The sequence below is a fragment of the Listeria sp. ILCC792 genome (genome assembly GCF_900186135.1).
Lineage (GTDB): Bacteria > Bacillota > Bacilli > Lactobacillales > Listeriaceae > Listeria > Listeria goaensis.
In genome coordinates, this window is the sequence record NZ_FYBO01000001.1 from 1 (window position 1) to 230686 (window position 230686).

A 230686-nucleotide genomic window follows, 5' to 3' on the forward strand; every position below is an offset into this window, starting at 1 on the left:
TGGAAGAAGAAAAAATTCTGGAAAACTATTTACAATTTGAGCAAAGTCATACCCACTTTTTCCAAGAACTTTTAGCGCTTGTGATGACAGCACAAAGAACGATGCGACAACTCTTGCAGGAAGTCGAATTTAACGCCCAAACCGGCACCTATACATATCCGAAAGGCTATACCCAGTCGATGGATGCCTTGAAACAGCGGCTTAATACCGTTCGCGGCGTAGACCCAAAACGGGTCGAAGCGCTGAAAGCCTATCAAGTTTTGGCAGTGGTGTACTACGATGCGGAGGGAAAGCCGCAAGTGATGTGGTTGCTTGAACAAAACGGAGTGGGTGTGCATGACCCGAAACTGAAGAAATACTTAGACAAGGCAGGAAAGTACTTAGACCCAAGTGACTACCAAATTATCACGAATGAGGATTTAAACAAAAAAATCACTGAATCGTGGAAAACTGGCACCTATTATATGGACGGCACGAAATACACAGGTATGGCTGGTGGCACGCTTCGGGCATCCGCGTATGTGGAATCGGTGAAAGGCACGCTGGATGAAAGTGGCTTGATGGACGTGGTGATGGGGTTGGGCTTGAGTACGGCGGCGATTCGGGGGAGTATGACGTATGAGAAAGCTAGCGGGGCTAATATTCCTAAACTTTCTAGTTTGTCCGAAGCAGAAAAATTTAGAATGGCTAATCAATATAAGCAGACTGCACCAGTAGGTATTCCTGACAGTGCAAAAATTAATGCCAAGACTATGAATGCCGGTTATGAACAACTTACTTATAAGTGGAATGATGGTCAATTTAAGTATGAAGTAAGGTGGCATACAAGAACTCCAGGAGCACCTGTAGAACAAGGTAATACATGGGTTGTTCAAAGAACAGTACCTGGGAATGGAGGAAACAAGCCACAAACATTCTTTAAAGTTGGTGATAATGAATGGGTAGAAGGATATAGATGGTATGATGCTATAAATGCTAGAAAAGCAGGAAATGCTACTCCAGAACAAATAAAAATTTTAGATAAGGGTCATTGGAAGGAATGAATAAAATGATTGATAGTAGGTTTTATGAAGGTTTTGAGGGCGAAGCAGAGCTTACCTTTGTTGCTGATAATAATAAACTTGTAATTTGGAATGGCTATTTCGAGACTACTTTAGATAACTTATTAGATTGTAATGTAGAAAAAGAGGGAATTGTGAAGGAATATTTTAATCATGAAGGATGGTATGATGATTCACCATGGTTGATAAAAGATAATTCTCTTACTATTAATCAATTAAAACGTTTTGATATTAATAAAATTAATCAAATTTCAATGAAAGATGATCTAGAAGAAATAGTTCAAACGATTATTTCATTTTTAGAAAATAATCGTTTGAGTAAAATCTATATTGAATATGAATAATCAAAAAACAAAAAAGGCACTCAATCACAAGACTGATAATCAAGTTGCCAATAGCTAACAAAAACTAACTGTATTCACTGTATAGAAGTTGCACTACCGAAAAAGATATGAGAAAACTAACTCTACAGAGAAATTAGTATACTCATATCTTTTTAGCTATGTTCAAAAGTATAAAAATCAGTATGTTGCTAGGTATGAGAGGCAGTTTGTCAAGTGAGTAGGAGCTCGGATGTGAACAAAAAAATCTGGTAGTGAGGTTGAAGTAAATATTTTTCCTCGAGTAACTATCAGGTTCTCACGAATTAGGAGTCAGACTTAAAAACGTAGTACGGAAAAATAGAGAAGAGCTATTTCGACAAATATCTACAGCAACACCTTAAATAAACCGATAAAATATTGGCAGATGTTTACAAGACCAATTGGAGCATGACCTTCCGTATCGTAGCAATTAGTGATATAATAGTACCCATGATTTCAATGGACACGGGGGTGCGTTATGGAAAATGCTGAAAAGATGTTACATGCATTAGAGCACGAAGATATGGTTTTGGCTAAAAAATATTTTGATTTGGCAATTCAAAACGGTTCTGACGAGGAGCAATTTTTTCTTGCTGAGCAATTGTTTAGCTTGGGCTTTTTAGATGAAGCGGAGGACTTATATGAGCTTTTGCTTGCGAATTATAAAGATGAAGGGGCACTTCTTGTTCGAGCGGCAGAAGTGGCACTTGAAAAAGACGATATTGATACAGCGCAGGAATATTTGGAAAAAGTGAATAAACAAGATGAAGCTTATCTTGAAAGTTTGCTTGTTTTGGCTGATTTGTATCAAATGCAAGGCTTGTTTGAAGTGACAGAGCAAAAACTGCTTGAGGCAAAAAAATTAGCGCCAAATGAAGCGATTATTGATTTTGCACTCGGGGAATATTATTTGTCACAAGGAAGATTTGCGCTTTCCGTGCAGCATTATCAGGCGGTGCTTGATACAGGCGTGACGGAACTTGCGCAAGGTACGATTTCCGTTTATGAACGTATTGCCGAAGCTTATAGCGCGAGCGGGGCGTTTGAAGAGGCGTTGCCGTTTTATGAAAAGGCACTTTCAGAACATGAATCGGTGGATACGTTGTTTGGGCTAGGGCTTACGGCATTTCAGGCGAGGGAGTATGTGAAGGCGATTCACGCGTTTGAACATTTGAAGGAACACGACCCGGCGTACACGACGCTCTATCCGTATCTTTCGAAAAGCTATCAGGAAAACGGCGAACAGGAGAAGGCACTTCAGGCGCTCACGGAAGGCTTGAAATATGATGAATTTAATAAAGAGCTTTTTTTCGAGGCTGGAAAAGTGGCAGACCGTTTAGGGAAACTAGATGCGGCAGAGGAGTTTTTCAGGCAAGCAATTGTGTTGGATGAGGAGTACTCGGCGGCTATTTTAGAACTAAACAAACTCCTTTTAGCAAAAGAAGATTTTGAAGGTTTGCTTGAGGTCACAGAGGCACTTTCTGAGGAGCTTGTGACGGAGCCGCAAATTTTTTGGGACTTAAGTGTTGCATACAGCGGCGTGGAACAATATAATAAAGCAAAAGAAAATTTTGAAAAAGCTTATCCTCTTTTTGAAGACAATCCGACTTTTTTACGGGAATATGGTTTATTCCTGCGAGAAGAAGGAGAAACTCAGAAAGCTCGCGAAATTTTCGAGCGTTACTTGAATTTTGAGCCTGAGGATGCGGAAATTCGAAATTTACTTGAGTTTTAATCAACTTTCGGAAGGAGTGAGTGTGATGAAGGCATCCATTTCTGTAGATGAGAAGAAAGATTTTATTCGCTGGCTTTTAAATACGCATCAAATGAAGATGCGGGAAGCAATGTGGGTGTTAAACTATATTGCGGGTCATGATCAAATTATACAATATGTGCATTTTGTAGATGACTTAGAAGGCTGCAATCGCGGGCTCGTTCTTTCTGCTGAAGGTGTGGACTTTGAACCATTCCGCTTTTTTAAAGGAAAGTTAACAACGAGTAACCCGGAAAAAGCATTTCATGATATTCGTTTAAATTGGGACGAGGAATTATATATTGTGCTTCATTTTAGCGACGCGCTTAGTTCTCCTGAATATGCGCTTGTACGTGAAGATAACCCACATAAAGACTTGCAAATTGGCGAAGAAGAACAGCAGCTTGCGACAGACTTCTTAGATCGTACGCTCAGTAGTTTCATGATGGAATCGGTTCAAAAGGAAATTGACCGTGCGATTGATGCGGGTGATAAAGAACGTTTCTTAGAACTTACGGCATTTTTAAAGGAAATGAAAGAATAGATATGGCTAAAAACTGGGCAAGTTTTTAAGTTCGAGCGTTTTGCGCCCATTAACTTAAAAGCATGCCTAGTTTTGTGTTTTTTTGAGATTGGGGGAAAATGTTTGTGTATGCGTTACTACAAAACCGTACGTTTTTGCGGTTGCTTTTGATTGTGAACTTGTTAGGTGCTATTTATGGCTACATTTGGTATATTCCGCAACTAGAAATAACACGACCGATATTTTGGCTGTTTGTTCCCGATAGCCCGACTGCTGTTTTGTTTTTCTTTTTTGTGATTGCGGCTTTTTTGGCTAAAAAACATTGGCCACTGATGGAAGCACTGGCGTTTGTAAGTTTGATGAAATACGGTTTATGGGCAGTAGGCATGAATGTTTTCTTAATGATTGACCAACAAACGATTATTTGGACGGGTGTTATGCTCATGATTAGCCATGGCTTTATGGCTATCCAAGCGATGCTTTATGCACCTTTTTATCGCTTTCGTATTGGGCATTTTATGGTTGCGGCCGTTTGGGTATTACATAACGATGTGATTGACTACTTATTTGGGCAAATGCCAATTTATATGGGCTTAGAGCGCTTTTTACCGTATATTGGTTATGCGACATTCTGGCTCACGATTTTTGTTCTGATTTATGTGTACCGGAAGACGTTAAAAGAAGATCGTCTGAAACTTGAATTATTTTAAGATTAGAATTTTCTCATAGTGAGTGAAACCTATTGAGAAGCGCGCAAAGATACTTTATAATTAAAACTAATCAAAGTTAGTATTAGGAGGAAGATGATTTAAATGTCATTAGGATCTTATATAATTTATTTTTTTATTGTCGCAGCGATTCCACTTTGGGCACAATTTCGTGTTAAAAGCACGTATGCGCAGTATTCAAAAGTGCGTGTAAGAAGTGGCCAAACAGGTGCTGAAGTTGCACGAATGATTTTAGATAGAAACGGTCTTTCTAATGTGCCGGTGCACGCCACAAAAGGTGTTTTGAGCGATCATTATGATCCAAGCAAAAAAGCAGTATTCCTTTCAGAATCAAACTATCATGAAGCAACGATTGCGGCAGCAGCAGTAGCCGCTCACGAAGTTGGTCATGCGATTCAAGATAAAGAAGGTTATGCTTTTATGCGTTTCCGTTCGGCATTAGTGCCAGCAACGATGTTTAGTTCAAACATTTCGTGGGTGTTTTTAATCATTGGGATGCTTGCAACGATTCCAAGCCTTATGTTAATCGGAATTGTTTTAATGGCTGTAGGTGTATTGTTCCAAGTCATTACTTTACCTGTTGAATTTGATGCGAGTAAACGTGCACTTGTACAACTTGAAGATGGTGGTTTCTTAGACTCTTCAGAGAATCCACAGGCGAAAAAAGTGCTTAGTGCAGCTGCTATGACTTACGTTGCAGCAATGGCTGTAGCTGTTCTAGAGTTGCTTCGTCTTATCTTGATTTTTACAAATATGAATCGAAATTAGTTATAAAACCTGAGAACAGCTCTCAGGTTTTATTTTGAGAAATAAGGATAAAATGAGGGGGAAATATGGATTTTGATGTGATTGTAATTGGTGGTGGCCCGTCTGGTTTAATGGCGGCTATTCAGGCGGCGGAGAAGAATAAAAAGGTGTTGCTCGTTGAAAAGGGGCCGAAGCTTGGGCGCAAATTGATTTTATCGGGCGGCGGTCGGTGCAATGTCACCAATCGTTTACCTGTAGAGGAAATCATTCGGCATGTGCCAGGGAATGGCCGTTTTTTGTATAGCGCGTTTCACCAATTTGATAACGAGGATATTATTGCGTTCTTTGAAAAACTTGGCGTGCATTTAAAAGAGGAAGATCATGGGCGAATGTTTCCGGTGTCAAATAGTGCACGGTCGGTCGCCGATGCGATGATAAGTCGAATGGAGAAGCTTGGGGTTACGGTGTTTATGAAGACGCCTGTTAAAAAGGTATTGTATGAAAATGGGCAGGTGAAGGGTGTCGAGCTTCTGGACGGACAGGTGAAGACAGCGTATAGCGTCATTGTGGCGGTTGGCGGGAAATCGGTTCCGCGTACGGGTTCAACGGGGGACGGCTATGGTTTTGCAAAGGACGCAGGGCATACGATAACGGAACTTTATCCGACAGAAGTTCCGATTACGTCGCAAGAGCCGTTCATTATGTCGCGCGCACTTCAAGGGATTTCGCTTCGTGATGTGTCGCTTTCGGTTTTAGGGAAGAAAAATAAAATTGTGGTGACGCACCGTATGGATATGATTTTTACGCATTTTGGCATTTCAGGTCCAGCAGCACTTCGGTGTAGTATGTTTGTTAATCAGGCGCTTAGGAAGCAGGATCTTGTGACGATGGAACTCGATTTGTTTCCGGACCTTGGGCTAGAAGAAGTACATCAGAACGTCTTTAAGCTGTTAGAGGAAAATCCAAAAAAAGCTGTTAAAAACGCGCTTTCCCCTTTAATACAAGAAAAATTATTGCTCTTTCTTTTGGAAAAAGTGAGCATTAATCCGGAAAATCATTATAAGCAGGAGAGTACGAAAAAATGGGAGGCATTTGAGCAGCTTTTGAAAAGTTTTGTCTTTACTGTAGACGGGACGCTTGATTTTGAGAAAGCATTTGTGACGGGTGGCGGCGTGCAGACGAAGGAAATCATGCCGAAAGAGATGCAGTCGAAACTGATGCCGGGCTTATTTTTCTGCGGTGAAGTTTTAGATATTAATGGCTACACGGGTGGTTATAATATTACGTGTGCACTTGTGACGGGGCATACGGCGGGGGAATATGCGGCGAAATTTTCTAGTGAGGCAAGGAAAAATGAACTTGTCTAATAATGAAGCAGAGTAGGGTGGCTACTCTGCTTTTTCGTTTAGGAAAGTTGTGACAATTTGTTCGCGTTCTTCTAAAAAGGCGGAATTATTGCGGCTTGGATGAATGCGATTTGTGAGGACGATGAGTCCTTTTTTTTGTACGATGTCAAGGACGATGAAGGTGCCTGTAAATCCAGTATGGTAAAGGGCGTAATGGTCGCCGTTTGGTTTTAAGTCATAGCCAATGCCTCGGTCACGATTTAAATCTTGCGTATAGTTTTCTTGAATGCGGGCAAGGCTTTCGCGCGTTAAAATCGGGGCGCCGTCGTCAAAAAGGAGTGCCGATGCAAAACGTCTGAGGTCATCTAATGTTGAGAAAAGCCCTGCATGACCGGTGTTACCACCTGCGATGAAAGCCTTATGGTCATGGACGGTGCCTGAAATGACGCCGCGTTTTTCGGTTACTTCAGTTGGGACTGAATGGGCTTTGTCAGCCGTAAAGAATGTTGTGTCTTCCATGTGAAGCGGGCGTAAAATGGCGTCGGTTACTTGCGCTTCAAACGGCTTTTCACAAGCTACTTCGATAACTTTACCGAGGAGTAGGAAATTCAAATCGGAGTAGTCCACGATGGTGCGGTTTTTTGCGACTGGACGGGCAGCGCTAATGTAGGCGTCGATGTCGCTAGGCGTTTCAATTGGGAAGCCGGGAATGTTTTTTGGGAGCCCAGTGCGGTGCGTCAAACAGTCGAGTAGTGTCAAATCGGGCGTGTGATAGTCCGGCAAAAAGGTGCCAAGCGAATCCGTTAGGGCTAGTTTTCCGCTCTCAACAAGCTGCATCACACGCGTAGTCGTCGCCACAACTTTCGTGAGTGACGCAATATCGTAAATGTTTTTTTCAAAAGAAAGAAGCGGTTTTTTTGAAGGGCTAATTTGTTTTAAACCGCGAGTGAAGGACTGTGTCGCTTCTTGCGTCAAAAACTGGAAACTCGCTCCTGGCACGGTGCCTGAGTCAACCAGATTTTCGATGCGCATTTTCGTTAGTGGAAACATGGCTACACCTCTTTATAAACAGGCGTCCAGATGGCGTTTTGAACGTCCTCTTCTGCGACCGTTTTAATCCGTGCGACACCGTCTTTGATGGCTGCTTTAGAAACGGCATAAGCGACTTTTTCGCTCGTTTGAAGGAGTTTTGATACGTGAGGTAAAAGTGCTGAGCCTTTATGAGTGGCATCAACTTGTTCTGATACAGCCTTTGCTGCTGCGCGTAGCATGCCATTTGTGATTTTTTCTGCGCGCGAAATGATGGCGCCAAGACCAAGGCCCGGGTAGAGTAGCGCATTGTTCGCTTGACCAATTTCAAACGTTTGCCCGCCGAATTCAACAGGCGCGCTCGGACTGCCCGTCACAATGAGTGCTTTTCCATTTGTCCACTGGATTAAATCGGCAGCTTTTGCTTCAGCGAGTTTTGTAGGATTTGACAGCGGTAAGATGGCCGGACGAATCGTATAGCTGGCCATCTCACGCACCACGTCTTCTGAAAAGGCGGAAGGGACACCGCTTGAACCGATAAGCATCGTTGGTTTGATCAGTCTAACAAGCTCTAAAAGCGAAGTGGTGTCGATGTTCTCAAAATCCGCCCGGTCTCGCGCAAAAGAACGCTGCCCAGTTGTTAAGTCGGCCATGTCATCTGTCACAAGACCATTTCGATCGACTAAATAAAAGGCCTTTTTAGCGTCGTGGCGTGTGACTCCACTACTGTGCATGATTTCATGACAAAGCTCGGTGGCAATACCAATACCCGCCGTTCCTGCGCCAAAAATCAGAATCCGCTGTTTCGCAAGCGGAATTTTGGATACGCATGTTGTTGAAAGTGCAGCCGCGACAACCATTGCGCCAGTTCCTTGAATATCATCGTTAAAGGTGCAGACTTCATCTTTGTAGGTATCTAAAATTCGGCTCGCATTGGCCCGACCGAAGTCCTCAAAATGAAAGACGACTTCTTTGAAAATTTCTTTTGCGGCGGAAATAAATTGCGCGATGAAATGGTCATATTCAGTTTTAGACATGCGCGGCTTGCGCTCGCCGAGATAAAGCGGAGCATTTCGCAAGTCCAAATTGTTCGTGCCAAAATCAATGATGACCGGTAGGCAGCTAGACGGGTCAAGGCCAGCCGCAACGGTATAAACCGCAAGTTTTCCTACCGCGATTTGAACGCTGTTTACGCCCCAGTCACCGATGCCTAAAACACCTTCGCCATCTGTAATGACCATCATTTTAATTTTTTCAGGCTGTCCGCACGCGTTTTTCAGGCTATTGTGTAAAATTTCTGGGCGGAAAGCATTGATAAAAAGCGCATCATCGGTATTTTGAAAGTGCTTGTGGTATTCGGTCACCGCATCACCAATTGTTGGCGTGTAAATAATTGGAAGCAGTTCCGTCACATATTTTTGCACTGTCGCAAAATAAAGCGTCCGATTTTTATTATAAAGGTCCGTCAAATAATAATTTTTTTGCAAGGCATCGGGAAGCGCGTCAAAAATGGCCTTCACGCGTACAATTTGTTCATCTAGCGTTTCCACGTGCGGCGGAAGTAGGCCGTCTAATTCATATTTTTCACGTTCCTCATATGTAAAAGCAGTTCCTTTGTTTAAAAACGGATTTCTTAAAATATTATTTTTCGTCATAAAGTGGCTCCTTTTCAATCTTTGGTTCTATTTTACCGCGTTTTTCAGATAAAATAAAATCCTTGCGCGTACGTAATCCCAAGACCTACCAAATAATGGAATTGTTCCTTGTTTTCAACACCTTCTACAACCATCTTTTTCTTCTTTTTTTCTAAAAAATGATGCAAGTTGGTGAGCACTAATTTTTTCCCGTGATGATTTTGTACGTCTTTCAACAGTTCAGCGTCCGTTTTCACAAAATCAGTCGGGTGCCTTAGAACGCGTGCGATATCTGCATAGCCTGAACCATAGTCATCAATCGCAAATTGCGTGCCAAAACGTCTTTTCAGAGAGGTCATTTTTACGTGCAAGTCGAGCAACTGGCATTCATCAATCACAGATGTTTCTAAAAATTCAAATGTAATTTCGCCACTTTCTTTAAGTAGTTCTTCCAATTCTTGGTAGTGGTGGATAAACGTGTCGTAGGAAATATTTAAAAAAAGTCGTGTGCTTTCGCGCCAACTAAAGTGCTCGATGCCATTTTTAAGCGTGCGCAGTTCAAATTGACTGGTCAAACGGTTTTTCTCGCATTCTTTAATAAAATCCCCAATCGGTACGTTATGAACGCGCGTCAGGGATTCGTAGCCAAAAACATGATTTTCTTGAATGTTCACAATCGGTTGATAAATCGTTTGGAATTCATTGGATTCGATCATATCCAAAATTTGGTTTTTATTCATCTACTAACGTCCTTTTTTATCAAGGCTAACTCTTTATGCATGTAATCAAAGAAATGTGTCGTAGTAGCGTTCGACGTATCCATCTCGTTTAGTTTATCCATTGCTTTTTGATAAAAATCTGGTTGATTTGTTTGCGTGTAGTATTCCGTAAGCATCGCATAAACGGCCGTCGATTCAATACTTTCCACAGGTTCTTTCGTATCCCGATAAAAACGTGCATAAACTCGATTATTTTGTTCCCATTCGCTTTGCAAAAAAGCATCAAAATGCGGTTCTTTTTTATGAGTTAGCGTAACATATTGAATCGCAATTAGCATTTGATCAATCATATTCACTTCATTACCAGTCGTTTCATAACGCCCATCTTGAAAGATTTCATCAAAAAACGGACTAGCTACCGCATTTTCTAGCGGCTTGAAGGCAGCCTTATCAAACCCAGCTTCTTTCATCGCGGTACTATTATAATAACTCAAATGAAGCGTTTTTGCTTTTTCTTTTGTTTTAAAATCGAAAAAATCACGAGGTGTTTGGTTCCCCAAACCATATTTTTTCCAACTCACCGCGATTTTGTTCGCGAAGTCCGCGTACGGAGGGTAATTAAATTGGTCACTTGCCGCCTGAAGAGCTTCATAAATGCGCATATCATCTATAAACGCGTTTGTCGTAATACCATTTCCCATTTTCCACTTAATAAAGGTTTGTTCAGTTAGCAGTTCATTTTGCATCGCCGTAAAAAGTGAATGAAACGTTTGGCTGTCATTGTTTAAAACAAGATACTGCATATATAAACCGATACTTTCCGACAAATAATTGGCATTTTTAGACACTTTATAGTCGGCAATTAACCCGTTTTCTGCCAAATAATTGGTTGCCACATGTTTCTCCACATTTGCCTTTTTCGGCGTTGTTTCTTTTGGCGGACTTTGCGCGCACCCGGCTAGAAATGCGATAAGCGTCAGTAAAAATAATTTTTTAAACATCTTCCAAGCCCTCCTTTGAAAAGCTTGTTAAAACTTGATTCCGTCCGCTTTGTTTGGCAAGATAAAGCGCCTTGTCGGCCGCCTCAAACAAACTTTCTTTCGTTTTATAGTTCGAATCAGGAAATTGCTGACAGGAAACGCCTAAAGAAATTGTCACTTGCCCGCTTTTTGGATTGTAAGGAAACGATGTGCGTTCAATTTGGCTCCGAATAATCTCGGCGATTTGCTGACTTTCTGGAAGCGCCACATTGGGTAATAAAATGGAAAATTCTTCGCCACCAATTCGGGAAATGAGCGCACTTTTTGGCAGCACATGATTGCTTAAAATCACACTAAACTGGGATAAAACCGTATTGCCCGCCTGGTGACCATGGACATCATTAATTTCTTTAAAATTATCTATGTCAATGACGATTAAACTAAGCGGTTTCTTTTTTTTCAAAGAAAGAAGAAAAGCTTTTTCAAATGTTTCTAAAAAATAACGGATATTAGGCAAATTGGTTAGCATATCTGTCATAGCAGAATTTCGAAGCTGAAACATGATTTTATTGCTCTTATCAATATAGTTACAAGCGGCAAATACGAGTGCGCTCGTTAGCATGAAAAGCGCGTAGTAAAGTAAGGCTTCGCTTCCAGTTAAAATGGTGTGGCTGCCAAAGTCGGTGAAGTAGTAGTAAGCGAGAACGGGAATGGCACAGGAAAAGACAATCAAATATTTTTTGAAATAGCTCATGTTAAGTTTGGTGACAATAAAGCAAATAAGATAAAAGCCTGTTAGCAGCAGAATAAATTTAAGCTCATTTTGCGTGGATTCCCCCATCCAAATGTGGCCGATAACCATGAAGCTATAAGCGATGGTGACAGGAATTCGGCCGCCGAAAATGGCAGTGATGAGTAAAATATTCATGCGCATGTTTGTATAAACGACTGTCGCCGCGTCTTGGTCCCCGCGAAAAATAAAATAAATGCCAGCTAAGCCGTAGTAAACACCAATTGAAATACTTAAAAGCAGCTGACTTTTACGATGTAAAAACCAATTGGGTTTTATTTCGCGAAGTTTGCGGAAGGCAATTCCTTGAATGAATAAAATGGCCAGAAATGTCGAGATACTATCAATATAGGCATCAAATTGTGTAGGCATAAAAATTACTCCTTTAATGGAACTGTTAAATGAACTGCTGCATGAACACGGTTTCGTCCATTTTCTTTTGCGATATAAAGCGCCTTATCAGCGGTGTTTAATAAGGCTGCACCACTTTCAAAATCGTGAAGTTCGTCCATCGTTGCAGTGCCAACAGAAATGGTCAAGTGGATATCTTCACGATTAAAAGGGAAATCGGTTTTCTCAATTTTCCCCCTAAGCTGTTCGGCGTAAAGCTTTGCACCGGTGCGTGAAATATTTGGTAATAAAATGGCAAATTCTTCGCCACCAATTCTTGCGATGAGTGTCCCTTTAGGAAAAAGGACTTTTTGTAGGGCGCCACTTAAGCTTGATAAAATAACATTACCCGTTTGATGTCCATATGTATCATTGATATTCTTAAAAAAATCAATATCAAAAATAATAATGCTTAGCGGTGTGCGATTTTTCTTGCTCTCAGCAAATTGTTCGCCTAAACAATTGTCAAAATGACGAAAATTGGCGAGATTTGTTAATGGATCTAAAATAGCTGACTGGCGCAAGGCAAAAATTTGTTTGTTGGAGGAATCAATGAAGTGGGCAGCCAGATATAATAGCAGGCTACAGAAAAAAGAAATGCCAAAAAATAAGAGCCACCTTGGAATAGCTTCCATTTGAAGGGGAATAGCCATTTTAAGATGGAGATAGAAAAGCATGAAGGGCGTAATGCTCAGCTTGCTTAAAATGAACTTTTGAAAAAGCGAGATTTTCAAAGTGTTTACTTGAATACAAATAAGATGGAAAGAGATAATAAAAAAAAGATAGAGAAGTTGAAGGCTCGTGTCTGCGGCTAGCATGAGTTTGCCTACTGCGATGATAATAGTTGCAATAGTAGCGGGGCCTACACCTGAAAATAAGTTTAAAATTAAGATAATGTTGACGAGCATGTCGGTATAAACGCCGTAATCTGTACCTGGCAAGCCACGCAAAATAAAGTACAAACCTAAAACACCATAATACATGCCGATAAAATAACGGATGATATGGTGTTGCCAATTATTAATAAACCAATTTGGTTTTCTTTCGCGAAGTGAACGTAAAATCATACCGTGAAAAAATAGAGCGGATAAAAAAAGTGCCAAACTGGACCATAACGAGTCAATCATATTCCACATAAAAAAAAGCTCCCTTTTTGTAATTCGTACGGGAATTCAGTAAAATAAAAAGATACGGTTAATTCAGAAGGCTAGTCACGGTGCTATTCTGATGATTTAATACATTTATCATATTATTACAAATTAACATATTGTTGTCAATATATGCAAAGGAAGGATAACATGCAGCCAAATGATGCTTTTTTTGAAACTTCAGATACTCTAGTTCAACTTGTCAAAAAACGGAGTGAACACTTGGCGCTGGAAGGCTTTGTAAAAGGTCGTGGTCCCAAAAAACCGCAAGTGATGCTAATTGGGGAGGCGCCGGGTGAAACAGAAATTCATAATTCAATCCCTTTTAGCGGCCGAGCGGGCGCTGAACTAATGAAGTCACTTGAGAGAGCTTTCTTAACGCGTGAGGACGTTTATATAACGAGCGCCGTTCGAAGTCGGCCTTTTAAAGACGTTTACAAGGTGGATGCGAAGTCCGGGGAGCGCGTTTTGAAGCGTTACAATCGTACGCCGAATCAGAAGGAGATTGATGCGCATGCCCCGATTCTTGATGACGAATTGCGGCACATTGAACCGAAAATTATTCTGACAATGGGGAACATTGCTTTAAGACGAATGCTTGGGGGGAAAATAGCGGTTCCAGATGTGCGCGGTCAGCGCCTTTATGTACCTGCACGCGAACTGGTTACGCCTGGTAACCGGGAGTACCAGGATACGGAGCGGAAATTTCGGATGATGGCAACGTTTCATCCGGCGAGTATTTTTTACAATCGAAAATTATTGCCGCTTATTGAAGCTGATTTTGATGCGCTTCGGGTGTGGCTAAAGGAGATTACGACATGAAAATTGCGGTTGTTGGCGCTGGCATTGTTGGTGCGAGTGCGGCCTATCATTTGGCGAAATGGGGACACGAGACGACGATTATTGAGGATAGGGCGCCTGGGCAGGCGACGGAACATGCGGCGGGGATTATTTGTCCGTGGCTTTCAAAACGGCGGAATAAGATTTGGTATGAGCTCGCGAAACATAGCGCTGCTTTTTATCCGCAGCTATCAAGAGAACTGGCGGGGTTTTCTGTGGATTCTGGATACAAACAAGTTGGCACGCTTGCGCTTCGGGGAAATGAAATGGCGCTCGATGCTTTGTTTGCGCTTGCGAAGGAGCGGCGCGTGTCGGCACCTGAAATGGGCGAGGTGATCCGTTTACAGGAAGCGGATGTGAAAAAGCGGTTTCCGCTCGTGCAGCCTGGTTTTGGGGCGGTTTTCGTGAGTGGCGGCGGGCGTGTGAATGGCGCACGGATTCGTGACGCGCTTTTAGACGGGGCGAAACGAAACGGCGCAGTGAAAATGGAGGCGCACGGTAAGGTGAACGCGGCAGGGGCGCTTTTTGCAGGAGAAGAAGAAGTTGCTTTTGATAAAATTGTGCTGGCAGCTGGCGCTTGGATGCCGCGATTCTTGGAGCCACTTGGTTTTGAGGCGGATGTTTTGGCGCAAAAAGGGCAAATTGTGACGATGACTTTTGCTGAGAAAACGGACGACTGGCCAGTTATTTTGCCGCCAGCTGCGAAGAGTATTGTGCCATTTGATGCGGGGCAAATCATGCTCGGGGCCACACATGAAAAAGAAGCCGGCTTCGACCGTGAGCCTACGGAAGCCGGCTATGAGGAAATCATTCGAGAGCTCGCGCCGTTTATTCAGCTGAAAGGCGCACAGACGAGCACAATTTCGGTTGGAACTAGGCCATATACGCCTGATTTTACGCCGTTCATTGGTCAAATCGGAGACACACCAATCTATGCGGCAAATGGCTTAGGGGCATCAGGTTTAACAACGGGTCCTTTTGTTGGAAAACTAATTGCTGAGTGCGCGCTAGGTGAACCGGTTTCGCTGGATATCACACGTTTTGACCCAGCGAATTATATCCGAAAGCGCTAATAAAGCGGATTTTTATTTTCATCCAGCGTAAAGCCTTCACCCATCACATCATGAACGACGCTGACAGAAACGAAAGCGTGTGGGTCGACGGCTTCGATAATATTTTTAAGTTGGATAATTTCGTTTTTTGCAACGACGATATAAAGCACATCTTGGTCAAGTTTGGAAAAGCCGCCGCGACCTTCTAAAATGGTGACACCGCGGTTCATTGCGAGCATGACGTGAGTTGCGATGGCGTTGTTGTCTTTCGAGATTATCATGGCTCCGCGTGCGGCATACGCGCCTTCTTGGACGAAATCAATAACGCGCGCGCCAATGAAGACGGCAACAAGAGTATACATGACTTGTCTAATGTCTAAATAAGAGAGTGAGGCCGTTAAAACAAGTGCATCGATGACGAATAATGTGCGCCCCATGCTAATCCCTTTTTTAAAGTGGAGCAATTTCGCGATAATATCGCTACCGCCTGTTGTCCCGCCGTAGCGAAAGACGAGCCCGAGTCCAACACCAGTGAAACTGCCTGCAAATAAAGCGACGAGCAGTAAATCTGTGTGCAAATCGAGTGTAAACGGGATGCGCTGAAAAATCCATAAGAAAAGTGATAGGCTGATGGTGCCGATACCACTGTAAAGAAAGGTACGAAATCCTAAAATACGCCAGCCTAAAAGGAAGAGTGGAACGTTTAGGATAAGGTTTGAATAGGCAGGATCGATATGGAAGAAGTGTAACAAAAGGAGTGTAATCCCTGTTAAACCACCTTCACCGAGTCCGTTTTGAATATTAAAATTGACAAGACCAAATGCATAAATGGCTGTGCCAAGCAAGATGAAAAGAATATTTTTAACCCGAAGTGTTTTGAACATAATCTGCTCCTTTCAAGATTTTTAGAATAACGTTATAATAATACTATTAGTGTACCAAAAAATGGGAGGTAAAGCGCGTGACAAAGACGATAAGAGAGATGCAACATGAAGTAGATGCTTTTATTGGACAATTTGAAGAAGGCTATTTTTCGCCACTTGCGATGATGGCAAGAATGACAGAGGAAACTGGTGAACTTGCGCGTGAAATCAACCATTACTACGGCGAAAAGCCGAAAAAATCATCAGAAGGCGAGAAAACGATTCAAGAGGAACTGGGCGATTGTCTTTTCGTACTAACGTGTATGGCGAATTCGTTACATATTGATTTGGAAGAAGCGCATGACACAGTGATGCAAAAATTTGCGACACGCGACATAAATCGCTGGACGAAAAAGGAGGAAGAAAAATGATACGAGTAGCAGTATCTGGTTATAAAGGTAGAATGGGACATGAGGTCGTAAAAACGGTGTTACGAGAAAGCGACTTGGAACTTGTTGGTGTGTTAGATAAAGATCCAGTAGAAAAAAATATAAATGAATTAGCGGAATTTAGTGAACTAAATGTGCCGGTATTTGGTGATTTAGGACAGCTCCTTACCGAAGTGAAGCCAGAAGCTGTTGTGGACTTTACGATGCCAAGTGTGGCGTATTCTAATACGAAAAAAATTATTGAGCACGGGGTACGCGCGATTGTTGGCACAACTGGATTTTCGCCCGAGCAAATCGAAGAACTGACAAAGCTTGCTGCGGATAAAAAAATCGGCAGTTTGATTGCCCCTAATTTTGCTGTTGGTGCTGTTTTGATGATGCAATTTGCTGAAAAAGCGGCGGCGTATTTTCCAAATGTTGAAATTATCGAGCTCCACCATGATAAAAAATTAGATGCCCCGAGCGGAACCGCGGTAAAAACGGCGGAAATGATTTCCAAAACACGTGAAAAGATTAAACAAGGCGCGATTGGGGAAGAAGAAACTATTCAAGGTGCTCGCGGTGCCGATTATGAAGGCATGCGCATTCATAGTGTTCGCTTACCGGGACTCGTCGCCCATCAAGAAGTTATTTTTGGTTCAGAAGGGCAAGGGCTGACCATTCGGCACGACTCTTATGACCGTATTTCCTTCATGTCAGGCGTTGCGCTTGCTATCCGTAAAACAGCCGAATTCGATACGCTCATTTACGGACTTGAAAATATTTTATGATGGAAGTGAAAAAAATGAATATTGCCCTGATTGCTCACGATGAAAAAAAGGAACAAATTATTGAACTTGCGCTAAGCTACAAAAATTATTTGAAGCCGCACACGCTTTTTGCAACTGGCACGACTGGAAAGCGAATCATCGAAGAAGTAGGGCTTGATGTCCATCGTTTTAAATCCGGACCGCACGGTGGTGACCAGCAAATTGGTGCGAAAATATCGGAAAATCAGATGGACTTAGTCATTTTTTTACGTGACCCATTAACAGCACAGCCGCACGAGCCAGATGTGACGGCGCTAATCAGACTTTGTGATGTATATGCGATTCCGCTTGCGACGAACATCGGGACAGCGGAAGTACTGCTTCGCGGACTTTCAAAAGGCTTTTTAGATTGGCGGAAACTACGACGTGACGACACGTTTTAAGAAACGAGAGAGAGCGATGAATCAACTATTTAAACAAGCCATTCCAGTTTTAGAAAAATTAGAAGCGGCAGGATATGAGGCGTATTTTGTCGGTGGTTCAGTGCGTGATACGCTCCTAGACCGCGAAATTGATGATATTGACATTGCCACAAGCGCCTTCCCGGAAGAAGTGAAATTGCTTTTTCCGGCTACATATGACACCGGCATCGAACACGGGACGATTACGGTTCGCTATGAAACGGAATATTATGAAGTGACAACGTTTCGTACAGACGGGAAATACGAGGACTTCAGACGCCCGACAGACGTTACGTTCGTGCGTTCGCTAGAAGAGGATTTACTGCGTCGTGATTTTACGATGAATGCCATTGCGATGGATAAAAACGGGGTGTACCATGACCCATTTCACGGGCGCGATGCGATTCGCATGAAAATGATTTGTGCGGTAGGTGATGCAAAAACGCGCTTCCACGAGGACGCTCTCCGAATGATGCGCGCAGTTCGCTTCGTCAGCCAACTTGGTTTTGCGCTTGAAGCTGAAACGAAAGCGGCGCTCATTTCGGAAGTGGGCCTTCTAACGCATACTGCTACGGAACGGAAAGCTGTGGAGTGGGTTAAATTGATGCGCGGGGCTTTTCGGAAAGACGCCCTCCAAGTCGTGCTGCAAGCTAACATGGAAAACTATTTGCCGCAACTTGCTGGCAGAAAATCGGAACTTGCCGAGCTTTGCGCGTTTCATTTTACGGATAATCCGACAGAAGAGGAAATTTGGCTCGCGCTGCTCCTTGCTGTTCGGCCGAATGAGGCGGTTTCATTTTTGAAAGCTTGGAAGTTGCCAACAAAGCGCATTCAGCTCGTAACGGCTGCGTATGTACTCATTCTAGATGATGTTTCTTGGAATCCGCTAACTGTATTTCAAGCTGGGTCTACTTTAGTCGATTTAGTTGAAGCGGGACGCGCGTTTTATTCAGGAGAGAAAAAAGTGGCTGATGCACTTGAAATTTACGAAAAGTTGCCGATTAAATCTCGGCGGGAGCTTGCGATTTCGGGAACGGAACTAATGGAAATGTTCGGCAAACCGGGCGGCTTATGGCTTCGGGAATTGCTTTTAAAGATTGAGCGGGCGGTTGTTTTTCGGGAAGTGGAAAATGAAGAGGAAGCGATTCGGAGGTGGTTACGACGTGGCTAATCAAAATCGAGAGAAATTGCTCGCGCTTTTTGCGAAGCGTCAAGGTGAGTTTTTATCGGGTCAGCAAATTGCAGATTTACTTGGTTTATCGCGCACGGCGGTATGGAAACATATGGAAAGTCTGCGAAATGAAGGTTTTGAAATTGAAGCGGTTCGAAATAAAGGTTATCGCCTAGTTAAAAATAGCGATTCCTTTTCAAAAGACAGCATTTTAATTGGCTTGCATACGAAATTTATGGGGCAAAAACTGTATTTTTACGATGAAGTCGATTCGACGCAATTTGTGGCGCATCAAAAAATTAGCGAGGGTGCTACGAGTGGCACGGTTGTGGTTAGCGAGTTGCAAACAAGCGGCAAAGGTCGCCTAGCGCGCGTCTGGGATTCGCAAAGCGGCAAAGGTATTTGGATGAGTGTCATTTTAAAGCCGCAAATTGCGATGCAAAAAGTGCCACAGTTTACGTTCATCGCTTCGCTCGCGGTGGCAACAGCGATAGAGGAAATCACGAAACTCGAACCGCAAATTAAATGGCCAAACGATATTTACATTGGCCGACAAAAAGTGTGTGGTGTTTTAACGGAAATGCGCGCTGAAGCGGCTTCTGTTGAGGCGGTCATCATCGGCATCGGCATCAATGTCAATCAAATGACGTTCCCAGTGGAGATTCAAGAAAAGGCGACTTCGCTTGCGCTCCAGGCGGGGCATGCTATTTCGCGCACGGCGCTCATTCAAGAAATTTTAAAACAGCTTGAAAAATATTACCAGCTGTTCATGGCGGAAGGATTCCGTCCGATTAAGCTACTTTGGGAAGACAAGGCGATTCCTTTTGGGGAAAAAATTACGGTTTCAACGATGCAAGGACAACTGGCTGGCTTTGCCGAAGGAATTTCAGATGACGGTGTTTTACTCGTTCGTGACGAATCAAACGTACTGCACCAAATTTATTCAGCGGATATTGATTTCAACTCCTAAAATTGTTTTTCTGCTACGGAAAATTAGAAAATCAAGCCGAATGGTTTGGTGAAATTGAATTTTGTGGGGCTAGACCCTTTAGAAAATGCTAAACTTAGCATTTTCTTTTTTTACAGAGATTGTGTAAAATGAAAATGAATTAGGAGGTTGGACATGAAAAAAATCATGCTGTTTGTTGGTGTTTGTGTGTTAGGGTTGGTTCTTTCGGCCTGTTCGCAAACGGAAGAAAAAAAAGCGGTGGAAAAGGAAAAGACGGAAAAAACAAGTGAAGCTGCGAAAGCTTTTTTAACGACAATTGGAACGAGCGAATTTGCGGATAAAAAAGATGGCTTTGTTTATGTAGGACGCCCGTCTTGTGTGGATTGCCAAGCTTTTCAACCGATTTTAAAAGAAGTACTTCAAGAGGAAAATTGGCCGGAGAAAATGGCTTATTATAATACAGATGCGGCAAGTAAAGAAAATCGTGACAAAATGATGGACTTGCTGAAAGGAATGGATATTGATTCTGTGCCTACAATGGTTTATTTGAAAGATGGCAAAGTGGCATCTAAATTTTTAGGGAACGATAGTAAGGCCGATTTAAAAACATGGCTGGAGAAAAATATGTAAAAAAACCGCAAGGCTCTTAAATTTGCCTGCCCTAGCCTCGATTTAGGCGAGGGCTTTTTTAAGTAAGTGTACTTTATAGCGATGTACAAATATGCTAAACTAACAGAGGAAGCAAAGACAATGATCGTATTCGGATGAAACGATACCGTAAAGCTTCTTTTTCAACTTAATTTTTGCCGTGATTCATTTATGAACATGGACGAAAGGATGCGTTAAAATGAAAACTCCAATTGATTTTTTGAACATGAAGCAAAAGCAAGAAAAAATAACGATGCTGACTGCTTATGATTACCCTTCTGCCAAAAATGCGGAAGCCGCTGAAATCGACATGATTTTAGTTGGTGACTCGCTTGGCATGACGGTGTTAGGTTACGATTCAACAATTCCAGTGACGCTCTCGGATATGATTCACCATACAAAAGCGGTGAAGCGTGGGGCGAAAAATACATTTGTTGTGACCGATATGCCGTTTATGACGTACCACGGGACAGAAAGCGAAACGGTAGAACGCGCGCGGACACTCATTCAAGAAAGTGGTGCAAATGCGGTGAAACTGGAAGGTGCTGGTGATGTTGTGCGACATATTGCGGCACTGACGACGGCTGGGGCACCTGTTGTCGCGCATCTTGGTTTGACGCCTCAGGCTATTGGGCTTACAGGAAGCTACAAAGTCCGTGCAAAATCGCAAGAAGAGGCTAAGAAATTGTTAGACGATGCTAAAAAGATAGAGGCAGCAGGTGCTATTGCGCTCGTTTTAGAGGCGATTCCCAAACAGCTTGCTGAGCAAGTGACGAAAAATATAAGTATCCCAACAATTGGGATTGGCGCAGGTGCTGGAACTGATGGGCAAGTACTGGTCTATCATGATGTCATCGGGTATGGTATTTCGCGGCGCGCTAAATTTGTGAAGGCTTATGCGGAAGTTGATGAGCTGATTGAAAAGGCACTTACTACTTATGTGCAAGATGTCAAAACGCAAGCTTTTCCAGAAGAGAGCCATAGCTTTACGATGAATGAAGAAGAGCTAAAAGGCTTATACGGGGGAAAATAAGATGAAAATTGTACGCACAAAAACGGAACTCCGCGAAACGCTTCGTGCGGTGGACTCGAAATCGGTTGGCTTCGTTCCAACGATGGGTTATTTACATGTTGGTCATCTTACGCTCGTTCGGGAAGCAAGGCGAGAAAATGAAGTGGTTGTGATGAGTATTTTTGTGAATCCGACGCAATTTGGGCCGAATGAAGATTTAGATACCTATCCGCGTGATGAAAAACGCGATATTGAACTGGCAGAAGGAGCCCACGTGGATATTCTCTTTTTGCCGAGTGTCGCGGAAATGTATCCGGTGGAATTATCAACGGCGCTGCATGTTACAAAGCGTGTTGATGTGCTTGACGGGGCGAAACGGCCGGGTCATTTTGATGGCGTCGTTACTGTATTGCTCAAACTATTCCATCTTGTTGGCCCCGACCGTGCTTATTTTGGGCAAAAAGATGCCCAGCAAGTTGCGGTTGTGGAAGGACTTGTTCGTGATTATTTTCTACCGATTACCATTCGGCGTGTAGCGACAGTGCGCGAACAAGATGGCCTTGCGAAAAGCAGTCGAAATGTCAATTTATCCACCGCTGAACGAAATGAGGCGCCGATCATTCATCAAGCCCTTTTAGCTGGGAAGAAACGCATTTTGGAAGGCGTAAACGATGAGGCTGTCATTTTAGCCGAGGTACGAGCGGTTCTTGGAAATGTGGCACAGAAAGTGGACGACTTGGCGCTCTACGAATATCCTGATTTTACTGCGGTGTCTGATTTCTCAAATTCGCTTATTTTAGCCATAGCAGTGCAGTATGAAAAGGCGCGTTTAATTGATAACGAAATTATAAAGCGAGGTGAGTATGATGCTTAGAACGATGATGCATGCGAAAATTCACCGCGCGACGGTTACGGAAGCGAATTTAAATTATGTGGGGAGCATTACGATTGATGCGGCGCTTTTAGAGGCGACGGGCTTACTGCCAAACGAAAAAGTACAGATTGTGAACAATAATAACGGTGCGCGTTTAGAGACCTACATTATTGCGGGTGAAAAAAATAGTGGTGTAATTTGTTTAAACGGGGCGGCAGCTAGGCTTGTGTCACCCGGGGATATCGTTATTATTATGGGCTATGGTTTGTTTGAAACGAACGATGCCAAAACGATGACGCCGAAAGTGATTGTGTTAGATGAAAACAATCAAATTGTAGAACGACTTTACGAAGAAAAAGCGAATACAACGTTGTAAAAAAACAAGTGGAACTGGTTTTAGGAAGGTGAATCATATGGGACGAAAGTTAAAAAAATATGTAGTGGTCGATTTAGAAACGACAGGTAATCAGGCATCAAGAGATGACCGAATCATTCAATTTGCTGCCACGCTAGTGGAAGGAAAACAAATTGTAGAGACTTTTTCAACCTATATCAATCCTTTAAAGCCAGTTCCGCCTTTTATTCAGGAATTGACGGGGATTACGCCAGATGATTTATCTGATGCGCCGCTGTTTGAAGATGTGGCGGATACGATTTTGGCGCTTCTGGATGATACGATTTTTGTGGCGCATAATGTGAATTTTGATTGGACTTTTTTGCAAAAGGAAATGCGCCGTGCGGGTAAGCCGCTTAGTAAAATGAAGTTGCTTGATACGGTGGAAATGGCGCGTATTTTATATCCGTCTGTCGATAGTTATAAATTGCAGGATTTAGCTGATGAGTTTGGTTTTATTCATGAAAATCCACATAAAGCCGATAGTGATGCTTTGGTAACAGCGGAATTGTTTCTTCAGTGCGTGGAGAAGTTGGAGAGTTTACCGGTTTCGGTGATTCGGAAGATGACGACGATTGCCCAGCCGTTAAAAACGCATTTGCCGGAACTTTTCTTTGAGATTGAGATGAAAAAAGACCGCCAAGCTGAGCCGCTTCCTGAAAAATGGCTGGAACATCGTGGTTTAGTTTTGCGTAAAAAAAATATTCGTAAGCCGATTTATCGTACAGAAGATAAATTGGATTTTCCAAAAAGTGAGGAAGAAAAACTTGCGTTATTTAAACGTGCGGGCGCCCCTTTATATGCGAGAAGTGGTCAATTTGAGATGATGAACTTGGCGTTTCAGGCGATGCAAACAGGGCGCCATGCGCTTATTGAAGCAGGAACTGGGATTGGAAAATCATTAGGTTATTTTTTGCCGTCAATTTATTTTGCGAAACAAAAAGAGTTGCCTGTTATTATTAGTACATATACCAACCTTTTGCAAACCCAACTTTATGAAAAAGATGTCCCGCTTGTGTCAAAATTAACTGGATTTGATGTGCAAGCTTCGCTGTTAAAAGGGAGAGATCATTATTTAAATTTATTTAAATTTGAGCAATTGCTTCATGAAAGCGATCCGCAGTACGATGTTGTCGTGACGAAATTAAAACTGCTCGTTTGGCTTACGGAAACAGAAACGGGTGACATTGATGAAGTCAATTTATCGAGTGGTGGCGAGCTGTTTTGGAACAGAATGAAGCATACTGGTTGGTACCTTTCTGAAACGAAAGATCCGTGGATTGCTTTTGATTTTTACAAATTTAGTTTGGAGCAGGCGCGCCATGCCGACCTAGTCATTGTGAATCATGCTTTACTTCTTTCCGATCACTTCAACGGGAAAAAATTATTGCCAGCATATTCTTTCGCAGTTATTGATGAGGCGCATCATTTTGCGGAGAGCGCTCGCATGCAGAAGAGCTTTTACTTGTCTTACCGAAAAGTGAAGTATTTCTTGAATCAACTTGGAACGCTCGAAAAATATTCACTTCTTAGTCGCTTAGAAATGGTCTTTCCAGCAGAAGAGAGTTTGTTTGATTTAGACATCGCCCAGTTGAAACTGACAGAAGCAACAGATATTTTATTTAGTTTGTTACATGCGGAACTATTAAATAGTCGCGGTGCTAAAAAAGAACTCGTTTTAATTGAAAATGAACAAAAAATTCATTTTGATGACACATTAAAATATGCGGCTGAAAATGTTCTCGTACTGTTCCGTGAAGTGGAACGGAATATCGAAACGCTTCTAAAAAAAGGGAAGCAAGAAGAAACGGACTTAAAAGAAGCGGAAACGGCTTTTGTTGAGGAAGTGTATTCTTTCTTACTTGATTGGAAAACAATGCGGGAGGATTTTGCTTGTTTACTAAATGAGAATCAGCCTGTCATGACGATTTCTCTTGAAGCGGACAAAAACGGGGCGTTGCCGAGTTTGCGTATTGTTGGTACGCTTATGGAGGTGGAGAGGGCGCTTCAAGAGGACTTTTTTGAACAAAAAGAAAGCGTCATTTTGACGTCTGCCACGCTTTCTGTCAATCATGATTTTTCTTACATAAAAAAAGCACTTGGTCTTGAGGAAAGTGACTTGTTAGAGGCGAAAATTCCATCGCCGTTCCAGTACGAGGAAAATGCGCGGATTTTGATTCCGCAAGATATGCCGCAAATTAAAGGGACGCCTGTTTCGGATTATGCGAAGGCGCTGGCTGATTATTTGAGTGATGTGGCGCTTTGTACGGACGGTCGCATGCTTGTTTTATTCACGGCAACCGAGATGTTGCGCGAAACGCTACGCTTCATGAAGGGGAAAGAGGCGCTCGCGGAATATATGATTCTCGCACAAGGCTTGTCTGCGGGAAGTCCTGCCCGGCTAACGAAACAATTTCAACTGTTTGAAAAAGCAATTCTGCTTGGGACGACGAGCTTTTGGGAGGGGATTGATATTCCGGGCGAAGATTTATCTTGTCTGGCTATTGTGCGCTTACCGTTTGCACCGCTCGAAGATCCATATACGAAAGCTCAAATTGCTCTCCGTAAAGAACGCGGGGAGAACGCCTTTCAAACGTATTCGTTACCGGAAGCCGTATTGCGCTTTAAGCAAGGCTTTGGGCGTTTAATTCGCCGCGAAACGGACCGTGGAATTATTTTAGTGTTCGATAACCGAATTGATACGACGAAATTTGGTCAATCTTTTTTAAACTCTATTCCGAAAGTTCCTACGAAAAAAGGCGATAAAACAGTTCTTTTAAGCGAAATTGCTGACTTTTTTAAGTCAGAATAATAATAAAGCTTCAAAAAAAAGCAGCAAATTGCTATAATAGGAACATATTGAAACTTAGCCATTTTGGCAATTAAAGAATAGAAATGAGCGAATAGATTTGCAAAAACGAAAAAACAGGCGAAAAATCGCCCGATATATTCTCATTCCAGTCAGCATTTTGGTAGTTTTAGGACTCGCTTTCTTTTGGTTTTTGCATAGTGCTGAAAAGCCAATTAAAAAAGATGAGCAAGCGGCGCTAGACCGAATAAGCGGCAGCGTAGATTTGAAATCGCACGATGATTTTTATTTGTACAATGGACCAAAAGAAACGTATTATGTTTTAACCGGGAAAAATAAAGCTGGAAAAGACATTATTGTTTGGGTGCCGAAGAAAAAATCGGGCGAAGTTTTAGTCAAATATGCGTCTGATGGTATAAGCGAACAACAAGCGCGAGATATTGTGCAAAAAGAGAAGAAGCCGCGCAAAATTTTAAACGTAACACTTGGTATGGAAGAAGGCGTCCCAATTTGGGAAGTCAGCTATTTAGATAAAAACGATAATCTTGGTTACTACGACATGTCTTTCAGCGAAGGAGAATGGCTAAGACAAATCGAAAATTTATAAGAGGAGGAGCAAAAAATGGACTTACCTTTGTCTAAACGCGTGCAGGAAGTAGCACCTTCACCGACGCTTTTTATTACGGCAAAAGCGAAAAAAATGAAACAAGATGGTATTGATGTCATTGGCCTCGGCGCAGGAGAACCCGATTTCAACACGCCGGAAAATATCATTCAGGCAGCTTATAAGTCCATGAAAGACGGCTTTACGAAATACACCCCATCAACAGGAATTCCCGAGTTGAAAAAAGCCATCGTTCAGAAATTAGAACGTGACCAAGATGTGCGTTATACAGAAGACCAAATTTTCGTAGGAACGGGAGCGAAACACGTTTTATATTCTGCCTTCCAAACGATTTTAAATCCGGGAGATGAAGTGATTATCCCTGTTCCTTATTGGGTTACTTATCCGGAACAAGTCAAACTTGCCGGCGGCGTGCCTGTTTTTGTTGAAACAGGATTCGATGCCGATTTTAAAATGAATCCAGCTAGTTTTGAACGAGCAATTACGGCGAGAACGAAAGCGGTGCTATTAAATTCGCCAAACAACCCAACTGGCATGTGCTATTCAAAAGCCGAATTAAAGGCGCTTGCAGCTATTGCCGTCAAACACAATTTATGGATTGTATCTGATGAAATCTATGAAAAACTATATTACGGCGACCCGGCGGATGTGGTTTCCGTTGCGAGTCTTAGCCCGGAAATTTATGCGCGCACAATTTTAATTAATGGTGTTTCAAAAGCGTATTCCATGACCGGCTGGCGTATCGGTTATGCTGCGGCAAATGCCGACGTCATTCGGGGCATGGGCAAACTAGCGGATCATATGACGAGTAATCCAACTGCAAATGCGCAGTACGCGGCGATTGAAGCCTATAACGGGAGCCAGGAAGTGCCGGAGAAAATGTATCAGGCGTTTTCGGATCGCATGGCGCGATTTTACCCGCAGTTAGAAGAAATACCCGGCTTTAAACCGAAAAAACCAGATGGTGCTTTTTATTTCTTTATTGACGCGCACGAAGCGGCCGCGCGAAAAGGCTATCCAAGCGTGGATGCGTTTGTGGAAGCTTTGCTGACGGAAGCACTCGTGGCCGTTATTCCGGGATCAGGGTTTGGCATGCCGGATTATATTCGGATTTCCTATGCGACAGATCCAGCGCTGTTCCAAGAAGCAATAAATCGAATCAAAGACTTTATGAATCAATAGGGAGTGTACATGGTGAAAATTACAATTAATCAAGTGAAAGATTATGTAGGACAAGAAGTTACAATTGGTGTTTGGCTCGCAAATAAACGTTCCAGCGGCAAAATTGCCTTTTTACAAATGCGTGATGGAACTGCCTTTATGCAAGGTGTTGTTGTGAAGGCGGAAGTGCCAGAAGACATTTTCACACTGGCGAAAGGCATAACGCAAGAAACGAGTTTTTATGTAACGGGGATCATTCAAGAAGATAGTCGTTCTTCGTTTGGTTATGAAATGACTGTTCAAAATATTGAAGTGATTTCAGAAGCACACGATTATCCGATTACACCGAAAGAACATGGTACGGAATTTTTAATGGACCATCGCCATTTATGGTTGCGTTCCAATAAACAACACGCGATTATGAAAATCAGAAATGAAATTATCCGCGCATCTTACGAGTTTTTCAACAAAGAAGGTTTTATTAAGGTGGATCCGCCAATTTTAACAGGCAGCGCACCGGAAGGCACAACGGAATTGTTCCACACGAAATATTTTGATGAAGATGCTTATTTATCGCAAAGTGGACAACTTTACATGGAAGCAGCCGCAATGGCACTTGGAAAAGTGTTTTCATTTGGTCCAACATTCCGCGCTGAAAAATCCAAGACGCGTCGCCATCTTATCGAGTTTTGGATGATTGAACCAGAAATGGCCTTCTATACGTTAAAAGATAGTCTTGAAGTGCAAGAAAAATATGTCGCATTTCTTGTAAAATCCGTTTTAGACAACTGCGCTATTGAACTTGAACGTCTTGGTCGTGATACAGCCGTTCTTGAAAAAATGACGGCGCCATTCCCGCGGATTACGTATACAGATGCGATTACACTTCTTAAAGAAAAAGGTTTTGATGATATTGAATGGGGCGAAGATTTTGGTGCACCGCATGAAACCGCGATTGCCGACAGCTTTGAAAAACCTGTCTTCATCACGTATTATCCAAAAGGCATCAAACCTTTCTACATGCCAGAAGACCCTGAAAACAGCGAAGTCGTTCTCTGTGCGGATTTAATCGCACCAGAAGGATACGGCGAAATCATCGGTGGTTCCGAGCGTATTCACGATTTAGATTTAATGCTTTCTCGTGTAAAAGAATTCGGTCTAGATGAAGAAGCTTACAGCTGGTATATCGACTTGGCACGTTACGGTTCCGTACCGCATTCTGGTTTTGGACTTGGATTAGAGCGCACAGTAGCTTGGATTTCTGGCACTGAACACGTTCGCGAAACCATCCCATTCCCACGTCTATTGAATCGTTTATATCCATAAAAATAAATGACATGCAAAAATAGCGAAACCTTCTGGGTTTCGCTATTTTTATGTCCAAAATGAAACTTTCCCGCATTTTCTTATTTTTTTCGTCTATGCTATAATTTTATGTGAGGTGTTTTGGATGGAAAAAAATGAATTAAGTGCGTGGATGACAGAAGGCTTTGTCACATTACCGCAAATTCTTATTAAACATTATACGAAATTAAATATAGACGAAACGGAATTTATGCTTGTTTTGCAAATTGAAGCGTTCCGTGTGAGCGGGAATTCGTTCCCTAGTATTAGCGAGCTGGCCGAGCGAATGGGGACATCATTTGAGCGGGTGACGCGATTGCTCGAATCGCTTGTTAGGAAGGGCAACTTGGCCATTTTAGCACAGGAAAATAAGCTGGCTCATGAGGTTTATTCTTTAGAACCGTTGTATCAAAAACTTGCCGCTTTTTTAGCAAATGAAGAACTTACGAATCAAAAGGAAGCGGTTAGCGAGGCAGAAACGCATATTTACCGCACGTTTGAATCCGAGTTTGGTCGGCCGCTCTCCCCGCTTGAAGCCGAAATGCTATCGGGCTGGTTGGACCAAGATCACTTTGCTCCGGAATTAATTCGTGAGGCGCTAAAAGAGGCGGTTATTTCACAGAAACTCAATTTTCGTTATATCGACCGGATTTTATTAAACTGGAAAAAAGAGCAAGTGAAAACGGTAGAAGACGCGCGACGTATTGCTGAAAATTTCCATCAGAACGGGCGAACTGGAATTACGACAAATCGAAGTGATATTCAAAAAAGTAAGGACTCCATTCCGCTGTATGACTGGCTAGAAAATCGAAAAGGGTGATGGACACGTGTTAAATAAAAAGCAAACGGTAATGTGCATTCAGGAAATGGCAAAAATGTTTCCTAATGCGCATTGTGAGCTCGTACATAAAAATATATTCGAGCTTTTAGTCGCAGTTGTACTATCCGCACAGTGCACAGATAATTTAGTAAATAAGGTCACGGCTTCTTTGTTTGAAAAATATCATACGCCCGAGGATTATTTGGCGGTTCCACTTCAAGAGCTAGAAGATGATATCCGCTCAATTGGGCTTTACCGCAACAAAGCAAAAAACATTCAAGGTTTATCAAAGCGCTTATTAGAAGTGTTTAACGGCGAAGTACCAAGCACGCATGCGGAATTAGAAAGCTTACCTGGTGTCGGCCGAAAAACGGCGAATGTCGTCTTATCAGTCGGATTTGGCGTCCCTGCAATGGCCGTAGATACACATGTTGAGCGCGTTACAAAACGCCTCGGAATATGCCGCTTAAAAGACTCTGTTGTCGAAGTGGAAGAAACTTTGAAACGTAAATTGCCTGAAGAGATGTGGTCAGATGCGCACCACGATTTGATTTTCTTTGGACGCTATCATTGTAAGGCGAGAAAACCAGAGTGCCCAACATGTCCGCTCCTTTTTATTTGCCGTGAAGGGAAGAAACAAGCGAAAGCGAGAGGTTTTGATGGTTAAATTTCAATATGTCGAGGAACTCCAGCACGTTGCATTTCCTGCGCCGAACGTGAATATCAACGACTTTGACGAAGAATCGATATTCGTTGCGGGCTGTCCTTTTTGGCAAGAAACCTTATTTTATACGAAAAACGAGGGTGTGCAACCATGGGCAAATGATGCCGAAAAAGCCTGCCGTAAACTCACCAAACAAATGACAGCCATTCTAAGCGCCATGGAAGCAAAATTTCGCGCACATGAAAAGCCCGACTCCTACCTCGTTCAAGATGCACTTGGCATTTTCTTGTCCATTCTTTTTTGGAGTAACAGAAAGCCTGTCCGATTAGAAAATTTAAATGAAGCGCTAAACGAACTGTCCATTAAGCCGCTAAATCTTGAAGAACGACTCGAATATTGTCTAATGCGCGCCCATACATTTCCAGGATTTAAGCAATTAAACGAGCTTTTGCTAGAACAGCGAAAATTAATTGCTAAGCATAAGTAAAAAAAGAAGTATAGCAGATAGCTATACTTCTTTTTTATTAGTTACTTGGAGGATCCCCATTGGCGTTGTCCCCGTTATTATTGCCAGGATTATTTCCATTCTGACCGTTATTGTTTGTCGCGTCGTCATTTGCGCTAGCATTTGCAGGTATTGCAACAGATGTTGTCGCGGCGCTGCTTCGTTTATTATCCTTTATTGCTACAACGCTAATGTTGACCGTACTTCCCGGGCTCATTCCACTAACCGTAATCGAAGTGGTTGTGACCGTTGATTTTTGACCATTTACGGTCACTTCATAAGTGGCGCCTTCAACAGCTCCCCAACTTGCGGAAACTTGTTTAGTTGCTGTATTGTAAGATGCTGAGATGCCACTTGGTGCTGCAAGAGGTTTATTTTTTTCCTCTTCAGCCTTCTTCTTCTCTTCCTCAGCTTTTTTCTTCGCTTCCTCTTCAGCTTTCTTCTTCGCTGCTGCTTCCTTTTCTTTATCCGTTGTTGAAGCCGTTTTGCTTGGTGCTGTACCAGCAATAAATAACTCATTCGTTACTTTGTCGCTTGGCGTACCAGCAGCCGCACGAACAGGAGGATTGGAGCCTTTTAGAATCGGAATAGATACAACGTTACTAGGTGCTTTAAAGTCGGCAGTTGTTTTATTAGCTGAAACATGGCTCATTAATTTACTAAACATGCGTTGCGATATTTTTTGCTCATCTGGAGATAAATAATTTTTCAAGCTGTCATAACCAGTCCAAACGGCGATGGTGTAATTCGTTGAGTAGCCAGCGAACCACGCATCACGTGCCGCACCACTTGGATAATAGTATTTACTTTGTGCCGCAGCGTCAAAGTTCGTTGTCCCTGTTTTACCAGCGACTGGAACACCAGGAACAGCTGCACTTGTACCAGTACCCATCGTTAAAACATCTTTTAAAACATCAGAAGTCATATAAGCAGTAGATTCCTTCATTGCCACTTCGCTTTTCGGTTCCATATCAATCGATGTATCGCCATCAGATAGGACGATTTTGGTTACCGTATGAGGTTTGGTATAAATCCCTTGGTTCCCAAAAGCCGCGTAAGCACCAGCCATTTGAAGAGGATTCGACTCATTAGCACCAATCGCATAAGACTCATAGAACTCTTTGTAATTAAAGCCGAGTCCATCAGTGAAGGCTTTTGCCTTATCAAGTCCAACCGCCTGTAATGTCTTAAGCGCCGGAATGTTACGTGACTGGTAAAGGGCTTGCCGAACTGTTATAGGTCCTTTATAGCCAAAGTCCCAGTTGTTAATTTTAGAGCCTCCCGTGTACGTATACGGTGCGTCATCTAAAATTTGAGCAGTAGACCAATTTAAATATTCGAAAGCAGGACCATAATCAGCAATTGGTTTCATCGTCGAACCAACTTGGCGTTTAAGCTGCGTCGCATAATTGTAACCACGTGTAACATTCTCTGCCTGATTTCGCGAACCACCTATAGCTTGCACACGGCCGTTTTTCGTATCCTGTAACACAAGACCAGCTTGCATCTTATCATCCGAATACTGTACGATTTCGTTCGTATTTAACATTTTTTCCGTATACTGCTGGGCATCTTGATCAAGTGCCGTATAAATCGTTAAGCCATCCGTGTAAACATCATATTCTTCCGGAATTTCACTTAAAACTTGTGTGACGTACGCATCATATTTGTACGTTTTTTCCTCACGTTCTTTTTGAGAACGCAAGCCGTCTGAAATAGGGGTTTGTTGGGCTTGTTCCATTTCTTGCTTCGTAATTTTATCATGGTTGTACATGTTTGTGAGTACTAAATCACGACGTTTTTTCGCCAGTTCTGGATCGTCATACGGATTGTAGTTGTTTGGACTTTGCGGCATACCAGCAATTAAAGCCGTTTGCCCTAAATTCAAGTCCTTCAAGTTTTTTCCGTAAAAATGTTCAGCCGCCGTTTCCATACCATGAACTCGGTCAGACATATACACTTTGTTGACGTAAATTTCAATAATATCATGTTTGCTATATTTTTCTTCAAGTTGAAGAGCTAAATAAGCTTCTTGCGCTTTACGTGCAAGTGTCTTGTTGGTGTAATCCAGATAGCTCATTTTAATGATTTGTTGCGAGAGCGTACTTGCTCCTTCCGCACCAAAGCCATTTTTAACATTCGCGATAACGGCGCCACCTAAACGAATAGGGTCGAGACCATCATGCGAGTAGAAACGCGAATCCTCTGTAGAAAGAATTGCATTTTCCAGCTGTTTTGGAATATCTTTATACTCAATATACTCACGGCGTTCTGTACCGATTTCTGCAAAGACCTTACCATCTTTATCTAAAAGTTTAGAAGATAGCGGGTCACGCAATTTTGAATCAGTGAGTTCAGGCGCGTCTTTTGCATAGACGTAAAATAAAGATGCACCAGCAGCAATACCAAAGAACGCAAAGAATAGAGCCACGAAGAATATGGATTTAAAAATCGTTTTCGCGATATTTTTTTTGGGCTTTTTCGGCTTAGCATTTGTCTTTTTGCTGCGATACTCTGATCTAGTTTGCGGTTTTTCTGCCATTCATTTTTCTCTCCTTTAATCAAATCGAACTAAAAAAGTGTGAATCTAAAATACTCAAATAGTCCAACCTTGGATTTAGACCATAGGGAATCAGTGTCGAATGCACTTTTAGCTCAGCAAGCGTGATAGATTTACGCCCACCATCTTGCATTCTTTCCCAAAACGGCAAGAAAGAGTCAAAACTTGTTAAATAAACTTCCCCAAGTGAGCTAAAAGAGGTAATGACAAAAGCAAAACCACCTTGGTTTAAAACTTGTTTCATGTGCTCCATTTGATGGGGATGAAAATTACTTAACGGAAAAGAAGTTTTGTTTTTTGTTTCTTTCGCTTCAAAATCAAGATACTTTCCTTGATAGACGCCGTTATAGTCTGTTGTTGACGGCTGCTTGAAATAGGCTTCTTTAATTGTCGCGCTACTTCGTTTTGGATAGTCAACTCTCACAATTTGAACAGGGGTGGGTTTCTTGTGAATCACTGCCCGTTCATGTGCCAAATAATAGGCATTGGTTTCATTTAAATCTTCCTCAAGCGACATACCACGTTTCCCGTAGTTTGTTTGCGGCTTCTTTTTTACAGGGGACTGGCTATTTTGATGCAGCAGATTTTTCTTTCCATTAGGATAGCCAATTGCCATATGCTCACCTCAATTATGATTATTATTCAAAATGAACCATTCTTTATTATACCAAATTAAAATGAAAATGATAGTAAATTTTGGCTAAAGCGCATACGAAAGCCTTTTCTGCTTAGTAAAAAGCGCTTTTAAAGCAGAGAAATGTTTTAAAAAGCGACTTTATGTTATCCTAGTTTAATAGAAACTTTAGGGAAAGGTGCTAAATATGGACAAACTTGTCGCGCAAACAAAGGCGCTTTTACAACAAAATGAAGAAAATTTCAAACGCTATTTAGCCAATCAAAAAGCGCAGGAAGACTTTGATTTTTATCAAGATATGAAGCCGTTTGTTGATGCCGCTAAAGAAAAATGTGAGCAATTTTTAGCGCTTGCGGTTCCTTATGTGAACAAAAACAGGCCGCTTTATTTAACAGAAACGCAACTTTTGCAGTGCACTCAGAATATTCAAATGACCGCTGTCAATTGTTTTAATGGAAAATCCTTTTATAAACATTTTCATGATCATTATGAATCATCTAAGTATACACTAGAACGCATGTTAACTGCATTAGAACGAGGTGAAAATTTAGAGTGAAATCGATTGCTATCTCGGGCTATAAGAATTTTGAATTAGGTATTTTTAAACGTGATGCCGAGGAGGCCAAGTATATCCAATTGGCGCTAAGGAAAAAATTGCTTTCCTATATAAATGAAGGTTTGGAGTGGGTCATTATTTCTGGGCAGCTTGGAACCGAGCTTTGGGCCGGGGAAGTGGTGCGTGACTTGAAGCAAGAATATCAGGTTCAGCTGGCGATTTTAGAGCCATTTGTTGAGCAGGCGAGTAACTGGAATGAGGCGAACAAACTGTGGTATGAGGAAGTCGTTGCCGCAGCAGATTACCGGGCCTATATTACGGAGCGACCGTATGAGAATCCTGGACAATTCGGCATGCGCGACCAGTTTATCATTGAAAACACAGAAGGCGCGCTCTTGCTTTATGATTTTGAGAAGGAAGGGTCCCCCAAATTTTTTTATGAACGGGCAAAGCACTTTTCGGAACAAAATGAGTACGCGCTCACACTAATTGATTTTTACGAGTTACAAGAAATCGTCGCCGAAACTCAAAATGATTTTTTCTAAAAAAGAAGGGTTTACATTGACAAATGTTATTAGATTTGGAAGAATAAGGATATAGATTTATTAATTAACTCGATGAAGAAACAATCATGAAATGAATAAAATTGAGGTGGATATTATGGCTGAGGAACAATTTGATTATCACTTAACAGCAAAAGAAATTTTAGAAAAAGCGTTTAAAACTGGCTTGCGTGGCTATAATCCAGAAGATGTGGATGAGTTTTTAGATATGGTCATTAAAGACTATGGAACGTTTACACGTGAGATTGAAGCTTTACAAGCGGAAAATATTCGCCTTGTGCAAGAGCTTGATAGTGCATCTGTAAAATCAGAACCGACAAGAAGTGCGTACCAAGCGCCAGCGCAAACAGCAGGTGCTACTAATTTTGATATTTTAAAACGTTTATCAAATTTAGAAAAACATGTTTTTGGAAATAAGCTAGACGACGGCGAATAAATGTGATAGTATCAGCTAGTAGAAAATTTTATTAACGTTCGGATAATCGCTGCGTTATGCAGAGGAAAGTCCATGCTCGCACGGTGCTGAGATGCCCGTAGTGATCGTGCTTGGTGAAACCATAAGCCAAGGCAAACTGATGCCAGTTTGACGGCAGGTGAATGACCTAAGTCTTTTAGATATGGTCATTGTACCTTGAAAGTGCCACAGTGACGGAGTCCTTTTAGAAATAAGAGGAGTGGAACGAGGTAAACCCCACGAGCGAGAAACTCAAACAATGGTAGGGGCACTTTTCCCGAGTAAATGAATGAGGGAAGAGACACCTTTTAAGATTGTCCATAAATGGTAAGATTCTAGAAAAAAGTGAGCACCGTACTGGAGCGTATTTTTATACGTGAACAGTGGTGCGCAAGCTTTTGACAATGAAGGTTGCTATTTATGGGCAATCTGGGTGTAGATAGATGATTATCCCTTTACTGTAACCCTGTAAGCAGTAGAGGACAGAACATGGCTTATAGAACGTTAATAGCAGGATGAAAATGAACAATTAAGGCTGTTTCAAAGGGCCACCGCATTCTTTTAATGCCTTTTACGTGTTACGTAGATGTCCTTTTGAAGCAGTTTTTTTCTTGGATAAAATAAAAAAGGATGATGACGATGAACGAATTTAATCTTGTAGCTACCGCTGCATCTGGACTTGAAGCCATTGTCGGCAAAGAAGTGAAGCGGCTGGGCTACGAACCAAAAGTTGAAAATGGGAAAGTATTTTTCAGTGGGGATAAAAGCGCGATTGCTCGTGCCAATTTATGGCTGCGCGTAGCGGACCGGGTCAAAATTGTCGTCGGTGAATTCAAGGCGACCACATTTGATGAGCTATTTGAAAAAACAAAAGCTTTGCCGTGGGAAAATTATTTACCGCTTGATGCGGCGTTTCCAGTTTCCGGTAAATCCGTTAAATCAACGCTTTTTAGCGTGCCGGATTGTCAGGCGATTACGAAAAAAGCGATTGTGAATCGGCTTAGTGAAAAATACCGGCGGAGTGGAAGGCTCATGGAGACGGGGGCGCTTTTCAAAATAGAAGTGTCGATTTTAAAAGATGTTGTGACGCTTACGATTGATACGAGCGGAGCGGGCTTACATAAACGTGGCTATAGAACGGCTCAGGGCGGTGCTCCGCTTAAAGAAACGATGGCAGCAGCACTTGTTTTACTGACGAGCTGGCACCCGGACCGTCCGTTTTATGATCCGGTTTGCGGCTCCGGCACGATTCCAATTGAAGCGGCGATGATTGGGCAAAATATTGCGCCTGGATTTAATCGCGATTTTGTATGTGAATCATGGGACTGGATGCCCAAACAGATTTTTAAAGATGCGCGAAATGAAGCGGAAACCCTTGCGAATTACGACCAGCCACTTGATATTTTAGGGGCGGATATCGACCACCGTTTAATCGAAATCGCGAAGCAAAATGCGGAAGAGGCAGGGCTCGCTGATTTAATTTCCTTTAAACAAATGCAAGCAAGTGACTTTACGACTGAAAAAGAATATGGCGTTGTCGTGGCGAACCCGCCTTATGGTGAGCGTTTAGAAGACGAGGAGCAAATTCGAATTCTTTACAAGGAAATGGGCGAAGCATACGCAAAAATGCCAACTTGGTCGGTATATGTACTCACGAGCTATGAAAAATTTGAAGAAGTTTACGGAAAAAAAGCAACGAAAAAACGTAAATTATATAATGGTTATTTGCGAACGGATTTATATCAGTATTGGGGACCACGAAAACCGAGAAATAAGGAGTGAGTGACAATGTCAGAATCCATTTATGAAATTGAAAAAGAGTTTTTGGCTTATGTGAAACGCAAAGAAGCGCTTAGCGAGGCGCTCAATTTAGTTTATTGGGATATTCGCACGGGAATTCCGAAAAAAGGCGCGGAAGCACGTGCTGAAGTTATTGGCGTGCTTTCAGAAGACATCTTTAAACTCGAAGTCTCAGAAGAAATGGCGGCGTTTATTGCTGCTCTTACGCCGCATAAAGACGAGTTAGGAGAAGTGGCACGTAAGACGCTTGAAGAGTGCAGTCGTTTATATGAACTCAACAAAAAAATTCCCGCAAAAGAATTTGCTGCTTATTCCAAACTTGTTGCGGATGCGGAAAACGTTTGGGGCGAAGCCCGTGCGGAAAACAATTTCGCGAAATTCGAACCACTTTTAACCCAAATTGTCGCGATGAAACGCAAGTTCATCGAGTATTGGGGCTACAAAGCGAATAAATACGACACGTTGCTCGAGCAATATGAGCCGGGTATGACGGTGGAAACGCTTGATGCCGTGTTTGGGAAGTTAAGAAGCGGGATTATGGATTTGCGCAAAAAAATGGAGCAGGGCGAGGTACCAAGCAGCAAGCCACTTCAAGTGAATATCGCAAAAGACATTCAAAAAACGTTTAGTGAACGTATTTTGCAAAAAATGGGTTTTGACTTTGACGCAGGCCGCTTAGATGATACGATTCACCCGTTCGCCATTGGTTTAAATGTGAATGATGTGCGGATTACGACACGCTATGCCGAAGATAATTTCAAAATGGCCGTGTTTGGCATCATTCATGAAGGTGGGCATGCCATTTATGAACAAAATTTTGACCCGAAACTTTCGGGTACACCGCTCTCAGAAGGCGCTTCAATGGGCATTCACGAATCGCAGTCGCTCTTTTATGAAATCATTCTCGGGTCAAGCTTCGCCTTTTGGAAGAGCAATTTTAAAGACCTTGCTGAACTGGCTAAACCTGCGTTTGATGCGGTGTCGCTGGAGGACTTTTACCGCGCGACGAACATTTCTGAAAGCTCACTCATTCGAATTGAAGCAGATATTTTAACGTATCCGCTGCACATCATGATTCGCTACGAGCTAGAAAAAGCTCTCATGAATGGCGAACTTGAAGTGGCCGATTTAAGAGAGGCATGGGCGAACAAATACGAAGCCTACCTTGGCGTTCGCCCTGAAAAAGATAGCGACGGCGTCTTGCAAGATATTCACTGGGCAGGTGGCGATTTCGGCTACTTCCCGTCTTACGCGCTCGGCCTTATGTACGCCGCCCAGTTCTTCCACACCATGAAACGTGAAATTCCGAATCTTGATGCGATTATCGCAAGCGATGACTACACGGAAATTCGAAAATGGCTTACAAAAAACGTCCATCAATACGGGAAGCTAAAGAAACCGCTTGAAATTTTGCAAGATACAACAGGCGAAAGTTTAAACCCCGATTATTTGTTAGATTTATTGAATGAACGTTACAAATTTGTTTACAAGTTCTAAAAAAGCGATTGACCAAACGAAAACCGTTCGTTATAATGGAAAAATAATTAAATGAAGCACTTATATAATAATTGTGATATGGACAATGAGTTTCTACCCGGTTGCCGTAAATAACTGGACTATGAGTGATAAGCGACAATCAGCACAGCTGGTTTATTTTGCCTATCTCTCTAGCCGGGAGATAGGTTTTTGTTGTCTTTAAAATGAAGGGAGAACTTGTTTTGAAGTTATTAGAAGACTATATTTTGGAAAAAGGGACGGTTTTAGAAGGTGATGTGCTGAAGGTCGATGCCTTCCTGAACCACCAAATTGATCCCCGCTTAATGCGCGAAATCGGCAATGAATTCGCGGAACATTTTAAAGGTCGTGGCATCACAAAAATCGTCACCATCGAATCATCAGGTATTGCGCCCGCTGTATTCGCTGGGCTTTTCCTTGATGTCCCCGTCATTTTTGCGCGCAAGAAAAAATCCGTCACGTTGAAAGAAAATTTATACACGGCGGACGTCTATTCGTTTACAAAAAAAGAAACCAATTCGATTTCCATATCGCAAAGCTTTTTAACGAGTGAGGATACAATTTTAATCATCGACGACTTTTTGGCAAACGGACAAGCCGTTCTTGGTTTACTTGACATTGCCAAAACGGCAAAAGCAAAAGTTTCAGGCATCGGCATTGTCATCGAAAAATCATTCCAAAAAGGACGCGCTTTACTAGACGAAGTAGGACTAGAAGTACTCTCACTAGCTCGAATCGCCTCACTTGAAAATCAAACGATTCGCTTTATTAGAGAGGAGAATGGCGATGTTAAATAAAGGCAGAATGGCCGCACTCGGCTTTCAACACGTACTGGCGATGTATGCTGGCGCAGTTATTGTCCCACTCCTCATTGGTGGGGCGCTCGGCTTTAACGCCGAACAAATGACGTACCTCGTTTCCATCGACATTTTCATGTGCGGCATCGCTACGCTGCTCCAATTAACCGTCAATCGTTTTTTTGGCATCGGCTTGCCAGTTGTGCTTGGCTGTGCAGTTCAGGCGATAGCGCCCATCATTTTAATCGGGCAGGAAATGGGCATTTCTGCGATTTACGGCTCCATCATTGCGTCAGGCCTCTTTGTTCTTCTTATCGCGCCGTTCTTTTCAAAAATTGTGCGCTTTTTTCCACCAGTCGTAACGGGTTCGGTCGTGACGGTGATAGGCCTAACGCTCATTCCGGTGGCGATTAACAACCTTGCAGGCGGACAGGGCGCAAAAGATTTTGGCTCGTTTTATAATATCGGCTTAGGGTTTGGCACGCTCCTGCTCATTATTTTAGTTTATCGATTCGGTAAAGGATTTACGAAAGCTATCGCCGTGTTGATTGGGCTTGCCTGTGGTTCGCTTGCTGCCGCTATTTTAGGTGGTATCAATTTAGCCCCCGTTAAAGAAGCAGACTTTTTCCATCTCCCGCAACCATTTTACTTTGGTATGCCGACTTTTGAATGGCCAGCAATTGTGACGATGATTTTAATCGCACTCGTCAGCATGGTTGAGTCCACAGGCGTGTATTTCGCACTGTCTGACATTACGGGTCGCACGCTTGATAAAAAAGATTTAACACGTGGTTACCGCGCAGAAGGGCTAGCCATCATTCTCGGCGGAATTTTCAACACTTTCCCGTACACAGGCTACTCCCAAAATGTTGGTTTAGTGCAATTATCTGGGATTAAAACACGTAAAGTTATCTATGTCGCCGCCGGATTTCTAATAATCCTCGGTTTGATTCCAAAAATTGGGGCAGTGACAACCATTATTCCAACAAGTGTTTTAGGTGGTGCGATGGTTGCGATGTTTGGTATGGTCGTTGCCCAAGGAATTAAAATGCTAGGTAAGGTGAATTTCACGTCGCAAGAAAATTTGCTTATTATTGCGTGCTCCGTCGGTGTTGGACTAGGCGTTACCGTGGTACCAGATCTATTCCAAAACTTTCCGTCTTTCATTCAACTTTTCACAAGTAACGGTATTGTTGCTGGAAGCTTTACGGCAATCAGCTTAAATATTATTTTTAATATGTTACCAACACGCAAAAAAGAAGCAACAGAAGAATTAGAGTGGCAACAGGTTAATGACTAATTTTCTTAAAGCAACCTCATTTGGGTTGCTTTTTTAGTTGACTTTTTTGTAGAAAAGCGTAAAATGTAAAACGTAATGATTCCTATTTATAGAAATGAGGAGAAACGATGGCTAAAAAATCGAAGGTAGCAAAATATGAACGACAAAAAGCATTAGTTGCTAAATACGCAGAATTGCGGCGCGAGTTGAAGGCTGAGGGACGCTACGAAGAACTTCGGAAATTACCGCGTGATTCATCGCCAACGCGTTTGCATAACCGCTGCGAATTAACTGGTAGACCACATGCATATATGCGTAAATTTGGCATGAGTAGAATCCGTTTTCGCGAACTTGCGCATAAAGGACAAATTCCTGGTGTCAAAAAAGCCAGTTGGTAAAATTATACAGATGAAAATTGACGACAAACGGCAATTTTCGTCATTAAAGCTCCGTTCTATCACACGTGGTCGGATAGATTGCGATTTCCAGTATGTGCTGCTTTAGTCTGATTTTACGTGTGTTTGGAGTTTTTCTACATGCTAGGACTGCTGCTTTCTTGTAGCAGTCTTTTTACATAGACAGCACAAAAAAAGCCGAACATAGTCCGGCTGGCTGTTATACTTGTATGAAGTTATACAGCAAAAAAAGATGAATGAAAACAAATAACTACGATAGTGCGTCAGAGAAATGATGCTTGATTCAGTATTAACATATTTCAGATTGCATTAGACAATTTATAAATAAAATAGTATACTAAAACCAAAGATTTACAAAATTGTCGTGACATGTCAGGCTATTTAATTCCGATTCATCCACGTCATCTTACGAATTAAGTAGCCTAAACACTTGGGGAAAGAATTATACAATAATGAAATAAACTAGTACTGAAGCTAACATTTCCTCACCTCCCTGACAAATACAGTTTATCACACAAAATATACTGACTTATTAAAAAGCAACTTATAAAAACATAAAAAGGATGCGATGGAGATGACAGAAAACAAAAATAAGTTAGCAGTCGGGAAAACTTTAAAAAGCATACGCACAAGTATTGGATTGAAACAAGTTGATGTTTATACGGATATTATGTCGCGAACACATTTACAACGCCTCGAAAACTGTACTCAAACACCTAGTTATCCACTACTTTTAGATATTTTAGAACGATTTTCAATGGATTTATCTGAATTTGAGTATATTCGAAATGGTTATGCCCATTCTCATATACAAGAGATTTTTAATGAATTCAGAAGGCTTGGTTCAACGCTTAACAAGTCAGGATTTCAAAACTTAATAAGTAAAATTGAAGCATTGCAACATAATGGGAATAGTGACACATTTTTAGATCATTTAAAGTCTATATTATTTGGCTACATGGAACTCCAAGAATCCCAAAATATAAATACCGCTCGGCATCACTTTGATGCTGTCTGGCAAGATTTGAAAAATAGGGAAACGTGGTATTACAATGATATTGTATTAATGTCTAACATATTCTATATTTTTGCTGAAGAGCCTATGAGCTTAATCTTGCAGCGACTGAATAAATTTTATGATAAGTATGCTGGTTATAGAGATATTGATAAGCTTAGTCGAACTACTAAATTTAATTACTGCACTTTGCTAAGAGTGAACGATAGAATTCTAGAAACTAAGCCGATTATTGAGGAAGTTCTAGAGGACGCGAAAGAAGCTCATGATTGCGTTTTAATCCTAAGCTGTAAATTTATTTTAAATCAGATCTACTTTCTTGGCGGCGAGCATCAAAGTACATTCGATGAAGTGAAAAAGATTATTCAGTCTATGCGTGTACTAGGCGAGGATATGATTGCGGATGATATGTTGAAAGACTGGGAGAAGCTTATAAAAAACAGCAAAATCCCGTTATAAACTAGAACCGCTTGGAACATAAATTTCCATTTGCCAAAGTGAATCAAGTAGTGGCAACCAAAGATGGCTTTTCATTAACTAAAACCGTGAAGAAAGTGATTTTCTTCATGGTTTTTATGTTTAGCTAAGATTTATGTTCTGGCCTCTTCTTTTATGGTAAAATTGAAGTAATCATGATAAAAGGAGTCACGAAATGGAAACTAAACAACCTAATTTACTTGTTGTGGACGGTATGGCGTTACTTTTTCGCGCTTTTTACGCCACAGCGGTAAGCAAACAATTTATGTATAATGAAGCGGGGCTACCGACCAATGGCGTACAAGGAATGTTACGCCACATTTTTGCAGCGATGCGCCAAAGTCAGCCAACACATGCGGTGATTTGTTGGGATATGGGCGCACAGACATTTCGTAATGAACTTTTTGACGGGTATAAAGCGGGGCGAACTGCACCACCTGATGAGATGATACCGCAATTTGATTTGGCGAAGGAAGTCGCAGAGGCTTTTGGGTTTGTCAATATCGGTGTCCCCGGTTTTGAGGCAGACGACTGTATCGGGACGATTACGACAAAATTAACGTCAGATTTAAACACAACGGTTTTAAGTGGCGATAAAGATTTGCTGCAACTTATTCACCCGAAAAATGATGTGTGGATTATGCAAAAGGGTTATGGCAACTATAAGCGTTACGACGAAGCCACTTTTTATGAAGAAATGGGAATTACACCTACGCAGTTTGTTGATGTAAAGGCGCTCATGGGCGATACGTCAGATGGTTACCCGGGCGTGCGCGGTATTGGTGAAAAAACAGCTTTAAAACTTATCCAAGAATTTGAATCGGTAGACGGTGTTTTAGCCAACCTCGACAAATTGAAACCCGCCCAACAACAGAAAATCGCAGAGGATAAAGAGATGCTGTTCTTGAGTCAAAAATTAGCAGCGATTCATACGGACGTGCCGCTTGAAATCGATTATGATCGCTGTTTATTCCGCGGATTTTCAAAAGAAATGAACGATGCAGTGTTGCATTACGGGTTAAAAACCGTCGAGCGCGATATTCAGTTATAAGGAGTGACAAACAGATGCAAGCGATTTCTGTAAAAGAAAAATATGCGACCTATACGCCTCTTGAACAAGCGAAATTGCTTGAAATTCGCAGTATCTTGTTTGAGGTGGCGGCTTTAGTTGATGGGGATGCCGTTTTAGAAGAGGACTTAAAATGGGGACAACCGAGCTATGCGCTAAAAGGCGGGACCCCAATTCGGCTTGATACGTTTTCTGATAGTCAAGTGGCCATGTTTTTTCATTGCCAAACGAATTTGATTGAAAATTTCCGGACGATTTTTGGAAATGAATTGTATTTTTCTGGAAATCGTGCCATTGTATTTGATATTTCTAAGTCACTTCCTGAAAAAGCCATTCAATTTTGTGCAGAAGCTGCCTTTACTTATCATAAAAAGAAATAGAGTTTAGTTAGAGGTGATAAGATGACAACATTTCGTAAAATAACAGTTGAGGGGCAAAAATTTTTATGGAAGTACTCTTTTGATGATTATGACTATCAAAATGATTCGTCTTTAATTATTAAAAGTGCGGATACAAATGGGAAGTTGCTTATTTATTTTAGGACGGGGAAATGGGATAGCGGCTATTGTCCGTTTAACAAAGGGGTTCCAGCTTTATATCAAGGTCAGCGAATCACAATTAATCTTAATCAACCTCGTTTTATAGCAGAAATAATCGCGTACGTGCGAGAACAATTAGATTTGAAACTTTTACTAGGAACGGTAGAATTGGACAATGGGATTGAACTACTCCGTGATATCGGCTACGTGTTCGACTATCAAAAGCAGTAAAAAAATCAGGCTCTTGAAAACCATGAAGGGAAGCAAGAGTCTGATTTTTTATTTTTCCGATTGAATGGCTTGGCGGGCTAGTTCGTCGGCTTTTTTATTTTGGGCGACGTTACGGTAATTGATATAGAAAAGTGGAACTTGTTCGGCGAGCTTTAAAATGGCGTCTAGATGCGGCTTGAATAATGGGTTTTTGACGTAGTTTTTTTCAACGCTGTCTAAGACGATTTTTGAATCGGTGTAGATGCGGATAAATTCCGGGTTGTGTGTGAGCGCGAGTTCTAGGCCAAGTTTGCAGGCGATAAATTCGGCTTCATGATTGGTTAGGATACCAATTGGAATGGCATGTTGCTCGTAGATTTGATCGGCTTTCAAAACGATGCCTGCACCGCTTAAACCTGGATTTCCGGAGCTCGCGCCATCAACAAAAACGTCCATCTGATACATTCCTCCTTGGATGCATTTTCTTCCCTATTATATTTTCTTCTTTATAAAAATGCAAAAATAAAAAGCCGGCTAAAAGCCAGCTTGTCCGTGTCAAAGTCATCACATTAAATTTTTTCTACATTTGCCGCCTGTGGTCCACGATTACCTTCTACAACTTCAAAGGAAACTTCTTGACCTTCTTCTAAAGATTTGTAGCCATCACCTTGAATCGCTGTGAAATGTACGAAGATATCTTCGCCGCCGTCTGTTTCGATAAAACCATAACCTTTTTCATTGTTAAACCATTTTACTTTCCCATTTTGCATTGAAATAAATCCTCCAAATCTTGGCCCTTTTAAAGAACCTTTCTGTCATACAAGAAAGTCTTATACGATACTTTTAATATAAACCAAAGTACCTATAGAGGTCAAGGGAATTTTTAAAAAATTCTATAATCTTCTGACTTGTAAAGGTTTTCTTTTTTGTTTTTTATCATTATTCTTGAAATCAGCATCAAACGAAGCGACGAAAGTACTAAAACTTACAAACTAATATTTGTTTACTATGCGTTTTTTTCAAAAAGAAAAAGTTTTGTCAGAAAAAGGGGTAAATGCTTTGTGAAACGAGGAAGAGTGTAGTACAATTTGTATGTGAAAGAAATTGAGTTGGAGGGTAGTGCTATGCCAACACCTAGTATGGAAGACTATATTGAGAAAATCTATTCTCTGATCGAAAACAAGGGTTATGCGCGTGTTTCGGATATTGCTGACGAACTTATGGTGCATCCTTCTTCGGTTACGAAGATGGTACAAAAACTTGATAAAGATGGCTATCTTGTCTATGAAAAGTATCGTGGCCTGATTTTAACGCCGAAAGGTAACAAAGCAGGGAAACGACTACTCGAACGCCATACTTTGTTGGAAAGTTTTTTACGTACGATTGGCGTAAAAGAAGAGCATGTTTATGAAGATGTTGAAGGAATTGAGCATCATTTAAGTTGGAATTCAATTGACCGAATTGGCGATCTCTTACAGTTTTTTGAAGAGAACGAAGACGCACTGAAAAAGCTTCGAGCGCTGAATTCAGCTGACTCGGAAAAAGATGAGTAAGGTAACACGGAATTGTAAATGTAGCTGCGCAATCAAATTTCCGTTCAGTAGTTTCTTACTGGCCGATTTTTTCGGTGCCTAAAAAGGAAAGGGTTTACATTTTACAATTTCTCATTATACATATATGGAGGGGAATAGAATGACGAAAGAAGTAAAATCAGACATCGAGATTGCACTCGCAGCAAAGGTAAATCCTATTATAGAAATTGCGGAAAGTATCGGTTTAGATGAACAGGATTTAGAGCTTTATGGTAAAACAAAGGCCAAGTTGACCTATGAAACCATCCATTCATTAGAAAATAAAGAAAACGGGAAATTAATTTTAGTTACGGCGATTAACCCCACACCCGCGGGTGAAGGGAAATCAACCGTGACAGTTGGTCTCGGGGATGCTCTTTCGAGAAAAGGGAAGAAGACGGTGATTGCACTTCGTGAGCCGTCGCTTGGTCCAACAATGGGAATTAAAGGCGGGGCAACTGGTGGCGGTTATGCACAAGTTGTGCCAATGGAAGATATCAACTTGCATTTCACTGGTGACTTTCATGCGATTACAACGGCAAATAATGCTTTATCGGCATTTATCGATAACCATATGCAACAAGGCAACGATTTGAAGATTGATCAACGACGCATCGTTTGGAAACGTGTGGTGGATTTAAATGACCGCGCACTTCGTAAAGTTATTGTCGGTCTTGGCGGTCCCGTTCAAGGGATTCCACGCGAAGATGGTTTTGATATTACGGTTGCGTCTGAAATTATGGCGATCATTTGCTTAGCGACAGACTTAAAAGATTTGAAGCATCGTTTAAGCGAGATCGTGATTGGCTATAACTATGCACGGGAGCCAATTACAGTCGGAGAACTGGGCTATGAAGGGGCTTTAACGTTACTTTTAAAAGATGCGTTAAAACCGAATCTTGTGCAGACATTAGAACATACACCGGCGATTGTGCACGGGGGACCGTTTGCGAATATCGCACATGGCTGCAACAGTATTTCGGCAACCAAAACGGCGCTTAGGCTCGGCGAATTTGTTGTAACTGAAGCAGGATTTGGCGCAGATTTAGGCGCAGAAAAGTTCTTAGATATTAAAGTGCCTTCTTTAGGAAAAGCACCAGATTGTGTGGTCATTGTCGCAACAATTCGCGCACTTAAAATGCATGGTGGTGTAGCGAAAACCGAGCTTGGGGCAGAAAATGTGGACGCACTGAAAGCTGGTTTTGCTAATCTGAAAAAACATACAGAATCCATTGGGGAATTTGGTTTGCCATTTGTGATTGCCATCAATAAATTTGTGTCAGACACAGATGCAGAAGTGCGTGCCCTAGAAGAACTCTGCCAAGCAAATGACATCCCATTCTCGCTTACAGAAGTTTGGGAAAAAGGCGGAGAAGGTGGGCTCGAACTTGCCGAAAAAGTGATTGGTGAAATTGAGAAAGGCACAGCAAATTATACGCGCCTTTACGACGATGCTGAATCCATTGAAGCGAAACTTGAAAAAATTGTTACGAAAATTTACGGCGGCATGGGCGTCGAACTCTCCACGAAAGCGCAAAAACAAATTGTTGATTTCAAAAAGTACGGTTGGGATCGCTATCCAATTTGTATGGCGAAAACGCAGTATTCACTTTCTGATGAGCCAACGCTACTTGGTCGCCCAGAAAACTTTACGATTCATATCCGCGAATTTATTCCAAAACTAGGCGCAGGTTTCATTGTTGCTCTAACTGGCGATGTTATGACCATGCCTGGTCTTCCGAAAAAACCGGCGGCACTGAATATGGACGTTGATGAAAACGGAAATGCAATGGGATTATTCTAAGCTAGAAAGACGCGATTTTCGCGTCTTTTTTGTATGCAAAAAACGACGAAACTACTTGAAAAACCAGCGTTGTTAGCGAAAATACAATAGTTGCGAAAACGTAGATTGGTTGAGGGGATTGTGTTAAAATAAATGGACGGAGAAGCGAAGATAGTTATTTTGCACGCTACTAAAATTATAAACCACCGTCTTAAACAGATTCTGCCGAAGGGGCTGTTCCAACACGTCCCTCTTTCATTGAAAGTTTTTTTACGTATACGCGGTTGGATATGCTAGAATAGATAATACAAACCTGAATAGGATGAGGATAAATGAAACAACTAAAAGCGATGAATATAACCAAGACGTTTGGAGATAAAACGCTCTTTGAACAAGTAGATTTGACAATTTCAGAAGGTGAGCGCATCGGTCTAATTGGCGTAAATGGTACGGGTAAATCCACCTTTTTAGATTGTCTTGCAGGGGTTTCAAGTGGGGATACAGGAGAAATTGTGAAAGCGAATGATTATACAATTGGCTTTTTAAGACAAAATCCCCCTTTAGATGAAAATGCAACGGTTTTAGAAGCGGTTTTTGCGGGAGAAACACGAAATTTACGGGCGATGCGGGAATATGAAGAAGTTTTGCTTGCCATGGAAGAAAATCATAGTGAGGCTATAAATGAGCGTTTTGCGCGGGCACAGGCGGAGATGGACGCGACGAATGCGTGGGATATGAACACCGAAGCGAAGACGATTCTCGACCGACTTGGCGTCACACAATTAAAAGCAAAAATTAGTGAGCTTTCTGGTGGCGAACGAAAACGTGCGGCGCTGGCCCAAGTATTAATTGAAACGCCCGATTTACTCATTTTAGATGAGCCGACGAACCATCTGGACTTTGCTTCAATCAAATGGCTAGAGGACTTTCTTTTGCGCTTTAAAGGCGCCGTTTTAGTTGTGACGCATGACCGTTACTTTCTGGATAGGATTACGAATCATATCGTTGAACTCGATCGCGGCAAGCTTTACCGCTACGTAGGCAACTATGAGAGTTTCATGGAATCTAAAGCGGTTCGGATGGAAAACGAGGTGCGGGAGTCGGAGAAAAATCGCAATTTATATCGGAAAGAGCTTGCTTGGATGCGCCGCGGGGCGAAAGCGCGTTCTACGAAGCAGAAGGCGCGTAAGGATCGTTTTACGGACTTGGAAGATAAGGTGAAGACGAAGGCGGACGATACGAAACTAGAGCTGGATTTCAAGACGAGTCGCTTAGGAAATGATGTGTTTTTACTTGAACATGTGGCGAAGCGTTTTGACCAGAAAGTGATTTTAAACGATTTTAATTTATTAATTGCTCCGGGTGAAAGGCTTGGGATTACTGGGCGAAACGGCACGGGAAAGTCAACTTTGCTCAACATGCTTGCAGGAGAAATTTCGGCAGATGCGGGAGATGTGACGACGGGGCAGACAGTGCAAATTGGCTATTATACGCAGCAAAATACCGAACTTGATCCAGATAAGCGGCTAATTACTTTTCTACAGGAAATTGGAAATGAAGTTAAGACGATGCAAAATGAAACAATTAGTGTGAGCGCCATGCTTGAACGCTTCCTTTTTCCAAAAGAAACGCACGGGAAATTGATTGCTTCACTTTCAGGTGGGGAAAAGCGGCGCCTCTTTTTACTTAAAATTTTGATGAGCGCGCCGAACGTTCTATTACTCGATGAACCGACAAATGATTTAGATACAGAAACTTTGACCGTTTTGGAAGACTATTTAGAAACGTTTAATGGGACTGTCATTACAGTCAGCCATGATCGCTACTTTCTTGATAAAACGGCTTCCAAATTGCTTGTGTTTCAAGGCGCTGGCGTCGTCCAAGAATATTACGGGATGTATAGCGAGTATTTGCTTTTGGAAGAACAAAAAGAAATTAAGCCAACCGTTCGAAAAGTGCAGGAAAAACCTGTAGCTGAAACGAAAGAAAAAGTGCGACTTTCTTATATGGAGAAAAAAGAATGGGCCGGTATTGAAGAAGCCATTGCCACAAAAGAAGAGCTCGTCGCGAATTTGAACGAAGCTTTACTTGAAACAGGTGCCGATTTTACAAAAGCTCGCGAGTTAAGTGAACAAATTGAAGCAGGAGAAGCCGAATTGTTACATTTGTACGAGCGTTATGAATATTTATCGCAATTTGCGAATTAGGAGTGGGACGATGAAACAATATTTAGATTTGGAAAAATATGTGTTAGAAAATGGCACGCAAAAAGGGGACCGCACAAGGACTGGAACGATTAGTACGTTCGGCTATCAAATGCGTTTTAACTTACAGGAAGGGTTTCCGATTTTGACGACAAAACGTGTACCGTTTCGCTTAGTTGTGAGTGAATTGTTATGGTTTTTGCACGGGGACACGAATATTCGCTATTTGTTGCAACACAATAACAATATTTGGAATGAATGGGCGTTTGAGCGCTATGTGAAAAGTGCGGATTACAGTGGCCCTGATATGACGGATTTTGGTTTGCGGGCGAATAGTGATCCGAAATTTAATGAAGTTTATCAAGCTGAAATGGAGAAATTTAAAGCGCAAATCTTAGAAGACATGAGCTTTGCTGAAAAATACGGTGAGCTTGGCAATATTTACGGGAAACAATGGCGTGAATGGAAAACGTCTAACGGCGCGACAATTGATCAGCTGCAGGAAGTCATTCAAATGATTAAAACGAACCCAAATTCGCGCCGTCTAATTGTATCCGCATGGAATCCGGAAGATGTGCCGAACATGGCTTTGCCGCCTTGTCACACGCTGTTCCAATTTTTTGTGGCAGACGGAAAACTATCCTGTCAGCTTTATCAAAGAAGTGCGGATATCTTTTTAGGGGTACCGTTCAACATTGCGAGCTATGCGCTACTTACGCATTTAATTGCGCGTGAAACGGGGCTTGAGGTGGGCGAATTCGTTCACACTATGGGAGATGCGCATCTTTACAACAACCATATTGAGCAAGTGAAAGAGCAATTGTCGCGTGATACGCGTCCGCTTCCGAAGCTTGTTTTATCGGATAAGCCGGCGACGATTTTCGATTTTGATGTGGCGGATATTACGCTAGAAGGCTACGACCCGCACAAGATGATTAAAGCACCGATTTCTGTTTGAGGAGGATGACGATGATTTCTTTTATTTGGGCACAAGATAAAATGGGCAACATTGGGAAAGAGAATAAAATGCCGTGGCATCTGCCAGCCGATTTGAAGTTTTTTAAAGAGCAGACGAGCGGTCACACAATTGTGATGGGGCGAAAAACGTATGATTCCCTTGGAAAAGCTTTACCTAATCGGCGAAATCTCGTTTTGTCACGTGATAAGTCGCTCCAATTGCCAGATGCGGAAGTGGTCCATGATAAGCAAACTATTTTGGATTTGGCGGCAAATGAGTCGGTCTTTATTTGCGGGGGAGCAGAAATTTATCGCTTATTTCAAGCGGAAGTCGACCGTTTAATTGTGACGAAAATTGATGCGGCTTATGATGCTGATACGGCTTTCCCTGAAATCGACTGGTCAAATTTCCAATTGATGAGCCAAACGGACGGCATGCGTGATGAAAAAAGCAACGTTACATTTGGTTTCTATACGTACGAAAGAAAATCGGTATGATGAAATCGAAACTAGAGCAGCGAGCGGAACGAATTTCTGCCGCAGTGGATGCATTTCGTTGCCCAATTTGTGCGTCGCCATGTCATTTTGTTCGGCCATTGACATTAAAATGTGAAACGGGGCACGCGTTTGATGTTGCGAAACCAGGCTACTTGTTTTTACTGCCACACGGAGTGAAAACGAAATATGAGCAAGGTTTATTTGAAGCGCGGAAACGGCTCATTGAAACAGGCTTTTTTGACGGTCTGACGGCGCAAATTGTCCCTCTTATAAATCGTTTCAATAAAGCGGAGATTCAAATGGTTGACGCTGGTTCAGGCGAGGGCAGTCACTTGGCGCATCTTTTAGCCCAGAGTGAGAAAAAAGTTCGGGCATTTGGTTTTGATATTGCAAAAGAAGGCGTTCGGCAGGCTGCGAGAGATTACGGGGAAGCAATTTGGGCGGTTGCGGATCTTGCGAATATGCCGCTTCAAACGGGACAAACGGATGTCATTCTAAATATTTTGTCGCCGGCTAGTTATCAGGAATTTGCGCGAATTTTAACGGATGACGGTATTTTAATTAAGGTTATGCCGGAAACGAATTATTTAACCGAGTTACGTGCCTTTTTTTATGAAGAAAACACGTATTCAAATGGGCGTGTGCATGAACGCTTTAAGGAAACTTTTACGATTTTGCATGAGGAGCGTATTACGTATGAGCGCGAACTTAATCGGGTGGAGCTGACGGATTTAATGGAAATGACACCACTTGGCTGGCACATTACGGAAGAAAAGAAAGCGGCGCTACTACAAAAAACGCCTCAAAAAATCACCGTTGATTACAAATTAGTTGTTGGCGCTAAACATAATTTGGACTTAAAATAAGGCTTTCCATGTTATATAATGAAAAGAAAAACAGGAGGTTTCGTATGACTGAATTTTTAGCACTTCAAAATGGCTCAGATATTCGTGGTATTGCGATTCAAACGGACGAACACGACGTGACTTTGACGGATGAGGCGATACAAAAAATAGCACGCGGCATCACCTTTTTTCTAACCAAAAAGAAAGGGTTAAAAGGGCGCATAAAAGTGGCGATTGGCCATGACAGCCGTTTATCGGCGGAACGAATTAAGTCGGAGCTTATTTCCGTGCTCGCGGCAGATGGCTTCGCTGTTTTGGACGCGCACCTTGCGACTACGCCTGCGATGTTTATGGCGACCCAGTACGCGGAAATTGACGCCGATTGTGGCATCATGATTACGGCAAGTCACCTTCCTTATTTTTACAACGGTATCAAAATTTTCACAAAAGCGGGTGGCGCTGAAAAAGAAGATATTGCTTACATATTGGAACATGCGGACCGAGAGCATGTGAAAGAACAAGCTGGTTCGGTTGAAAATATTGATTTGATGAGCCTTTACGCAGATGATTTAGTGAGGAAGATTCAAACAAAAGTTGGCGCAGGAGAAAAGCCACTTGCTGGCAGTAAAATTGTGGTCGATGCAGGAAATGGAGCAGGTGGTTTTTTCGCAGAGCGCGTTTTAGCTCCACTAGGTGCTGACGTTTCAGCGAGTCAATTTTTAGAGCCGGACGGCCATTTCCCGAATCACATTCCGAATCCTGACAATGATGAGGCAATGGCGAGCTTACGAAAAGCTGTTTTAGAAAGTCAAGCTGATTTAGGTGTCATTTTTGATACGGATGTCGACCGCGCGGCTATTATGGATCAGCACGGGGAAAGCTTGAATCGAAATGCTCTTATCGCCGTTATTTCCGCTATTCTTTTAAAAGAGTATCCTGAAACGACAATCGTGACGGATTCGACAACTTCTGACCATTTAAGAGCCTTTATTGAGGCGCATGCTGGCAAGCAGCATCGTTTTAAACGCGGCTATCGCAATGTTATTGGCGAAGCGATTCGCTTAAATGAAATGGGTACGCCATCTGAAATTGCGATTGAAGTGAGTGGACATGCTGCTTTGAAAGAAAACTACTTTTTAGATGACGGCGCCTATTTAGTGGCTCGAATTTTAATGGAATATGCGGTACTCAAGAAAAACAGTCAAGACTTAACTGCTTTGATAGCCGACCTAGAGCAGCCAAAAGAAAGCAAGGAGATTCGCATTCAAATTGCGACATCTAATTTTAAATCCTACGGACAAAACGTGTTGCACGAATTTGAAAGCTTTATCAAACTGACGCCTGACTTTGAACTTGAACGGGAGAATTTTGAAGGTATTCGCGTTAAGACAAGCGGCAAGTATGGTTCGGGCTGGTTTCTACTTCGAATGAGTTTGCATGAACCAGTGATGCCGTTTAATTTAGAGGCTGACGAAGCGGGAGGCATAAATCGCGTGCTTGACACGCTAGAGCCATTTTTTGAACGTTTTGATGGGCTACACATTCCATTTTAAACTTTACAAAATCTTGAAGAGAATTCTTCAAGATTTTTTGTTTTCATGCTATCATAGAGTGATGTGAAAGAGGAGGTCGACCGATGCGAATTGGGATGCGGACATTAAAAACGGCAATTGGGGCGACAGTTGCAATACTGCTTGCACAGTGGATAGGATTAGAATATGCTGTTTCGGCGGGAGTTATTACGATTTTGAGTGTTCAAAATACGAAGAAGGGATCGATGCAACTTGCGATTCAGCGCGTTTATTCGACTGTGATTGCGCTATCGATTTCAGCCATTTTATTTCTTTTGATAGGATTTAATGCGATTAGTTTTGGACTGTATTTACTTATTTTTATTCCGCTTGCTGTACGTCTTAAAGTGACAGATGGGATAGTCGTTAGTTCGGTGCTTGTGACGCACATTTTAGTGGAACAGTCGCTAGCGCTTTTCTGGTTTGTTAATGAAATGGCGCTTATGGCAGTGGGGGCGGGGATAGCAATACTGCTAAACCTTTATATGCCTAAACTGGATGTGAAATTAAAACAGGATCAGCAAAAAATTGAGGCATTGATGCGGCAGATTTTATTCGCGATGTCGCAAAGTTTAAAAAACGAAGTGCCTTATGTTGACGGTGATGTTCGTTTTAGTGAACTTAAAACGTCTCTTTTAGCCATGCAAGCGGGAGCTACGCAAAATGTGGACAATTATTTTTTAAAAGAAGTGCATTATTATGTGCAATATGTGGATATGCGGCTTGTTCAGTATCGTGTTTTGACGCAGATGAAGCGACATCTTGCGGAGTTTAAGGGAAATACGGAGCATAGCAAAATTTTGGCTGGATTGACGGAGAAGACAGCGCTTGAACTTGCGGAAGATAATCCGGCTGATAGGCTGGTTGAGGAAATTACAAATCTTGTTCGCGCTTTTCGAAAAAGTGATTTGCCTAGTTCGCGGGAAGAATTTGAAAATCGGGCGGTGCTCTTTCAATTTATGAATGATTTACGTTATTTTTTAGAAACAAAACGTGATTTTTATGTGGAATTTGGGTTGGAAAAAGAGCAGGTGAACGTTTAGTCTAAGTTGGAAGGGGAAAACTGGTAAAAAAGCATGCGGAGGTGGTTGTATGTATGCTGTAATTGCACTTTTTGATGAGAATACGGAGCGAGAGATTAAGGACATTTGGTTTGAATTGAAACGGCGTGGCTTGTCAAATTATGTGGACGACATGCGCCACCGGATGCCACATATTACGCTTGCTACGTACGATAATATTCGGCATCAGCAATTTGTGAATAAGCTTGTGCATTTTTATAAAGGGCAGTATGAGATAAAAGTGGAATTTAATGCAGTAGGCACATTTTTAAAGTCAGGCGTAGTTTTCTTGGCTCCTACGGTAACAAGAGAGTTGCTGTCTCTACATGAAAAGCATCACCTTTTATTTGATGACTACAATCGCAATCCGACATCGCATTATTTACCGGGCAGATGGACGCCGCATACGACGATTTCCAGTCATTTACACAATGAAAAAATCGCGGGTGTTTATCGGTACGGGGTCAATCTTTCGCCGATTAAAGGAAAGATAACGGGAATTGCGCTAATTGAATCGTTCCCGGGAAACCGTGTTGAAATCATTTTTAGAAAACGATTGAAGAAAATAGAGAAAGGAGCAAGGCGATAGGTCGCCTTGCTCCTTTTCATATTATACGGCAACTTCTTCAGTTTCTTGTTCTTTTTCAAGAGAGCCTGTGGCGCGACTTGTGACGATTCCGGATACCATGCTATCACTCACGTTAAGCGCGGTACGCCCCATGTCGATTAAAGGTTCGATTGAAATTAAAACGCCAGCAAGTCCAACGGGTAGGTTTAAGGCAGATAATACGATGATGGCTGCAAATGTTGCGCCGCCTCCAACACCGGCTACGCCAAACGAGCTGATGGCTACAATGGCAACTACGGTCAGAATGAAGCTAATCGAAGTAGGGTCAATGCCGACTGTTGGTGCAATCATAATGGCAAGCATCGCTGGATAAATGGCAGCACAGCCATTTTGACCGATGGAAAGTCCAAATGATGCGGCAAAATTGGCAATCCCTGACGGCACACCTAGTTTGCGTTGTGTTTCAATGTTGAGAGGTAAGGCTCCCGCGCTCGTTCTGGAAGTAAAAGCGAATGTTAAAACGGGGAGTGATTTTTTTACATAAGTAATAGGGTTAACGCCTGCAATCGCAACGATTAATAGGTGAATAATAAACATGGTGATGAGGGCAACGTAAGAGGCGATGACAAAGTTTCCTAACTTCAATATCGCATTAGCATCGCTTGTCGCAACAGTACTTGTCATAATCGCGAAAACGCCATACGGTGTTAGGCGAAGGATTAATCTCACGATGCGAAGAACGATGGCGAAAATGGCATCAATGCCGCGCGAAAAAATTTCTGCTTCTTTCGGCTGCTTGCGTTTAACACCAAGATACGCGACGCCGATAAAGGCTGAAAAAATAACTACGGCAATGGTTGATGTTGCTCTTGCACCAGTCATATCGAGGAACGGATTAGCTGGTAATAATTCTAAGATTTTTTGGGGTAAAGTAAGATCACCAATTTCTGCGAACCGGTCTTGAAGCTCCTTGCCGCGTGCGACTTCTACCGCACCTTGTGAGATATTATCGGCGTTTAAATGGAAGAGTAGGGCAGAAACGATACCAACCACAGCAGCAATTGCCGCCGTTACAATAAGTGTTCCAATAATCCAAATTCCGATTTTAGCGATATTCGTTTTGAGTTCCAGACGCGTAAAAGCGGTGATAATGGAAACAAAAATAAGTGGAATGGCAATCATTTGTAGGAATTTGACGTAACCTCCGCCGATAATCCCTAGCCAATCGGTTGTTTCTGTTGTAACAACGCTTGACATGCCGTAAATCCACTGTAATATAAATCCGGCTAAAATGCCGACGAAAAGTGCGAGTAAAACCCTTTTTGAGAATGAAACATGACGCTTTTGTAAAAAGATAAAAAGTCCGATAATGGCAAGCGCCACAACTAAATTAAGTATGACTAAAATGGTATTCAAATAAAAAGCCCCCTTTTTAATGTTTATAATTCCGATAAGAATTATTGGTATTAAGAATACAATGAAATAAAACAGAAGTCAATTAAAATTTTTTAAAAGAAGAACCTGCCAGCTCTGGCAGGTTCTTCTTTTAATTCAACTCGTTTGAGACGGCGGGAAGCCGTAATGTTTTTTGAAGAGTTTGCTAAAATAATAGGCATCATTGTAGCCGACAAGTTTGGCGGCTTCTTTTACGGTTAGGTGGCCGTCTTTTAGTAGCAGATAGGCTTTTTCGAGGCGGATTTTAATCAGGTAATGAATCGGTGAGTCGCCAGTTTCCTCTTTAAAAACGCGAGAAATATAGGCGGGACTAATGTACATGGTTTCGGATAGGCGTGACAAGGAAACTTCTTCGGTGTGGTGTTTTTCCATATAGTGAATGATTTCATTGACGATTTGTTGTTTTTCAAGTTCTTCCATAGACAGTTTTAAGCCGCTTGTTTGAATCTGTTCTGGTTCTGCTTCGCGCAATATTTGGATAATAAGTTGCATAACGTAAGTTTTTAGCAGTAAATCATAGCCAGGATTTTCTTCGGACTTTTCTCGAAGGATATCCTCACAAATGGCTAAAATTTTCGAGCTTAACTGATTTTTTTGCAACACGGTTTCTTTAAAAGGAAAGGTGTTGCGCGGGAAGCCGGCTAAAGAAAAATTGCGAAAACCGATATGAATCTGGATATTTTGCATGCCTCGTTCGGCAATATCAAAATGGCGCACACCTGGGTTTAGAATAAGCATATCGCCACGACTTAAAAGAACCTCACGTCCTTCGATATTATACTTCACTTGTCCTTCGTAAATAATGGAAAACTCGATAAAATCATGATGGTGATTCTCGCCAATCCGTGGCTCGTTCGTATAACAATCGCCCACATAAAGAATTTGCGGATTAAACGTGTTGGTATCGATTTTGAGCATCTTCTTTCCCCCTTTGGATTTAAACGCTTACAAGCCTCGATTTAATTATATAATAAAGTCCATCATTATGGGAAAGATTAACCATTCTTTTTTAATAAAATCGGTGTAAACTAAGTACTTGTATATTAATTCAAAAGGATGTGTTCGCACTTGGACAGCTTAAAATGGATTTGGACATATGTGAGGCCTTATCGTACGCGCTTGTTAATTGCTTTTATTCTTATACTTCTTGCTTCGCTTATTAGCGTTCTTTATCCATTGCTTGGCGGTAAGGTGATTGACTTGGTCGTTTATCAGCACAAGACTTCTTTGCTCATTCCGATTTTGCTTATTATGATTATAAGTACCTTTATTCGAACTGTTTTTCGCTATAGTTATCAAATTTTGTTCGAACGGATTGGACAAAACGGATTATATCAAATTCGTGAAGACCTTTACCAAAAATTGCAAGCGCTTGATTTTAACTTTTTCAATCACACTCGTGTTGGGGATATTATGGCGCGAATGACAGGGGATACAGATGCGATTCGGCATTTCGTTTCTTGGGTTGTTTATAATATTTTGGAAAATTTATTCCTGTTTATTTTTGCGATTGGCATCATGCTGACTATTGATTGGAAACTAACACTTACTCTCGTACTACTAACACCATTTATAGCGATTCTTACCATTTTGATGTCTAAAAAGGCACAACCCGCTTTTTATGAAATTAGGGAAAGTTTTTCGCGCCTTAATTCCATGGTGGAGGAAAATATTAGTGGAAATCGTGTTGTAAAAGCCTTCGCACGGGAAGACTACGAGATGCAAAAATTTCATAAGCACAATCTTGATTTTAAAAAGCGTAACTTAGATTCTGCAGAAGTTTCTAAGAAATATTTACCAGTGCTTGATTCATTAGCAGGTATGTTAACCATTATTACACTTATTCTAGGTGGCTACTTAGTGATGAAAGGGCAAATGTCACTTGGCGATTTAGTCGCATTTAATGGCTTCTTATGGATGCTGAACGGGCCGATGCGAATGAGTGGTTGGTTAATCAATGACGCGCAGCGTTTTATCGCCTCTTCTTTTAAAATTCGGGACATGCTAAAAGCAGAAGCGAAAATTCCACTACGCGCTGAAAAATTGCCACATACGATTGAAGGGTATGTTGAATTCAAAAATGTTTCTTTTCATTTTGAAGATGATCCAACAACCGAGGTATTAAAAAATGTTTCTTTTCAAGTTAAACCAGGGCAAACGATTGCGATTTTAGGGGAAACCGGAGCAGGTAAGTCAACGCTCGTCAATTTAATTTGCCGCTTCTATGACCCAACTTCTGGGCAAGTGCTAATCGATGGTGTTGATGCAAGAGAATGGCATGTGCGCGAGCTTAGACAGCATATTGCAACTGTGATGCAAGATATTTTCTTGTTTTCGGATACGATTGAGGGCAATATCGCGTTTGGCGCACCAGATGCTTCAATGGAAGATATTCGGCGGATGGCGCGTATTGCTGATGCGGATCATTTTATTGAAACGATGCCGGAAAGTTATGACACAATAGTTGGTGAGCGCGGTGTTGGTTTATCGGGTGGACAGAAACAGCGGATTTCGCTTGCACGAGCTTTATTGAAGCAGCCTTCTATTTTAATTTTGGATGATACAACTTCTGCAGTGGATATGGAAACAGAAGTAAAAATTCAAGATGAGTTAAAAAAAGTGACGCATAAAACGACGACGTTTATTATTGCGCACCGAATTTCTTCGGTAAAAGATGCGGATGAAATTTTGATTCTCCGCCGCGGAGAAGTGATTGAACGTGGAAATCACGCGGAGTTACTTGAGAAGCAAGGATACTACTATGAAATTTATCATAAGCAACTTGGAACGGAGGTGAGCGGCGATGGCACGGAATAAATTTGATGTTGATGAGGAACTAGAAGAGGGCTTCAATGCGGCGCACTTAAAACGCATTTTTGTCTATATTAAACCTTACCAGAAGCCGATTTATTTGACGTTATTTGTCATTTTACTAGCGAACATTGCGCAAATGGCGGGTCCTTATTTAACTAAAATTGTCATTGATGATACGATTCCGAATCAAGATTATACTCAGCTATTTTGGATTGCCGTCATTTTCATTCTTTCGGTTGTCATTACTGGACTGTGTATGCGGTACCGAATTTATTCAATTACGGTTATCGGGCAAGACATTTTAAAGGATATGCGAACGGCGATTTTTAGTCATTTGCAGAAGCTACCATTTTCATATTTTGATAGTCGCCCACACGGCAAGATTTTAATTCGCGTCGTCAATTATATTAATATGCTGAGTGACCTATTATCAAATGGATTAATTAATCTTATTTCAGATATTTTAAGCGTGATTGTGACACTTGGTTTTATGTTTGCTATTGATCCTGTGCTAACGCTTTATAGTTTAGCGCTTGTGCCCGTTTTACTTATTATCGTGTTAGTCATCAAAACGGCTCAACGCAAGGCATACCAAGTTTTAAGCAATAAAACATCAAATATGAACGCCTATATTCATGAAAGTATTGCGGGTATTAAAGTCACACAAAGTTTTGCGCGTGAAGAAAAGAATTTTGAAATTTTTAGCGATGTGAGCGATGCTTACCGGGAGTCGTGGATGAAGGCTGTTAAAATCCAGTTTTTACTTTGGCCGGGTGTGCAAAATATTGCGGTAATGACGACTTGTTTGATTTACTTTGTTGGCATAAGAGGGCTAGGCGTAGATGTTTCAACAGGGACACTAATTGCCTTTGTCGGCTATGTTGGGAATTTTTGGAATCCGGTAATTAATATCGGGAATTTCTATAATGCGTTAATTACAGCAACGACCTATCTTGAGCGGATTTTTGAAACGCTTGATGTAAAACCTGATATTCAAGATTTGCCGCACGCTGCGAAAATGCGTCCAATTAAAGGGGATGTTGATTTTAATAGAGTCTTTTTCCGCTATGAAAAAAATCATGATATCCTAAAAGGAATTGATTTTCATGTGAAAGCCGGCGAATCGATTGCGCTTGTTGGGCCAACGGGGGCTGGGAAAACGACGGTCATCAATTTGCTGAGCCGCTTTTATGATGTGAATGAAGGGGAAATTGCTATTGATGGGCAGAACATTCGTGATGTGACACTTCATTCGCTGCGCAGTCAAATGGGGGTCATGCTGCAAGATACCTTTATTTTTTCCGGGACGATTATTGAGAATATTCGTTACGGGAAGCTAGATGCAACGGAAGAAGAGGTCATTCAGGCGGCGAAAATCGTTCGGGCACATGATTTTATTAAGGATTTAAAAGACGGGTATCATACGGAGGTTAAAGAGCGTGGTAGCACGCTTTCGGCTGGACAGCGGCAACTCATTTCGTTTGCGCGAACGCTTCTTGCGGATCCGAAGATTTTAATTTTAGACGAGGCGACTTCAAGCATTGATACTAAAACGGAAATTTTATTACAAGAGGGACTTGAACGTTTGTTAGAAGGACGGACCTCATTTATTATCGCGCACCGGATTTCCACGATTAAAAATAGTTCGCGAATTTTCTATATTGACAATGGGCTCGTTCAGGAGGCTGGTAGTCATGATGAACTCATGGCGCAAAAAGGCTATTACTACAATTTGTATCAGGCGCAATTTGATTTATTGAATGCGCTCTAGAAAAGTCGCATGGAATCGAAAAAGATTTCATGCGACTTTATTTTGCGAAGTCCTTTTCGGAAAAATTCACAAATTGATGTTACAATAGTGATGGAAATCAGATTGTGAAAAACTTTGAATTTGTTTGAACTAAAACGTATCAGTCTGAAATATCATGTAAAGAAGGTGTGATTGATGGAAAATGAACATAGTCATCACCATGATTTGCATAAGGAAGATTCGGAGCATATGCACGATAAACATGCGGGGCATCATACGGGGGATTTTAAGAAGAAGTTTATTATTTCGCTCTTTTTGACAGTCCCACTTGTCGTGCTTTCTGCTGCTGTGCAAGATATTTTTGGCTATCAATTGACATTTCCCGGGACGGAATTTGTGCAGCTTATTCTCGCATCCATTTTGTATTTTTACTGCGGTTTACCGTTTTTAAAAGGGGCCGTCTCGGAAGTGAAAGACCATGCAATTGGCATGATGAGCTTAATTAGTGTCGCCATTTCAGTTGCTTATTTTTACAGTGTAGCAACGGTTTTCGGTTTTCATGGCATGGATTTCTTTTGGGAATTAGGTACGCTGATTTCCATCATGCTGCTTGGGCACTGGCTTGAGATGCGTTCGATTATGGGAGCGTCAAAAGCGCTTGAAGCTCTTGCAGGACTTTTGCCGAAACAGGCAATTAAACTGGTGGACGGGAAACAGGTGGAGGTAGACATTAGCGATATTCAGCCAGGCGACAAGGTGCTCGTGCGTGCAAACGATAAAATCCCGACAGACGGTGAAATTGAAAGTGGTAGCACGCATATTGATGAGTCGATGCTGACGGGGGAATCACGGCCGGTCAAGCGTGTGACGGGAGACCAGGTGATTGGCGGCTCGATTAACGGAAGTGGCACGATAACGCTTCGTGTGACGGGAGTCGGGGCGGAATCTTATTTGCAGACGGTCATTGATATTGTGCAAAAAGCGCAAAACGCCAAATCAAAAACGCAAAATCTAGCGGACCGTGCAGCCAAATGGCTAACTTATATCTCACTAGCAGCGGGTTTTTCAACTTTAATTGTCTGGCTGGCTTTAGGGCGGGAACCGTCGTTTGCGATTATGATGATGGTTGGCGTCATGGTTATTGCCTGTCCGCATGCTCTTGGACTCGCGATTCCGCTCGTGGCCTCTAACTCGATTTCGAAAGTGGCAGCGAACGGCGTCTTAATCCGCAACCGGACGGCATTTGAAAATAGTAGCAAAATGACAACCGTTGTTTTTGATAAAACGGGTACGCTGACAATCGGGAATTTTACGGTTGTTCAGGTCGTGAGCTTTAAAAGCGATTATTCGGAGGAACAAGTCCTTCAGCGCGTTGTTTCCCTCGAGCAGTTTTCAGAACACCCAATTGCAAGCGCGATTACAAATTACGGCAAGGAGCATGAGGTGCGGAAGCACGATGTTACTGGTTTTGAAGCTTTAACTGCAAAAGGGGTTAGTGGCTTGATTGACGGCGAAAAGCATGCGGTGCTTAGTCCAAAGGCGCTGGTAGATTTTGATTTGAAGCCGCTTAAAACGGAAGATGCTGCGGCACGAACGGTTGTGTATTTGGTCATCGCAGGCGAGCTGATTGGGCAAGTTGAGCTGGCTGATGAGGTTCGGCCGGAATCGAAGCAAGCGGTGAAAGATTTGCAGGCAAACGGGATTCGCGTTTTTATGGCTACAGGAGATAATGAAGCGGTCGCGAAACATGTGAGCGATGAACTTGGACTTAATGGCTACTTTGCGGAACTTCAACCGGAAGAAAAACTCCAAATTTTAACGGAACTCCAAGAAAAAGGGGAGTACGTAGCAATGGTTGGCGATGGTGTCAATGATGCCCCAGCCCTAGCAACAGCGAGTGTTGGCATCGCAATTGGGAGCGGAACGGAAGTCGCAAATGAAGCGGCAGATATTATTTTAATCCAAAACAATCCAGAAGATGTGTTCAAGGTGATTCATTGGGGAAAATTAACGAAACGCAAAATGGTGCAAAACTTGGCTTGGGCAACGCTTTATAACGTGATTGCCATTCCAGTTGCGGCAGGCGTTTTATACCCGTTCATTTTACCGCCCGCAATTAGTGCGGCGATTATGTCGCTAAGTACGATTATTGTGGCGATTAATGCGCAACTTTTGCTGAAGCAAATTAAATAAACGCCACCGGGCAAGAGCCCGGTGGCGTTTTTCTATACATAAAACAAAATACAGAAATACATAAAGGTTGTGCCAGCGATGACAAATAGGTGCCAAATCGCATGCATGTACGGGATTTTTGGAAAGCTGTAAAGCACAGCGCCAATCGTGAACATGATGCCGCCAGTAGCGAGAAGCCAAAAACCAGTTGCACTAAGGCCGGAATAAAGCGGCTTAATGCCGATTAAAACGAGCCACCCCATGATGACATAAACGATGGTTGACAGAACCCGCCATTTTTCCAAAAAGAAGATTTTGTACGTAATGCCGAGAAGTGCAAGCCCCCAGACAATGCCGAAGAGCGTCCAGCCGAGTGCGCCCTCTAAGGTGATTAAAACGAACGGTGTGTAGGTGCCAGCGATTAGTAAGTAGATGGATGCGTGATCCATAATGTTGAAAATTTTGCGCGCTTTGCATGGCTTAAAACTGTGCAGTAGTGTGGAGCAAAGATAAAGAACCATAAGCGAGATGCCGTAAATGAGAAAGCTGGTTAAATAGAGAGGATCATTTTTCGTTACGCCATATAGGACGAGTAAAATAAAGGCTGGAATGCTAAGTAAAAAGCCGATACCGTGCGTGATGGCGTTCGCGAGTTCTTCTTTAAAATTATAGGAAATCGTGTTCATTTTATCACCAAACTTTTCTTTTGTAATACCTTTATCTTACGGCAAAAATGTTAGAATGAAAAGAGTTTTCTGAGATTTTCCTAATATGACTATCCTAATAGCCAATTGAACGTTATAATAGGGAGTATCAAGCGAAAATTGGATGTGATGAAAGTATGAGGAAAATAAAAATTATTACGGACTCTACAGCATGTATTTCAGTTGAAGAACAAAACGAGTGGGGGATTGCGGTTTTACCGTTGTCTGTAGAGGTTGACGGGAAAATATATAATCCGCTAACCGATTTAACACCGGAAGCTTTTATGGATTTAATGAGTTCGTCAAAAAGTTTACCAAAATCTTCTCAACCCGCAATTGGGAATTTTGTTGAGATGTATGAAAAATATATTGCTGAAGGTTACGATATTTTATCCATTCATTTAACGGAAAAATTAAGTGGAACGGTGAATACGGCTAGACAAGCTGCCGAAATGGTTGAAGGAAATGTGACCGTTGTTGATACGGATTATATCGCAAGAGGCCAAGCTTTCCAAGTGCTTGAGGCAGCTAAATTGGCGAAATCTGGCGATGCTTCGGTTCAGGAAATTACGGCGCGCATGACGGAAATTCGGTCGAAAACGAAACTTTATATTGTCGTTGTGACGCTTGAAAACCTTATTAAAGGTGGGCGCGTCGGGAAAGTGCAAGGGATTTTAGGTAGTCTGTTAAACATTAAATTGATTGCGCGTTTAAAAAATGGCCAGCTAGAAGAAGAGGCTAAATTACGAAGCAACAAAAAAATCATGTCGTATTTATTTGATGTGATTAAAACGGAGTCGAAAAAAATTGTCGAGCTGGATATTGAACATGCGAATGGTCTTAAAATGGCCGAGGAGTTCAAAGCGCAGGCGATGGAAATATTACAGCTTAGCAAAATGCCGATTTTTAATGCCGACCCAGTTGTGGCAACGCATGCAGGAAACGGCGCTTTTGCAGTTATGTACTATACTGAATGAAGTGAGTGAATAAGATAGATGAAGAAAAAATGGATTTGGCTTTTAGTCGCCGTATTTGTCATTGTTGCGGGGATTCTAGGCGGATTTTATTTGAAAGATTATATGGAGCAAAAAAGGATTGCGGAACAGACGCCAATTCGATTGCTCGCGATGGGCGATTCCTTGACGGAGGGCATTGGCGATGAAGAGAAAAATGGCGGCTATGTCGGGATTTTAGAGCGAGAACTGAAACAAAATGAGGATGTCAGAAGCGTCAAAACGTATAATTATGGCGTTTCGGGCAACCGAATTGATCAGCTTTTAAAACGTTTGGATGAAAATGAGGATTTCCGTTCCGATTTAAAAAAGGCGAATGTCGTCACAATTACAATCGGGGGAAATGATGTCATGAAAATCCTCAAGTCGCGCTTACTTGAAGCACAAGTAAGTGATTTTACGAAAGCGGAAAAAAATTTCCAAAAGCAATTAGTCACCCTCTTTTCAGAAATCCGTACCTTAAATCCAGATGCGCCTGTTTTTTTAGTGGGGATTTATAATCCGTACACCACATATTTCAGCCAAATTAAACAACTGGATACGATTATTTCGAGTTGGAATAAAGGGTCTGAAAAAATTGTTGCAGACGAACAAGACGTTATTTTTGTGCCAGTTGCGAATGTTATTGAAAATCGCGAAAAGAAAAATATGGACAAGCCGAACCCGCTACTTTCGGGTGATTATTTCCATCCGAATCATAAAGGCTATGAAAAGATGGCGGCTGAGCTTTATGGAAGCATAAATCAAGCGATACAAGACGGGGAAATTCCAAAATAAGAAAGGTGATTGGTTTGGAGCGGAGCAAGCGAAATAATGAAACGAAAGCGGATTTAAAGCGGCAAATAAATTATTGGAAAATCATTTGTTTGGCGTTATTACTTCTTATTGGCGGATTTTTCATTTGGATTTATTTGTCGATTTTCGTTTTAAGTCCTACTGAATCTGGTGGGCCGGCTTTAATTAGCAATAAAAAGAATGTGGAGTTTCAAACGAGTACGACGAAAGCGGATTTAAATAAGCTGATTGCGACGTACATTGATGATTTTACGAATGATGATGATATTGGCTATGACGTTTATGTTGGCAACACGGTGACTTTCCAAGCGGAAGCGGAACTGTTTAATGAACCGATCCAGCTGACACTTAATTTTTCCCCAAAAGTAGTGGACGATGGAAATGTGCTACTCACGCTTAAAAGTATGTCGGTTGGTGCGCTGCCGCTGCCGGTTTCTTCTGTGATGAGTTTTGTGAACAAGGAATATAAATTCCCTGATTGGGTGACGGTGATTCCGAAAAAGAAAACAATCTATCTTGCACTCGATCGTTTAAAATTAAAAGGGGATACGAAAGTTCGTGTCGATGCGCTAAATTTGAAGAAAGATGATATTTCGTTTACACTTTTAGTACCAGTGAAATAGTTTTTTTGGTAGGAAGGGTGATAATTTTGACGGAAAAACATTTAGAAAAAGCGACATTTGCAGGCGGTTGTTTTTGGTGTATGGTGAAGCCTTTTGACACGCAACCGGGCATTTTGAAAGTTGTATCGGGATATACGGGAGGGTTTACGGAAAATCCAACGTATGAGGAAGTTTGTAGCGGTAAGACGGGACATGCGGAAGCGGTTGAAATTACGTTTGATCCAGAAGTTTTTCCTTATGATAAATTAGTCGAGGTTTACTGGCAGCAAACGGATCCAACTGATGCGACTGGCCAATTTGTTGACCGCGGCGATTCCTACCGGCCAGCAATTTTTTACCATAATGCTGAACAAAAGGCTATTGCCGAAAAATCAAAACTAGCTTTAGACAAAAGTGGTCGTTTTAAAAAACCGATTGTAACGGAAATTGTACCGGCTGAAACGTTTTATCCGGCAGAGGACTACCATCAAGATTTTTATAAAAAAGATGCGCGTCATTATAAGGGCTACCGAAATGCATCTGGCCGTGATCAGTTTATTCAGTCACACTGGGAAGGGTGATACGCTATGAATAATGAGAAAAAACAAGCAAGGCTACGCGAACTCACGGATTTACAATATAAAGTGACGCAAGAAAGCGCAACGGAGCGCCCGTTTGAAAATGAATTTTACAATCATTTTGGTGAAGGTATTTACGTGGATATCGTATCTGGAAAGCCGCTTTTTTCTTCCAAAGATCAATATGATGCGGGTTGCGGCTGGCCGAGCTTCACAAAGCCAATTGATGCGGCAGAAATCGCAGAAGAATTTGATGCGAGTCACGGCATGCGACGGACAGAAGTTCGTTCAAAAGAAGCCGACTCCCATTTAGGACACGTGTTTACAGATGGACCACGGGAAAGTGGTGGTTTGCGCTACTGCATTAATTCAGCAGCGCTTCGCTTTGTACCACGAAGTGATTTGGAAAAAGAAGGTTATGCAGAATATCAAAAACTGTTTGAATAAATCAGGAGGCTCTTTGGATATTCTAAAGGGCCTTCTTTTAAAGGAGAGTGCTAGAATGAAAGTCGCAATTATTGGGTTAGGTGGGATTGCACAAAAGGCGTATTTGCCAGTTTTTGCAGAAATGGAAAATGTTGAAATTCATCTTTATACAAGAAATTCGTTGAAATTGAAACAGCTTAGCGATAAATATCGCTTTCCGCATATTCATCAGTCGATTGATTCGCTCATTGAAGCGGGTATTGAAGCCGCATTTGTACATAGTTCAACGGCAAGTCATCCAGAAATCGTTCGCCAACTTTTAGACAATCAGATTTCCGTATATGTTGATAAACCGATTTCGGATAATATCGAGGAAACGCGCGCATTGACAGCACTTGCAAAAGAAAAAAAGACGCTGTTTATGACGGGCTTCAATCGCCGCTTTGTGCCGTTTTATCAAACGCTTAAAGAGCTTCCAGATGCCAATATGATTGTCATTCAAAAAAATCGCCCGAACCAACCAGGTGAGGCGCGAACGTTCATTTATGACGATTTCATTCATGTTATCGATTCGGTTCGTTTTCTTTTAGGGGAAAAAATTCAGGATTTTGATGTCTACGGTACGTTTGACGGAGACTTATTAGCGAGTGTAACGGTACAATTCAAGGGCGAAACGAAAAACGCAACGGCCATCATGAACCGAAATAGCGGTGTCAGCGAAGAAAAAGCTGAATTGATGACGAAAAACGGAAAATGGACCGTCGCCAATTTGACGGAACTAACGATTCAAACCGGCATCGAAACGCGCCTAGTGCGCCATGCAGATTGGGAAGGAACGCTCGCAAAACGCGGCTTCGTATCGATTATCCATGCCTTTTTAGATGCTGTCAGAAGCGGTGCGGCAGAACCAATTTCAAAAGATGACGCACTAGAAACCCACGAAATTTGTGAAGCAATCTTGAAAAAGCTATCTGAGCGCTGATTTCATCATTTTTACAATTTAGCTTTACCTTTTCGCGAAAATCCTCTATAGTAAAAGTTGAAAAACAAGATGGAGGGAACGAATTTGGGACGATCTTTTTACCATTTTTTAATGACTTATCGGGATCCAGTAAAGCAGGACGCAAAGACAAATTTTGCGAATGCGGCTTATAAAGATCATAGTTTTCCAAAACAAGCGAAAAATTATCATACTTTAAGTGATTATTTAGAGTTAAATGCGCCTTATTTAAATGGTATGGCGACTTTTGATGAACTTTGGGACGAGTACTTGTTAGACGAAGAAAAAAACCGCTAAGGAGGAAAGTAAGATGAGTGTACATATTGCAGCAAAACAAGGTGAAATTGCCGAAAGTATTTTATTGCCAGGAGATCCTTTACGTGCGAAACATATTGCGGAGCGCTTTCTTGAAAAGCCAGTTTTATTTAATGATGTTCGCGGGATGCTTGGTTTTACAGGAACTTATCAAGGGCAAAAAGTGTCCGTCATGGGAACAGGAATGGGTGTACCGTCGATATCGATTTATGTGAATGAGCTCATTCAAAGTTATGACGTGCAAAATTTAATTCGTGTTGGTACAATGGGCGGCATGCAAAAAGACGTCAAAGTACGTGATGTAGTCATTGCTCAAGCGGCTTCTACTGATTCACAAATTAATCGCAATACGTTTGAGGGTGTTGATTTTGCACCTGTTGCAGATTTTAGCTTACTAAAAAAAGCGTATGACGCAGGTGTTGAAAAAGGCTTATCAATTAAAGTTGGCAATGTCTTTTCATCTGACCGTTTCTACAATGATGAGCTTGATAAACAAAAATTAGCGGATTATGGTGTGCTTGGGATTGAAATGGAAGCCGCTGCACTTTATACGCTAGCTCAAAAATACAATCGTCGTGCGTTAGCAATTTTAACCGTTAGCGATCATATTTTTACTGGGGAAGAAACAACGGCATTAGAACGCCAAACGACTTTCGATGATATGATTGAAGTGGCGCTTTCCGCTACACGCTAAAACGAAATTTAGAACTTAAAAAGCTGATGGGGGCATTGTGCAGTTATTCAGAAAGGTTGATCATTTCACATGAATACAATTATTGGCATAGCGCTTGCGATTTGTGTGTCCATCGTACAAACTGTTCATGATGTTGATTCGCAAAAGCAAGTAAATGCACCGACAAACGAAGTTACACAAAATACGGAACTGCAAAAATTAAAAAAAGATCCACTTTATCCGTTTATTGATAAGCAAAATCAGACAAAAGTGGAAAATGGCATTACGTATATTGAAAATGAAGATAATCTTTTAATTTTAGCGAATAAGAAATACTCGATGCAACCAACGTACGCACCAGCCGACTTAGTCGTGCCTGATGTCGCTTTCTCATTCGGAGATACTTCTATTGAAAAAGCGCATATGCGAAAAGAGGCAGCGGAAGGTCTTTCGAAAATGTTCCAAGGAGCAAAAGAGGCTGGGTACGATTTATATGCCGTATCGGGGTATCGTTCTTATAAACGCCAACAAGAAGTTTTCCAAGCCGAAGTAAATGCGAAAGGTGATGCTAAGGCGCGCGAGGCTGTGGCTTATCCGGGAACTAGCGAACATCAAACGGGGCTCGCGATGGATATTTCATCTAAAAGTGCGGATTTCAATTTAAGCGAAGGCTTTGGCGCCACACCAGAAGGCAAGTGGGCGAAAGAAAATGCGCATCAGTATGGATTTATTTTACGCTATCCAGCAGGCAAGGAAGCCATTACAGAATATCAATATGAGTCTTGGCATTTCCGTTATGTGGGTGTAGATGCGGCTAAAATTATTTACGAAAATAACTGGACGCTAGAAGAATTTTTTGACCACGTAGAAACTTTGGATAAGGAAGTTCAGGCGGCTAGTGCGAAGTAGTTTTTTAGAATCATGATGTATCATGATTCTTTTTTTTTGAACAAAACACTTGCTTTTATACCTGTAGGGGGTATAATAGTAATTGTAAATCGGAAAAGGAGGGGCTCGCATGAATATGGATAAACCAATTGTTCCGCGCGATTCGGAGGAAACAAAGCAAATTTTAAATCGATTAAAGCGCGTGGAAGGACAGATTCGTGGAATTCAACAAATGGTGCAAGATGATCGGTATTGTACGGATATTCTCGTGCAAATTTCGGCGGCGAATTCGGCGCTAAAAAAAGTTGGACTAGAAGTGCTTGAGCATCACACGAAGCACTGCGTGATGGACGCTGCAAGTCAGGGCGACGGCGAAGCAGTTTTGGATGATTTGGTCCAAACGATACGCCAATTTTCCAAAACGTAAAAGGAGTGTTTTAAATGGAGGAGAAATACATTCGGCAAGATTTAAATATATTTGGTATGACGTGTGCGGCCTGCTCGACGCGCGTTGAAAAATCATTAAATAAAGCAGATGGCGTTAAGCAGGCGAACGTCAATTTGGTAACGGAAAGCGCGGCGGTTTACTATGACCCAGACGTGATTTCGCCAGATGGTTTGATTGGGGTTGTCAAGCACGCAGGATATGATGCGAAAGAAAAAATGTCCAAAGCCGAAAAAGACGAAATTTTAGCGAAGAATTTCCAAAAAGAAGTTTGGCGTTTTGTCATTTCGGCGATTCTTTCGCTTCCGCTCTTACTTACGATGATTTCACATATTCCCGGGCTTGCTACGACAAGCTTTGCCCACACTGTGATGAACGTCATTAACCCGACAGTTCAACTCGTTTTAGCCAGCATTGTGCAGTTTATTATTGGGTATCGTTTTTATGACGGAGCTTACAAAGCACTTCGGGGGAAAAGCGCGAATATGGATGTTCTCGTCGCACTTGGAACGAGCGCAGCTTATTTTTACAGCCTTGTCGAGTACATTTTGCAAATGACAGGACAAACAGATATGCCGCATTACTATTTTGAAACGAGTGCGATTCTGATTACGCTCATTTTGCTTGGGAAACTACTCGAAAGCTATGCGACTTCACGCACGACGGAATCCATCGCAGGGTTACTAAAACTTCAATCGAAAGAAGCGAACGTGCTTCGCGACGGAAAAGAATGGAAGGTACCGCTTGAAGAGCTCCGCCTAGAGGATATTTTAGTCATTCGTCCGGGCGAAAAAATACCCATAGATGGTATTATTGTATCCGGCGAAACGAGTATCGACGAGTCAATGATTTCCGGAGAACCAGTCCCCGTGAATAAAAAAGCAGGCGACGACGTCATCGGTGGTACGGTGAATTTTGATGGTGCCTTGCAAGTTCGCGTAACGAAACGAATGGAAGAAACCGTCTTGCAATCAATTATTCGATTAGTAGAAGAGGCTCAAGGCGTGAAAGCGCCCATCCAAAGAATTGCCGATAAAATTTCGGGTATTTTTGTCCCCGTAGTTTTAGGAATCGCCCTTGTCGTGTTTATTACTTGGCTTTTAGTTGGCGGCGAGTTGAGTCACGCGCTTGAAGTCGCTATCGCCGTGCTTGTCATCGCCTGTCCATGTGCGCTCGGCCTAGCGACTCCAACCGCCATTATGGCTGGAACTGGGAAAGGCGCTGAAAATGGTATTTTATTCAAAGGTGGCGAACATCTTGAACGCACGTCGAAAGTTGACACGATTATTTTCGATAAAACAGGTACGCTTACAGAAGGCAAGCTAAATGTGACGGATGTTTTTAGTACCGATGAACGCTTTCTAAAATATGCGCTCGCAATTGAGTCGCAAAGTGAACATCCAATTGCGATGGCGATAAATCGTAAGCTCGCTGAAGATGGTGTTCAAACGGACGGCGTTGAAATTGGTCGCGTTCGCGCAAAAGCAGGCCACGGCATGTCAAGTGTCATGGACGGTCAAAAAGTGGAGCTCGGTTCTTACCGGTATATTCAGGCGATAACGGAGCTTTCTGAGGATGCTCGCGAACAAGTTGAATCCTTTATGCAAGAGGGGAAAACGGTCGTATTAATGGCGATTGAAGGAACTTTTGCGGGTGCTTTCGCGTTATCTGATGTAGCTCGTCCAGAAGCGGTTCAGGCGATTCGAAGCTTGCAGGCGCAAGGGATTAAAACTTTTGTCTCCTCGGGTGACCAAACCGTTGTCGTTCAAAATATGGCTGACGCCTTACAACTTGATGGCTTTTTCGCAGAACAACTCCCTGGGGATAAAAGTGAGTTAGTCGTTAAACTGCAAAATGAAGGTCATGTCGTAGCCTTTGTTGGCGATGGTATAAATGATGCCCCAGCTCTTGCCGCATCTGATGTAGGAATTAGCATCGGAACAGGTACCGACATAGCAATTGAAACTGGTGACGTAACGCTTGTTGGCCATCGTTTAACGCTCATTCCAGAAACCGTTGAGCTTAGCCGTGCTACGATGCGAAACATTCGACAAAACTTCTTTTGGGCGTTAGCCTATAATTGTGCCGGTATTCCAATTGCAGCCCTTGGGCTACTTGCCCCATGGGTTGCAGGACTTGCCATGGCGTTTAGTTCCGTATCTGTTGTCAGTAACGCACTGCGACTAAAAAGATATAAATTTAAAAATTAGGAGGAGATTAGTATGGAAAAAGAAGTATTAGAAATTGAAGGAATGAGCTGTGATCATTGCAAAGCGCGCGTTGAAAAAGCGCTAGGAGAATTAGTTGGTGTTTCAGCAGCCACAGTTTCACTTGAAGAAGGAACTGCGACGGTTAGCTTTGATGCTAGCAAAGTAACCCAAACACAAATGGCGGAAGCTGTTGAAGAAGCAGGCTATGAAGTCGTTTAATCGCGAAGGCAACATAAAAAGCGCAATCTTTTTTGATTGCGCTCAGACTGATGACAAACAGCAATCTTCGTCGTTAAAGCCTCCGTTCCGCTCCGCTTCGCCTAACTTCTCACATGGTCGGGCAAACTACGCCCTTCCTGTTTTCAGTCATCACGTACTCAAGTACGCTCCGGTGCGGTACTCGGCAATGCGTAAGAATCTCACCATTTGTCATCAGTCTGATTGTGCGTGGTACGTTTTGTTTGGCTTAAAGTTTAGAGTTTTTCTACAAGCTGAGCGCAATCTTTTTTGATTGCGCTTTTTATATTGTAAGCTTATTACAATTATTTCAATGGAAAAGGATACCATAAACGGGGAAAAACTGTTAAAATAAAAAAGTTAGGATAGTAAATGAAAGTTGCTATACATAAAGAAAGTGGTGAAGGTTGATGGATCAAAACCAACAACAAGATGAGAATAACTCGAAAAAACAGAAGCCAGGACATGGCTATATTAAAATAAAGACATTTCCATTTATTATGCTTTTATTTGCCTTTGTGTTCGTGACAGCGCTTGTTACAACGATTGTGATGTCACTTGGGGAAGATAAACAAGTAAAAGTTTCCATTCCAGAACGTAAAGAGTTTACAAAATTATATGAAGCGTACGACGAGATTACGAAAAACTTCTACCAAGACACGAATTCAGCAGATTTAGTTGATGGAGCGATTACAGGGATGATAAATTCGCTAGATGATCCCTACTCAACTTTTATGACAGAAAAAGAGTCGGAGGATTTCAATGATTCGATTAGCTCAAGCTTTGAAGGAATCGGTGCTGAAATTCAAGAGCAGGACGGAAACATCATGGTCGTTTCACCGATTAAAAATTCTCCAGCTGAAAAAGCGGGTATTAAACCAAAAGATATTATTTTAAAAGTAGACGGGAAATCAGTCAAAGGTGATACTGCCACGGAAGCAACGAAAAAAATCCGCGGGGAAAAAGGCACGAAAGTAACACTTACTATTCAACGCCCTGGTGTTGATAAGCCTTTTGATGTGGTAATCACGCGTGCAGAAATTCCGATTGAAACGGTTTATAAAGAAATGGGCGACGATAAAATTGCGCACGTCACCATCAGTACTTTCTCTGAGAATACATCTGAAGAACTTTTAAAAGCATTGAAATCACTTGATAAAGACGGCATGAAAGGTCTTGTTATGGACCTGCGCGGAAATCCAGGCGGCTTGCTGGATCAAGCGGTAAGTATTGCTAGTATGTTCGTTCCAGATGGGAAAGTGGTTGTGCAAGAAGAGGACAAAGATGGCGAGAAAACAGCCATTACAGCAGACAGTTCAGCAAATGATGGCTATAAAGTAAAAGTGCCAACAACGATATTGATTGATAATGGTAGCGCAAGCGCATCGGAAATTTTAGCAGCAGCAGCGAGTGAATCAGGGGATATTCAAATCGTTGGTACGAAGTCCTTTGGAAAAGGCACGGTCCAAACAGCTAAAACTATCGAGGACGGGTCAACGATTAAACTAACCATTGCGAAGTGGCTCACACCAAACGGCACATGGATCCATAAAAAAGGAATTACGCCTGATAAGGTCATCAGCATGCCAGCTTATGCGACAGCAACAGTTCCGCCTAGCAGCGAGAAATATACAATCAATGATTTTGGCGATAATGTTAAGACCATTGAAGAACTCCTAAAAGCGCTTGGCTACAATGTTGGCGATGTTGATGGGCTTTACACAACCGAAACCGCCTATGCAGTGGAACGCTTCCAACGTGATAATGATTTGGAACAAACAGGCATTATGACTGGGAAAACGACGGACAAGTTAGTGGAGTTGATTCAAAAACAACTGAAGGAAAACGATCCGCAATTAAATGCCGCAAAAGCGATGACCAAATAAGAGATACACACAGGAGGATATTGAAGTGGATAACTATTTAGAAATTGAAGCAGCCGTCAAAAGAGTATTCAGCAGTTTTCGCCATGATATTGAATCTGTTTTAGACAAAAAAATGAGCAGCGGTGAATACCGCGTCTTGAGATTGATTAGTAGTGGTGTTAATAAAACGAGTGATTTAGCTAGAAAACTGGACGTTTCGGCGAGCCACATTACATCACTCACGGATGTGCTAGTCGCTCGTTCGCTTATTACGCGCAATCGTTTAACAGAAGATAGACGCATCATTTTGCTTTCACTCACTGACGAAGCGGAGAAAATTGTTAAGGAAGTCAGCAAACGAAAACGCGAATTAATTGTAAAACGCTTCGCTGTCTTTTCAGATGCCGAACAAGAAGAATTTAAACGGCTATTAAAAAAGTTAGCGGACTCAATTGATTGAACCTCACGTATGTGAGGTTCTTTTTTATACAAAAACCTTGCCTTTTTAAAATGTCTCGATTATACTAAAATAAAAGTTGGTCAAAGGAAACAATTTTAGTTTTAGTTCAAAAAAAGTCTTTTGGGAAAGAGGAGGATTTTATGGATATTACAAATATCACGGTTCGATACGAAGATAAAGTTGTGTTGGACGATATTAGTGTTGCGATAAAGCTTGGAAAATTAACGGGAATTATTGGGCCTAACGGGGCTGGGAAATCGACGTTACTAAAAGCGATGATGGGGCTCGTGAAGCGTGAAGCAGGAGAGGTGATGATTTCGGATGTGGCGCTTATAAAAGTGAAACAAAAAATTGCTTATGTTCCGCAACGTAGTGAAATCGATTTAACTTTTCCTATAACTGTCCAAGAAACGGTTCTGCTTGGAACCTATCCAAGTTTGCGGTTGATGCAAAAGCCCGGAAAGAAAGAAAAAGAGCGGGCGCATCAGGCGCTTAAACAAGTTGGAATGGAAAGCTATGCAAAGAAACAAATTGGTCAATTATCTGGCGGACAATTGCAACGCGTTTTTATTGCACGAGCGCTAGCACAAAATGCGGAAATTTTTTTGCTAGATGAACCTTTTGCGGGAATTGATGCGACGAGTGAAAGATTTATTATGGGACTGCTGAAAAAACTGCGCGACTCTGGCAAAACAATTGTCGTTGTTCACCATGATTTTCATAAAGTAGCAGAATATTTCGATGAGATTATTTTACTAAATAAAAAATTAATTACAGCTGGACCTGTTGAGGCTCATTTTACAGACGAGATGATTAAACGAGCTTATGAGGTTCAAATGGTGAGGGGCGGATAAAATGGAATTTGTTCAAGGATTATTTGAATACCAATTTCTACAAAAAGCATTGCTTACGTCTGTTGCGGTAGGAATTGTGTGCGGCGTCATTGGTAGTTTTATCATTTTGCGTGGTATGTCGCTGATGGGGGATGCAATTAGTCATGCGGTGTTACCAGGCGTTGCGATTTCGTATATGGCAGGCATTAATTTTTTCTTTGGGGCGGTGCTATTCGGTATTTTGGCGGCGTTCGGGATTGGATTTGTGAACCAGAAAAGTACGATTAAAAGCGATACGGCGATTGGAATCGTATTTAGTGCTTTTTTTGCACTAGGCATTATTTTAATTACGCTTGCGAAAAGCAGCACGGATTTGTATCACATTTTGTTTGGGAATGTACTCGCTGTACGTTCATCAGACATGTGGCTGACGATTGGAATTGCGGCCATTGTCGTCACATTAATTGGCCTTTTTTACAAAGAATTGTTTATCAGTTCTTTTGATCCGGTTGTGGCCGAAACATATGGCTATAACACGCGCTTCTTGCACTATTTTCTTATGTTGATGCTCACGCTCGTGACGGTTGCGGCGCTGCAAACAGTGGGGATTATTCTCGTCGTTGCACTGCTCATTACGCCAGCTGCTACAGCGTATTTAATCACCCACCGGCTGAAGACGATGATTTTTCTGGCTGCTTCATTCGGTGCAGTGAGTTCTGTGATTGGGCTGTTTTTAAGCTATCGCTATAACTTGGCTTCCGGCGCAACCATTGTACTCACGGCAACGCTTTTATTTATCATCATTTTTATAAGCAAAAATCTTATTTTAGTTAAAAAGAAAGGGGTTTTAGGATGAAACGCGTTATTTTATTTGCGAGTTTCCTCGCTTTGGTCGTGCTTGGTGCGTGCGGTGCGGCTAGCGATAAAAAAAAATCAACTGACAAATTGCAAGTTGTCGCCACGTATTCGATTTTAGCAGATATGGTGAAAAATGTTGGCGGAGATAAAATTGATTTATATAACATTGTGCAGGCAGGCGTAGATCCGCATGAATACGATTTGTTACCGGAGGACATTCAGAAAGCAACGGATGCGGATGTTATTTTTTACAACGGTTTAAATCTTGAAACGGGCAATGGCTGGTTTACGAAGATGCTTGAAACGGCCGGGAAATCGCAAGACGATGCGACAGTTTTGAGTGAAGGTGTAAAACCGAAATATTTGACGGAAAAGGGGAAGGAGAGTGAAACGGATCCACACGCTTGGTTAGATGTATCAAACGGGATTATTTATGTGAAAAACATTGAGAAGGCACTTTCCAAAAAAGATCCTGATAATAAAGCTTATTACGAAAAACGGGCTAAGGACTATATTGCCAAATTGGAGAAACTAGATGCGGAAGGCCTTGCTGCTTTCGGTGATTTGAATGAGAATCAGAAGACGCTTGTAACAAGTGAGGGAGCGTTTAAATATTTTGCTGAAAGATACGGACTTTCTGCGGCTTACATTTGGGAGATTAATACTGAAAGTCAAGGAACTCCGGAACAGATGCGCCAAATTATTAAGACCATTCGTACGCGCAATGTGAAAAGCTTATTTGTTGAAACGAGCGTGGATCCGCGAAGCATGGAAAGTGTTTCCAAAGAAACGGACGTCCCTATTGTTGCCAAACTGTTTACTGATTCAACAGCGAAAAACGGGACAGCGGGTGACTCGTATTTGGAAATGATGCAACTCAATTTTGAGCGGATACACGGCGGACTCGCGAAGTAGCGTTTACTTTTAGCCAGTTCTTTGCTATAATTTTATCTTGTGACAAGGCGTATCCTTGTGGGTTGGGAGAGGGACAATTTCATAGAGGGAAGAAAAATGAAAAAAGTTTTTGAACAAATGTTTCAGCTAAAGAAGGAAGGTACGACAATTCGCACTGAACTTTTAGCTGGCATGATTGGCTTTTTCACCGTTGTGTACATCATTGTTGTCAACAGTTCGATTTTGAGTGAGGCAGGAATGAGTTACGAGGGCGTTGTCATCGCAACGATTTTCATTTCCGTAGTAGGCTGTTTTCTAATGGGCTTTTGGGCAAACTTACCGCTTATTTTAATGCCCGGTATGGGGATTAATGCGCTGTTTGCATACAGCCTAGTAAACACGATGGGGCTTTCATTCGAGCAAGCGCTCGCTGTCGTTGTCGTGAGCGGTATCATTTTTATGGTGCTTGCTTTTACCCCTTTGGCTCGAAAATTAAATGAAGCCATTCCACTTGTCTTGAAGCAAGCTATAACAGTTGGATTAGGGTTCTTCTTGATTTTACTTGGCTTAGAGAAAGGCGGAATTGTAACGCGTGGCAGTCATTCGATTTTAGCGCTTGGTAAATTAGATGACCCCGCCGTTTTAGCGACCATACTCACGCTACTTGTAACGATGATTCTCGTCATTCGCAAAGTGCCAGGCGGCTTTTTAGTCAGCCTACTCATCGGAACGATCATTGGCTATTTCTTCGGCATAAACGGAAAAGTGAGCGGAAGCGCGCTTAGCCTCGCACCGTTTAAAGACGTGTTCTTGCAACTCGATTTTTCCGGCATAACGGAAGTGGCCTTCTGGTCTGGCGTATTTTCTCTAACGATGGTTGTCGTGTTTGAAACGGTCGGTTTGACATACGGTCAAGTGCGGCAATTAAAACATGAGGAACGCTTACCACGAGTGCTTCAAGCGAGTTCCGTGACCGTGTTTTTATCCGGGATTTTCGGAACAAGTCCAACGGTTTCCGCACTTGAAAGCGGCTCGATGATTGCAAGCAACGCCAAAACAGGCCTTGCAAGTGTTACAACGGGTGTTTTGTTCTTATGTTCGCTCTTTTTAATGCCATTCCTTTCAGTTATTCCAAACAGCGCGGTTGCACCGATTCTAATCATCATCGGGATGTCGATGGTACAGGAATTAAAAGAAATGGATTTAAAAAATCCTGCGAATAGTTTTTCAAGCCTACTCATTATTGTCATTATCCCTTTCGCCTACAGTATCGCGGACGGAATTGCCGCAGGCTTTATCGCGTACCCCATTTTACATTTATTTGTAAAAAAAGAGGAAAAGATCTCGCCTGTGATGTATGTGATTGCGGCTTTATTTTTAGCGCAATATATTTTACAATGGATATAATGACTCGGAAAAGCTGCCCAGTCGATGGGTGGTTTTTCTTTTTGGAAAAGAGGAGAATAGATGTACTATTATTATCTCATCACGGTCGCCGTTTTAATTGTCGACCAATTTACAAAATGGCTAGTGGTACAAAATATGGAAATCGGGGAACAAATTACGGTGATTCCTAATTTCCTTTACTGGCTAAGTTACCGAAATAACGGAGCTGCTTGGAGCATTTTAGAAGGAAAAATGTGGCTCTTCTACATTATTACTGTTATCGTTGTCGGCATTATTGTTTATATTATGCAAAAGTATGCGAAAGGTCACACATTATTTTCTGTTAGCTTGGCGCTCATTTTAGGCGGAGCTTTAGGGAATTTCATTGACCGATTATTGCATCAGGAAGTCGTGGATTTCATTGCCACCGTGTGGGGAAGCTATCATTTTCCGATTTTTAATATTGCGGATGCCTCGCTATCAATTGGGGTAGTGCTCATGCTTATTTACGTCTTCTTAGATGATCGCAAAACGAAAGGAACGAATTCATGAAGCTTGAAATTACTGAAGAAATGAAAGGCGCCCGCCTAGATAAGGCACTTAGTGAACTGACCGATTTAAGCCGTTCACTTGTTCAATCGATGCTAAAGTCGGGTGATGTTCTTGTAAATAACGAAAGCGTCAAAGCGAACTATAAAGTGCAAACGGGCGACGTTATCACCTACCAAATTCGGGAGGTCACAGAACTTGTTGCGGAAGCAGAGGATATCCCACTCGATATTTATTACGAAGATCAAGATGTTTTGGTCGTGAATAAACCGCAAGGCATGGTCGTTCACCCGGCAGCGGGCCACATGTCCGGTACGCTTGTGAACGCGCTACTTTATCATTGTAAGGATTTGTCGGGAATAAATGGGGTCGTCCGTCCTGGCATTGTTCACCGTATCGATAAAGATACATCGGGGCTTCTAATGGTAGCGAAAAACGACGCGGCACACGAGTCGCTCTCAGAACAGCTGAAGAACAAGACGAGCGACCGGATTTATTTGGCTCTCGTCCATGGTGATATTAAGCACCAAAAGGGCACGATTGAAGCGCCGATTGGACGAGCAAAAGAAGATCGCAAAAAGATGGCAATTGTTGCAGACGGCAAGGAAGCGCGCACGCATTTTGAAGTCGTCGAACGATTTGGTGCCTACACGCTTATAAAATGCCAACTAGATACTGGCCGGACGCATCAAATCCGCGTTCATTTGAAATACATCGGGCACCCCCTTGCCGGCGACCCGAAATACGGACCAAAAAACACGTTAAAAGGCAACGGCCAATTCTTGCACGCAAGTGAGTTAGGATTTGAACATCCAAAAACGGGCGAGCGCCTGCATTTTAAAGCTCCATTACCAGACGTTTTTCACGAAACCCTCGCAACATTACGCGAATCAAATTGAATATTTTTGGAAAAGAGTGCTTTCGTGGTGCTCTTTTTTGTTCGAGAGTTTTGTGTTATATTGGGGGGGAAGTGCACAGCGATAAAAGGGACGGCGGATTTTAAGATAAAATGGTGTTAAAGTAGGGAGCGATTAAGAGTGACTGGAATCAAGCATGCGCAATTGCATAATGAAAAGAGGCCATAATATGAATCAAAAAAATGTAGCTTTTTTAAAAATTTCATTAAGCATTTTCTTTGTTTTAATGGGCTGTTCAAATACAGCTGAATCTCTGAAGGGAGAGGAGAAGAAAAATGAAGAAAATGTTGTGAAATTTTATCCATCTATTGATAAGGCTACTGCAAATAATACCTTCTCGGTTGCTCTTGATAAAGATAGTTTGGGTGAGCAATTATTATCTTTAAAAGACGACAATCATCAAATCATATTTTTCAAATCTTCTTATGAAAATAAAGATACGATAACAGTGTATAAATACCAATTAAAATTAGACTCAGGACAAGAACAGTATTCAAATCCAACAAATGCAACACAAATTGTCTGGCAGGCGCAGCTGGATTCACAGAAAAAATCAAAACTATCAGATGTAGAAATGATTCAACTAGCCATTAAAATGAACAATCCAAAACAAACTTTTAATTTAAGTCCAGAAACTACGAAGTTGCAATGGGGAATTTCTAAAGCAATAAATACACCAAAATTAAAAATAGACGGGCAAGCCGCAACAAAAGTTATTCCAATTACTTTAGATGGTGACAATGTGTACTTCTGGTATTTTGAAAACCTTACAAGTGCGAATGCTCCTGATAGTATGGAGGTTACATTTTAGGCGAAAAGGAGTATCTTCCTTCTCCTTTCCAAATACACAAAAACAACAATTTAATTGCAAAATAAAAACCATTCTTTTCATCACCCAAAGAATGGTTTTTATATTTGTTTTGATACAACGCATCTTTTTTGGTTTTTGTTTTGCGTGTGGATAAGTCGAGTGTGTGGAAAGGACTGCGTTTTATTTCTGGGTTTAGGCGACCTTCGCGCACGAGCTTTTCACGCTGTATTTTTGCTTTAGATTTAGCCATAAATGCCACTCCTTTACTTTATTCTTTCATCATTATAACATGAATTTATTTTTTTAGGTAAAAAGCATTGACACATATTCTTTTTTCCTGTAAGCTGAAGGAAGTTAAAGAGCACCTTTAAAGGTAGTCCAGAGAGGCTAAAAAGGTAAACGTTTTGTACGGGAAAAGTGTATTTCCCTATACGCATGATACGTATACCCTTCGCCGCTTTGGTGAAGGGTTTTTATATGTAAAGGAGGACATTATGGCTGAAAAAGTAGTCGTCATGGATCAAGCAGCAGTAGGGCGTGCCCTTACTCGTGTCAGCTATGAAATTATTGAGCGCAACAAAGGCGCAAAAAACTTAGCGCTCGTTGGGATTAAAACGCGTGGCATTTTCCTTGCTAAACGAATTGCAGCGCGCATTCAGGAAATCGAAGGCGTGGCAGTGCCTGTCGGGGAAGTCGATATCGCGCTTTACCGCGACGATTTAAGTTTTAAAAACGCAGAAACGCGGGAACCATCTGTAAACGGCTCGGAAATCCCATTTTCCTTAGAAGGGAAAAAGATTGTCTTAGTGGACGATGTGCTATACACGGGGCGAACGGTGCGTGCGGCGATGGATGCGCTAATGGACGTTGGTCGTCCGGAGCAAATTGAGCTTGCGGTGCTCGCTGATCGTGGCCACAGAGAACTACCAATTCGCGCCGATTTTGTCGGGAAAAATGTGCCGACCTCAAAAGAAGAACGTATTGAAGTGCATCTTTCTGAAGTAGATACGGACGAAGATGCCATCATGATACTCAAATAAAACACTTTTTAAATGCAGTCCAGAGAGGCTAGCAAAGAGTGGAGTCGTAGAGCCAAACTCTACCTTTCTAACTCTTTGCCTAGCGCAGGGAGTTTTTTAATTAAAGGAGAGAAAAAAATGTCAGAACAAATCGAAGCAAAGCCAGTACTTGATATACACGAAAAACCTACTTGGAATAAATGGATTGTTTTAAGTATTCAGCATCTATTTACGATGTTTGGCTCAACCATTTTTGTACCAAGTGTGACAGGAATGAATCCCGGCGTCGCCCTTGTATCGAGTGGGCTCGGGACACTCGCGTATTTAGCAATTACACGCGGCAAGATTCCCGCTTACTTAGGTTCCTCATTTGCATTCATTCAGCCACTCACGATGTTTATGTTGGCAGATTCGCCGGGCTCGGTTATGGTCGGAACGTTTTCCGTCGGGGTCGTGTATGCGATTATTTCTTTAATTGTTTACTATGCAGGTGTTGAATGGATTCAAAAAGTCTTGCCGCCACTTGTAGTTGGACCAGTAATTATGGTTATCGGGCTTAGCCTTGCACCAAATGCTGCTGCTATGGCGATGGGAACAAGTAGTGGTGGCGATTATAGCTTCCAGTCAGTTGCTGTTGCGCTGATTACGTTAATGGCCGCAGTGATTGCAATGATTGCTTTCAAAGGATTTTTCGGACTGATTCCGATTTTATTCGGCTTCTTCGTTGGCTACCTTGTAAGCATTCCATTTGGTCTCGTTGATTTCTCACTTGTCAAACAAGCTAGTTTGTTCCAAATTCCAGATTTCACAATTCCATTTATTGATGCTGACCCGGTTGTAACGGCAACGGTCATCATTAGTATGGCGCCACTTGCATTCGTCACGATGGCTGAGCATATGGGGCACCAACTCGTTTTAAACAAAATTACGAACCGAAATTTCTTTAAAGATCCAGGGCTACATCGCTCGCTTATTGCGGACGGAACGGCTTCTGTTATTGCGTCGCTTATCGGTGGGCCTCCTGTTACGACATACGGGGAAAACATTGGTGTGCTTGCGATTACACGGGTTTATAGCGTCTTCGTCATTGGCGGGGCGGCTGTGTTCGCTGTATTATTCGGCTTTATTGGCTACATCAACGCTATCATCACATCTGTACCGCAAGCTGTTCTAGGCGGGATTTCGTTCCTGTTATTCGGTGTTATTGCTTCAAGTGGGCTTAGAATGATGATTGACAACCAAATCGATTTAAATATTAACCGCAACTTAATTATTACTTCTGTCGTGCTCGTTATCGGCATCGGTGGCTTCTTCGTAGAAATCAATTCCGTGAAAATTACTGGAATGGCGATGGCAGCTGTCGTTGGGATTATTTTAAACTTAGTCATTCCCGAGAAGAAACACGCGTAAATGTAAGACCTCTTTTGGAAAAATCTAAAAGAGGTCTTTATATAGAAAAAATGGAAGGTGGCGTTATAAAATGAAACATCTTTTGACGATGGACGAACTAAGTAATGAAGAAATTGAAGGGCTTTTAAACCAAGCGGCTTTTTTTAAAAAAGAAGAAAAAACGAAATTCGAAAAAGAAGTCTACGCTGTCAATTTGTTTTTTGAACCGAGTACACGAACACATACAAGCTTTGAGATGGCTGAGAAAAAACTCGGCATGAACGTGTTAAGTTTTGAGCCTGGTGCCTCTAGCGTAACAAAAGGTGAGACGCTTTATGATACGGCTTTAACCATGCAAGCACTCGGGACGGACATCGCAATTATTCGCCACCCAGCTGAAAACTTCTTCGATGAATTACGCACGCTTGATATGGCCATTATAAACGGCGGTGACGGTTGCGGTGAGCATCCTAGCCAGTGCCTGCTCGATTTATTCACCATTCGCGAACAATTTGGGTACTTCACCGGTTTGAAAGTCGGCATTGTCGGCGATATTTCCCACAGTCGCGTGGCGAATTCGAATATGAAAGTGCTCAAACGACTTGGTGCTGACATTTATTTTGCCGGCCCAGACGAATGGTTCAACAATGAGCTAAGCGCGTTTGGACAGCATATGACGATGGATACGCTCGTTGAAACGGTAGATGTTGTCATGCTGCTGCGCGTTCAACACGAGCGCCACGACGGCGAGGCGATTTTCCATAAAGAAACGTACCATCAAACATTTGGTTTGACGGAAGCGCGCGCAAATAAAATGGGTGAACAAGCGATTATCATGCACCCAAGCCCAGTTAATCGCGATGTGGAAATTGCAGATTCTTTAGTAGAGTCGGCCAAGTCGCGCATTATTGAACAGATGACAAACGGCGTTTATATGCGCATGGCAATTTTGGAAGCAGTTTTAAAAGAAAAAGAAGTGAGGGTGAAAACATGTACATTTTAAAAAACGGACAAATTTTAAACGAAAACGGGGAATTAACGAAGCAAGATATTTTAATAAGCGGCGACAAAATTGTGAAGATTGCTGAAAACATCACGGAAGAAACGGCGACAGTTATTGACGTCAAAGGGAAATTTGTTTCACCGGGGCTAATTGATGTCCATGTGCATCTGCGCGAACCAGGCGGGGAGCATAAGGAGACCATTGAAACCGGGACGAAAGCGGCAGCGAAAGGCGGCTACACGACGGTTTGCTCAATGCCAAATACGAAGCCAGTTCCAGATACGCCAGAAAAAATGGCTGCACTCGTCGAACGAATTCAGGAAACAGCGCGCGTTCGCGTTTTACCATATGGCTCGATTACGAAAGAACTTGGTACGGACGAGCTCGTTGATTTTTCGGGCTTAAAAAGCGCAGGAGCTTTTGCGTTTACCGATGACGGGGTTGGCGTTCAAACGGCTGGTACAATGTACGAAGCGATGAAGCGCGCGGCGAAGCTCGATATGGCGGTTGTCGCTCACTGCGAAGATAACTCGCTTGTCTACGGGGGAGTTGTCCATGACGGGAAGTTCGCGAAGGAATCGGGGTTAAAAGGGATTCCAAATATTGCGGAGTCCGTTCAAATTGCGCGTGACGTTTTGCTCGCCGAAAGAGCAGGGTGCCACTATCATGTCTGCCATATTTCAACTAAAGAATCGGTGCGTGTTGTGCGCGACGCAAAACGCGCTGGCATTCATGTGACGGCAGAAGTTTCACCGCATCACCTGCTACTAAATGAGGAGGACATTCCAGGCGATATTGGCAATTGGAAAATGAATCCGCCACTTAGAAGTCGTGAGGATCAAAACGCGCTTTTAGAAGGGTTGCTTGACGGGACGATTGACTTTATCGCAACAGACCACGCCCCGCATGCGGAAAGCGAAAAAAACGTGTCAATGGAGAAAGCCGCATTTGGCATTGTCGGACTTGAGACGGCGTTTCCGCTTCTGTACACGCATTTTGTGAAAAACGGGGACTGGACGCTCGCACAGCTTACGCGTTATATGGCGGAGAAACCAGCAGAGGTATTTAAGCTTTCGTACGGACATCTTGGTATCGGAGATGTTGCCGATATTGCGGTTATCGATTTAGACAAAGAAGAGGAAATTAATCCGGAGACGTTTTTATCGAAAGGAAGAAATACACCGTTTGGCGGCGTGAAATGTTTCGGATGGCCAGTTTTAACAATCGCACGTGGCGAAATCGTCTACACTTGGGGGGATAAATGATGAAAAGAATGTTAATGCTTGAAGATGGAACTTATTTTATCGGCGATAAGATTGGCTCGGACAAGGAAACAATTGGTGAGGTCGTGTTTAACACGGGCATGACGGGCTACCAGGAAACGATTACCGATCCTTCTTACTACGGCCAGATGATTACCTTCACGTACCCGCTTGTTGGGAATTATGGCATCAATCGCGATGATTTCGAATCGATTCAACCTGTGGTTAAAGGGGTGATTGTCCGTGAAGCGGCTGATTTTGCTTCCAACTGGCGCGAACAAATGACGCTTGATGCATTTTTGAAGGAAAAAGACATTCCGGGTATTGCGGGAATTGATACGCGTAAACTCACCAAAATGATTCGCAGCGTTGGAACATTAAAAGGCATTTTAGCCCCAGCTGATGCCGATAAAGAAAGCTTATTGCATCACTTGCGTTCTGTTAGGCTGCCCTCTGACCAAGTGAGTGAGGTGTCGTCTTCGAAGCCATTTGCGAGTCCGGGCGAGGGGAAACGCGTGGTGCTTGTCGATTACGGGGTGAAAGGTTCGATTTTAAAGGAATTAAATAAGCGCAATTGTCACGTGACAGTTGTGCCTTACGATACGACGGCTGCTGAAATTTTAAACATGCATCCTGACGGCGTGATGCTCTCAAATGGCCCTGGAGATCCAAAAGATGTGCCGGAAGCGAAGGATATGATTTTAGGCTTGCAAGGCAAGGTGCCGCTTTTCGGAATCTGCCTAGGGCACCAATTGTTCGCGCTCGCAAATGGCGCGGATACATTTAAAATGAAGTTCGGTCACCGCGGTGCCAATCACCCAGTGAAGGAGCTTGCTACGGGACGCGTCGATTTTACGGCACAAAACCATGGCTACTCGGTGGATGCAGATTCACTTTTGAAAACCGATTTAGCCGTGACGCATGTTGAATTAAATGATGGCACAATTGAAGGTTTAAAACACCGCGATTATCCTGCTTACACCGTGCAATATCACCCAGAAGCGAACCCAGGACCAAGCGATGTTAATTACTTGTTTGACCAATTTATAGAAATGATGGATTTAGACCGGGAAGGACGGATGGATTATGCCTAAACGCGAGGATATTAAGACGATTTTAGTAATCGGTTCTGGCCCAATTGTAATCGGCCAAGCCGCAGAATTTGATTACGCAGGCACACAAGCTTGCTTGAGTTTAAAAGAGGAAGGTTATCGTGTCGTCTTAGTGAACTCAAATCCAGCGACGATTATGACAGATGCTGAAATGGCAGACAAAGTATATATTGAACCAATCACACTCGACTTTGTGTCGCGCATCATTCGCAAAGAGCGTCCCGAAGCGATTTTACCAACACTTGGGGGGCAAACGGGTCTAAATATGGCAATGGAACTTGCTGGCGCCGGCATTTTAGATGAGATGAACGTGGAAGTACTCGGAACCGATTTAACGGCCATCAAAAAAGCGGAAGACCGCGAGGCGTTTCGTGACCTTATGAATGAACTAGGACAGCCTGTACCAGAAAGCGAAATCATTCATGATTTAGAAGAAGCAAAAACTTTCGTAGCCCAAATTGGTTACCCCGTTATTGTTCGACCAGCTTATACGCTTGGCGGTTCAGGCGGCGGGATTTGTCATGATGACGCGGAACTTGCAGAAATCGTCCAAAGTGGCTTAAAGCTAAGCCCAGTGACGCAGTGCCTACTCGAAAAAAGCATCGCTGGTTTCAAAGAAGTCGAATACGAAGTCATGCGCGATGCAAATGATAACGCGATGGTCGTCTGTAACATGGAAAACATGGATCCAGTCGGCATACATACAGGGGATTCCATCGTTGTTGCGCCAAGTCAGACGCTTTCAGACCGCGAATACCAACTGCTGCGAGACGTTTCGCTGAAAATCATTCGCGCCCTCGAAATTGAAGGCGGCTGTAATGTCCAGCTCGCACTCGACCCAGATAGCTACCAATATTACGTCATCGAAGTGAATCCGCGTGTTAGTCGCTCATCAGCACTCGCGTCAAAAGCAACCGGCTATCCAATTGCAAAATTAGCCGCAAAAATTGCAGTCGGTCTCACACTAGATGAGATTAAAAATCCCGTAACCGGCACGACTTTCGCACATTTTGAACCAGCCCTCGATTACGTTGTCGCAAAAATCCCGCGTTTCCCGTTTGATAAATTTGAAAATGGCGACAGACGACTCGGCACACAAATGAAAGCAACCGGCGAAGTCATGGCCATCGGTCGCACATGGGAAGAAGCGCTCCTAAAAGCCGCACGCTCCCTCGAAATCGGTGCTAGCCACGTGTATTTAGAAGAAGCAGAACAGGCAACAGCCGAGAAGCTCGAACAAAAAATTCGCTTCCCAGAGGACGACAGACTGTTTTTCTTGGCCGCTGCTCTTAGACGAGGGGAAACAATCGAGTCCCTTCACGAAAAAACAAAAATCGATCTTTTCTTCCTGTATAAATTAGAAAAAATCATTTCGCTTGAAACTAAATTAAAAGAGCAAAAAGGAGACCTCGAGGCGCTTTATGAGGCGAAACGAATGGGCTTCTCCGACGCGTTTATTGCGGAGTTATGGGGAACAAGTGAGGCCGCGCTTTACGATTTGCGCAAACAAGAAAATCTGCTGCCAGTCTATAAAATGGTGGACACATGTGCCGCCGAATTCGCCTCTACGACACCGTATTTTTACAGCAGTTATGAAGAGGAAAACGAATCGATTCGCAGTGAGAAAGAAAAAGTCATCGTGCTCGGCTCCGGCCCGATTCGAATCGGCCAAGGTGTGGAATTCGACTACGCGACGGTGCATTCTGTTTGGGCCATTCAACAAGCTGGCTATGAAGCGATTATCATCAACAATAACCCTGAAACAGTTTCCACTGACTTTTCGATTTCCGACAAGCTGTATTTTGAACCGCTAACGCTAGAAGATGTTATGCACGTCATTGAAATCGAACAGCCACTAGGCGTTGTCGTGCAATTTGGCGGGCAGACAGCAATTAATTTGGCGGAAGGGCTAGCAGAACGCGGTGTTAAAATTTTAGGCACCAGCTTAGAAGACATCGACCGCGCCGAAAATCGCGACAAGTTTGAAAAGGCGCTTGAAATTTTGCAAATCCCGCAACCAGCCGGCAAAACGGCCACATCTGTGGACGGCGCGCTTGAAGTCGCAAAATCAATCGGCTATCCCGTTTTAGTTCGCCCGTCATACGTGCTAGGTGGACGTGCGATGGAAATCGTCGAATCGGAAGAGGCATTAATCTATTATATGAACAACGCAGTGAAGGTGAATCCGAAACATCCAGTGCTCGTCGATCGCTACGTGCAAGGTCAGGAAGTAGAAGTCGATGCCATTAGCGACGGGAAAGATGTGCTTATTCCGGGAATTATGGAGCATATCGAACGTTCTGGTGTACACTCGGGCGATTCTATCGCAGTCTATCCGGCCCAAAGTTTAAACCAAAAAGTGAAGCAACAAATTACGGATTATACGACGAAACTTGCGACAGGACTTGGCATTATCGGCATGTTGAACATTCAATATGTAGTGAGCGGCGAAGAAGTTTTTGTCATTGAAGTGAATCCGCGTTCGAGTCGGACGGCGCCGTTTTTAAGTAAGATTACGGACATTCCGATGGCAAATGTGGCAACGAAGGTAATTTTAGGGAAGAGCTTGAAGGAGCTTGGCTTTATGCCAGGACTTGCGCGCGAGAAGAAGGAAATTTTTGTAAAAGTACCCGTGTTCTCCTTCGCGAAATTGCGCAGCGTAGATACGTCACTTGGCCCAGAAATGAAATCAACGGGCGAAGTTATGGGGAAAGATGTGACGCTTGAAAAGGCGCTATATAAAGGTTTTGTAGCAAGTGGAACAAAAATGCATGACTACGGGACGGTGCTCCTAACAATTGCTGACCGCGATAAAAAAGAAGCCACTGCGCTAGCGGAACGTTTCAACACGATTGGCTTCACAATTATGGCAACTGCTGGAACAACGAAAGTGCTGGAAGAAGCTGGCATTCAAGTTTCCGAAGTGAAGAAAATTGGTGAAAATCATGAAACGCTTTTGGATTACATTCGGAACGGACAAATTACCCTTGTGGTGAATACGCTGACGAGTGGGAAAAGACCAGAACGTGACGGTTTCCAAATTCGCCGCGAATCGGTTGAAAATGGCATACCGGTTTGTACGTCACTTGATACGGCGGAAGCAATTTTACGCGTACTCGAATCACGCTCATTTGAACTAGAAGCGATTCAGTCCGTTTAAACAGACGGGAGGAGAAACATGGAAGCGAAAAAGATGGCAGTCATTAGGCAAACTGAAATTGCCGACCGCGTTTTTGAACTGGTTTTAGGCGGAGAAGACGTTTTAAAGATGCAACCGGGGCAATTTTTGATGATTAAACCGAACAGGCAAGATTTGCTTTTAAGGCGACCAATTAGTATTGCGGCGTACGATAAAGAGCGCAGCGAATGCACGTTAATTTACCGTGTTGAAGGGGACGGAACGCGGCAAATGGCACAGTTAGAAGCCGGGGACTCTGCTGACGTTTTAGGGCCACTTGGAAATGGGTTTTCAGTCAAGGAAGATTTAGCGGGCAAGCAGGTGCTGCTCGTTGGCGGGGGCATTGGCGTGCCTCCTTTATACCAGCTAGGAAAAGAACTACACGCGCTAGGCGCAGCGGTAACGTTTGTGAACGGTTTTTCGGCAGAAAAGGATATTTTTTACGAGGCGGAAATGGCCAAGTTCGGAGAGGTCCATATTAGTACGGTCGACGGAACATACGGAACACAAGGTTTTGTGACGGATATTACGAATCAGTTCGACTGGTCGCCTGATGCGGTTTTTAGTTGCGGTCCACGCGCGATGCTTCAGGCCGTTCAAACGAGCTTTCAAGAGGCCGAGGTTTACCTTTCGCTTGAAGAACGCATGGCTTGCGGGATTGGCGCTTGCTATGCTTGTGTCTGCAAAGGAAATGAAGCCGGAAAGCAATTTAAAGTCTGCCAAGATGGCCCCGTTTTTAACGCAAATGAGGTGAAATTATGAATCGCTTAGAAGTGAATATTCCCGGTTTAAACTTGAAAAATCCGATTATGCCAGCTTCTGGTTGTTTCGGTTTTGGACGCGAGTACGCGAATTTGTTCGATTTAAACAAACTCGGTGCGATTATGGTTAAGGCTTGTACGCCAGAGCCGCGTCTTGGCAATCCTACGCCGCGAATCGCGGAAACGCCTAGTGGCATGCTAAACGCCATCGGCTTGCAAAATCCCGGTTTAGATGCGGTGATGAACGAAGAACTGCCTTTCCTCGAACAATTTGATACGCCGATTATTGCCAACGTGGCGGGAGCAACAGAAGAAGATTATGTCACAGTTTGTGCGAAAATCGGTGATGCAAAAGCCGTCAAAGCGATTGAGCTGAACATTTCTTGTCCGAACGTCAAACACGGCGGCATTGCTTTTGGAACAGATCCAGAAGTGGCGCACAGATTGACGAAGGCGGTCAAAGAAGTGGCAACGGTGCCCGTTTATGTGAAACTTTCGCCAAATGTGACAGATATTAAGGCGATTGCCCAAGCAACTTCTGAAGCTGGCGCGGACGGCTTGACGATGATTAATACGCTGCTTGGCATGCGGCTTGATTTAAAAACGCGCAAGCCGATTATCGCAAATGGCACTGGTGGCTTGTCAGGCCCGGCGATTAAGCCAGTGGCAATTCGAATGATTCATGAAGTTCGCACAATCACACAACTCCCCATCATTGGGATGGGCGGCGTTCAAACGGTGGATGATGTGTTGGAATTTTTAATCGCTGGCGCGGACGCGGTCGCAGTCGGTACACTCAATTTTACGGATCCACATATTTGTCCAAAGCTGATTGATGCACTTCCTGCTCGCATGGACGAGCTTGGTATAAGCACGCTAGAAGACTTGAGGAAAGAAGGGGCAGGTAGATGACAAAACCAATTATTGCGCTAGATTTTAGTACAGCAGAACAAGTCGCAGGATTTTTGGGAAAAATAGCAGAAGAGAAATTAGCGCTAAAAGTAGGAATGGAGTTGTTCTATGCGACTGGCCCAGCCTTTGTCGAATCGCTTAAAGCGGAAGGGCACGAAGTTTTCCTTGATTTAAAGCTGCATGATATCCCAAACACGGTGGAACGCGCCATGGCGGTCATTGCGCGGCTTGGTGTTGACATGGTGAACGTCCATGCTGCCGGCGGAAAACGCATGATGGAAGCCGCGCTTTCAGGACTTGTAAAAGGTAGCCAAGGTGGCAAACGCCCGAAACTGATTGCCGTGACGCAGCTTACGAGTACGAGTGAAGCAGACATGCAGCGTGACCAACAAATTCAGACGACGCTTTTAGAGTCTGTCTTAAATTACAGTTCGCTCGCCTACGAATCAGGCCTTGACGGTGTGGTCTGCTCCGCGTTTGAAGCGCATGACATCAAAAAAATAACGCACCCAGACTTCTTATGTGTCACGCCCGGAATCCGCCTAGCAAACGCCGCATCTGATGACCAAAAGCGCATCGTCACACCAAGTGCGGCACGAGAGATGCAAGCGAGTGCCATTGTGGTTGGTCGTCCAATTACACAAGCAGAAAATCCACAAAAAGCATATGCGAAAATTGTAGAGGAGTGGGGAAAATGATGGAAAAAAACACGGCAGAAGCACTATTAAAAATAAAGGCTGTCTTTTTACAGCCAAGTGACCCGTTTACATGGGCATCAGGTATGAAGTCACCGATTTATTGTGATAATCGTCTAACACTAGGATTTCCAAAAGTGCGCAAAATGATTGCGATGCACTTAGCTGAAAAAATTAAAGCTGAATTTCCAGACTGTGAAGTTGTTGCAGGAACGGCAACAGCAGGTATTCCACATGCTGCATGGGTAAGCGATTTACTCAACTTGCCGATGGTATATGTTCGCGGTGAAGCAAAAAAACATGGTAAAGGCAACCAAATTGAAGGACCAATCGAGCCCGGTCAAAAAGTTGTCGTCATCGAAGACCTTATTTCAACTGGTGGAAGTTCGCTAAAAGCAGTAGAAGCCCTTGAAGCAGCCGGTTGCACTGTGCTCGGCATCGCCGCAATCTTTACATATGGCTTACCTGTTAGTGAAAAACGATTGCGCGAAGCACATATTAAACTCGTCACACTGACCAATTACGAAACACTAATTGATGTCGCAATTGAAGAAGGCTACGTCACAGAAAATGAGCGTCAAATTCTACAAGAATGGAATAAAAATCCAGAAGCATTTGGGAAATAAATAAGCATGGATCCAGTAAAAGCCATTTTTAAAATAGCTTTTACTGGATTCATGCTTATTTTTTATTTATGTCCTAAATCTTATACGATTGACAGGATTTTTGCTTCAATTTTCTTTTTTGCTTAAAAACAAAAATCTTAGGAGGGAATATTTTTATAAGCAAAAACTATCACAAAACATATGAAATGCATAAATATAGATATATAATAAAAAATTATTGCCTTTGAAAAATTGTCACAAAAAAAGAATGAAACTGGGAAATTTACACAAATGGGAATCTTTATTCTTTGTTATACTTTGATAAGAAAATACAAATGAACTTAATTTGAAGAAAAGTCATAAAAACTAAAGAGATGAAAAAAATTAAATTATACAGGGATATAATTAAAAAAAAGAAAGATAATCTGATATGTATAGTCTCTTAGTTAAAAATCACTAGAATTAAATCTAAAAATATAGTTCAGAATTTTCGGTAAAGGATGTGAATATCTTAAAAATAATAGTTTGATATTCAAAATCAATCTATAAAGTTATACTAATTAATTTTTAAAAAGGAGAAAAAATATGAATTTAAAACGAGTAGGTATCATTACACTTGCAACTGCTTTGGTTGCTCAAGCACCATTATATGTAAGCGCAGCAAAAGTAGGAGATTCTGAGAAAAAATCAGCAACATTAGAAAGTGATCAAACTTTATCTGCTACTAGTGATTTAACATTAACAGTCGGGGAACCTGTAACGAAAACTCTTCATGTTCAAGACCAAGCTTCAAGTAATAGTGAATGGGGAAGTTATGTTTCTGATGTGAAAGTGATTTTAACCGATATGGATGGAATTAATTATAAGGTAGTATACGGACCTAAAAGTGACGATGGGACTCATTATCAATATTTGGATGTAGTTCTTTCAGGGACTCCTACAAAAGCTGGTGCTGGGAGCTTTAGCCTAGAATATTATGATGGTGCTGGTAACGGTGGAGTATATCCATATACGGTGAATACACAGTCGACGACAACGGTGGAATATGTTGATCAGAATGGTACAAAGATTGCAGATGATACTGTTCAAAAAGGTGATTTGAATACGGCATATACGACAGAAGCAAAAATAATCGACGGCTACACCTTAGATGAAACAAAACTTCCTAGCAATCAAAATGGACAATTTGGTGAAACAAACCAAACTGTAACTTACACGTATACAAATAATCAAAATGCAGTAAATAAAGGAACAGTAGGTATTTCGTTTTATTCTGTAGATGGTAAATGTAAAGAGTTAGTGTCATCACTCAACTTATCATATGCATATCCAGATGGCGTACCAACAGATACTGTGACATTTGGTGATTTAGCAAAAGATGCCACATATAATGATTTAAGATCAGGAACATTAGACTCTGAAATATTATGGAGTGATGTGCTTAGTAATATGGTTGCATATATGAGTGGAGATATAGATGGAGCACAATTTGAAGCTGCTGTTGGGGCAAGTCCAGAAAAATTTGATTTAGATGGAATTGCTGCAAACTTCGAAGGATATGAATTTGATGAAGCCACTTATCAAGAAAATCTAAGTAAAATGGTTACTTTTGAACAAGATGGTGGTAATGTCAATTTACAAGTTCCATTTAAGAAAATAGCAGAAGTTCAAGCAGCAGCAGATGTGACCGTGAAATATGTGGACACAAAAGGAAATGAATTAGCACCAGCGGATACTTTAAGCGGAAATGTTGGCGCGGACTATACATCAGAAGCAAAAACAATTGCTGGTTGGTATTTAAAAGAAACACCTGCTAATGCAACAGGTACCTTCAGTGATAAAGCACAAACAGTCACTTATGTATATCAACAAATTGACAATTCTGTAAAAAGTGAAGTTACCATCAACTTTGTAGATAAAAATGGTAATAAAATTGCTCCTTCTAAAAAGATTTCCGGAGAACTTGGAACTCAGTATAAAGCTGTAGCGGAAGACATTCAAGGCTACAAACTGATTGCTCAAGATCCGGCTAATGCTTCTGGCGTATTCACAGAAGAACCACAAACAGTTAACTTCGTTTACGAAAAAGATGGTGTACCAGCAACGAATAACGGAACTGGCAACGGTCATAACAACTTGAATCAAAAGCAAACTAGTAAAATGGAACTTCCAAAAACTGGAGATACAAGTAGTCCACTTCTTATCTTGTTTGGTGGAGCACTCGTACTGGGCGCATTTGGTTTGTTCTTTAGAAGAAAACAAACGCAACGTTAATTTTAATTGATATAGATTCAACTTTTCTTATAAGCAAGAACATTTATTATCATTTGTCTAACCCATTGAAATGGGACAAGATGAGGAATCCCCCCTTAAGTTGTGCTTTTTATTGCACAGCCTAAGGGGGGATTTTACATATTTTTTATGAGCGATGCACTATAAACCTTTCAGATAAGAATAATTTTAAAATTTAATTTTGTTTTTTCCTAGATTCTACAGAGTTCTTAAAAATGCTGCTATTTCAAGAAATTTAGTACAAAAAGGATTGCTTTTACCTTGCCGGATTTGCCACAACAGTTGGAAGAGGCAGGTCAATTCCGCCAGCCACAAGTGCGGCCCGAATTTCTTTCAATAAATCGCGTTTTACATTGAATTGTTCACCGTTCACAGCTTTTCCAACAACACGAATAATCATGTTTGTTCCGTCTGAATTTTCCACGCCAAGCACAACCGGTGTTTCCACGATGTTTTTATTGTGCTCTTTCATTTCTGTACAAACTTGACCAATAATCTGCATCGCTTTTTCCGTATCGGCGGTTGGACTAATCGCCACATCAACAAGCACACGCATATTTCCGCGCGAATGGTTACTCACGACCATAATTTGGCGGTTTGGAATAAAGTGTAGCGTCCCGTCGAAATCGCGCACTTGCGTCGTTCTGAGCCCCAAGTTTTCCACAATCCCATTCACAGCATCAAGCGTAATATTATCACCAACATCAAGCTGACGTTCAAGCAAAATAAAGAATCCAGTCACTACATCGCTAACAAGCCCCTGTGCCCCAAAGGCAATCGCTAAACTTAGCACCCCGGCACCCGCAATAATTGCCGTCACGTCCATGAAATTTTGCAAAATCAAAATCGCAAAGGTGAAAAATAAAACGTAGCTGTAAACATTAAAAGTCAAGCCTTCAAGCGTGTCTGCCCGACCAGGCGAAACCGCTTGATTGGCGCGATATTTTTTGAAAAAACTTTTAATGATTTTCCGACCGACATAATTTAATACAAAATATAATACAATTAATAGGGCAACGCGTATCCCAATGGAAATAACATTCCCCCAGAAAGCATCCCAATCAATTGTGCTTAACCATTTTGAAAACTGATTCACGATATGTGTCACGTCCTTCATTCTAAATTCTAGTCCATTGTATCAAACGAAGCGCTATCCAGCAACGGAACACATTAAGTGTGAAAAAAAGGTTGCATTTTTTTGTTTTAAAGAGTAAGATAGATTTGAAAAAGTTATTAAATATGCTTTCATGTTACTGTCACGAACAGGCATGGAGAGGTGAAGCTGGTTTTACTGCCGAGTTTTTGCACCCTCCGTGCCTTTTTTATGTCTATTACCAATTGGAAAAGAAAGCATGCTTAGGAGGAATGGATAATGTTTAAAAAAATGTTCAAAAAAGAGAAAGACGAAACGATTTTTGCACATGCAACAGGAACTTTTGTCGCTCTTAACGAAGTACCAGATCCAGTGTTTAGCCAAAAAATGATGGGTGAAGGTATTGCCATTAAACCAACTGATGGCACGATTGTAGCACCTGCTGATGGAGAAATTATTCAGCTTGCTGACACAAAACATGCTTTTGGAATTCGCACAGAACTTGGTCAAGAAATTCTTGTTCACATCGGTCTTGAAACGGTTGCTTTAAAAGGCGAAGGTTTTGAAGTGCTCACGCAAATGGGTGCAAAAGTGAAAAAAGGCGACGCGCTCATTAAAGCCGATTTAGATTTCATTGAGAAAAATGCGAGCAGTACAATCATTCCAATGGTTGTGACAAACAGTGCAGAAGATAAATTTGATTTCGACTGGAAAGCTGTAACCAACACAATTGCTGGCGAAACAGAAGTGTTTGTTTCAAAATTAAAATAAGTTTTGAGTGAGGGAGTTACGGCTCCCTTGCTTAAAAATTGCGATAAGAGGGGGAGCCAACATGAAGATTATTCGGATATTAAATAATAATGCGGTGGTCGTTCGTGATGGTGACCAAGAAAAAGTCGCAATTGGTGGTGGCATCGCGTTTAATAAAAAACGCAATGATATTATCTCGCCAAGTAAAATTGAAAAAATGTTTGTCATGCAAGAAGAAGCGGAACATTTTCAAGAACTATTAAATCGTATCAACGAAGAATATTTTGCTATCTCTGAAGAAATTATTTCATATGCAGAAGCCACTTTAGGCGGAAAGCTAAGCGAGCACATTCATATCGCGTTAACAGACCATCTTGCCTTTTCCATTGAAAGAATAAAAGAAGGCATTATTTTGCAAAATAAACTTTTGAATGAAATTAAAGTATTATATGAAGCAGAATTTAAGATAGGTTTATGGGCGATTAATCATGTGAAAGAACGCTTTGGTCTTGATATGCCAATTGATGAGGCGGCTTATATTGCACTGCACATTCATACCGCAAAAATAGGCTCAGGCGACATTCATGAAAGTGTACGCCAAGCCACAATTATTTCTAGCATGGTTGAAACGATTACGACAGAACTTAACGTCTCCCTTTCAGGCCAAGATATTGCCTATGAGCGACTTATCACACATCTTCGTTTTGTTTTAAACCGTGTAGAGAAAAAAGAATTACATACGATGGACGATGAAATGCTAAACATGATTAAGTCCAAATTTGAATTTAGTTTTAATACCGCGAAGAAGGTTGCACTTCTCTTGCAAAGAGATTACAAAAAAGCCTTGCCTGATGCGGAATTAGGATATATTGCCCTTCACATTGAAAGACTTAGGAGTTTTTGGGGAAATTAAACTTATTTAGGAGGAATAAAGATGGATGTATTAAAAAGATTCGCGATTGGCGCTGTGTACCCAATTGTTGCCCTTATTATTATGGGTATTTTCTGGGTAGCGAGCCAAACTGGAATGGACGCAATGAAATCCATTTATGATGGTCTTGTGCTCATGTTCCCATTAATTGTTTCGATGGGTATCGCAATCGGAATGTCGAAAGATCAAAGCGGAGCAGCAGCCCTTGCAGGTGCTGTCGGTTGGTTAGTTTACGGAGCCGTTATTGTATCGCTAAACTATCCAAAAGATGGAGTCTTTACAACAACGGAATTTTCAGCGAATTTCAACTTCTTCAGTGGAATTTACATGGGAATAACAGCAGGCGTTTTATACAATAAATTTTATAATATTCGTTTGCCAGAATGGCTCGCCTTTTTCGGTGGACGTCGTTTTGTTCCGATTATAACATCTGTTGTAGCCTTATTCATTGGCGCATTCGTTGCGGCAATATTCTAAACATATCGAAAAAATGAAATGGAGGAAATGAAATGTTAGGTGGATTGCAAAAAATCGGAAAAGCGCTCATGCTGCCAATTGCCGTATTGCCAGCAGCAGGCCTTTTAAACCGACTAGGAGCAGATGATGTATTCAATGTACCATTCATCCACTCAGGGGGAGCAGCACTATTCACGTTCTTATCTTTACTATTTGCCATCGGGATTTCCATCGGTCTATCTCGTGATAATAGCGGAGCAGCCGGCTTAAATGGCGCGCTCGTATTCTTTATTTTAAACTTTGGTGTTATCGGTGTAAATGAAAGCATCAACATGGGCGTTTTTGCTGGTTTCATCGCCGGATTAACCGCACCAATTTTGTACAATTACTTATATGATAAAAAGTTTTTTGGAAATCAAAATTTTGTTGATGGTCGCCACGTAGCGATTCTCGTAAATGCAATTGCAGCACTTGCTTTAGTTGCTCTATTTGGTTGGGCTTGGCCAACGATTCAAGATGGTCTTGACGCTGTTAACGGCTGGATTACAAGCGCTGGTGCATTTGGTGCGGGAGTATTTGGCGTACTGAACCGCGCATTAATTCCAACTGGGCTCCATCACGTTTTAAACACATATTTATGGTTTGGTTACGGTGACTTTATTGATGCCGCAGGCCAAATGGTACACGGGGATATTAACCGCTTCTTCGCAGGCGATCCAACAGCTGGAACGTTCCAAGTAGGTTTCTTCCCAATCATGATGTTCGGTCTTCCAGGCGCTGCACTTGCGATGTACCTCACTTCGAAAAAGAAAAACCGCAAAGAAGTCGGTGGGATGATGTTCTCGCTTGCTTTTACCGCGTTTCTAACTGGGATTACCGAACCAATCGAGTTCACGTTCATGTTCATCGCACCGTTCCTATACGGAATTCACGCCATTTTAACGGGTGTGTCGATGTTTATTACAAACCTTCTCGGAATAAAACTTGGTTTCACATTTAGCGCCGGGGCAATCGATTTCGCCTTAAACTTCACGAAGGGCCATAATGCATGGCAGCTCATCCCAATTGGGCTCATCTTTACACTCATTTATTTCGTCCTCTTCTATTTCGTCATCAAGAAATTCAATTTGAAGACGCCAGGACGTGAAGATGAAACGGAAGAAGAATTAGCAGCAGAAATGCCAAATGCAAGCGTTCAAACGGCCGCAGCAGCAGTCGGTTCTACGGAAGCAGAAATGCCAGTTGGCGGTAAAGTCGATAAATACGAAGAAATGGCACGTGGCTACTTAGGCGGCCTAGGCGGACCAGACAATCTCGTGAAAGTTGACAACTGTACAACTCGTTTACGTTTACAAGTGAAAGATTCGGATTTACTCAACGAACCAGCGCTTAAAAAATCAGGCGCCCGCGGTGTCGTTAAACTTAATAAAGAAAATGTTCAAATTATCGTCGGCGCAGACGTTGAATTCGTCGCAGATAAATTGCATGACATTACTGGGAAATAATCTAAAGAGCGAGAATTAATTCTCGCTCTTTTTTACTTGAAAAGCCTAATCAAATTGGCGATAATGAAGAAAGAATGGAGTGGATAAATTTGTTAGAAGTCATTGTTCAAAATGCCGAAGATGCAAAACGCGCGGAACAGTTTGGCGCTGACCGAATGGAAGTTGTTTCGGCGATTAGTGAAGGCGGACTCACACCAAGTTACGGAGCCATTTCTGAAATTGTTAAAAATTCGAAGCTAGAAGCGATGATGATGATTCGGCCACACAGTTTTTCTTTTACATATGATGATGCAGACATTCGCGCCATGAAACGCGATATCGAAGTCGCAAAAGAAGTGGGCACAACAGGAATTGTATTCGGTGCTTTAACCAAAGAAGGGAAGATTGATACGGCATTACTTGAAAAAGTGATTAGCTGGAAAGGTGACTTAAAACTTACTTTTCACCGGGCGCTAGAGGACGCGTCTGACATCGAGGAAGCCTATCAAGTGCTCCGCGGATACGGCGAAGAGATTGACCAAATTTTGACGTCTGGAGGCACAAATAGCGCGCTTGATTCGATTCCACGCCTGAAAAGATGGATAGCAGATAGTAAAAATGCACCGAATTCATTCCGCATACTTGTCGGAAGCGGCGTATCGAGTGAAAACATTGCACAATTTCAGGAAGCTTTGAACCATACGGATTATCACGTTGGAAGCGGTGCCCGAAAAGACAGTAGTTTCGCAAATTCCCTCGACAAAGAAAAAATCACAAAATTACAACAAGCCATTCATTCCCTCTAAATGTAAGCCAAATAAAATATGCTCTGAAAAGCCGCCAATTTTGGTGGCTTTTTAGCTATCTAATTCGCGCAAGATAAGCTATAATAGACCAAGGAATATACGGAAAAGGTGGCAAAAATTGTGCAAAATTTAATTGGCAAAAGCCAAATGATGACAGTGAAAGAAGTTAAACAAGACGGTTTTCTTTTAGAAAAAGAAGGCGAACTCGTTTTATTAAAAAAAGGAAATAGCCAAAACCTAGACCTCGCGGTAGGTGACGACATTCAGGTTTTTGTTTACATCGATTATGACCACGAAGTTACGGCAACCACGACAATACCAAAAGTCCAAGTGGGGCATTACGGCTTTGGAACCATCACAAATGTTCGAAAAGATTTAGGCGTTTTCGTCGATATCGGCATCGAAAAAGATATCGTCGTTTCCATGGACGACCTGCCCGCACTTACGCATCTCTGGCCGAAAAAAGGCGACCGCTTAATGCTCTCTCTTCGGGTGGATGAAAAGCATCGGATTTGGGGCGAGCTTGGTTCGGAAACCGAATATAAAGCCATTTCAAGACGTGCAAAAGAAGATATGTTCAACCAAAATGTATCCGGTACGGTCTATAAGCTCCTAAAAATCGGTTCATTTGTGCTGACGGACAACTATGCAATCGGCTTCATTCACGAAAGCGAACGCACGAGCGAACCACGACTTGGTGAATACGTAAAGGCGCGCGTCATTGCCGTAAAACCAGATGGCACGTTAAATCTTTCCTTGCGCGGTCGGGTCCATGAAGTGCTCAGTGACGACGCCGAAATGATTTTGACCTATTTAAACAGTGTCGGCGGCGAAATGCCATTTGGCGATAAATCAGATCCCGACGCCATTCGCGCTAAATTCGGCATCAGCAAAGCCCAGTTCAAACGCGCAATCGGCACACTAATGAAAGCACGCAAAGTCACACAAGAAGACGGACTCACAACGAAATTAAATACAGCACCGCCTGAATCCGACTAAAGTTGTAGACACGCTTACAGCTATAGCGGTTTGTCCCATTAAGCGGAGTTTTCTATAATGAACCTATTAACGGCTTGATTTAGACAAAAAAAGGAGGTGTTCGTCATGAAAAAATTCGAAAGTTCCACGCTTTTTATTGGTCTTATTATCGTCATTGTTGGAATTGGTTTAGAAGTTTTATTTAAATGGCAACTTTTAATCATGCTTGCCATCGGTATTTTCTTACTATTTTCTTCGCGCAAGACTGATTTAACAAAGCGGAAGCAACGCAATCGTTTGTTTTTAGCAGCCGTATTTATTTTAATAGCCATTCTTCTCACTTCTACGTTTAAAGTAGGGTTAGTGATTGTTGGAATCTTTGCGATTTTTCATTACATTGGTCGTAAACGAGCGCCAGAACTACTTATGCTTGAAACAAGTGAGCCTGAATCAAAAACGGATAAGACGAACCATTTCATTCGCAATCAGTGGTTCGGCAATCAGCGTGTGTTAGATGTTGTATATGAATGGGAAGATATTAATGTGCAAACTGGAATCGGTGATACGATAATTGATCTCGGGAACACCGTTTTACCTACAGGAGAAAGCATTATTATGATTCGTGGTATATCCGGGAAAATTCGGTTGCTTGTTCCATTTGATATTGGCATTTGCCTAGAGCACTCAGCTATTTTCGGTAAATTACAATATGATAAGCAAAGTACAATGATGCAAAATAATACGGTCAAGATTTACTCGGATAATTATGATCGTTCAGCACGTAAAATTAAAATCGTCACATCCGTTGTGTTTGGAGATTTAGAGGTGATTCGTCTATGACTTATACGAAGACCCAAATGGCGCTTTGTTCAGCTTTATTACTTGGGGCTACGCTTGTCGGAACGCTCATTTACTATTTCGCAAGTAATTTAAGTTGGTATGAGCTCTTATTTCAATCTAAAATCCTATATTTACCTTATGTTGTTTTTGTACCACTAACGGCTGTTTCAGCAGGTGTAATTATCGGGGCTGTTTCTGGGTATGTTATTAAACAGAAATTTGAAGGCATCGATTTTGCAATTCGCCTACTTGAACAAGGGGATTTAGAAAAGAAAGTTCACGATGAAGATGAAGAAAATTTTGTTGAAGTACAGCAAGTGTACAAACAAATCGATCAGCTGCGCGAAAAAATGAAATCCCAAACGCTCTTAACGCAAAAAATAGCAAGCGAAAAAGCAGAAACAAGCGGTGAAACAAAAGAAGCGATTCTGTCAGAAGAACGTCACCGTATCGCGCGTGAATTGCACGATTCTGTCAGCCAGCAATTGTTTGCCGCCATGATGCTTTTATCAGCGCTGAATGAACAAGTTGAGAACAATGCTTCTCCCGTTTTGCAGAAACAATTAAAAATGGTAGAATCAATAGTAAATGAATCTCAATCTGAAATGCGTGCGCTACTCTTGCATTTACGTCCAACGCAACTAGAAGGAAAGTCGCTCAAAAAAGGTATGGAACAGCTTCTAAAAGAGCTAACAACCAAACTGCCAATTAAAGTGGAGTGGCAAATTGAAGATATTAAATTGCAAAAAGGAATTGAAGATCATTTGTTCCGTATTGTACAAGAATTACTCTCCAACACGCTACGTCATTCAAAAGCGGAATTGCTTGAAGTTCGTTTTGTTTTCATTGATAATTTAGCCGTTTTAAAAGTCGTAGATGACGGAATCGGTTTTGACATGAATAATGTGCCCCAAGGCTCATACGGCTTACAAAATATGCGTGAACGTGTCGCTGAATTTGGCGGGGTCATTAAAATAATTAGTTTTCCCAAAAAGGGAACAAGTGTAGAGATTAAAATTCCGTTAGTGGCGGAGAAGGAAGTGGACGACGAATGATAAAAGTTTTATTAGTAGACGATCATGAGATGGTACGCATTGGCGTATCTGCTTATTTATCTGTCCAAGATGATATGGAAGTCGTAGGCGAAGCAGAAAATGGTCTTGAAGGCGTAAAAATGGCAATGGACCTGCGCCCCGACATTATTTTAATGGATTTAGTCATGGAAGAAATGGACGGAATCGAAGCAACAAAAGAAATTATGCAACAATGGAAAGAAGCGAAAATCATCATCGTCACAAGTTTTATTGATGATGAAAAAGTGTATCCTGCACTGGAAGCTGGTGCGAGTAGCTACATGCTGAAAACATCGACAGCAAGTGAAATTGCTGATGCCATTCGCGCTACATATGGCGGGGATTCTGTGCTCGAACCTGAAGTGACCGGGAAAATGATGCAACGACTAACCGCAAAACCAGAAAAGAACTTGCATGATGATTTAACAAACCGCGAAAATGAAATTTTACTTTTAATCGCAGAAGGAAAATCAAATCAAGAAATTGCCGATGAGCTTTTCATTACACTCAAAACCGTAAAAACACACGTCAGCAATATTTTATCGAAACTAGACGTGCAGGACCGGACTCAAGCAGCGATTTATGCTTTTAAACATGATTTGGTTAAAAATCAAGGATAGAGAGGCGTTTTTAGAATGAAAGAAGGATTTGCAGTTATCGGCCTCGGCCGTTTTGGTGGAAGTATTTGCCGCTCTCTTATAGAGCAGGGAATGGAAGTACTCGCGATTGATTCGAGTGAAGAGCGCGTCAATGAATATATGTCGATTGCAACCCATGCGGTTATTGCGAATTCAACAGACGAAAACGCGCTTCGTCAGCTTGGCATTCGAAATTTTGAACACGTCATTGTGTCAATCGGTGAAGATATTCAGTCGAGTATTTTAACAACCCTCATTTTAAAAGAAATGGGCGTTAAATTCGTGACAGCAAAAGCGACTAGTGACAAACATGCCAAATTGCTCGATAAAATTGGAGCTGATCGAGTCGTTCACCCAGAACGCGACATGGGACGACGAATTGCCCACTACATCGTATCAAAAAACATGCTCGACTACTTGGAACTTTCCGATGAATACAGTCTTGTAGAAATTGCTGTGTCCGATCCAAGATTCCTCGGAAAAAGCTTACAAGAACTCGATTTCCGAAATGAATACGGCGTCAATATCGTCGGTATCAAACGCGACAAACAAATGATTATCACACCAGAAGCGCAGGCTGCTTTACACGATGGCGACATTCTTATCGTAATCGGTTCTGATGATGATATTGAACGTCTACAAGAAAAAATCCAATAAAAAAACGAGTGGAAATTTCCACTCGTTTTTTTATACTTCCATAATGATTGGTAAAATCATTGGACGACGTTTTGTTTTTTCATATAGGAATGGTTGTAGTGTGTCGGTAATTTCATTTTTAATTTCCGACCATTGCGTCGTTTTACGTCCCATAACTTTATTTAAATGTTTTTTAAGCAAGTCTTGTGCTTCGCCAATTAAATTTCCTGATTCGCGCATATAAATGAATCCGCGGGAAATGATATCTGGTCCAGCCATTACTCTTGAGTTTTTCATATCAATTGAAACGACCACAGTAACAAGACCTTCTTCAGATAAAATGCGACGATCGCGCAAGACGATATTTCCAATATCACCAATTCCGCTGCCATCGATGTAGACGTTTGCTGCTTGAATTTTACCTGCTACATGGGCGGAATCACTTGTTAGCGCAAGCACATCACCATTGACGCAAATAAAGCTGTTTTCAAGTGGCACATCGCACTCTGCTGCTGATTCAGCATGGATTTTTTGCATTCTATATTCCCCGTGAATCGGCATAAAATATTTTGGTTTCATCAAACGAAGCATTAGTTTTTGTTCTTGTTGGCCGCCGTGTCCAGAAGTATGAATGTTGTTTACTTTTCCGTGAATAACTTCTGCGCCTGCTTGATAAAGCAAGTTAATTGTACGGTTGACGCTAATTGTGTTTCCCGGAATCGGGGACGAGGAGAAGACAACCGTATCGCCTGGTTGAATTTGAATTTGACGGTGCGTCCCGTTTGCGATTCGCGAAAGTGCCGCCATTGGTTCCCCTTGACTTCCTGTACAAAGAATCGTTAACTCATTTGCCGGAATACGATTGATTTGGTTGGCTTCAACAAAAGTATCTTTCGGCGCTTTAATATAGCCAAGTTCACGACCAATCTCAATCGCGGACTCCATACTCCGACCAAAAACAGCGATTTTGCGTCCCGTTTCAAGTGAAGATTCCACAACTTGTTGCAAACGATAAATGTTGGAAGCAAATGTGGCGAAGATAATCCGACCAGGTACATCACGGAAGATGTTTTTAATACTTTCCCCAACAACGCGTTCACTCATCGTAAAGTTAGGAACTTCAGCGTTTGTGCTATCTGACAAAAGACATAACACGCCTTCTTTTCCAATTTCAGCCATTTTAGTTAAGTTAGCAGGCTCGCCAACCGGTGTGAAATCAAATTTGAAATCACCAGTGTGCACAATATTACCAGAAGGTGTTTTAACGACAACACCGTAAGTATCCGGAATACTATGCGTTGTTCCGAAAAATGAAACGCTCGTTTTTCTAAATTTAAATACATCGTCTTCTTCAAACTCATAAATTTTAGCTTGACGAAGTAAACCATGTTCTTCTAATTTATTGCGAATAAGAGCGCTCGCTAGTTTCCCTGCATAAATGGGAATGTTAATTTGGCGAAGTAAATAGGGCACACCACCAATGTGATCTTCGTGACCATGCGTAATAAAAAGCCCTTTAATTTTATCTTTATTTTTCACTAAATAAGTGTAGTCAGGAATGACATAATCAATCCCTAACAGCTCATCTTCTGGAAACTTAATTCCAGCGTCAATCAAAATAATTTCATCTTGAAATTGTACGCCATACGTATTTTTACCGATTTCACCAAGTCCACCCAAGGCGAAAACAGCCGTTTCATTATTTTTTACAAATTTCATAAAATCTTACTTCTTCCAGAGCGAAAAGCCCGGTTGTCCTTCTTCATACGCTAAATGCTTGTCACTCAAACCTTCGATAAATTCGATGTGGAAAGGTTCATTTTTTAAATTTTGGCGTACTTCAACTTCATCATTTGCGTCCATGTATAAAGTTTGTGTTTTCTCTCTAACAGGTGTTTCAGTACTTGTTTCCTGATAAAATACTTTAAAAATCATTTTTTTCTCTCCTTAGTTATAAAAAATTAAAAAAAGTCAGCTTGTAAACTCTACAAGTCCTAAACTTTGATTTTAGTGTTTGCGGATATTAATTTGTAGGCATGGAAAAAGACAAAAGTAAAGTAGCACAGCAGGACAAGCTAATCCTATCTGCGTGCATCATAAAGTGTCATGTAAGGTTTTAATTAACATACCATCATTCCACGAATTTAAAACAAATTTGTGGGATGTGAACGTCATTAAAAACTCCTTTTTCCAAATGTATTTCAAGATTCTTTTTCTCCGAACAATATCCTTGCTTTCTAATATACCATAAAATGACATAAATGCTACTAGAATATGCCTTATTTTCGTAAAAAAGCTGTTTTTAGATGGATTTTCCCACTTTTTAAATGAATTTGTTATACTAAAGTAGAAGTCTAAGTACTGAGGAGTATGTCTAAATGAGTAAAATTGTATTTTTTGATGTAGATGGCACACTTGTGAATGAAGCAAAAGAAATTCCAGCTTCCACAAAAGAAGCCGTTCAAAAGCTTCAAGAAAAAGGCATTTTTGTGGCCATTGCAACAGGAAGAGCACCGTTTATGCTAGATGAAATTGCAAGAGAATTAAATATTCAATCCTTTGTCAGTTACAATGGACAATATGTTATTTTTGAAGGAGAAGTCATTTATAAAAATCCGCTCCCACAAGAATCCCTTGAACGCTTAATTACAGTTGCAACTGAACGAGAAAATCCAATCGTATTTTCAGCAAGCGATTCACTTCGAGTAAATTTACCTAATCACCCTGGTGTAGCAGAAGGCATGTCATCTATTAAACGTGAATATCCAAGAGTAGATGCCAACTATTATAAGGGACGCAACATTTATCAATGCCTCCTTTTCTGCGCCGAAAAAGATGATGATTTTTACGCGGAAAATTTCCCGCAGTATCGTTTCTTACGCTGGCACGACGTTTCCGTTGATGTTTGTCCAGCGAACGGATCAAAAGCAAAAGGCATTCGTGAGTTAATTAAAAAGCTCGGGTTTAAAATGGAGGACACATACGCATTTGGTGACGGCCTTAATGATATTGATATGTTAAAAGAAGTTGGGTGCGGCGTTGCAATGGGAAATGGGCGAGATGAAGTCAAAGCTGTAGCAGATTACGTCACAGATTCAGTCGAAGAAGATGGCATTATGAAGGCACTTCAACATCTTGGGATTCTGTAGGAAAATTCTATTAATTTGAATAATATTAAGATAGCGATAAGTCAAAAGACCTGTTTTGTGGAAAAACGGGTCTTTTTTTTTGGTGAAATATGTATGGTTTTATTCTTATTTACGTAAAATATGTTGTAAAAGTCATGTGACAGGTGTACTATATTAGATGTTGCTTTTATGCTGTAAAGCAGTTAATAAATATAAAGGAGTGTTAATATGAGTGAACAAAAAGGGCGTAAGCCATTTGTTCCTTATATCCCTGCATCGAAATCACTTCCAGAACTTACGGTTACATCTATCGTTCTAGGTATCATTCTTGCCATTCTATTTGGCGCAGCAAATGCTTATTTAGGATTAAAGGTAGGTCTAACAGTATCGGCATCTATTCCAGCCGCAGTTATTTCGATGGGGATATTACGAGGTATTTTTAAGCGGGATTCCATTTTAGAAAATAATATTGTACAAACAATGACAACAGCCGGCGAAGCCTTAGGTGCAGGAGCGGTATTTACGATTCCGGCGCTATTCTTAATGGGTGTTGAAATTAAGCAAATTATGTTGATATTCATCGTTCTTGTCGGGGGATTCCTTGGCGTATTCATGATGGTTCCACTTAGAAGAATGCTCATTGTAAATGAACATGAGACTCTTCCATACCCAGAAGGAACAGCTTGTGCAGAAGTTTTAAAATCTGGTGAAACAGGTGGCTCACAAGCAAAATTAGTCGCACTTGGCTTTTTAGCAGGCGGTAGCGTAAAAATACTTACAGACGGCTTTAAACTTTTTAAAAGTGAAATCCAAGTCGGCGTTTATAAATTTCAAGAAGCCTTCATTGGAACTCAAATTTATCCAGCGTTAGTCGGTGTCGGCTTTATTATCGGCCCTAAAATTGCTGGTCAAATGGTAGCTGGTGGCCTTATGGCTTCATTAGTTTTAGTACCTTCCATCGCCTTTTTCGGGGGAGAGAGTGCGCAAATTATCTTTCCTGCAAGTGAAGCACTTAAAAATCTTGATGCAGCAGGAATTTGGGATAATTACATAAGATATATTGGCGCAGGGGCAGTTGCGGCAGGTGGACTGATTACACTTGTCAAAACTTTACCAGCCATTATTCAAACTTTACGCAGCACAATGAAAAGTATGAACAAAAATAAAGGTGGAAAAATGCTTGAATTAGAACGTACAGATAAAGATATTCCAATGAAATGGGTTATCATATGTATTGCAATTCTACTCGTCATTATCGCCTTTGATCCATTCACAAATGTAGGGATTATTGGTGCGCTTGCCATCGGTATTTTCGGCTTTTTATTTGTAACAGTTGCTTCTCGTATTGTAGGGATTGTCGGAAGTTCTTCTTCACCAGTTTCTGGTATGACAATTGCAACATTACTTATTGTTGCGCTCGTTTATAAAGCTTTTGGTTATCACGGTGATGAAGGAATCATATTAACCTTAACCGTTGCGGCTATCGTCTGCTCAGCGCTTGCTGTTGCAGGAGATATTTCTCAGGATTTAAAAACAGGTTATTTAGTTGGTGGAACTCCTTGGAAACAACAAGTCGCAATGATGATAGGTGTACTTGCTAGTGGTCTTGTTATGGGATATATCTTAACCTTACTTGACAATGCTTATGGCATGGGTTCGGCTGAATTGCCAGCTCCAAAAGCAATGCTTATGAAAATTCTTGCAGAAGGAATTTTAAATGGCAATTTACCGTGGACGCTTATATTCATCGGCGTTTCAATTGCGATTGTCATTGAATTTTTAGGCATGAATTCACTCGTATTTGCAGTAGGCCTATACTTGCCACTAAACATTAGTGCAACCGTTATGTTCGGTGGCTTCGTACGAATGATTGTAAATGCAGTTATTAAGCATAAAAAAGAAAAAGATACAGAAGGAAAAGGCGCAGAAAGAATTGAGCGTGGGACATTGTTCGCATCCGGTTTAATTGCCGGTGAATCGCTACTCGGCGTTATTATCGCTTTCATCATTTCGATTAACGCAAACATCATTCCAACAGAAGTGCTCATTCAAAATCAGTGGTTACCATTTATCGTCTTTATAATCATCTGTACACTTCTTTATATTTCAACCGTTCCACGTTCTAAAAAAGCAAAATAGGAGGGACATTTTGTGGCAAAAGAAAAAGTGAATTTGCTCCATCAAATTCCGGTTTTAAAAGATAAATTGCAAGTCACGAAAGAAGGCGATAAAGCGTATTTACTTGTGGCACGAAATAACCCTATTGAAAAAATAGCAGTCCGCTTTTTTAAACAAAAAGCCTTTCGTAAAATTCAATTAGATGCAGAAGGCGAATTTATTTTAAGCCGCATTGACGGGCAAAAAAACGTGTTTGAGCTTGAAGCAGAGTTTAATGAAACCTTCGGTAATGAAGATGAAATGAGCCTATCACGCTTAGTCCGCTTCCTGCAAATTGTTGAATCATACGGTTGGCTAAAATGGAGAAAAGCTTAACCTAAGCTGGGAATGTTAAAACATTCCCAGCTTTTTTTTGACAGATACGAAAAACTATGGCATTAATTAAGAAAAAGCTTTTGGAGGGAATAGAATGGATCTACTAGTTTTTGACTTCGGTGGTACAAGTGTAAAAGGCGGCGTCTGGCATAATAATGCGCTCGAAGACACTTTTTCATTTCCAACACCTAAAACTTGGGACAAAATGAAAGCGTTATTAAAAAAGGAACTTGAAAGTCGGCAAAATAAATTTTCGTTTTCAGGCGTCGCAATTAGTGCCCCGGGCGTTGTATTAAACGAACAAGGGATTATCGATGGCATTAGTGCTATTCCGTATATTCACCACTTTCCAATCAAAGAAGAATTAAAAAAGCTATTCGAATTGCCAGTAGAAATGATTAACGACGCGAATGCGGCCGGAATGGCGGAAGCAATTTGTGGGGCAGCGAAAGGTTTACCGAACGTCCTATTTCTAATTCTCGGAACTGGGGTTGGTGGTGTTTTCATTCAAAACGGTCAGCTGTACACAGGAAAACATGGCTATGCTGGCGAATACGGCATGATGTTTTTAGAAGGCGATAAAACCTTTAGTGAACTCGGCACGGTTGTCCGCATCGTAGAACGCTATAGTAAGCGAACAGGAGAAGAAAAGGGCTCGTTAAGCGGAGAAATTATTTTTAAACGTGCAGAAGACGGAGACACAGTCGCACAAGAAGAAATCAAGAAATTTTACCACACGCTTGCGCTTGGCATTTTTAACTTGCAAGTTGCTTTCGACCCAGACTGCATCGTTCTAGGCGGTGGGATTTCGTCGCGCCAAGCTTTTCTTACTGAAATGAAGCAAACAATGGACGCTTTTTTGGAAGAAAAGGAGTGGGGCTACTTTGCGCCAGAACTCAGACAATGCGAGTTCCAAAATCAAGCCAACCTAATTGGAGCGGCAGAATACTTCAAAAGCCAAATTTCAGGCTGATATTTCAAAAAGGCACAGCTCTCATTTTAGAGCTGTGCCTTTTTAAATTCATATTATAACGGCGTATTTTGGTTGAGGAAGGCCAGTTCGTCGTTGAAAAAGAGCGGGGCAGTGCCCAGTTTTTCTAAAAGATGTATCACGCGATGCTCATCCAGCTGGATGCAACTTGCGATGGCGCTTTTGAAATTCGGAAGATGTGCCATTAAATAGTGGTCATGCTCTTTTGTTTTGACATAGACGTTCTGAGCGGCAAGAAGGCGTACAAAATCGGCTGTTTGGATATGCGGCACATCGACGGGTGTAATCAGGCAATTTTCCCCGTGTAACATGCGCGAAACGCTATAAAGGCCACCAAGCGGGCCGTAATCAGCAAGTTCTGGCTCATCGACAACCAGTTTAATTCTTTCGTTTTGAGAAAAAAGGGTGTTCATCTTACCCAATTGTTTTTCCTGAATGGAAATATAAATCAGTGAGACGACGGGCGTTAGTTTGGCTACAAGTTCCTCCACCCACGTTTTCGTTTTACCTTCCGGGACATAGAACGCCTTGTCACAGCCAAAGCGCGTCGAATTCCCACCAGCTAAAATTATGGCAACACTAGGCGTCTTTTTCAAGGTGACCATCCTTTAAAATCACAATTTCGTTCGTCATTTTTTGCGCTTCAAAACGGTAATGCGTCACAAAAATGACAGGTAAATTGAAATCCGTAGCCATATTTTGAACAAGGTCCATACAAAGGTGGCGCGTATCCTCATCAAGCCCATTAAACGGTTCATCAAGCAGGAGCAGGTTCGGGTTAATGATCATTGCGCGCGCCATCGCCACACGCTGTTTTTCGCCCCCAGAAAGCTTTTGAACGGAAGAATAAAGCAAGTGTGAAATTTGCAAGTAATCGCCGATGTGGCGAACTTGGCGTTCGATTGCCGCTGTATCTTTTCGCTTAGCTTTATTCATTTTAAGCCCAAAAGAAATATTGTCGTACACGTTCATATTGGGAAAGAGCGCTAAATTTTGAAACAAGTAGCCTACTTTTCGTTCTGCTGTCGGCAAATGAAGGGCAATAGACGTGTCGTCGAAAGCGATATCCTCAAACTGGATAATGCCAGAATCAATTCGCTTCAAGCCGCTTATACATTGAAATAGCGTTGATTTCCCGGCACCGCTCGCTCCCATAATCGCGGTGATTTTATTCCCAAAAGTATAATCCACTTTTAAATCATGAAAAGGCATTTTTTTAGTAAATTGAAGTTGTAAAGTCACGTTTTACATCCCCCTCATCAAATTGCTTTGTCTAACGGTTAAAACATGAATAATCATGAGTGCCACAACGCCAATAAGTAAATTTAGAAGTCCTAAATAAAAGGCAAGTTTCATATTTCCTTGCTGTACCATAAAATAAATGCTTGATGCAATCGTATCGGTTTTTCCTTCGATGTAACCAGCGACCATAAGGGTTGCGCCAAACTCACCCATTGCGCGGCAAAAGCTTAACAGAATACCAGCTAAAATAGGTTGCCAGCAATTTGGCAGAATGACTTTGCGGAAAATTTGACCGGAACTTGCAGATAGCGTTTCCGCTGCCCAGACGAGTTCGTGATCAATGGATAAAAACGCCGCTTTTAAACCTTGATACATGATGGGCAAAATGATGATGACGGTAGCAACGATAGCACCAGCCAGCGAAAAGATAAAGCTAAAATGGAAGGTATCCCAAATCATGCCCCCAAACGGGTTGTTTTTCCCAAAAATAGAAAGCAAAATTAAACCAACAACGGTTGGTGGTAAGACGAGTGGAAGTAAAATTAAAGTTTCAACTGGAAGCTGAATTTTTGATTTCCGTTTTGCAAAATAATAACTAAGTGGTAACATAGCGAAAAAGGCGATAGTTGTAGAAATAACCGCCACAAAAATAGAATGCCAAACAGGCGTAAACATATTGATGACCTCCAAGCCAAGAAAAGAAGATGTTTTCTGCTATTATTATCGCTTTCTGGACTATAAAATGTCAATGATTAGCCGAAATCAAACGGCTTCACTGTTCAAATACGCTCATTTACGTTATATTAGTATAAAGTAAACGCATACAGAAAATGAGGGGTTTTTATGACGTTTAAACGGGATTCGATTTCCTACAAAGAAGCTCAAAATATCGTGGTCGAGAAATCAGTCACATTAAGTGAAGAATTGACCGCGCTTTATTCAAGTAAAGGAAGGGTGTTAAGCGGCGCTATTCTTGCGCCGTTTGACTTTCCTTACTTCCGCAGGTCAGGCTATGACGGTTTTGCGATTTGCGCGGCTGATGATTGGAACTATCCGATTACGCTTCGTGTGGTGGGCGAAGTGCCATGTGGTGCGACGTATGACAAGCCGCTAAAAAAAGGAGAAACGGTTCGCATTATGACCGGTGCAAAGGTGCCAGATGGAGCCGCTAAAATTATTATGCTGGAGCAGTCAAAACGAGCGGAAGACGGTTTTATCACCTTAATTAATACGCAACCACAAAGCAACATTACTGAAGTGGGAGCAGAATTTCGCGCTGGTGACGTCTTACTTCCGAAAGGCCATGTCATAAACGCGGGTTCAGTAAGCTTGCTTGCTGCTTTTGGCATAACGGAAATACATACCATTCAACGCCCCAAAGTGGCTATTTTTTCAACTGGAAGCGAGCTTGTCTCACCATTTGAAGCTTTACCAGATGGGAAAATCTATAATAGTAATGACGCACTGTTGCGCACGCTCCTAGAAGAATTTGATTGCGAAATTTGTTTCCAAGAGGCGCTGCCAGATGATTACGAATTGACACTTGAAAAATTGACTTTGGCAAGCGAAACGGCAGATTTGATTATTACAACTGGCGGGGTGTCCGTTGGCGATTATGATTTTATGGCCGATATCGCGACCCAAAACGAGCTTCTTTTCAACAAAATCCAAATGCGTCCCGGCAGTCCAACCACGGCTCTGCGCTTTCGCGGCAAACTCTTAATCGCCTTGTCTGGCAACCCAGGCGCGTGTTTTACAGGCTATCATTTGTTTGTTCTACCTGCACTTGCGAAACTTTCGGGGAAAAAGTTACCGATTCGTGAGGTGACGGGGATTATGGCAGAAGACTACTTAAAAAATAATGGCTACGACCGCTTCTTACGCGGCACATATAGCGAGCAAGCAGGCACCTTTTTTGTTTCCAAAGTAGGAAGTGATATGTCGAGTTCGCTTGGCAACCTGCATCTAGCAACCTGTTTAATTATGATTCCGCGGGGACAAGTCGGCAAGAAAAAAGGAGAAGAGGTTAGCGTATGGCTATTGTCCTCCAAGTAGTGGGCTTTAAAAATAGCGGTAAGACGACGCTCATTCGCGATTTTATCGGCATGTTGAAACAACAAAGCTATACAGTTCACGCCATTAAGCATGACGCTCATGATTTTGAGATGGATCATATCGGAACGGATACGTATTTTTTTGCAGAAGAAGGTGCGGATGCGGTCATGATTACGTCTAGCGAAAAATACGCCATCGTCAGTCAGGAAAATGTCACACTTCATGATGCGATTGCAAAATTAGGGGCAGCAGATATAACGCTCGTAGAAGGCTATAAAAATGCGCCTTTTCCTAAAATTGTCCTTCTGCGTTCGGCAGACGAGATGATGTGGTTTAAGCAGGAAGTAGGGCAAATTATCGCGTTTGTTTCCCTTGTGAGGTTGGAACAGAATGAAGTGACTTTCATTGGGACAAACGAAACGAGAACGGCATTTTTAGAATCGTTAATTGGGGAGTTTTTAGAATGAAAAGGGTAGAATTAACACATAAAAAAATTGAAATTGCGCCGCTGTATGATTTTCTAATTGACGCTAAATACGGCGGAATCAATACATTTGTAGGTACGATTCGCGAATGGACGGGGGAAGTTCAGACGGAGCGAATGCGTTACACAGCCTACGAGGAGATGGCGCTTTTAGAAATGGAAAAGCTTGCCCAATTTGTAGAAGCTAAATTTGATGCACGTGTTGCTATTGTGCACCGCCTAGGCAACCTAGAACTTTCAGATATTGCCGTTTTTATTGGTGTCGCAACGAAGCATCGCGCTGAAAGTTATGAAGGCTCTCGATATATTATTGAGCAGTTGAAAAAATCGGTTCCCATTTGGAAAGAGGAATTCGATACGGATAAAGTAAGATGGGGAGGCTTAAACGATGACAACCATTAAGTTTTTTGCCTATTTGACAGAAAAAGTCGCGCCTGAAGCTGCACTCAACGTGACAGGCTGCCAAACGGTAGGCGATGTGCGGGATTTAATTAGCAGTGAGTTTCCAGAAATCGCAGATGACTTACACCGCTCTATGCTTGCCGTCAACATGGAATTTAAGCAAGATACAGATGAATTGCCCGAGTCAATTCTAGAAATTGCGGTCATTCCGCCTGTTAGTGGAGGTTGATGATGGATAAATTATCACATTTTAACAAAGAAAAGCGCGCTCAAATGGTAGACGTGACAGAGAAGAATGAAACAAAACGAATTGCGGTTGCAGAAGCAGTTGTTGTGATGCAACCTGAAACATTAACGCGCATTAAAGAAGGTAAAATTTCAAAAGGTGATGTTTTGGCCGTAGCTCAAGTGGCTGGCATTATGGCCGCGAAAAAAACGAGCGATTTTATCCCCATGTGTCACCCGTTAATGACGACAAAAGCGGATTTATCGTTTCAAGATGACGGTGACAGGACGCTAACCATCCAAGCGACGGTGGTTACAGTTGGCAAAACAGGGGTCGAGATGGAGGCACTCTCAGCAGCAAGCATCGCGGCACTCACCATTTATGATATGTGTAAAGCCATGGACCGCGGCATGGAAATTACACGGACGCGTTTGCTTCAAAAATCAGGCGGTAAAAGTGGCGAATTTTCATCAAAATAGGGGGAATAGCTGTGCAAGTTTTAACGGATCGTTTTGGTCGGGCGCATGATTACATTCGAATTTCGGTTACGGATCGTTGTAATTTACGCTGCGTTTATTGTATGCCAGAAGAAGGACTTAAATTCTTACCTCATGAAAAAGTGTTATCAAAGGACGAAATTGTCGATTTCATGAAAATTATGGCGCAATTTGGCATAAAAAAAGTGCGGATAACAGGCGGGGAACCGCTTCTCCGGACGGATATTGTCGAAATCGTCAGAGGCATCGCAGCAATTCCAGAAATTGAAGACATCGCGATCACAACAAATGCCATGTATTTGGCTAAAAAAGCAGAAGCTCTAAAAGAAGCGGGACTTTCGCGAATTAATGTTAGCCTTGATTCTTTAAAAGCGGACCGTTTCAAGGAAATCACACGCGGTGGGCGCTTACAGAAGGTACTTGACGGCATAAAAAAAGCGGAAGCAGTGGGCCTTTTTCCGATTAAATTAAATGTTGTCCTCATCAAAGGGCAGAATGACGACGAAATCATCGACTTTTTAAAGTTTACACAGGATAAAGATATTAACATTCGGTTCATCGAGTACATGCCAATTGGTCATGCTGGAAATAGTTGGAAGAAGAAATATTTGTCTTTAACGACCATTTTTGACAAGTGTAAAGAAGTTGGGTTTGAATATGAAGCGGTCGATTCAGTGAGAGGGAACGGTCCGTCTGAGAATTACCGCTTGAAAGGGGCGGCCGGGACTTTTGGCTTAATCCATCCGGTGAGCTCGCATTTTTGCGCGAGTTGCAATCGGTTGCGTCTGACGGCAGATGGCTACATTAAAGCATGTTTATACTGGGACGAGGAGCTTAATATTCGCCCGTACATTCAAAATAATCCTGAAGAATTGATGAAGATTGTGCAACAATCCATCGACAATAAGCCTGAAAATCACGAAATGGCCTTGAAACTTCAAGATGAGGATACTTCGCATAAACCAACTTGGCGACGAATGAGCCAGATTGGTGGATAATAAAAAGGACGAAATCTCGGAAAAGGTTTCGTCCTTTTTGCATTTTTATTTATGTCGTTCTGCCAAAAGATGCCCCATCTCCGGCAAAATTAAGTGTTTCATACCCGTTTCGCAGGCGTTTTTTGAACCCGGTAACGCAAAAAATAAAATATCGTTATCTAGGAATCCGCTAAACGCACGGGTTGCCATGGCTCTTGTGCCAATCTCAGCAAAACTAATTTGTCTGAAAAGCTCACCAAAGCCGGGGATTTCTTGTATGATTTCCGAAACAAGCGTTTCGAATGTTACATCGCGTTTCGCAAGTCCCGTACCACCAGTCGAAATAATACAGTGTATGTCCTCTTGTTTTAGAGCTTCCATTGCCTGCTTAATTTGCACCGCGTCATCTGGCACAATTACGCGCTTTAAAACGCGGTGAGGCGATGCCGCTAAACTCTCTTCAATATAAGCTCCGCTAGAATCCGTTTCAAAAGTCCGCGTATCGCTAATCGTCAAAATGGCTACAGTCGCCACAAATGAATTGCCTGCATGCATTGAAATGCCTCCTTTTAATTGAAAAAGTGGTGATAAATTTTCCGCGCCGTATTTAATTCGTCAGTTCCATGAACTAAAACGCGCCCGTTTTTAAAAACCGTGAGTTGGTAGCCTTCAAAATCAAAATAAAGCAGAAAATCATTGCGGTGCACGTCCAATTGTTCCCGCACAAGCCGTTTCATAATCCCGTCAAAATCAACCTGCCGACTTTCCACCAGTTGAAATTGCACCGTATCACGCCCACAAAGCACAATAGGCTGCGAAGAAAATGCTCTCTGCTCTTGCTTTTTTTCCCCGCAAGATGGACAAGTCCGCAACTTCAAAACAGCAATTTTTTGTAATGATAATTGCCAGTTATCAATTTGATAAAACGTATTATATGTAAAATTTTCATCAAGCATCATTTTAATTAACAGCGAAACTTGCGCCCCTGCTACAATGGGGATAAGTGCACCGTGCACCCCAATAATATCGCAACTTGCTTCATTGGTTTGCGGCATTTCCCCAATCAGGCAAGTTAAACAAGCAGAAGCTTTTGAATCAATCGGCATCAGCCCAGCGTAAGTCCCCGCACAAGATGTATAAATCCACGGAATCTCGTGTTCCCGGCACCAATCATTTAAAAAGCGCCGCGTCAAAAAATTGTCCGTACAATCAAGCACAAAATTCACGTCCGTAAAAGGGGCAAGCGACTCCGCATTGGCGTCGTCCACAACAAAATCCACCACAACATCACGATTCATTTGTTTTAAAGCTAAGGCTGCAGCGTACGCTTTAGGAAGTCTTGCTTCCGCATCAGCTTCCGTAAAAAGCGTCTGACGTTGCAAATTCGACAGTTCAACAAAATCGCGATCGATTAAAACAAGCCGCTTAAAACCCATACGGACAATCATTTCAGCCGCATAAGTCCCAATTGCACCCACTCCCACAATAAGGACAGTCGTCTCCCTAATTTTTTTTTGCCCAAAAGCTCCGATTTCCTTAACCCGAATCTGTCTATCGTATCTCTCCATAGCAAAACCTCCTAAAAAAGATGCGCAAAATAGGCATCTTTTTTTATCTTAACCTAACACGTCCACATCTGGCGGAAGGTAAGATGGATTATTTTTATTAATGTGGTCAAAAAACATAATGCCGTTTAAATGATCAATTTCATGTTGCACCACAATCGCAGGATAATTTTTTAGGCGAAGCTTAATAGGTGTTCCGTTTTCATCAAAAGCAGTAAGCGTAATGCGCTCGCTGCGAACGACATAGCCCGGCACTTCGCGGTCAACAGATAGACAGCCTTCACCGCCTGCAAGGCATGCTTCTTGAACGGAATAGCTTTTAATTTTTGGGTTATATAAAACATAGCTATACAGTTTATCATTTTCATCTTCAATATGGATAGCAATAATTCGTTTATTAACAGCAAGTTGCGGGGCAGCAAGACCAACACCACCACGTAGTCCATATTTTTCTGCTATTTCTTCATCTTGACTATTTTTTAAAAAAGTTAACATCTCTTGTCCTAATTGTTTTTCTTCATCAGAAAGAGGGAAAGTTACTTCTTTTGCAACTTCGCGTAAAGCCGGGTGACCTTCACGAACAATATCTTTCATTAAAATCATCTCATCGACGCTCCTGTTCATTCATTAACTACTCTTTATTCTATCAAATATGTTTTAAAATTGGAATGGATTGAGAAAACTAAATTATATTGAGAGATAAAAGCGAACGAATTGATTAATATCTGAGTGATTATTCGTTTTTAATCCAGAAGAAAAATTTTTATAGTTTGTGAATTCACAAACTAACTAATAGGCGGATGAAAAAGTGTCTTACTGGTGTGGTAATAACTGTTTTATTATATTATATAACAGAATTTAAAATGGAAGGTATTTTTTAGTACAGTGTGAATAAACGAATAATGACTGATGTTAAGCTAATGAAAGCGATAGAAATTCCGAAGTTCATTATATTGACTTCCTTTGGTTAGTAGTGTAAATTAAAAGGGAAGATTGGTGTATTAATAAAGATTCCGTTTTTGATTAGAACAGATTTCGTAAAGAAAATGAGCTGATTAAAAAATTGGTAAGGTCTTTTTGTGAAAAAACATTCGAAAATTCACAAACTCAGAAATATACAGATGTTTTGCTGTGTGTGTCTGGGGAAAAGTAAAGCAGCAACTAGACCAGTGAACATGTTTAGAAGAAATATTCTAAAGTGCAACCAAACAAGTTTTACATACATTTAGAATGATTTCTTCTATTATTAATGCTCACATTTTTATTAATACATAATCAGGTTTTCAGGAAATGAAGCTTTCAGAGAGTCTGAATGATGGCGCATTCATTTTCTCCACTATTTTGTTAAACGAAAGGAAGAGATACGTAATGGCTTCTAAAGAAAAGAAGGCAGTAATTAATGTAACGCAACAATTTGATGCAGTTGCGAAACAATTTGAAATGGTTCAAATTTTAAATGAAAAAGGTGAAATTGTAAATCCGGATTTAATGCCTGATTTAACAGATGAACAATTGGTTGAACTTATGACGCGTATGGTTTGGACTCGTGTGCTTGATCAACGCTCCATTTCGTTAAACCGTCAAGGTCGTTTAGGTTTCTATGCACCTACAGCAGGTCAAGAAGCATCTCAACTTGCAAGTCATTATGCCCTTGAAAAATCAGACTACGTGTTACCAGGTTACCGTGATGTGCCACAACTTATTTGGCACGGTTTACCGCTTACAAAAGCATTCCTTTTCTCACGTGGACATTTTGTAGGGAACCAATTCCCAGAAGACTTAAAAGTGTTGTCCCCGCAAATCATTATCGGCGCACAAATCGTGCAAGCAGCGGGTGTTGCATTAGGACTTAAAAAACGTAAAAAAGATAATGTTGTTATCACGTATACAGGTGACGGTGGTTCATCTCAAGGTGACTTCTATGAAGGATTAAACTTCGCTGGTGCGTTCCATGCTCCTGCTATTTTCGTTGTACAAAATAACATGTTTGCCATTTCGACTCCTCGTGAAAAACAATCCGCAGCACCAACGCTTGCGCAAAAAGCTGTTGCAGCTGGTATTGCAGGTGTTCAAGTAGACGGAATGGATCCACTTGCAGTTTATGCCGTAACGAAATTTGCTCGTGAACGTGCAGTTGCAGGCGATGGCCCAACACTTATCGAAACGATGACTTACCGTTATGGTCCACATACACTTTCAGGGGATGACCCAACTCGTTACCGTACAAAAGAACTTGACGGAGAATGGGAACTAAAAGATCCAATCGTTCGTTTCCGTACTTTCTTAGAAGGCAAAGGCCTTTGGAACGAAGAAAAAGAAAATGAAGTTATCGATCGTGCGAAAGAAGAAATCAAAGAAGCAATTAAAGAAGCAGACGCAATTCCTAAACAAAAAGTATCTGATCTTCTTAAAAATATGTATGAAACACCAACAGCCAACGTTAAAGAACAATTGGCAATTTATGAAGCGAAGGAGTCGAAATAATCATGGCGCAAAAAACAATGATTCAAGCGATTACAGATGCGCTTGCAGTTGAACTTAAAAATGATGAAAACGTCTTAGTATTCGGTGAAGACGTTGGTAAAAACGGCGGAGTTTTCCGTGCAACAGAAGGTCTACAAGCTGAATTTGGCGAAGACCGTGTATTTGATACACCACTTGCGGAATCCGGTATCGGCGGTCTCTCAATTGGTCTAGCACTTGAAGGTTACCGCCCAGTGCCTGAAATTCAATTCTTCGGTTTCGTATTTGAAGTTATGGACTCTGTAGTTGCACAAATGGCACGTATGCGTTACCGTACAGGTGGTACACGTACTGCACCGATTACAATTCGCGCACCATTTGGCGGCGGGGTTCACACACCTGAACTTCATGCCGATAATTTAGAAGGTTTAATGGCACAATCCCCAGGGCTTAAAGTCGTTATTCCGTCCACACCATATGACGCAAAAGGATTGCTTATTTCTGCGATTCGCGACAATGACCCAGTTATTTTCCTAGAACATATGAAATTATATCGTTCGTTCCGTGAAGAAGTTCCAGAAGGCGAATATACCGTTGAAATCGGCAAAGCAGCAGTTCGCCGCGAAGGTACAGATGTAACAATCATCGCTTACGGTGCAATGGTTCAAGAATCTTTAAAAGCAGCAGAAGCTTTGGAAAAAGAAGGCGTGTCTGCTGAGGTAATTGATTTGCGTACAATCAGCCCAATCGATACCGACACAATTGTTGCCTCTGTGAAGAAAACAAACCGTGTTGTTATGGTTCAAGAAGCACAAAAACAAGGTGGCGTAGCGGCAAACGTTATCGCTGAAATTAATGACCGTGCAATTCTTTCACTTGAAGCGCCAGTTATGCGTGTTACTGCACCAGACAGCGTTTTCCCATTCTCACAAGCGGAAACAGTTTGGTTACCTAACCATAACGATGTAGTTGAACGTGTTAAAGAAGTTTTAGCTTTCTAATTAAAAGCGTACGTTACGTGATGGCGTAACATTCTATATAAAGTTTGAATAAAAACAGGAGGCTTAATAGACAATGGCATATTCATTTAAATTACCGGATATCGGTGAAGGTATCCACGAAGGTGAAATCGTCAAATGGTTCGTAAAACCAGGCGATAAAATTGAAGAAGACGAATCTCTATTCGAAGTACAAAACGATAAATCTGTGGAGGAAATTACTTCCCCCGTTTCAGGTACAGTAAAAGAAATTAAAGTAGCTGAAGGCGAAGTAGCCACTGTAGGTCAAGTTTTAATTACTTTTGATGGCGTTGAAGGTCATGAAGACGCAGCTGAAGAAGTGAAGGAAGAAGTAACAGCACCAGCGGCAAAACCTTCTAGCGGAGCAGCAGGCGTTTTTGAATTTAAATTACCTGACATTGGTGAAGGAATCCATGAAGGCGAAATCGTCAAATGGTTTGTTAAATCCGGTGACAAAGTAGAAGAAGATCAAGCAATTTTTGAAGTACAAAATGATAAATCAGTCGAAGAAATTACATCGCCAGTTGATGGTACGGTTAAAGACATTTTAGTTGGTGAAGGTACAGTTGCAACAGTAGGTCAAGTGTTGATCACATTTACTGGTGACTTTGAAGGTACAGCGGATCATTCCTCTACACCAGAAGCGCCAGCTGAAACAGCTAAAGTAGAAGAAAAACCTGCGGCGGCTCCTGTAAGTGGCGGCAACGGAACACCATCTGCTGAAAAAGATCCAAATGGTCTTGTTATTGCGATGCCATCTGTTCGTAAATTTGCTCGTGAAAAAGGCGTTGACATTCGCCTTGTTGCAGGAAGCGGCAAAAATAACCGCATCTTAAAACAAGATATCGAAGCTTACTTAAGTGGCGATGCACCAGAAGCGCCAGCTGCAGAAGCGGCAGCTGCAGAAGCGGCAGCTGCAGAAGCGGCAGCACCGCAAAAAGAAGCGCAAGCGACGAAAGCAGCACCAAAACCAGTTCCAGCTGCTGGCGATGCTTATCCAGAAACACGCGAAAAACTTACACCAACTCGTCGCGCGATTGCAAAAGCAATGGTGAACTCGAAACACACAGCACCACACGTTACATTAATGGACGAAATTGAAGTTTCTGCTCTTATGGCGCACAGAAAACGTTTCAAAGAAGTTGCGGCTGAAAAAGGTATCAAACTGACATTCCTCCCTTATATGGTGAAAGCGTTAGTTGCTACATTAAAAGAGTTCCCAGTGCTTAATACAACGATGGATGATGCAACTGAAGAACTTATTTATAAACATTACTATAATGTCGGCATTGCGGCTGATACAGATCACGGTTTATATGTGCCAGTCATTAAAAATGCAGATACAAAATCCATCTTCTCCATTTCAAATGAAATTAATGAGCTAGCTGGAAAAGCACGCGATGGTAAACTAACAGCTGACGAAATGCGCCACGGTTCTGCAACAATTTCAAATATCGGTTCTGCCGGTGGACAATGGTTCACACCAGTAATCAACTATCCTGAGGTTGCTATTTTAGGTGTAGGTCGTATTGCTGAAAAAGCAGTCGTAAAAGACGGCGAAATTGTAGCTGCTCCAGTTCTTGCTTTATCATTAAGCTTTGACCACCGTGTAATTGACGGCGCAACAGCTCAAAAAGCAATGAACAATATTAAACGTTTATTAAATGATCCAGAATTATTACTAATGGAGGCGTAAAATAATGGTTGTAGGAGATTTTCCAGAAGAAAGAGATACGATAGTTATCGGTGCAGGCCCCGGTGGATATGTTGCCGCAATTCGTGCAGCGCAACTTGGACAAAAAGTAACGATTATTGAAAAAGAATATTTCGGCGGTGTATGTTTAAACGTCGGTTGTATTCCTTCCAAAGCTTTAATCACAGTTGGTCACCGTTTTAAAGAAGCAAGTCATTCTGATAATATGGGGATTACAACGAAAGATGTTAATCTCGATTTTGCGAAAGCACAAGAATGGAAAGGCAGCGTTGTTAACAAATTAACGACAGGCGTTCGTGGACTTCTTAAAAAGAATAAAGTTGAAATGTTAGAAGGGGAAGCATTCTTCGTAGATGAACATTCACTTCGTGTCATTCACCCAGATTCTGCTCAAACTTATACGTTCAACAATGTTATCATTGCGACTGGCTCACGTCCTATCGAAATCCCAGGTTTCAAATATGGCAAACGTGTGTTAAGTTCAACAGGAGCACTCGCTTTACAAGAAGTACCGAAAAAACTCGTTGTTATCGGCGGTGGCTATATTGGTACTGAACTTGGCGGAGCATTTGCTAACCTAGGCACTGAACTTACGATTCTTGAAGGCGGACCTGAAATTTTACCAACATATGAAAAAGATATGGTATCGCTTGTTAAACGTAGCTTGAAGAGCAAAAACGTTGAAATCGTAACGAAAGCACTCGCTAAGTCAGCAGAAGAAACTGAAAATGGCGTGAAAGTGACTTATGAAGCAAATGGCGAAACAAACACAATCGAAGCGGATTATGTACTTGTAACAGTTGGGCGTCGTCCAAATACAGATGACATCGGCTTGGAACAATTAGGCGTAAAAGTTTCTGAACGTGGATTAATCGAAGTCGATAAACAAGGACGTACAAATGTACCGAACGTATTCGCAATCGGCGACATCGTTCCAGGTGTTCCTTTAGCCCATAAAGCAAGCTACGAAGCAAAAATTGCTGCTGAAGCTATTGCTGGGGAAAAATCTGAAAATGATTATACTGTGCTTCCAGCTGTTGTGTTTAGTGACCCTGAACTTGCAACTGTAGGTATGACAGAAAAAGAAGCGAAAGAAAAAGGAATTGATGTGAAAGCATCGAAATTCCCATTCGGCGGAAACGGCCGTGCTCTTTCACTTGATGCACCAGAAGGTTTTGTACGTTTAGTGACACGTAAAGAAGATGGCCTTGTACTTGGCGCTCAAGTTGCAGGAATGAACGCTTCAGATATTATTTCTGAAATCGGTCTTGCAATTGAAACGGGTGTAACCGCAGAAGATATTGCCCTTACAATCCATGCCCATCCTTCACTTGGAGAGCTTACAATGGAAGCGGCTGAACTTGCTTTAGGACGCCCTATTCACATTTAATAAAAAAATACGCTGTTTACAATTGTAAACAGCGTATTTTATATGTTAAAATTTACATGGCGTAAAAAAGAGGAATATTTCACGAAAATAACTTAGAATTCAGGTGTGAAAATGAAAAAGCATTGGCATATTCCGCATTCCGTTTTTATTTTACTTATGATTGTTGCAGGGCTTTGTACAGTGGATACATTTATACAATTTGGGATTGGTTTTATTCATCATATGCATGATACCGATGGCTATAAAGCTGTTTTGCGTATCATTGCGACACCGTTTACAAATCCTGTTGTCACCATTCCAATTGCAAGCGTTCTTGTGCGCTATGTAGTCGTGTTTATTTTGAATTTTGTTCTTCCCGCATTCTTTTTTGTTGGCATGCACTTCGCGAGAATCAGTTACAGAGAAAAACATGTGGAATCGCATAGTTATTAGGCGTTGATGTTTTTATTCTGGGAAATAAACGAGAGTAAGGTGAAGTGATGAAAAAAAGTTTGTTTTGGATATCTTATGTTATAGCGGGAATTTGTTTTCTGCTAGCCATTGTGGCTTTCGTTATTGGCTTTATTCAACATATGCATGATGCAGGGGGATTTCAGGCGGTTTTTAAAATTTTAGAAACACCGATTACTGGTTTTATTAAATTAACGAATGGCTACATTCAAAAATCGACGCTGGAAATTATCATTTTAATTATTGTAAGTTACATTTTACCGGCTTATTTTGTTGTGATGACAATGTTACTAAAACGGAAAAGAGAACAAGGTTATTAAAGGTGCTGCTAGCATCTTTTTTTTGTAAACAATTCATTTTAAACTTTGGAAGTTGCATGATAAAATGAATTTAATAGGCTGTTAGTTCCGAAACTGAGCATTTTATGTTGTCTTGGAAATGTGGAACTTGGGAATTTGTCCAAAAGAAGGGGTGACAAGAAATGAATTATAGTTATCCGATTGATATGGACTGGACGAAAGAGGAAATTGCGGTCGTCATCCATTATTTTGAGTCGATTGAGAAGGCTTATGAGAAAGGCGTCAGTGCGGCGGAATTGAAAGAAACGTACCGGGCGTTTAAGACGGTCGTGCCGTCGATTGGTGAGGAGAAGCGTCTTGGGCGTGAGTTTGAAGACGTTAGTGGTTATTCGCCTTATCAGGTGATGCAAATGCTGAAAAATGCTACGACGAGTACGATTAAAATGAAACCATAACTAGGGGGAATAAAAGTGGATATTAGTCAAATTAAGGCTGCTGAAGTGAAAACAACAGAAGGAATTCATATTGCACAGTCACAAAATGCGAAAGTTAAAGTGATGTCATTTGTGAATTTGCGTTGTCCATATTGCCGTAAATGGCATACTGATTCAAGAAAAGTGTTGGATCGTTTCGTTCGAGATGGAAAGATTGAGTTAATTATTAAACCATTTGATAAGGAAAAAGAAAAACTTCAGCCGGGCAACGTGGCGCATCGCTATTTAAATTACGATACGCCGTTTGAAACGTGGGAAGTGATTGATAAAATTTATGCGACGCAAGATGAGTGGGGCAATTTGCCGCTTCACGAAGTAGCTTCTTATATGGAAGATAAATTGCAGTTAAAAGAGCAAAATAACGAAGAGGCGACGGCGGCTATTATCGAGGAAGCGAACCGCGCGAATGTTGTTTTTGTTCCTACTGTCATTGTCGGCGAACATATTTTTGATGAACACATTACACCCGAAGAGCTGGAAGAACTTTTAAACGCTGAATTTGCTAAAAAATAACATGTTTTAATGGAAGTGAGAAGTGTACTCACTTCTTTTTTTGGCTTCCTAGGAACAATTGATGTGGTGCCGACTTTCTGTTAAAATGGAAGTATGACTATTTGTTCACAAAGAAGTAATTGGAGGGAACAACATGATGGTATTTGGAATGCCAATAGAGAATGTATATTATTACATATTGATTGTGGTAGGTATACTGATTGTAATCGATCTAATATCGGCGTTAATCTTCTCAGTTAGTATTGTCAGCTTTGCCTTAGATTTATTACCTATTCCAGGATCGATTATTTTATACTTTTTAGGTGCGTTTTCATTAGCCGGCTTTTTAGGTGAGAAATATACGTCTTTATCAAGTATAAATGTTTTAATTGGTTCGATTATTATCGGATTGATTTTTTCGTCAATCCTCTATTTTGGAATACTTTTGCCACTTTCTAGGACAAGTGATTCAATTGCTTATGAAACAAAGGATTTAGAAGGAAAAACAGGTGTCGTCATTACTTCTATTCCGAGCGATGGTTTCGGTGAGGTCTTGATTGAAATGAATGCAGGTAAAGTAGCAAAGGCGGCGAAATCAAGTGATAATGAACCTATTTCGCTTGGAGAAACAGTGCTTATTATTGATGCAGAAGATGCTTACATTTTAGTTTCGCCCTATACCTCTTTCTTAGGATAAGGACAAATTAGTTACTACACAAAAGGGAGGCTGTAAAGTTTGAATATTTTAACCGGAGGAATTACATTAGTTTTAATCGTTGCAGTTGTTGTTTTAATTTTGTTTTTAATTGTGTTTGTAACCAAATACAAAACTGTCGGACCAGATGAAGCATTAATCGTTTCGGGAAGCTACTTAGGTCGTAAAAATGTCTTTGTTGATGAAGGCGGAAAAAAAGTCAAAATTGTTCGTGGTGGCGGTACATTCGTAATGCCAGTTTTCCAGCAATCGCGTCCAATTAGTTTACTTTCGAGTAAATTAGATGTTAGAACGCCTGAGATTTATACGGAACAAGGGGTTCCTGTTATGGCGGATGGTACGGCAATTATTAAAATCGGTGGATCTATTTCCGAAATTGCCACAGCCGCTGAACAATTTTTGGGAAAAACAAGTGAAGAGCGAGAAGCAGAAGCGATTGAAGTGGTTGAAGGGCACCTTCGTGCGATTTTAGGGTCCATGACGGTGGAAGAGATTTATAAAAATCGCGATAAGTTTTCTCAAGAAGTGCAAGGAGTTGCGGCTCAAGATTTAGCTAAAATGGGATTCATTATTGTTTCCTTTACGCTTAAAGAAGTGCGAGATAACAATGGCTACTTAGATGCGCTAGGTAAGCCGCGTATTGCGCAAGTGAAGCGTGATGCAGATGTGGCGGAAGCAGAAGCGAGTAAAGAAACGCGTATGAAACGAGCGGAAGCAGAAAAAGAAGCGACTCGTTCTGAACTAGAGCGTAAAACAGAAATTGCTGAAGCTGAAAAGCAAAACCAATTAAAAGTTGCTGAATATCGCCGGGAACAAGAAACAGCAAAGGCGAATGCCGACCAAGCTTATGATTTAGAAAGCGCACGTGCGAAACAAGAAGTTGTTGAGCAACAAATGCAAATTCAAATTATTGAGCGTCAAAAACAAATTGAATTAGAAGAACGTGAAATTCAACGCCGTGAACGTCAATATGATGCGGAAGTGAAGAAAAAAGCGGATGCGGATCGTTATGCTGTTGAGCAACAAGCGGCGGCTAGAAAGAGCCAAGAATATGCAGAAGCAGAAGCGAACCAATATCGTATTGAAACAAAAGCGAAAGCAGAAGCGGAACAAGTTCGCGTTCAAGGGATTGCAAAAGCCGAGGCGGAGCAAGCACAAGGGACAGCGGCAGCCGAAGTTATCAAATTACGTGGTTTAGCAGAAGCAGAGGCAAAACGAAAAGTGGCGGAAGCTTACGAATTGTATGGCCAAGCAGCGATGCTCGATATGATTGTCAATATGCTGCCTGAATATGCGAAACAAGTAGCAGCTCCAATGAGCAATATTGATACGATTACTGTTGTTGATACTGGAAGTGATGGTACAAACAGTGGTGCAAATAAGGTAAGTGCGTATGCAACGAATTTGATGACGACCGCACAAGAAAGCCTAAAAGCCACTACAGGCCTTGACATTCGCGAATTGCTGGAGAACTTTTCTGGTAAGGGTAATGTGAAAAATAGTGTGGATGAACTAACTAAAACGATTCAGTCAGATAAGGAATAAAAAGGTGGGGTAAGCATCGTCAGCTTTTATTCCAAAAGATAGTCAATAAAAAAAGCATAAGTCCAGTAAGATTACCATTTTGAAAAATGGATTTTACAGGATTTATGCTTTTTTATGCTTTAAAAAAACTTTCTTCGCCAAAAAACAAGTGCAAGTATTCCGGCGATGCTAAATGAAATACCTAGCGTGACGATCCAGGCGAGTGACATATCCATAAACGGCAATTTTACATTCATCCCATAAAAACTGAATACCATCGTTGGAATCGTTAAAATAATCGTGAAAGATGTCAAAAATTTCATGACGATGTTCATATTGTTCGAAATAATCGAAGCATACGCATCCATCATACCACTTAAAATATTGGAATGAACTTCCGCCATTTCAATTCCTTGGCGGTTTTCAATGATGACGTCTTCTAGTAAATCCTGATCTTCCTCATACATTTTTACAATGTGTTGGCGCATCATTTTATCTAGCACAAGTTTGTTGGATTTGAGGGCAGTGACAAAGTAAACTAAACTTTTTTCTATCCCCATCAAATCATAGAGCTGCTTGTTTTTCATGGATTCATGCAATTCTTTTTCGATTTCATCGGTTTGACGATTAAGGCGTTTTAGATGGCGCAAAAATTGCGTGGAAATCATATAGAGAATTTGTAAGGCAAAGCGCGTTTTCATATGCGTATAAAAGCCTTTGATACGCCGTTTTATAAAGGATTGAATAATCGACGAATCAATCGTGCAAATCGTAATAAAATAGTCTTTTGTTAAAATAATCCCCATTGGAATAGTTTCAAACGAGGCGTAATGAATATCGTCTTCATCCACAACTGGAAAGTCACAAATGATTAAAACGGCTTCCGTGTCGTCATCGCGTTCAATCCGCGCACTTTCATCTTTATCGAGTGGATCTTCGAGAAATTCTAATGGAATATTGTAGTTTTCGGCAACTTGATTGATTTCTTCTGATGTAGGCGCAACAATGTTAATCCATGCATTGCGTTCCACTTCTTCAAGCTCAATTAATTTGCCATCTTCATCGGATTTAAAAATTTGGTGCATTTGGAACCCTCCTCTTTTTTAACTAGAGCAGGCGTTTTGCAACTAGTGAAGGAATTGTCCTCCGCAAAATTGACTCGCGCCTGTATACTTCGATGTGGATCAGGCTCACTAGGCTTTCGATTTTGTTTCTTCATGACAATTCACTTCCTTTCCAAAATACTCACAACTTCACTATTATATCGAGTTTAGGCCTATTTGTACATGTTTATTTTAGCGCAAGTTTGTAAAGTGGTATGAGCGCGCGCAAAACGTCTTCCGCTTCCTCGATGAACGCTTTCTCGGAGCGCAGCACAGCCGAATTTTCCGAATAAATCTTCCCAACTAAAAACTCGCCTTTTTTCACATCGCGAAAACGTTCTAAAGCGCTTTTAAGTTCTTTTTTGTTTAAAGCAAAAGTGGTGCTGACGGTATGATCTTTCGAGAGGGAGAAGCCATCTGGCAACGCTTCAAACATGGCCTGGTGCGCCAAAAAGCGACTGGCAATTTGATCCCGGTCCTCGTTTTCATAAATGAAAGCGAGCCAAATAAACACATAATCGCCGTAAAGGCCGACTTGAAAGTGTGGGTGTTTCTTGTAGCCACGCTTATCCGCGCAAATGGCAAGCCAAGTACTATCAGGCGGGTTCACCGACCGCCTAGCGTGCCGTGCGATATGTAAATGCATCTCCGTATTAAGGGCATCACTTAAAAATCCCGTAAGTTCCTCACCAAGCGCCTTAAATTTCGGCTGAATGTCCGTCTGAATCGCTTCCATTCGATTCGCGAGTCCAGGCGTTCTCATCGCCTTAAATTCCTTCTTTGTAAAACCGTTTGTCATGCTATATACCCTCCAAAAATAGTTGTTATGACTATTATACGAAAGTAGCGAGGCATATACAATCAGAAGAATTTTATGCTAAAATAAAACATTATAATTAAGGAGCTGTTAAGATGAGCCATCTGGATAAAGAAAAACAATTTGTTAGCGCTTTTTTTGAAGAAGCAGGGGCCGAAATCATGGCTTCTTTTGAGGAAAAATTAGAAATTGAAACAAAATCAAATCGTAATGATTTAGTCACGAATATCGACAAGCAAGTCGAAACTTTATTTGTGAAGCGCGTTTTAGAACAGTTTCCAGACCATCGTATTTTCGGCGAAGAAGGAATGGCGGCCGAAATCGATTCGCTCGAAGGCCCCGTTTGGATTGTCGATCCAATTGATGGCACGCTTAATTTTGTCATGCAGCAAAAAAACTTTACAATTTCAGTGGCGCTTTACATCGATGGCGTGGGCGTATATGGCGCCATTTATGAAGTTGAAAAAGGGGACATTTACACGTGCGAAAAAGGTTGCGGTGCCTATTTAAATGGCAAAAAATTAACACCAGTAAACGCAGACGACACGCTCGCTGATCATTTGCTAGTGGCGAATTTAAGTGCGATTCAGACCAATGAACGGCTTTGGGATGCTGTTAAAGCGTCACGCGGCTTGCGGCTTTACGGCGCTGCCTCACTGGAATATATGTATGTTGCAACAGGAAAAGTCGGCGCTTATATGTCGGCAAACTTGGCCCCGTGGGATATTGCGGCAGGTAAAATGATTGCCGAAGAATTGGGCTGCATCGTAACCCGCCTAGACGGAAGCCCCATCAACATGCTTGAACAAGGCTCGTCACTTGTGGCTTTACCAAACGTTCATAAGACACTTTTGGACAGTTATTTATCATAAAAAATTTCGTTTTCTGAAAACAAATGGGTGTCAAGTGAAAGAAGTTGTGCTATAATAGGAAAGTTGATTTATACGAAATGTTCGGATTAGGCATAAATGGTCGATTTCACGGATGACTCATCTGGTTGCGCGTCGTGCGTTTAGTACTTCGTAAGTTTAATTTTACTGCTTCCGAGGAAAATAAATTATTTTCCTTTTTCTTTTTATTTGGAAGTTAGATGAGATTCATACACATTTCGTTCTAAAAAAGCAAATTGAAACCCGATTTTAGGAGGAAACAAACCAGTGAAATTAAGAGAAGACATTCGTAATATTGCGATTATTGCCCACGTTGACCACGGTAAAACAACGCTCGTGGATGAGCTTTTGAAACAATCCGGAACGTTCCGTGAAAATGAGCATGTTGATGAACGTGCGATGGACTCAAATGATATTGAACGTGAGCGTGGTATTACGATTTTAGCAAAAAATACAGCTATTAATTATAAAGGTATCCGCGTTAACATTATGGATACACCAGGACACGCCGATTTCGGTGGTGAAGTGGAACGGATTATGAAAATGGTTGACGGTGTACTTTTAGTTGTCGACGCTTACGAGGGTACAATGCCACAAACGCGTTTCGTACTAAAAAAAGCGCTTGAGCAAAACTTAACACCAATCGTTGTTGTAAATAAAATTGACCGCGGTTTTGCGCGCCCCGAAGAAGTTGTCGATGAAGTTTTAGAACTGTTTATTGAATTAGGTGCAAACGATGATCAACTAGAATTCCCTGTCATTTATGCATCCGCAATTAACGGGACTTCAAGCGAAGATTCTGACCCAGAAAAACAAGAGAAAACAATGGCGCCACTTTTAGATACTATTGTGGATCATATTCCAGCGCCAGTGGATAATAGCGATGAGCCGCTTCAATTCCAAGTTTCCCTTTTGGACTATAACGATTATGTTGGTCGTATTGGGATTGGTCGTATTTTCCGCGGAACAATGCATGTCGGCCAGACGGTAGCACTTATGAAACTTGACGGTTCTGTGAAACAGTTCCGCGTAACAAAAATGTTCGGTTTCTTCGGCTTAAAACGTGAAGAAATTAAAGAAGCAAAAGCAGGCGACTTAGTGGCTCTTTCTGGAATGGAAGATATTTTCGTTGGAGAAACAGTGACACCGTTCGATCAACAAGATGCGCTCCCTGTATTACGTATCGATGAGCCTACGCTTCAAATGACTTTCGTAACAAATAATAGTCCTTTTGCGGGTCGTGAAGGAAAGCATGTGACGAGTCGTAAAATTGAAGAGCGGTTAATGGCCGAGCTTCAAACGGACGTTTCACTTCGCGTAGAACCAACAAGTTCGCCAGATGCGTGGACAGTTTCAGGTCGTGGTGAGCTTCACTTGTCGATTTTAATTGAAACGATGCGTCGTGAAGGCTACGAACTACAAGTATCCAAACCAGAAGTTATCATTCGTGAAGTGGAAGGCGTAAAATGTGAACCAGTCGAAGATGTTCAAATTGATACACCTGAAGAATTCATGGGCGCTGTCATTGAATCAATCAGCCAGCGTAAAGGTGAAATGCAAAATATGGTCAACGATGGAAACGGTCAAGTGCGCTTACAATTTAAAGTGCCTGCACGTGGCTTAATTGGTTATACAACTGACTTCCTTTCTATGACGCGTGGTTATGGTATCATCAACCATACGTTCTTAGCGTATGAACCAATGCAAACGGGTCGTGTCGGCGGACGTCGTAATGGCGCTTTAGTATCAATGGAAACAGGAAAATCAACAACATATGGTATTATGCAAGTGGAAGACCGCGGAACCATTTTTGTTGAGCCAGGTACGGAAATTTATGAAGGCATGATTGTTGGTGAAAATAGTCGTGAAAATGATATCGCGGTTAACGTCACAAAAGCTAAACAAATGACGAATATTCGTTCCGCAACGAAAGACCAAACGAACGTTATTAAAAAACCACGTCAAATGTCTTTAGAAGAATCACTTGAATTTTTAAATGATGATGAGTACTGTGAAGTAACACCAGAAAGTGTACGCTTGCGTAAGAAAATTCTCAATAAAAATGAACGTGAAAAAGCTCAAAAACGCGCGAAAAGCGCTGAATAATGAATGATGGAACTGCTACTTAATCAAGTAGCAGTTTTTTTGTATTCCAAGTAATCATTTGCTAAGATGGAAGTAGGAAAGTAGGTGGACACATTGATTCAAGTAATTACTGCTACAGAGTGTCGTAAGGACCCACGCATGGAAATGAGCCGTATTTTTGTGGACGGCTTTTATCAGTGGCTGAAATTTTTCTCGAAAGATAAGAAAAAGCTCGCGAAAGCTTTTAGTCATGCATTCCAATTAGACGTCTTTCATCTGGCCATAATCGATCAGGAAATTGCCGGAATGACCGCGCTAAACGATGGTTCAAAGCCAACACTTATTTTGGATAAAAAGGAGTTACGCAAACACCTCGGTTTTATTCGCGGAAGCATTGCTTTTAGAGTTTTAAAATATGAATTTGAAGAGAAGCAATATCCGTTCCCGTCAGAAGTTGGACTCGGCTACATTGAATTCGTAGCTACTTCGGAAAATTACCGGCACATGGGAGTAGCAAGCACGCTTATTCAGTCGCTCCTTGAAACAGCCAGATTCACCTCTTACGCGCTTGAAGTGGCGGATACGAATAGCCATGCTGTTAGGCTCTATCAAAAACTTGGTTTCAAAGAATTTATGCGCGTTGAAATGAAACATAAGAAGCATAGTGGCGTAAATTATTTACTTTATATGAAGCGAACTGAAGAAACTGCTTAACAGAAAAAGACCAGTCCATTTTTTTGGCGGTCTTTTTATTGTAATATGATTGTAATATTTCCAGTTTTTTGCTATAGTATAAGGAGAAAGGAGTGTGTTTAGTATGAAAAAGTGGTTACTAAGCTTAATCATTTTGAGCATCGCGATTTTAGGCGCGGCTTGTGGAACAGATGCAACAAATTCTGATAAAGAAAAAACATCTGAAAAGCAAGAAAAAGTACAGAAGAAGGAAACTGCAAAAAAAGAGGCAACATCTGAGGCGGAAAAAGAAGATGCGGATACAAATACAACTTCTGATGATGGTAAAGATAACTCGGAAGCAGACAAACCAGCAGCTGATGAAAATCAGGATCAAAGTCAGAACAAAGATGCATCGGAGAATTCAAATGATGCAGCGAAACAAACGATTGCAGCACCGCAAATTGATAAATCAGCATTTAGCGTATCAAACGTATTGCCGATTACAGGCGGTCAAGTGACTACTGTTTCTGGAAATTACAGTCCATCTTTTATAAAAGATTTTAATTCGCTTGTTATTCGTATTAATCAATATAAAGTAGAGCGCGTTCAAAATCCGACGAAGGAAATTGATGTTTACTCACCTGAAAGTTACATGAAACACGGCGGGTATGTCGTCACATTAGACGTATCAATTTTTAACAAAACAACGAAAGATATTACTTATAAAGCCGAGCAAATTAATTTAGTTGGAAAAAGTAAAAGTACTGGCGGTAGCCTAGATAATTTCATTCCGAATAAGTACCATTTAGCAGGAAGTGCAGCTGATCCTTATGTGTTTAGCCCAGGGAAAACAGCAGAAGGCTTCATTACGTACATGATGGACGATGCCAAATATGCGGACTTTAAAGCGAGCCCAAGCGTTGCAGTTCCTAGTCCAGGACAGTTTGATGCTAGCTTGCCGAAAAGTGAAGCGGCAGTTGCAACATTAACTTTAAATTAAAAAGACTGCGTGTAGTTCCACTTAGCAGGTTAAGCTAAGCGCTACACGCAGTTTTTATTTAGATTCCCGCTCTAAAATTTCGCGCTTTAATTGACTAAGCGGTTTATTGAACGGCTTATTAAAATGAAATTTCCCGGAATTGATTCGCGCCATCGTTTGAATAGCAACGCGATGATCGCAATCTGGGCAAATATACATACGAATTGGTTTATTGCGCAGTTGCTTCGTTTTAAATTCACGTTTGTCTAAATCGTCTATCCGGTCGCATAAAATGCAAGTTGCTTTCATGAAAAATCACCTCGTGAATCCATTATAGCATGTTTTAAAGAAAAAGAAGAGAAGCGCGATTTTTAACATAAACCGTTTGCAGTCCACCGATTTTGTGCTATACTTAATTTATTAATAGATTGAAGCGTCTAGAGAACGCATAGAGAGGGAGGTCGCTGTGATGACTGAAAATACAAGCCACCGAGATCAGGCTGTTGAGTTACTAAAAGAAGATTCGCGTCGAATTTTGCAACTGATTAAAGTTCAGATGGATAATTTAACTTTGCCACAGTGTCCAGCGTACGAAGAAGTACTAGATACACAAATGTACGGTTTATCCCGTGAAATTAATTTTGCAACTAGACTTGGCTTAATTGATATGGAAGAAGGCAAACGTCTTCTAGCAACATTAGAAAAAGAATTGTCGACATTACATGAATTGTCAATGAACAAACAGTGAGATTTTAAAAAGGGTCTACAAATTCTGTAGACGCTTTTTTTCGTTTACACCTAGGCTCTTTTTCTTTATAATGTTAAAATAGAACGCTTAAAAAAGCGCAACAAAGATTGGAAGAGGACTATGCTTAAAAAAATTCTAAAATCGTATGATTATTCGTTAATAGCAGTGTATCTTGTCCTATGTATATTTGGCTTGATTATGGTTTATAGTTCCAGTTGGTCGCTTGCTTATCGGCAAGATTTGCCTGCGGACTTTTACTATTTGCGCCAAGTTAAAAATTTAGTGATTAGCTTGCTATGTTTCGGTTTGTTTGCTTTTTTCCCATACCGAATTTATCAAAACAATAAATTTTTAATTCCGATGATGTTCGGCTCCGTTTTATTACTCTTACTTATTTTTGCGATGGGGCATACGGCAAACAATGCACAAAGTTGGTTTAGACTAGGTACTGCTTCGCTTCAACCAGCGGAATTTGTGAAAATCTCGGTCATCATTTATTTAGCCGCGATTTATGCGAAAAAGCAAAAATACATTGATGATTTTAACCGCGGTGTATTGCCACCTATTTTCTTCCTAGCGGTCGTTTGCTTTTTAATTGCCATTCAACCAGACATTGGATCCGCATTTATTATTTTTATGACAGGCTGCTGTATCATTATATGTTCAGGCATGCGTCTTAAAACAATTTTAAAACTAATTGGGCTTGGACTAGGTATCATTTTAATTTTAAGCGTTATAGTGCTTCTGCTGCCAGATGAAATTCAAAAAGAAATCATTTCTCCGACTAGAATGGGAAGGCTGACAAGTTTCCTTAACCCGTTTATCGACCGAGGCAATACAGGACATCAACTCGTCAACTCGTTTTTTGCCATCGGTTCTGGAGGTGTTTTTGGACAAGGCTTAGGAGAAAGTGTACAAAAACTTGGTTATTTGCCAGAAGCGCATACCGATTTCATTATAGCTGTCATTGCTGAAGAACTAGGCATATTCGGCGTGTTAGTTGTTATTTTCGGACTGTTCTTCATGATTTTTAGAATTATTTTGACTGGATTACGTGCGAACAATCCATTTGGTGCTTTGCTTTGTTACGGGACGGCTGGACTTATTGGCATACAGTCGTTTATCAATTTAGGCGGTGCAACTGGTGTAATTCCAATTACTGGGGTTACATTGCCGTTCATTAGTTACGGGGGCTCCTCGCTAATGGTTATGTCAATTTTAATTGGAATTGTTGCAAACGTGGGGATGTTCACAAACTATCAGCGGAAATACGGAAAACAAGAGGAAATATGATTGGAGAATGAGGCAAAACATGACGAATGTTTTGCCTCATTCTTTCAAAAATATTCGTTTGTTTTGTAGACTTTCTAAAAAATTGGTAGAAAGTAATTTACATCTAGTATGTTTTAATACTATAATTGAATTTATATACCGCTTTTTACATGACAGAATAAACAAAATGAAAAGAGCTTTCTTGTTGTTGATAAAAAGGGTTTAAGCAACCAGAAGGTTATTTTGTGCTAAAAAGGCAGAGTGTTGGTTAGGAGGAGAAAAATGAATAATATTAAAAAAGTATTAGTGGCAAACCGCGGTGAAATTGCAATTCGCGTGTTACGTGCATGTACTGAACTCAGAATCAAGACAGTAGCAATCTATTCACAAGAAGATACGGGAGCATTTCATAGATATAAGGCGGATGAAGCTTATCTCGTCGGAGAGGGTAAAAAACCAATCGATGCCTACTTAGATATCGAAAATATCATTGAAATTGCAAAAGAAGCAGAAGTTGATGCGATTCATCCAGGATATGGTTTCCTGTCTGAAAACATTGAATTTGCGCGCAGATGTGAACAAGAAGGCATCATTTTTGTTGGTCCTAAATCGAAGCATTTAGACATGTTTGGCGATAAAATTAAAGCGAAAGAACAAGCTTTACTAGCTGATATTCCAGTTATCCCAGGAAGCGATGGTCCTGTTTCTGGAATTGATGACGTCGTTGAATTTGGTAAGAAAAACGGTTATCCGCTCATGATTAAAGCTTCTTTAGGCGGCGGCGGAAGAGGTATGCGTGTTGTTCCATCAGAAGAGCATGTAAAGGAAGCCTTTGAACGGGCTGCCTCAGAAGCAAAAGCTGCTTTCGGTAACGATGAAGTTTACGTTGAAAAATGCGTCATGAATCCAAAGCATATTGAAGTTCAAATTTTAGGCGACTCGCATGGCAATATCGTTCATTTGTTTGAACGTGATTGTTCTGTCCAAAGACGCCATCAAAAAGTAGTGGAAGTTGCCCCTTGTAATGCCATCACATCAGATTTACGTGAGCGCATCTGTTCGGCAGCTGTTAAATTAATGAAAAACGTGGATTATCTAAACGCAGGTACAGTTGAATTTCTTGTTGAAGGGGAAGATTTCTACTTTATCGAAGTAAATCCGCGTGTTCAAGTAGAGCACACCATCACAGAAATGATTACTGGAATTGATATTGTGCAGTCGCAATTATTTATTGCAGATGGCTATTCAATGCATGACCAACTCGTTGCTATCCCGCAACAAAAAGATATTCGTATTCAAGGTTCAGCTATTCAATGCCGTATCACAACAGAAGATCCACTTAATAATTTTATGCCGGATACTGGACGAATCAATACTTACCGTTCAACAGGTGGTTTTGGTGTCCGTCTTGATGCGGGGAATGGTTTCCAAGGAACAGTCGTAACACCGTTCTATGATTCACTACTCGTAAAATTATCAACATGGGGTATGACATTTGAGCAAGCACTAAGAAAAATGGTTCGTAATCTAGTTGAATTCCGAATTCGTGGCGTAAAAACGAATATTCCGTTTCTATTAAACGTAGCACGTCACCCAGACTTCATTAGCGGAAACTACAACACATCGTTTATCGACTCAACGCCAGAACTATTTAAATTCCCTCACGTACGCGACCGCGGGACAAAAACCCTGCGTTATATTAGTAACGTCACCGTGAACGGCTTCCCGGGAATTAAGCAAGATGAAAAGCCAGTTTATAATGAGCCACGAGTGCCAAAAATCCCTTACGGACAAAAAATTGAACCAGGTACGAAACAAATTTTAGACGCAAAAGGGCCAGAAGGTGTAGTGGATTTTGTGAAGTCACAAGATGAAGTATTACTCACAGACACCACGCTTCGTGATGCGCACCAATCCTTGCTCGCGACACGCGTTCGCTCTAAAGATATTTTCCAAATTGCAGATGCTATGGCGCATTTGCTTCCAAATATGTTTTCATTCGAGATGTGGGGTGGTGCCACGTTTGATGTCGCTTATCGTTTCTTAAATGAAGACCCGTGGGTACGTTTAGAAACCTTGCGCAAACAAATTCCAAACGTCATGTTCCAAATGTTGCTTCGTGGTGCAAACGGCGTCGGTTACAAAAACTATCCAGATAACGTCATTCGCGAATTCGTGAAACTTTCCGCTCAGTCAGGCGTCGATGTTTTCCGTGTGTTCGATAGCTTAAACTGGATTAAAGGAATGGAAACGTCCATTGAAGCTGTTCGCGATACAGGCAAAATTGTGGAAGCGACAATTTGTTACACAGGTGATATTGATGACGAAACGCGTACAAAATACACAATCGATTATTACAAAGATATGGCCAAAGAATTGGTGGCGCAAGGGACACATATCCTCGGTATCAAAGATATGGCAGGCCTTTTAAAACCACAAGCTGCTTATCGTTTAATTAACGAACTAAAAGATACGGTCGATGTACCAATTCATTTGCACACGCATGATACGAGCGGTAATGGAATTTACACATATGCTGCTGCTGTTAGTGCTGGCGTGGATATTGTCGATGTTGCGTCAAGCGCGATGAGTGGGGCGACGAGCCAACCGAGCATGACAGGTCTTTATTACGGTCTTGTAAACGGGAAGCGCCAAACAAACTTAGATGCGCACAACTCGCAAATTTTAAACCATTACTGGGAAGATGTTCGGAAATACTATAAAGACTTCGATAATGCGCTCAATTCACCGCAAACAGAAGTATATGTACACGAAATGCCAGGTGGCCAATATACCAACTTACAACAACAAGCAACGGCTGTAGGACTGGGCGATCGTTTTGATGATGTGAAGGAAATGTACTCTACGGTGAACCAAATGTTTGGCGATATCGTAAAAGTGACACCTTCTTCAAAAGTTGTCGGTGACATGGCACTCTTCATGGTACAAAACGATTTAACAGAAGAGCTTGTTTATGAAAAAGGAGATACGATTGATTTTCCTGATTCGGTCATTGAATTTTTCCGCGGCGAAATTGGACAGCCGTACGGAGGATTCCCTGAGAAGCTACAAAAGCTCGTATTAAAAGGTCAAAAGCCACTAACCGATCGTCCGGGAGCGCTTATGGAGCCAGTTGATTTTTCTAAAGTAAAAGAAGAATTACAAGAGAAAATGGGCTACGAGCCAACTGAACGCGATGTGATGGCTTACATTCTCTATCCAAAAGTATTCCTTGATTATCAAAAAATGATTGATAAATATGGTAATGTAACAGTTCTTGATACACCAACATTCTATAAAGGAATGCGTCTCGGCGAAACAATTCAAGTGGAGCTTGAAAAAGGAAAAATCCTGCTCATCAAATTGAATTCTATCGGAGAACCAATTGCTGACGGAACACGAGTCATCTACTTCGAATTAAACGGTCAACCACGTGAAATTAACGTGCAAGATTTCAACGTACAAGCGACTGTTGTTGCGCGGCGTAAAATTGATACGACGAATCCGGAACATGTAGGTGCAACAATGACTGGCTCTGTTATCCAAGTTGTTGCGGCTAAAGGACAAAAAGTGAAAAAAGGCGACCCACTTCTCATCACGGAAGCGATGAAGATGGAAACGACCATTCAAGCACCATTTGATGGTGAAGTCAAAACTATCTTCGTATCAGACGGTGATACGATTGAATCTGGCGATTTGTTAATGGAAGTCGCACGCATTTAAGAAAACCTCTAGGGGCATGGCTCGCCATGCCCCTTTTTTATGAAAAAAGGCTTGAAATTACTTTACAAATATTACGTTTTGAGGTAACTTAACATAAGGTGGTTCTCCCACCAAATGAAAGCAGCTTATGCGAAACGGAAGGCGTTACATAAGAAAACATACAAATACATCGACATCCGTAGGCTTCTAACTTGGAGGCGATTTTTATAAGAGAGAGATAAATTGACGAGAATTTATTTACTAAACTTGGAAAGAAGTGTTTTTGTGAAACAAGTATGGGAAGTTTTAAAAGAACAAATTAAATATACTCCGATGATGATTCGTATTTCGCGTTATGAAGACCGAGCGAACTATCAAAGTCACTACTTAGGATTATTATGGGAGATTTTAAATCCGCTAATTCAAGTCGCTATTTATTTCCTAGTCTTTGGTTACGGGTTAAGAGGAAGCTCCACACTTCAAGGGACAGACGTTAGTTTCCTTGAATGGATGCTAGCGGGAATTGTGCCGTGGTTCTTCATTAACAGTGTTGTCATGCAAGGAACAAATAGTATTTTTAATAAAATTCATCTCGTATCAAAAATGAATTTTCCGATGAGCATTTTGCCGAATATTACTATCATCTCGAATCTAATGAGCTATTTTGTGATGACCATCATTATGGTAATCATTTTCTTAGTGAAAGGAACACCTATCAGTATTTACTGGGGGCAATACCTCTATTATTTCGTTTCGATGATTTTATTCTTATTTAGCTTTTCGCTTTTCAATGCGACAATCACTGTCTTAGTACGAGATTACTACATGGCGCTTCAAAGCGTTATGCGCGTTTTATTTTATTTAACTGGGATTGTTTGGAATATCCCGCAACTATTGCCTGAATGGGCTGCTAACCTATTAAAACTAAATCCATTTATGTACATTGTAGACGGCTTTAGAGATTCGCTTCTGCTCGGAAAATGGTTCTGGGAGTCGCCGTCTTATACGATTTATTTCTGGCTGCTCACCTTATTTTTCCTCTTTGTCGGATCAATCTTACACATGAAATTCCGCGAAAGATTCGTTGATTTCGTATAAGGAGCGTTTTGTATGAGTACAAATCTAAAAGTATCTTTTAAGCACGTGTCTAAAGAATACGATTTATTTGCGAGTAAGGCGGAAAGTATGAAAGCTGCCTTCCGTAAAGAGTCCCAAGATTCATTTTGGGCATTAAAAGATGTGTCCTTTACTATTTTTGAAGGGGAGTCAATCGGTATTATTGGCATTAACGGTTCTGGAAAGTCCACGATTTCAAGTATTATGGCTGGTATCGTGCAGGCGACAGAAGGCGAAGTTAAAACAAATGGCGTGGCATCGCTCATTGCAATCAATGCAGGTTTCAAGGGACCACTCACTGGGCTTGAAAACATCCGCCTGAAATGCCTTATGCAAGGATTAACGAACAAACAAATTGAACGTATCCTGCCAGATATTATCGATTTTGCCGACATTGGCGATTTTATCAACCAACCCGTCAAAAACTATTCAAGCGGCATGCGCTCACGCCTGGGATTCGCTGTATCGGTTCATATTGACCCGGATATTTTAATTATCGATGAAGCTCTTTCTGTCGGGGATGACACATTTTATCATAAGTGTGTGAATAAAATCGAGTCGTTTAAAGCAGAAGGGAAGACGATTGTTTTTGTGAGTCACTCCTTAGAGCAAGTGAAAAAGCTATGTGACCGTATTATTTGGATGCATTACGGTAGCTTAAAGGAAATTGGCGCAGCAAATGAAGTGGCGGAGTCCTATGAGTCGTTTGTAAAATGGTTTAATGAACAATCGAAATCGTTTAAGAAAGCCTACCAACTAGAAATGAAAGCAGCACAAAAAAGCCGTCCTGAAAAAATTCATGAGAACCCAGCTTTTAGTGAACAAAAAGTAAAAGCAAGCGATAAATGGCTACTCGTTTCGGGCGTAGCTTGTCTGGCTCTTTTTGGAACTTTAGTTGCGACAGGACATTCATTTTTAGGTTTATTTTAAAAGAACAGCTGAACCATTTTGGTTCAGCTGTTCTTTTTATAGAAGCCGATCGGTTTGATCAATATAAATCATTTCTTTCAAGAAATCTTTGTAGTAATCCGATTCGAAATGTGAAAAGGAATGCCCAAATGGATAGTAATAATCACCAATATAGCCTTTGTTCGTGAAATCAATGACACGAACGTTTGGTGCTTTCAACAAGAAGTAGTTATTTAAACGGTCCCATAAATACTGTGCTTTTTGAATAGCCATTTTATTTGGATAAACTGTTTTTTTCCCAACTTCATCATAATACTCACAGGTGAAGCCGCCTTTATTCAAGATAATCCGGTTTTCAGGAATAATTGTCGTAAGTTCTTCAATAAAACGATCGGCATAATGCGTCCATTCGTTAAAAAATTCTTCATCATTCAAATGCGTCATCATTCGGTGACAAGGTAAATCATCAGCAATGTGGCTACCTTCAACAATGTAGGAAAAAGTAATGGCCGTTTTATCATTCAACCACATAACAGGGCGAATAGCATCGGCATATAAATCAATAATAAAATAATCCGGTTTTGCTTTTTTTAGCCGCTTAAAGAAATCCTTCTTAAAGTCGTCTTTCATATAAGTCATATCAAAATGAGTGATTTCATCCTTATACTTATTAAAATCCACTTTTTCATCAAAATCTTCCGTCATAATGCTTATGAGCGAGGAATGCATTTGCGTAAGAGCAACATGAAAGAAAGACTTATACTCTGGATTAAAATAAGGGGAGGAGTTAAACGCATTGCGACTAAAGCAAGTTCCCAGTACAGCGATATTTTTAGCTTGTCCTTTGCTCGTTGGACTTGGAGCAATTCGAATATATAAATTATTTCTAGACATTTTAGCTAATTTAAAATCAAATGCTTTTTTGGGAGCCGTTTGTAATTTATTCTCAAATTGAATACTTTCAGGCACATAAACAGGAAAATCAGGGAAACCATCAAGACGAATAAATGCATCCCAAATTTGATATGGCTTGAAAGTATCGAACGGAAATAAATTCGCTTTATTTACTTTTACATGATAGGACGATAACCAGTTTGTTTTAAAAGGAAAAATCAGCTCTTCTAAATACTCAAATTTCAAGAATTTCTTATCGCGCCGTTTTAAAACAAATTTGCCATTCTTTAGTGAGTGTTGGCTTTCAAATTTAAACGATAGCTCTTTTGAACTCTCAGAAAAACTCTGTATTTGCACTTCTTGCTCCACTTTTTTGATAAAATAAAAAGCCAACCGATTTGAGCCAGTTTTATAAAAAGAAATACTCGTGTAAGGAATTGCATCCGGAAAAACAGTTTGATCCACATTGTTTTTCAAAGATTCGGCTAAATCTAAGTACATAGGATGAGATTCTTGGCCAGCAGTTTTTACAACTAAAAAGCAGTCTAAATTATTTAAATCATCTACTAAGAAAGCATAATCTAATCTATCAAAAGAAATGTCAAAGCTAAAATTCTGATTTTTAATATCAAAAAGTTCGAATTTTTGTACATGTTCAAAATAGTTATAGAGGGTAGGGTTAGGACGTCTTTTAATCACCAACTGCAATTTCAAGTTTTGTCTAGCCCAGTTAAAAGCATCTGCTTGAATAGAACCGGAACCACTAAAACCATTTTTGGTTAAAGTAAATGTTTCTAATATGGCCTGAAATGGCTTAGGCGTTGCGACTAGAATAAGCTTACTCGTTGAAAGATTAAACTCAAATTCAAAAAAGCTATCAGCATCTTTTAATGTATCTACTTGGCTGATGTCATTCGTTTGAACGATAGCTTCGCCTCGACTTGTATGGCATAAAAATGTCCAATTTGTTTTTCGGTCGTGAAGTGATTGTTTAGAGAGTAAAGCAAAAGGGACTTCTATTTGATAGAAACCATCTGCAAAAGCGGTTTTTAACTCAAATGACTTCGCCGGATGGATAAACTGGTTTTGTTGCTTATAAACTGCAGAAACAGTTTGAATGTCTACAGAACTTTTTAAATCAATTAACCAAGATTGTGTTTCTGTAGAGGTAGTAATTTTAGCAGCGATAACTTCCATGCGTATTCTCCTTTTCATTGTAATGCTCACATAAAATATTGTACCATAAAAAGAAAAATTTAAATCTTTCATTGCTTAAAAAGTGTATATTTTTTGTCGAAAGATGTTTCGATTTCTTTACAATTCTATTTTTTGACCGCAAGCGCTGTAATATATGTTATAACTAAAAAGTACCAAAGTAAACAAGGAGGAGATTTTAATCAAACATAGAAGTAATCATTGGCGATTTTTGATTTGTTTAGCTCTTATGTTGCTATTCATTCTGCCTGTGACAGAAAATGCTCAAGCTGCTACGTCATATAGTACGTATTATGCGCCAAATACAATTAATTTGAGAGCAAGCAGAACGTTTGATAGCAAAACGATTGTTCAAATTCCGAAAAATGCATCCTTTAAGGTGCTTGATGGATCAAAGGACAAAAATGATTGGGCAGAGGTCACATATAAGTCATATAAAGGATATATGCAAACGCGTTATTTCGCGAATACAAATCCAACTAAAACATACACGACTTACTATGCGCCATCAAATATCAATTTGCGTGAAAATCGAACATTTGATTCAAAAACGATTGTCGTTATTCCAAAAAATGCATCGTTTATTGTTGAAGACAACTCCGCAGATGGAAATAATTGGGTACGAATTATGTATAATCAAAAAGAGGGTTATATGGAAAAACGCTATTTAACGTTGTATAATCCCTCGAAAGGTTACGGCACATATTATGCGCCGAGCCCGATTAATTTACGTAAATCAGCAACTTTTGATTCAGCAACGGTAACTCAAATTCCAACAAATGCATCTTTTTCTGTGGAAGACAACTCAGCAAATAGTGCGGGATGGGTGCGAATTATTTATCAAGATAATATCGTTGGTTATATGCAGCAACGTTATTTAAGTGGCTATGATCCTCGTAAGACATACAACGATTATTATGCTTCTGATGTAGTAAATCTGCGATCAGGTCGTGATTTTTCAACAAGCGTTTCTTACGTGGTACCAAAAGGACAAGTCATGTATGCTTTGCAAGGATCAACAGATAGCAATGGCTGGACAGAATTTCAAGCAAATGGTCGAAAAGGTTATATGCAATTGCGATATGTTACAGCTAAAATTCCTAATGCCACATATGTTAATTATTATGCAATTAACAATGTTAATTTAAGAAATAAACAAGACTATAATTCACCAACCACCGTAACGATTCCTGCGAATCAACCTGCACTCGTTAATAAGGCTGATATCGGTAAAGAATGGGTGCGTGTAGTGTATAACAATATTCCTGGTTATACGAAGTTAGGATACTTGTCTAATGGGGCTCCTATCCAAAAACGTTATTACACGACAACTTATCCTACAACGTTTTCAAGCATGCTTGATACAAACATGAGGCTAACTCCGCAGACGGATAAAAAACCAAGTCAAATGTATATTTCAAGTGATGGAACATCTGTTACAGGCACAAGCGGCAAAGTTACGGCTACTAACATTTCAGTTAGAAGTGCCGCTAATACCAATGGTTTTGTTGTAGCAACGTTGAAAAAAGATCAGACATTTACCGTTTTAAATACGATAACTGATAGCAACAAGAAGAAATGGTATCAAGTGAACTTTTCGAGACAATGGTTTAATGCCAATCGAACTGATACTGCCTATTATTTAAATCCTAATAATTTTAGTAAAAACTCAGCAAGCTACTTGCAATTTCTTATTTTGTCGAAGCCAGCAAACATTGATCCAGCAGAGGTTAATCGAACGGTCTTAGCTGGAAAAGGAATACTAGCGAATAAAGCAACTAGTTTCCAAACTGCGGCTCAGCAAAATAGTGTTAGCGAAATTTATTTGCTGGCACATGCGCTTCTAGAAACAGGTAATGGTACATCTCAATTAGCAAATGGTGTAGTTGTGAGCAGCGTAGATGGCAAACCTGTTACACCTAAAAAGGTGTATAACATGTATGGCATTGGAGCTGTTGATAGCGCGCCACTTCAAAAAGGCTCAGAACGCGCCTATAAAGAAGGTTGGGACACACCTGAAAAAGCGATTATAGGTGGAGCTAAATTTATTGGTGATAAGTACATTAATGCAGGTCAAAATACGTTATACAAAATGAGATGGAATCCAGCTACTCCAGGTACTCATTTGTATGCAACTGACATTGCTTGGGCATACAAGCAAGTGAATACAATGAATCAAATTTATAGCAAGCTTACGCGTTACACCCAAGAATTTGATACACCAATTTATAGGTAAACAAAAGGCCAAGGGTATTATTACCTTTGGCTTTTCATGTTGTATTTTTATAGTAGAAGTTGATTAAAAAAGTTTATTTTGCTATATTAATAGATAGTTTGAAAAGGAGGATGGTTTTTTGAAGAGCAAAAAAAAGATGTGGTATCTTTTCTCTATTTTTATCGGATTTATTTGTTTATTAGGCTTTTATAAATTTGATATCATTAGTTTTTTAGTTATCTTTTCCTTTGGAGCAATGCTTTTTTTATGCATACGACAATTGGAACATCTCACATTTAATTGGCTAAAATGCGTGGGTAGCATTTTGATAGCTGCATTTTGGTTAGCATCTACATATTTAGGAAATTTATCGTCTCACACAATAATAAGCTTTATCTACATATTAGGGGCATTTTACTTTTTAACAAATTTATTTTACTTACTTTTACTTGAACTTGCTCATCCGTTCTCACCTTTAGTTAAGAGTCGAATTAAAAAATATGAATTAGCCATATATGCCGGCATACCTTTTGTTTCATGGATGTTTTCATTTTTAGCTTATTTTCCAGCAAAAATGACTTTTGATTCTTATTATCAATGGGCAATGGCACATGATGTTAGGCAGTATAGCGCATGGCATCCGCTACTACACACCTTATGGGTGGAGTTCACATCTAATATTTATAATTCTCCAGCTAGTTATATTTTCACTCAAATCGTCGTAGTGGCACTTATTGTTGGCTATGCCATCTATTCGTTAACGAAATTAGGTTTACCGAAATTTTTAGGATATTTACTTGTTTTTGGCTACGCGCTTTGGCCTGTTATGATGTTATACAGTGTGACAGCGTGGAAAGATATTCCGTTCGCGGCATTCATTCTATTATTCACAACATTATTAGCAAAAATTGTTGCTTCAAACGGTACTTGGTTGAAAAAAACACTTAATCTTACTGCACTTATTTTAGTAGCTTTTGTAACAATTAATTTAAGAAATAATGGTGTATTTATTGTCGTCGTTACTTTGCTTCTTTTAGTCATTTTTATGAAGGGATTCAGAATCCGAACGGGCCTTGTGTTTGTTATCGTTATGGCAATGAATTTGCTTTTCAATGGTCCGGTTGCAAATGCACTAAATGTGCAGCAAAATCCGTTAAACCAAGCTTTAGCGATTCCGTCACAACAAATTGGTGCAACTTTTTATTACAACGGTCAGTTTACAAAAGAATTAAAGGACTATTTTACTGAAATTTTACCTGAAGAAAATTGGAAAAAAGACTATAATCCTTATACGGTTGACCCAATTAAACATGATGCAGCTTATAACTCTGCGCCTATTGATGCGGATTTTGGGCTATACATTAAAAACTGGGCGAAGTTAATGACGGATAATTTTGGGATTTATGTAAAATCATATTTGGATCAAACTAGTGCGATTTGGCGTTATCAGTCGCCAGACAACTATTCAGTCTTTTTCGGTTCAACAGCAAAATTACAAGATATTAATTATGATATTCGAACATTTGCGATAATGACAAATACGCCGAATGATGTTGAAAAGGTTAACCGGGCAGGGTACGAACGCTATATGAATGAGCTTAAGTCTGTAGGTGTAGACAGCAATCTTTCTTATGAAGATTACATTAAAAATAGTGTTGAGCCATCTGCTAAACCGCTATATTCCGACTCTAAATTTACAAGCTATGACAATTTTTTAAACCAACTTATGGAAAAAGTTAGAACGGATTGGCAAAATATTTTACTTAAAGGGGCAATTCCGTTATTGCTACTTCTAATTGCATTTGTTTCAAATCTTGGTAGGGGCAGAAGATTAAGTTGGCTACTTTTTGTACCAGCGTTTCTAGCTGTTGCAACAATTGCTGTTGCGATGCCAGCGACAGACTTTAGATACAGTTTTAGCTTCATTTTCACAGTGCCTTTCCTATTTTTTGTTGCAAAGCTAAACTTGGAAAAAAATTAGAATTATTTGGAGGCAAAGAAAAACATGGAAAAAGTGGCTGTTTTAATCCCTTGTTACAATGAAGAAATTACTGTAGGAAAAGTAATACGGGATTTTAAGCAAGAATTACCAAATGCTGACATATACGTATACGATAATAATTCAAGCGATCGAACAGTTGAAATTGCGAAAGAAGAAGGTGCAATTGTACGTTCGGAAGTTAGACAAGGAAAAGGGAATGTTGTTCGAAGCATGTTCTCAGACATAGATGCAGATTACTATGTGATGATTGATGGCGATGATACATATCCTGCAGGAGCTGTGCACGAAATTTTAGACGTTCTAAGAAATAACGAGGCTGATATGGTCATTGGTGACCGTTTAAGTAATGGAACGTATTCGAGCGAAAATAAGCGGAATTTCCATGATTTTGGGAACAATTTAGTGCGCAACACGATTAATAGTATTTTTAAGAGTAATATTCGTGATATCATGACAGGCTACCGTGGCTTTAATCGGTATTTTGTAAAGACAATGCCAGTACTAAGCCCAGGGTTTGAAATTGAAACAGAAATGAGTATTCATGCGCTAGAAAATCGTTTTTTACTTAAAGAGATTCCAATTGATTACCGTGACCGCCCTGAAGGAAGCGAATCGAAACTGGATACATTTTCTGATGGGATGAAGGTAATTAGTACTATTATACGCTTATTTAAAAATAGCAGACCGTTTTTGTTCTTTGGCATTTTGGCAGCATTGTTCCTAATTATTGGCATAGCCGTAGGTATTCCAGTGCTTGTTGGTTTTGCTAAAACTGGGTTAGTTTTGAAGTTCCCTAGTGCTATTTTAGCTGTAGGCTTAATCATTCTAGCTATGTTATTTTTCATTTGTGGACTTATTTTAGATACAATTCAACATCGAAATAAACAAATTTATTTTTTAGAGTTAGTAAAATATAAAGAAAAAGCAACACGAAAAACGACTTAATTACATATTAAGTCGTTTTTCATATTAATAATCAGAAAAAACGGATTTTTAAAACATAAAGACCTATTGAAGTTTTGTTGTTGAGGCGCTAGAATGGAATGTATAGTAATCATTTTTGATTACAAATTTAATAATAGAAAGGATGCGCTATGAAAAAAAGAAATTGGGTTGTTATTCTGCTTGGAATATTTTCTCTGATGTTATTTTTTGTGAATCCGGAGAAAGTTTTAGCAGAATCTGGGGACAGTGGTATTGGAGCAAATGAAATTTTAGATAAAGAAGTTAACGAAAAGGTGTATACCCCAAAACAACAAACTGAGGAAGAAAAAGATGAGAATAAGCAAAAGCCTGTCGAGGAAGAACAGGGCCAAATGCTTTTTCGTTCTGCACTTCCAGGAGTATCCGCGACGTCTCTTTCTACGCTAAATCAGCATATCATTAACCAAAACTATCCGAAAGCAACTATTCAACAACAAATCAAGAATTTTGATCGCTTTGCTTATCAGGATGGTGTTGGGAAGCCTCGAGGTATTGTTATTCATGAAACGGCTAATGATAATTCAACGATTACGCAAGAAATCAATTATATGACGAACAATTGGCAAAATGCATTTGTCCATACGTTCGTAGATCATAATCAAATTATCGAAATCCATCCAACTGATTATGCAGTTTGGGGAGCTGGACCGAAAGCAAATCCATATTTTGTGCAAGTTGAGCTAGTACGTGAACGAACAGCAGATGGTTTTTACCGCTCTGTTTATAATGATGCTTACTATGCGGCTTATATTTTAAAGAAGTATAATTTAGCACCAGTAAATGCCCATAATACAGGTAGTGGAACGGTTTGGTCTCATGACGCTGTATCACGTTACCTAGGTGGTACGACACACAGTGATCCGGTTGGATACTTTTCAAGATGGAACTATTCATTTAATGAGTTTTTCCAATTGGTTCAGTATTTATATGATCGTATGGATGTAACTTACTATGCTTCTTCGCCAATTAATTTAAGAGCGGATGCAAATTGGTCTTCCAAGACGGTAGCAACAATTAAAATTGGTGGTTCGATGAAAGTTGATCCAGCTAAAAGTAAGAATGGCTGGGCGTATGTCAATTATAATGGAACGATTGGATATATTCCTTATGCATACATTCAAACACAGAACACCTTTAAAACGGTTTATGCAAAAGATAACTTGAATTTACGTTCTGATTCTAGTTGGAGTTCAAGCGTATCTGGCGTTGTTCCGGCAGGGAAAGCTATTGTGGCTAACTCATCAAAGAATAAAAATGGTTGGTCATATGTCACGTATGTCACGAGTACTGGAAACATTTCTGGCTATATTCCAGCTGCTTATTTTCAAGATACAAACCCATTGAAAACCTATTATGGGAAAAATGATCTTAATTTAAGAGCTGACAGCAATTGGGGTTCAAAAGTTGCGATAACAGTACCGGTAGGAAAAGCGGTTGTTGTGAACAGTGCGCTCGCTAAAGATGGCTGGTGGCATGTTACGTACAACGGCGTTTCAGGATACATGCCAGGAAGTTATTTGCAAACTACAAACCCGATTGCCACTTACTATGGCAAGGATAATTTGAATCTTAGGGCAGATAGTAGCTGGGATTCAAACGTCACCACAACTGTTCCGGTTGGTGAAGCCGTAACTGTAAACTCTGCTTTAGCCAAAGATGGTTGGTGGTATATCACTTATAAAGGTGTTGCAGGGTATTTGCCGGGGACGTATTTGCAAACAACGAATCCGATTCGTTATGCTTATGCTAATGATTTGCTAAATGTTCGCGCTGACAGCAATTGGAGTTCTGCGATTAGTGTCGTGGTGCCAGCTGGTGAAAAAGTGCAAATTAATGATTCTAAAGAGAAAAATGGTTGGGCCTACATGACATATGCTGGGAAATCAGGATATTTGTCTGAGGCATATGTTTCAAAAGAGAATAAATATACAGCTTACTATGCGATAAATGCGATTAATTTAAGAGCCGATAGTAACTGGAATTCTGCCGTTGTTGGTGTGATTCCTGCTAGAGCAAAAGTGGCTGTAGATTTAAGTAAAACTAAAAATGGTTGGTTATATGTGACCTACAATAATTTAAAAGGTTACATTCCGGAAGTTTATTTAAGTAAATAAATAGTGAATCCTCAAGGGGGAGACGATAAGTCGATACCTTGAGGATTTTTTTGAACAAAAATAGAGAAGGTCGGGATTCCGATCCTTCTCTATACGATAGTTGTGAATTAAGAATTCTTTTTCTTGCTTGTAGCCTTATCGTCTTTATGCATTTCAAGATAAAGCTTATCGACTAATTGACGTACGTTATCTTTAATTTCAGGGTGTTCTAAAGCAAATTTCATTGTTGTTTCGATAAAACCGAATTTATCACCAACATCAAAACGTTGCCCTTCAAAATCATACGCGAAAACACGTTGGATTTCATTTAAGCGATTAATCGCATCGGTTAACTGGATTTCTCCACCAGCGCCGGGTTCTTGTGTTGCTAAATAATCAAAAATCTGAGGTGTCAATAAATAACGACCTAAGATTGCTAAATCAGATGGTGCTTCATTTGGATCAGGCTTTTCAACAAAACCTTTTACATTAAATAAACGATCGCTCATCTTATCAGCAGGATCAATAATTCCATAACGATATGTTTCTTCGTGTGGAACTGTTTGAACACCAATGACCGAACTATGAGTATGCTCATACTGGTCGATAAGTTGTTTCACACAAGGAACTTTAGACTTAACAATATCATCGCCTAGCATGACAACAAAAGGTTCATTACCAACAAAACCCTTTGCTTGTAAAATGGCGTCACCTAACCCTTTAGGTTTAGATTGTCTGATGAAATGCAAGTTAATATTTGTTGTTTCTTCCACAAGGTGGAGTAATTCAAGTTTGTTCTTTTCTCGTAATGTTATTTCAAGTTCAGGAACAGAGTCAAAGTGGTCTTCAATCGCACGTTTTCCCTTACCTGTAACAATTAAAATATCTTCAATTCCTGAGGCCATCGCTTCTTCAACAATAAATTGAATCGTAGGCTTATCTACAATAGGTAAAATCTCTTTTGGCATAGCTTTTGTAGCAGGTAAAAATCTAGTCCCTAATCCTGCAGCTGGAATAACAGCCTTTCTTACTTTCATCTCGAAACCTCCAATAAATATGTACTTCATTGCCTCCTAACATTATAAACGATATTGATGCAGAATAGCAAGACTGATTTCTGTACTGATAAGCGTAGAAATAGATTGGCGGAAGCTAACATGCGCGGGAGAAAATCGAATTGGAATTGACATCCATAAATTTAATAGCTAAAATTAAACAAGATATGCCATTTAGTTAGGAGAATAATATTTTATGAACATGCGAGTAACTGAAAACAAAAGAGTCGCAATAAGTATTATCGTGCCGCTTTACAATGTGGAAGAAGTCATCTTAGAAACTTTAAAAAGTATTGAAGCTCAAACATTTGATAATTATGAAGTTTTACTTATTGATGATGGTTCAACAGATAGAACAATTGAAATTGTAAAAGATTTTATCAAAAACCATAAACTATTTAAACTTATTCAACAAGAAAATGCGGGGCCAGCAGTTGCTCGGAATCATGGTCTTCGAAAGGCTCAAGGAGAGTATATTTGTTTTGTAGATAGCGATGACATTATTCCTGATAATGCGCTTGATTTAATGTATCAAGCAGCAGTTAAGAATAATGCTGATTTAGTTACAGGGGCAACTAAAAGGTTTAATTCAGAGAAAGAATGGTTTATTCCTTCTCATGTGGAACACAATATTGCCAAACCGGGGAGTAAAACGATTTTCAAAAATCCGGAATTGTTTTATTCGATAGGGCCGTGTGCTAAATTATATCACCACCAATTAATCGAAAACCTTTTTTTTCCTGAAACAATTAGATATGGAGAGGACCAGCCATTCGTACTTCATGCATTGCTGAATGCAGAAAATATCTATACGGTAGAAAAAGTGGTTTATTACTACCGTTTGAGGGACGGTGAAGGTGAGTCCTTAACACAATCAGTCTATAAAGATCCTGTGCGTATTTTGCAATCTGTGTTTGATGTTTTTGATTACGGGGAGAAAGAAATTAAAAACAGTAAGACGCCTGAAAATATTGCGTTGGAGTATTATAAACGTGTTTCTAGTGTTGAATTGTGGGCTGCTCTCAAGGCATCAACAGAAAGTAAAGATGTTGACATTCAAAACACCTGTTATACGATGATTTTAAATTGGTTTGAAACAAAATCGGATAAGTTTTTAAACTTAATTCCATCTTTCCGTTATTTTCTTATGTATAGTACGATGGACCGAGCAAACTATATTCGAAAGGGAGCTAGGGCTTCTTTCCGCAAACTAATTACTTACTTGTGGGCAAAACAAAGAGAAGAGGCAAAGGATGCTTTCATCAAAACCTATCCTGTATACTACCAAGCGACCATTAGTATTATAGAGGAAGACAACTGGAAAAAAGCGAAGAGAATTTCTAACCGATTTATTATTCGTTCGAAATTAAAAACGCCACGCCTCGTAAATGGTTTTGCGCGAAGAATCTTATTTAAATTGGTGAGTTTTTTGCCGAAAAAAGATTATCTTGTACTTGCAACAGAAAGAAGCGTGAAGCTTGAAGGCAATTTATTAGCGATTTATGACTTTATGTTTTTAAATAATCGACCTGAACGAATTTTTGTCTTTTTAAATAAACAGCGAAGTTGGCTAGAAATACTACAGCTTTATTATGTGTTGGGGCGTGCTGAGAATATTGTTTTAGATGATTATTACAATAAAATCTATGGATTGAAGTTCAGTAAAAGAACTAATGTTATTCAATCTTGGCATGCGGCAGGGGCTTTTAAGAAGTTTGGCTTTAGCGCATTAGAAGCCGATGATTCAAACACTGAAGAATTTGAAGCGCGAGCGCATTCGCCTTACTCTGCCGTTTTAACGAGTTCAGAAGCGATTGTCCCGCAATATGCAGAGGCGTTTCGCAAAAAGGAATCTCAAATATTTCCAATTGGTGTGCCTAGGACAGATATCTTTTTTGATCATGACTATAAAGAATATATCGAGGAAGTTTATCGGAAGCAATATCCGATTTTACGCGAAAAGAAAGCCATTCTATATGCGCCAACCTTTAGGGGCGGACCAGACGAGCGGAAGAATTTCTCTGTTGTCATGGATGTCAAAAAAATGCGCGACTGCTTGAGCGATGAATACGTCTTAATTTTAAAATTTCACCCGATGATTAAAAATATCACCATGAATATTGATTTAGACGATCCATTTATTATTATGATTGATTCAACAGATGATATAAATGACGTAATGCTATTTAGTGATGTTCTAATAACAGATTATTCTTCAGTGATTTTCGAGTATAGCATTATGAATAAACCTATGTTTTTCTTTGCTTATGATATTGATAATTATTTTGATGAACGCGGTTTTTATTTCAACTATGAGGAAATGATTCCCGGGAATATTTACAAGACAACAGATCGATTGGTTGAAGCTATCAAATTGGATCAATATGATTATGAGAAATTAGTTTCATTTAGAAAGCAATTTATGTCTAGTATTGATGGTCAATCCACCCGTCGCTTTATTGAAACTTTTATAGATAATAAAGGGGGGAGAGCATGATTTCAATTATCCAAGTGAGTTCGGAGGAACGTGTTCAAGAAGCACTTCCGAAATTAAATACAGCTGAAGGCGAATTTATCCTTTTAAATGGAAATGAATCGGACATCGTAACTTCTCAAATTATGACTTTCGCTAAAAATTATGAGGAAGTTATTGCAAGTGCAGACATTCATTATTTTCAAAAAAACCCTGTCTTTTTAAAAGAAGTCAAGAACTTTTCTTATGAAAAAACAGAGTTAGAAGAAGGGTTAAACTATATCAATGAAGTAGAGCTTTCTGTGCCTAGCTATCTCGAACAAGAACCCTTTCTAATCTTTGAAGAAAATTATCATTTTATGTTGGTTCGTAAAAAAGAACTTTTGAGTGCGGCGAGTGAACTTGATGGCCACGATAATTTTGAGGAGTTAATGTTTAGATTGCTTTCGAAAAATCAAAGTATCGTTAAACAAAAAATCTTAGAATTTCAAGATGATGTTTTCCAAAAAGAATTAGCTGAAGTGGATGTGGAACAAGTTTTTGAGAAGTATGCGTTTTTAAAGATGCGGCAGGAGAAACATAGTCATATTCGTTTGCTTAATCAAAAGTATAATATTAATACTTTGAATTATTTAGTTCGGGAGCAAATTGGCCCGTACTTCCAGCAACTCATTCTCAAAAATGAAGTAGCAAAAGCGGAAACATTTTTAACCAGTTTACTGAAAAAATTAGAGCAATTAGATAAAATAATTGTTTCTGATTTAGTTTCACTTGGTTATTTCTTCGTGCAAGTTCCAATCGAAAATTATCAAAATTTAAAGAGCGACCCATTATTTGTCGAAACATATCTGAAATTTAGTACATTTTTATTTGATCAAATGCATTTTAATTCAAGACAATACTACTTGCGTTTTTACCGTCAAACAACGAATGCATTGTATAAAGCTGTGCGGGCAAATTCTGATAAAGAACTACAAAAATGTAATGAACTATTTTTTAGCAAGTAAATCAATATCAAACAGAAGTTAGCTAAAAAACTAGCTAGCTTCTCTTTATGGCTGAGGGGATAAATATGGAGACGAAAGAACTTAATAAAAAGTGGATATATGGCATTAGTTTTGTTTTGCCTATTTTGTTAGTAATCATTGCACAATCATTAAACAGCATGTCTTTTTTGGGAACAAAAACGTTTCTGGCTGCCGATTTGAAAAGCCAGTATATCTCATTTCACTATCTACTGCATGATTTGATTTACGGAAAAGCGAATTGGGGATTTACATTTCAAGGTGGCATGGGTGTAGGAACACTCGGGATAATAGGCTACTATTTGATGAGCCCATTTGCTTTCATCATCGCGTTGTTCCCAAAGGACTTATTAGTATACCTGATTCAAATTGTTTACTGGATTAAAGTAGGTCTTGCAGGATTATTCATGGCAATCTATTTAAAAAACACATTTAAAAAGATGACGTGGTGGACAATTCCGCTTGCTATTAGCTACGCGCTATCAGGTTTTATAGTTGTTTATCAATCGAATATTATGTGGCTGGATGTAGTTTATATTTTCCCCATTATTATGCTTGGGGTAGATAAACTTATTCAAGATGGAAAATCTGGAATATTCATTTTTGGTATTACATATGCTCTTGTTACAAACTTTTATATTGGCTATATGGCTTGTATCGGGGCATTCTTATATTTTCTTGTTCGGATTTTTGAGCTCGGGGAAAAGCCGATTTCTTTTTGGAAGAAGTTTTTCCATTTCGTTTCATCGGGAATTATTTCTGCCTTATTAGCGGCACCAATTGTTGTGCCAGTAGTGTTAGAAACGCTATCTGCACCAAAAAAGGATCAGGCTATTCAATGGTTTAAGTTTGATTTAACAGAACCAATCAATACGTTAAGCAAATTTTTAACGGGCGTTCAGTATCCACTTGTGGATGTGAATCAAAATGCGCCCAATGTTTACGTAGGCCTCTTTATTTTATTATTAGCTGTGTTATTCTTTTTAAATCGCACTATTTTATTGAAAACGAAGTTGTTGTGGTTAGCCGCTTTAATCGTATTATTTATAGCGACGCAAAGTGTTGGAATGAACTATGTTTTCCACGGGTTTGCGGAACCAAACGGATGGCCATATCGTTATATTTTCATCTTTTCGGCCTTTGCAGTTGTTATGGCGGCTAAAAGTATCGATGTATTTTCAGGTTTGAAAATGTATCAAATCTTAATCGTTTTATCTGCTCTGCTGCTGTTATTTGTACTGCTTTACTTGAACAATGGCGAAATCATCTCTAGAAAAATTTTAGTTATCAATGCGGCTATGCTTATTTGCTTGACGATTGGCCTGATTGGTCTCGAGAAATATCAAAAAATCGCTATTTCGTGTTTAGTGTTACTCGTTGCAGCGGACTTACTGATGAACACCTATCAAACAAATCGCGTCTACCCGGCTGAAACGTATGAACAATACAACCAATTTGATAAAGAAAAAACAGCGATTGTCTCGGAAGTTGGCGGTAGCGATTTTTCAAGAATGGATTTTACAAGTCAACAGCCGTTTCGAAATAATGATTCATTCCGCTATGGTTTGAATGGCATAACCAATTACAATACACTTACGCATAAGCAACTGAACCAAAATCTAGGGAAACTAGGCTTTTTAACAACACCTTCGATGGTGTGGTTACGCTACGAAGGGAACACTTTAATTACCGACTCCTTGTTTGGCGTGGCATACAACATACAACCTAAAAATAGCCAGATTACAAAAGAGGGTTTTAAGCGGGTCATGCAAACTGCTTCTTACGACGTTTATCAAAATCAAAACGCGCTTTCCTTAGCCTACATTCCGCAAGTGGACTATCAAGCGGTTAGCAGTAAACTTGATGATCCGTCGCTAAATTACTTTGAGAAGCAAAACCTACTTTTTTCCAAAAAAGGAAGTGAGTTACCGTATTTCCAAATGACGACCCCAGTAAAATGGGAGGCAAAAGATTTAACAGTGACGCGAAACAATAATGTTTTGACGCTCCAAAAAAATCAACACGTCACGGAAGGGAAATTGGAAGCACAAATTGAAATCCAAAAACCTTCGCAACTTTACCTGTCATTAAATGGAATCGTGAATAGCGCTACGCCTTTACAAATCTATGTAAACGGTAAACAAGTTTCACATTCTACCTTTGAGGTAGCGCCGCATATTATTAATCTTGGCGAACAAAAAAGCGGGGTGACCACCGTTACTTTTGTAGTTCGAAACGCGGTGGAAAACATCGGTGGTTTACAGTTTGCTAAACTGGATTTAGAAATGTTCCGAAATCGAGTGAATGCCCTAGAAAAAAGTAACGTACATGTAGAAAAAATACGTGAAGATCAGCTAGAAACAAATTTTGTAGCAGAAGAAAAAGAAACTGTCCAATTTACAATTCCGTATAGCAAAGGCTGGAGTGCCAAAGTAAATGGCGAAAAAACTGAAATAACGCCACTTTATAACAAGAGTTTTATTGGGGTTGAAGTGCCTAAAGGGAAAAATAAAATTGAGCTGAGCTACAGACAACCTGGTCTTTTTGCAGGATTCCTTGCGCTACTAGCAGGTAGTGCGCTATTGATCTGGTTAAGATTTAGAGCGAAACGTTCGTAAGACTCGCGTGAATATGGATAGCTTCTTTTTACAATCTTTTGTGTTACAATATAGCTGTATGAGCTTTCAAACTTTAGAAATAAAGGAGAATAAAGAAATGATTTATGCTGAAATTCTTGCTGGGGGTAAAGGTACCCGGATGGGCAATGTGAGTATGCCAAAACAATATTTACCGCTTAACGGTAAACCCGTTATTGTGCATACCGTTGAAAAATTTATTTTAAATGCGCGTTTTGATAAGATTTTTGTGGCTTCACCAAAAGAGTGGATGAACCACACAGAAGATGTCCTAAAAAAACATATTCAAGATGACCGAGTTGTTGTCATTGAAGGTGGTACCGACCGCAATGAAACGATTATGAACGGAATTCGTTATGTAGAGAAGAATTTCGGTTTAAATGAAGATGATGTTTTAATCACACATGATGCTGTTCGTCCATTTTTAACGCACCGAATTATTGAAGAAAATATTGATGCGGCTTTGAAATACGGCACAGTAGATACGGTAATTACGGCGACGGATACAATTGTTGAATCGACCAACCATGAATTTATTACAGATATTCCGGTTCGTGATGTGATGTATCAAGGTCAAACGCCGCAAAGTTTTAACATGAAAATGATTTATGGGCACTACAACGCGCTTTCTGCCGAGCAAAAAGAAATTTTAACGGATGCTTGTAAAATTTGTCTGTTAGCTGGTGAAAAAGTGAGTTTAGTAAAAGGTGAAATTTTTAATATTAAAATTACGACACCGTACGATTTGCAAGTAGCGAATGCCATTATACAGGAGCGGATAAATAATGATTAATCAAGTATACAGGCTCGTGTCTGAACGACAATTCGAAGTCGCGAACATTGATGAAACATTGACGGAAGATGTCGTTGTTGTTCGCCCAACTTATCTTTCGATTTGTGCGGCCGATCAGCGCTATTATACTGGTTCACGCGGAAAAGAAATTTTAGCGAAAAAACTTCCAATGGCACTGATTCATGAAGGTGTCGGAGAAGTCGTTTATGATGCTAAAAAAGAATTTCCTATTGGGACAAAAGTCGTCATGATTCCTAATACACCCGTTGAAAGTGACCCTGTCATTGCAGAAAACTACTTGCGTTCAACGAAATTCCGTTCAAGCGGTTTTGATGGACTCATGCAGGACAATGTTTTCATGCGTCGGGACCGTCTTGTGGTGTTACCAGAAGATATGGACATGTCAGTTGCCGCTTTTTCAGAGCTCATTTCAGTAGCTGTTCATGCGCTACTTCGCTTTGATTCACGCGCCGACCAAAATCGCTCGTCTTTCGGCGTTTGGGGCGATGGCAACTTAGGCTTCATCATGACGCTTCTTTTAAAAGATAAGTACCCAGATGCGAAGGTCTATATTTTTGGAAAAACACCGTACAAACTGGATTTCTTCTCGTTTGTAGACGGTGCCTATAATATTGACGAGATTCCGGAAGGGCTTGTTATTGACCAAGCGTTTGAATGTGCGGGAGGCAGAGGCAGCCAGTACGCGGTCAGCCAAATTATTGACCTCATCAAACCAGAAGGTACGATATCGCTACTCGGTGTTTCAGAATATCCGATTGAGTTTAATACACGCATGGTGCTTGAAAAAGGGCTTACCGTTTACGGTAGTAGCCGCAGTGGTCGTGTTGACTTTGAAGAAACCGTTCGTTTTTTAAATGAAAATAAACGCGCTGTGGAATACTTAGCCAATTTAGTCGGTGAAATCCATGATGTTCGCAGTATTCAAGATGTCATTGAAGCGTTCGAATCCGATTTACGAAGCCCGTGGGGGAAAACGGTCATGTCGTGGAACATATAAGAAAAAGGCGTCGCTGTGCGGCGCTTTTATAAAAGGGACAAAGAATAAGGAGTGTGATGAAAATGAAGCGTATTTTAGCTTCTGTATACATGTGTTTCGTCAAGGTAATCGCCTTCCTTTGTCGCATGTTTAAACGGCAAAACAAAGTGGTTATGCTGATTACGTTTAGCGATAGCCCAGAACAAATCTCCAAAAAAATGGTGGAACTAAAAGTGACACCTGAAACAATTGTTTTTTATGACCCACGTTTAGACACAACAAAAATCGCTCAAAATTTTATGCGAATGATTCCTATGAAAACAAAAACATTGGTGTCGCGCATTTATCATATGAGCACGGCAAAAGTTGTCCTTGTTGATAATTATTTCCCCGAGCTTGCTGTGATGAAATGGGCAGAAGGAACAATCTGCGTACAAATTTGGCATGCGAGTGGCGCACTCAAAAAGTTTGCATGGGAAGATAAAAGTGTTGCGGGACGGACAGCTGCCGAACAGACGCGATTTAAACGCGTCTACGCGGCGTTCACTCATGTGGTCGTGGGATCTGATGTGATGGCTGACATTTTCAAACGCTCTTTCTTGTTAGACGACAGTAAGCTGCTCAAAATCGGAGTGCCAAGTACAGACTACTTTTTTCAAAAAGAAAAGGTCATGAGGGTGCATAAGCGCTACCGCGCGAAGTATCATAAAAAGACAATTTTATATGCTCCGACGTACCGGGACAATGAGCTTGGTGCGGCCAAATTGCTCATCGATGTGGAAATGATGCGCGAAAAATTGGCGAGCGAATACGTCTTGCTGTTAAAACTGCATCCCGCAATTGCGAGTCAACTTGACGTGCCAGAAGATGATTTTGTACGCATTGTACCGAAAGCAGAATCAATGAAGGAAGTCTTGGCTGGAAGCGACATTCTCGTGACAGATTATTCATCCACCCCCGTTGATTTTGCGCTACTTGACCGCCCAGTGTACTTCTACACGCCAGATTTAGAAACGTATGATAGCGAACGCGGTCTTGTCACAGGCTACTTGGATCTAATTCCGGGGACGCCGTATCAGACGACAGAGGCGCTTTCAGACGCTATTTTAGCGGAGGCTGCGCATGCCGAACAAATTGAGGCGTTTAAAAAAAGCTGGAACAAGTACTCGACAGGAAATGCAAGCGAAAAACTTGTTTCTTTTATTAAAAAAAATCTTTAAAAAAAGAGGGACGTACGATGAAAAAAGTGATAACTTACGGCACGTTTGATTTGCTCCACTGGGGTCACATTGAACTTTTAAAGCGGGCAAAAGCCCTTGGCGATTACTTAATTGTCGCCGTCTCAACGGACGAATTTAACGCGCTAAAACATAAAGAAGCCTATCACAGTTACCCGCACAGAAAATTGATTTTAGAAGCTATCCGTTACGTAGACGAAGTTATCCCAGAAAAAACATGGGAACAAAAAATTGACGACGTCAAAACGCATGACGTTGATATTTTCGTGATGGGGGACGATTGGAGCGGCGAATTTGACTTCTTAAAAGATTACTGTGAAGTCATTTATTTACCAAGAACGACCGGCATTTCAACGACACAAATTAAAGATGATTTAAGCTAAAATCCTACGCCCATTTTTGCGTAGGATTTTTTGCGTTCAAAAATTCACGGAAGTAGTAACTGAACATATTTTAGCCGTGACCATATTTTCCTTTACTCTATATTAGATAAATAATATAATATTCTTGAAGTAGTTGAATTAAATTTCTGTTGTGTTTCGCAATGGTAATGAAAAAGGTGTCTTTTTAGTAATTGCACTGTGAGTCAAAAAGGACGGCACTATTTTCGTATAAAATGTTAGATGTATAACTTGGCTATAGAAACAAGTAATATTTCAACTACTTCAAATTTTCTCAGGAGATGGTCATATAAAATGCAGCAAATACAATTAAAAGAGATAGATGAAGTCTTAGTTCTTAAGTTCAGAAATTTAAACAATTTTAAAGAAGTAGCTGATTTATTGGAAATAAGCCCACAATTTTTAAGAGATATATTGTATGAAAAAAGGAAGTACAGTCATTTTTATATATCTAAAAAGAACGGGGGAGAAAGAGAAATTTTTTCTCCTGTAAATAATTTGAAAATTATTCAAAAAAAACTAGCGTACATTTTCACATTAGACTATACTCCTTTTAAATCTTCATTTGGTTTTGTAAAAAAGAAAAGCATTATTGATAATGCGGCATTGCATACTAATAAAAAATGGGTTTTTAATTTTGACCTAAAAGATTTTTTTCATCAGTTTAATCAAGGCAGAGTGATTGGTTTATTTAGAAGATATTTTAATTTTAATAATGTAGTCGCGGGTGTCCTTGCAGAAATTTGTTGTCATCAAAATATACTTCCACAGGGTGCTCCAACATCACCTATTTTATCCAATATGTTATGTTTTGAAGTAGATAGAGAACTTCAAAAATTATGTAGCTCCAAACAGTGTACTTATAGCAGATATGTGGATGACATCACAATTTCATCTAGTAAAGATTACTTTCCAAGGCTGTTTGCTTTCAAAGATGGGGAGGGGAGAATGCGGCTTGGTAGATTACTTGAGGAGATACTTCGAAAGACTGGATTTGATGTGAATCAGGAAAAAATATATCTTCGAACTCCCAATCAAAATCAGAATGTTACAGGTCTTACTGTTAATGAAATTGTAAATGTTAACAGAAATTACGTGAAAAGAATTAGAGCTTCAATACATAATTTGAAAGTAAATACCGAAGAAGCAGCAAGAGAAAAGTTTTTTATAGAATACACTAAGCGCAAAGCTCATATTAATCCTAATGCTAATGTTTATAGCATTCTAAAAGGTCAAATTCAATTTGTTGCACAAGTTAAGGGAAGAGAGAATCCCGTATTTAAAAAATTGGCCAGTCAATTCAATTCTTTAAACTTACCTTCGAATATTAATCCAATAAGTCCACTTACGCGGGTTGAAAAGTTTAGAAGAAGAAACTGTTTCATTGTGGAAATCTCTTTTGAAAGAGAGGGAGAATTTTTTTGTAATACTGGTTCAGCATTTTATTTAAAAAAAATAGGTTTGGTCAGCGCTGCTCATATATTTAAAGACTATTTCGAACATTATGATAGTGCTGTTAAACGTGAAATATATATAGTAAATGAAGTAGATAGAAAGCATAAAATAAAAATAAATAAAAAATACATTGATTATGATTTAGATATAGCAATATTTAATTTAGATACCACCATTGATACTATGAACTGGGGATTTAACCGCTCTGATACAATATATGAAAATCAAAAATGTATCTTGCTTGGTTATCCAGAAGATTGTAATGGAAATACTTTAAATACTGAGTTTGGAAAAATTACTCAGGTTATTTCTAATTCATTTCCAAATAAATTTAATAGCATTGAACAAGAATTAGGTTTAACTCAAATAAGGTATAAAATATCAGCTACTATTTATGGTGGAAATAGCGGGGGACCGATTCTCGATATTCATGAGAATGTCATAGGTATTGCAGCGAAAGGTACTAGTGATAACGGTATTACGATTAATACATTTGTGCCAATTTCGGATATAAAATTCTTAATGAATAGCTAGAATATCTAAAGTAGTAACACACTAGTTTTTATGCTATGATGGGGTTATTAAATTCGTTTCCAAATGAGGATAGGAGAGAACGATGACGAACTTATATCATGACGACAGTTTAACCTTACATACTGATTTGTATCAACTCAATATGATGAAAGCGTATTTTGATGATGGTTTACATGAACGTAAAAGCGTATTTGAAGTTTTCTTTCGCGATATGCCATTTGATTCCGGCTTCGTTGTTTTTGCTGGCTTAGAGCGAATTATCGCATACATGAAAAATTTGCATTTTACAGAATCTGACATCACCTATTTACATGATGAACTAGGATTTGATGGCCCGTTTTTAGAGTATTTACGAAACTTTAAATTTAAAGGCAACATTCGTTCCGTTCGCGAAGGTGAATTTGTTTTTAAAACAGAACCCATCGTGCAAGTGGAAGCGAGCTTAGCGGAAGCACAGCTCATTGAAACGGCACTTTTAAATATTGTGAACTTCCAAACCTTAATTGCGACCAAAGCGGCGCGAATTCGTGAGGTTGTGGAAGCGGAAAGCTTAGCTGAATTTGGCACGCGGCGAGCGCAAGAAATGGACGCAGCAATTTGGGGAACGCGCGCGGCTTATATTGGCGGCTGTGATTCCACAAGTAACGTGCGCGCTGGAAAAATTTTCGGCATTCCAGTTTCAGGAACAATGGCGCATGCGATGGTTCAGGCGTACCGAGATGAGTATGAAGCATTTAAAAGTTATGCGAAGAGTCATAAAAATGCTATTTTCCTCGTAGACACGTATGATACGCTGAAATCAGGCGTACCGAATGCGATTCGGGTGGCGAAGGAACTAGGCGATAAGGTGAATTTTATGGGGATTCGTTTGGACAGCGGGGACATGGCGTTCTTGTCGAAGAAGGCACGCCAAATGCTAGATGAAGCAGGATTTCCGGATGTGAAAATTTTTGCGTCGAGCGATTTAGATGAACATACGATTTTATCTTTGAAGGCACAAAAAGCGAAAATTGATTCATGGGGTGTTGGCACAAAACTAATTACAGCATATGATCAACCAGCGCTTGGTGCGGTTTACAAAATGGCGGCCATCGCGGACGAAAACGGTGTGCTGCAGGATTCAATTAAGCTGTCGAGCAACACGGAAAAAGTTTCCACCCCGGGTAAAAAGACCGTGTATCGTATCATCACGACGGACGAAGGCTTGAAGGCGGAAGGGGACTATGTGGCACTGTTTGACGAGTCTTTGGACGACGCGAGGGAGCTTACGATGTTCCACCCGGTGCATACGTACATTACGAAAACAGTGAAGCATTTTACGGCGCGTGAGCTACTTGTGCCGATTTTTGAGGACGGCGAGCTTGTCTATGAGATGCCGACTTTAGAGGAAATCAAGCAATATAAAGAGGATAACCTGGCGCTGCTTTGGGATGAATACAAGCGTACGATACGTCCAGAACAATACCCAGTTGATTTAAGCGTGAAGTGCTGGAAAAATAAGATGCGCAACATCGAGAAAGTGCGCAAAAGCGTGCAGCTTCATTCACCAGTTGATTTAGATATACCATTTTAACAAACACGAGCGGCTTTCTTTTTGTCTAAAAGTAGGTCGCTGTTTTGATAGGAGGATTTTGATGTTGAGAGAACAAATTATACGTGAGATGCACGTTTTACCGGAAATAAACCCACAAGAAGAAATTCGGAAGAGCATTGACTTTTTAAAGGCCTATTTAAAGCGAAATCCGTTTTTAAAATCGCTTGTCCTTGGAATTTCCGCTGGGCAAGACTCCACCTTAGCTGGCAAACTAGCCCAACTTGCGATTACCGAATTGCGCGCCGAAACAAACGATTCGAGCTATCAATTTATCGCCGTAAGCTTACCGTACGGCAAGCAAATCGATGAAGCTGACCGCACGGATGCGCTCGAATTTATTGCGCCTGACAAAACGATTACGATTAACATTAAAGCTGCCGTCGATGTGAGCGTCATCACTCTAGAGCAAGCTGGCGTAACACTTTCCGATTTCGCGAAAGGAAATGAAAAGGCGCGCGAGCGCATGAAGGCTCAGTATTCCATTGCAGCGATGTATCAAGGGGTGGTCGTTGGGACGGATCATTCTGCGGAAGCTGTTACTGGTTTTTATACGAAATACGGGGACGGCGGGACGGATATCAATCCGCTTTTTCGCCTCAATAAACGACAAGGTAAGGCTCTCCTTAAGGAACTAGGATGTCCTGAACATCTTTATTTAAAAGCACCGACAGCGGACCTTGAAGACGATAAACCCGCTTTGCCGGACGAAGTGGCGCTTGGTGTGACGTACGATGAGATTGATGATTACTTGGAAGGGCGCGCAGTCCCAGAAGATGCTGCACAAAAAATCGAAGCTTGGTACACAAAATCTATGCATAAACGTCATATGGCGATTACAATATTTGATGATTTTTGGAAATAGGAGGGATGCAAAATGAAGATGGGATTTGGACTATTCACGACGTTTGTTGCTCACCCGGGCCAGCAAAAAGCGCTTGCAGAAATTTTACTGGAAAGTGCCGCTGGTCTCGAAAAAGAGGCGTCTTGCCTTTCTTACATCGTTGGCATATCTGAACAAGATGAAAATATTGTTTACGTGAGCGAAATTTGGACGGACGAAGGGCACCACCGCGCTTCGCTTGAAAACCCGGCAACGAAGGCTGCAATCGAACGGGCAATGCCGCTAATTGCAAATGTGGAACGCAATAAGGAACTCGATATTATTGGTGGAAAAGGGCTATAAAATGAAAACGATTATGATTGTTTGCGCGGGCGGCGCGACTTCTGGCTTAATGGCGCAATATGTTGTAAAAAGCGCGAAAGAACAAAACTTAGACGCCGCTTTGCTTTTCCCGGAGGACGTAAAATTGAAAGCTGATTTTTTCCAAAAAAATAAAGATCGTGATGTTGTGTTTTTCATGGGTCCGGTGACGGCGATTACGAGTGCGCATTTTCGCGACTTTAAGGAGCAAGTGGACGCCGTTTTGGTTGCCCCGCAAGTGAGTTACATGTATAAAGAAGTGGAGAAAGTTTTGGGAGAAATCGGGATTCCAAGTGCAAAAATTGATTCGCTTGCGTTTGGTCGCATGGAAGGTGCGAAAATTTTAGAGCAGGCGCTTAGGCTCACTGGTGAAATCTAGGGTTGCAACTTTCCTCGCAAGACGTTAAAATGTAAGAAGAATGAAAGGGCAAGCGATTGTCCTTTTCTTATTTTGTGGTTTGAGCCGACTATCTCGGCTTAATTTTATAGATAAGGTGGTTTTGGAAAAAAAGATGAAAGAATTTCTAGAGCAAGAAAAAATTATCGTTTTGGATTTTGGTAGCCAATACAACCAATTAATTACGCGACGTATCCGCGAATTTGGTGTATATAGTGAGCTTCACCCGCATACGATTACGGTAGAGGAAATGAAGGCACTTAACCCAACTGGTATTATTTTCTCAGGCGGGCCGAACAGTGTGTATGATGAAGGTGCATTCCGCTGTGATGAAGGCTTATTTGAAATGGGCATTCCAATTTTAGGTATTTGTTACGGCATGCAGCTAATGACTTTACATTTTGGCGGTAAAGTAGAGCCTGCAAAAGACCGTGAATACGGAAAAGCAAATGTACATCTAGAAATTCCAAACCATTTATTTGCTGGCATTCCGACTGACCAAACTGTCTGGATGAGCCACGGCGACCTCGTTGTTGAAGCGCCAGCAACTTTTGACGTTATCGGTACAAGCAAGTCTTGTCCGGTTGCAGCGATTGCTGATGAAAACAAAAAGATGTACGGTGTCCAGTTCCACCCGGAAGTGCGCCACTCAGAATACGGCAACGACCTGCTTAAAAACTTTGCTTTAAACATATGCGGTTGTAAGGGTGATTGGTCGATGGAGAACTTCATTGATGTCGAAATTAAAAAGATTCAAGAGCTTGTTGGGGATAAAAAAGTGCTCCTAGCTCTCTCTGGCGGGGTCGATTCTTCCGTCGTCGGCGTTTTGATCCACAAGGCAATTGGTGATAAGCTTACATGTATTTTTGTTGATCATGGCTTACTTCGTAAAGGTGAAGCCGATCAAGTTATGGCAACCCTTCAAGGCGAGTTCAACATGAATATTATTAAGGTTGACGCCAAAAAACGTTTCATGGACAAACTAAAAGGCGTTTCAGATCCTGAACAAAAACGCAAAATCATCGGCAACGAATTCATTTACGTATTCGATGATGAAGCGAGCAAACTAGACGGCGTAGAATTCCTAGCGCAAGGTACGCTTTATACGGACATCATTGAAAGCGGCACAGCGACGGCGCAAACAATTAAATCGCATCACAACGTTGGCGGACTTCCAGAAGACATGCAATTTAAATTGATTGAGCCATTAAATACGCTATTCAAAGACGAAGTGCGCGCACTCGGAACGGAACTCGGTATGCCAGACGCAATTGTGTGGCGCCAACCCTTCCCAGGTCCAGGCCTCGGTATTCGCGTACTCGGTGAGGTGACGGAAGAAAAACTAGAAATCGTCCGCGAATCCGATTTTATCCTAAGAGAAGAAATTAAAAATGCCGGTCTTGAACGCGAAATCTGGCAATACTTCACAGCCCTACCAAACATCCGAAGCGTGGGTGTCATGGGTGACGGCCGCACATACGACCACACTGTCGTCCTCCGCGCCGTAACAAGCATCGACGGCATGACAGCCGACTGGGCGCGCATCCCGTGGGACGTGCTGGAGAAAATTTCTGTGCGAATCGTGAATGAAGTGAAGCATGTGAATCGTGTTGTGTATGACGTGACGAGTAAACCACCAGCGACGGTGGAGTGGGAGTAAAAGGCTAATACAAATTGAACGGGAAACACTGATTTAACTGCATTTCTTGGTACTCAAAACGGAGAAAAAACACTTAAATTTGAATAGTTCCCTGCCAAAAACCCTGCCAAGATTTTTTCTTAGCAGGGTTTGATTTTGCGTATTCTTTTAATTATTAATTCTTGATGGAGAGTTCAGGGGGCTAAACTTCAAAATTGAATTTCAAACTGATATCATCATACCTATCTTTTGACAGTAATTTACCAGACACTACTACCTTGTTATAATCTTTCTCATGTTTTAAATGCTTAAGGTTATCTGAAACAATCGAAAAAAATGATTGAATGTTATCATCAAAAAAATAATTTTCAACAGCACCAAACATCTCAATAGCATTATCTCCTGCTATTTCATTTTTTATAAATGAATCTATACAAAATGGTATTTTATAAGAACCATATTTCTTTACTAGATTGAAATACACTAAATAATAAGCCAGATACTTCTTATTTTTGTTCATCCCACTACCTTCAATTTTTTTAAATTCAAGAAATTTTAATTCATTCAGATTGACACCAGTCAAAATACTTTTTACATGAGAGATTTGAATATCATAATCTTTTTCAAGCGACATTCTTAACTCTCTTTTTTCGCTCTTTAACTCTTTAATTTTTTTGATTAGTACCTTAATTGTTTCTTCCAATCTATGTTTCATTAAAATCTGTTTTTCAATTAGATTTTCCATTTCATTAATAGCTTCTTTTTTAGCAGTAACCTTTACGTAATCATCGATTGTTAATAACTCTTTTGATTTTTGGATTTTTGAATTGATTTCATCCACTTTACGCTCAACTATAATTTGTTTCAATTTAAAATCTTTAATTTCACCAGTTAACTTTTGAATTTCTTTTTGAACTTCATCTTTCAAAAGTGAAATTTCAAATTCGTTGTTTGACAAATCAAGACGAGTTAATGATTGCTCTACAGTTAATTGAGAATGACAAAATTTACACTCTGTTTTGATAGAATTATATCTTTTTCTATTCATCTTTAAAAGTTGCTCTAACTCAGAAAATTCTTGCTTTTGCATATCTAATATTTCTTGCTTATTTAGCAATTTTACTTTATAATCGGTTGCTTCTTCATTAAAATCATTTACCAAGCGAAGGTAACGATCAATTTCTTTTTTTAGCGCTTCTTTATCAATCCTTGTTACTCCATCTATATTTTCATTTTCTTCTTTGTATTCTTCAACAATCTTAAAAAAATTATTAATTATAGACTCCGCTGTATTCTTTTCTTTTCTAGAATTAGTCAGAGTGTTTTGCAATTCATCAATTTCGATATCAGAAAGAGAAAGTACACTTTCAAAAATATTTTTAGGAATCCCACTATATTGATTTAATGTATCTGATACTCTTTTATACATTCCTCCATCCCAAGAATCATCTTGATCAATATAAAATGGTAAAATAAATGCAGATGAGTATACATTGCTTAATTTTTTTGTATAAACATTGGCTAATTTCATATTAATATTGAGTTTCTTTTGTAACCACTCAGAGTATTCTTTTACACTAATGGAGTCAACTTCATCGCTCACTCTATAAATATCTTTTTGCCTAGTAATAGTATAGTCAGAGTCAGCTATTCTCACTTCCATCTGGAAATACATATCATTAATGTCCCAACCACTAGGGAATTGTCTAACATCAAATCCTAAAGTAAAATACATTGATTTTAAAAGACTTGATTTTCCCTGAGTATTGCTTCTACTGACTATTAGATTAGTTTTACTTTCAAAACAAAAATTTTGAGCTTCTTTATTTTTAAAGTCTACTATTGAAAAGGACTTTATTATCATAAATACTGTTCTCCTATCTCACAAAAGCAATCTATTGCCAAAGCAATGGATAATTCTGTACTGATTTCTGTTTCTATACTTATTAGTAAATCTCTGAGGTAATTAATTGCATCCTCGTCACTCTTATCCATAATCAAATCAAAACTTACTTTTTCCTTTAGTTGCTCTTTTAAAGTTCGATATAGTAACGGTATTCGTAATTTTATTTTTGCTACATTGCTTTTCACAATTGAATTAACTGATAAATTATTCAAAACTTGATCAAACAATTCTTTTTGCTGTACAGTTACAAATACCTTTTTTAAATACTCTCCACTAATTTCTTTTCTTTTCACATCATTCTCATTAGATACTGGTATCTCACTTTTTTGGTCTATTTCTAATGAGAGTTCACCTAACACAACTCTTGCTCTATCATTAGTCACTAGTAAGTTTTTATTAACCATCTCGCCTTTTAACATTGTTAAAGCCAAATTCAAGTCATTTGAAAATGGAGTAATGTATATCTTTTGATTATATAATCTCTTTTTTTGGTGCTCATCCAACTCCAATGATTGCTCTACAATTTGCTGTTGCTCATTAGATAAACAGTATAAAGGAGAAACTAGTGTTCCACCTTGACTAACTAATTCTCTTTTTGTTGTTTCTACTAAATCCCAAAGAAATATTTTTCTTCTATCTTCATCATTTCCAGGTACTAAATTTTTCTCAATAATAGATGGTGTAATCTGTCCTGAGGGTTTCTTAATTCTTTTTGTCAAATTAGGGATAGATAGTTTTTTAGTTCCTTTTACTTGAATAAAAAAATGCATATCTGCAAAACTAATCTCAAAATCTTCACTTGATTCGGGAATTACTTTAAAGTTATTTTTTTCATAATTATTAATCATCACAAGTATTATAGAAGCTTTTTGATAATTAAAACCTTTGATAGCAATAGCTCCTCCATTATCAACATTACTCATTATATCCCCCCATTACAAAGTTAATTATAAGTTTAGAGTAAACTATTCTAACAGTACTCAAAATCAATTATAAACAAGCAATAACTTAAAGTAAATTATAATTTATAAATAAAAATAATTAGTTTAATCTCATCAATCTAAACTATTTATTGCCAAATAACCAAAAATTTCATCATTCCAAAATATCTACTCGTGGGATAGTTTAACTTCAAATTTTTCTATTTTAGTATTTCCTTGTTTTTAGTTCTATCCAAAAGATAATCCACACTGACATCAAAATAATCAGCTATTTTAATTAATGTGCTGGCTGTCCATTCAATCTTTCCAGTTTCATATTGAGAATAAGTATTTTGAGAAACGTTTAATAGTTCAGCCATTTGCTGTTGAGTTACATCATTGTCTTCTCTTATTGAACGAATATTCTTATATTTCATCTTCATCACCTACACTTATTATAGATATCTGTAATAAAGATATTGCTTTTTATCTGTAATGCAGATGAAATTAAGGGAACTAGTATAAAAGGAGAGCTCAAAGATGAAAACAGAAACCAAAATACTCACAAAAAAGAAGCAACCAATTAAAGCGATTACACATCAAGATATTTATAAAATGAAAGATACGTTGGAACAATTACAATCATGGGGAAATGTTTTAGATTTATTAGATAAGTTTTTTAGTTGTAAACAAGTTCCTTTAAATAAAAAGAAAATTATCCTAGAATACAGTGCCAATGCGCAAATTTTCAGTCTCTTCTTTGAAAATTTTTTGAAACACATGAATACCCTTGAAAAACAAATGGACGAATTAAGAACCAAAGAAAAAATACATGTTTAATTTTTCATCACCTATTTTGCTAGATTTAGAGGGGCAAGAATTGTATTTTTACAACGATTAGATCATCTGTTTCTGCAAACGGTGGTCATGTTACACTAAAACGTCCTGAGAACCTGCTTAAGTATTAGCTATTTTGTGAGTTCTTCGGGGCTCCCACAAAACGACATGACCAATAAAAGAAGTCAACAGCGACGTTAGGAGAACATAGTGGCTGTTGACTTCTTTTATAGTGTTATTGCATTTATTTAATCATAATTTTTGTCATATGCATAGTTTCAAAATTTTAGTGTCCTTTTTTCGCTAACTAAAACTAAATTATTGAAAGAACGCACGTTCGCGTGTATAATAATAAATTATAATATATTTAAAGTTGGTGTAAATATGATTGATTTAGAAACATTGTTAATTCCTCAAATTTCCGATAGATGCAAAAAGTTACGTGTAAGTAACGGATTTACTATGGAATACATATCTGATAAAGCAGCCATCAGCCGAATTGAAAAAGGGGATTGTCCTAAAAGTGGAAATTTCATTACAGAAACAGTTTTACAAAATTATGTAAATGTATTTGAAGTATCTCCCCAAGAACTCATCTTTGGAAATGATGTCGAATGGGAAAAAACTCTAGGAGAACTGTTCGACAAACTGTTTTTTACCATTCGACTAAAAGATTTAGCCATACACTCAGAATTATATGCAGATGTAGATAAGATGAATGTTGCTTCTCAAAATGCTGTCTTATCACTAGCCGAAATGTTTGCGGAATATAATTTACAGCGATACAATTTTTTGAAATCTGACGAAAGTTATATGGATTCTGTAAATAAAGAATTAGATAGACAATTCATGTTTCAAGGAAAGTTTATAAATATCGAAAGAGATTTTAGATCGAAACCTATCAATGATGATACTGTCATTGACCGCTGGGATATCACAGAAAAAATGTGGTTAATGTGCAAAGAAAAATGTATCTCTTCGTTTCAAGTAGAAGTTATAGATACAATCTTTGATGATTTTAATTTTTCAACAATTAACGCAAAAGTCAACCAATGGATTAATAAGCAATTCAACAAAGATATAGTTCCCAGCGTTGTAAAAAAGCTAAAAGACAATACAATTTTTAAACTTGGATTATTAGTCAAACAACTCATTCAGGAATTTTTAGAAGAAGATTTATCAGAATCATTTCAAACAACTGTACCCGTCAAAACAACACGATCTGAGCATATAAACTTGACCTTTGATACTTACGAGAAATTCAGTGAAAATCCCTTATCAGAAGAAGAACGTGCTGAAAAAAACGAACTTATTTCGTTAGCGTTTAAAATGATGCAAAACGGAGAACTCCCAGATGATAAGTTATCTGAAAAATTTTCTAAGTATGGTGTAATTTTTGAAGAAGTCCCAGAAGTTACATTCACAAAGGAGGAAGATATTGATAGAGTAATTGCACGCGTCATTTCTTCAAGAAATAATGGAACAACTCGCAATTATAGACCCACTTTCGAGGAAAGCCCAGTATTAAAAACATCTGACTTTAATTCTAAAGAAGAAATGAATGAAGCTTTTCAACAATGGTATGAAGATACACATTTTAACAATCAAATCATTCCCGGCTATTTCACAAACAATAGTCAAGTCATTCATAGATTACAGGAAATATTAAACGAAGATATTCTTCTCGCTATAGAAAATTTTATCCATATTCAAAACAACTTACTATTATTTTTAACAGAAGAAGATTTATTAGCGTTTGCTAAATAATAACAAAAAAGAGCAGAAATGCTCTTTTTTTATGCTTCAAATTTCAGTTGTTCGTTTAGTTGTTGGAATAGACGAAAATTAACAACCAGCTTAACAACTAATTTCGCAAGTAATCCTCTAAGATGAATATATCAAAGCTCAGTGCACAAAACTTTGGTATAACTTTTGAATGACTCGCAATTCATTCAGCCTACAAACAAAGAAGTTGCAAATTCTTTGTTTTCATAAAAATCAGCAAAAATTAGGAGGATTTTATCCATGAGAACATCATTTACACAATCAAATCAATATTCAGAAGCTACAGCTCGAAAATTTATAGTAGCAGATGTACCTACGCAATGTACTACTTCATTTATTGAAACGCAGTATGAATATGTAGACAAACAACGTACTGAAAATATCAAAGGCTACAAGCTTTGGTTCGTCCAAAAAGGTTTAAATTCATTTAGTGTGAAATTTGAAAAGGAAGCAATCTTACCACCTTTTCTATCTTTAGTGGAATTTGATAATTTACAGGGTATTGAGATTCGGAATAACGTCTATTTCAAAGCTGACGGATTCAAGGTAATTAAGTAATGGAGAACATTGCTATTGAAAAGTATTTAAATCAAAGTTTGAACATGGCTCTATCTATGAATGGAGAATCAACTTATACAAGTTCTTTTTTTGTAGAGGTTCAGGAGGACGGATTCTTATTCGTTCCCCGAACCCCTGCGGGTTATCTGATTGATGATGAACTTTATCAAAAGATTTTCATTATCGCCAATGCCAGTCTTTACCCAAGATATACCTTGTTAAAGCAAAATTCAGCTTATTTTATGCCGCTTGATACAGAAGATATTCATACACAAAGAGCTTTATTCTTCCCATGTTTTAAAGGTATCAGTGAACGACTGATTGTCTCCAATTTAGCAGAATATGCTAATAGAGATAAAGATCATCAAATCCCTATCATGAAAAATTTAGGTATTGACTATAAAAAAGTTACAAGCATTGTGATTGCTGGAAATTCTGGGAGTGGAAAATCTTATTTTCTAACGTATCTTCTTGAAATGTTAAACACAATATCCAAGCTAATCATTATTGATCCAAAATTTGACAGTCCTTCAAGATGGGCAAAAATCATGATTTATTGGTCATTCATCCTGAAAAGAATCGCTCAAAAAGTGACTTTGTTAGTCAAGTCAATGACGCAATGAGCTCTGTATTAAATACGATTTATGAAAGACAAGAAGCCTTATATAAAGATTCTACACATGAATTTGAACATTTAACAATAGTGATTGACGAAGTTTTAGCACTCTCTGAAGGAGTAAATAAACAAATCAAAGATTCTTTCATGTCATTGCTCAGCACGATCGCTTTATTAGGGCGTGCAACTAGCTGTCACTTAATTTTAGTCTCACAACGATTTGACTTTAATGCTGTACCAGTAAGTGTACGGGAACAAGCAAATGTATTGGTTCAAATTGGCAATATCAGTAGCAAAACGACACAATTTCTTTTTCCTGATTTAAACCCTGAGGGAATTGTTATACCTATAGGGAAAGGTACAGGACTAATACAGGTGATAGATAGCGAACATCCATATCAAGTGCTACCACTTCTAACTCCAACATTTTATACAGAAAGAGGGATTTTATGATAAAAAAATCATATTTTATTAAAGTCTACAATTTTACGCAAGTTCTAGGAACAATCTTTATTAGTTCAATTGCCTTTTTATTGCTATTTAAAGCCATACAAAGATATGCAGAAAATGATTCCAGTCTCCTTCCAGTTTCTCAACTCATTTCTAGCATATTTGAAAAAATAATAGCTTTGTTTCAATTGATTAGTATAGCCGCACCTATCTTGTTAATAGTTTTGTTATTTCCAGAAATCATTAACCGACTTAGAAACGATTCTTTACTCAATTTAGGAGAATCCTACATTGGTACGTTACGTTTTAGACGTTTTTTGAAACAAACTCAACAACTTCCTAGAGCAAATAATCAGGCAAATGTGAAGTTGCAAATAGAAAACAGTTCAGTTACTCGATTTAATCAAGCAGTTAGAAAATCTGTACTTGATTTAACCCAAGATCAGTTAAAACTATTTATCAAAGTTCCCAAAGAGGCACAGGCACAAAAAATATTGAAAGAGCATGAAGAGCAAATAAAGGAACATGCAGCAAGTTTATATTCAGATTACATTATCTCAACCTTTGAGCGCAAAAAATTCAGTTTATGGCTAATCGGCACAAAACGAAGTTAATTCGTGGTGCTTTTGCTCGGAACGAAAGCAAAGAAGCACCACAAACACCACGATAAATTAATTTTTATGTTTCATAGCCAAATTTCAATCAAAACCTACAATTAATGCGGTGGTAGGGCTTGTTATACCACCGCATATAAAATTGTCAAAAATTCGAAAAATTTGAATTATACCAGACTATATGAGCTTTTTTAACAAAAATTTGAACTTGTCAAAATTCAACTAAAACCTTATAAAGTTTGACCAAGTTAGACATGAAAGGAGCTTGTCAGATGGCTACACTAAGAGCAGTGAATGTGATGTATGAACAACAATTACAACATCTACCAAAATCAATTAAACGAAAAACAATCACCAGTATTTTTAAAACCTTAATAAACCAATTACAGCCTGTGAAAATTGCAGGAATCATACATGACAAAGATACGAACGAAAACGGAGAACCAATTGAAAAACACGTCCATGTTGTCCTACAGTTTAAAAATCCAAGAAGTTTAGAAAAACTAGCAAAGCTTATCAATGAACCACAGGTATCTTCCTTCCAACAATGGCGAGGAAATGTTAACAATGCTTATTCTTACTTGATTCACCGAACAAATGAAGCGCAAGAAAAATATCAATACGCCATAGAGGAAGTCAAAGCGAATTTTGATTATCCTGCTTTAATGAATACTATTTCAAAAAAGGTAACACAAAGAGGGCTGATAAAAGATAATGAAATCATTAGAGATTTCCTCGACCGTTTAGGAACTGGAGAATTATCCAAAGAAGAAGTAATTTCAAATTTAACAGGTTCACAATTTGCTAAAGCAAAAAAGCAAATTAATGATGTTCATCAACAAGTACAGGCAGAAAAGGCGAAAATTTGGCTTACTAATCGAAAAAACAGTGGAGAGCCCATTACAGTAATATGGATTTATGGAAATTCGGAAACTGGTAAAACAGTTTTAGCGAAAAAATATGCTTCGGCCGAACAAAAAAACTATTTTATTACAGGTTCATCAAAAGACAGTTTTCAACATTATGAAGGAGAACACATAGTCATTTTAGATGAATTGAGACCAAAAACTTTTCCTTATGATGATTTATTAAAAATGCTTGATCCTTATGGAGAAAATCCTAAAGCACCTAGTCGATTTTTTGATAAATCTCTTATGGTTGACCTGTTTATCATCACTTCTCCTTACAGTCCAAAACAATTTTATGATGAAATTTTCGGATGCAAAAAAACAATAGACTCCTTCAAGCAGCTTCAACGAAGAATTACATTTGTTCAATTTATGACACTAGATTACTTTGAAATGCAAGAATACAATTTCTCTTTACAAACCTATATACCTGTTCTAGAAACAAAACAGAAAAATAATTTAGTGGCTACCCTGAAACAACATAATGTTCATAATGGAAAAGCAATCTACCAAAAGTTTAATGATCTTTTTGATAATAAAGAAAGGAGTAATTTGAAAAATGAATAAGCTTACTATAAATACAGTTTCAAAAAATGATTTAATCGAATTATGCTATAGACCACATACCGCTTCTACAATTATTCGACAAGCAAAGCAAATTATGGTACAAAGAGGATATCCGTTTTATCAAAACAAGCGATTAAGTTATGTACCAAGAAATGTGGTAGAAGAAATTATTGGTGTTTCTCTTAGAGGAGAGAAACTAAATGCCTAAAACAAAGTATACATGATAAGTGGGACATGCGTGATTTAGCAGGAAAATCAAAACATGAGTTTCTCCTTGCTTTGCAAGAGCAATTTGGATTTGATGAAGAAACAGCTAAACAAATTTATACATTAAAAGAAGGATTAGATAAAAAGTTCCCTCATTTCTCTCAACAACGAAAAGATTATTTTTTGTTTCGAATTTTAGGTTCAATCTCGTACGAGGGATTCACTTGGGACCAAACAGCGGGGAACCTCGACTTTTATTTCTCTACATATAAGGTGAAAGATGATGGAAACATTGAGGTCACAACGAAAAGTATCGAAGAAATTATGAAAGAACTAGGTCTAAAGGATGAGGAGATTAAAAGCTTACGTGTTGAACTCATAATACAAAATTATTTTTCTGGGAAGGTAGACACAAAACTAGAAAAAGATAGTTATATATATCAAACAGAAAAAACACACTTTGAAAAGTATTTTGGGTCTTTATCTGATGAAAAATTTGAAGAGTTATGGAATTCTTATAAGAAGTATTCGGGCAAAGCCGACTATACACATCAAATGATAACGATGGCTAGCAATCTAAATGATAATTATTTTAGATTAGCGAATGGTGTAGGGCTAATTCATGGAAAAGGATTTAATCATGAGTTTGTTAATGAATTATCAGGATGGAGAGGGGATGCGACATCGCAAGCGGCAGGAATGAAAGCAATCTTAGGGAATGATGATTATAAAGCCGATTTGGATGCAGTGAATATACTTCATTTGATGGATAACAAAAAGATAAGTTATGAAACAGCTTCTAATCAATATTATAGTGATATTAAGAATGGGAAATATACAAGGGCGGGGGCTTTTAAAGACAACGTAGATTTTGAATATGTCAAATCTGAAATACTAAAATCGGAAACGCCTGTTTTTGAATATACAATTAATGGTGAAACATACCAGACAAAATTTGAAGAACGATATGATGTTCCTTACAAGAACACGGAACGGGTGCTGACAGAATCTGAGAGGCTCAATAGCTTAAAGGAAAAATCTCCAGCATCATATAATTTTATAAAAAGTTTAGAAAACGATCTAAATGAACTAAAAATTTATGCAGAAGAAGGAAAATGAACTTATGGAAAAGAGAACAAAAATCATAGCAATTGTCGTGCTATTATTAATGATAGTTGTGGCGTTTGTTTCGACCAAAAACATTACACAAAGTACCAAGGCAGAGAATATATTTGATGAGATTTTTTATGATGAAAGAGAGGCATTAGATATGCCTGGCAATGGTGGTGCTGCTTTAGCAAGAGTGGAAGGTATGGAGCAATGGAATCGTGCTGGTGCTGATAATATAGGAGAGCAAATATTTTATGAAAAGTATGAGAAAAGTTCGCTTCCAATGAGAGTAAAAGATATGTACTACATTTTTTCATTTATAAATGAGGATATGGTAGAGAGCAAGCAACATATTACGAAAAAGGATAAGGTGACAATCGTAATTATGTATCAATTTGGAGATAACTTATTTACAGAGATTAGCTATATTTATGATGTCAAAGCAAAAATATTAACAAAAGGAATAACTATACTAGATGACGAACAAGTCATTACAAAAGATAAAGAAGATATAGAGAAATATTTCGTAGAGAAGGGCACAAGTTTAGAAGAAATAGAAAATTTAGGAGAAGACCTCCTAAGAAGCAGGTTATTAACGGATTGGTGCTCTGTTTATGACAGTCAATTTTCGCAAGATGATTTTGGTGAAGTTGAGATAAAGAAAAAATATTAAAATAGTTAAGAAAAAGTTATGAGGTTCAAAATATTTAATCATTCAATTCAAAAGACCGAAGAACTTATTTTTGATAAAAATATAACGTTTTTTGTTGGCGGAAACGGCATGGGAAAATCGACTTTATTTAGAAGCGATGGCGGTTAACTACGGATTGAATCCAGAAAGCTGTACAAAAAATTTTACTTTCTATACGAAAGAAACGCATAGCCAATTAAGTGATGCAATTCGGGTTGTGAAGGGAATAAAACGAGCAGATCAATCTTTCTTTTTAAGAGCAGAAAACTTGTATAATTTAGCTACAACGATAGATTAATTGGATAAAGAAGGTGGTGGGAATCCGATTATTGATTCTTACGGGGCGGGGTATCTCTTCATGAACAATCGCATGGTGAGGCTTTTATGGCAGTCATTTTGAATCGTTTTTCCGAAAATGGCGTGTATTTATTGGATGAACCGGAAGCGGCTTTGTCACCAACTAACTTTGCTTCAGGCGATAAATAATTTAGCGAAGAAAGGGGCGCAATTTATTATCGCCACACATTCGCCTATTATAATGTCTGAGGTGGTCCATAAATGTTAGACTATAATAATGAGCGAATATCTTTGCGACTTGATGGAAAATCGCCTAGACAATACTTGAAGTTCAAAAATAAATAGTATGATTATTTGGAGGAAATAAAATGCTGAAAAATCACTTTGACAAAAGGAAATTTAGAATTTGGAAATATAGTGTATCATTAAATACATTATTGCTCAGAAGTGTCGAAGATTTAAATACTACTATAGATATATTATTTTATGGAGTTAAATCCATGAATATTGAAAGTACTATGACAATAACTGGAATTAACGAAAAAATACATAGTGAATTTTCCGAATTCATAATCAATACACCGAAAGGTATCATGACAATTAAGGCAATTTCATGTAAAGTGGTTGAGTCTGAACTAAGTTATGATGATTTAAATGGATATTTCAATCATATGCTCTGAATTAACATTGAATTCAGTCAAGAAGTCCAACTTTCGCGGTGCACTTCAGTCGTGTCCGGATGCTGCCATTTTTTTATTCAATCATGAGGACACAATTCAAAAAGTAGACTACGAGGAAACAGAACATTTTATTGTATCGAAATACTTTTTTAGCAACTATCCATCTTATCGCGACGAGTTTTTGGAAGATAATTAAAAAAGCAACAATCAAATGGTTTTCCACTTGATTGTTGCTTTTTTTTAACAAAAAAAACCAAAAAAGCGACAAGGCCAGTTCGCTCTTTTGGTAACTAGGTGGGGCAGCAAACAGCAAAAAGCTGTTTACTACATTTATACAATACCATGATAACGTGGAGGAAATATGGAGGCGCATTCTAAATTCTCCATATTTTCTCCATAGAGTTTTGCTAACCTATATGTATAAAGGAGGGGTGAGATTGAAAAAAAGTTTAATTTGGAGCATTGTTATTGGTGTTTTACTGCTGATAAGTATTTTATTAATTGGTTTTTGGCTGATGAATAAAAATATGTCCCCAAATGAACATTGCAATATGGATATGGGAGCGGAGGATAAAGTTGTTACCTTAAAAGAAGAACCAGATGAAGCGCCTCGGCCACTGAAAATACCGGATATACTTGAGCCATCGACGGTTAATGATGAAAGGGTCGTTTATGATATTGAAGCAAAAACTGGCGAATCAGTCATAAAAACAGGTGAAAAAACGAAGACACTTGGTTATAATGGAAATTATTTAGGTCCAGTTATTCGGCTGGAGAAAGGTCAAAAAGTAACCTTTCGAACGAAAAATAGTTTGAACGAGGAAACAAGTTTCCACTGGCACGGGCTTGTTGTACCTGCTGTTTCAGACGGTGGGCCGCACCAAACCATTCCTGAAAATAGTAAAAAAGAGGTCAACTTCACTGTGAAGCAAGATGCAGCGACACTCTGGTTTCATCCTCATCCGGAAGGCAACACGGCAAAACAAGTCTATCAGGGCCTTGCCGGCTTAATTTATATTGATGATGAAAATCAAAAGAGTAAAAACCTTCCTTCAGCTTATGGGAAAAATGACTTTCCAGTGATTATACAAGGCCGCAATTTTACGGAAGACAACCAATTTGATTATGCGAACGATCGAAACAGCGACGGGACACAAGGCGAAAGCTTAGTCATCAATGGGACTATCCGTCCGTATCTTGATGTGAAGTATGATAAAATTAGACTTAGAATGGTGAACGGTTCAAACGCGCGTGAGTATAACTTGGCCCTTTCAAATGGTGCCAAAATCACGCAAATCGCGACTGATGGTGGACTTCTTTTGAAACCAGTGTCGCTAACAAATTTAAAACTATCGCCTGGTGAGCGAGCAGAAATTATTTTAGATTTTACAAAAATACGGAATAAGAAAGTGGCGTTACAAGACGGTCGGGCAACCGTTTTACGTTTCATTGTGGCGGATTCGCTTATTCGAACCGAGAACCCACAACAAGTGCTTAACCAAATTGATTCCCCTATGGAAACTGAAGATGCGAAGGTGGACAAAATTACGCTTTCTGGAATGGGGCATATGGTCGCAATTGATGGGCAGAAATTTGATATGAATCGCATTGACAAGGAAGTGAAGCAAGGTACGGAAGTCATTTGGGAGGTGACAAATGAAGGTGGCATGATGGGGGATATGAATCACCCATTTCACATTCACGGTACGCAATTTCAAATTGTAAGCCGAAATGGAAGGGCTACCATGGGCAATGAACGGGGATTGAAAGATACGGTTGTGATTGCGCCAAATGAATCGGTCAAGCTAAAAATCCGCTTTAATCAAAAAGGTGTGTTTATGTATCATTGTCATAACCTTGAGCATGAGGAAAACGGTATGATGGCTCAAGTCAAGGTGCTGTAGAAAAAGGAGTTGTGTGAAAATGATTGGAGATTTGTGTGACTATATTTTTGGTGGGGGGACGGTTGGAATGCTTCTGATGCTGCTTTTCTGGGTGGTCATGATGGCAGCGATTAGTTTTCTCATGTATGTCATGATGAGTCGCGAGAAGGAAAAAATTGAATTTGCCTCCTCTAGTGAACAGCCTGAACAAGTTTTACTTAACGAATTCATGCGCGGTCACATCAATGAAGAGGAGTATTTGCATAAAAAGAAATATTTATAAATCATCAGCGCGGGGAGTGTTCACATTGAAAATCTTAATTGTAGATGACGAGCCTAAAATTTTAGATGTTGTAGAGGCATACTTAGTTGCCAAAGATTATCTGGTATTTCGGGCAAATTCAGGTGAAACTGCATTCAAGAAATATACGTTAAGTAGCCCAGATTTAATCATTTTAGATTTAATGTTACCTGATAAATCTGGTTTAGAGATTTGCAAAGAAATTCGAGCAAGCGGGGACGATACACCGATTATTATGCTTACAGCCAAATCAAAAGAGCAAGATATTTTAACAGGTTTACAATTGGGCGCAGATGATTACATCGTCAAACCATTTAGCCCAAAAGAGCTTGTTATGCGAGTTGAAACGGTTCTTAGGCGAAGCGGAAGTTTAATGAGCAAAAAGAATAATAAGTTAGCCTTTGATCAAGGAACATTAATTATTTATCCGGGCTCTCGGCAAGTATTTTTACACGAAGAAGAGATTTTTTTGACTAAAAAGGAGTTTGACTTACTCGTTACATTGGCGATGAATCCGACGCAATATTTTCCGCGAGAGGCGCTTGTTGAGGCATTATATGGTTGTGATTCAATAAATTCCGATAGAGCGATTGATTCCCATATTAAGAATTTGCGACAAAAAATAGAAGTTGATTCGAAAAAACCAAGGTTTATTTTAACAATACACGGGAAAGGCTACCGATTTGGGTGTGCAGAATGAAAAAACGAACGATTAAGACGCAACTTATTTTCGGATTTGCAGCGCTTTCGGTCCTCATTATTGGCTCAATTAGTTTTATTACAGCTTATTTAATGAATACGCATTTTGAACGATACATTATGGAAAAACAAAATGAAATGATTAAGCAAACGGAACACAGCGTTTTGCTCGCTTACAATGAGGATGCGAATACATGGGATACGAAGCGGCTTAGGCAAATTAATGAATCTATTGCTACTAAGGGACAATGGTACATTCTATTTGATGTTTCGGGAAATTCAATTTTCTCACCAACAGAAAGTGAGCAAATTGACAGCCAGAAAGAGATGAAAGCGCTGCAAGAAAAGAACCCAACTAAAACGGAAGAAATGACGAAAATTTTTAATCTTGAAGATTCGAATGGTCGAGAAATTGCAACGTTAGACATTCATTATGTTGGTCCATTAAATTATACCAAACATGACCTTGCTTTTATGCGCGATATGAAAATGAATCTACTCATTGTTTCCATTTCTGCCTTTTTCTTTTTGACTTTTATCGTAACATGGATGTCTAGACGACTGAGTTATCCACTTGTTCGCTTGAATGAGAAGACAAAAGAAATTGCAGAAGGAAATCGGCTTGAAACGATGCTGCCAGAAAGTTCAACAATTGAAATCAATGAGCTTGTATTATCGATTAATGAACTGTCACGTCGCTTAGGCAAACAAAACGAATTAAGGAATCGTTTGACAACAGATATAGCGCACGAGCTTCGAACCCCTTTAACGACTGTAAAAGCGCACATTGAAGCGATGATTGACGGGATTTGGCCGGTGACTCCAGAGCGTCTGAAAAGCTGTTATGACGAAGTGGACCGATTAACTCGTCTTATTGGGAGCATTGAGCAAATATCAGCGATTGAAAGCCATATCGAAAATCTAGATATTCGACCTTTTGATTTAAAAAGAATGTTGTTTACTTTGCGTGATAATTTTGAAGCTCAGTATGAGGCGAAAGAGGTTGAGTTAGAAATTATTAGTCCTGAAATCGAATTAGTTGCAGATGAAGACAAAATTCGCCAAGTCATCACGAATCTTTTAGCCAATGCTTTAAAATTCACGCCTGCTCTTGGAAAAGTCATTGTCCAAGCGGCAGATACGGGAGATGAGGTTATTATTAAAGTGATGGATACAGGCGAGGGCATACCAATTGAGGAACAGGAATACATTTTTAATCGATTTTATATGACGAATTTATCACGAAATAACGGCTCTCGTGGCAAAGGTATTGGACTTGCCATTGCCAGATCAATTATTCGAGCACATAAAGGGAATATTCGTGTCGAAAGTGAGCTTGGTAAAGGTAGTATTTTTATTATTCAACTACCTAAATAAGGTTTTTATTGGGCCTATAGATGGTTTAAAGCGTCTATAGGTTTTTTGTGCATTTTAGGTAGACGTCATGTAGTTCTTTGTGATACAATAAAAAATAATACTGAGAATAATTTATTTGAATTGAGACGGGGGCAAACATGAATCGCTATAAAAAAATAATCATCGTATTTTGTGTGCTAGCATTGTTTCTAGTAGTAGCATCCTTACTGAAAATCGAATTTTCATCCGAAGAAAGATCTTTTTTAACCCAGTTATTACGAAATCTTTTTTAAATAAGTGAAGAGTAGGAGTATGATTTTTTAAAAATCATGCTTTTTTTGTCCCAAAAACAAAATTATTTTGTAGTAGTAATGAAAGGAAATTTGTTTTTCTTTCAGAATCCATGGTTTTGAAAGGAGGAGCGTTGTCTTATTCACCATGGAAAAACACAACTACCGAGAAGGGATGGGGAAAAATGCAAAAAAGAAAAAAGGGGACAAAAATAATTAGCATCATCTTATTAGCGATTCTTTTAGTAAGTGTTTTGTTTCCGAAAACTGGATCTGCAGCATATTTACAACTGGATGAAACTGGATATTATTATACTGGAACGAGTGTTTCAAATGGACATTACGCTAATAATGATGATATTTGGAATATGAAAATGGACGGGAAGGACGTCTTTTGTATTGACTCGGGCGCTCGTGCAGATTCATCTGATGGGTATTACGCAGAGGAATATTTCCATGCCGAGAAAGATCGTCTATCTAAAATAGCTTATTATGGTTTCACAAATACAAACCAAACGTATACGGATTTTGCGGTCACCCAATTGATGATTTGGGAATCATTTGGGGATAGTTTAGAGTGGACTTCAGTTCCAAATTACTGGGATAGAAAACATCAAATTAATTTGAAAATCCAAAAACATAACACACAACCTTCATGGCACAATCAGGAAATCACTTTAATTGAAGGCCAGGAATTGGTCCTTGATGATACGAATAATGTGACAGACTGGCTGAATCTTGTCAGTAATACAGCGAATATTTCTGTTCAAAAAGAGGGAACTAAGTTACGTCTTAAAGCAGAACGTAGTGCAGCTTCTACTGGGGCGCTAATATTTACGAAAGTTCCAGATAATGTGGTGGGTGCTTCAATTGTGTACCACAGAGCTAACTTTCAAAGCTTAACAGATTTCAAATTGCAAGACCGCGGGGAAGCGAAATTAAATGTGAGAGTTAAAAAACTTGGCGGTGTTCGGATTATGAAAATTGACCAAGAAACGAAAGCGCCACTTCCAGGCGCGACGATTCAGTTTAATTACGGGGATCAAGAGCGGAAAGTTGTGACGAATGCAAATGGAGTTGCAGAACTTCAAGGAATTCCTGAAGGGACGATTGTTACGGCTTCAGAATCTTTAGCGCCGAATGGTTATCATAATTTGAGAGCGCGTCATGAAATCACGGTTAAGCCGCTTGAGACGGTTGAAATCATTTTGGATAATGCCAAGCAAAAAGGTACTGTTTCCTTAGCTAAAACAGGTGAAGAATTTGGTACCGCGATGCCAAATCAATACTACAGCTTGCAAGGTGCAGTTTACGGGGTCTATACGAGTGAAAACGTTCGGGTTGCTGAACTTCAAACCAGTGAAACGGGTGTCGCTACATCACAAGCACTTCCACTTGGGAATTATTATCTTCAGGAGGAAGTTGCACCAGCTGGTTATTTATTAAATACTGCAAAAATTCCTTTTAAACTTGAATATGCAGGACAAGACGTAGCAATCACAAATGTGAATGCTGCTGCTTTTGATAAAGAACAAAGAGGCGAAGCTATTTTAATTAAGGAAGACTCGGAAACGGGAGCTAAGCCCCAAGGAATGGCGCAACTAGACGGTGCGGTTTATGAACTTTACCGGACAAGTGATGATGAATTAATCGATACGATTACAATTGAAGATGGTCGGGCAAGTGTAAGCAATTTGCTGCTTGATGATTATTATTGGCTTGAAAAAGAGGCGCCGCTTGGGTATCAGTTGGACGTGGAAAAGCATCATTTTAAGCTGGAGTATGATGTTCTTTCTGAATTTGCTACAACAACGGTTACAGTAAAAGAAAACGTTATTAAAGAGCAAATTAAAGTGATTAAAATAGATGCGGATACGAAGCAACCGATTAAGAGAAATCCTGCAAAATTCAAATTGAAGGATTTAACGACCAAATTATATGTTCCGGTAGATGGCAAAGAAGAGTTTTCAACTGACAAAAATGGTGAGGTTACAACAGCGCCAGTTCCGTTCGGGGAATATGAGCTTATTGAAACGGATGCACCTGATGGTTACTCGCTATGCCGGGCAACAGAGAAAATTACGATGGACGGCAGCCATAACGGCGAAATTGTTGTGAAAATAACGAACAGTGAAAAAGAGAAAATTACAACACTGACTTCAACAGATGACGCATCAAAAGATTTTCTATCAAACCGTTATAAAATGAAAGAGATGCCACAGCTCGGTGACGAAATGGATAAAATGGCTTTATTTATCGGATTAGTTCTATTAATGGCTGGGCTTACATTGTTTTGGAGCAGCAAAAGAAGAAAAAATTCAAAAGAGTAAAGCCGAATTCTTTTGAAAAAAAGCTGTTGCGAAATCATCCTTTTTGATCGCGCAGCAGCTTTTAATACTATAAGAAATAAAATTGTATGCATAAAATGAACAATTTATAATGAGATTAAGGGGGAATCATAGAAAAAGGTGGGATAATGAATGCGAATCGCAATTGTAGATGATTCAAAGATGGATGCTACTAAATTAGAAGAAGAATTGCTATGCTACTTCAGAAAAAATGAGATGAAAAAGGTGGAAATTGATATTTTTGAAGATGATGAAACTTTTTTAACGTATGTGCTAACGAATGAATTTCACTACAAAATCATTTTCTTAAATATTGGAAAAAAACCTTTAGATGGAATAAAAACAGCAAAGAAACTCCGTTTTATCGAGAAAGATGCTCTAATTATTTATGTGACCAACGCCGATTTATATGAAATCGACACATTTTCAGTTCAGCCATTTCGCTACATCATCAAACCAGTTACTGAAAAAGTGGTTACACTTCATTTAGATGCTGCTATAGCAGAAATTATGAGTCAAGTTGACTATGTTTTTTTGAAAAAAGGACATGAACGTCATCAGTTTAAAAATAAAGATATTTTGGTAATTCAATCTTTTGGGAGAAAATTGAATATTTTAACAACGGAATTGGAAGAGTATAATTTTTATGGTCGGCTAAAGAACGTTGAAAGAAATTTAAACCCATATTTGTTTGTGAGAATTAATAATTCCGTTATTATCAATCTTTCCTATGTGAGAAAAATAACGGCAGATGATATATTTTTATATACCAACGATCAATTTCATATAAGTCGGGCAAAGAAAAAATATGTCATTGAAAAATACCAGCAGTTTATTGGTAAAAAAATGGGGATTGTTTATGAATAAGCACATTTGAATTTTTAAGATTTAGCATAAAAAATATTCTGTGCCTTTCGTAATCTGTGGGATTCCAATTTGAAAATGTCAAAATTGGTTGCCGGTTATGACATAATAGTAGCCTATTTATAGCAAGCGCATGTTTCAAGTAATTTCTTTTCTTATGCTGATAGTAAAAAGCAAAGAAAAGGGGATGAACGACTTATGTTAAATCAGAAACATCGTGTGCATAAGCAACACACTTTTGATGCTTATTGTAAAAAAGTTTTAAAAAATGAGGTACGGAATATTTATAAGGAGCTGGAACGGAAGCGTCAAAGGGAAACTTCACTTTCGCTAGTTTCACCAAGTGAGCTGTTTAAACTTGGCTTTATAAAAAAAGATGAACTGTTTATGAGCGATAAACTCATAGTTGTGCAAGAATGTGAAGTTATCATTAAAAATGAAGTCATTAGAAATGGTATTTTAGAACTGCCTGAAACATTCCGACAAGTGGTTATTTACTATTACTTTTTAGGAATGTCTGACTATGAAATAGCGGAGAAACTTGGCATGGTTAGGCGAACAGTTTCTAGATGGCGCAATCAGGCGCTAAGTTTGTTACAGCTTTATTTTGAAGGAAGATGCTTATGAAAAAGCTGCTGCACTACGAAATTATTTGTGAGGCGACTTTAGGTGATGCTTTAGCCATTCAAAAAGTTTTACATCGCTATATGCCATATATTAATACGCTTGCTACGCGGAATGTTGTCGATGAGTACGGTAATTCCTTTTTTCAAATTGATGAGGAAATACGGAAACGTCTGGAAAACAAATTGACAGAAACAATCCTCTTATTTGAAGTATAGTAAAAAACCGGTTATCCGCGAGGATAACCGGTTTACTTCGTTATTTAAAATCTGTTAAACCTTTTCCGCTTAAAATTTTTGGAATGTATTTTTCAATGCGGGCTATTTTAGTTTTGGATTGTTTTGGCTCTGCAAAATGGCGGATATAACCACGTTGTCTGCCAGGCGTGAGTGCGAAAAATGCTTCATGTAGTTCTGGATTTTCATTGAGTTTTTCTTGGAATTCTGGCGGGATAGGAATATCTTGTTTTTCTTGTTTAGGAACTTGTAACCCTGCTTTTTCCACCTCAATGGCTTGATTAACGTAAGCTTTGATGGAGTCTTCAAGTTTTTCGACTTCTTCTAGGGAAGTGAAGCGAATTTGACGCCCAACAACCGTATTTTCTCCAGTTTTTTTAAGAATATCATCGGGATCTTGTAATAAAGCACCTTTAAAAAAGAGGAGAGCCATATAGGCTTTAAAACCTTGAATGATAACGATATTTTTATCATCAAATGTGTAGCAAGGTTTGCCCCATTTTAATTCTTCTGTTAAGTCGCACGTTAAAAGAATGGAGCGTAGTTTTTCAGATTCAGCATACCACTGCTTTACATTACTTAAATACTCATCAATTCTCGGGTTCATTTTGCTTTCGGTCACGAAAAGCACCTCGTTTCTTCAATATCATGTTGTTTCTTTAGCCAAAAGTTGGAAAAATAAAACATTACCCGAAAATTATAGCATAAAACGAGGAATTTGTATGTCAGTAATGATTTGGCAAAAACCTTGTCGTAGTAGAAAAGAGAGATTTAAATTCACTAAAATCACCTGCGACAGGAATGCTTGCTATCCATAAAATGGAGAAAATAAGTACGACAACCAGTAGAAATTTGCAAGAAAATAAAAGAATTTTCATGAGCTGCCTCCTCAAATAAAATGATTAATTAACGTTCTTTAAAATTCCGATAATATGGTGTATCTTCGCTAAAAGCTTTAAAATGATAACCTTGTTGTTTCAATTCTTTAATAATAGACGGAAGTGCGTTCAGCGTGCTTTTTCTTTCATGGAACAAAATGATAAGGGGGTTACCAGAATCTTCTAAGTTTTTCACCTGTGCTAAAACTGATTTTATGACTTGATTTGTATCATCTTTATAGCGCCAATCATTGCTATCGATATTCCAGTCAAGTAGATGAAACCCTTCACCTTTTGCTTTCGCATATTCAGCATCTGTTAAGTAAGTACTCCCGTAAGGGGCTCGAATGAGCTTGGTCGAAATCCCTGAAAGTTCTTGCAGTTGTAGTTGCATTTTCTTCATTTCTTCGAGGAAAGTTGGATTATTCTTGCGGTAAAGTAATTTGGCATCGTGGGTGTAACTATGTAGGCCAACTTTGAAAGGAGAGCTTTTTAAACGCTGGAATGTTTTTTTATCGGCTTGATGTAAATTATTGCCGACAAAAAAGAAAGTCGCTGGCGTTTTTTCGGCTGTCAGAAAATCCATGAATTGATTTAAAAAAGGGGTAGGCCCGTCGTCGAATGTAAGGAAGACTGTTTTACTGTCTATTTTTTCCACAGGAGGAGCTTTTGGTTTTTCTTTTTTGATTTTATCTGGCTTTTCTTGTGTACGCTTGGTTGAAACAGTGGAATGTTCATTTGCTTGACTTGTGAAATAGCTTGGTACTCTCCAAAGTAAAAGCAATAGGATAATACAAAGTGGGACGAAGAGAGTCAGAAACAGTGTTCCGACTCGCTTTTTCTGCGTCCTTTTCTTACGCATTTAAAAAACTCCTTTAGTAAATATAATTTGTATTTGTTAGCTCAGCTTGAATGGCCTCAGTTGGGATGACAAATGATATCGGACCCATGTAGCCAGGGGCAACATCATATTCATCAAAAGTGATAACGAGTTTGCGATTTTGATCAATATAAAAATGATTTTCAAAGTATTCTTTTGTTAGAATAGGTTCCAGTTCATTTTCATCCCAATAAATTTTATCCGAATCATCTGCTGACATTTCCGCCTTCATTTGTGCTTTAATATACTCTTGTAAAATCACGGTATAATCATCATCTTTAAATAAATCGTCTAAGCGCACCAGTTTCTGCTTCTCTTTATCAAGTGTGATATATTCATTTTGAACATAACTACTCGCCATGGTCTTTTCCACTGTGAAGCGAACTACAAGAAGCTGCTTGGTGTTAACAAGTGTGTCATAATAACTTGTAACACTATAGTGCTCACCTTTTTTTGAAACATATTCTTTGTATTCTTGGTATAGCTCTTCGCTCGTTTGGATATAAGCATTATTGATTTGTTTCGCAAAGGCATCATTTGAAAGTCCCTTTATTTCAGGCGTTTCAATTGAGGCTTCGTTTTTTTCAGTCTTATCCTTAAACTGACTACCTGTTACGACGGCAATAACTTGATTTAAGATGGGCACGTTCCGCATTGCATTTGCAACTGTTGAATTCGTCATCACTACAACGAAAAACATCAAGCAAACTACTACGGCACTACATGCGCTCCAAGCTAGAAAGTGCTTTTTTTTCTTTGGCTGAGTTTGTAGAGCATGATTGACACGTTCATTTAATTCACTTGGGATGGGAATGTTTTTATAGGCTCTTCTTAGTTTCTGAAAGTTCTTATTTGTCATCGAATAAATCCTCCTTGCGAATATCCATGCGAAGTAATTGTAGGGCTTTATAAAGCCTTGTTTTAGTTGTACTGCTGGTTTTGCCGATAATTTCGGCTATTTCGTCAATCCGCAAATCTTCAAAGTAACGCAAGACGATGATAGTTTTATATTTGATAGGCAGTCGTTCAAGCGCTTCTTTTAAATCGATATCTTCATAGCAATCCACGTGTTGCTGGCTAATTAATTCTAAAGTTTCTCCGTCGACCAGCTTTAATTTTTTATTTTTACGTAAAAAATCTATCGCCGTTCGAATGACAATTTTATAAAACCAGCTTTTTAGCGCTTCTGGTTTTTGAATAGAGTTTAAATTTAGCAGCGCTTTTTGAATGGCATCTTGGATGATATCCAGTGCATCCGCTTCATTTTTAACATAACTATATGCCAAACGATAAAAGTCAGCTTGGTAGACGGTTATGCATTCAACAAAATGATGGCGTATTTCTTCTTTCATCGAACAGGGGCCCCCTCAATATGCATATACCTAATAGACGATACAGCATAGCAAAAAGTTTGTTTTTTTACAAAAAATTTTTTTCAGTGCTAGCTTAACAGATTTTCACTGTTTTTCATACATGATTATGTTATAATCGCCTTGAAGAGGCAATAGTTTGTCTAATCACATAGTTAGACAAGGATGGCGAGTCGTCATCTGAACACAAGAATTCGAGCATTAGCCATAAAATGCTACAATGTACAACTGCACATTAAAATGTGCTGGCCTGTCGGCAAGTACATCTCCGCATTTTACGGATCGATTTTTAGTATTGCCTCTTTTATTTTGGACAAAAAGGTGTGAGCGTTATGCAAAATCAAGATGTGTTTGGCTATGCCACGAACGCACAAATCAATGATTTCCTGTATTCGCTACAATTATTTGGCGCGTCTGATTGGTCAAAAGAAAAACAAATTGGGGCGTTGTACGCGATTTCTAACCATATTGAAGATCATTACACGCTTTTTCAGGTGCCGAAGCGGAACGGAAGTGAGCGGACGATTTGTGCGCCTAGCCCGCTACTTAAAACGGTGCAAAAGCGCATTTTATTTGCTGTTTTATCCGAGCGACCGGTTTCCGAATTTGCCACTGCTTATAAAACGGGTGTTAGTATTTTAGATAATGCGGCGGGGCATGTAGGTCAAAAATACGTGTTAAAATTAGATATTGAAAACTTTTTTGGAAGTATTTTATTTCAAGATGTGATGAATTTTGCTTTTCCAAGAGCGCTATTTCCTAAGAGTGTAAGCGCACTATTTGCGAGTTTATGTTGCTATCATGACTGTTTACCACAAGGTGCCCCGACTTCTGCGTGTATTTCGAATATTGTATTAAAGCCATTTGATGACTATATTGGGCGAGTTGCAAAAGAAATGGGTGCAGTATATACGCGTTATTCAGATGATATGACTTTTTCTGGTGATTTTGATACGAAAAAAATGTATTACAAGGCAAAATTGTTTTTGGAAGCTATGAATTTCACGGTAAATGAAGCGAAAACACAAATTTTGACTAAAAAATCCCAGCAAAAAGTGACAGGTTTAGTCGTCAATGAAAAAGTGCAAGTTCCTAAAAACTACCGGAAAACAGTGCGCCAGGAGGCTTATTTTGCGACCAAGTATGGGCTGACAAGTCACCTTGCGTATCGCCAAAATATACAAGCGGCTGAGGTTACACAAAACGCAGCTTTCCGCTATAAACTTTCACTTCTTGGGAAAATCAACTATATTTTATTAGCGAATCCTGAGGATCAGGAATTCAAGAAATGGCAAAATGAAATTAAAAGCTTGTGACCTTTCGCGTCATGAGCTTTTTTTGACGAAATGAAAGGTAGGAAATATAATGGAGAAGGAGTGAAAAAGGTGGGGTGGAGATGGAAAATGGTGAAAACCAATTTATTATTCAAACGGCTCTTTTGACAGGGAAAATTTTGCTTGAAAACGGAGCAGAAACTTCTCGCGTGGAAGATACGATGGAGCGGATTATTCGGAAAAGTATGGGAGAAGTGGCTGCTAAAAGCTATTATACATATGTTACGCTTTCGGGCGTTTTTGTGAAAACCAATTTACTTGAAAGTAGTTTCTTGCGAATTGATACGCGCGGTTACAATTTAGAAAAGGTCGTTTCGGTCAATCAAATTTCCCGCGACTATGCGAACAATCAAATTTCGCTTTCGGAAATGTACGAGCAATTAAGACAGCTCGATTTAGATTACTCCAATGATGCCATGTGGAAACAGCTCCTTTTTACGGGGCTTTTAAGTGGTTCAATTGTTCTTATTTTTGGCGGCAATTGGACAGACTTACCAAGCAGCATCATTTCGGGCGTGCTTGCCTATTTTATTTTTCAAAAGCTAACGAATTTGGCGGACTATCCATTTATTTTTGAGTTTGTTTCGACTTTTATCGGCGGATTAGTCGGCTATATGATTCATCATGTTATTGGCACGAATATTAATTTGACGATGATTGGGACGGTTGTGCCGCTTGTACCGGGAATCGGAATTACGAATGCCATTCGCGATTTGATGGCGCGCCATTATATTTCGGGCATCATTCGGTTATTTGAAAGTTTGTTTGTTGCGGCTGCACTTGGCTGTGGTGTGGCACTTGTAATTTTAATCGTATCGTGAAAGGGGCATTAAAATGGCGTTTACAATCATCTATCAGTTTGTTTTTAGTTTTATCGCATCGTGTTCATTCGGCTTTTTATGCCGTATTCCGAAACAGACGATTATCGCTGGGGGCATTGTTGGTGGAGCGGGGTGGCTCGGCTATTTTTTACTTAGCGCAAATGGATTTGGCGTTTTTATCACAAGCTTCTTTTGTTCGCTTATTTTGAGCACATTAAGCTTTGCATATAGCTACATTCGGAAGTATCCGTCGACAGTTTACTTCATTCCGGGCCTTGTGCCGGTCGTGCCGGGAATCACGTTTTACGAAGTTTTTAAAGAGCTGTTTACGGGGGAAACGGCATCCGCCGCCGCTACATTTTTCGACGTTATCAGTTCAGCGGTGGCGCTTGCATGTGGGATTACGATTGGAAATATTTTGTTCTTTCTTATTTTGAAACCAGTCATCAATAAAACTACCAAAAAATCAGACTGATGATAAACAGTCTGATTTTTTGTCCGTTTGGACTATTTTGTTAGGGCAACGAAGCGAATTTCTTTTCCAGTTACATCAAGGAAAGGAAGTTTGACGCGTGTATCTAAGCAGAAGGCATTGTAGAAGAACGGTTGTAGTGTAGTTTCTGTGCTGTCGATAGTATCTACAAAGGCTTTAATTTCTGCATATAAAATTTCAATATTTTTTAGTTTACCAATTTTTGAATCAATGCGGTTTTCGCTCACATTAACGTTTGAGTTTTGAATTTTTTCGTCAAACTCACCATTAATTGCGGCGCGAGTTTTTTCAACACGTGTGTATCTTTGATCGTCCCAATCGATTTCAATGATATGGCAGTCTTCAAGGTGAATAAAATCACCAACCCAAAGTTTACCCTCTATTTCGACAACCATTTTGGTTTCTGAAAAGATTTCCTTGTTGCAATATTTTTTGAGTAAATAATCGTACATTTGCATGTGTGCTAGACTTTGGCACATGTGAATCATCTCCTTATAGTGCTAGAATACCATAATGTGAAATTTTGAACAATCATTTTTTTAGAAATCCGCCTAAAGCACTGTTTATTTTTTTACTTTCTATGCGAAAGACCTAGAAAAAGTCAAAAAGATACATGTTATAATGAAAGCGGAGGTGGCGGTATGTATAAAGAAATGAAACTGAAAACACATGACAATTCGGCTTTGCATCTATACGTGTGGGATGAGGTGGAAAATCCGATTGGTATCGTACAAATTGTGCACGGGATGTCTGAACACGGGGCTAGGTACAATTTATTTGCGGAAACTTTGAACAAAGCGGGGTATATCGCTTTGGCCGATGATCATAGGGGATTCGGCAAAACAGCTTTAAACAAAAGTGAACTTGGGCATATCGAACCGAGCGATAGCGTGCGGAAAATGGTGTTAGATGAGCGGGCTGTGCAACTTTATGCGCAGGAAAACTATCCGAATTTGCCTTATTTCGTTTTTGCGCACAGCATGGGGAGCTTTATTATTCGGCTGTTTATGGCGGAATTCAAGGCTGATGGCGTCATTCTTTGCGGTAGTGGTATGCAGCCGCCGCTACTTTTAACAGCAGCAAAATGGATTTCGAGCAAGCGAATTAAAAAGAATGCTGCTAGGCGCAGCGAGATTTTAAATAAATTGGCATTTTGGGGATACAACCGTACATACCACGAGCCGTCGAATTTCAGTTGGCTAACGCGCGACCGCCACATACAAGCTGCCTATGAAAAGGATCCGTTCGGCGGGCCAATCGTTGGAACATCTGGTTTCTTCCACACACTTTTCACCGTGATTGCCGAGTCGCAGGCAGAAACGACTTTTGAGCGCGTTCCAGAAGACTTGCCGCTGCTGTTTTTATCGGGAACAGCCGACCCAGTTGGTCACTACGGCAAAGACATTCCAAAACTCGCCGTCACTTTGGCTGAAAACGGCGTGTCTGATGTGACATACAAGCTATATGAAGGCGCCCGCCACGAATTGATTAACGAAACATGCAAGGAAACTGTGTTTGCTGATATTATTCGCTGGATAAAAAGGAAGACCTCAAGTTGAGGTCTTCCTTTTTATCTAATTTGGCCTTCGCCGAAAATGATGTATTTGGTAGATGTAAGTTCGTGTAAGCCCATTGGTCCTCTGGCGTGTAATTTTTGTGTGCTAATGCCAATTTCAGCGCCGAAGCCAAACTCAAAGCCGTCAGTGAAGCGCGTTGACGCATTAATATAGACGGCAGCTGCGTCCACTTCATTTTGGAATTTTAATCCAGTGAAGTAGTTGTTTGTCACAATTGCTTCTGAATGCCCTGTACCGTAGCGGTTGATATGTGCGATGGCTTCGTCTTCACTCGCAACCACTTTGATCGCTAAAATGAAATCCAAAAATTCAGTTGCGAAATCTTCTTCAGTTGCAGGGACACTGTTTGTTAAAAAGGAGCGCGCTTTGTCGTCTGCTCGAAGTTCAACGTGGAACGGCGCAAGCGCTTTTTCGATAACTGGAAGTAACTCGCTTGCGACCGTCTCATGAATGAGCAGCGTTTCACAGGCGTTACAAACGGAAGGGCGCGACGTTTTAGCGTTCACTAAAATCCGTGTGGCCATTTCAAAATCGGCATCTTGATCGATGTAGACGTGACAATTTCCCGTTCCCGTTTCAATGACCGGAACAGTGGCCGTGTCAAGCACGGTTTGAATAAGCCGCGCACCACCACGCGGAATAAGCACATCTAAATACGTATTCAGGCGCATTAAATCGCGAGCTGTTTCTCGTGACGTATCTTCCACAAGTTGAATCGACGTTTTCGGAAAACCCGCAAGCTCTATCGCTTGCTGCAAGACGGCGACGAGCGCAGTATTCGAATGAATGGCCTCGCTTCCGCCGCGCAAAATGACAGCATTACCTGTTTTAAAGCAAAGGGCAGCAGCATCCGCCGTTACATTTGGTCTTGATTCATAAATAATCCCAATGACGCCAAGGGGAACTCGCTTTTTCCCAATAGTAAGACCTGCCTCATTTTGAAACATATTGTCAACTTGACCGATTGGGTCCGGTAACTCGGCGACCTGCATGATGCCGTTTGCCATATCGTGAATCCGCTCTTCTGTGAGGCGTAAACGATCAAGCATCGTGTCCGCTATTCCATTTTGTTTGGCGTTTGCAAGATCTTTTTCGTTGGCAGAAAGAATGGTTTCGTAATGCGCGATTAGTCCGTTTTTCATTTCAGCAAGCGCCGCATTTTTTTGTTTCGTGCTAGCCAAAGCTAAAAAGCGACTTGCTTCTTTTGCAAGTTTTCCTTTCACTTCTAATTCACCCATTTAAGATATCCTCCTTTTTATGTGCGAAAAGTGTTCCAACTTGTTCACCAGAAATAATCGAATAAATGACTTCAGGGTTATTCCCGTTTGTAAGCACCATTTTTTGATTATTTTGCAAGCAGAGGGCAGCCGCAGTGAGTTTTGTGAGCATACCACCAGTGCCAAATTCAGAGCCTTTTCCGCCAGCTAACTTAACTATATCAGCCGTGATTTCATGAACTTCGTGAAACATCATTGCATTAGGATTTGTAAGTGGATTTGTATTATAAAAGCCATCAATATCAGAAAGCATAATCAGCAGTTCTGCTTGAATAAGTTCAGCAACAACAGCTGATAAGCGGTCATTATCACCGAATTTCGTAATATGTTCGATTTCTTCAACCGCGACCGTATCATTTTCATTTACAATGGGAATCGTTCCTTGAGAAATGAGCATCTCAAAAGTGTTGATCACATTTTCTCGACTAATCGGGTAATCTGTCACATCGCGCGTTAGTAAAACTTGTCCAACAGTATAGCCATACTCGCCGAAAAGCTTGCTATAAATGTGCATCAATTCGCTTTGCCCAACAGCCGCAATTGCTTGTTGCTCAGGAATCGTTTTCGGACGCTCTAAAAGTTGCAACTTCCGGCAGCCGACACCAATCGCACCAGAAGACACAAGGACAACCTCTTTGCCTTCATTACGAAGCTCAGACAAAACGCGAGCCAGTTTTTCAATTGTTCGCAAATTAATATTGCCGTTTTCGTACATAAGTGTACTCGTTCCAACTTTCACTACAATTCGTTTACACTGTTTTAAAGATTCGCGCATTTTTCTTACCCCTTCTGAAATAGAATACTTCTATTTTACTATAAAATGAAGTTTTTACCAGCTATTTTTCGCAAAAAAAAGCTAGCCTCCAATTTAAAGGCTAGCTTTTACTTATTAAGCAGAACGTGTCGTCTTTGCTGCTTTTCCGAGCCGAGAAACTTGTCTTAGTCCCGTACTCATTAGTGTTAAGATAACAATCCAAGCTACGATAATTAGCACAATTTGTTTAAATGCGATTTGCGGTAGCGGGTTGAGCGGGCAATCCCACAAGAAGTGGAGGACAATTGGAATAATGAACAGTTTCCAAAACTGACCAGTAAACAAGTGCTGCATTTCCAAGTTTTCGCTTCCTTTTTTAGCGAGAACAACAGCCGCACCAGTAATCGCAGCCCAAGCCACGTGCCCACCAATCGACTGCCAACCACGCGAGAAAATAATTTCAAGCATCGTGTCACTTGCGAAAGTAACGTTTTTGGTTAAAGCAAATGCTTCAAGGCTATAATTGAACGCATACCCTAGCGATTCAAATGCTGCAAATCCAGCCCCAACAGCCGCACCAATTAAAAGACCATTTAATACATATTTAGAACGAAGTGATTTAATGAAGAGGGCAACGATAACCATTTTCCCAGTTTCTTCAATAATCCCAACAAGTAAAGCATTAAAATAATTTAGTTTTCCAACCGGAATAATACTATATAAAATTAAAGTCGCAACAAGTGCCGCAACACCCCCGATGAAAAACATCTTCACAACATCAAAAATACTAATATTTCGCGGCGCATTTGTTTCAAAGAAGAAAACAAGTGCCGAAAACGGTACCGTGAACGAACCAATTACCATTAACCCAGGAATCGTGTTAGCATTACCAAAAATATATGTACATGCAAGAAGCAATCCATAAGTGATAGCAAGAATAATAAATACACGAGAATACACCCAAGGTCTCGGCCAAGAAGCCGAAATCATATTTTCAGAAGGCGTTGTACTTTCGGTTCCTACAATAAAAATTTTGTTGGCTTCACCTTTCTTATGCTTTTTAAAAACATCTCGAAACAAATCGCCAACATTCAGATTCGCATGCTCCTCTTCACCTGTCAAATGGTCGATACTACTTAAAACCCCGTGTTTATGCTGCGTTAAATGAGATTTAAGAGAAGACTCCTGTAAAGGCTGCCAGTCGCTTCCTCCCTCTTTCTGAACTTCAGTCAACTCATTTATTTGCTTTTTTCGGAACAGTGTTTCCAGTTCGGCTTCAGTATAGGGCCCTTTTTTCTGCCCATCTTTATTTACATACCAGCGTTCCATAAATTCTCCCCCTCGTTTGTTAGTCATAAAGTACATTCCACCAATCTTTAAAGATTAAACCAAAAATAAAAAACACCTTCAGTTGAAAGTGTTTTTTATTTGGCGAACTTTTAAATTTTATTTAATTTTTCTGCTTGTTTAAGAGCAAATTGTAAACTTTCAACCAAATAATCTTTAGCCGATTCGGAAAGTTCTTTTTTTCCTAAAAATAAATCATCTTCAAATTCCATCTTTTCGCAAACTGCTTCAACATAAATAGTAATATCTGGTGAAGTTTTTGTATGTAGCTTTTCATAAGAAGGGAGATCATTTTCGCCAAGCAAGTAATCCACACTAACCCCGTATAGTTTTGCAATTTTAGCAATCATTTCTAAATCAGGCTGGCGCAGACCATATTCCCAGTTTCCGTAAGTGGAAGGGGCCTTTAAACCAATTCGCTTTGCCGTTTCAACTTTTGACCAACCTTTTTTTTCGCGTAAAAATTTAAGCCTTTCGCTTAAATTCGCCATGTTCATCACTCCTCATCGGTGATTCGATTTATTAATTCAGCGTTATCCAAAATAAATTGAATATTTTTCCTAAGAAATTCAGCGATATGAGGTTTTAGCGGTTCATCTCCAAAAGCCAACTCATTCGCATCTAGCAATTGCTCTGAAATGTGCTCAAGCTCCAGTTTAATATTTTTATTTGGGCTTTGCTTTTTGCTTTCAGATACATCATCTTCACCAATCAAATAATCTACCGTGACATCATAAAGTGTTGCAATCTCAGCCACCGTTGATAAATCAGGTTCCCGTATCCCGTATTCCCAATTCCCGTATGTAGAAGGGGCATTTAAGCCAAGACGTTTTGCAGTCTCTCTTTTTGTCCAACCACGCTTTTCCCGTAAGTTTGTTAACTGTCGGCTTAATTTTGTCATGTTTTCATCTCCTTTACACATATTATACAATATTATACACAAATAAAGTATAAAACAACCCGAATCGAATTGCAAATAAATTGACATACACTTTAGGAGTTGCTAAAATGTTTTTATGAACTCATATTGTGTGAAAGGAGACTTGCTAAGATGGAACAGTTGAACACCAAAAATATCAATGTGAATAAAATTAGAGAGATTCGCCTTGGTAGAGGTATTACACAAGCGTTTATATCGCGGGAGATGGGCTATAAATATACAAGTGGCTATTCCAATGTTGAAAAAGGTTTGGTAAGATTATCTTATCAAAATGCGCTAATTCTAAGCGAAATTTTAAACTGTGACTTAACCGATTTCTGTGATTAAAAATTACGAAATCAGTTCGTTAGAAAAAGAATAAATTTACGCTAAACTAAATAATTTATACGCAATAAGGCTGCTGATTTTAAAACCAAAATGGCTGTTTGTCATCAGTCTGGAAAAGTAAACGTCTCTACTATTTAAAAGAGGCGTTTTTTATATGGTTGACAATGCGCTTAAAATCACATAGAATGAACCAATCTATTGACGGAACAGGAGTTGTAAGGATGAAGAAAAACAATGATTCGCTTCCAACGAGTATCCTTAAAATGATGCAGGAGCGAAATTATGAGTTATCACTCGAAGAACGAAGCGAAGCATTTCATTATCTTGAAACACAACATGCATTGAATCCGGCTGATTTTAAAATCACGCATGCTTTCATTCGCCTTTTAAACCAAGGTGCGGAATATAAAGCAGCAAAAGCAATTGGGCAAGAATTTTTAATGATGGTGGGGTACAACAAAGAGATTTTAAGCGAGCTGGCAAGTACATATCAAAATTTGGATGAAATGGATCAATATTTTATGCTCGTTCGGCAATATACAGAGGAAGAAAATCAAATTCAGCAAGAAGAGCAAATCGTGGATAACATCATACCGTTCCCTAAAAAGCTAGTTACTAGGAAGCCGCAAGCTAATTTTCTTTCTTTAGATAGCCAAGAACAACTTGTTTTTTTAAGTGAGCTTAATAAGTTTGATATTGACTTGTATAAGGGGGACTTCATTGCTATTTTAGCAGATAAAAAAGCGTCTCCTTTCGTACAATCAGTCATTTTTGAACTTTTACATGAATGCCAAATTGATGACACCGTTTTGGTTTGTAAACTAGGCGAGGAGGCTGTTTTCAATCCTCAGTCACTTGAAACAGATTCTTTTTTGGATGATATGGAGGCGGAGCTTTCATTTGTTTTGGAAAACGATAATCCAGTTTTATTTATGCAAATTTTTCAGATGGTGCAACATCATTATTTCATGCTCTATCCATTTTCTTTTAAACCTAAAAATGTATCTTTATGGGTGGAATGTTATATTCTTTGGGCAAATGAGCTTTACGGCGAGGAAAAAGTGAGGTTGTCGAGTGATTTATCTGCGGAAGTGGAAAAAGGGTTGAATTTTATCCGAAAATTAGAAGAGAGCGGACAAAATTATTTGTTTTAATTTGTTTTCAAATCGCATGTTTTTATGTTATTATGAGTGAGTATGGCTGAATCTTGTCATGAAATGAATTTTTAATTGAACTAAATAGATGATGGAGGGAATATGACCATGTCAGTAAAATGGGAAAAAAAAGAAGGTAACGTAGGTACGCTTTCTTTTGAAATTGATCAAGAACAAATTAAATCAGGTTTAGATAGAGCTTTCCAAAAAGTTCGCAAGACGCTAAACGTACCTGGATTCCGTAAAGGTAAAGTTTCACGTCAAATCTTTAACCAACGTTTTGGAGAAGAAGCGCTTTATCAAGATGCACTTGATATTCTCCTTCCAGAAGTTTATACAAAAGCTGTTGAAGAAGCTGGAATCGATCCTGTTGACACACCACAAGTGAACATCGAATCGATGGAAAAAGGCGAAAACTGGAAATTATCAGCTGAAGTTACTGTAAAACCAGAAGTTAAACTTGGGGATTACAAAGGCTTAGAAGTTGAAAAACGCGATTCCGAATTGACGGACGAAGAAGTTGCGGAAGAATTGAAGACTTTAACAGAACGTCAAGCTGATTTAGTTGTAAAAGAAGAAGAGCCAGCAGCAAATGGTGATACGGTTGTCATCGATTTTGAAGGCTTCCACAATGAAGAACCTTTTGAAGGTGGTCAAGCGGACAACTATTCACTAGAATTAGGTTCTGGTCAATTCATTCCAGGGTTTGAAGAGCAATTGGTTGGCGCAAAAGCTGGCGATGAAAAAGAATTAAGCGTGACTTTCCCAGAAGAATATCATGCTGAAAACTTAGCTGGACAACCTGTTGTGTTTAAAGTGAAAGTACACGAAGTGAAAACAAAAGAAGTGCCTGAACTTGACGATGAGTTAGCAAAAGATATTGATTCAGAAGTAGAAACAGTAGCTGAATTAACAGAAAAAGTTACAAAACGTCTAAAAGAAGCAAAAGAAGATGCAGCTGTTCAAGGAAAACAAGATGAAGTGATTGCAAAAGCAGTTGAAAATGCGGAAGTAGACATTCCGCATGCTATGGTTCATCATGAAGCAGATCACTTAATGAACCATTTTGCGCAAGACTTGCAAGCGCAAGGGCTTACTCCTGAATTGTACTACCAATTCACTGGTCAAACAGAAGAAGCGATGCATGCACAAATGGAAACAGATGCTGAAAAACGTGTGAAAATGAATCTCGTTTTAGAAGCAATTGCGGAAGCAGAAAACATTGAGCCTACTGAAGATGCTGTTGATGCAGAAGTAGCAACTCTTGCAGAGAAATACGGAATGGAAAAAGACGCTGTTCGTGCAGCACTTGGAGATTTGAGCGAACTTAAATCTGATCTTAAAATCCGTAAAGCCATTGATGTTTTAGTGGAAAGTGCTGTTGAAAAATAAGCAAACAGTAATTTGAAGCAAAACGTACAAAAGGGCATGAGAATCTTCTCGTGTCCTTTATTTATAGAGAATGGATAACTAGAATTTCTTTTTTTATAGTGCTATGATAAAATCATAAGGTCGAAAAGATTTCGACTGAATAGGAACGAAGGGGTGAAGAAGATTTGTTCAAATTTAATGATGAAAAAGGCCAATTGAAATGCTCCTTTTGTGGAAAATCACAGGATCAAGTTCGAAAACTTGTTGCTGGACCTGGCGTTTATATTTGCGATGAATGTATTGAGCTTTGCAATGAAATCATTGAAGAAGAATTAAATGTTTCGGAATTTGTTGATTTTGGAGATGTTCCAAAACCACAAGAAATCCGACACATTTTAAGTGATTATGTAATTGGACAAGAACGTGCGAAAAAAGCACTATCTGTTGCTGTCTACAATCATTATAAACGAGTAAACTCTAATGAGTCTTCCGAAGACGAAGTAGAGCTTTCGAAAAGTAATATTTGCTTAATCGGTCCAACTGGTAGTGGTAAAACGCTACTTGCTCAAACGCTTGCGCGTATTTTAAATGTACCTTTTGCGATTGCTGATGCAACTTCATTAACAGAAGCTGGCTATGTAGGGGAAGATGTTGAAAATATCTTGCTAAAACTTATTCAAGCTGCTGATTATGATGTTGAGAAGGCAGAAAAAGGCATTATCTATATTGATGAAATTGATAAAGTGGCACGGAAATCAGAAAACCCATCGATTACTCGAGATGTTTCTGGTGAAGGTGTTCAACAAGCACTACTGAAAATCTTGGAAGGTACAGTTGCTAGCGTTCCACCTCAAGGGGGACGTAAACATCCGCATCAGGAATTCATTCAAATTGATACAAGCAACGTATTATTCATTGTTGGCGGTGCGTTTGACGGTATTGAACAAATTGTAAAAAATCGGATGGGTGAAAAAGTTATCGGCTTCGGAACGGAAAATGAAGTTCTAAAAGAAGAGGAAACCTATTTGTCAAAAGTTGTACCTGAAGATTTGCTGAAGTTTGGTTTAATTCCGGAGTTCATTGGGCGTCTTCCTGTTATTGCTACTCTTGAGCAACTAGACGAGGAAGCACTCATCTCCATTTTAACCAAACCGAAAAATGCTCTTGTGAAGCAATATCAAAAAATGTTGGAACTTGATGACGTCGAGTTAGAATTTGAAGAAGAGGCGCTACATGAAATTGCTAAAGAAGCGATTCATAGAAAGACAGGTGCCAGAGGGCTTCGCTCGATTATTGAGAGTATTATGCTTGATGTTATGTTTGAAATTCCTTCGCGAGATGATATTGCGAAATGTATCATTACAAAAGATGCTGTGACTGGCGATGAAGAGCCTAAACTGCAATTGGAAGACGGTTCTGTGATTCCAATTAAAACATCTGCCTAAATAAAAGCCGGTATTCTTATGGGATACTGGCTTTTTAGTATGTTAAGGGGGCATTTTGTTATATCTTTCAAACTTTTTCATGCTATAATCAAGAAAATGAAATGGATGAAATGAGGGATTTTATGGAAACGAAGAAGAAAGAGCCAAAATCAGCCATTTTTGGATGGCTAAAAGTCATTTTATTGGCACTTATTATTGCGTTTGGAATACGCTATTTCCTCATCTCACCAGTTACTGTTTATGGGGACTCAATGGATCCTACTTTGCATGACGGGGAACATTTATTCATTAACAAAATGGCAAATCCTGATCGATTTGATATTATCGTTTTCCCTGCACCTGATGAAGAAGGAGCTGAATATATTAAACGTGTCATAGGGTTACCAGGCGACACGGTGGAATATCGTTCAGACCAGCTTTATATTAATGGAAAAAAATATGATGAACCGTACTTAGATAGCGAAAAAGAAAGTATTACAAGCGGCTATCTAACTGAGGATTTTAAACTAAATGAACTGCCTGCTTGTGGTGGTGTGAATAAAGTTCCAAAGGGTGAACTATTCGTGTTAGGTGATAATCGCCGAATAAGTAAGGATAGTCGCTATATTGGCTTTATTAAAGAAGCTGATGTTCTAGGTAAAGTAATCTCATTTGGAAACACTTTACAAAGATAGGTTTTCTATAACTTTACATCAAAAAAAATAAATGGGATAATAGGTCGTGTTATCCATTCTAGAGGGCACGATATTTATTATGTACGTGCATGAGAGGAAGTCGAAAATGGAAGAAAATGAAGTGAAAAAGAAATCAAAAAAACAACAGATTCTTAGTTGGGTTCTTGTTATTGCTACTGCATTACTGATTGCACTCCTTGTTAGAACTTTTGTTTTTGCTCCAGTAAAAGTAGATGGATTATCCATGTATCCAACATATGAAAATGGAGATCGTGTTTTTATTGAAAAAATAACTGGACCTGATCGCTATGATATTGTTGTGTTTGATGCACCAGTTTCGACTGGTGATGAAGGAAAATACTTCATTAAACGTGTCATTGGTATTCCTGGTGACAAAATTGAGTTTAAAAATGGTGAGCTTTATTTAAATGGAAAAAAACATCCGGAATCTTATCTCGCAGATGGTATGAAAACATATCGTGAACCGGGCGATGGGGACGGAAACTTCACTTTAGAAGATGTAACTGGTAAAAGTGTTGTACCAAAAGGTAAGTTATTTGTTTTAGGTGATAACCGTGAAGGAAGTATGGACGGCCGTATGTTTGGCTTTATTGATGACTCATCGATTGATGGCGTTGTCCTTCAATTTTCGAAAAAATAAAGTAGATCCGCGAGATTATCTCGCGGGTTTTCCTATTCAGGTGTATTTTTTTCGTATATAATGGAAGTATGGAAGTTAAATAGTAGGCGGTGCAATAAAGTTGAAGGAAAAGAATCTTAAAAGATTGTGGGCGTGGATTTGGGCGGCAGTGGTAGCGATTATACTCGCTTTATTTATTCGCTTTTATTTATTTGTTCCAATTATTGTAGATGGCGTTTCGATGATGCCGACATTAACAGATGGTAATCGCGTTATCATCAATCGTTATGGCTCTATAGACCGATTTGATGTGGTTGTTTTCCGCGAAGATGGAACTGATTACATTAAACGTGTTATTGGGCTTCCAGGCGATGTTATCGAGTATAAAGAAGATACGCTCTACATTAATGGGAAAAAATATGATGAACCCTATTTAGATGAGTATAAAAAGAAAATGAAAGACGGTTATTTGATGGAAGACTATAGCACAAAAGAGATGCTTCCAGATGGCAAGGTGCCAAAAAACACTTATTTTGTGTTGGGCGATAATAGAAGAGCGAGCCGAGATAGCAGAATCATCGGACCCGTTTCAGAAACGAAGATAGTTGGTACAGCGCCAATTTGTTACTGGCCGCTTGCGGATGCAAAATTTATTGAGTAGGAGAAGAACGTTCATGACAATTCAGTGGTTCCCCGGTCATATGGCGAAAGCACGTAGAGAAGTGACCGAGAAATTAAAATTAGTAGATGTGATTTTCGAGCTTGTGGATGCCAGAATTCCTCTATCCTCATCGAATCCAATGCTTGAAGAAATAATCCACCAGAAAAAACGCGTCATTATCTTAAATAAAGCGGACGCAGCAGATGAAAAAGTAACGAAGGAATGGGTGGCCTACTTTAAAGAAAAAGGTTTAAAAGCAGTTCCGGTCAATGCACAGCAAGGAAAAAATCTTCATGCAATCGAACGCGCAGCCGAAGAGCTTATGGCGGAAAAATTCGCACGTCAAAAGGAGCGAGGAATGCGACCGAGAGCTATTCGTGCCATGATTTTAGGAATCCCCAATGTAGGTAAATCCACGCTTATAAATCGCCTAGCAAAAAAAAATATTGCTAAGACGGGTAATAAACCGGGCGTTACGAAAGCACAACAATGGATAAAAGTGGGCAAAACGCTTGAACTGCTTGATACGCCAGGCATTCTTTGGCCAAAATTTGAAGACCAAGAAGTAGGATTTAAATTAGCGCTGACAGGTGCGATTAAAGATGACATTTTAAACATGGAAGAAATCGCTTTATATGGCATTCACTTTTTAGAAGCTCATTACCCTGTGAGATTAAAGGAATGGCTGGATTTTGTAAATGCTTCGGATGATACAGAAATATTAGCCCAAATTGCTAGCAAGCACGGCTACTTCGATAAATATCGCGATCCAGATTATGGACGCGCGGCAGAGTGGCTAGTACGGGAAATTAGGCAACAAAAAGCCGGTAAAATCTCTTTTGATTTACCAGAATTAGGTGACACAAATTGAGCTATTCGATAAGCGAGATAAAACAGATTATAAGCGGAATTAATACAGAAAAGGAACTCTCCCCTTTTATTCAAGATGAGCGAAAAGGGGTTCAAAAGCTTGTTGAGAATGCACGTAAACGGATGGAAAAAGCATATCTTCTTCAGGAAAAAATGCGTGAGATGCAAATTTTTGAAAATGAAGCATATCAAAAAGGTTTTCGCTATGTTGCGGGCGTTGATGAAGTTGGTCGTGGTCCACTTGCGGGGCCTGTTGTTGCGGCGGCTATCATTTTGCCAGACGATTTTAATGTGCTTGGAATTAATGATTCTAAGCAACTTAATGAAGCAAAACGAGAAGCTTTTTTTGATGAAATTAAAGAAAATGCTATTGCCTATCATGTTGGAATCGTGCCGCATTCGATTATCGATGAAGTCAATATTTATGAGGCGACTAAAATAGCGATGAATGAGGCATTAGACGGTTTAGCTCCAGCGCCTGATTTTACATTAATTGATGCGATGCCGCTAAAACGTTCGCCTGATGAATTATCAATTATTAAAGGTGACAGCAAGAGTATTTCGATTGCGGCTGCTTCAATTTTAGCTAAAGTTACGCGTGACCGTTTAATGAGGGAGTATGACGAGAGATATCCGGGCTATGATTTTGCTCATAATATGGGATACGGAACGAAAAAGCATTTAGAAGGTTTAGCAAGTATTGGACCTTGTCCGATTCATCGAAAGACATTTGCACCAGTAAAATTGTATCTTTAAGTTAAAAGCAGTTTGAAACTAGTTAAATAGATTTTGAAAAGAGTATTTCTATGTAGAACTACTCTTTTTTTGCGTTTTAAAAATGCTATTTTCGCGATTTGCTAAATCATGGCTTCTGCGTAAAATAGAGAAAAAGGAGGTTACGATATGGATTTACTTGAAAAAAATACTTGGCAGGAGTTGCTATATTTACCTGCTACTCTTCGAGCAAGAATTTGGCAATACTGTTTAGATAAAGATTGTTTCCAATATGAAGAGCGGGAATTTCATACATTATTTTTAGATGGAGAAGAGGAGCTAGAGGTAGCAGATGTGACGACAGAACTTTCTGCGTTTGAAGAGTCAGGAGGTCAATTTCTATTTTATTTTGATGATGACTATCCAGCTCAACTACGGGAAATTCAAAATGCACCGCCAATTCTCTTAATTTACGGAGAGGTGTCATTACTCTCTGAACCATCTATTTCGGTTATCGGGACGCATAAAATGAGACACTACGGGAGAGCTGTTACTAAATTTTTAACAAAAGGACTTTGCAAACAAAATATGGTAGTTGTAACGGGGATCCTCCATGGTGTTGAAGAAACTGCTGCGAGGAGCGTTTTAAAGGTGGATGGCAATTTAATTTGCGTATTACCTTCTGGCTTCAACGTACCGTATCCACTAAACAATCAGGAATTATTTGAAAGAATCAAAGCTCTGGGGAATGTTTTAGTCAGCGAATATTTGCCAAATCAACAAGCAAGAAAAAATTTTTTTGAAGAACGCAGTAGAATTATGAGTGGGTTAACGAAGGGAGTTCTTATAACAGAAGCGGAAGAAAAAAGTGGTTCGCTTGTGACGGCAAGCTATGCGCTCGAGCAGAATAGAGAAATTTTTGTGGTTCCAGGAAATATTTTTGCAACAGGTTCTGGAGGAACGAATGGCTTAATTTCAGAAGGTGCGAAACTTGTATCACAGTCCATGCATATAATAGAAGAAATTAACTAAATATGGAAAAATTATAACTAAATGAAGTGATTTGGCTTGCAATTCCTGTTTTTTTGATATAAGTTTGCTTAAGAATGGTTGAAAAATAGCATGATTTCAAAAGATGGATTGACAAAAGTTTTTGAAAGAGCTATTATTGACTACTGAATTGTATATCAATTTAGAAGAAAGCAAACGATTAGCGAGGCAGAAAATAAGAAAGTATTATTTAGCCCGCTCATTTGACCCAAATCAGGGAGGAAAAGCCAATGGCGGATTATTTAGTTATCGTAGAATCACCAGCAAAAGCAAAGACAATAGAAAAGTATTTAGGTAAAAAATTCCAAGTAAAAGCATCTATGGGACACGTACGCGACTTACCAAAAAGTCAGATGGGTGTTGATGTAGACCATGATTTTGAACCACGTTATATTACAATTCGCGGGAAAGGTCCCGTTTTAAAAGAATTAAAACAAGCAGCTAAGAAGGCAAAAAAAGTTTATCTCGCGGCCGATCCAGATCGCGAAGGGGAAGCAATTGCATGGCACTTAGCGAATAGCCTTGAACTTGATCAGACTGACGATTTACGAGTGGTTTTTAATGAAATTACAAAAGATGCAGTTAAGGAGTCTTTTAAAAATCCACGAAAAATTGATATGGACTTAGTAGATGCACAACAAGCAAGACGTATTTTAGATCGTTTAGTTGGCTATAATATTAGTCCAATTTTATGGAAGAAAGTGAAGAAAGGTTTGAGTGCTGGACGTGTTCAATCAGTGGCACTCCGTCTTATCATTGATAGAGAAAAGGAAATTAATAACTTTAAACCAGAAGAGTATTGGACGATTGATGGCAATTTTAAAAAAGGAAAAAAAGCTTTCCAAGCTAACTTTTATGGTGTAAATGGTAAGAAGAAGAAACTTAGTAATGCTAATGATGTAAAAGAAATTATGGGACAAATCAAAGGCAAAACTTTTGAAGTTATTGACGTTACTAAGAAAGAACGTCTTCGTAATCCAGCAGCGCCTTTCACTACTTCCTCACTACAACAAGAAGCCGCTCGGAAACTTAATTTTAGAACTCGTAAAACCATGATGCTTGCGCAACAACTTTATGAAGGTATTGCACTTGGTAGACAAGGAACAGTGGGACTAATAACATATATGCGTACGGACTCAACTAGGATTTCTGATACGGCAACGGGTGAAGCTAATTCATTTATTAAGAATACTTATGGAAATGAGTTTGCTAGAAGCCAAAAGCGGAATGATAAAAACCAAAAAGGTTCTCAAGATGCTCATGAAGCGATTCGACCAACAAGTGTTTTACGAACACCACAAGAAATGAAAGAATATTTGAGTCGCGATCAACTCAGACTTTATAAATTAATTTGGGAACGATTTGTTGCAAGCCAAATGACACCGGCTGTATTAGATACAATGCGAGTTGATTTAGACAATAACGGTGTTACGTTTAGAGCAAACGGTTCAAAAATCAAATTTGCTGGTTTTATGAAAGTTTATGTTGAAAGTAACGATGACAATAAAGAAGAAAAAGAAAATATTCTTCCAGATTTGGAAAAAGGCGATAAAGTGAATTACGAAACGCTTGAACAGCGTCAACATTTTACTCAGCCACCTCCGCGCTATACAGAGGCAAGACTTGTTAAGACGCTTGAAGAAATAGGAATTGGGCGTCCATCAACTTATTCGCCTACCTTAGATACTATTCAGCGTAGAAACTATGTATCGCTTACGAATAAACGTTTCATGCCAACCGAACTCGGTGAGATTGTAAATGAGTTAATTGAAGAGTATTTTCCTGAGATTTTGAATGTTAGTTTTACGGCGAACATGGAGTCGGAACTGGATGAAGTGGAACATGGGAAACAGCAGTGGGTTCGCGTCATTGATGAATTTTATAAGAGTTTTGAACCTAATGTTGAACGCGCCGATAAAGAAATGGAAAAAATTGAGATTAAAGATGAACCTGCTGGAATTGACTGTGATGTTTGCGGAGCTCCTATGGTTTACAAAATGGGCAAATATGGTAAGTTTCTCGCTTGTAGTCGTTTTCCTGATTGCCGTAATACCAAACCAATTGTAAAAGAAATTGGTGTTACTTGTCCGAAATGTAAAAAAGGGCACGTGATTGAACGTAAGAGTAAGAAAAAACGTATTTTTTACGGCTGTGATCGTTACCCTGAATGTGACTATGTATCGTGGGATAAACCTGTTGAACGTCCGTGTCCAAAATGCGGAGAGCAAGCTTTAATTGAGAAGAAACTGAAAAAAGGTATTCAAATTCAATGTACAAATTGTGATTATAAAGAAGAAACGCAAAAATAGTAGGGTAGAGCCAACTTCAATAGTGAGGTTGGCTCGTCCATCTGTTTATAGGCTTATGGAAGGGGAATTTTCGTTTTGGAAAAAAGAGTAAATGTTATTGGAGCAGGGCTTGCTGGAAGTGAAGCAGCGTGGCAACTTGTGAAAAGAGGAATTGCAGTTGATTTGTATGAGATGCGACCAGTAAAACAAACTCCAGCTCATCATACTGATAAATTCGCAGAACTTGTGTGTACCAATTCACTTCGCGCTAATGGTCTAACAAATGCTGTAGGAGTCATTAAAGAAGAAATGCGCATGTTGGATTCTATTATTATTGAATCGGCTGACCGAGCTTCAGTTCCAGCGGGGGGAGCACTTGCGGTTGATCGTCATGAATTTTCTGGTTATATTACGGACAAAGTGAAAAACCACCCTCTTGTAACTGTCCATCTTGAAGAAGTGACAGATATTCCTGAAGGGACAACAATTATAGCAACAGGCCCTTTAACGAGTGAAGCTTTAGCGGAAAAGATACAAAATCTTACTGGAGAAGACTATTTGTATTTTTATGATGCAGCAGCTCCGATAATTGAAAAAGACAGTATTGACATGGATAAAGTTTACTTGAAATCGCGCTATGATAAAGGTGAGGCTGCTTACTTAAATTGTCCGATGACAGAAGAAGAGTTCCATGCATTTTATGAGGCACTTGTGACTGCAGAAACGGCTGAACTGAAAAAGTTTGAAAAAGAAGTGTTTTTTGAGGGGTGTATGCCAATTGAAGTCATGGCAAAACGTGGGATTAAAACAATGCTTTTTGGGCCTCTAAAACCGGTTGGGTTAGAAAATCCGAAAACAGGTAAACGACCATATGCTGTTCTACAATTGCGCCAAGATGATGCAGCAGGAACGCTTTATAATATGGTGGGCTTCCAAACGCATCTTAAGTGGGGCGAACAGAAACGCGTTTTTGGACTTATTCCGGGGCTAGAGAATGCAGAAATCGTTCGTTATGGCGTCATGCATCGAAATACATTTATCAATTCTCCAAAAGCGATGAAAAATACTTATCAACTTAAAACACGTGAAAATCTATTTTTCGCTGGACAGATGACAGGGGTTGAGGGTTACGTGGAATCTGCTGCTAGTGGGTTAGCGGCAGGAATTAATGCGGCGCAATATGTACTAGGCAATGAGTTAGTAGAATTCCCAGCTGAAAGTGCGATAGGCAGTCTTGCGCATTACATTACGAATGCGAATACTAAAACTTTCCAACCTATGAATGTTAACTTCGGTTTGTTTCCTGAACTGCCAGAAAAAGTTAGAGCAAAACAAGAACGAAATGAACAACTGGCTAATCGAGCATTAAATGCTATAAAAAAGGTTGCAGAAGTACTGGAAAACAACTATAATAAATTAGGCTGAACGTAAAGTTCAGCCTTCGTTTTAGTCTTTCTTTTCAGAAAACGCAACTTTAATTTTTTGAATTGTTCCGCATCTAATGGAAAATGTTTGCGATTTAAAGTTGAGTTTGTTAAATTGAAGGGGATTCTAGTTTAATTGGAAATGTTGCGAAAAATGCGTGAAATTATTGCAACTTGTTATTCCTTATGATACTATGGTAGTGTTTGAAAGGTGTGAATATCGTGAAAGAACAGCAAATTCTGGAGATGTTTATGACATATATCCAAAATGAGCGAAATTATTCAGACAATACTGTAGTAGCTTACCATGATGATATCTTGGATTTTCAAACTTTTTTGAATCAGCAGCATATTTTGAATTATCAGGATGTTGACTACTTGTTGATTCGATTGTATTTAACTGAGCTTAAGAGGGAAAAGTATTCAAGAAGTTCAGTTTCAAGGAAGATCTCTAGTTTGCGTAGCTTCTACAATTTTATGTTGCGCGAAGAGTTTGTGAGTACGAACCCATTTACGTATGTTTCACATGCAAAGAGCGAGTTAAGGCTTCCAAAGTTTTTCTACAATGAAGAAATGGAAGCTCTATTTCAAGTTGTATACGAGAATGATGAAGCGCTTACACTGCGAAATCGTGTTATCTTTGAACTTCTATATGGAACAGGGATACGTGTGTCAGAAAGTGCTGATATTCAGATGAACGATATTGATCGAGCCTATCAAGCCATTTTAATTAGGGGAAAAGGAAATAAAGAAAGGTATGTGCCATTTGGTTCTTTTTTTGAAGATGCGATGCAAGAATATTTGAATAAAGGGCGAAAAGTTCTCATGAAGCAGCACCGAAAAGAACATAATTTTTTGCTGATCAATCATTATGGCGATCCGTTGACAGCAAGAGGTATTCGTTATGCGCTAACGAAAGTGATAGAAAAGGCATCACTAACAAGAAAAATTCATCCACATATGTTGCGTCATACGTTTGCAACGGATTTACTTAATAATGGGGCGGATATGCGTACCGTTCAGGAGTTATTAGGTCATGCTAGTCTTTCTTCCACGCAAATATATACACACGTTACGAAGGAACATTTGAAAGCAACCTATATGAAACATCATCCAAGAGCATAAAAAATAGGAGGCGAAAACGATGGAGATGCATGCAACAACGATATTTGCAGTTCAACATAATGGAAAAGCTGCAATGGCAGGAGATGGTCAAGTGACACTTGGCGAATCGGTTATTATGAAGCATAATGCTAGAAAAGTAAGACGATTATTTCATGATAAAGTAATTGCTGGATTTGCAGGTTCTGTCGCCGATGCTTTTACATTATTTGAGAAATTTGAAGGTAAGTTAAATGAATATGGTGGCAATTTAGAACGCGCTTCCGTGGAACTTGCCAAACAATGGCGCAGCGATAATGTTCTGCGCAAATTGGAAGCGATGCTTATTGTAATGGATCAAGATACTTTGTTGTTAGTTTCTGGCACTGGAGAAGTTATTGAACCAGACGATGGCATTCTGGCGATTGGATCAGGTGGAAATTATGCACTTAGTGCGGGTCGAGCTTTAAAACGATATAGCGGGGAGCATATGGAAGCAAAGGAAATTGCGAAGCACGCGTTAGAAATTGCTTCTGAAATCTGTGTTTTCACAAATGACCACATTATTGTTGAAGAGCTATGAAGGAGTGATAGATGGTGAATAGTCAAGATACGGTAAGTTTAACCCCGCGACAAATTGTTGAACGACTTGATCAATACATTATCGGTCAAAATGGCGCCAAGAAATCAGTTGCGGTTGCGCTTAGAAATCGCTATCGTCGTATGATGATGGACGAAGAAATGCGGGATGAAATCATTCCTAAAAACATTCTGATGATTGGCCCAACAGGCGTTGGAAAGACGGAAATTGCGCGGCGGATTGCTAAAATTGTTCGAGCTCCTTTTACAAAAGTTGAAGCAACAAAATTTACTGAGGTAGGGTACGTTGGTCGTGATGTTGAATCGATGGTACGTGATTTAGTTGAGGTGTCGGTTCGCTTGGTAAAAGAAGAGAAGATGCAATTGGTGCGTTTTAAAGCAGAAGAAAATGCAGAGAAACGTATTGCGAAGTTGCTTGCGCCGTCTCAGAAGAAAAAACAGCAGACAGTTCAGAATCCCTTTGAAGCGCTTTTTCAAGGGGCTGCGCCTAATCAGGACGAACAAGAAATTGTCGATGATGAGCTAAAAGAAAAACGTAATAAACTAGAGTATCGCATTAAAACTGGCGAGCTTGATGATGAGGTCGTTACAGTTGAAGTGGCTGAACAACAAAATCAAATGTTTGATATGTTTAAAGGAAGCGGCATGGATCAAATGGCGGGCATGCAAGACGCTTTTTCAGGGCTTTTCCCTAAGAAGAAAAAGAAACGCAAAGTAACAGTGAAAGAAGCGAAGAAAATTCTTTTTGAGGATGAAGCAACGAAATTGATTGATCAAGAAGAAGTTTCTTCTGAGGGCATTCGCCGTGCTGAACAGATGGGGATTATTTTTATAGATGAAATTGATAAAGTGGCAAGCCAAAATGGTGGCGGCAATGCTCAAGTTTCTCGTGAAGGTGTACAACGAGATATTTTACCTATCGTTGAGGGGTCGCAAATTGCGACAAAGTATGGTACGGTAAACACAGAATTTATTTTGTTCATTGCAGCTGGGGCCTTTCATATTTCGAAGCCGTCTGATTTAATACCCGAACTTCAAGGTCGTTTCCCAATTCGCATTGAACTTGATAAGCTTTCGCAAGAGGACTTCATCAAGATTTTAACGGAGCCAGACAATGCGCTGATTAAACAATACCGGGCTTTACTTAAAGCAGAAAATATTGATTTAATTTTTACAAAAGAAGCAGTGGAAAGATTGGCTGAAATTGCCTTTCAAGTTAACCAGGAATCTGATAATATTGGAGCAAGAAGGTTACATACAATCTTAGAAAAATTGCTCGAGGATTTGCTTTTTGAAGCACCCGATATTACACTGGATTCTGTTACAGTCACGGAAAGTTATGTTAATGAAAAACTAGAAGCAATTATGCAAAGTAAGGATTTAACACAATTTATTTTATAAATTTTAGGAGGATCTAATAATGACTTTATTAGAAAAAACAAGAAAAATTAATGCAATGTTACAAAATGCGGCAGGAAAAACAGTGAACTTTAAAGAAATGGCAGATACATTGAGCGATGTGATTGAAGCAAACACATACATTGTAAGTCGTAAAGGTAAACTTTTAGGATATTCTGAAATTTTGCCAATTGAAAACGAACGTATGAAGCAAATGCTTACTGAGCGTCAATTCCCTGAAGAATATACGCAAAGCTTATTTAATGTGAATGAAACGTCTGCAAACCTTGAAGTTTCCAGTCAATATACAGCTTTCCCAATTGAAAATAGCGATTTATTCACGAAAGGATTAACTACGATTGTACCTGTTGTCGGCGGAGGAGAACGTCTTGGTACGCTAATTCTTTCTCGTTTAGAAAATAAATTTACAGACGATGACTTGCTTTTAGCAGAATATGGTAGCACAGTTGTAGGTATGGAAATTTTACATGAGAAAGCAGAAGAAATTGAAGAAGAAGCGCGTAGCCGTGCGGTTGTACAAATGGCTATCAGCTCCCTTTCTTACAGTGAGTTAGAAGCAATTGAACATATTTTTGATGAATTAAACGGTAAAGAAGGCTTGCTAGTAGCATCTAAAATCGCTGACCGAGTTGGCATTACGCGTTCTGTAATCGTTAATGCACTTCGTAAATTAGAAAGTGCGGGCGTTATTGATTCCCGTTCACTTGGTATGAAAGGTACATTCATTCGCGTATTAAATGACAAATTCTTAGTAGAGCTGGAAAAATTAAAAAATAACTAAGTGATTAGACTGATGAACGCCGAAGCAGGCTGTTTGTCATCAGTCTTGAAAGCTCTCACATCTTGTGGGAGCTTTTTCCATCTTAATAGTTTCTGTTTTGATTGGAAATTTGCTAAAATGGTATGGAAGACTGGTTTTTGGGGAGGTAAATTATGACTTTTACGGAAACGGAAATTGAAGTTCGCTATGCCGAAACTGATCAAATGGGTGTAGTCTATCATGCGAACTATTTAATCTGGATGGAATTAGGAAGAACGCGCTTTATTGAAAGTTTAGGCTTGCGTTATTTTGATATGGAACAGCTTGGTTATTTATCGCCGGTCATTGATGTCGCCATTCATTACGGGAAGCCACTTCGCTACGGGCAAAATGCGATTGTTAAAACTTGGCTATCGGAATATGACGGCGTGCGTGTTACTTACGGATATGAAATTCGTTATGCGGAATCAGGCGAGATTGCGATTACTGGTGAAACGAAACATGTTTGTGTGACGAAGGATGGCTTTAAACCAGTGGCTTTAAAACGCGTGTTAAAAGACTGGCATGAGAAGTATGCACGGGCTATCGAAGGGGCGGAATAATATGGCATTTGGTGTAAAACGTGCTGAATTGACTGCTTTTAAAGATAAAGCAATGCGCGGCGAAATTGCCATTTTAACGCACTACTGGTTAGATGAGCGTTTTCCAAATTCGAAGACGGTCACTAAAGTGGCTAGTTCGGATTTAAATGTGTTGAAGGCATGGGGGAAGAAGTACCAATTGCCGGAAGCGTATATTGATTTTGGGCACGATAATTTACCACATTTTGACTTGTTTGGGGAAATTCAACTTGCGGTTTTAAAAAATGAAGCGAAGTGGGATCAGATTGACAGGTTCCACTTGGAGGGAGAAAAACATGATTAAACTTGAGAATGATACAATGCTTATCGAACTTAAGGAAGCGGGAGCAGAGCTTACAAAAATTTATAACAAACAAACGCAGCTAGACTATTTGTGGAATGCGGATACCGCATTTTGGGGACGTCATGCCCCTATTTTATTCCCAACAGTGGGTCGGCTTGTAGAGGACACCTATTTTGTCGACGGGGAGGCGTTCCATCTGCCCCAGCACGGCTTTGCGCGTGACCGCGAGTTTAAAGTGGTCGAGCTTTTGCGAGATAAGTGCGTTTTAGAGCTTTCTGCGGATGAAAAATCGAGGTTGGTGTATCCGTATGCGTTTCATTTGACGGTCAGCTATACGCTGCTTGAAGACGGCGTGCATGTTGAGTATCAAGTTGAAAACACGGATGAAAAACGAATTTACTTTTCAATTGGTGCGCATCCAGCGTTTAATCTCCCACTTGTTCGTGGAACGACGTTTGATGATTATTATTTGGATTTCCATGCGAAAGAAGAGCTCGAGTCGTTGCAACTGGAAGGGCCATATCGGTCTGGCAAGTTAAAACGTGTGACGGCGGAAGAAACGATGGAGCTGCCAATTAATTATGAGCTGTTTGCCAATGATGCCTTGATTTTTGAGGGGCTTAAAGAGAATAAAATCGCGATTCGTTCTAAAAAACACGCGCATTTTGTTCAAGTTGATTTTCCGAATTTTCCTTTCGTCGGTATTTGGACGGCGGGAGACGGCACACCGTTCTTATGTATTGAACCGTGGTACGGAATTGCTGATGGCGTAGGAAGTCCAGTTGAACTCCGTGATAAAGCGGGAATTGAACAGCTTGAACCAGAAGCAATTTTCACAGCGAACTATACCATTCAAGTAGGGTAACTAAAAACCCGCCAAGAATATTCTTGGCGGGTTTTTTACATCCATGTAATTTTCGGTTCGGTTCCTTCTTTGATGCGTTTAATATTGGCCCGGTGGCGCCAGATGATGAAAATGGCGAGCGCTGTAATAAGGCCGATTAAGATAGGGTCTCCCAAAAATAACGAAATAACAAAGGCCGCAGCGGCCGCAATCATCGAACTAAGTGATACGTATTTACTGATTTTAAGGGTTAAAAGAAATACTAGGACGGCCAAGACGAATAAAATTGGCGCGTAGGCTAAAACGACCCCAGCCGATGTTGCAACGGCTTTTCCTCCCCGAAAACTTGCGAAAATTGGAAAGCTATGACCAAGAATCGCGCATACACCTGTGAGTAGCATGTAATGGTGGTCGATGTTAGGGAGAAAAAAGAATGGAAGTAACGTGGCGATGGTTCCTTTTAAGATGTCCATCACGGTTACGACGATGCCTGGTTTTAAGCCTAAGACGCGAAATGAGTTGGTGGCGCCCAAGTTGCCACTGCCGTGTTCGCGAATGTCTTTTTTGTAGAATAGTTTTCCAATCCATAAACCAGAAGGAATGGAGCCGATTAAATAGGCAAGGACAGACAATAAAATTAGTTTTGTAAGCATGCGAAAACTCCTCTTTTTAAACTCATATTAAGAATTATAGCATAAAAAAATTGGGATTTGGTGAAAAATCGTTCTGTTCTTTACATTCGCGCAAGATAGCGATAAAATAAGGAATGAGGCACTTTTTAAAAAGGAGCGATTTGGATGTATCATTCGACAAAAGAAGCGCGCGATAAAATTTTAAAAGAAGCTAAAACCATTGCGGTAGTTGGACTAAGCGATAAACCGGAACGTACGAGTTATCAAGTTTCAAAAATCATGCAAGAAGCTGGATATAAAATTATTCCAGTTAACCCTAAGGCGGATAAAATTCTTGGTGAGAAAGCTGTAGCACGTTTAGCAGACATTAAAGAACCTGTTGACATTGTTAATGTTTTCAGACGTTCTGAATTTTTGCCGGATATTGCGCGTGAATTTTTAGAAATCGATGCTAATGTATTTTGGGCACAGCTTGGTATTCAAAATGAAGAAGCATATGAACTCCTCAAACAAACGCATCCAGTGGTCATGGATTATTGTATAAAAATTGCTTACCGAGAGCTAGCTGAATGAAAAGACATAAAGCAGGTTCAAAAAAAGAGCCTGTTTTTTCGCGGTTTGAGAAAGATGCTTTCCATTTTCAAAAGATAATGCTATTCTGTTAGGGTAGCTGTTTAAGGACTGCTTGATAATTTAAGGGATATGCACGAAAGGAGTTAAGAATAGATGCCTAAAAATGTTTACAATGATGATTCTATTCAAGTTTTAGAAGGGTTAGATGCAGTTCGAAAACGTCCAGCCATGTATATTGGATCGACTGATGTTAGAGGCTTACATCACCTTGTTTATGAGATTGTCGATAATTCGGTCGATGAAGCTTTAGCTGGGTTCGGCCATGAAATCAAAGTTATCCTTCATGATGACGGGAGCGTCAGCGTAACGGATAAGGGGCGCGGCATGCCAGTGGGGATGCATAAAACGGGGAAACCGACCGTTGAAGTGATTTTAACCGTTCTTCACGCGGGAGGAAAATTTGGTCAAGAGGGCGGATATAAAACAAGCGGGGGCTTGCATGGTGTTGGATCTTCCGTAGTTAACGCGCTTTCGGAATGGTTAAAAGTGACAATTTGTCGCGACGGCGCTATGTATGAACAGAATTTCATTCGTGGCGGTAAGCCTGATGGTACGCTTCGAAAAATCGGAAAATCAAAAGAGACGGGTACAACCATCCGTTTTAAACCAGATGAAAGTATTTTTCCTGTGACTTCTTTTAACTATGAAACACTTTCAGAGCGCTTGCGCGAATCGGCGTTTTTACTTAAAGGAATGCGCATTGAACTTATCGACGAGCGTGTTGGTATGGGCGAGGCGTTCCATTTTGAGGAAGGTGTGAAAAACTTCGTTGAATATATCAATGAAGGGAAAGATGTTTTGCATCCGGTTGTTTCTTTTGAAGGAGAAAGCGGCACGATTGAAATGGAAATGGCGTTTCAATTTAATGATGGCTACTCGGAAAATATTTTAAGTTTCGTTAATAATGTGCGTACAAAAGGCGCTGGGACACATGAATCGGGCATGAAAGCTGCGATGACGCGCGTCTTTAATGAATATGCGAAACGCGTTGGTATTTTAAAAGAAAAAGATAAGAATTTAGAGGGCAGTGACATTCGTGAAGGCTTGTCGGCGGTACTTTCGATTCGGGTTCCAGAAAATCTGCTGCAATTTGAAGGGCAAACGAAAGAAAAACTGGGGACGGCAGAAGCACGTCCTGCGGTTGATGCCGTCGTAGCAGAGCACTTAGCCTACTTTTTAGCGGAGAACCCTGATACAAGTAGCCTTCTTGTGAAAAAGGCTGTGAAAGCACGTGAGGCGCGCGAGGCGGCGCGTAAAGCGCGGGAGGAAACACGGAATGGGAAAAAACGGAAACGTTCGGAAACATTGCTTTCTGGTAAACTTACGCCTGCCCAGTCGCGTAACCCTAACAAAAATGAACTGTATTTAGTCGAAGGTGATTCGGCTGGAGGTTCTGCAAAACAAGGTCGTGACAGAAGATTCCAAGCGATTTTGCCACTTCGAGGAAAAGTAATTAATACGGAAAAAGCGAAATTACAAGATATTATGAAAAATGAAGAAATCAATACAATCATCCATACTGTGGGTGCTGGAGTAGGTTCGGAATTTGAAGTAGAAGATTGTAATTATGATAAGATTGTCATCATGACCGATGCCGACACGGACGGCGCGCACATTCAAGTGCTGCTCCTGACGTTTTTCTATCGTTACATGAAGCCGCTTGTTGAAGCGGGTAAAGTCTACATCGCGCTTCCGCCATTATATAAAGTAAGTAAAGGTTCTGGAAAAAAGGAAGTTGTCGAATACGCCTGGACAGATGACGAGCTGGACAGCTGTATTAAAAAAATTGGTAAAGGCTACATGATTCAGCGCTACAAAGGGCTTGGTGAAATGAATGCCGACCAATTGTGGGAAACGACGATGAATCCAGAGTCACGGACATTAATTCGCGTCCGCATTGAAGATGCCGCTCGAGCTGAGAGACGAGTAGCTACACTGATGGGGGATAAAGTAGAACCGAGACGGAAATGGATTGAAAATAACGTTGAGTTTAGTTTAGAAGACGATCAAAGTATTCTTGAAAATGAAAATATGATCAGTCAGGAGGTGCGGGAAGTTTGAGTACACCAGAACAACATATTCAAGACTTAGCGCTTGAAGAAGTAATGGGTGACCGCTTCGGTCGTTATAGTAAATACATCATTCAAGAACGTGCGCTTCCTGATGCGCGTGACGGCTTAAAACCTGTACAGCGCCGGATTTTATTTGCGATGAATGAAGAAGGGAATACAGCAGAAAAAGGTTTCCGAAAATCGGCTAAAACAGTCGGTAATGTTATCGGGAATTACCATCCACACGGAGATACGTCCGTTTATGATGCGATGGTTCGAATGAGTCAAGATTGGAAAGTGCGAAATGCGCTCATTGAAATGCATGGTAATAATGGTAGCGTGGACGGCGACCCGCCTGCTGCGATGCGTTATACGGAGGCGCGTTTATCGCCGATTTCTGCGGAACTTCTTCGGGATATTGAAAAGGAAACGGTTGATTTTGTTCCAAACTTTGATGATACATCAAGTGAGCCGACGGTTTTACCTGCGCGCTTTCCTAATTTGCTTGTTAATGGTTCAACGGGGATTTCAGCCGGGTATGCGACAGACATACCGCCGCACAATTTAACGGAAATTATTGATGCGGTCATTAAACGACTGGATCGCCCAGATTGCGACTTAGATGCGCTTCTTAAAATTGTCAAAGGACCTGATTTTCCAACTGGGGGAATCATTCAAGGGGCAGAAGGCATTAAGAAGGCGTATGAAACGGGGAAAGGCCGAGTTGTTGTGCGTTCTAAGACGGAGATTGAAGATATTCGTGGTGGACGCAAACAAATTACGATTCATGAAATTCCTTATGAAATTAATAAAGCGAATTTAGTGAAACGAATTGATGAACTTCGCATTGAAAAGAAAATTGAAGGTATTTCGGAAGTGCGCGATGAAACGGACCGTACGGGTCTAAGAATTGCAATTGAACTGAAGAAAGATGCTAATGCTGAGGGCGTACTTAATTACTTATTTAAAAATACGGACTTGCAAGTGAGTTATAATTTTAATATGGTGGCGATTCATAATAAACGGCCAGTCTTAATGGGGCTTACCCAATTATTAGATGCCTATATCGCGCACCAGAAAGAGATTATTACAAAACGATCGGAATTCGACATTCGGAAGGCGCGAGCAAGGCAACATATTTTAGACGGTTTAATCAAAGCCTTGTCGATTTTAGATGAAGTGATTAAGCTGATTCGTGGGTCGAAGGACAAACGTGATGCGAAACTGAATCTTGAGAAGCGCTACGAGTTTAGTGAGAAGCAAGCAGAGGCGATTGTGTCCTTGCAACTTTATCGTTTGACGAATACGGATATTACGGAACTTCGCACGGAAGCGGAAGAACTGACTAAAAAAATCGCGATTTTAGAGCGGATTTTAGGGAGTTCGGATGCGCTTGTTGGCGTTTTAAAAGAAGAGCTTACGGAAATTAAGAAGACGTATAAAACGCCGCGTTTAACGGAAGTGCAGGCGGAAATTTCCGAAATTAAAATTGATACGGAAGTGCTTGTGGCGAGTGAAGATGTTGTTGTGTCTGTTACGAAAGAAGGCTATGTGAAGCGTACAAGCATGCGCTCTTATGCGGCTTCAAACGGGCTTGAGCTTGCGATGAAAGAAGCCGATCATCCTATATTTATTGAAAAAGTAAATACGATGGATACGATTCTACTCTTTACGAATAAAGGGAATTACATTTATCGTCCGGTGCACGAGCTCCCAGAAATTCGCTGGAAAAATATTGGGGACCATATTAGTCATTTAGCGACGGATATTAGTCAAGGTGAGGAAATTATCGCGGCGAAAGTTGTACATGCGTTTGACGAAGCACACTACTTCTTGTTTATAACGAAGAACGGGATGATTAAGTCGTCCCTTATGACGAACTACAAACCACAACGCTACTCGAAATCAATGATGGCGATTAAGCTGAAAGATAGCGATGAACTGCTTGCTGTATCGCTTATTGCGAATACAGAAGATGTCTTTTTGGCAACAAAATTTGGTTATGGTTTGCGTTACAATGTAAGTGAAGTACCGGATTCTGGGGCGCGTACTGCCGGGGTTAAAGCGATTAATTTAAAAGCGGGCGATGAAGTCATTGGCGGTTTTGTGATTACGCCTGATGAAACGAGAAATATGATTCTTGTTACGCAACGTGGGTCACTGAAACAAATGAAACTTTCGGAATTCGAACCGATTACACGTGCGAAACGCGGTTTAATTATGCTGCGGGAATTGAAATCGAATCCGCACCGTTTTGTGGCGCTGCTTTTAGCTGGTGCAGAAGACAAACTTGTGATTGAAACAAATAAAGAACAGCTTGTTGAATTAGATGCTGCCAACCTGCGACTCACGGATCGCTATTCAAATGGTTCGTTTGTTCTTGATGAAGCGATGGAAGGACAGCCAGTTGATATGTGGACGTTAATTCCAGAAATTACGGATAGCGAAACACCAGAATCTTAAACAATAAGGAGCTGAAAAACGTGTCTGAAAAAATGAATGTGGAAAGTTTTAATTTGGACCATACAAAAGTAAAAGCGCCATATGTAAGGCTCGCAGGAACAAAAACGGGCTATCATGGCGATGAAATTTATAAGTATGATGTCCGGTTTAAGCAACCGAATAAGGCGCATATGGAAATGCCAGCACTTCATTCGCTGGAGCATTTAATGGCGGAACTAGCTCGAAATCATACGGATAAAATTGTCGATATTAGTCCAATGGGCTGTCAAACGGGCTTTTATGTATCACTTATTAATCATGATGATTTTGATGATGTGTTGCGCATTTTAGAGGCGACACTAAACGACGTTTTAGAAGCGACTGAGGTTCCTGCGTGTAATGAAGTCCAGTGTGGCTTTGCAGCTAGCCATAGCTTGTCTGGCGCGCAAGAATTGGCACGCGAATTTTTAAGTGAAAAAGATACTTGGGCAGATGTTTTCGCATAATAAAGAAAAGAGGTTCCGAATTCGGAACCTCTTTATTTTTTCATTGCGTTAAGCGCTAAATTAACGTAGGCTTGGGAGCCGGATTTTGTAAGATGTACGCCATCAGAACCAAAATAGTTATTGTGGTTTACGGCGACTGAATACCAGTCAATGACAGTGACATTCTCGCGACTAGATGCATTTTGAATGGACTGGTTGACTTCTGATTCCCAACCACGCGGGACGCGTGTGTTGACAAGATAAACATCGGCCTGATTGAAGCGGTCTAAAAGCTTGTTTAGTTGGGCTTCGGTGAATGGACCATTTGTACCAAGTTCAATTAAAACGGCGCTTCCTTTAGTGTTGAATTTTTTATAGCTGTAAGACACATCAATCGCATCAACGAGCTGTCGACCAATTTTCCCATCAATCGTCACATTGGGTATGGCTTCTTTTAAATAGGGCTCAATGTCAATCATAATCGAGTCGCCTAATGCTAACGTCTGGGTGTATGTGTATTTTTTCGGAGGAATAGGGGTTGTTGCTTTTTTCGGTTCCTCTTTTTGCTCGGGTTTTTGTTGTGTATTTGGTTGTTTTTCTTCGTGTTTACTTTCCGTCTTTTCATTGTTTGTGGACGTTTTTACTTCAGTGACGGTCCGTTCTGCCTGCGTTTTGATGGGAAGAATGCCAGACATACCTGTTGCAAAAATCCCGATGGAAAGAACGAGTGCTGATATAGCTGCCCAAAGTCCGATTGGTTTATTTTTAATCACGGCGTAATTTTTGTGCTTAAAGCCTTTCATGTAAGCGATAAAGCCTTTTTTACGAATAGGTGTTTCGACAAATCGGAAGGAAAGTTCTGCGATGATGAACGTAGCAGTCACTTGGAAAAACGCACGCAGTAAGCTCGGTTGACCGATTTCTGTGACAGGAGTTGTCAGCGTAATAATCGGGTAATGCCACAAGTAGATACCGTATGATCTAGTTCCAATCCAGCGCAGCGGTCTAAAACTAAACAATCTGCTTAAATAACAAGAAGGGTGGGCAATAGCTGCAATCATAAGAACACCGAGAATCGCAACAAGCAGTAGTCCTCCGCGGTATAAAAATGGTTGATATTCGTTCATTTTGTAGACGAGTATGCAGAATAAAACAATGCTTATCGTTCCCGAAATATTTAAAGCAAGTTTACTTTGCCGCGGTATTTTTGGACTTAAACGATTAAACGGCCAAACAAAGGCTAAAGCACAGCCAATAAGAAGGTCGAATAAACGCGTATCAGTGCCGTAATAAACTCGACTTGGGTCGCTTCCAGGAGTGTAAAGCACAGCCATTAAAATCGCGGATAAAAGTGCGATGATTAAAATGATGCGCAGCAACCACTTCGGATTTTTAATCCATTTTAAGAAACCGTATAAAAATAGTGGCCAAACTAAGTAAAACTGTTCTTCAATGGCAAGTGACCATAAGTTTTTAAGCGGGGAAGGTAAGCCAAATGAGTCAAAATACGACACATTATGAAAAATAAACCACCAATTGCTCATATAAAAAAAGGAAGCAATGGCATCACCGCGTAAAGTAGTAAGTAGTTCGCGATTGAATAAAACAGCAAAAATCACAACAACAATTATCATCAAGTATGCGGCAGGAATTAGACGCCTAAAACGCCGCAACCAAAATTCTTTTAAGTGAATCGTATTTTCATTTTCCCACTGTGTAAGAAGAATGTTTGTAATTAAATATCCAGAAAGTACAAAAAATATATCAACGCCGATAAAACCGCCTTGCGCCCATGAAAAGTTTAAGTGATAGGCAATAACAGCTAGGACAGCAAGTGCACGAAGTCCATCAATACTCGGAACATATTTTCTACTGTATCGAGCTGTTCTCTTCAAAA

Annotated in this window: 228 protein-coding genes, 1 other RNA gene and 1 riboswitch; of the genes, 185 read left to right on the forward strand and 44 right to left on the reverse strand. The window is 40.0% G+C overall.

Features of this window, described 5'->3' with window-relative positions; translation table 11 throughout:
- The 7 genes from CFS60_RS13885 to CFS60_RS00035 form a co-directional block, all read left to right on the forward strand.
- A partial coding sequence (locus tag CFS60_RS13885; protein ID WP_179946591.1) for a transposase occupies window positions 1-1043 on the forward strand: 1043 nt, incomplete at its 5' end.
- A 5-nt stretch (window positions 1044-1048) separates the two neighbouring features.
- The gene (locus tag CFS60_RS00010) at window positions 1049-1405 is read left to right on the forward strand and encodes a hypothetical protein (RefSeq protein WP_088808554.1); all 357 of its coding nucleotides are present in this window, start codon (window positions 1049-1051) and stop codon (window positions 1403-1405) included.
- Window positions 1406-1901: 496 nt separating this feature from the next.
- Complete coding sequence (locus CFS60_RS00015) at window positions 1902-3158, forward strand: tetratricopeptide repeat protein (protein WP_088815102.1); 1257 nt, start codon at window positions 1902-1904, stop codon at window positions 3156-3158.
- A gap of 25 nt (window positions 3159-3183) precedes the next feature.
- On the forward strand, window positions 3184-3720 hold the full coding sequence (locus CFS60_RS00020; RefSeq protein ID WP_088808556.1) for a ReoY family proteolytic degradation factor: 537 nt from the start codon (window positions 3184-3186) through the stop codon (window positions 3718-3720).
- A gap of 98 nt (window positions 3721-3818) precedes the next feature.
- The gene (locus CFS60_RS00025) at window positions 3819-4409 is read left to right on the forward strand and encodes a DUF1405 domain-containing protein (protein WP_179946361.1); all 591 of its coding nucleotides are present in this window, start codon (window positions 3819-3821) and stop codon (window positions 4407-4409) included.
- 102 nt (window positions 4410-4511) lie between these two features.
- A complete protein-coding gene (locus tag CFS60_RS00030; RefSeq protein WP_088808557.1) occupies window positions 4512-5195 on the forward strand; it encodes a zinc metallopeptidase in 684 nt (227 codons plus the stop codon).
- Between the two features lie 65 nt (window positions 5196-5260).
- Window positions 5261-6541: an NAD(P)/FAD-dependent oxidoreductase gene (locus CFS60_RS00035; protein WP_088825316.1), complete on the forward strand. Its 1281-nt coding sequence runs from the start codon at window positions 5261-5263 to the stop codon at window positions 6539-6541.
- Window positions 6542-6562: 21 nt separating this feature from the next.
- Here CFS60_RS00035 and CFS60_RS00040 read toward each other — a convergent pair whose 3' ends face one another.
- The 6 genes from CFS60_RS00040 to CFS60_RS00065 are packed head-to-tail and all read right to left on the reverse strand — an operon-like array spanning window position 6563 to window position 13198.
- Entirely contained in the window at window positions 6563-7570 is a 1008-nt protein-coding gene (locus tag CFS60_RS00040; RefSeq protein WP_088815104.1) for a serine hydrolase, read from the reverse strand.
- Window positions 7571-7572: 2 nt separating this feature from the next.
- The gene (locus tag CFS60_RS00045; RefSeq protein WP_088838662.1) at window positions 7573-9204 is read right to left on the reverse strand and encodes an NAD-dependent malic enzyme; all 1632 of its coding nucleotides are present in this window, start codon (window positions 9202-9204) and stop codon (window positions 7573-7575) included.
- 44 nt (window positions 9205-9248) lie between these two features.
- Window positions 9249-9923 (reverse strand): EAL domain-containing protein, encoded by a 675-nt coding sequence (locus tag CFS60_RS00050; RefSeq protein ID WP_088808561.1) that lies wholly within the window; start codon window positions 9921-9923, stop codon window positions 9249-9251.
- Window positions 9920-10903 (reverse strand): glycoside transferase, encoded by a 984-nt coding sequence (locus tag CFS60_RS00055; protein ID WP_088808562.1) that lies wholly within the window; start codon window positions 10901-10903, stop codon window positions 9920-9922. The genes CFS60_RS00050 and CFS60_RS00055 overlap by 4 nt, the downstream gene beginning before the upstream one ends.
- Entirely contained in the window at window positions 10896-12044 is a 1149-nt protein-coding gene (locus CFS60_RS00060; protein WP_088808563.1) for a GGDEF domain-containing protein, read from the reverse strand. Before CFS60_RS00060 ends, CFS60_RS00055 begins: the two co-directional genes overlap by 8 nt.
- Window positions 12045-12049: 5 nt before the next feature.
- Window positions 12050-13198, reverse strand: a complete 1149-nt coding sequence (locus tag CFS60_RS00065; RefSeq protein ID WP_088808564.1) for a sensor domain-containing diguanylate cyclase — start codon at window positions 13196-13198, stop codon at window positions 12050-12052.
- A 162-nt stretch (window positions 13199-13360) separates the two neighbouring features.
- Between CFS60_RS00065 and CFS60_RS00070 the strand changes: the two genes are divergently transcribed.
- Window positions 13361-14032 (forward strand): uracil-DNA glycosylase, encoded by a 672-nt coding sequence (locus CFS60_RS00070; protein WP_117584595.1) that lies wholly within the window; start codon window positions 13361-13363, stop codon window positions 14030-14032.
- Window positions 14029-15123 carry an FAD-binding oxidoreductase gene (locus tag CFS60_RS00075; RefSeq protein WP_088838663.1) on the forward strand — a complete coding sequence of 365 codons (1095 nt, stop codon included), beginning with the start codon at window positions 14029-14031 and terminating at the stop codon, window positions 15121-15123. Before CFS60_RS00070 ends, CFS60_RS00075 begins: the two co-directional genes overlap by 4 nt.
- Here CFS60_RS00075 and CFS60_RS00080 read toward each other — a convergent pair.
- A complete protein-coding gene (locus CFS60_RS00080) occupies window positions 15120-15986 on the reverse strand; it encodes a YitT family protein (protein WP_088808566.1) in 867 nt (288 codons plus the stop codon). The genes CFS60_RS00075 and CFS60_RS00080 overlap by 4 nt on opposite strands.
- Window positions 15987-16063: 77 nt before the next feature.
- Between CFS60_RS00080 and CFS60_RS00085 the strand changes: the two genes are divergently transcribed.
- The 16 genes from CFS60_RS00085 (at window position 16064) to CFS60_RS00160 (ending at window position 30582) form a co-directional block, all read left to right on the forward strand.
- A complete protein-coding gene (locus CFS60_RS00085; protein ID WP_088808567.1) occupies window positions 16064-16396 on the forward strand; it encodes a nucleotide pyrophosphohydrolase in 333 nt (110 codons plus the stop codon).
- Window positions 16396-17184: a 4-hydroxy-tetrahydrodipicolinate reductase gene (gene dapB, locus CFS60_RS00090; RefSeq protein WP_088809057.1), complete on the forward strand. Its 789-nt coding sequence runs from the start codon at window positions 16396-16398 to the stop codon at window positions 17182-17184. The genes CFS60_RS00085 and dapB overlap by 1 nt, the downstream gene beginning before the upstream one ends.
- A 14-nt stretch (window positions 17185-17198) precedes the next feature.
- Window positions 17199-17606, forward strand: coding sequence for a methylglyoxal synthase (locus CFS60_RS00095; protein ID WP_088808568.1), 408 nt, complete (start codon window positions 17199-17201; stop codon window positions 17604-17606).
- Window positions 17607-17622: 16 nt separating this feature from the next.
- Window positions 17623-18795, forward strand: coding sequence for a CCA tRNA nucleotidyltransferase (locus CFS60_RS00100; RefSeq protein WP_088808569.1), 1173 nt, complete (start codon window positions 17623-17625; stop codon window positions 18793-18795).
- Complete coding sequence (locus tag CFS60_RS00105; RefSeq protein ID WP_244169910.1) at window positions 18788-19765, forward strand: biotin--[acetyl-CoA-carboxylase] ligase; 978 nt, start codon at window positions 18788-18790, stop codon at window positions 19763-19765. Before CFS60_RS00100 ends, CFS60_RS00105 begins: the two co-directional genes overlap by 8 nt.
- A gap of 153 nt (window positions 19766-19918) precedes the next feature.
- Window positions 19919-20374: a thioredoxin family protein gene (locus CFS60_RS00110; protein WP_088808571.1), complete on the forward strand. Its 456-nt coding sequence runs from the start codon at window positions 19919-19921 to the stop codon at window positions 20372-20374.
- A gap of 217 nt (window positions 20375-20591) precedes the next feature.
- Complete coding sequence (panB, locus tag CFS60_RS00115; protein ID WP_088808572.1) at window positions 20592-21425, forward strand: 3-methyl-2-oxobutanoate hydroxymethyltransferase; 834 nt, start codon at window positions 20592-20594, stop codon at window positions 21423-21425.
- A gap of 1 nt (window position 21426) precedes the next feature.
- Complete coding sequence (panC, locus tag CFS60_RS00120; RefSeq protein ID WP_088808573.1) at window positions 21427-22278, forward strand: pantoate--beta-alanine ligase; 852 nt, start codon at window positions 21427-21429, stop codon at window positions 22276-22278.
- Window positions 22271-22654 (forward strand): aspartate 1-decarboxylase, encoded by a 384-nt coding sequence (gene panD, locus CFS60_RS00125; protein WP_088808574.1) that lies wholly within the window; start codon window positions 22271-22273, stop codon window positions 22652-22654. Before panC ends, panD begins: the two co-directional genes overlap by 8 nt.
- A 37-nt stretch (window positions 22655-22691) precedes the next feature.
- Window positions 22692-25484, forward strand: a complete 2793-nt coding sequence (gene dinG, locus CFS60_RS00130) for an ATP-dependent DNA helicase DinG (RefSeq protein WP_088838664.1) — start codon at window positions 22692-22694, stop codon at window positions 25482-25484.
- A gap of 97 nt (window positions 25485-25581) precedes the next feature.
- Window positions 25582-26088 carry a DUF5590 domain-containing protein gene (locus CFS60_RS00135; RefSeq protein WP_088808576.1) on the forward strand — a complete coding sequence of 169 codons (507 nt, stop codon included), beginning with the start codon at window positions 25582-25584 and terminating at the stop codon, window positions 26086-26088.
- A gap of 15 nt (window positions 26089-26103) precedes the next feature.
- Complete coding sequence (locus CFS60_RS00140) at window positions 26104-27288, forward strand: pyridoxal phosphate-dependent aminotransferase (protein WP_088808577.1); 1185 nt, start codon at window positions 26104-26106, stop codon at window positions 27286-27288.
- A gap of 12 nt (window positions 27289-27300) precedes the next feature.
- Window positions 27301-28593, forward strand: coding sequence for an asparagine--tRNA ligase (gene asnS, locus CFS60_RS00145; RefSeq protein WP_088809058.1), 1293 nt, complete (start codon window positions 27301-27303; stop codon window positions 28591-28593).
- A 124-nt stretch (window positions 28594-28717) separates the two neighbouring features.
- The gene (locus CFS60_RS00150) at window positions 28718-29431 is read left to right on the forward strand and encodes a DnaD domain-containing protein (RefSeq protein WP_088808578.1); all 714 of its coding nucleotides are present in this window, start codon (window positions 28718-28720) and stop codon (window positions 29429-29431) included.
- 7 nt (window positions 29432-29438) lie between these two features.
- The gene (gene nth, locus CFS60_RS00155) at window positions 29439-30098 is read left to right on the forward strand and encodes an endonuclease III (RefSeq protein ID WP_088838665.1); all 660 of its coding nucleotides are present in this window, start codon (window positions 29439-29441) and stop codon (window positions 30096-30098) included.
- Window positions 30091-30582: a YpoC family protein gene (locus tag CFS60_RS00160; protein WP_088808580.1), complete on the forward strand. Its 492-nt coding sequence runs from the start codon at window positions 30091-30093 to the stop codon at window positions 30580-30582. Before nth ends, CFS60_RS00160 begins: the two co-directional genes overlap by 8 nt.
- A gap of 37 nt (window positions 30583-30619) precedes the next feature.
- Here CFS60_RS00160 and CFS60_RS00165 read toward each other — a convergent pair whose 3' ends face one another.
- Both CFS60_RS00165 and recU read right to left on the reverse strand, forming a co-directional pair.
- The gene (locus CFS60_RS00165) at window positions 30620-33142 is read right to left on the reverse strand and encodes a PBP1A family penicillin-binding protein (RefSeq protein ID WP_088808581.1); all 2523 of its coding nucleotides are present in this window, start codon (window positions 33140-33142) and stop codon (window positions 30620-30622) included.
- 19 nt (window positions 33143-33161) lie between these two features.
- Window positions 33162-33776: a Holliday junction resolvase RecU gene (gene recU / locus CFS60_RS00170; protein WP_088808582.1), complete on the reverse strand. Its 615-nt coding sequence runs from the start codon at window positions 33774-33776 to the stop codon at window positions 33162-33164.
- Between the two features lie 205 nt (window positions 33777-33981).
- Between recU and CFS60_RS00175 the strand changes: the two genes are divergently transcribed.
- The 13 genes from CFS60_RS00175 to CFS60_RS00235 all read left to right on the forward strand — a co-directional run bounded on the left by CFS60_RS00175 (window position 33982) and on the right by CFS60_RS00235 (window position 44505).
- Window positions 33982-34350 (forward strand): DUF1798 family protein, encoded by a 369-nt coding sequence (locus CFS60_RS00175; RefSeq protein ID WP_088808583.1) that lies wholly within the window; start codon window positions 33982-33984, stop codon window positions 34348-34350.
- On the forward strand, window positions 34347-34895 hold the full coding sequence (locus CFS60_RS00180; RefSeq protein ID WP_088838666.1) for a DUF1273 domain-containing protein: 549 nt from the start codon (window positions 34347-34349) through the stop codon (window positions 34893-34895). Before CFS60_RS00175 ends, CFS60_RS00180 begins: the two co-directional genes overlap by 4 nt.
- Window positions 34896-35010: 115 nt before the next feature.
- Entirely contained in the window at window positions 35011-35349 is a 339-nt protein-coding gene (gpsB, locus tag CFS60_RS00185) for a cell division regulator GpsB (RefSeq protein ID WP_088808585.1), read from the forward strand.
- Between the two features lie 34 nt (window positions 35350-35383).
- Window positions 35384-35869: RNase P RNA component class B (gene rnpB / locus CFS60_RS00190), an RNA gene on the forward strand.
- Window positions 35870-36006: 137 nt separating this feature from the next.
- Window positions 36007-37149: a class I SAM-dependent RNA methyltransferase gene (locus CFS60_RS00195; protein WP_088808586.1), complete on the forward strand. Its 1143-nt coding sequence runs from the start codon at window positions 36007-36009 to the stop codon at window positions 37147-37149.
- A gap of 6 nt (window positions 37150-37155) precedes the next feature.
- Window positions 37156-38664 (forward strand): carboxypeptidase M32, encoded by a 1509-nt coding sequence (locus CFS60_RS00200; RefSeq protein WP_088825310.1) that lies wholly within the window; start codon window positions 37156-37158, stop codon window positions 38662-38664.
- 40 nt (window positions 38665-38704) lie between these two features.
- Window positions 38705-38806: riboswitch (purine riboswitch) on the forward strand.
- Between the two features lie 79 nt (window positions 38807-38885).
- Window positions 38886-39479: a xanthine phosphoribosyltransferase gene (locus CFS60_RS00205; protein ID WP_159457867.1), complete on the forward strand. Its 594-nt coding sequence runs from the start codon at window positions 38886-38888 to the stop codon at window positions 39477-39479.
- The gene (locus tag CFS60_RS00210) at window positions 39469-40779 is read left to right on the forward strand and encodes a nucleobase:cation symporter-2 family protein (protein WP_088808589.1); all 1311 of its coding nucleotides are present in this window, start codon (window positions 39469-39471) and stop codon (window positions 40777-40779) included. Before CFS60_RS00205 ends, CFS60_RS00210 begins: the two co-directional genes overlap by 11 nt.
- 107 nt (window positions 40780-40886) lie before the next feature.
- Window positions 40887-41156 (forward strand): 30S ribosomal protein S14, encoded by a 270-nt coding sequence (gene rpsN, locus CFS60_RS00215; protein WP_088815116.1) that lies wholly within the window; start codon window positions 40887-40889, stop codon window positions 41154-41156.
- A gap of 592 nt (window positions 41157-41748) precedes the next feature.
- Entirely contained in the window at window positions 41749-42648 is a 900-nt protein-coding gene (locus CFS60_RS00220; RefSeq protein ID WP_088838667.1) for a helix-turn-helix domain-containing protein, read from the forward strand.
- A gap of 193 nt (window positions 42649-42841) precedes the next feature.
- Window positions 42842-43717, forward strand: a complete 876-nt coding sequence (locus CFS60_RS00225; RefSeq protein ID WP_088825308.1) for a 5'-3' exonuclease — start codon at window positions 42842-42844, stop codon at window positions 43715-43717.
- Between the two features lie 14 nt (window positions 43718-43731).
- Window positions 43732-44115: a DUF1801 domain-containing protein gene (locus CFS60_RS00230; protein WP_088838668.1), complete on the forward strand. Its 384-nt coding sequence runs from the start codon at window positions 43732-43734 to the stop codon at window positions 44113-44115.
- Window positions 44116-44136: 21 nt separating this feature from the next.
- On the forward strand, window positions 44137-44505 hold the full coding sequence (locus CFS60_RS00235; RefSeq protein ID WP_088808594.1) for a hypothetical protein: 369 nt from the start codon (window positions 44137-44139) through the stop codon (window positions 44503-44505).
- Window positions 44506-44553: 48 nt separating this feature from the next.
- Here CFS60_RS00235 and CFS60_RS00240 read toward each other — a convergent pair whose 3' ends face one another.
- Entirely contained in the window at window positions 44554-44940 is a 387-nt protein-coding gene (locus CFS60_RS00240; protein ID WP_088808595.1) for a ribonuclease HI family protein, read from the reverse strand.
- 113 nt (window positions 44941-45053) lie between these two features.
- The gene (gene cspD, locus CFS60_RS00245; RefSeq protein WP_088808596.1) at window positions 45054-45254 is read right to left on the reverse strand and encodes a cold-shock protein CspD; all 201 of its coding nucleotides are present in this window, start codon (window positions 45252-45254) and stop codon (window positions 45054-45056) included.
- A gap of 354 nt (window positions 45255-45608) precedes the next feature.
- Here cspD and mntR point away from each other — a divergent pair, with 354 nt between their 5' ends.
- The 9 genes from mntR to CFS60_RS00290 all read left to right on the forward strand — a co-directional run bounded on the left by mntR (window position 45609) and on the right by CFS60_RS00290 (window position 55563).
- Window positions 45609-46037 carry a transcriptional regulator MntR gene (gene mntR / locus CFS60_RS00250; RefSeq protein WP_088808597.1) on the forward strand — a complete coding sequence of 143 codons (429 nt, stop codon included), beginning with the start codon at window positions 45609-45611 and terminating at the stop codon, window positions 46035-46037.
- Between the two features lie 139 nt (window positions 46038-46176).
- Window positions 46177-47859, forward strand: a complete 1683-nt coding sequence (locus tag CFS60_RS00255) for a formate--tetrahydrofolate ligase (protein ID WP_088808598.1) — start codon at window positions 46177-46179, stop codon at window positions 47857-47859.
- 311 nt (window positions 47860-48170) lie between these two features.
- A complete protein-coding gene (gene abc-f, locus CFS60_RS00260; protein WP_088808599.1) occupies window positions 48171-50045 on the forward strand; it encodes a ribosomal protection-like ABC-F family protein in 1875 nt (624 codons plus the stop codon).
- Between the two features lie 10 nt (window positions 50046-50055).
- On the forward strand, window positions 50056-51000 hold the full coding sequence (locus tag CFS60_RS00265) for a thymidylate synthase (RefSeq protein WP_088838669.1): 945 nt from the start codon (window positions 50056-50058) through the stop codon (window positions 50998-51000).
- Between the two features lie 11 nt (window positions 51001-51011).
- Entirely contained in the window at window positions 51012-51497 is a 486-nt protein-coding gene (locus CFS60_RS00270) for a dihydrofolate reductase (RefSeq protein ID WP_088808601.1), read from the forward strand.
- Window positions 51494-52363, forward strand: coding sequence for a putative RNA methyltransferase (locus CFS60_RS00275; RefSeq protein WP_255387506.1), 870 nt, complete (start codon window positions 51494-51496; stop codon window positions 52361-52363). The genes CFS60_RS00270 and CFS60_RS00275 overlap by 4 nt, the downstream gene beginning before the upstream one ends.
- A 44-nt stretch (window positions 52364-52407) precedes the next feature.
- Window positions 52408-53895: a phosphomannomutase/phosphoglucomutase gene (locus CFS60_RS00280; protein WP_088838670.1), complete on the forward strand. Its 1488-nt coding sequence runs from the start codon at window positions 52408-52410 to the stop codon at window positions 53893-53895.
- 83 nt (window positions 53896-53978) lie between these two features.
- The gene (locus CFS60_RS00285) at window positions 53979-54956 is read left to right on the forward strand and encodes an aromatic acid exporter family protein (protein ID WP_088808603.1); all 978 of its coding nucleotides are present in this window, start codon (window positions 53979-53981) and stop codon (window positions 54954-54956) included.
- 49 nt (window positions 54957-55005) lie between these two features.
- Window positions 55006-55563, forward strand: a complete 558-nt coding sequence (locus tag CFS60_RS00290) for a 2'-5' RNA ligase family protein (RefSeq protein ID WP_088815123.1) — start codon at window positions 55006-55008, stop codon at window positions 55561-55563.
- Window positions 55564-55584: 21 nt separating this feature from the next.
- On the opposite strand, the gene CFS60_RS00295 is transcribed toward CFS60_RS00290, so the two are convergent.
- Together CFS60_RS00295 and CFS60_RS00300 are read right to left on the reverse strand one after the other, a co-directional pair.
- Window positions 55585-56958 (reverse strand): L-cystine transporter, encoded by a 1374-nt coding sequence (locus tag CFS60_RS00295; protein ID WP_088825305.1) that lies wholly within the window; start codon window positions 56956-56958, stop codon window positions 55585-55587.
- A 135-nt stretch (window positions 56959-57093) separates the two neighbouring features.
- Window positions 57094-57915 carry an AraC family transcriptional regulator gene (locus CFS60_RS00300; protein ID WP_088808606.1) on the reverse strand — a complete coding sequence of 274 codons (822 nt, stop codon included), beginning with the start codon at window positions 57913-57915 and terminating at the stop codon, window positions 57094-57096.
- 150 nt (window positions 57916-58065) lie between these two features.
- Between CFS60_RS00300 and CFS60_RS00305 the strand changes: the two genes are divergently transcribed.
- The 3 genes from CFS60_RS00305 (at window position 58066) to CFS60_RS00315 (ending at window position 63754) form a co-directional block, all read left to right on the forward strand.
- On the forward strand, window positions 58066-59814 hold the full coding sequence (locus CFS60_RS00305; protein ID WP_088838671.1) for an ABC transporter ATP-binding protein: 1749 nt from the start codon (window positions 58066-58068) through the stop codon (window positions 59812-59814).
- Window positions 59801-61582 carry an ABC transporter ATP-binding protein gene (locus tag CFS60_RS00310; RefSeq protein WP_088838672.1) on the forward strand — a complete coding sequence of 594 codons (1782 nt, stop codon included), beginning with the start codon at window positions 59801-59803 and terminating at the stop codon, window positions 61580-61582. The genes CFS60_RS00305 and CFS60_RS00310 overlap by 14 nt, the downstream gene beginning before the upstream one ends.
- Before the next feature lie 174 nt (window positions 61583-61756).
- The gene (locus tag CFS60_RS00315) at window positions 61757-63754 is read left to right on the forward strand and encodes a heavy metal translocating P-type ATPase (RefSeq protein WP_088838673.1); all 1998 of its coding nucleotides are present in this window, start codon (window positions 61757-61759) and stop codon (window positions 63752-63754) included.
- A gap of 32 nt (window positions 63755-63786) precedes the next feature.
- On the opposite strand, the gene CFS60_RS00320 is transcribed toward CFS60_RS00315, so the two are convergent.
- Window positions 63787-64419, reverse strand: a complete 633-nt coding sequence (locus CFS60_RS00320) for a hemolysin III family protein (protein WP_088808610.1) — start codon at window positions 64417-64419, stop codon at window positions 63787-63789.
- A gap of 155 nt (window positions 64420-64574) precedes the next feature.
- On the opposite strand from CFS60_RS00320, the gene CFS60_RS00325 reads away from it, so the two are divergent.
- From CFS60_RS00325 to CFS60_RS00425, 21 genes are all read left to right on the forward strand, one after another.
- Complete coding sequence (locus tag CFS60_RS00325; protein WP_088808611.1) at window positions 64575-65414, forward strand: DegV family protein; 840 nt, start codon at window positions 64575-64577, stop codon at window positions 65412-65414.
- Window positions 65415-65432: 18 nt separating this feature from the next.
- The gene (locus tag CFS60_RS00330) at window positions 65433-66227 is read left to right on the forward strand and encodes an SGNH/GDSL hydrolase family protein (protein WP_088838674.1); all 795 of its coding nucleotides are present in this window, start codon (window positions 65433-65435) and stop codon (window positions 66225-66227) included.
- 14 nt (window positions 66228-66241) lie between these two features.
- Window positions 66242-66868 carry a YpmS family protein gene (locus tag CFS60_RS00335; RefSeq protein ID WP_088808613.1) on the forward strand — a complete coding sequence of 209 codons (627 nt, stop codon included), beginning with the start codon at window positions 66242-66244 and terminating at the stop codon, window positions 66866-66868.
- Between the two features lie 26 nt (window positions 66869-66894).
- Window positions 66895-67428 (forward strand): peptide-methionine (S)-S-oxide reductase MsrA, encoded by a 534-nt coding sequence (gene msrA / locus CFS60_RS00340; protein WP_088808614.1) that lies wholly within the window; start codon window positions 66895-66897, stop codon window positions 67426-67428.
- A 6-nt stretch (window positions 67429-67434) separates the two neighbouring features.
- A complete protein-coding gene (gene msrB, locus CFS60_RS00345; protein WP_088808615.1) occupies window positions 67435-67872 on the forward strand; it encodes a peptide-methionine (R)-S-oxide reductase MsrB in 438 nt (145 codons plus the stop codon).
- Between the two features lie 55 nt (window positions 67873-67927).
- Window positions 67928-68833, forward strand: a complete 906-nt coding sequence (locus tag CFS60_RS00350; protein ID WP_088825300.1) for a Gfo/Idh/MocA family protein — start codon at window positions 67928-67930, stop codon at window positions 68831-68833.
- Window positions 68834-68917: 84 nt separating this feature from the next.
- The gene (locus CFS60_RS00355; protein WP_088815129.1) at window positions 68918-69148 is read left to right on the forward strand and encodes a YozE family protein; all 231 of its coding nucleotides are present in this window, start codon (window positions 68918-68920) and stop codon (window positions 69146-69148) included.
- Between the two features lie 13 nt (window positions 69149-69161).
- Complete coding sequence (deoD, locus tag CFS60_RS00360; protein ID WP_088838675.1) at window positions 69162-69860, forward strand: purine-nucleoside phosphorylase; 699 nt, start codon at window positions 69162-69164, stop codon at window positions 69858-69860.
- 69 nt (window positions 69861-69929) lie between these two features.
- Window positions 69930-70748 carry a D-alanyl-D-alanine carboxypeptidase family protein gene (locus tag CFS60_RS00365; protein WP_088838676.1) on the forward strand — a complete coding sequence of 273 codons (819 nt, stop codon included), beginning with the start codon at window positions 69930-69932 and terminating at the stop codon, window positions 70746-70748.
- A 109-nt stretch (window positions 70749-70857) separates the two neighbouring features.
- A complete protein-coding gene (locus CFS60_RS00370; protein WP_088808620.1) occupies window positions 70858-71154 on the forward strand; it encodes a metal-sensing transcriptional repressor in 297 nt (98 codons plus the stop codon).
- 14 nt (window positions 71155-71168) lie between these two features.
- The gene (locus CFS60_RS00375) at window positions 71169-73382 is read left to right on the forward strand and encodes a cation-translocating P-type ATPase (protein WP_088838677.1); all 2214 of its coding nucleotides are present in this window, start codon (window positions 71169-71171) and stop codon (window positions 73380-73382) included.
- Between the two features lie 12 nt (window positions 73383-73394).
- The gene (locus CFS60_RS00380) at window positions 73395-73601 is read left to right on the forward strand and encodes a copper ion binding protein (protein ID WP_088808622.1); all 207 of its coding nucleotides are present in this window, start codon (window positions 73395-73397) and stop codon (window positions 73599-73601) included.
- 428 nt (window positions 73602-74029) lie between these two features.
- Complete coding sequence (locus CFS60_RS00385; protein WP_088808623.1) at window positions 74030-75505, forward strand: S41 family peptidase; 1476 nt, start codon at window positions 74030-74032, stop codon at window positions 75503-75505.
- Window positions 75506-75530: 25 nt separating this feature from the next.
- The gene (locus CFS60_RS00390; RefSeq protein ID WP_088838678.1) at window positions 75531-75944 is read left to right on the forward strand and encodes a MarR family winged helix-turn-helix transcriptional regulator; all 414 of its coding nucleotides are present in this window, start codon (window positions 75531-75533) and stop codon (window positions 75942-75944) included.
- 140 nt (window positions 75945-76084) lie between these two features.
- Entirely contained in the window at window positions 76085-76798 is a 714-nt protein-coding gene (locus CFS60_RS00395; protein ID WP_088808625.1) for a metal ABC transporter ATP-binding protein, read from the forward strand.
- 1 nt (window position 76799) lies between these two features.
- The gene (locus CFS60_RS00400; protein WP_088808626.1) at window positions 76800-77633 is read left to right on the forward strand and encodes a metal ABC transporter permease; all 834 of its coding nucleotides are present in this window, start codon (window positions 76800-76802) and stop codon (window positions 77631-77633) included.
- Window positions 77630-78550, forward strand: a complete 921-nt coding sequence (locus CFS60_RS00405) for a metal ABC transporter substrate-binding protein (protein WP_088838679.1) — start codon at window positions 77630-77632, stop codon at window positions 78548-78550. Before CFS60_RS00400 ends, CFS60_RS00405 begins: the two co-directional genes overlap by 4 nt.
- A gap of 96 nt (window positions 78551-78646) precedes the next feature.
- The gene (locus tag CFS60_RS00410) at window positions 78647-79936 is read left to right on the forward strand and encodes an NCS2 family permease (RefSeq protein ID WP_088808628.1); all 1290 of its coding nucleotides are present in this window, start codon (window positions 78647-78649) and stop codon (window positions 79934-79936) included.
- A gap of 60 nt (window positions 79937-79996) precedes the next feature.
- On the forward strand, window positions 79997-80467 hold the full coding sequence (gene lspA / locus CFS60_RS00415) for a signal peptidase II (protein WP_088808629.1): 471 nt from the start codon (window positions 79997-79999) through the stop codon (window positions 80465-80467).
- The gene (locus CFS60_RS00420) at window positions 80464-81363 is read left to right on the forward strand and encodes an RluA family pseudouridine synthase (RefSeq protein ID WP_088808630.1); all 900 of its coding nucleotides are present in this window, start codon (window positions 80464-80466) and stop codon (window positions 81361-81363) included. Before lspA ends, CFS60_RS00420 begins: the two co-directional genes overlap by 4 nt.
- 187 nt (window positions 81364-81550) lie before the next feature.
- Window positions 81551-82192 (forward strand): hypothetical protein, encoded by a 642-nt coding sequence (locus tag CFS60_RS00425; RefSeq protein ID WP_088838680.1) that lies wholly within the window; start codon window positions 81551-81553, stop codon window positions 82190-82192.
- Here CFS60_RS00425 and CFS60_RS00430 read toward each other — a convergent pair.
- Entirely contained in the window at window positions 82182-82442 is a 261-nt protein-coding gene (locus CFS60_RS00430; protein ID WP_088838681.1) for a hypothetical protein, read from the reverse strand. The two genes, CFS60_RS00425 and CFS60_RS00430, sit on opposite strands and share 11 nt — an antisense overlap.
- 244 nt (window positions 82443-82686) lie before the next feature.
- Here CFS60_RS00430 and pyrR point away from each other — a divergent pair, with 244 nt between their 5' ends.
- The 11 genes from pyrR (at window position 82687) to CFS60_RS00485 (ending at window position 96402) form a co-directional block, all read left to right on the forward strand.
- Complete coding sequence (pyrR, locus tag CFS60_RS00435; protein WP_088808633.1) at window positions 82687-83232, forward strand: bifunctional pyr operon transcriptional regulator/uracil phosphoribosyltransferase PyrR; 546 nt, start codon at window positions 82687-82689, stop codon at window positions 83230-83232.
- A 117-nt stretch (window positions 83233-83349) separates the two neighbouring features.
- The gene (locus CFS60_RS00440; RefSeq protein ID WP_088808634.1) at window positions 83350-84621 is read left to right on the forward strand and encodes a solute carrier family 23 protein; all 1272 of its coding nucleotides are present in this window, start codon (window positions 83350-83352) and stop codon (window positions 84619-84621) included.
- 70 nt (window positions 84622-84691) lie between these two features.
- Entirely contained in the window at window positions 84692-85603 is a 912-nt protein-coding gene (locus tag CFS60_RS00445) for an aspartate carbamoyltransferase catalytic subunit (protein ID WP_088808635.1), read from the forward strand.
- Complete coding sequence (locus CFS60_RS00450; RefSeq protein WP_088808636.1) at window positions 85591-86868, forward strand: dihydroorotase; 1278 nt, start codon at window positions 85591-85593, stop codon at window positions 86866-86868. The genes CFS60_RS00445 and CFS60_RS00450 overlap by 13 nt, the downstream gene beginning before the upstream one ends.
- Complete coding sequence (locus tag CFS60_RS00455) at window positions 86865-87959, forward strand: carbamoyl phosphate synthase small subunit (protein ID WP_088808637.1); 1095 nt, start codon at window positions 86865-86867, stop codon at window positions 87957-87959. The genes CFS60_RS00450 and CFS60_RS00455 overlap by 4 nt, the downstream gene beginning before the upstream one ends.
- Window positions 87952-91137, forward strand: coding sequence for a carbamoyl-phosphate synthase large subunit (gene carB / locus CFS60_RS00460; RefSeq protein WP_088815137.1), 3186 nt, complete (start codon window positions 87952-87954; stop codon window positions 91135-91137). The genes CFS60_RS00455 and carB overlap by 8 nt, the downstream gene beginning before the upstream one ends.
- An 18-nt stretch (window positions 91138-91155) precedes the next feature.
- Entirely contained in the window at window positions 91156-91917 is a 762-nt protein-coding gene (locus CFS60_RS00465; RefSeq protein WP_088838682.1) for a dihydroorotate dehydrogenase electron transfer subunit, read from the forward strand.
- On the forward strand, window positions 91914-92828 hold the full coding sequence (locus CFS60_RS00470) for a dihydroorotate dehydrogenase (protein WP_088808640.1): 915 nt from the start codon (window positions 91914-91916) through the stop codon (window positions 92826-92828). Before CFS60_RS00465 ends, CFS60_RS00470 begins: the two co-directional genes overlap by 4 nt.
- Complete coding sequence (gene pyrF / locus CFS60_RS00475; protein ID WP_088808641.1) at window positions 92825-93526, forward strand: orotidine-5'-phosphate decarboxylase; 702 nt, start codon at window positions 92825-92827, stop codon at window positions 93524-93526. The genes CFS60_RS00470 and pyrF overlap by 4 nt, the downstream gene beginning before the upstream one ends.
- Window positions 93523-94149: an orotate phosphoribosyltransferase gene (gene pyrE, locus CFS60_RS00480; RefSeq protein ID WP_088815139.1), complete on the forward strand. Its 627-nt coding sequence runs from the start codon at window positions 93523-93525 to the stop codon at window positions 94147-94149. Before pyrF ends, pyrE begins: the two co-directional genes overlap by 4 nt.
- Before the next feature lie 564 nt (window positions 94150-94713).
- On the forward strand, window positions 94714-96402 hold the full coding sequence (locus CFS60_RS00485) for a MucBP domain-containing protein (protein ID WP_088808643.1): 1689 nt from the start codon (window positions 94714-94716) through the stop codon (window positions 96400-96402).
- Between the two features lie 274 nt (window positions 96403-96676).
- Here CFS60_RS00485 and CFS60_RS00490 read toward each other — a convergent pair whose 3' ends face one another.
- Window positions 96677-97537 carry a mechanosensitive ion channel family protein gene (locus tag CFS60_RS00490; RefSeq protein WP_179946362.1) on the reverse strand — a complete coding sequence of 287 codons (861 nt, stop codon included), beginning with the start codon at window positions 97535-97537 and terminating at the stop codon, window positions 96677-96679.
- Window positions 97538-97792: 255 nt separating this feature from the next.
- On the opposite strand from CFS60_RS00490, the gene CFS60_RS00495 reads away from it, so the two are divergent.
- From CFS60_RS00495 to CFS60_RS00540, 10 genes are all read left to right on the forward strand, one after another.
- Window positions 97793-98284, forward strand: coding sequence for a PTS glucose transporter subunit IIA (locus CFS60_RS00495; RefSeq protein WP_088808645.1), 492 nt, complete (start codon window positions 97793-97795; stop codon window positions 98282-98284).
- Window positions 98285-98345: 61 nt separating this feature from the next.
- Window positions 98346-99176: a PRD domain-containing protein gene (locus CFS60_RS00500; RefSeq protein ID WP_088808646.1), complete on the forward strand. Its 831-nt coding sequence runs from the start codon at window positions 98346-98348 to the stop codon at window positions 99174-99176.
- Window positions 99177-99197: 21 nt separating this feature from the next.
- The gene (locus CFS60_RS00505; RefSeq protein WP_088808647.1) at window positions 99198-99671 is read left to right on the forward strand and encodes a PTS transporter subunit EIIC; all 474 of its coding nucleotides are present in this window, start codon (window positions 99198-99200) and stop codon (window positions 99669-99671) included.
- A 32-nt stretch (window positions 99672-99703) separates the two neighbouring features.
- Window positions 99704-101155 carry a PTS transporter subunit EIIC gene (locus CFS60_RS00510; protein WP_088808648.1) on the forward strand — a complete coding sequence of 484 codons (1452 nt, stop codon included), beginning with the start codon at window positions 99704-99706 and terminating at the stop codon, window positions 101153-101155.
- A gap of 89 nt (window positions 101156-101244) precedes the next feature.
- Complete coding sequence (locus CFS60_RS00515; protein WP_088808649.1) at window positions 101245-101940, forward strand: copper homeostasis protein CutC; 696 nt, start codon at window positions 101245-101247, stop codon at window positions 101938-101940.
- Window positions 101941-102060: 120 nt separating this feature from the next.
- On the forward strand, window positions 102061-102939 hold the full coding sequence (locus tag CFS60_RS00520) for a S1 RNA-binding domain-containing protein (RefSeq protein WP_088825291.1): 879 nt from the start codon (window positions 102061-102063) through the stop codon (window positions 102937-102939).
- Window positions 102940-103044: 105 nt separating this feature from the next.
- Window positions 103045-103758: a cell wall-active antibiotics response protein LiaF gene (gene liaF / locus CFS60_RS00525; protein ID WP_088808651.1), complete on the forward strand. Its 714-nt coding sequence runs from the start codon at window positions 103045-103047 to the stop codon at window positions 103756-103758.
- Window positions 103755-104813 (forward strand): sensor histidine kinase, encoded by a 1059-nt coding sequence (locus CFS60_RS00530; RefSeq protein WP_088808652.1) that lies wholly within the window; start codon window positions 103755-103757, stop codon window positions 104811-104813. The genes liaF and CFS60_RS00530 overlap by 4 nt, the downstream gene beginning before the upstream one ends.
- Complete coding sequence (locus CFS60_RS00535; RefSeq protein ID WP_088808653.1) at window positions 104810-105451, forward strand: response regulator transcription factor; 642 nt, start codon at window positions 104810-104812, stop codon at window positions 105449-105451. Before CFS60_RS00530 ends, CFS60_RS00535 begins: the two co-directional genes overlap by 4 nt.
- A 15-nt stretch (window positions 105452-105466) precedes the next feature.
- Window positions 105467-106126, forward strand: coding sequence for a TrkA family potassium uptake protein (locus CFS60_RS00540; protein WP_088808654.1), 660 nt, complete (start codon window positions 105467-105469; stop codon window positions 106124-106126).
- 30 nt (window positions 106127-106156) lie between these two features.
- Here CFS60_RS00540 and rnjA read toward each other — a convergent pair whose 3' ends face one another.
- A complete protein-coding gene (rnjA, locus tag CFS60_RS00545; RefSeq protein WP_088838683.1) occupies window positions 106157-107824 on the reverse strand; it encodes a ribonuclease J1 in 1668 nt (555 codons plus the stop codon).
- A gap of 6 nt (window positions 107825-107830) precedes the next feature.
- Window positions 107831-108040, reverse strand: coding sequence for a DNA-dependent RNA polymerase subunit epsilon (locus CFS60_RS00550; protein ID WP_088808656.1), 210 nt, complete (start codon window positions 108038-108040; stop codon window positions 107831-107833).
- 443 nt (window positions 108041-108483) lie between these two features.
- On the opposite strand from CFS60_RS00550, the gene CFS60_RS00555 reads away from it, so the two are divergent.
- From CFS60_RS00555 to CFS60_RS00570, 4 genes are all read left to right on the forward strand, one after another.
- On the forward strand, window positions 108484-109254 hold the full coding sequence (locus CFS60_RS00555; protein WP_088815143.1) for a Cof-type HAD-IIB family hydrolase: 771 nt from the start codon (window positions 108484-108486) through the stop codon (window positions 109252-109254).
- 207 nt (window positions 109255-109461) lie between these two features.
- On the forward strand, window positions 109462-111372 hold the full coding sequence (locus CFS60_RS00560) for an OPT family oligopeptide transporter (protein ID WP_088808658.1): 1911 nt from the start codon (window positions 109462-109464) through the stop codon (window positions 111370-111372).
- Between the two features lie 12 nt (window positions 111373-111384).
- Window positions 111385-111726 (forward strand): PqqD family protein, encoded by a 342-nt coding sequence (locus CFS60_RS00565; RefSeq protein ID WP_088815144.1) that lies wholly within the window; start codon window positions 111385-111387, stop codon window positions 111724-111726.
- 94 nt (window positions 111727-111820) lie between these two features.
- Window positions 111821-112699, forward strand: a complete 879-nt coding sequence (locus CFS60_RS00570; protein WP_088838684.1) for an ROK family protein — start codon at window positions 111821-111823, stop codon at window positions 112697-112699.
- A 53-nt stretch (window positions 112700-112752) separates the two neighbouring features.
- Here CFS60_RS00570 and CFS60_RS00575 read toward each other — a convergent pair whose 3' ends face one another.
- From CFS60_RS00575 to CFS60_RS00585, 3 genes are read right to left on the reverse strand one after another with little or no spacing between them, the layout of a single operon-like run.
- A complete protein-coding gene (locus CFS60_RS00575) occupies window positions 112753-113322 on the reverse strand; it encodes a molybdenum cofactor guanylyltransferase (RefSeq protein ID WP_244169911.1) in 570 nt (189 codons plus the stop codon).
- Entirely contained in the window at window positions 113297-113929 is a 633-nt protein-coding gene (locus tag CFS60_RS00580; RefSeq protein ID WP_088809060.1) for an ATP-binding cassette domain-containing protein, read from the reverse strand. Before CFS60_RS00580 ends, CFS60_RS00575 begins: the two co-directional genes overlap by 26 nt.
- Window positions 113930-113962: 33 nt before the next feature.
- On the reverse strand, window positions 113963-114634 hold the full coding sequence (locus tag CFS60_RS00585; RefSeq protein WP_088808662.1) for a molybdenum ABC transporter permease: 672 nt from the start codon (window positions 114632-114634) through the stop codon (window positions 113963-113965).
- Between the two features lie 168 nt (window positions 114635-114802).
- Between CFS60_RS00585 and CFS60_RS00590 the strand changes: the two genes are divergently transcribed.
- Genes CFS60_RS00590 through moaA form a run of 6 tightly spaced genes read left to right on the forward strand, consistent with a single transcriptional unit; the run spans window position 114803 to window position 118621 of the window.
- Window positions 114803-116014, forward strand: coding sequence for a molybdopterin molybdotransferase MoeA (locus CFS60_RS00590; RefSeq protein WP_088838685.1), 1212 nt, complete (start codon window positions 114803-114805; stop codon window positions 116012-116014).
- Window positions 115993-116481: a molybdopterin-guanine dinucleotide biosynthesis protein B gene (gene mobB, locus CFS60_RS00595; protein WP_088808664.1), complete on the forward strand. Its 489-nt coding sequence runs from the start codon at window positions 115993-115995 to the stop codon at window positions 116479-116481. Before CFS60_RS00590 ends, mobB begins: the two co-directional genes overlap by 22 nt.
- The gene (locus CFS60_RS00600) at window positions 116478-116900 is read left to right on the forward strand and encodes a molybdenum cofactor biosynthesis protein MoaE (protein ID WP_088825287.1); all 423 of its coding nucleotides are present in this window, start codon (window positions 116478-116480) and stop codon (window positions 116898-116900) included. Before mobB ends, CFS60_RS00600 begins: the two co-directional genes overlap by 4 nt.
- Window positions 116887-117129, forward strand: a complete 243-nt coding sequence (locus tag CFS60_RS00605) for a MoaD/ThiS family protein (protein ID WP_088808666.1) — start codon at window positions 116887-116889, stop codon at window positions 117127-117129. The genes CFS60_RS00600 and CFS60_RS00605 overlap by 14 nt, the downstream gene beginning before the upstream one ends.
- Window positions 117129-117605, forward strand: coding sequence for a cyclic pyranopterin monophosphate synthase MoaC (moaC, locus tag CFS60_RS00610; RefSeq protein WP_369821452.1), 477 nt, complete (start codon window positions 117129-117131; stop codon window positions 117603-117605). Before CFS60_RS00605 ends, moaC begins: the two co-directional genes overlap by 1 nt.
- A gap of 11 nt (window positions 117606-117616) precedes the next feature.
- Entirely contained in the window at window positions 117617-118621 is a 1005-nt protein-coding gene (gene moaA / locus CFS60_RS00615; RefSeq protein ID WP_088808668.1) for a GTP 3',8-cyclase MoaA, read from the forward strand.
- Window positions 118622-118666: 45 nt separating this feature from the next.
- Here moaA and CFS60_RS00620 read toward each other — a convergent pair whose 3' ends face one another.
- The 3 genes from CFS60_RS00620 to def are packed head-to-tail and all read right to left on the reverse strand — an operon-like array spanning window position 118667 to window position 120768.
- Window positions 118667-119155 (reverse strand): molybdenum cofactor biosynthesis protein B, encoded by a 489-nt coding sequence (locus CFS60_RS00620; protein WP_088808669.1) that lies wholly within the window; start codon window positions 119153-119155, stop codon window positions 118667-118669.
- 14 nt (window positions 119156-119169) lie between these two features.
- Window positions 119170-120168, reverse strand: coding sequence for a ThiF family adenylyltransferase (locus CFS60_RS00625; protein ID WP_088838686.1), 999 nt, complete (start codon window positions 120166-120168; stop codon window positions 119170-119172).
- 48 nt (window positions 120169-120216) lie between these two features.
- Entirely contained in the window at window positions 120217-120768 is a 552-nt protein-coding gene (gene def / locus CFS60_RS00630; RefSeq protein WP_088808671.1) for a peptide deformylase, read from the reverse strand.
- 765 nt (window positions 120769-121533) lie between these two features.
- Between def and pdhA the strand changes: the two genes are divergently transcribed.
- The 10 genes from pdhA to CFS60_RS00680 all read left to right on the forward strand — a co-directional run bounded on the left by pdhA (window position 121534) and on the right by CFS60_RS00680 (window position 130746).
- Complete coding sequence (pdhA, locus tag CFS60_RS00635; protein WP_088808672.1) at window positions 121534-122649, forward strand: pyruvate dehydrogenase (acetyl-transferring) E1 component subunit alpha; 1116 nt, start codon at window positions 121534-121536, stop codon at window positions 122647-122649.
- 2 nt (window positions 122650-122651) lie between these two features.
- A complete protein-coding gene (locus tag CFS60_RS00640; protein WP_088808673.1) occupies window positions 122652-123629 on the forward strand; it encodes an alpha-ketoacid dehydrogenase subunit beta in 978 nt (325 codons plus the stop codon).
- A 73-nt stretch (window positions 123630-123702) separates the two neighbouring features.
- A complete protein-coding gene (locus tag CFS60_RS00645) occupies window positions 123703-125343 on the forward strand; it encodes a dihydrolipoyllysine-residue acetyltransferase (protein ID WP_088838687.1) in 1641 nt (546 codons plus the stop codon).
- 4 nt (window positions 125344-125347) lie between these two features.
- Complete coding sequence (gene lpdA / locus CFS60_RS00650; protein WP_088808675.1) at window positions 125348-126751, forward strand: dihydrolipoyl dehydrogenase; 1404 nt, start codon at window positions 125348-125350, stop codon at window positions 126749-126751.
- 111 nt (window positions 126752-126862) lie between these two features.
- A complete protein-coding gene (locus CFS60_RS00655) occupies window positions 126863-127183 on the forward strand; it encodes a hypothetical protein (protein WP_088808676.1) in 321 nt (106 codons plus the stop codon).
- A 47-nt stretch (window positions 127184-127230) separates the two neighbouring features.
- On the forward strand, window positions 127231-127521 hold the full coding sequence (locus tag CFS60_RS00660) for a hypothetical protein (protein WP_088808677.1): 291 nt from the start codon (window positions 127231-127233) through the stop codon (window positions 127519-127521).
- Window positions 127522-127682: 161 nt separating this feature from the next.
- Window positions 127683-127955, forward strand: coding sequence for a UPF0223 family protein (locus CFS60_RS00665; protein WP_088808678.1), 273 nt, complete (start codon window positions 127683-127685; stop codon window positions 127953-127955).
- Window positions 127956-127970: 15 nt separating this feature from the next.
- On the forward strand, window positions 127971-128507 hold the full coding sequence (locus CFS60_RS00670) for a DsbA family protein (RefSeq protein ID WP_088808679.1): 537 nt from the start codon (window positions 127971-127973) through the stop codon (window positions 128505-128507).
- A gap of 133 nt (window positions 128508-128640) precedes the next feature.
- On the forward strand, window positions 128641-129183 hold the full coding sequence (locus CFS60_RS00675; RefSeq protein WP_088808680.1) for an NfeD family protein: 543 nt from the start codon (window positions 128641-128643) through the stop codon (window positions 129181-129183).
- Window positions 129184-129243: 60 nt separating this feature from the next.
- Window positions 129244-130746: an SPFH domain-containing protein gene (locus tag CFS60_RS00680; protein WP_369821506.1), complete on the forward strand. Its 1503-nt coding sequence runs from the start codon at window positions 129244-129246 to the stop codon at window positions 130744-130746.
- Window positions 130747-130865: 119 nt separating this feature from the next.
- Here CFS60_RS00680 and CFS60_RS00685 read toward each other — a convergent pair whose 3' ends face one another.
- Complete coding sequence (locus CFS60_RS00685; RefSeq protein WP_088808682.1) at window positions 130866-131810, reverse strand: magnesium transporter CorA family protein; 945 nt, start codon at window positions 131808-131810, stop codon at window positions 130866-130868.
- 205 nt (window positions 131811-132015) lie between these two features.
- Entirely contained in the window at window positions 132016-132627 is a 612-nt protein-coding gene (locus CFS60_RS00690; RefSeq protein WP_088808683.1) for a YktB family protein, read from the reverse strand.
- A 122-nt stretch (window positions 132628-132749) separates the two neighbouring features.
- Here CFS60_RS00690 and CFS60_RS00695 point away from each other — a divergent pair, with 122 nt between their 5' ends.
- The 4 genes from CFS60_RS00695 to CFS60_RS00710 all read left to right on the forward strand — a co-directional run bounded on the left by CFS60_RS00695 (window position 132750) and on the right by CFS60_RS00710 (window position 137295).
- Entirely contained in the window at window positions 132750-133517 is a 768-nt protein-coding gene (locus CFS60_RS00695) for an inositol monophosphatase family protein (RefSeq protein WP_369823172.1), read from the forward strand.
- 285 nt (window positions 133518-133802) lie between these two features.
- On the forward strand, window positions 133803-135641 hold the full coding sequence (gene typA / locus CFS60_RS00700; RefSeq protein ID WP_088838689.1) for a translational GTPase TypA: 1839 nt from the start codon (window positions 133803-133805) through the stop codon (window positions 135639-135641).
- A 93-nt stretch (window positions 135642-135734) separates the two neighbouring features.
- A complete protein-coding gene (locus CFS60_RS00705; RefSeq protein WP_255377277.1) occupies window positions 135735-136334 on the forward strand; it encodes a GNAT family N-acetyltransferase in 600 nt (199 codons plus the stop codon).
- A 103-nt stretch (window positions 136335-136437) separates the two neighbouring features.
- A complete protein-coding gene (locus tag CFS60_RS00710; RefSeq protein WP_088808686.1) occupies window positions 136438-137295 on the forward strand; it encodes a DUF5068 domain-containing protein in 858 nt (285 codons plus the stop codon).
- A gap of 54 nt (window positions 137296-137349) precedes the next feature.
- Here the strand turns inward: CFS60_RS00710 and CFS60_RS00715 are convergent, their stop codons facing one another.
- Window positions 137350-137583, reverse strand: a complete 234-nt coding sequence (locus CFS60_RS00715; RefSeq protein ID WP_088808687.1) for a YlaI family protein — start codon at window positions 137581-137583, stop codon at window positions 137350-137352.
- 160 nt (window positions 137584-137743) lie between these two features.
- Here CFS60_RS00715 and CFS60_RS00720 point away from each other — a divergent pair, with 160 nt between their 5' ends.
- The 5 genes from CFS60_RS00720 to CFS60_RS00740 all read left to right on the forward strand — a co-directional run bounded on the left by CFS60_RS00720 (window position 137744) and on the right by CFS60_RS00740 (window position 145042).
- On the forward strand, window positions 137744-138022 hold the full coding sequence (locus CFS60_RS00720) for a YlaN family protein (protein ID WP_088808688.1): 279 nt from the start codon (window positions 137744-137746) through the stop codon (window positions 138020-138022).
- A gap of 120 nt (window positions 138023-138142) precedes the next feature.
- Complete coding sequence (ftsW, locus tag CFS60_RS00725) at window positions 138143-139315, forward strand: putative lipid II flippase FtsW (RefSeq protein ID WP_088815152.1); 1173 nt, start codon at window positions 138143-138145, stop codon at window positions 139313-139315.
- Between the two features lie 261 nt (window positions 139316-139576).
- Window positions 139577-143017, forward strand: a complete 3441-nt coding sequence (pyc, locus tag CFS60_RS00730) for a pyruvate carboxylase (protein ID WP_088838690.1) — start codon at window positions 139577-139579, stop codon at window positions 143015-143017.
- A gap of 264 nt (window positions 143018-143281) precedes the next feature.
- Window positions 143282-144094, forward strand: coding sequence for an ABC transporter permease (locus CFS60_RS00735; RefSeq protein WP_088809062.1), 813 nt, complete (start codon window positions 143282-143284; stop codon window positions 144092-144094).
- A 12-nt stretch (window positions 144095-144106) separates the two neighbouring features.
- On the forward strand, window positions 144107-145042 hold the full coding sequence (locus tag CFS60_RS00740; RefSeq protein ID WP_088838691.1) for an ABC transporter ATP-binding protein: 936 nt from the start codon (window positions 144107-144109) through the stop codon (window positions 145040-145042).
- Window positions 145043-145078: 36 nt separating this feature from the next.
- Here the strand turns inward: CFS60_RS00740 and CFS60_RS00745 are convergent, their stop codons facing one another.
- Window positions 145079-147112, reverse strand: coding sequence for a DUF6270 domain-containing protein (locus CFS60_RS00745; protein WP_088838692.1), 2034 nt, complete (start codon window positions 147110-147112; stop codon window positions 145079-145081).
- 247 nt (window positions 147113-147359) lie between these two features.
- Between CFS60_RS00745 and CFS60_RS00750 the strand changes: the two genes are divergently transcribed.
- The 4 genes from CFS60_RS00750 to CFS60_RS00765 all read left to right on the forward strand — a co-directional run bounded on the left by CFS60_RS00750 (window position 147360) and on the right by CFS60_RS00765 (window position 154445).
- A complete protein-coding gene (locus tag CFS60_RS00750) occupies window positions 147360-149366 on the forward strand; it encodes an SH3 domain-containing protein (protein WP_088808693.1) in 2007 nt (668 codons plus the stop codon).
- Window positions 149367-149670: 304 nt separating this feature from the next.
- Window positions 149671-151326, forward strand: coding sequence for a DUF6020 family protein (locus CFS60_RS00755; protein WP_159458284.1), 1656 nt, complete (start codon window positions 149671-149673; stop codon window positions 151324-151326).
- Window positions 151327-151350: 24 nt separating this feature from the next.
- Window positions 151351-152292 (forward strand): glycosyltransferase, encoded by a 942-nt coding sequence (locus CFS60_RS00760; protein WP_088808695.1) that lies wholly within the window; start codon window positions 151351-151353, stop codon window positions 152290-152292.
- Between the two features lie 149 nt (window positions 152293-152441).
- Complete coding sequence (locus CFS60_RS00765) at window positions 152442-154445, forward strand: SH3 domain-containing protein (protein ID WP_117584596.1); 2004 nt, start codon at window positions 152442-152444, stop codon at window positions 154443-154445.
- Between the two features lie 107 nt (window positions 154446-154552).
- Here the strand turns inward: CFS60_RS00765 and galU are convergent, their stop codons facing one another.
- Window positions 154553-155461: a UTP--glucose-1-phosphate uridylyltransferase GalU gene (gene galU / locus CFS60_RS00770; RefSeq protein WP_088808696.1), complete on the reverse strand. Its 909-nt coding sequence runs from the start codon at window positions 155459-155461 to the stop codon at window positions 154553-154555.
- Window positions 155462-155675: 214 nt separating this feature from the next.
- On the opposite strand from galU, the gene CFS60_RS00775 reads away from it, so the two are divergent.
- The 13 genes from CFS60_RS00775 (at window position 155676) to guaA (ending at window position 171883) form a co-directional block, all read left to right on the forward strand.
- Window positions 155676-157976, forward strand: a complete 2301-nt coding sequence (locus tag CFS60_RS00775) for a CDP-glycerol:glycerophosphate glycerophosphotransferase (protein ID WP_088838694.1) — start codon at window positions 155676-155678, stop codon at window positions 157974-157976.
- On the forward strand, window positions 157973-158959 hold the full coding sequence (locus CFS60_RS00780; protein WP_088808698.1) for a hypothetical protein: 987 nt from the start codon (window positions 157973-157975) through the stop codon (window positions 158957-158959). The genes CFS60_RS00775 and CFS60_RS00780 overlap by 4 nt, the downstream gene beginning before the upstream one ends.
- A 65-nt stretch (window positions 158960-159024) precedes the next feature.
- Window positions 159025-161595: a YfhO family protein gene (locus tag CFS60_RS00785; protein ID WP_159458135.1), complete on the forward strand. Its 2571-nt coding sequence runs from the start codon at window positions 159025-159027 to the stop codon at window positions 161593-161595.
- Window positions 161596-161692: 97 nt separating this feature from the next.
- Window positions 161693-162406, forward strand: a complete 714-nt coding sequence (locus CFS60_RS00790) for a 2-C-methyl-D-erythritol 4-phosphate cytidylyltransferase (RefSeq protein ID WP_088815158.1) — start codon at window positions 161693-161695, stop codon at window positions 162404-162406.
- Entirely contained in the window at window positions 162399-163424 is a 1026-nt protein-coding gene (locus CFS60_RS00795) for a ribitol-5-phosphate dehydrogenase (protein ID WP_088815159.1), read from the forward strand. Before CFS60_RS00790 ends, CFS60_RS00795 begins: the two co-directional genes overlap by 8 nt.
- 62 nt (window positions 163425-163486) lie before the next feature.
- Window positions 163487-164623, forward strand: coding sequence for a CDP-glycerol glycerophosphotransferase family protein (locus tag CFS60_RS00800; protein ID WP_159458285.1), 1137 nt, complete (start codon window positions 163487-163489; stop codon window positions 164621-164623).
- Window positions 164624-164640: 17 nt separating this feature from the next.
- Window positions 164641-165024 (forward strand): glycerol-3-phosphate cytidylyltransferase, encoded by a 384-nt coding sequence (tagD, locus tag CFS60_RS00805; protein WP_088815161.1) that lies wholly within the window; start codon window positions 164641-164643, stop codon window positions 165022-165024.
- 312 nt (window positions 165025-165336) lie between these two features.
- Entirely contained in the window at window positions 165337-167031 is a 1695-nt protein-coding gene (locus CFS60_RS00810; protein WP_159458286.1) for a reverse transcriptase domain-containing protein, read from the forward strand.
- Between the two features lie 82 nt (window positions 167032-167113).
- Complete coding sequence (locus tag CFS60_RS00815; protein ID WP_088838697.1) at window positions 167114-168604, forward strand: nicotinate phosphoribosyltransferase; 1491 nt, start codon at window positions 167114-167116, stop codon at window positions 168602-168604.
- A gap of 58 nt (window positions 168605-168662) precedes the next feature.
- On the forward strand, window positions 168663-169487 hold the full coding sequence (gene nadE / locus CFS60_RS00820; RefSeq protein WP_088808705.1) for an ammonia-dependent NAD(+) synthetase: 825 nt from the start codon (window positions 168663-168665) through the stop codon (window positions 169485-169487).
- Window positions 169488-169499: 12 nt separating this feature from the next.
- On the forward strand, window positions 169500-169808 hold the full coding sequence (locus tag CFS60_RS00825) for a putative quinol monooxygenase (protein ID WP_088808706.1): 309 nt from the start codon (window positions 169500-169502) through the stop codon (window positions 169806-169808).
- Window position 169809: 1 nt separating this feature from the next.
- On the forward strand, window positions 169810-170205 hold the full coding sequence (locus CFS60_RS00830; RefSeq protein ID WP_088809064.1) for a PTS sugar transporter subunit IIB: 396 nt from the start codon (window positions 169810-169812) through the stop codon (window positions 170203-170205).
- A 121-nt stretch (window positions 170206-170326) separates the two neighbouring features.
- Window positions 170327-171883, forward strand: coding sequence for a glutamine-hydrolyzing GMP synthase (gene guaA / locus CFS60_RS00835; protein WP_088815163.1), 1557 nt, complete (start codon window positions 170327-170329; stop codon window positions 171881-171883).
- A gap of 181 nt (window positions 171884-172064) precedes the next feature.
- Here guaA and CFS60_RS00840 read toward each other — a convergent pair whose 3' ends face one another.
- The 3 genes from CFS60_RS00840 to CFS60_RS00850 form a co-directional block, all read right to left on the reverse strand.
- A complete protein-coding gene (locus CFS60_RS00840) occupies window positions 172065-173726 on the reverse strand; it encodes a hypothetical protein (protein WP_088838698.1) in 1662 nt (553 codons plus the stop codon).
- Entirely contained in the window at window positions 173723-174691 is a 969-nt protein-coding gene (locus CFS60_RS00845) for a dsDNA nuclease domain-containing protein (protein ID WP_088838699.1), read from the reverse strand. The genes CFS60_RS00840 and CFS60_RS00845 overlap by 4 nt, the downstream gene beginning before the upstream one ends.
- Before the next feature lie 218 nt (window positions 174692-174909).
- Window positions 174910-175125 carry a helix-turn-helix domain-containing protein gene (locus CFS60_RS00850; protein ID WP_088838700.1) on the reverse strand — a complete coding sequence of 72 codons (216 nt, stop codon included), beginning with the start codon at window positions 175123-175125 and terminating at the stop codon, window positions 174910-174912.
- A gap of 103 nt (window positions 175126-175228) precedes the next feature.
- On the opposite strand from CFS60_RS00850, the gene CFS60_RS00855 reads away from it, so the two are divergent.
- The 20 genes from CFS60_RS00855 (at window position 175229) to CFS60_RS00950 (ending at window position 192591) form a co-directional block, all read left to right on the forward strand.
- A complete protein-coding gene (locus CFS60_RS00855) occupies window positions 175229-175528 on the forward strand; it encodes a hypothetical protein (protein ID WP_088838701.1) in 300 nt (99 codons plus the stop codon).
- 381 nt (window positions 175529-175909) lie between these two features.
- Window positions 175910-177292, forward strand: coding sequence for a helix-turn-helix domain-containing protein (locus CFS60_RS00860; protein ID WP_088838702.1), 1383 nt, complete (start codon window positions 175910-175912; stop codon window positions 177290-177292).
- Window positions 177293-177550: 258 nt separating this feature from the next.
- Window positions 177551-177868 carry a hypothetical protein gene (locus CFS60_RS00865; protein WP_088838703.1) on the forward strand — a complete coding sequence of 106 codons (318 nt, stop codon included), beginning with the start codon at window positions 177551-177553 and terminating at the stop codon, window positions 177866-177868.
- Complete coding sequence (locus CFS60_RS14000) at window positions 177868-178491, forward strand: hypothetical protein (protein WP_255387521.1); 624 nt, start codon at window positions 177868-177870, stop codon at window positions 178489-178491. Before CFS60_RS00865 ends, CFS60_RS14000 begins: the two co-directional genes overlap by 1 nt.
- Window positions 178488-178937 carry a hypothetical protein gene (locus CFS60_RS14005; RefSeq protein ID WP_255387523.1) on the forward strand — a complete coding sequence of 150 codons (450 nt, stop codon included), beginning with the start codon at window positions 178488-178490 and terminating at the stop codon, window positions 178935-178937. The genes CFS60_RS14000 and CFS60_RS14005 overlap by 4 nt, the downstream gene beginning before the upstream one ends.
- On the forward strand, window positions 178934-179548 hold the full coding sequence (locus tag CFS60_RS00875) for a hypothetical protein (protein ID WP_088838704.1): 615 nt from the start codon (window positions 178934-178936) through the stop codon (window positions 179546-179548). The genes CFS60_RS14005 and CFS60_RS00875 overlap by 4 nt, the downstream gene beginning before the upstream one ends.
- 272 nt (window positions 179549-179820) lie before the next feature.
- Window positions 179821-181023, forward strand: a complete 1203-nt coding sequence (locus CFS60_RS00880; RefSeq protein ID WP_159458287.1) for a Rep family protein — start codon at window positions 179821-179823, stop codon at window positions 181021-181023.
- Window positions 181016-181231, forward strand: coding sequence for a DUF3173 domain-containing protein (locus CFS60_RS00885; RefSeq protein WP_088838706.1), 216 nt, complete (start codon window positions 181016-181018; stop codon window positions 181229-181231). The genes CFS60_RS00880 and CFS60_RS00885 overlap by 8 nt, the downstream gene beginning before the upstream one ends.
- A 26-nt stretch (window positions 181232-181257) precedes the next feature.
- A complete protein-coding gene (locus tag CFS60_RS00890) occupies window positions 181258-182349 on the forward strand; it encodes a hypothetical protein (RefSeq protein ID WP_088838707.1) in 1092 nt (363 codons plus the stop codon).
- Between the two features lie 4 nt (window positions 182350-182353).
- The gene (locus tag CFS60_RS00895) at window positions 182354-183013 is read left to right on the forward strand and encodes a TipC family immunity protein (RefSeq protein ID WP_088838708.1); all 660 of its coding nucleotides are present in this window, start codon (window positions 182354-182356) and stop codon (window positions 183011-183013) included.
- A gap of 94 nt (window positions 183014-183107) precedes the next feature.
- Window positions 183108-183329 (forward strand): hypothetical protein, encoded by a 222-nt coding sequence (locus CFS60_RS00900; RefSeq protein WP_088808715.1) that lies wholly within the window; start codon window positions 183108-183110, stop codon window positions 183327-183329.
- Window positions 183330-183696: 367 nt separating this feature from the next.
- On the forward strand, window positions 183697-184008 hold the full coding sequence (locus CFS60_RS00905; protein ID WP_088808716.1) for a hypothetical protein: 312 nt from the start codon (window positions 183697-183699) through the stop codon (window positions 184006-184008).
- Between the two features lie 431 nt (window positions 184009-184439).
- The gene (locus tag CFS60_RS00915; protein ID WP_255387528.1) at window positions 184440-185912 is read left to right on the forward strand and encodes a multicopper oxidase family protein; all 1473 of its coding nucleotides are present in this window, start codon (window positions 184440-184442) and stop codon (window positions 185910-185912) included.
- A 19-nt stretch (window positions 185913-185931) separates the two neighbouring features.
- The gene (locus CFS60_RS00920; RefSeq protein WP_088808719.1) at window positions 185932-186174 is read left to right on the forward strand and encodes a hypothetical protein; all 243 of its coding nucleotides are present in this window, start codon (window positions 185932-185934) and stop codon (window positions 186172-186174) included.
- Between the two features lie 16 nt (window positions 186175-186190).
- Complete coding sequence (locus CFS60_RS00925) at window positions 186191-186892, forward strand: response regulator transcription factor (RefSeq protein WP_369821453.1); 702 nt, start codon at window positions 186191-186193, stop codon at window positions 186890-186892.
- Entirely contained in the window at window positions 186889-188268 is a 1380-nt protein-coding gene (locus tag CFS60_RS00930) for a cell wall metabolism sensor histidine kinase WalK (RefSeq protein ID WP_088815172.1), read from the forward strand. The genes CFS60_RS00925 and CFS60_RS00930 overlap by 4 nt, the downstream gene beginning before the upstream one ends.
- 454 nt (window positions 188269-188722) lie before the next feature.
- The gene (locus CFS60_RS00935; RefSeq protein WP_159458288.1) at window positions 188723-190867 is read left to right on the forward strand and encodes a thioester domain-containing protein; all 2145 of its coding nucleotides are present in this window, start codon (window positions 188723-188725) and stop codon (window positions 190865-190867) included.
- A gap of 150 nt (window positions 190868-191017) precedes the next feature.
- Window positions 191018-191752, forward strand: coding sequence for a LytTR family DNA-binding domain-containing protein (locus CFS60_RS00940; RefSeq protein ID WP_088808722.1), 735 nt, complete (start codon window positions 191018-191020; stop codon window positions 191750-191752).
- 195 nt (window positions 191753-191947) lie between these two features.
- Window positions 191948-192376: an RNA polymerase sigma factor gene (locus CFS60_RS00945; protein WP_088815173.1), complete on the forward strand. Its 429-nt coding sequence runs from the start codon at window positions 191948-191950 to the stop codon at window positions 192374-192376.
- The gene (locus CFS60_RS00950) at window positions 192373-192591 is read left to right on the forward strand and encodes a helix-turn-helix domain-containing protein (protein WP_244169914.1); all 219 of its coding nucleotides are present in this window, start codon (window positions 192373-192375) and stop codon (window positions 192589-192591) included. Before CFS60_RS00945 ends, CFS60_RS00950 begins: the two co-directional genes overlap by 4 nt.
- Window positions 192592-192631: 40 nt before the next feature.
- Here CFS60_RS00950 and CFS60_RS00955 read toward each other — a convergent pair whose 3' ends face one another.
- The 4 genes from CFS60_RS00955 to CFS60_RS00970 all read right to left on the reverse strand — a co-directional run bounded on the left by CFS60_RS00955 (window position 192632) and on the right by CFS60_RS00970 (window position 195719).
- A complete protein-coding gene (locus tag CFS60_RS00955) occupies window positions 192632-193231 on the reverse strand; it encodes a YdeI family protein (protein ID WP_088808725.1) in 600 nt (199 codons plus the stop codon).
- A 284-nt stretch (window positions 193232-193515) separates the two neighbouring features.
- Window positions 193516-194349, reverse strand: coding sequence for a polysaccharide deacetylase family protein (locus CFS60_RS00960; RefSeq protein WP_088815175.1), 834 nt, complete (start codon window positions 194347-194349; stop codon window positions 193516-193518).
- Between the two features lie 13 nt (window positions 194350-194362).
- A complete protein-coding gene (locus CFS60_RS00965) occupies window positions 194363-195226 on the reverse strand; it encodes a DUF3298 and DUF4163 domain-containing protein (protein WP_088808727.1) in 864 nt (287 codons plus the stop codon).
- Window positions 195216-195719, reverse strand: coding sequence for an RNA polymerase sigma factor (locus CFS60_RS00970; RefSeq protein ID WP_088808728.1), 504 nt, complete (start codon window positions 195717-195719; stop codon window positions 195216-195218). Before CFS60_RS00970 ends, CFS60_RS00965 begins: the two co-directional genes overlap by 11 nt.
- 350 nt (window positions 195720-196069) lie before the next feature.
- Between CFS60_RS00970 and CFS60_RS00975 the strand changes: the two genes are divergently transcribed.
- The 3 genes from CFS60_RS00975 (at window position 196070) to CFS60_RS00985 (ending at window position 198367) form a co-directional block, all read left to right on the forward strand.
- The gene (locus tag CFS60_RS00975) at window positions 196070-197053 is read left to right on the forward strand and encodes a reverse transcriptase family protein (protein WP_088838711.1); all 984 of its coding nucleotides are present in this window, start codon (window positions 196070-196072) and stop codon (window positions 197051-197053) included.
- 80 nt (window positions 197054-197133) lie between these two features.
- Window positions 197134-197892, forward strand: coding sequence for a threonine/serine exporter family protein (locus CFS60_RS00980; protein WP_088815177.1), 759 nt, complete (start codon window positions 197134-197136; stop codon window positions 197890-197892).
- A 13-nt stretch (window positions 197893-197905) separates the two neighbouring features.
- Window positions 197906-198367 carry a threonine/serine exporter family protein gene (locus CFS60_RS00985; protein ID WP_088808731.1) on the forward strand — a complete coding sequence of 154 codons (462 nt, stop codon included), beginning with the start codon at window positions 197906-197908 and terminating at the stop codon, window positions 198365-198367.
- 32 nt (window positions 198368-198399) lie between these two features.
- Here the strand turns inward: CFS60_RS00985 and CFS60_RS00990 are convergent, their stop codons facing one another.
- Window positions 198400-198864, reverse strand: coding sequence for a hypothetical protein (locus CFS60_RS00990; RefSeq protein ID WP_088808732.1), 465 nt, complete (start codon window positions 198862-198864; stop codon window positions 198400-198402).
- A gap of 162 nt (window positions 198865-199026) precedes the next feature.
- Here CFS60_RS00990 and CFS60_RS00995 point away from each other — a divergent pair, with 162 nt between their 5' ends.
- Window positions 199027-199944, forward strand: coding sequence for an alpha/beta fold hydrolase (locus tag CFS60_RS00995; RefSeq protein ID WP_088825265.1), 918 nt, complete (start codon window positions 199027-199029; stop codon window positions 199942-199944).
- An 11-nt stretch (window positions 199945-199955) separates the two neighbouring features.
- Here the strand turns inward: CFS60_RS00995 and CFS60_RS01000 are convergent, their stop codons facing one another.
- From CFS60_RS01000 to CFS60_RS01020, 5 genes are all read right to left on the reverse strand, one after another.
- Window positions 199956-201200 carry a glutamate-5-semialdehyde dehydrogenase gene (locus tag CFS60_RS01000; RefSeq protein WP_088838712.1) on the reverse strand — a complete coding sequence of 415 codons (1245 nt, stop codon included), beginning with the start codon at window positions 201198-201200 and terminating at the stop codon, window positions 199956-199958.
- The gene (proB, locus tag CFS60_RS01005; protein WP_088808735.1) at window positions 201193-202014 is read right to left on the reverse strand and encodes a glutamate 5-kinase; all 822 of its coding nucleotides are present in this window, start codon (window positions 202012-202014) and stop codon (window positions 201193-201195) included. The genes CFS60_RS01000 and proB overlap by 8 nt, the downstream gene beginning before the upstream one ends.
- 114 nt (window positions 202015-202128) lie before the next feature.
- Window positions 202129-203322, reverse strand: coding sequence for a PrsW family glutamic-type intramembrane protease (locus CFS60_RS01010; RefSeq protein WP_088815180.1), 1194 nt, complete (start codon window positions 203320-203322; stop codon window positions 202129-202131).
- A gap of 110 nt (window positions 203323-203432) precedes the next feature.
- Window positions 203433-203831, reverse strand: a complete 399-nt coding sequence (locus tag CFS60_RS01015; RefSeq protein ID WP_088808737.1) for a helix-turn-helix domain-containing protein — start codon at window positions 203829-203831, stop codon at window positions 203433-203435.
- Between the two features lie 5 nt (window positions 203832-203836).
- A complete protein-coding gene (locus CFS60_RS01020) occupies window positions 203837-204241 on the reverse strand; it encodes a helix-turn-helix domain-containing protein (protein WP_088808738.1) in 405 nt (134 codons plus the stop codon).
- A gap of 150 nt (window positions 204242-204391) precedes the next feature.
- Here CFS60_RS01020 and CFS60_RS01025 point away from each other — a divergent pair, with 150 nt between their 5' ends.
- From CFS60_RS01025 to CFS60_RS01115, 19 genes are all read left to right on the forward strand, one after another.
- Window positions 204392-204607 carry a helix-turn-helix transcriptional regulator gene (locus CFS60_RS01025; RefSeq protein ID WP_088808739.1) on the forward strand — a complete coding sequence of 72 codons (216 nt, stop codon included), beginning with the start codon at window positions 204392-204394 and terminating at the stop codon, window positions 204605-204607.
- 221 nt (window positions 204608-204828) lie between these two features.
- The gene (locus tag CFS60_RS01030; protein ID WP_088838713.1) at window positions 204829-205761 is read left to right on the forward strand and encodes a hypothetical protein; all 933 of its coding nucleotides are present in this window, start codon (window positions 204829-204831) and stop codon (window positions 205759-205761) included.
- 108 nt (window positions 205762-205869) lie between these two features.
- A complete protein-coding gene (gene tig, locus CFS60_RS01035; RefSeq protein WP_088838714.1) occupies window positions 205870-207153 on the forward strand; it encodes a trigger factor in 1284 nt (427 codons plus the stop codon).
- A 164-nt stretch (window positions 207154-207317) separates the two neighbouring features.
- The gene (gene clpX / locus CFS60_RS01040) at window positions 207318-208577 is read left to right on the forward strand and encodes an ATP-dependent protease ATP-binding subunit ClpX (protein ID WP_088808742.1); all 1260 of its coding nucleotides are present in this window, start codon (window positions 207318-207320) and stop codon (window positions 208575-208577) included.
- Window positions 208578-208699: 122 nt separating this feature from the next.
- The gene (gene sipX / locus CFS60_RS01045) at window positions 208700-209251 is read left to right on the forward strand and encodes a type I signal peptidase SipX (protein ID WP_088808743.1); all 552 of its coding nucleotides are present in this window, start codon (window positions 208700-208702) and stop codon (window positions 209249-209251) included.
- 106 nt (window positions 209252-209357) lie between these two features.
- Entirely contained in the window at window positions 209358-209912 is a 555-nt protein-coding gene (gene sipY / locus CFS60_RS01050) for a type I signal peptidase SipY (RefSeq protein ID WP_088815182.1), read from the forward strand.
- 100 nt (window positions 209913-210012) lie between these two features.
- Window positions 210013-210552: a type I signal peptidase SipZ gene (sipZ, locus tag CFS60_RS01055; protein WP_088838715.1), complete on the forward strand. Its 540-nt coding sequence runs from the start codon at window positions 210013-210015 to the stop codon at window positions 210550-210552.
- A gap of 13 nt (window positions 210553-210565) precedes the next feature.
- The gene (gene ylqF, locus CFS60_RS01060; RefSeq protein WP_088808746.1) at window positions 210566-211423 is read left to right on the forward strand and encodes a ribosome biogenesis GTPase YlqF; all 858 of its coding nucleotides are present in this window, start codon (window positions 210566-210568) and stop codon (window positions 211421-211423) included.
- Window positions 211420-212178 carry a ribonuclease HII gene (locus CFS60_RS01065; RefSeq protein WP_088838716.1) on the forward strand — a complete coding sequence of 253 codons (759 nt, stop codon included), beginning with the start codon at window positions 211420-211422 and terminating at the stop codon, window positions 212176-212178. The genes ylqF and CFS60_RS01065 overlap by 4 nt, the downstream gene beginning before the upstream one ends.
- Before the next feature lie 147 nt (window positions 212179-212325).
- Window positions 212326-213168, forward strand: a complete 843-nt coding sequence (dprA, locus tag CFS60_RS01070; RefSeq protein WP_088815184.1) for a DNA-processing protein DprA — start codon at window positions 212326-212328, stop codon at window positions 213166-213168.
- A 248-nt stretch (window positions 213169-213416) separates the two neighbouring features.
- Window positions 213417-215495: a type I DNA topoisomerase gene (topA, locus tag CFS60_RS01075; RefSeq protein WP_088815185.1), complete on the forward strand. Its 2079-nt coding sequence runs from the start codon at window positions 213417-213419 to the stop codon at window positions 215493-215495.
- Between the two features lie 75 nt (window positions 215496-215570).
- Complete coding sequence (gene trmFO, locus CFS60_RS01080; protein ID WP_088838717.1) at window positions 215571-216899, forward strand: FADH(2)-oxidizing methylenetetrahydrofolate--tRNA-(uracil(54)-C(5))-methyltransferase TrmFO; 1329 nt, start codon at window positions 215571-215573, stop codon at window positions 216897-216899.
- A 218-nt stretch (window positions 216900-217117) separates the two neighbouring features.
- On the forward strand, window positions 217118-218023 hold the full coding sequence (gene xerC / locus CFS60_RS01085; protein ID WP_088838790.1) for a tyrosine recombinase XerC: 906 nt from the start codon (window positions 217118-217120) through the stop codon (window positions 218021-218023).
- Window positions 218024-218042: 19 nt separating this feature from the next.
- A complete protein-coding gene (gene hslV / locus CFS60_RS01090) occupies window positions 218043-218582 on the forward strand; it encodes an ATP-dependent protease subunit HslV (RefSeq protein WP_088808751.1) in 540 nt (179 codons plus the stop codon).
- A gap of 11 nt (window positions 218583-218593) precedes the next feature.
- Window positions 218594-220000, forward strand: a complete 1407-nt coding sequence (gene hslU, locus CFS60_RS01095) for an HslU--HslV peptidase ATPase subunit (RefSeq protein ID WP_088825260.1) — start codon at window positions 218594-218596, stop codon at window positions 219998-220000.
- Between the two features lie 19 nt (window positions 220001-220019).
- Complete coding sequence (gene codY, locus CFS60_RS01100; RefSeq protein WP_088808753.1) at window positions 220020-220799, forward strand: GTP-sensing pleiotropic transcriptional regulator CodY; 780 nt, start codon at window positions 220020-220022, stop codon at window positions 220797-220799.
- A 152-nt stretch (window positions 220800-220951) separates the two neighbouring features.
- A complete protein-coding gene (locus CFS60_RS01105; protein ID WP_088808754.1) occupies window positions 220952-221380 on the forward strand; it encodes a thioesterase family protein in 429 nt (142 codons plus the stop codon).
- A 1-nt stretch (window position 221381) separates the two neighbouring features.
- Entirely contained in the window at window positions 221382-221702 is a 321-nt protein-coding gene (locus CFS60_RS01110; RefSeq protein ID WP_088808755.1) for a hypothetical protein, read from the forward strand.
- Entirely contained in the window at window positions 221695-222567 is an 873-nt protein-coding gene (locus CFS60_RS01115) for an aldose 1-epimerase family protein (RefSeq protein WP_088808756.1), read from the forward strand. Before CFS60_RS01110 ends, CFS60_RS01115 begins: the two co-directional genes overlap by 8 nt.
- 35 nt (window positions 222568-222602) lie before the next feature.
- Here CFS60_RS01115 and plsY read toward each other — a convergent pair whose 3' ends face one another.
- Window positions 222603-223199, reverse strand: coding sequence for a glycerol-3-phosphate 1-O-acyltransferase PlsY (gene plsY, locus CFS60_RS01120; RefSeq protein WP_088808757.1), 597 nt, complete (start codon window positions 223197-223199; stop codon window positions 222603-222605).
- A gap of 144 nt (window positions 223200-223343) precedes the next feature.
- On the opposite strand from plsY, the gene CFS60_RS01125 reads away from it, so the two are divergent.
- The 4 genes from CFS60_RS01125 to CFS60_RS01140 all read left to right on the forward strand — a co-directional run bounded on the left by CFS60_RS01125 (window position 223344) and on the right by CFS60_RS01140 (window position 228810).
- The gene (locus CFS60_RS01125; RefSeq protein ID WP_088808758.1) at window positions 223344-223751 is read left to right on the forward strand and encodes a CoA-binding protein; all 408 of its coding nucleotides are present in this window, start codon (window positions 223344-223346) and stop codon (window positions 223749-223751) included.
- Between the two features lie 153 nt (window positions 223752-223904).
- Window positions 223905-225872, forward strand: a complete 1968-nt coding sequence (gene parE / locus CFS60_RS01130; protein ID WP_088808759.1) for a DNA topoisomerase IV subunit B — start codon at window positions 223905-223907, stop codon at window positions 225870-225872.
- Complete coding sequence (parC, locus tag CFS60_RS01135; protein ID WP_088808760.1) at window positions 225869-228325, forward strand: DNA topoisomerase IV subunit A; 2457 nt, start codon at window positions 225869-225871, stop codon at window positions 228323-228325. The genes parE and parC overlap by 4 nt, the downstream gene beginning before the upstream one ends.
- Before the next feature lie 20 nt (window positions 228326-228345).
- Window positions 228346-228810, forward strand: a complete 465-nt coding sequence (locus tag CFS60_RS01140) for an S-ribosylhomocysteine lyase (RefSeq protein ID WP_088808761.1) — start codon at window positions 228346-228348, stop codon at window positions 228808-228810.
- Window positions 228811-228842: 32 nt separating this feature from the next.
- On the opposite strand, the gene CFS60_RS01145 is transcribed toward CFS60_RS01140, so the two are convergent.
- Window positions 228843-230684 (reverse strand): acyltransferase family protein, encoded by a 1842-nt coding sequence (locus CFS60_RS01145; protein WP_088808762.1) that lies wholly within the window; start codon window positions 230682-230684, stop codon window positions 228843-228845.
- Window positions 230685-230686: the final 2 nt, after the last annotated feature.

What these genes read in the sequence shown, in the direction of transcription:
- sipX (WP_088808743.1), top strand. Translation starts at nt 208,700, where the DNA reads ATGGAAACGAAGAAGAAAGAGCCAAAATCAGCCATTTTTGGATGGCTA.
- CFS60_RS00685 (WP_088808682.1), bottom strand. Translation starts at nt 131,810, where the DNA reads ATGCACCAAATTTTTAAATCCGATGAAGATGGCAAATTAATTGAGCTT.
- CFS60_RS00375 (WP_088838677.1), top strand. Translation starts at nt 71,169, where the DNA reads ATGGAGGAGAAATACATTCGGCAAGATTTAAATATATTTGGTATGACG.
- topA (WP_088815185.1), top strand. Translation starts at nt 213,417, where the DNA reads ATGGCGGATTATTTAGTTATCGTAGAATCACCAGCAAAAGCAAAGACA.
- CFS60_RS01125 (WP_088808758.1), top strand. Translation starts at nt 223,344, where the DNA reads ATGTATCATTCGACAAAAGAAGCGCGCGATAAAATTTTAAAAGAAGCT.
- CFS60_RS01030 (WP_088838713.1), top strand. Translation starts at nt 204,829, where the DNA reads ATGAAGAAAAACAATGATTCGCTTCCAACGAGTATCCTTAAAATGATG.
- CFS60_RS00430 (WP_088838681.1), bottom strand. Translation starts at nt 82,442, where the DNA reads ATGGCTAAATCTAAAGCAAAAATACAGCGTGAAAAGCTCGTGCGCGAA.
- CFS60_RS00070 (WP_117584595.1), top strand. Translation starts at nt 13,361, where the DNA reads ATGCAGCCAAATGATGCTTTTTTTGAAACTTCAGATACTCTAGTTCAA.
- CFS60_RS00365 (WP_088838676.1), top strand. Translation starts at nt 69,930, where the DNA reads ATGAATACAATTATTGGCATAGCGCTTGCGATTTGTGTGTCCATCGTA.
- CFS60_RS00715 (WP_088808687.1), bottom strand. Translation starts at nt 137,583, where the DNA reads ATGAAAGCAACTTGCATTTTATGCGACCGGATAGACGATTTAGACAAA.
- CFS60_RS00195 (WP_088808586.1), top strand. Translation starts at nt 36,007, where the DNA reads ATGAACGAATTTAATCTTGTAGCTACCGCTGCATCTGGACTTGAAGCC.
- CFS60_RS00950 (WP_244169914.1), top strand. Translation starts at nt 192,373, where the DNA reads ATGAAAAAGCTGCTGCACTACGAAATTATTTGTGAGGCGACTTTAGGT.
- CFS60_RS00275 (WP_255387506.1), top strand. Translation starts at nt 51,494, where the DNA reads ATGATGAAATCGAAACTAGAGCAGCGAGCGGAACGAATTTCTGCCGCA.
- rpsN (WP_088815116.1), top strand. Translation starts at nt 40,887, where the DNA reads ATGGCTAAAAAATCGAAGGTAGCAAAATATGAACGACAAAAAGCATTA.
- abc-f (WP_088808599.1), top strand. Translation starts at nt 48,171, where the DNA reads ATGAAACAACTAAAAGCGATGAATATAACCAAGACGTTTGGAGATAAA.
- gpsB (WP_088808585.1), top strand. Translation starts at nt 35,011, where the DNA reads ATGGCTGAGGAACAATTTGATTATCACTTAACAGCAAAAGAAATTTTA.
- def (WP_088808671.1), bottom strand. Translation starts at nt 120,768, where the DNA reads ATGATTTTAATGAAAGATATTGTTCGTGAAGGTCACCCGGCTTTACGC.
- CFS60_RS00235 (WP_088808594.1), top strand. Translation starts at nt 44,137, where the DNA reads ATGACAACATTTCGTAAAATAACAGTTGAGGGGCAAAAATTTTTATGG.
- carB (WP_088815137.1), top strand. Translation starts at nt 87,952, where the DNA reads ATGCCTAAACGCGAGGATATTAAGACGATTTTAGTAATCGGTTCTGGC.
- CFS60_RS00760 (WP_088808695.1), top strand. Translation starts at nt 151,351, where the DNA reads ATGGAAAAAGTGGCTGTTTTAATCCCTTGTTACAATGAAGAAATTACT.
- CFS60_RS00315 (WP_088838673.1), top strand. Translation starts at nt 61,757, where the DNA reads ATGGAAAATGAACATAGTCATCACCATGATTTGCATAAGGAAGATTCG.
- moaC (WP_369821452.1), top strand. Translation starts at nt 117,129, where the DNA reads ATGATGGATAAATTATCACATTTTAACAAAGAAAAGCGCGCTCAAATG.
- CFS60_RS00505 (WP_088808647.1), top strand. Translation starts at nt 99,198, where the DNA reads ATGGATGTATTAAAAAGATTCGCGATTGGCGCTGTGTACCCAATTGTT.
- CFS60_RS00885 (WP_088838706.1), top strand. Translation starts at nt 181,016, where the DNA reads ATGAATAAGCTTACTATAAATACAGTTTCAAAAAATGATTTAATCGAA.
- CFS60_RS00890 (WP_088838707.1), top strand. Translation starts at nt 181,258, where the DNA reads ATGCGTGATTTAGCAGGAAAATCAAAACATGAGTTTCTCCTTGCTTTG.
- CFS60_RS00380 (WP_088808622.1), top strand. Translation starts at nt 73,395, where the DNA reads ATGGAAAAAGAAGTATTAGAAATTGAAGGAATGAGCTGTGATCATTGC.
- CFS60_RS00625 (WP_088838686.1), bottom strand. Translation starts at nt 120,168, where the DNA reads ATGGAGAGATACGATAGACAGATTCGGGTTAAGGAAATCGGAGCTTTT.
- CFS60_RS00285 (WP_088808603.1), top strand. Translation starts at nt 53,979, where the DNA reads ATGCGAATTGGGATGCGGACATTAAAAACGGCAATTGGGGCGACAGTT.
- CFS60_RS00495 (WP_088808645.1), top strand. Translation starts at nt 97,793, where the DNA reads ATGTTTAAAAAAATGTTCAAAAAAGAGAAAGACGAAACGATTTTTGCA.
- panD (WP_088808574.1), top strand. Translation starts at nt 22,271, where the DNA reads ATGCTTAGAACGATGATGCATGCGAAAATTCACCGCGCGACGGTTACG.
- CFS60_RS00590 (WP_088838685.1), top strand. Translation starts at nt 114,803, where the DNA reads ATGACGTTTAAACGGGATTCGATTTCCTACAAAGAAGCTCAAAATATC.
- mntR (WP_088808597.1), top strand. Translation starts at nt 45,609, where the DNA reads ATGCCAACACCTAGTATGGAAGACTATATTGAGAAAATCTATTCTCTG.
- CFS60_RS00965 (WP_088808727.1), bottom strand. Translation starts at nt 195,226, where the DNA reads ATGACAAATAAGAACTTTCAGAAACTAAGAAGAGCCTATAAAAACATT.
- CFS60_RS00300 (WP_088808606.1), bottom strand. Translation starts at nt 57,915, where the DNA reads ATGCTCAAAATCGATACCAACACGTTTAATCCGCAAATTCTTTATGTG.
- CFS60_RS00740 (WP_088838691.1), top strand. Translation starts at nt 144,107, where the DNA reads ATGAGTACAAATCTAAAAGTATCTTTTAAGCACGTGTCTAAAGAATAC.
- CFS60_RS00940 (WP_088808722.1), top strand. Translation starts at nt 191,018, where the DNA reads ATGCGAATCGCAATTGTAGATGATTCAAAGATGGATGCTACTAAATTA.
- CFS60_RS00850 (WP_088838700.1), bottom strand. Translation starts at nt 175,125, where the DNA reads ATGAAATATAAGAATATTCGTTCAATAAGAGAAGACAATGATGTAACT.
- CFS60_RS00930 (WP_088815172.1), top strand. Translation starts at nt 186,889, where the DNA reads ATGAAAAAACGAACGATTAAGACGCAACTTATTTTCGGATTTGCAGCG.
- CFS60_RS00860 (WP_088838702.1), top strand. Translation starts at nt 175,910, where the DNA reads ATGATTGATTTAGAAACATTGTTAATTCCTCAAATTTCCGATAGATGC.
- CFS60_RS00045 (WP_088838662.1), bottom strand. Translation starts at nt 9,204, where the DNA reads ATGACGAAAAATAATATTTTAAGAAATCCGTTTTTAAACAAAGGAACT.
- CFS60_RS00020 (WP_088808556.1), top strand. Translation starts at nt 3,184, where the DNA reads ATGAAGGCATCCATTTCTGTAGATGAGAAGAAAGATTTTATTCGCTGG.
- CFS60_RS00110 (WP_088808571.1), top strand. Translation starts at nt 19,919, where the DNA reads ATGAAAAAAATCATGCTGTTTGTTGGTGTTTGTGTGTTAGGGTTGGTT.
- CFS60_RS00400 (WP_088808626.1), top strand. Translation starts at nt 76,800, where the DNA reads ATGGAATTTGTTCAAGGATTATTTGAATACCAATTTCTACAAAAAGCA.
- CFS60_RS00425 (WP_088838680.1), top strand. Translation starts at nt 81,551, where the DNA reads ATGAATCAAAAAAATGTAGCTTTTTTAAAAATTTCATTAAGCATTTTC.
- CFS60_RS00620 (WP_088808669.1), bottom strand. Translation starts at nt 119,155, where the DNA reads ATGCATGCAGGCAATTCATTTGTGGCGACTGTAGCCATTTTGACGATT.
- CFS60_RS00030 (WP_088808557.1), top strand. Translation starts at nt 4,512, where the DNA reads ATGTCATTAGGATCTTATATAATTTATTTTTTTATTGTCGCAGCGATT.
- CFS60_RS00580 (WP_088809060.1), bottom strand. Translation starts at nt 113,929, where the DNA reads ATGCCTTTTCATGATTTAAAAGTGGATTATACTTTTGGGAATAAAATC.
- proB (WP_088808735.1), bottom strand. Translation starts at nt 202,014, where the DNA reads ATGCGCGAATCTTTAAAACAGTGTAAACGAATTGTAGTGAAAGTTGGA.
- CFS60_RS00800 (WP_159458285.1), top strand. Translation starts at nt 163,487, where the DNA reads ATGAAGCGTATTTTAGCTTCTGTATACATGTGTTTCGTCAAGGTAATC.
- CFS60_RS01105 (WP_088808754.1), top strand. Translation starts at nt 220,952, where the DNA reads ATGACTTTTACGGAAACGGAAATTGAAGTTCGCTATGCCGAAACTGAT.
- CFS60_RS00875 (WP_088838704.1), top strand. Translation starts at nt 178,934, where the DNA reads ATGATAAAAAAATCATATTTTATTAAAGTCTACAATTTTACGCAAGTT.
- CFS60_RS00825 (WP_088808706.1), top strand. Translation starts at nt 169,500, where the DNA reads ATGAAGATGGGATTTGGACTATTCACGACGTTTGTTGCTCACCCGGGC.
- CFS60_RS00040 (WP_088815104.1), bottom strand. Translation starts at nt 7,570, where the DNA reads ATGTTTCCACTAACGAAAATGCGCATCGAAAATCTGGTTGACTCAGGC.
- CFS60_RS00645 (WP_088838687.1), top strand. Translation starts at nt 123,703, where the DNA reads ATGGCATATTCATTTAAATTACCGGATATCGGTGAAGGTATCCACGAA.
- hslV (WP_088808751.1), top strand. Translation starts at nt 218,043, where the DNA reads ATGGAGATGCATGCAACAACGATATTTGCAGTTCAACATAATGGAAAA.
- CFS60_RS01015 (WP_088808737.1), bottom strand. Translation starts at nt 203,831, where the DNA reads ATGGCGAATTTAAGCGAAAGGCTTAAATTTTTACGCGAAAAAAAAGGT.
- CFS60_RS00895 (WP_088838708.1), top strand. Translation starts at nt 182,354, where the DNA reads ATGGAAAAGAGAACAAAAATCATAGCAATTGTCGTGCTATTATTAATG.
- CFS60_RS00445 (WP_088808635.1), top strand. Translation starts at nt 84,692, where the DNA reads ATGAAACATCTTTTGACGATGGACGAACTAAGTAATGAAGAAATTGAA.
- CFS60_RS00920 (WP_088808719.1), top strand. Translation starts at nt 185,932, where the DNA reads ATGATTGGAGATTTGTGTGACTATATTTTTGGTGGGGGGACGGTTGGA.
- CFS60_RS00970 (WP_088808728.1), bottom strand. Translation starts at nt 195,719, where the DNA reads ATGAAAGAAGAAATACGCCATCATTTTGTTGAATGCATAACCGTCTAC.
- CFS60_RS00665 (WP_088808678.1), top strand. Translation starts at nt 127,683, where the DNA reads ATGAATTATAGTTATCCGATTGATATGGACTGGACGAAAGAGGAAATT.
- CFS60_RS00745 (WP_088838692.1), bottom strand. Translation starts at nt 147,112, where the DNA reads ATGGAAGTTATCGCTGCTAAAATTACTACCTCTACAGAAACACAATCT.
- rnjA (WP_088838683.1), bottom strand. Translation starts at nt 107,824, where the DNA reads ATGAAATTTGTAAAAAATAATGAAACGGCTGTTTTCGCCTTGGGTGGA.
- galU (WP_088808696.1), bottom strand. Translation starts at nt 155,461, where the DNA reads ATGAAAGTAAGAAAGGCTGTTATTCCAGCTGCAGGATTAGGGACTAGA.
- CFS60_RS00350 (WP_088825300.1), top strand. Translation starts at nt 67,928, where the DNA reads ATGAAAGTCGCAATTATTGGGTTAGGTGGGATTGCACAAAAGGCGTAT.
- CFS60_RS00990 (WP_088808732.1), bottom strand. Translation starts at nt 198,864, where the DNA reads ATGTGCCAAAGTCTAGCACACATGCAAATGTACGATTATTTACTCAAA.
- dprA (WP_088815184.1), top strand. Translation starts at nt 212,326, where the DNA reads ATGGATTTACTTGAAAAAAATACTTGGCAGGAGTTGCTATATTTACCT.
- CFS60_RS00465 (WP_088838682.1), top strand. Translation starts at nt 91,156, where the DNA reads ATGGAAGCGAAAAAGATGGCAGTCATTAGGCAAACTGAAATTGCCGAC.
- CFS60_RS00065 (WP_088808564.1), bottom strand. Translation starts at nt 13,198, where the DNA reads ATGTGGAATATGATTGACTCGTTATGGTCCAGTTTGGCACTTTTTTTA.
- mobB (WP_088808664.1), top strand. Translation starts at nt 115,993, where the DNA reads ATGGCTATTGTCCTCCAAGTAGTGGGCTTTAAAAATAGCGGTAAGACG.
- CFS60_RS00490 (WP_179946362.1), bottom strand. Translation starts at nt 97,537, where the DNA reads ATGAAGGACGTGACACATATCGTGAATCAGTTTTCAAAATGGTTAAGC.
- CFS60_RS00095 (WP_088808568.1), top strand. Translation starts at nt 17,199, where the DNA reads ATGAATATTGCCCTGATTGCTCACGATGAAAAAAAGGAACAAATTATT.
- CFS60_RS00385 (WP_088808623.1), top strand. Translation starts at nt 74,030, where the DNA reads ATGGATCAAAACCAACAACAAGATGAGAATAACTCGAAAAAACAGAAG.
- CFS60_RS00750 (WP_088808693.1), top strand. Translation starts at nt 147,360, where the DNA reads ATGTTGCTATTCATTCTGCCTGTGACAGAAAATGCTCAAGCTGCTACG.
- CFS60_RS00200 (WP_088825310.1), top strand. Translation starts at nt 37,156, where the DNA reads ATGTCAGAATCCATTTATGAAATTGAAAAAGAGTTTTTGGCTTATGTG.
- CFS60_RS00765 (WP_117584596.1), top strand. Translation starts at nt 152,442, where the DNA reads ATGAAAAAAAGAAATTGGGTTGTTATTCTGCTTGGAATATTTTCTCTG.
- CFS60_RS00840 (WP_088838698.1), bottom strand. Translation starts at nt 173,726, where the DNA reads ATGATAATAAAGTCCTTTTCAATAGTAGACTTTAAAAATAAAGAAGCT.
- CFS60_RS00395 (WP_088808625.1), top strand. Translation starts at nt 76,085, where the DNA reads ATGGATATTACAAATATCACGGTTCGATACGAAGATAAAGTTGTGTTG.
- CFS60_RS00795 (WP_088815159.1), top strand. Translation starts at nt 162,399, where the DNA reads ATGATTAATCAAGTATACAGGCTCGTGTCTGAACGACAATTCGAAGTC.
- CFS60_RS00255 (WP_088808598.1), top strand. Translation starts at nt 46,177, where the DNA reads ATGACGAAAGAAGTAAAATCAGACATCGAGATTGCACTCGCAGCAAAG.
- CFS60_RS00410 (WP_088808628.1), top strand. Translation starts at nt 78,647, where the DNA reads ATGAAAAAAGTTTTTGAACAAATGTTTCAGCTAAAGAAGGAAGGTACG.
- CFS60_RS00785 (WP_159458135.1), top strand. Translation starts at nt 159,025, where the DNA reads ATGGAGACGAAAGAACTTAATAAAAAGTGGATATATGGCATTAGTTTT.
- CFS60_RS00050 (WP_088808561.1), bottom strand. Translation starts at nt 9,923, where the DNA reads ATGAATAAAAACCAAATTTTGGATATGATCGAATCCAATGAATTCCAA.
- ylqF (WP_088808746.1), top strand. Translation starts at nt 210,566, where the DNA reads ATGACAATTCAGTGGTTCCCCGGTCATATGGCGAAAGCACGTAGAGAA.
- CFS60_RS00540 (WP_088808654.1), top strand. Translation starts at nt 105,467, where the DNA reads ATGAAAGAAGGATTTGCAGTTATCGGCCTCGGCCGTTTTGGTGGAAGT.
- CFS60_RS00550 (WP_088808656.1), bottom strand. Translation starts at nt 108,040, where the DNA reads ATGATTTTTAAAGTATTTTATCAGGAAACAAGTACTGAAACACCTGTT.
- CFS60_RS00290 (WP_088815123.1), top strand. Translation starts at nt 55,006, where the DNA reads ATGTATGCTGTAATTGCACTTTTTGATGAGAATACGGAGCGAGAGATT.
- CFS60_RS01010 (WP_088815180.1), bottom strand. Translation starts at nt 203,322, where the DNA reads ATGGAACGCTGGTATGTAAATAAAGATGGGCAGAAAAAAGGGCCCTAT.
- CFS60_RS00500 (WP_088808646.1), top strand. Translation starts at nt 98,346, where the DNA reads ATGAAGATTATTCGGATATTAAATAATAATGCGGTGGTCGTTCGTGAT.
- CFS60_RS00265 (WP_088838669.1), top strand. Translation starts at nt 50,056, where the DNA reads ATGAAACAATATTTAGATTTGGAAAAATATGTGTTAGAAAATGGCACG.
- msrB (WP_088808615.1), top strand. Translation starts at nt 67,435, where the DNA reads ATGAATAATGAGAAAAAACAAGCAAGGCTACGCGAACTCACGGATTTA.
- CFS60_RS00560 (WP_088808658.1), top strand. Translation starts at nt 109,462, where the DNA reads ATGAGTGAACAAAAAGGGCGTAAGCCATTTGTTCCTTATATCCCTGCA.
- pyrE (WP_088815139.1), top strand. Translation starts at nt 93,523, where the DNA reads ATGATGGAAAAAAACACGGCAGAAGCACTATTAAAAATAAAGGCTGTC.
- deoD (WP_088838675.1), top strand. Translation starts at nt 69,162, where the DNA reads ATGAGTGTACATATTGCAGCAAAACAAGGTGAAATTGCCGAAAGTATT.
- sipY (WP_088815182.1), top strand. Translation starts at nt 209,358, where the DNA reads ATGGAAGAAAATGAAGTGAAAAAGAAATCAAAAAAACAACAGATTCTT.
- CFS60_RS00855 (WP_088838701.1), top strand. Translation starts at nt 175,229, where the DNA reads ATGAAAACAGAAACCAAAATACTCACAAAAAAGAAGCAACCAATTAAA.
- CFS60_RS00555 (WP_088815143.1), top strand. Translation starts at nt 108,484, where the DNA reads ATGAGTAAAATTGTATTTTTTGATGTAGATGGCACACTTGTGAATGAA.
- CFS60_RS00075 (WP_088838663.1), top strand. Translation starts at nt 14,029, where the DNA reads ATGAAAATTGCGGTTGTTGGCGCTGGCATTGTTGGTGCGAGTGCGGCC.
- parE (WP_088808759.1), top strand. Translation starts at nt 223,905, where the DNA reads ATGCCTAAAAATGTTTACAATGATGATTCTATTCAAGTTTTAGAAGGG.
- CFS60_RS01110 (WP_088808755.1), top strand. Translation starts at nt 221,382, where the DNA reads ATGGCATTTGGTGTAAAACGTGCTGAATTGACTGCTTTTAAAGATAAA.
- CFS60_RS00935 (WP_159458288.1), top strand. Translation starts at nt 188,723, where the DNA reads ATGCAAAAAAGAAAAAAGGGGACAAAAATAATTAGCATCATCTTATTA.
- CFS60_RS00140 (WP_088808577.1), top strand. Translation starts at nt 26,104, where the DNA reads ATGGACTTACCTTTGTCTAAACGCGTGCAGGAAGTAGCACCTTCACCG.
- CFS60_RS00995 (WP_088825265.1), top strand. Translation starts at nt 199,027, where the DNA reads ATGTATAAAGAAATGAAACTGAAAACACATGACAATTCGGCTTTGCAT.
- CFS60_RS00330 (WP_088838674.1), top strand. Translation starts at nt 65,433, where the DNA reads ATGAAGAAAAAATGGATTTGGCTTTTAGTCGCCGTATTTGTCATTGTT.
- CFS60_RS00220 (WP_088838667.1), top strand. Translation starts at nt 41,749, where the DNA reads ATGACAGAAAACAAAAATAAGTTAGCAGTCGGGAAAACTTTAAAAAGC.
- CFS60_RS00320 (WP_088808610.1), bottom strand. Translation starts at nt 64,419, where the DNA reads ATGAACACGATTTCCTATAATTTTAAAGAAGAACTCGCGAACGCCATC.
- pyc (WP_088838690.1), top strand. Translation starts at nt 139,577, where the DNA reads ATGAATAATATTAAAAAAGTATTAGTGGCAAACCGCGGTGAAATTGCA.
- CFS60_RS00310 (WP_088838672.1), top strand. Translation starts at nt 59,801, where the DNA reads ATGGCACGGAATAAATTTGATGTTGATGAGGAACTAGAAGAGGGCTTC.
- CFS60_RS14005 (WP_255387523.1), top strand. Translation starts at nt 178,488, where the DNA reads ATGAGCTCTGTATTAAATACGATTTATGAAAGACAAGAAGCCTTATAT.
- CFS60_RS00845 (WP_088838699.1), bottom strand. Translation starts at nt 174,691, where the DNA reads ATGAGTAATGTTGATAATGGAGGAGCTATTGCTATCAAAGGTTTTAAT.
- dinG (WP_088838664.1), top strand. Translation starts at nt 22,692, where the DNA reads ATGGGACGAAAGTTAAAAAAATATGTAGTGGTCGATTTAGAAACGACA.
- panC (WP_088808573.1), top strand. Translation starts at nt 21,427, where the DNA reads ATGAAAATTGTACGCACAAAAACGGAACTCCGCGAAACGCTTCGTGCG.
- codY (WP_088808753.1), top strand. Translation starts at nt 220,020, where the DNA reads ATGACTTTATTAGAAAAAACAAGAAAAATTAATGCAATGTTACAAAAT.
- CFS60_RS00710 (WP_088808686.1), top strand. Translation starts at nt 136,438, where the DNA reads ATGAAAAAGTGGTTACTAAGCTTAATCATTTTGAGCATCGCGATTTTA.
- panB (WP_088808572.1), top strand. Translation starts at nt 20,592, where the DNA reads ATGAAAACTCCAATTGATTTTTTGAACATGAAGCAAAAGCAAGAAAAA.
- CFS60_RS00810 (WP_159458286.1), top strand. Translation starts at nt 165,337, where the DNA reads ATGCAGCAAATACAATTAAAAGAGATAGATGAAGTCTTAGTTCTTAAG.
- CFS60_RS00420 (WP_088808630.1), top strand. Translation starts at nt 80,464, where the DNA reads ATGAAGCTTGAAATTACTGAAGAAATGAAAGGCGCCCGCCTAGATAAG.
- CFS60_RS00405 (WP_088838679.1), top strand. Translation starts at nt 77,630, where the DNA reads ATGAAACGCGTTATTTTATTTGCGAGTTTCCTCGCTTTGGTCGTGCTT.
- plsY (WP_088808757.1), bottom strand. Translation starts at nt 223,199, where the DNA reads ATGCTTACAAAACTAATTTTATTGTCTGTCCTTGCCTATTTAATCGGC.
- CFS60_RS00775 (WP_088838694.1), top strand. Translation starts at nt 155,676, where the DNA reads ATGAACATGCGAGTAACTGAAAACAAAAGAGTCGCAATAAGTATTATC.
- CFS60_RS00600 (WP_088825287.1), top strand. Translation starts at nt 116,478, where the DNA reads ATGAAAAGGGTAGAATTAACACATAAAAAAATTGAAATTGCGCCGCTG.
- CFS60_RS00815 (WP_088838697.1), top strand. Translation starts at nt 167,114, where the DNA reads ATGACGAACTTATATCATGACGACAGTTTAACCTTACATACTGATTTG.
- CFS60_RS00230 (WP_088838668.1), top strand. Translation starts at nt 43,732, where the DNA reads ATGCAAGCGATTTCTGTAAAAGAAAAATATGCGACCTATACGCCTCTT.
- CFS60_RS00280 (WP_088838670.1), top strand. Translation starts at nt 52,408, where the DNA reads ATGACTGAATTTTTAGCACTTCAAAATGGCTCAGATATTCGTGGTATT.
- pyrF (WP_088808641.1), top strand. Translation starts at nt 92,825, where the DNA reads ATGACAAAACCAATTATTGCGCTAGATTTTAGTACAGCAGAACAAGTC.
- CFS60_RS00440 (WP_088808634.1), top strand. Translation starts at nt 83,350, where the DNA reads ATGTCAGAACAAATCGAAGCAAAGCCAGTACTTGATATACACGAAAAA.
- CFS60_RS00100 (WP_088808569.1), top strand. Translation starts at nt 17,623, where the DNA reads ATGAATCAACTATTTAAACAAGCCATTCCAGTTTTAGAAAAATTAGAA.
- CFS60_RS00455 (WP_088808637.1), top strand. Translation starts at nt 86,865, where the DNA reads ATGATGAAAAGAATGTTAATGCTTGAAGATGGAACTTATTTTATCGGC.
- CFS60_RS00905 (WP_088808716.1), top strand. Translation starts at nt 183,697, where the DNA reads ATGCTGAAAAATCACTTTGACAAAAGGAAATTTAGAATTTGGAAATAT.
- CFS60_RS00865 (WP_088838703.1), top strand. Translation starts at nt 177,551, where the DNA reads ATGAGAACATCATTTACACAATCAAATCAATATTCAGAAGCTACAGCT.
- tig (WP_088838714.1), top strand. Translation starts at nt 205,870, where the DNA reads ATGTCAGTAAAATGGGAAAAAAAAGAAGGTAACGTAGGTACGCTTTCT.
- CFS60_RS00640 (WP_088808673.1), top strand. Translation starts at nt 122,652, where the DNA reads ATGGCGCAAAAAACAATGATTCAAGCGATTACAGATGCGCTTGCAGTT.
- pyrR (WP_088808633.1), top strand. Translation starts at nt 82,687, where the DNA reads ATGGCTGAAAAAGTAGTCGTCATGGATCAAGCAGCAGTAGGGCGTGCC.
- CFS60_RS00660 (WP_088808677.1), top strand. Translation starts at nt 127,231, where the DNA reads ATGAAAAAAAGTTTGTTTTGGATATCTTATGTTATAGCGGGAATTTGT.
- CFS60_RS00370 (WP_088808620.1), top strand. Translation starts at nt 70,858, where the DNA reads ATGAATATGGATAAACCAATTGTTCCGCGCGATTCGGAGGAAACAAAG.
- CFS60_RS00150 (WP_088808578.1), top strand. Translation starts at nt 28,718, where the DNA reads ATGGAAAAAAATGAATTAAGTGCGTGGATGACAGAAGGCTTTGTCACA.
- CFS60_RS00575 (WP_244169911.1), bottom strand. Translation starts at nt 113,322, where the DNA reads ATGGTCACCTTGAAAAAGACGCCTAGTGTTGCCATAATTTTAGCTGGT.
- CFS60_RS00225 (WP_088825308.1), top strand. Translation starts at nt 42,842, where the DNA reads ATGGAAACTAAACAACCTAATTTACTTGTTGTGGACGGTATGGCGTTA.
- CFS60_RS14000 (WP_255387521.1), top strand. Translation starts at nt 177,868, where the DNA reads ATGGAGAACATTGCTATTGAAAAGTATTTAAATCAAAGTTTGAACATG.
- CFS60_RS00165 (WP_088808581.1), bottom strand. Translation starts at nt 33,142, where the DNA reads ATGGCAGAAAAACCGCAAACTAGATCAGAGTATCGCAGCAAAAAGACA.
- hslU (WP_088825260.1), top strand. Translation starts at nt 218,594, where the DNA reads ATGGTGAATAGTCAAGATACGGTAAGTTTAACCCCGCGACAAATTGTT.
- CFS60_RS00535 (WP_088808653.1), top strand. Translation starts at nt 104,810, where the DNA reads ATGATAAAAGTTTTATTAGTAGACGATCATGAGATGGTACGCATTGGC.
- CFS60_RS00080 (WP_088808566.1), bottom strand. Translation starts at nt 15,986, where the DNA reads ATGTTCAAAACACTTCGGGTTAAAAATATTCTTTTCATCTTGCTTGGC.
- CFS60_RS00175 (WP_088808583.1), top strand. Translation starts at nt 33,982, where the DNA reads ATGGACAAACTTGTCGCGCAAACAAAGGCGCTTTTACAACAAAATGAA.
- CFS60_RS00655 (WP_088808676.1), top strand. Translation starts at nt 126,863, where the DNA reads ATGAAAAAGCATTGGCATATTCCGCATTCCGTTTTTATTTTACTTATG.
- CFS60_RS00605 (WP_088808666.1), top strand. Translation starts at nt 116,887, where the DNA reads ATGACAACCATTAAGTTTTTTGCCTATTTGACAGAAAAAGTCGCGCCT.
- CFS60_RS00160 (WP_088808580.1), top strand. Translation starts at nt 30,091, where the DNA reads ATGGTTAAATTTCAATATGTCGAGGAACTCCAGCACGTTGCATTTCCT.
- ftsW (WP_088815152.1), top strand. Translation starts at nt 138,143, where the DNA reads ATGCTTAAAAAAATTCTAAAATCGTATGATTATTCGTTAATAGCAGTG.
- CFS60_RS00240 (WP_088808595.1), bottom strand. Translation starts at nt 44,940, where the DNA reads ATGGACGTTTTTGTTGATGGCGCGAGCTCCGGAAATCCAGGTTTAAGC.
- CFS60_RS00790 (WP_088815158.1), top strand. Translation starts at nt 161,693, where the DNA reads ATGATTTATGCTGAAATTCTTGCTGGGGGTAAAGGTACCCGGATGGGC.
- CFS60_RS00055 (WP_088808562.1), bottom strand. Translation starts at nt 10,903, where the DNA reads ATGTTTAAAAAATTATTTTTACTGACGCTTATCGCATTTCTAGCCGGG.
- CFS60_RS00015 (WP_088815102.1), top strand. Translation starts at nt 1,902, where the DNA reads ATGGAAAATGCTGAAAAGATGTTACATGCATTAGAGCACGAAGATATG.
- CFS60_RS00830 (WP_088809064.1), top strand. Translation starts at nt 169,810, where the DNA reads ATGAAAACGATTATGATTGTTTGCGCGGGCGGCGCGACTTCTGGCTTA.
- CFS60_RS00035 (WP_088825316.1), top strand. Translation starts at nt 5,261, where the DNA reads ATGGATTTTGATGTGATTGTAATTGGTGGTGGCCCGTCTGGTTTAATG.
- CFS60_RS00570 (WP_088838684.1), top strand. Translation starts at nt 111,821, where the DNA reads ATGGATCTACTAGTTTTTGACTTCGGTGGTACAAGTGTAAAAGGCGGC.
- CFS60_RS00945 (WP_088815173.1), top strand. Translation starts at nt 191,948, where the DNA reads ATGTTAAATCAGAAACATCGTGTGCATAAGCAACACACTTTTGATGCT.
- cspD (WP_088808596.1), bottom strand. Translation starts at nt 45,254, where the DNA reads ATGCAAAATGGGAAAGTAAAATGGTTTAACAATGAAAAAGGTTATGGT.
- CFS60_RS00960 (WP_088815175.1), bottom strand. Translation starts at nt 194,349, where the DNA reads ATGCGTAAGAAAAGGACGCAGAAAAAGCGAGTCGGAACACTGTTTCTG.
- CFS60_RS00060 (WP_088808563.1), bottom strand. Translation starts at nt 12,044, where the DNA reads ATGCCTACACAATTTGATGCCTATATTGATAGTATCTCGACATTTCTG.
- lpdA (WP_088808675.1), top strand. Translation starts at nt 125,348, where the DNA reads ATGGTTGTAGGAGATTTTCCAGAAGAAAGAGATACGATAGTTATCGGT.
- CFS60_RS00325 (WP_088808611.1), top strand. Translation starts at nt 64,575, where the DNA reads ATGAGGAAAATAAAAATTATTACGGACTCTACAGCATGTATTTCAGTT.
- CFS60_RS00975 (WP_088838711.1), top strand. Translation starts at nt 196,070, where the DNA reads ATGCAAAATCAAGATGTGTTTGGCTATGCCACGAACGCACAAATCAAT.
- CFS60_RS00985 (WP_088808731.1), top strand. Translation starts at nt 197,906, where the DNA reads ATGGCGTTTACAATCATCTATCAGTTTGTTTTTAGTTTTATCGCATCG.
- CFS60_RS00510 (WP_088808648.1), top strand. Translation starts at nt 99,704, where the DNA reads ATGTTAGGTGGATTGCAAAAAATCGGAAAAGCGCTCATGCTGCCAATT.
- CFS60_RS00010 (WP_088808554.1), top strand. Translation starts at nt 1,049, where the DNA reads ATGATTGATAGTAGGTTTTATGAAGGTTTTGAGGGCGAAGCAGAGCTT.
- CFS60_RS00450 (WP_088808636.1), top strand. Translation starts at nt 85,591, where the DNA reads ATGTACATTTTAAAAAACGGACAAATTTTAAACGAAAACGGGGAATTA.
- CFS60_RS00880 (WP_159458287.1), top strand. Translation starts at nt 179,821, where the DNA reads ATGGCTACACTAAGAGCAGTGAATGTGATGTATGAACAACAATTACAA.
- CFS60_RS00485 (WP_088808643.1), top strand. Translation starts at nt 94,714, where the DNA reads ATGAATTTAAAACGAGTAGGTATCATTACACTTGCAACTGCTTTGGTT.
- CFS60_RS00720 (WP_088808688.1), top strand. Translation starts at nt 137,744, where the DNA reads ATGACTGAAAATACAAGCCACCGAGATCAGGCTGTTGAGTTACTAAAA.
- tagD (WP_088815161.1), top strand. Translation starts at nt 164,641, where the DNA reads ATGAAAAAAGTGATAACTTACGGCACGTTTGATTTGCTCCACTGGGGT.
- CFS60_RS00690 (WP_088808683.1), bottom strand. Translation starts at nt 132,627, where the DNA reads ATGACAAACGGTTTTACAAAGAAGGAATTTAAGGCGATGAGAACGCCT.
- CFS60_RS00530 (WP_088808652.1), top strand. Translation starts at nt 103,755, where the DNA reads ATGACTTATACGAAGACCCAAATGGCGCTTTGTTCAGCTTTATTACTT.
- recU (WP_088808582.1), bottom strand. Translation starts at nt 33,776, where the DNA reads ATGGCAATTGGCTATCCTAATGGAAAGAAAAATCTGCTGCATCAAAAT.
- CFS60_RS00675 (WP_088808680.1), top strand. Translation starts at nt 128,641, where the DNA reads ATGATGGTATTTGGAATGCCAATAGAGAATGTATATTATTACATATTG.
- liaF (WP_088808651.1), top strand. Translation starts at nt 103,045, where the DNA reads ATGAAAAAATTCGAAAGTTCCACGCTTTTTATTGGTCTTATTATCGTC.
- CFS60_RS00980 (WP_088815177.1), top strand. Translation starts at nt 197,134, where the DNA reads ATGGAAAATGGTGAAAACCAATTTATTATTCAAACGGCTCTTTTGACA.
- CFS60_RS00210 (WP_088808589.1), top strand. Translation starts at nt 39,469, where the DNA reads ATGTTAAATAAAGGCAGAATGGCCGCACTCGGCTTTCAACACGTACTG.
- CFS60_RS01115 (WP_088808756.1), top strand. Translation starts at nt 221,695, where the DNA reads ATGATTAAACTTGAGAATGATACAATGCTTATCGAACTTAAGGAAGCG.
- pdhA (WP_088808672.1), top strand. Translation starts at nt 121,534, where the DNA reads ATGGCTTCTAAAGAAAAGAAGGCAGTAATTAATGTAACGCAACAATTT.
- CFS60_RS00025 (WP_179946361.1), top strand. Translation starts at nt 3,819, where the DNA reads ATGTTTGTGTATGCGTTACTACAAAACCGTACGTTTTTGCGGTTGCTT.
- CFS60_RS00585 (WP_088808662.1), bottom strand. Translation starts at nt 114,634, where the DNA reads ATGTTTACGCCTGTTTGGCATTCTATTTTTGTGGCGGTTATTTCTACA.
- CFS60_RS00470 (WP_088808640.1), top strand. Translation starts at nt 91,914, where the DNA reads ATGAATCGCTTAGAAGTGAATATTCCCGGTTTAAACTTGAAAAATCCG.
- CFS60_RS00780 (WP_088808698.1), top strand. Translation starts at nt 157,973, where the DNA reads ATGATTTCAATTATCCAAGTGAGTTCGGAGGAACGTGTTCAAGAAGCA.
- lspA (WP_088808629.1), top strand. Translation starts at nt 79,997, where the DNA reads ATGTACTATTATTATCTCATCACGGTCGCCGTTTTAATTGTCGACCAA.
- CFS60_RS00270 (WP_088808601.1), top strand. Translation starts at nt 51,012, where the DNA reads ATGATTTCTTTTATTTGGGCACAAGATAAAATGGGCAACATTGGGAAA.
- CFS60_RS01020 (WP_088808738.1), bottom strand. Translation starts at nt 204,241, where the DNA reads ATGACAAAATTAAGCCGACAGTTAACAAACTTACGGGAAAAGCGTGGT.
- CFS60_RS01000 (WP_088838712.1), bottom strand. Translation starts at nt 201,200, where the DNA reads ATGGGTGAATTAGAAGTGAAAGGAAAACTTGCAAAAGAAGCAAGTCGC.
- CFS60_RS01025 (WP_088808739.1), top strand. Translation starts at nt 204,392, where the DNA reads ATGGAACAGTTGAACACCAAAAATATCAATGTGAATAAAATTAGAGAG.